This is a genomic window from Lentzea sp. NBRC 105346, assembly GCF_030269605.1.
Classification (GTDB): Bacteria; Actinomycetota; Actinomycetes; order Mycobacteriales; family Pseudonocardiaceae; genus Lentzea.
In genome coordinates this window covers 112,382-337,857 of sequence record NZ_BSTQ01000007.1, presented here as the reverse complement: position 1 = coordinate 337,857, position 225,476 = coordinate 112,382, and the positions used below count along the sequence as shown (strand labels likewise).

Sequence of the window (225,476 nt, the reverse complement as noted above, 5' to 3'; positions counted from 1 at the left end):
TCCGCCTCACCTGACGATGCTGGCGTTGTTGGCGCGCATCACCGGTGGCAACCTGGACGTGTACTGGGACATCCAGGCCGCCAACCCCGACGCGGCCGAGGCGCGGGCCGCGTTGAGCGAGGCGGTGACCGAGCTGGACGAGCTGGCGATGGTCGGCGACCGCGGGCGCTTCCAGGACTGGGTGCGGCGGATCGGCGACCACCTCGGCGCCGACGGGCCCCGGCTGCGGGACCGCTGCGCCGAGCTGTTCGCCCTGAGCCGATAGAGGGAAACCCATGCAGACCGTCCGGGACGTCACCCGCCAGCTGATGCGCGAACTCGGGCTCACGACCGTGTTCGGCAATCCGGGCACCACCGAGATCGCGTTCCTGACCGACTGGCCGGACGACTTCCGGTACGTCCTCGGTCTGCAGGAGTCGGTCGTCGTGGCGATGGCCGACGGATACGCGCACGCCACCCGGAGTCCCGTTCTGGTCAACCTGCATTCGGCGGGCGGTCTGGGCCACGGTCTCGGGCACGTTTTCACGGCGTTCCGCAACCGCACGCCGCTGATCGTGCTGGCCGGGCAGCAAATGCGCACGCTGTTGCCGGACGACCCGTTCCTGGGCGCCACGGACGCGGTCGACTTCCCTAAGCCGTATGTGAAGTGGAGCTGTGAACCGGCCCGCGCGCAGGACGTGCCGGCCGCGCTCGCGCGGGCGTTCCACATCGCGTCCCAGGCACCTCAGGGCCCGGTGTTCCTGTCCGTTCCGGTCGACGACTGGGACGAGCCATATGAAGGCACAGTCCCGCAACGGCCACGCATTCCCGGATTCGCACCGGATCCCCGAACACTGCAGGACCTGGCCGCCGCGCTGAACGGAAGCACGCGGCCCGGCATCGTCGCCGGTCCCGCGATCGACGAGGATGCCGCCGTCGAGGACCTGATCGCGTTGGCGGAGCAGCTGAACGCCGGCGTGTGGGCGGCCGGCGTGTCGCCGCGCTGCTCGTTCCCCGAGGACCACCGCCTGTTCCGCGGCTTCCTCCACCCGGAACGCCGGGCCACCGCCGAAGCGCTGCGGGAACACGACGTCGTGCTCGTGCTCGGCGCGCCGGCGTTCACCTATCACGTCTACCGCGGTGAGTCCGACGTCGCGCTGCCGCCGCTGTTCCTGGTCAGCGACAACGACCAGGAGCTCGCGCGGGCCCGTGCGGGCGCCGGCATCCGCGCCACGATGAAGCTCGCGATCACCGCGCTCAACGACCTCGTGCACCACGTGGACCGGACGCCACCGCCGAGGTTGACCAGGCCACCGCGGCCGGCGGAGACGTCGCCGATCTCGGCCGGACTCGTGTACTCGACGGTCGCGGAACTGTTGCCGGACAACGCGGTCGTGGTCGAGGAGACGCCGAGCCATCGGACCCTGCTGCACGATCACTTACCGATCTCAGCGACCGACACGGGTTTCCTCACGACGGCCAGCGGCGCCCTAGGCTACGGCCTGCCCGCGGCGATCGGTGTGGCGATGGGCAAACCGGATCGGAAGGTCGTGGCCGTGCTGGGCGACGGCTCGTCGATGTACAGCATCCAGGGACTGTGGACCGCGGCAAGGGAACGCGTGCCGGTGACGTTCGTGATCCTGGACAACACCCAGTACTCGGCGGTGCGCACGCTGGGCGCGGCGGCGGGTGGCCGCAACATCCCCGGAGTGGACCTCGGCGACCTGGATTTCGTCGCACTGGCAACGGGAATGGGCTGCGAAGCGACGACCGTGAGTCGGCCCGACGAACTGAAGGCCGCGCTTTCCCTTGCACTGCAAGACGAACGGCCGCACCTCGTGCACGTGCTCGTCGACCCGAACCCTCCAGCAATGTACTAGTCGTGAGTGGTTTCCGTCGTCATAGCAACGGAAACCACTCACGACCCCGCTGATACCGCGACGAGAGCAGCGGAACTTAGTGTCGGTTTCGAATCCAACGTGCGGTTTGCCTGTTCTCGGCGAGAGGAACGGATATGAAGGCGGAGCTGGCGATGTTCGGCGGCAAGCCCGCGGTACGTCCGGAATACCGGCGGCTGGAATGGCCGGTCGTGACCGACCGCGAGCGCGAAGCGGTGCTGCGCGTGCTGGACCACCGGAAGTTCACCGTCGGCGCGAAGAACGAGCCGGAGATCCACGGGCTCGAGTCGGAATGGGCCGAGTTCTGCGACACGCGGCACGCCGTCGCCGTGAACAGCGGCACGGTCGCGCTGGAGCTGGCGCTCACCGCTCTCGGCCTGCAGCCCGGCGACGAGGTGATCGTCCCGGCACTGAGCTACGTCGCCACCGCGATGGCGCCGCTGTACCAGCTGGCGATCCCGGTGTTCGTCGACATCGACCCCGTGACGTTCAACATCGACGTCACGAAGATCGAGGAGAAGATCACCAACCGGACCCGCGCGATCATTCCCGTGCACCTCGGCGGCCTGCCCGCCGACATGGACGAGATCTGGGCGCTGGCCAGGAAGTACGACCTGCTGGTCGTCGAGGACGCCGTGCAGGCCCAGGGCGGCAAGTACCGCGGTCAGACGATCGGCTCGATCGGCCACGTCGGCTGCTGGAGCCTCAACGTCGAGAAGTCCATCCCCACGTGCGGTGAGGGCGGTCTCGTCACCACCGACGACGAGGACGTCGCCGAGCGCATCCGCAGCCTGCGCATCCTCGGTGAGGACCTCAGCACCGAGGAACGCCTCTACGTGTCGGCGACCCGCGGTTCCAACCTCAAGCTGAGCTCGGTGCTCGCCGCGTTCACCCGCGCGCAGCTCGCCAGTTTCTGGGACTACCAGGACAAGCGCGACGAGAACATCCCGGTGTTCCTCGACCGCCTCGCCCAGCTGCCCGGCATCGTGATTCCCACGGTTCCCAACGACCGCACGCACATGTGGCACATGCTGCGCTTCCGTTTCGACGCCGAAGCGGCCGGCCTCGACGGCCTGTCCGACGGCCGGTTCCGTCAGGCGCTGCGCCGCGCGTTGCTCGCCGAGGGCGTGCCGCTGACGCACTACCAGATCATCCCGCTGCCCGGTCAGCCCGTGTTCACCAAGCAGGACGCGTACGGCCAGGGTCTGCCGTGGTCGCTGCCCGGCGCGAACCCGCAGACCTACGACCTCGCCGACTACCCGGTCACGTGCCAGGTCATCGAGGACTCGCTGTGCCTGCGCCGTATGCACCTCAACCCGGACGCCGCGCCCGCGCTGGACGAGTACGCGTCCGCGTTCGAGCGGGTGTGGAACAACCTCGACGTCGTCGGCCGCTTCGCGCGGCAGCTCGACTACGCGCCGCCGTGGGCCGCGGTGCCGGGGTACCAGGCCAAGGTCGGTGCGGCGTGACGGTCCACGCCGAGGCACCGACCGGTCTGTTCGAGCTGGAACGGCGGGCGCTGGCCGTGCGCGAGTCGATCCTCGCCATCGGCGCCGGCCCGATCGGCACCCACGTCGGCGGGTCGCTGTCGGCGGCGGACATCCTGGTGGCGCTGTACTTCGACGTGCTGCGGATCCGTCCCGAGGAACCCCGCTGGGACGGCCGCGACCACTTCATCCTCAGCAAGGGCCACGCCAGCGCCGCGCTGTACTCCACGCTCGCCGAACGCGGGTTCTTCCCGCGCGAGGAGCTCGACACGTACGGCACGGCGAGCGGCAGGCTGATGGCGCACCCCACGCTGTCGGTGCCGGGCATCGAGTTCGCCACCGGGTCGCTGGGCCACGGCCTGTCGCTCGGTGTCGGCCTCGCGCTGGCGGCGAAGCGGGGGTTGCGGGACAACCGCGTGTTCGTCGTGCTCGGTGACGGCGAGCTGCAGGAGGGCTCCAACTGGGAGGCCGCCATGTCCGCCGCGCATCTCGGGGTGGACAACCTGGTGGCGATCGTCGACCGCAACCGCCTGCAGATCAGCGGCTCGACCGAGGACCGCATGGGCCTGGAACCGTTGACCGACAAGTGGCGCGCGTTCGGCTGGAACGCGTCCGTTGTGGACGGTCACGACTTCGCCGAGCTGGTGCCGGCGTTGCGCGACGCTCCCGGTGGTGGCCGTCCGGCCGTGCTGATCGCCGACACCGTGAAGGGGCGCGGCGTGCGGCACCTGGAGCACCGCAAGCAGGGCCACTACGCCAAGCTCAGCCCGGCCGCGTACGAACGGGCACTGGCGGCGTTGCGAGCGGCGGCATGACCAGTCCCACCGCCGCCTCCGACCGGGAGGCCTACCGGGCCACCCTGCTGGAGCTGGCCCGCTCGGACAGCCGCATCTGGTGCCTCGACTCGGACACGGGCGGTCTGGAGAAGACCTTCCAGGACGAGCTGCCGCATCAGTACGTGGACGTCGGCATCGCCGAGGCCAACCTGATGTCGGTCGGCGCGGCGCTGGCGAGCACGGGGATCCTGCCGTTCGTCAACACCATGGCGGCGTTCGCGTCGGCCAGGGCGCTGGAACAGGTGAAGGTCGACATCGCCTACCACGCCCTGCCGGTGCGGATCGTCGGCACGCACTCCGGGTTCTCCGCCGCGCACCTCGGTCCGACGCACCACGCGCAGCAGGACATCGCGGCCATGCGCACCCTGCCGAACATGACCGTGCTGACGCCGGCGGACGCGGCGGAGACCGTGCGGATGGTCAAGGCCGCCGCCTACCTGCCCGGCCCGGTCTACCTGCGGATCGGCCGCAACGCCACCGATCCCGTCTACGAAAACGAAACCGACTTCGTCATCGGCCGGGCGAACGAGCTGCGGGCCGGCCGGGACGTCACGATCATCGCCGCCGGCTCGTACCCCTGCCTGTTCGCACTGGAAGCAGCGAATCGCCTGGCTGAACAGGGCATCGACGCCGCCGTGCTGAACATGCACACGATCAAGCCCCTCGACATGCCCGCACTGATCAAGGCCGCGGGCACGACGAAAGGCATCGTCACCGTCGAGGACCACTCGGTGCTGGGCGGGCTCGGTGGCGCGGTCGCCGAGGCCGTCTCCGTGCACCGGCCGACCCGCGTGCTGCGGGTCGGGCTGGCGGACGCGTTCTGCGCCAAGCCGGGCACCCATCGCGAACAGCTCGTGGCGGGCGGCGTCTCACCCGAGCACGTCGTCAGCGCGGCACGAGCGATCGTCCACAGTGGATGATTTTTTGGGGATGAAAGGAACAAAGTCATGACAACCGCCACCGTGAGCACCTGCCCCGACTGCACGGAGACCGTACCGGTACCGGACGGGCTGCGGGTGACGTCCATCGTCGTGTGCCCCGGCTGCAAGGTCGAGCTCGAGGTGATCAGCCTCGACCCGGCCGAGTTCGCGCTGGCGCCGGAGATCGAGGAAGACTTCGGGGAGTAACCGTGCTGGCCGTCCTGACGACCCGCGCGCGCCTGGAAGAGCGGATGATCTTCACCGCGCTCGAACGGCGTGCGATCCCTTACGAGGCGGTCGACGACCGCACGCTGGTGCAGGACCTCGCCGGTTCGGCACGCCGGTACACCGGGGTGTTCAACCGGATCATGTCGCACACGCGCAGCGTGTACGCCGCCCGGCTGTTCGAGGCGACGGGTCATCAGGTGCTCAACTCCAGTGCGGTGATCGACACCTGCGGCGACAAGATCCTCACGTCGCTGGCGCTCGTGCGCGCCGGTCTGCCGACGCCGCGGACCGTCGTGTCGATCACCCCGGATTCCGCGCTCCAGGCGATCGAGATGATCGGGTACCCGGCGGTGGTCAAGCCCGCCGTCGGGTCCTGGGGCCGCCTGCTGTCCAAGGTGAACGACCGCGACGCCGCGGAGACGTTGATCGAACACAAGCAGGCTTTGAAGTCACCGCAGCACAACATCTGGTACGTCCAGGAGCTCATCGACAAGCCCGGTCGCGACATCCGCGTGATCGTGCTGGGGGACCGGGTGGCGGCCGCGGTGTACCGGCGGTCCGAGCACTGGATCACCAACACCGCGCGCGGCGCCACGACGGAACGATGTGAGCTCACACCGGACCTCGTGAAGCTGTCGCTGCGGGCTGCCGAGGCGGTCGGTGGCGGCATGCTCGCGGTGGACCTCATCGAGCGCTCGACCGGCGAGCTGCTCGTCACGGAGGTCAACCACACCATGGAGTTCCACGGGCTCGCGGCCGTCGCGGACGTCGACATCGCGGAGCTGATCGTGGACCACGTTCAGGAGGTGCTGCTGCGATGAGAGCGGCAGTGATCGGTGGTGGCGGATACATCGGCGGTGAGCTCGTCCGATTGTTGTTGCAGCATCCCGAGATCGAGCTCACGCACGTCACGTCGTCGAAGCACAGCGGCCGGCCGCTGCGCTCGGTGCACCCCAACCTGCGGGACCAGACGGATCTCGTGTTCGTGCCGGACGAGGAGGTCACGTCCGCCGACGTCGTGTTCCTCGCGGTGCCGCACGGCGCGGCGATCGCGTCGATGGACCGGTGGGCGTCGGTGGCGCCGCGGATCGTCGACCTGAGCGCGGACCACCGGATCGTGGACGACTCGTTGCGGGAACAGTATTACCGCGGGCAGGCGCCGGATCCGGGATGGCTGGCCAAGTTCGTGCGCGGGATTCCCGAGCTGCACCGCGACGAGTTGCGCGGTGCGTCGCACATCTCGGTGGCCGGCTGCATGGCCAACGCCGGGATCCTGGCGCTGCACCCGCTGGCCGCGGCGGGGTTGATCGACGGACCGGTGCAGGTCGACGCGCGCACCGGGTCCAGCGGCGGCGGCCGCACGCCCGACGAGGGCAGTCACCACCCGGAGCGCAGCGGCGCGTTGCGCATGGCCAAACCGCACGGGCACCGGCACATCGCGGAGATCCGGCAGTCGACCGGGGCGCACGTGCACATGTCGGTGACCGCGATCGAGGCCGTCCGCGGGGTGCAGGTCGTCTGCCGTGTCACGCCGTCGCGCCGCGTCTCCGAACGCGAGCTGTGGTCCGTTTTCCGGGCCGCCTATGGGAACGAGCCGTTCGTCCGGCTGGTACGCGAACGGTCGGCGCTGCACCGGCTGCCCGAGCCGAAGATCCTCAGCGGCACCAACTACTGCGACATCGGCTTCGCGCTGAACGCCGACGGCGACCATCTCGTCGTCGTGGCGGCACTGGACAACCTGGTGAAGGGGGGTGCGGGCAATGCCGTCCACTGCTTCAACATCGCGTCCGGCTGGGACGAGGCCGCGGGACTCCGGTTCGCCGGTCTCCACCCGGTCTGAGACGTACGTGATCAAGGTCGGTGGTTCGCTCGGCGACGACATGTCCCGTGCGTGTGCCGACATCCGGGACCTGGTGCTCTCCGGCGCGTCCGTCGTCGTCGTGCACGGCGGTGGTGCGGAGTCCGACAAGCTCGCGCTCGAGCTGGGTCGTCCGCCTCGCTATCTCACCTCAACGAAGGGGCGTCGCAGCCGTTATACGGATTCGCTCGCGTTGGACGTTCTCACTTTGGGAATGCTCGGTCGCGTCAAGCCGCCGCTGACGGTGTCGCTGCTGGGCATGGGGGTGCGCGCGGTCGGACTGTCCGGAATAGACGGTGGCCTGGTCACGGCACGGCGCAACCCGCCCGCGCGGGTCGTGGTCGACGGCGAGGAACGTGTCGTCCGCGATGACCTCGCCGGCCGGATCGTCTCCGTGGATCCCACGTTGGTTCGGACGTTGCTGGACGCCGGGTTCGTGCCCGTGGTGTCTCCGCCGGCGTTGGATCCCGCTGTGGGGCCGTTGAACGTGGACGCGGACCGGTTCGCCGCCGAGCTCGCGATGTCGCTGGGCGCGGACTGGTTGATCATCCTGTCCAACGTGCCGGGCCTGCTGCTGGACGCCGCGGATCCGTCGAGCCTGGTCACCCGGCTGCCGTCCGGCCGGTTCGAGGAGTACCTGGACGTGGCGGGCGGCCGCATGAAGGTGAAGCTGCGCAGCGCGGGTGACGCGCATCGGGCGGGAGTGCCGCACGTCGTCCTCGCGGACGGCCGCTCGGACTCGCCCGTGCACGCCGCGCGGGCCGGTGCCGGAACGACGTTCGTCGAGGGGGACGTTCAATGAACGCCGAAGAGCTGCTGCGGCGGATGGTCGACATCCCGTCGCCGTCGGGGGAGGAGTCGGCGCTGGCCGCCTACCTCGCCGAGGTGCTGCCAGACCTGGGGTTCGACGAGAGTTATGTCGACGAGGTCGGCAACGTGATCGCGCGCCGCGGTCCTGCCGACGCCCCGATGATCATGCTGGTCGGGCACATGGACACCGTGCCGAGCCAGGTGCCGATCCGCCAGGAGGGCACGCTGCTGTACGGGCGCGGCACGGTCGACGCCAAGGGGCCGCTGGCCACGTTCATCTGTGCCGCGGCGTCGGCGCGGCTGGAAGGCGTGCAGGTCGTCGTCGCCGGGGTGGTCGAGGAGGAGACGTTCGGCAAGGGCGCCACGCACCTCGCCGAGACGTTCCGCCCGGCTGCGGGCTACGTCGGCGAGCCCAATGGGTGGGCCGGCGTCGGCATCGGCTACAAGGGCCGCGTCATGATGCGGCTCGACGTCAGCCGGCCGTCCGTGCACACCGCGAGCCCCGAGGAGAAGGCCTCCGAGGCGGCCGTGGCGTTCTGGAACAAGGTGGTCTCCTACTGTGCCTCGGACTCCGAGAAGGCGTTCGACCGTCCTATCCCGACACTCGTCGAGATGACCGGCGACATCGAGGCCGCCTCGATCACCCTGTCGGTGCGCACGCCGCCGGGGTTCGACCTGCCGGCGTTCGAATCGTTCGTGGTCTCTGCGGCTGGTGATGACCTGCTGGACATCACGGACCGCACGCCCGCGGTCCGTGTGGACACGGCAGGGGCCGCGGTCCAGGCGTTGAACGCGGCCATTCGCGCCCGCGGGGAACGCCCGCGGCTCAAGCTGAAGACCGGTACCGCGGACCTCAACATCGTCGAGCCCGCGTGGCAGGTGCCGATGGCGGTGTACGGGCCGGGTGACTCGTCGCTCGACCACACCGACCGCGAGCACATCGACCTCACCGAGTACGGGCGAGCCATCGACGTGTTGACCGACGCCCTGGAGCGGCTCGCCGTTACGCTCGCTTCATAGACCACCAGCGCCAGGCCCCAGCGTTCCTCGCGATCTCCGTCGCGATGGTCCTCTGGGGCCTGGCGCCGGTCGCCACCCGGTACCTCGTGCTGTCCGCGGACCCACTGGGCGTGATCGCGATCCGCCTGGCGTTCGCGTCGGTGTGCTTCGCGCCGCTGCTGCCGTGGATCCGGCCGATTCCCTTGTCCCGCAGAATGATCGCGTGCGGGCTGGTCGGGATCGTCGGCTACAACATCCCGATGACGTACGGCATTCAGCACGTCCAGGCCGGTCTGGCCGGCGTGCTGCTCGCCACCGAGCCACTGTGGATCGCGCTGCTCGGCGTCGTGTTCCTGCGGGAACGGTTGACCCGGCCGTTGCTGCTGGGGTTCGTGGTGGCTTTCCTGGGTGTCGTGACGTTGAGCGTGGGCGGCGGTGTCGCGTTCGACTCGTCGATGCTGCTCGGCGCGTCCCTGGTGTTGCTGGGCGCCTTCATGTGGGGCGTGTACTCGGTCGCCGTCGGGCCGCTCGTGCACCGGTACGGGGCGCTTCGGGTGAGCGCGGTGACGTTGTGGATCGGGACGTTCCCGCTGCTGCTGTTCTCGGTTCGCGCGGTGTTCACGCAGCACCTGTCCACAACGGCGTGGATCGTGCTGTTCCTCTACGGCCTGGGCCCGCACCTGATCGGCATGCTGCTGTGGAACCACGGGGTCGCGGTCGTCGGCAGTACGCGGGCCGGGCTCCTGCTGAACCTGTACCCGGTGGTCAGCGTCGTCGGCGGTGTCGCGCTGCTCGGTGAGCACGTGACCGCGTGGACGCTGACCGGCAGCGCGATCGTCCTGCTGGGGTTGGTGATCTCCCAGCTAGGCGACGTGATGGCCAGGACGCGGGACGGGTAGCGGCGTCGCGAACGCGGCCAGCGGCGGCCGGTGCGGCCGGGCGATGGCGAGCTTGTGCAGCCACGGCAGGTTCGACCGTTCCTGCGCCAGCCACAGCTCGGCGCGCTGCGTGACGTCGCGCAGCAGGCCGGGACCGATCTGCACGATCGCGTCCGGCGCGCTCATCGCCTGCGCGGGATGCCGGGCCTGGTTCTCCAGCCACGAGAACACGTCCACGAGCCGGTCCAGCGCGCTCGCCAGCTCCTCGTGGTCGAGCTCCACATCAGCGAGCTGCCGGGCCCGCAGCCGGGTGAGCGGGTGGAACTCGTAGTGCGTGCCGCCCAGCTGGTTCTCCGTGACGACGTCGAGCAGCTGGTGGTCGACGAGCTTGTCCAGCAACCGCTGCGCCTCGTCCTCCGAACCGCCCGCGACCACGGCCGCCACCCACGCCGAGATCTGCGGCAGGTCCGGGATGCTGAGCTTCAGCCACAGCTCGCGTTCCTGCAGGGTGAGCCGGTCCGCGGCGGCGGACAGGCGAGCGCCGGTGTCGAGCGAGCCGTAGGTGAGCTCGGCGATGCGCCGCGTCTCGTCGCTCAGCTGCTCGGCGAACCGGTCGAGCCGCGCGGTCGGCCTGGTGTGCAGCCGCGCGCCGGCGGCCCGGATCGCGAGCGGCAGGTGCCCGCACAGCTCGACGATCACGCGCGCGTTCTCCGGCTCCCGCGCAACCCGCTCGTTGCCGATGAGCCGCGCCAGCAACTGCACGCCGTCCGACGACTCCAGCCCACCGATCTGCCGCACGGCCAGCCCCGGCGTCTCGACGAGCCCGGACTGCGACGTCACGATCACCGCGCTGTCGCTGCCTCCGGGCAGCAACGGTTCGATCTGCGCGCCGCTGGCCGCGTCGTCCAGCACGACCAGCAACCGCTTGCCCGCGGTGATGCTGCGGAACAACGTGGCCTGGTTGGCCAGGTCCGCGGGAATGCTGCGCTCAGGCGTCCCGAGCGCGGACAGGAACCCGTGCAGCACGTCCTGCGGCCGCCGGTCCTTCAGGTCCGCGTGCAACTGCCCGTCCGGGAACCGCTCCCGCGCCCGGTGCGCGGCGTGCACGGCGAGCGCCGACTTGCCCACCCCGCCGCGCCCGATGAGCGCGATGGTCGGGGATCCCTTGCGCAGCTCGTGATCGAGCCACTCGAGGTGCTCGGCGCGCCCGGTGAAGTCGCCGACGTCGGATGGAAGTTGAGCCGGGATCTTCGTGGCGTACCGCGCGCGCTGTGGCTGCGGCGAAGAGATCGGTTGCCCGGCGATGATCCGCCGGTGCAGGTCCTGCAACCGTGCACACGGGTCGAGCCCGAGGTTGCTGACGAGCGTCGCCCGTCCCGCCCGGTACACGGCGAGCGCGTCGGCCCGGCGGTCGGACAGGTAGAGCGCGGTCATCAGCCGGCCGCGGAGCTGTTCCCTGAGCGGGTGCTCGTCCACCAGCAGCCGCAGCTCGCTGACGAGCTCGCGGTGACGTCCCATGGCAAGCTCGATGTCGAGGCACTCCTCGAGCACTGAGAGTCTGCGCTCTGCCCAGTACGCCGCAACGGCCTCGATCGCTGGACTCTCGAGTTCGGCAAGCGGCCTGCCTTGGAAAAGGTTCAGCGCCGCCCGATACTCCTCAACAGCCCCGCCAAGGTCACCGTCCTCAGCCCGCTCCCGCCCGCGCAGCATCGACTTCTCGAACACCTGCGCGTCCAGGCACCCTTCGGGCAGCCGCAACAGGTACCCGCCGCGCGCGGTCTCGATCAGCCCGGTCCCACCGGCCCGCTCGAACGCGCTGCGCAGCCGCCACACACACGTCTGGATCTGCTTGTCCGCGGTGACCGGCGGCGCGTCCCCCCAGACGGCGTCGATGATCCGGCCCACCGACACGACCTTGTTCGCCTCGGTCAGCAACAACGCGAGAACCGTCAGCTGCCGATTCTTGGCGAGCTGTACCACTTTCCCGCCTATGGTCACCTGAAGTGGCCCAAGAATGCGGAAGAAAACCTCGGTATCCATACCCGCCCCCCGGCTGTCGGAGTGTCGACCGAACTCTCGCAGCGGGAGGTGGAACGAAACTTGAGCGCACCTCGAAGGTCTAGCCGATGATCTCGTCCTCGAGCCGGCAGGCCTCGTCGATCAGCAGTCTGGCCAGCTCGGACATGAAGTCAGGCGACACGCCCAGGGCGCGGCCGCGCTCGGCGTAGGCGGCTCGCACGGCGGCTACGCGGTCCGGCTGCATCATTGGGATTCCTTCGGCTTTCTTTACTCTCGCGACCTCGGAACACACCTTCAGCCGGTCGGCGATGAGTTCGGCGAGCCGGCCGTCCAGAACCTCGATACGTTCCCGGAACGGGCGCAGAATCTCCATGGAATCAAGCTAGGAGGTGACAGTCTCACGGTGCTCTTCCGGCGAGACTCCACCGCGCCTCCACGTGGTTGGTCTTTGCTCGGGTGCCGGTTCCGTGGTTGCTCGTTTGGCTGCCGCTTGCGTGGTTGCTCGTTTGGCTGCCGGTTGCGTGGTTGCTCGTTTGGCTGCCGGTTGCGTGCGTGGTCGCTTGGCTGCCGGTTTCGTGCGTGGTTGTTCTTTTGTTGGCTGTCGGTGTCGTGGGGCGCTGCGTCTTCCGGGACGCGCTTCGCGCGTGCGATTGGGGCTTGACTTGGGGCCCCTCGCGGCGTGGTGGGCCGGCTCCGCCGGCAGATGCAAGATCTGCCGGCCCGACAAGGGCTACCACGCCGCACCCCAAGTCAAGCCCCAATCGCGTTTCGTACGTGCCCACCAGACGCGCCCCACTCTGGGTGCGTGGTCGCCTCTTTGGCTGCCGGTCTCGTGCGTGGTTGCTCGTTTGGCTGCCGGTGCCGTGCGTGGTTGCTTGGTTGGCTGCCGGTGCCGTGCGTGGTTGCTTGGTTGGCTGCCGGTCTCGTGCGTGGTGGTGGCCTTCGGCTCGGTCGCCGGACCCGCAGGTGCCCAAATCGGCTCGCGCTCCGCGCATCGCCCGGACGGCCCATCAACCGCGCGAGTCGTACGTTCCCGACCCCCGAGTCGTACGCTCCCGTCCCCAGAACCGCTGGCCCGGAACTGTCGGCCCCCCTCGCTAGCCTGGATACGGGGGCAGCTCACAACCGCCGCGTGCCGACACACCCCCAGCCGACCGTAGCGCCAGCCTCCGACAATTCCGGCCCACACCAACCGTCCCGTGCGTGGTTGCGTTGTTCGTTGGTCGCTGTTCCCCCGATGCCCAAAGGGTGCCCGCCGAGTGCGGTTTGTCGCACTCGGCGGGCACCCTCGTGAATCGGCTAGCTCGCGGACCGCTTCGACACGTTGTGCCCGGAGACCTCGACGACTGGCTGCGCGCCACCAAGGTCGGACTGGCGGTACTCAGCTCGGATGATCTGAGTCTCGCCGGGGAACAGCGTGATGTAGTTGTCCGACCAGTCGACCGGCAGCACCTCGGCGCCACCGGAGCCCTTGCGCACCGAGGCACGCAGGAAGAAGGCGACGCTCGTGCCGGTGTTCTTGACCGTCACGTGCGTGGCCAGCCTGCCCTCGCCGGTGCCGGGGGTGGTCGCGCTGGACACCGAGACCTGACCGGCCTTCAGGCTGCTCAGGCCCTTCAGGTCGGCGTAGGCGGACTGCGGCGTGTACCACCAGTCGCCGCCGCCGTAGTTCAGCGTGTCGGCCTTGGTGGACAGCCAGTAGACGTTGCGGTCGATCACCTTGCCGCTGGAGTCCTTCAGCAGCAGACGCGCGAAGTACGCGCCGGACAGACCCGCCGGCTGCGGCAGGTTGCCCACCCGCACGGAACCGTTGGCCTTGGCCGTGACGTTGCGCGTCTCGTCGGCCTTCTGCGTGCCGTCGGAGTTGAAGACGGTCACCTGGACGCTGAGACCATCGACGTCCTGCAGGCCCATGTTGACGACGGCCAGCGACTTGTCGTCGTAGGAGTACTGCACGTGCAGCGCCTTGTTCGCCGTCTTGGCACCGAAGTACGACCCCGCGGTCGCGAGGTTGTAGTTGTAGAGGTGCCAGTAGAGCTTGGGCCACGGGTCGTTCTGCATCCAGTAGATGACGCCCTGCGCCTGGTTGCCGCCCGTGTCGGAGAAGTCCCGGCCGAACGCCTCGAACTGCGCGCGGTTCGTTTCGTACTGCTGCAGCTGCGCCTTCTTGACGAAGTCGTTGACGTTCGCCGGCTTGCCGTAGCGGTTGTCGAGAGCCGTGCCCCAGATGCCGAACTTGCTGAACGTGCTCGACGGGGACAGGTGGTACTGCTTGGCGTTGTAGTCCGTCAGCTTGTCGATCTCGCCCTGGCTGAGGAACTTCTTCAGCTCGTCCATCTCCGGGATGGCCGGGCCGGGGCCGATCTCCGACGCGAAGCCCGCCGAGCCGCCCTTCTGGTTGTTGTACCAGTAAACCGGCGGCTCCCACCAATACGGGCCGTCCATCTTCATGCCCGACGCACCGAGTTGCGGCGAGCTGCGTCGCGCGGCCGCCGTGACGACCGGCGTCTGCCAGTCGGCGCGCTTCAACGCGTCGAGATAGATCGTCTCGACCGCGGCGACCGGAGCCTCGTCGCTGCCGATGAGGAACGTGAAGACGCTGGGGTGGTTGCGGATCCGCTTGGCCTCGCCCTCGGCGGACGCGCCCGCGACCTTCTTGTCCTCGGCCGAGAACCCGCCGGTGTTCTGCCACTTCGAGCAGCACTCCCAGCCGGTCATGATCATGATGCCCATGCGGTCGGCCATGTCGTAGATCTCGTCGTTCTCGGGCTTGCCCTCGAGACGGATCGTGTTGAGCCCCATGGACTTCGTGAGCATCAACTCGTCGGCGATCTTCTGCACGTTGGTGCGCAGGAAGAGATCCGACGCCCAGCCGCCACCGCGCACCAGGAACGGCTTGCCGTTGATCTGGTACTGCCGGTTGCCGCTGATCATCTTCGAGGTGACCTCGCGGATGCCGAAGGTCTCCTTCTGCTCGTCGGACTTCGCGCCGTTCACCGTCGCCGTGGCGGTCGCCTCGTAAAGCGGCGATGCGCCCATCTGGAACGGCCACCAGATCTGCGGGTTGCTCACGTTCAGCGTGAACGTGAGCGTCTTGGTCTCGTTGGCGTTCAGCGTGACGTTCTGGCTGTAGTTCTGGCCCGCCGCGCTGCCGGCGACGGTCGTGGTGACCGTGCCGCCGGTGTTGTTGCGCGCGTCGACCTTCACCGTGACCGTGGCGCTGTTCAGGCTCGGCAGCGGCAGGTCGGTGAGAACGTGCAGGCCGCGCAGGGACACCGCGCCGCTGGTGACCAGGTCGACGTCGCGGAACAGGCCCTGGTTGCGGTCGGGCGGCAGCTGTGACCAGTCGATGAAGTGGATCACCAGGTCCTTGGTCGGGTCGGACGGCGACGCCTTGATGGCGATCGCGTTGTCACCCTTCTTCAGCAGACCCGTGACGTTGAACTCGTACGTCGGGTAGGCGCCGATCACCGTGTCGGTGCCGGCGACCTTCTTGCCGTTGATCCAGATCTCACCGCGGGAGATCACGCCGCCGTTGAGCTTGAGGAACGTGCTCACGCCCGGCTGCGGATCGGCCTGGAAGACCTTGCGGTACCACCAGGGGACGCTGAAGTCGCCCTTGTTGACCTTGCTCAGGTTGTTCGAGTAGTTGACGTCGCCGTACTTGTTGTTGGCGATCAGGCCGGCCAGCACGGTGCTCCGCGCGGGCACGGTCAGCCAGCCGGCGTCCGAGTAGGACGGACCGGAGATCACGTCACCGCCCTGCGTGGCCTTCGCGCTGCTCTGCAGCCGCCAGTCGGGAACGGTGGAGGTCTTGCCAGGGTTCGCCGCGACGTTCAGCGGCTTGCCGGTGCCTGGGACAGGTCCCGCGTTGGCGGCGGCGTCCGGCACGAGCACTGCCAGACCCATCGCCGCCACGACCAGCAGGGGAATCGGTCGTCGGAGTGTTCTCCCTTTGGGCAGCATGTCGCTCCTCGACGCATCGGGGCGGCGGCGCTTCCGGGGATCGTAAAGAAGGTTTCCTGTTTAATGAAGGTGCGGCAATGCGCCTTCTGGGTGACGCGGGCCACACCGTTCGCCACACTCCGTACCCGCTGATCCGCTACGTTGGCCTGCATGCGTCGTGTTGCGCTCTTGTTCGCGCTGGCTGTGACCGTGACCGGATGCTCGGAACCGACGACTGGAACGCCGAGCGCGGGTGATCAGACCTCCGCTACCTCGGGCTCGCAGACCAAGGCGCCGACCAGCTCGAAGGCAGCGGTGTCGCGGCCGAAGAAGATCGACCTCAAGCCGGTGCAGTCCGATATCTGCTCGCTGCTCACTGACGCCCAGCGCCAGCAGTTCGGTCTCAAGAAGGTGGAAGAGTCGCGGCCGTCCAGCTTCCTCAAGGACGCGAAGCGGTGTGCTGCGAACACCGACGACAACCTCATTCCCGACTACACCGCGGTGACCGGGGAGGGTGTCGAGAAGTACAGCTCCGGCAACGGCGTCTCACCTGCGCAGGTCGGTGGCTTCCCCGCGTACAAGCGGGCTGACGACCACAACTGTGCGCTGGCGATCGACGTCGCGGATGGGCAGATGCTGATGGTCAGCTACTCGACGATCTCGTCCGGGAAGGGCGATGTGCTGTGTCAGAAGGTCACGCCTTTCGCGGAAGCCGTGATGGCGACCTTGCTCAGCCGGTAGCTGAACCGAGTAGAACTGCTCATATTCCGGGGGAACCATCCACTCGCGTCATACATCAGAGATAGAGTCGTCCCAAATGCACACGCAGGCGTTCGCGCTGCACTGAGGAGGGTGTGCCGTGTTTCTCGCGGATGGTGGGGGCTCCGGCCAGACGCTGCCGGACTACAGCGGTCAGCAGAAGCTGAAGGTCGATCCATCAGCGATCCCGCAGGCCAGGGCGGCGTTCGAGCACGCGCTGGACCAGCTGAACACCGAGCTCAAGAACAATCCGGACCTTTTCGTCCGGCAGCCGTGGGCCGAGGACCCGGTGAGCAGTGAGACTGCCCAGCGGTTCAACCAGGACACCACGGACAACGCCCTGAAGGCGCTGGACGGCTACCGGCTGCAGCTCGAAGGGGTCATCGAGCAGCTCAAGGGGATCGAGAACCAGTACCGGATGACCGAGGGTGACAACGCCGCCCTCTGGGGCAAGCACCACAGCTGAGGGGGGATTGAGGAATGTCTGACCACCGCTGGCGCGGCTACTCACACGAAGAGCTGCACACGATGATCAACGGCGGTCCCGGCGTCGCGACCTCGCATCCGCTCGAGGACCAGTGGAAGCGGATGTCCGAGTCGCTGGCTCGGATCGACTCCGACCTGCACGCCGCACTGGGCAAGATCGGCGCGGGCTGGGAGGGCAGCACGGCCGACGCGACCCAGAACGCGCTGTCGCCGCTGGCCCAGTGGGCCGGTGACGCGCAGCAGGGCTCGGACGTCATGAAGCTGTCCGCGCAGCTGCAGGCCGACTACATCGCGGACGCCCGCAAGAAGATGCCGGCGCCCGTCCCGGTAACGACCGAGGCCCCGGACGGCTGGGACATCGCCAAGGGCGTGATGACCGGCCCGTTCGGTGCGGCCGACGTCATCAAGCAGCAGCGCGACCACGAGGCGCAGGAAGCCGCACAGGACAACGCGCAGGCGCAGGCGGTCAAGGTCATGGAGGACTACGACTCCTCCAGCACGTCGAACCGCGAGACCCTCGGTGAGTTCAAGGAGCCGCCGCAGGTCGTCATCGACACGCCTCCGCCGGCCGGCACGACGAACCCGAACGCGAACGTCGGCTACACGGGTCAGCAGCCGCCGAGCACCACCGGCCACAACACCACCACGACCCCGTCGTGGACGCCGCCGCCGTCCGGTCCGACGACGAGCCAGCCGCCGGTCGTGTCGCAGGACACGTCGACGCACACGTCGTGGGCCGACCCGACGCAGAACAAGCCGACGACGAGCATTCCGCCGACGCTGCCCACGCACGACACCCACACCACCACCCAGAAGCCGACCCCCGGCATTCCGCCGGTGTTCACGCGGCCCGGTCAGCCCACGGGCGGGCCCGGCGGCGGCAAGCTCGGTGGTCCCGGCGGCGGTGCCGGCAAGGGCCTGGCCGGTGGCAAGGCGTTCGGTTCGATGTCCGGTGCGCTCGGCAGCGGTAACTCCGCGGCCGGCAAGGGCATGCCGATGGCCGGCATGGCCGACGACATGCACGCCAACCGCGGTGCGGCTGGAGCCGGTGCGGCCGGCAAGGGCGGTACCGCGGGCGCCGCTGGTGCCGGTGGCGCCGGTCGGGGTCAGGGCCAGGGCGAGGACGACATCGAGCACAAGACCGCCGACTACCTGGTCGAGACCGACGACGTGTTCGGCGACGAGCGGCTCGTGGCACCGCCCGTGATCGGTGGAGCTCCGGAGGCGTGAGTTACTTCGGCGGCCCAGCGGAGAGGGAGCCGATCACCCTCTCCGCTGAGGAGTTCGACGTCGTCTGGGAACGGCTCGGCGAGCCGATGCCCGTGATCATCAAGGTCCCTTCGCCGGGAAAGACGCGGGACGAGCGCATCGCGTTCGAGAACCGCGTCTGGCAGGGACTGGACAGTCGCGGGCTCGGCAACCCCCGCGCGCTGGCTCCTGAGCTCGACGGCCTGCTGCGGATGTTCATCCGCCCCGAACGCGAGGTCGACGCCCGCTTCTGGATCGGCAAGAGCGTCCGCGTGCTGGCCGTCGGCAACGGCGACTACGGCGCGATGGTCACCAAGACCGGCGACCAGCTGGCGTTCAAGCCGTGCGCGGGTAGTGGGCTGGCTTCGGCCGTGCTCTCGAGCCTGCCCGCGCACCCGGCCGGCACCGGCCTCTCGGTGACGATGCCCAGCATCGACCTCGAGAAGGCCATCGCGAACTCCGACGGCTCGCCCAAGAGCATGGAAGCGTCGTTCCGCGGCATCGGGCTGCGGGACGACGACGCCAAGGCCATGGTCAAGATGTTCACCGGCCTCGTGCACACCGGGAACTTCGGCGCCGCCGCCCGTGATCGCTACGGCAAGCGGTGGCGGCCGGACCGCGTGGTCGCGTTCTTCGACACCGAGGAAGGGCGCTACCTGCAGCAGCGGCGGGCGTCCAACGGCACCGACGCGTGGAGCACGTTCTCCCCGACCGACTCCCGTCGGCTGATGCACCAGGTCGACGAGCTCCTGGCCGAGGCTGTGCGCTCCGCCGGGATCTGAAACCTTCGAGCTGTACCGAAGTGGGCGCACGTCTGGTTTGATCTGTGCACCGCCGCCGTGGCCAAGCCCCTTGGAGACGGCGAAATGAGCATCCAGAGACGGCGGTTCCTGCTGGGAACGGGAGCCGCGCTGCTTGGTTCGTCGGCGTTCGCCAGCGCCGCCGAGGCAGCACCCGCGACGTTGTGGGACGAGTTCGTCAAGAACCCGTACAACCACCCGCAGATCCCGAACGTGGCGTTCGCCGGATACCGCGCCGGCGAGCGCTTCCCGCGTCGGCCCGTGCGCGCGAACGTGCTGCTGTACGGCGCGAAACGCGACGGCTCCGAGGACGCCTCGAAGGCGATCAACAAAGCGATCGAGCACGTCGGGCGGTGCGGTGGCGGCACGGTCTACGTGCCGGCAGGTAAGTACCGGATCGACGACATCGTGCGCATCGGGTACGACAACGTCACCCTCAGGGGCGCGGGCAGCGGCAAGACGACCCTCTTCGCCACCAGGTCGCTCGAGGAGATCGTCGGCATCAACCGCAGCCGCTACGGCTCGGACAACTCGGCGTGGAGCTGGTCGGGCGGCCTGGTCTGGGTCTGTCACCGCGACCGCTGGCAGCCGCTCGTCGACGCGATCAAGGCGCACAAGTGGCCGTTCGAGGGCTGGACGGGCAACGAGCTGGAGCTCGGCGAGACCATCACCGAAACGAGCGCGGCACCGCGAGGCTCGTTCCTGCTGACGGTGAAGGACGGCCGCAAGCTCAAGGCCGGTCAGCGGGTGCTGCTGCGCGTGGACGACGACAAGCTCAGCCTGCCGATCCACATCGCCGGCGACATCCCCGGCGCCGCCACCTACAAGTGGGACGACAAGGACAAGCTGCTCAGCTACTTCCCGTTCCTGTGGCCGGTGCGGATCCAGTGGGTGCGCGGCGACAAGGTCAAGCTCACCCAGCCGTTGCCGATCGAGCTGCGGGACAACTGGAAGCCGCGCCTCACCACGATGGGGCCGGTGATCACCGGCGCCGGCGTCGAAGGCATCACCATCCAGCCGACCAAGGTGCCGCAGGGCAAACACCTGCTGGACAAGGGATACAACGGCCTCGCGTTCCAGTGCGCCTGGGACTGCTGGGCCGACGACGTGACGGTCCGCGACGTCGACAACGGCTTCCTTCTGGTGTCGTCAAAGGGAATCACGCTGCACAACACCAGGGTGGCCGGCCGCGGCAGCCACCACCCGTACGCGACCCGCGAGCAGTCGCACGACAACCTGTTCGACACGTTCACGATCGAGGCGCTGTCCGAACCGTCGCAGCCGGGCGTGGGCAACCACGGGCTGAACGTGGAAGGCCTGTCGTGCGGCAACGTCTGGACGCGCGGCACCATGCAGAACTACGTGTTCGACACGCACCGCGGCATGCCGTTCGGCAACGTCCGCACCGAGATCACGATCAACAACGTCGGCGCGCACGGCGGCAGTGCCAACGCGGGACCGTTGTACGGGGCCAGGTTCACGCACTGGAACATCAACGTCACCAACCAGCGCGCGGGCAACGTCCGGATCGACCAGGTGGCGCCGTGCAGCGCCACGGTCGCGATCTCGGAGGTCAGGGACTTCGGTCAGATCGACAAGCCGGACTTCACCGGGCCGCTCAACTCGCGGCTGGAGTCCTACGGCGTCACGGACGTGACGCCGCGCAACCTCTACGACGCACAGAAGAGGCTGCGTCGCTGGTCATGACAACAGGCGCCGCACGAACGGTGGGATCTCCGCCAGAGTGCGCGCGGTGACGACGACCTGGACACCCCGGCGCGGCCCGAGTGCGGCGACCCACTGCACCGCGCGGTCGATGCCGGGATCCAGGTCGTGGCACAACGCCCAGTCGTCGACCACCAGCACGGCCGAACGGGGCTCAGGGTCGAGGACGAGCCGCTCGAACCAGTCCAGCAGGCTGCGCGACCCCGGCTGGTCGGACGGGTCGAACGAGGCGGCCACGGGCAGCGGGTCGGCGCCCCGGCCGATCCGGTAGACCGACGCCGAGGGCGCCGCGGCGAGCAGCGCTCCCAGCCGCTGTCTCGTCTCGGCGCCCGGTCCGACCAAGGCGGAATTGTTGATCACTGAACTGGTATACCTGGTCACGTGCCCCCCAAACCGGTCGACCCGAACGAGCTGCGCGCCGCCCTCGAGGCCGTGCTGCCGTGGCTCGACGGCGAGGCCGAACAGCCCGAGCGCAAGACACTGGCGACTGCGGTGCGGCTGAGCCTGCGCACCCTCGAACAGATCGCGCCCGGCCGCAGCGTCGAGGTGCGCGTGCCGCCGTTCGCGGCCGTGCAGTGCGTCGAGGGACCGCGGCACACGCGAGGCACGCCGCCGAACGTCGTCGAGACGGACGCCCGCACGTGGCTCGAACTTGCCACCGGCCGTCTGAAGTGGACGGACGCGCAGGACAAGATCAGTGCGTCCGGCACCAGGGCGGACATCTCCGCCCTGCTGCCGGTGGTGCGTTTCTAGAACCAGGACCCGATCGTGTTGTCGTAGACGGACTTCGCGCCGTCCGCGATCGCACCGCCGGCGTCCTTGACGACCTCGACGCCGCCCTCGACGACGGCCTTGCCGCCCTCGTAGACGTCGCGGCCCAGCTCGCCGACGTTGCCGACGGTGTCGACGGCCCAGTCACCGACGTCGCTCGCGACCTCCTTGGTCGTGTCCCACGCGTGGCCCGCCGCGGCACCGAAGTCGCCGTGCGACACGTCGTCGACGACCTGGCCGCCACCGTGCCACACGTCCTCGCCGATGTCGGCGACCTCCTTGACGGTGTTGGTGCCCCAGTCGATCACCGGACCGGCGATCGGCAGGTCCGAACCCGGCACCACGTCCCGTGGCGTCGGGCTGTCCTGCCAACGCTGCGACGTGACCTGGTCGCCGTGACCGGTCGCGATCTTCGCCAGGTTGTCCAGCGACTCCGAGCCGTGGGCGTAGTACTGCGAGTGCGCACCGCCGATGCCCGTGCCGTCGGGGGTGCCGAACGTCTTGGCGCCGAACTTCGAGTCGTACGGACCGGTCGAGGAGCCGTCCTCGGTGAACCAGTCGCCGCTCGTGCCCTGCACGACCGGGTCGTGTTCGGTCGCACCCACGTACACGTGGCCGCGGCCCGCCGACAGCTGGTCCACACTGGACGCTCCGACGCCCGGCGAGCCGACGAACGCGATGTCGTCGGCGGCCAGCCCGTGGTCCTTGGCGGCGTAGCCGACGACCGTGCTGCCGTAGCTGTGGCCGATGACCGTGACGTGCGCGTCCTTCGTGTTCGCCGCCTTGTAGCCGTTCACGTCCTGCGCCAGGATCGCCGCGCCTTCCTTGGCCTGTGCCGGGTCGTTGACCTGGCCCAGGGAGAACTCCGGCGCGTCGTAGCCCAGCCACTGGATCGCGACGCCCTCGGCGCCCATCGCACCACTCAGCTCGGCCGCCTGGTTCTGCGCGAAACCGCTCTCGCCCAGTCGCGATGTCGTGCCCGGCACGCACACGGCCAGGTTCTTCGCGTCGTCCGGGTTGCCGTACGCGACGGCCATCGCGCCTTCCTTGGCACCTGGACCGTCCGGGCTGTAGTACAGGATGAACGCCTGCTTGCCCGCGGGATTCTTCGCCAGCTTGTCGGCGTTCTCGACCTCGTGCGCGGCGTTCGCGGCGTTCGTGGCGCGACGCTGGGCCTCGGCCTGCTGCGCGATGAGCTCCGACCCCTTCGGGTCGTTCATCAGCTTGTTGCGGCCGTCCTCGGTGTTCGGGTCGACGCCGAGTTCCTTCGCGCGCTCCGCGATCTGGTTCTTGAGGTCGGCGCTCTGCTTTGCGAAGCGGTCCTTGTCCTCGGTGATGCGCGCCCGGTTCGCCTCGTCGAGCACCTTGGCGGGCAGCCCGCGGAGCTGACCCAGCTCCTGGTATTTGGTGCGCTGCAGCTCCGCCTGCTGCTCGGGCGTGAGGGACTTCCACCAGTCCGCGACGGCCTTCGGATCCGTACCCGGCGGCGGCACGGGCGGCAGCGAACCACCGCGCTCGGCCGCACGGCCCCAGCCGCAGTCGGACATCGCGGTGTCGCCGAAGCCCGGCGTGATCTTGCCCAGGGCGCCCGCGTACGACCGCAGCACGCCCTCGTAGCTGGTCTTGACCTTGGTCAGCGAGTCGTTGACCTGCGTCGCGAGCTGGCGGGTCTGGTCCTCGTCGAGGCCCGGCGGACGGCTGCGCCACACGTCGATCGCGTTGTCGGCGGCCGAGCGCATCTGGCCGTACGCACGGGAAGCGGCCTGCAGGATGTCGACGCCCGCGCCCAGCCGTTCGCCCGCGGCACGGGCGGCGGTCGCGGACAGCTCGCCGCGCGCGCCGAACTTCGTGGCGGCGTCGCCGGTCCAGCTGCTGACGGCGGTCTGGGCGCCCTTGACCACCGACTCGCCGGCACGGCCGACCGCGCTGATCGCTCCGGTGATCGGGTCGGCGGCGGAGGCGATGCGGCCCGCGTCACCAGCGGCGAGGCGGGCGTAGAGAACCTCGGGGTCCGCGATGCTCATTTGCCACCGCCGAGCGCGTTGAAGATGTTCTGGAAGCTGATGCCGCCGTCCTCGTCGGTGCGCAGGTACGTGTCGGCGTTGGAGATCAGGCCGTCGGCCGCGTCGGTGAACCAGTCCGAGCCCTTGCGCAGGTCGTCGGAGTGGGTCGCGACGAACTTCGACAACGCGTCCGCGAACTCCGCCGCCGCGTCGACCTCGCCGAACGCGCTCGCGTCGAGCTGCAGCATCGAGATCATCTCGGCCGCCTCACGCACCGCGTCCGAGCCACTGGAGAACTCCTTCGACGCGTTGCGCAGCAGCTCGGGTTCCACACCGAACATCGCCACCCCCATCTGGTCCGCTGGACATGCGACGCAAGAGCATCATGACCGGTTCCACCCGCACGCGTTGGTCGTTTCCGGCACGATGACGCCCATGGTGCAGACAGGATGGACGGCACAACGGTGGACGGCCGCGTTCGCCGAGCAGGCCGAGATGTTCCGCAAGGCCGTCGGTGACGCCGACCTCGCCGCCGACGTCCCGACCCGTCCGGGGTGGACGGTGCGTGAGCTCGTGCTGCACGTCGCGCGCTTCCTGGAGACCTCGACCGCCTACCTGCGCACCGGCAGCCGCAACCCGATCGGGCCGCCGCCCGCGCCGGGCGACCTGACTCCGTTGGAATATCTGGACGTCCAGCTGACCGAGGCCAACGAGCTGCTGCCGTCCGTGCCGGGCAACCGCCCGGTGTGGACCTTCTCGCCCGCCGCGCCGGACCTGGCGTGGGTGTGGCACCGGCGGATCGCGCACGAGATGACGCTGCGCCGGTTCGACGCGCAGGCGACCGTGCGCCAGCTCGTGTCCACCGGCCCGGACCTGGCCGCCGACGGCATCGACGAGGTGCTGACCACGGTCGTGGCGGCGAAGATCGACGGCGACGTGCCGAACACGGTCTCCGGCACCGCGATCGTGCGCCCCACCGACGTTCCCGAGGCGTGGCACTTCTCGCTGACCGCGGGTGAGATGCCCGAGGTGCGCGCCGCCGCCCCCGGTGAGGAGGGCGACGCGCTGATCACCGGTGAGGCCGCGCTGATCTACTACTGGCTGTGGAACCGGATGACGCTGGACTCCGTGTCCGGCGACCCCGCGCTGCTCGGTCTGCTGCAGGTCGGGAGGGGCCACTGATGCGCAAGACCGCGGTGGTCCTGTTGTCGTGCCTCGCGCTCACGGGCTGCGCCTCGGACTGGCAGGGGGAGGTGCGGCTCAAGGTGGATCAGGTCGAGGACTACCGGCCGAACCCGAACTTCCCGGTCGAGAAGCGGGTGTGGCTGGACCTCGTCGGCGACATGCCGAAGGACGCCCTGGACCGCAAGGAGTTCACCGGGAAGATCGTGTCGCCGGCGGACATCTCCGGGGGCGAGGTGAAGGCGGGCGACGAGGTCGTCTGCACGGCGAAGCAGCACACGATCGGCGCGCTGCAGACCAACACGATCCAAACGGATCTCAGCGGCTGCCGGAAGGCCTGAGTCAGGCACGGTCGTGCCGCGTGATCCACGCGGCCAGCTCCGCCCGGTTGCGGACGCCCAGCTTCGCGCGGATCTCCTCCAGGTAGGCGTTGGTCGTGCGGACCGACACCCCGAGCTCACGGGCGATCTGCCGGTCTGTCCGTCCTTTCGCGACGGACCGGCAGATCTCCAGCTGCCGCGGTGACAACGGGGACCGGTCGGTGCGCACGCCGTCGAGGGCGTAGCCGACGGCCTCGGTGAGCGACATCGCCCGGCCTTCCGCGCGTGCCGCCTTGGCCCGGTCGGCGGGCAGGTTCGCCATCGCGACCATGACGGCCTGGTCGATCCGGCACTGCCAGTAGCGCAGCACGGGCAGGTCGCCCTGCAGGGTGCTGGCGCTCTCGGCGAGGCGCAGGCCGTGTTCGAACTCCCCGACGGCGATCGCGACCAGCGCCAGGCCGCCGAGTCCGTAGACGACCTGGCGGGGCAGATCGGGCTGGGTGCGCAGCGACTTCGCGAAGTACTCGGCTGCCACGTCGAACGTGCCGCGCGCGGCCGCGAGCTCACCGTGTGCCTGCCACAGCGCCGCGAGGAAGGTCGGGGTGTTGCCGTGGCTCGTCATCAGCGCGCGGGCCTCGGCGAGCGCCTCCTCGGCGGCGTCGAGATCTCCCGTGCGCAGTGCGAGGCACGCCAGGTTGAACTGCACGATGCCGACGCCGGTCGGATCGTCGCACTCGCGCAGCAGTTCCAACGCCCGCAGCTGGTGCCGCCGGGCGCCGTCGAGGGCATCGGCCGCCTCCAGTGCCGTGCCGATACCGCCGTGCGCGCGGGCCAGCCGGCCGAGCCGGCCGAGTGACTCCTCGATCTCGACGGCCCGCAGCCCGAGCGCCACGGCCTCACCGGTGTTGTGCCGCCACTCCTCGATGGAGGCCAGCGTCGTCAGCAGCGGGCTCTCGTACTCGGGCGGCGGGTGCTCGGCCAGCGCGTCGCGCAGCAGGGTCGCGCCCTCCGTGAGGTGACCATGCCGAGCCCACGTGAGGGTCAGGCCCCACAGCAACAACGGTCTGCGCCGATCCGTCACGGCCCACGACGCGACGGCGGCGAGCGAGTCGCGTTGGTCGTGCAGCGCGCGGATGACGGCGGGGTCGAGCTGGTAGCGGGTGAGTTGCGACTCCAGCAGTTCGGCGAACCACGTGACGACGCGTTCGTAGGTCTCCTCGGCCTCACCCAGGTCCCACATGCGCTCCTGGCCGAACAGCCGGATCGCCTCCAGCAGGCGGAACCGGTCGTTCTCCACGATCACGAGGGACTTGGCGGCCAGGCCGGCGAGGATGTGCCGCAGCTCGCCGATGCCGCACGTCGCGGTGGCCAGCGACCCGTCGAACGGGCCCGCGAGCGCCGACAGCCTGCGCAAGGCCAGCTGCTCGCGCGGGGACAGCAGGTCGTAGCTCCACGCGATGGCCGCGTCGAGGCTGCGATGCCGGTCCGAGACGCGGTCTCCGGTGCGCAACAGCGTCGCCAGGTCCGCGGTGGGCAGGTACCGCACCCGGCGCGCCGCCAGCTCGATCGCGAGCGGCAGGCCGTCCAGGTCCCGGCACAGCTCGACCACGGCGTCGGTGACGGTGAACTCGTGGTCGACCGCGGTCGCGCGATCCTCGAACAGCTTCACCGCGTCGGACCGCACCGGCAGCGGCGCCAGTGCGAGGCACCGTTCTTCCGGCAGCGCCAGTACCTCGCGGCTCGTCGCGAGCACCCGCACCCCAGGGCAGTGGTCCAGCAGCCACGTCACGAGACCCGCGCAGCTGCCGATGACGTGTTCGCAGTTGTCCAGCAGCAGCAGGACTTCACGGTCCCGCAGGTGCTCCGCGAGCGCGGCCCGCGCCCCGTCCTCGTGCGCCTTCGTTCCCACGGCCGACGCCACGGCCTGGTCCACCTGTGCCGGGTCGCGCACCGCGACGAGGTCGACGAACCAGACGCCGTCGGGAACCTTGAGCCTGGCGGCGACCTCGACCGCGAGGCGGGTCTTGCCGACGCCCACCGGACCGACCACGGTCACCAGCCGATGTGTGCTCACCGAGGCGGCGAGCTGGGTACGTTCGGTGTCGCGCCCGACGAAGCTGTCCAGCCGCGGTACGAGATTTCCGGTCACCGGGCGTCCTGCTGCGCGATCCACGCCGCGATCTCGGCCCGTGAGTGCACGCCGAGCTGTTCGCGGATCTGTTCCAGGTACGTGCTGACCGTGCGGGTGGACACGCCGAAGTCGTTCGCGATCTGCCGATCCGTCTGTCCATTTGCGACAGAACGGCAGATCTCCAGCTGGCGCAGGGACAAGGGTGAGGTCGCCTCCTGAACACCGTCGAGCGCGTAGTCGATGATCTGCGCCACCGACATCCGCCGCGCCGCCGTGCGGATGGTCTGGATCCGGCCGCTGCTGACCTTCGCGCTCGCATGGGCGATCGTCGCGTCGATGCTGCGCTGCCACTGCCGTTCCGGCGTGCCGAGATCCCGCTGGACGACCAGTGCCGCCTCGGCGAGCTTCAGCGCGCGCTCCGGCTGACCGCTCATGACGGCCGCGGCCGCGAGGCCCTGCAGCCCGTGCACCAGCTGGACCGGCACGTTGGGGGCCGCGCGGATGGTCTCGGCGAAATACCGCTGCGCGGTGTCGATGTCGCCGCGGGCCAGCTCGACCTCACCGAGCCCGTGCCACAGCGCGGCCACCTGCAACGGCGTCATCTCGTGCGTGTCGAGGATCCGGCACGCCTCCTCCAGTTCGGCCGCCGCCGTGTCGAGATCACCCTGGAGGTACGCGATGTGGCCGAGTTGGTAGAGCGTGTGGGCCACGGCGGGCTGTTCGTCGATCTGCCGGACCAACGCCAGCGCCGCCAGATGGTGTTGCCGGGCGCGGTCGAGATCGTCCATCCGTTCGTACGCCACGCCGAGCCCGCAGTGGGCGCGAGCCAGCCTGCCCGGCCGGCCGAGGGCCTCCTCGATCCGCGCCACCTGCCACAGGGTTTCCCGCGCTCGGTCGCGCTGCCCGGCCCAGTCGTCGAGGATCGCCAGGACGGAGAGCAGCGGTGCCCGGTACTGCGGTGACGCGTCCCGCTTCAGTCCGGAGAGCACGAGTGCCCGCGTCTCCACGACGTGCCCCATCAGCACCCAGGTCACGGCGAGACTCCAGGTCAGCATGGCCGCACGCGGGTCGTTGTTGCGGGTGGCCCAGTCCGTGACGGCGGCGAGCGTGCTCGCTCGCTCGCACCACGACCGCAGCGTCGCCATGTCCGGGTAGGCACGGACCGACTGCGGCTCCACCTCGCGCGCGAAGTGGTCGACGAGCCGGGCGAACGTCGTGTCGGTCTCGCCGTGTTCTCGCAGCCGCGCCTGCCCGAACATCCGGATCGCCTCGAGCAGCCGGAACTTCCCGTCGTCGACGGCCACGAGCGACTTGTTCGTCAGGCTCACCAGCGGTTCGACCACGTCGGCCACATCGCATGCGGCGGCCGCCTCCTCGACGCCGAACCGGCCCGCGAGCACCGAGAGCCTGCGCAACGCGACCTGCTCGTCCGGAGCGAGCAGCTGGTAGCTCCACCTGATCGCGGCCTCCAGGCTCGGATGGGATCCGGACGGATCGCCCTCGCGCAACAGGTCGGCGAGCCCGGTCAGGTGCAGCACCTGCACGCGCCGCGCGGCCAGCTCGATCGCCAGCGGCAGCCCGTCCAGCCTGCGGCACAGGTCACTGACCGCCGGGGTGAGCACGAACTCGCTGTCCGCGGCCGCCGCCCGGTCCGCGAAGAGCCGCAGGGCGTCGTCGAGATCGTCGAGTGGGCCGAGCGTGTAGACGTGCTCGCCGGCGATCCGCAGCGCCTCCCGGCTGGTCGTGACCACACGGATCGACGGGCAGCGCGGCAGCAGCCACGCCAGGAGGTCCGCGCAGCTGTCGATCACGTGCTCGCAGTTGTCCAGCACCAGCAGCGCCTGCAGCGACGCCAGGTGCCCGGCCAGCGCCTCGCGCGCGGAACTGTCCCGCGACTCCACACCCATCGCACCCGCCACGGCCTGATCCACCTGGGTGGGGTCGAGCACGGCGGTGAGGTCGATGAACCACACGCCGCCGACGCGGTTCAGCGCCCCGGCGACCTCGATCGCGAGCCTCGTCTTGCCGACACCGGGCGGCCCGGTGACGGTCACCAGCCGGTGGCTGCGGACCAGTCTCGTGAGCGCGTTCCGCTCACGGGTGCGGCCGATGAAGCTGTCGGTGCGGCGAACGAGGTTGCCCACCGCCGAGGTCGTGTCCCGGCGCGATCGGTAGGCGCGCTGCTTACACGCGGCGGAGCAGTAACGCGCGCGCCTACCGGGGCGAGGTGCCGTCCAGGGCAGAGGTGCACCGCAGACAGGACATGCCACGTGGTGAGGCTAGCGGAAACCCGTCTTTCAAAACGTAACGTTGCGCTCATTTCCCGTTGACCCCCGATTCCGAATCCTCACAGCATTCGCCGCATGGGTACCGCGATTGTTGTGGGTGGCGGAATCGCCGGTTTGTTCGCGGTTCGCGTGTTGCGAGACCACTTCGACGAGGTCGTACTCGTTGAACGTGACGACTTTTCGCAAAGCCCGGTTCCTCGAACGGGTGTACCACAGGCCGCGCATGTGCACGGCCTGTTGACCCGCGGGCTGCAGATCGCCGAACGGTTGCTGCCCGGCGTCGCCGAAGAGTTGCGCGGCCTCGGCGCGGTCGACGTGGACATGGGCGCTGACGTCGCGATCCGCAACGCTTTCGGCTGGAGCACACGGTTTCCGTCACAGGTGCGGACGTTGAGCATGACCCGTGGGCTGTTCGAGTGGGTGGTGCGGCAGCGGGTGATCGACAACGTCCCCGTGGTGCGGGGCCGGGTCGACGGGCTCCTCGGTGCGTCCGATCGCGTCACCGGAGTGCGCATCGGGGACCGGGAATTGCGGGCGGATCTCGTTGTGGATGCGAGTGGTCGCGCTTCCACGGCGCCGCGCCGGCTGTCCGGACTGGGGATCGTTCCGCCCGAGGAAAAGGTGGTGGATGCCCACCTCGGATATGCCACTCGGGTTTACCGGATTCCCGATTCGCATTCCGCCGACTGGCGGGTGCTGTACGTCCAACTCGGTGCCGGGCAAACGCGAGGTGGCCTCTTGTGCCCGATCGAGGGCGGGCGCTGGCAGCTCACGCTGTGCGGTCTCGGCGACGACCGGCCGCCCACCGACGAGGAGGGCTTCACGCGGTTCGCGAAGGGACTCGTCGCGCCGGACATCGCCGAGGCGGTGGCGGCCGCGCAGCCGTTGACCGGCGTGGTCGGTACGCGAGCGACCAGCAACCGCAGGCGGTACTTCGAACGTCGTCCGGTCCGCGGGTTCGTGGTCCTCGGCGACGCGCTGTGCAGCTTCAACCCGGTCTACGGCCAGGGCATGACGATGGGCCTGCTCGGTTCCGACCTGCTCGGCGAGTGCCTGCGCGCGGGTGAACTGGGTGACTTCCAGGCCCGGCTGGGAGCGCTGACGAACGTCCCCTGGGACATGGCGACGCACGCGGACGCGCGGTTCCCAGGGACCGAGGGGCTTTCGTTGCGCAGGCGCCACCGGCTGATGGCGGCCTACGTCGACCGGCTCGTGCTGGCCGGGAACAGCGACCCGGTCGTGCAGGAGGAGTTCCTCCACGTGGTCGGTCTCTTGCGGCCCGCGACCCGGTTGTTGCTACCCGGAGTCGTCGCGAGGGTCATCCGGACGTGCGTTTCGTCACGTCGGAGGGGTGCCGATGGGGGTGATTGACCCCCATCGGCACTTACACTCGGAAGGCAGCCTGCCCCCCATCCTGAGGGAGCCTTTCGGTGGTCGCCGACCATTCCCAGCCCGACCCGGAACCTCGTGAGGAGTGCGGCGTCTTCGGCGTCTGGGCTCCCGGTGAAGAAGTCGCCAAGCTCACCTACTACGGCCTCTACGCGTTGCAGCACCGCGGCCAGGAGGCGGCCGGCATCTCCGTCGGCGACGGCTCGCAGGTCGTGGTCTTCAAGGACCTGGGCCTGGTCAGCCAGGTGTTCGACGAGCAGGTGCTGCAGTCGTTGCGCGGCCACGTCGCCGTCGGCCACTGCCGCTACTCGACGACCGGGTCGACGACCTGGGAGAACGCCCAGCCGACGTTCCGCACGACCGCGGCGGGCAGTGGCCTGTCGCTCGGACACAACGGCAACCTGGTGAACACCGCCGAACTGCTCGCGCGCGCCCAGGAGCTGGGCATCGTCGAGCGCAACGGCGCCACCACCGACTCCGACATCGTCTGCGGCCTGCTCGCGCACACCGCCGCCGACAAGGGCATCGAGCAGGCGGCCCTCGAGCTGCTGCCGACGCTGCGCGGCGCGTTCTGCCTGACGTTCTCCGACGAGTCGACGCTGTACGCGGCGCGCGACCCGCACGGCGTGCGCCCGCTGGTGCTCGGCCGCCTGGAGCGCGGCTGGGTCGTCGCGTCCGAGACCGCTGCGCTGGACATCGTCGGCGCGTCGTTCGTCCGCGAGGTCGAGCCGGGCGAGCTCATCGCGATCGACGCCGACGGCCTGCGCTCGTCGCGGTTCGCGAACCCCGAGCCCAAGGGCTGCATCTTCGAGTACGTCTACCTGGCGCGTCCGGACACCACGATCTCCGGCCGTTCCGTGCACGCGACCCGCGTCGAGATCGGTCGCCGGCTCGCCAAGGAGCACCCGGCCGAGGCCGACCTGGTCATCCCGGTGCCGGAGTCCGGCACGCCGGCCGCGATCGGCTACGCCCAGGCCTCGGGCATCCCGTACGGGACAGGCCTGGTCAAGAACGCCTACGTCGGCCGGACGTTCATCCAGCCGTCCCAGACGATCCGCCAGCTCGGCATCCGGCTGAAGCTCAACCCGTTGCGCGACATCATCCGCGGCAAGCGGCTCGTCGTGGTCGACGACTCGATCGTGCGCGGAAACACCCAGCGCGCGCTGGTCCGCATGCTGCGCGAGGCGGGCGCGGTCGAGGTGCACGTCCGCATCGCGTCGCCGCCGGTCAAGTGGCCGTGCTTCTACGGGATCGACTTCGCCTCGCGCGCCGAGCTCATCGCGAACGGCCTCGACGACGACGGCATCCGTCGCTCGGTGGGCGCCGACTCGTTGGGTTATGTGTCGCTGGAGAACCTCGTCGCGGCCACCGAGCAGCCCCGGACGCGGCTCTGCTCGGCGTGCTTCGACGGCGAGTACCCGATCCCGCTGCCGGACGACGCGCGCATCGGCAAGCACCTGCTGGAAGGGCTCAAGGGCGTGGCGGGCTCGGCCGCTCCCGTCCTCGCCAACGGGTACGGTGCCGAAGACGCTCTCCGTAGGCCATGACCCGTTTTCTTTGAGTGGAAGAAGTTGACGTGACCGACAGCGCCAAGGCCACCTACGCCGCAGCTGGTGTCAGTATCGCCGCAGGTGACGAGGCGGTCGAGAAGCTGAAGCCGTGGGCCGCCAAGGCCGGCCGCCCCGAGGTGCTCGGCGGCATCGGCGGCTTCGCGGGCCTGTTCCAGCTCAAGCTCGACCGCTGGAAGGAGCCGGTGCTCGCGTCGTCCACCGACGGCGTCGGCACGAAGATCGCGGTGGCCCAGGCGCTCGACAAGCACGACACGGTCGGCATCGACCTCGTCGCGATGATCGTCGACGACCTCGTGGTGTGCGGCGCCGAACCCCTGTTCGTGCAGGACTACATCGCCGTCGGCCGCGTCGTCCCGGACAAGATCGCTTCGCTGGTCAAGGGCATCGCCGAGGGCTGCGTCCAGGCCGGTTGTGCCCTGCTGGGTGGCGAGACCGCCGAGCACCCCGGCCTGATGGCCGACCACGACTACGACATCTCCGGCACGGGCGTCGGTGTGGTCGAGCACTCTCGTTTGCTGGGCCCGGACCGCGTCCGCGACGGTGACGTCGTGATCGCGATGGGCTCGTCCGGCCTGCACTCCAACGGCTACTCGCTGGCCAGGCACGTGCTGCTGGAGATCGCCCGGATGCCGTTGAACGGTCACGTCGAGGAGTTCGGGCGTTCCCTGGGTGAGGAACTGCTGGAGCCCACCCGCATCTACGCCAAGGACTGCCTGGCGTTGATCGCCGAGACCGAGGTCCGCGGGTTCGCGCACGTCACCGGCGGCGGCCTCGCGGCCAACCTGGCCCGCGTGCTGCCCGAGGGCCTCTCGGCGCGGCTCGACCGCGGCACCTGGACGCCTCAGCCCGTGTTCGCCCTGATCGCGCAGCGGGGCCGGGTCGAGCGCGAGGAGATGGAGAAGGCGTTCAACATGGGCGTCGGCATGGTCGCCATCGTCGCGCCCGAGGACGTCGACCGGGCGCTGGCCGTGCTGACGGCCCGGCACGTGCCCGCGTGGGTGCTGGGCGAGGTGACGCCGGGTACCGGCGCTTCGCTCGTGGGAGATCACCCGCGGTTCTGAGGCAACCTTTCCCGGTCGTCGCCGCGTATTAAGCGGCGACCGAGGGGGTTGGGTGGATCGAGACCGCGAGTTCGGGGAGTACGTCGACGCGCGTGCGCTCGTGATGCGCCGCACGGCGTTCCTGCTGTGCGGCGACTGGCACCGGGCCGAGGACATCGTCCAGAACGCGTTGGCCAAGCTTTATGTGGCGTGGCCGCGGGTCCAGCGGTCGGGCACCGTCGACGCCTACGCCCGCAAGGTGCTGGTGCGTGCCGCCGTCGACGAGTCGCGCCGCGGATTCTTCCGCCGCGAGCGCGCGGTGCGCGACCTGCCGGACACAGCGGTGTCGCCGGCTTCGCCCGATCTCGACGTGCGGCGGGCGTTGGCCGCATTGCCTTCCGGCCAGCGCACGGTCGTGGTGCTGCGCTACTGGGAGGACCTCAGCGTCGGCGAGGTCGCCCGTCTCCTCGGTCGCACCGAAGGCACCGTGAAGAGCCAGGCGGCGAAGGGCCTCGCCGCGTTGCGCTCGCTGCTCGGTGACCCCGCACTCGAGGAGCGGCCATGACCGACATCCGCACGTTGCTGACCAGCGCGCTCGACGACGAGCCGCCGTTGGGGATCGACAAGGCCCGCGTGATCGGCAGAGGCAGGAAACGGCTGCACCTGCGCGCGTGGATGGGGGCCGCCGCGGTCGCCCTGGTGCTGGCGGGCGGCCCGGTCGCGTACCACGCCGTGGACCGGCCGGCGTCATGGCTGCCTACCGCGCTCCCGCCCGCGCCACCCACGTCGGACCAGCACGCCGCCGAGCTGACGAAGGTGCTCGACGCGGCCAACCGCCCGTTCACGGTCGTCAACAAGGGCGACCACTATGCCGGCGAACGCACGATGGTCATGGAAAGCAACCCGCCCATCACGATCACGCTGATCGTTGAGGTGCGCTGGGAGGTCTACCGTCCGTGCGACGACTGCGAGGTCATCGATCTCCCGGACCGGCGCTTGGTGGTGCACCCGTCGGACGGCCTGCGCCGCGAGGTGAGCGCGTTCCTGCCCGACGGGACGCATATCCGGGTGATCTCCACCTCCGACACACCGCGCGTCCCGCCGGAACGCGTCGAGACGCTGAAAACCTATGCGTCGCTGCCGGGCCTCACGTTCTAACCTGATCGACGTGGCTGACGACGTGACCGTGACGCGGACCCTGGTGATACCGGGGTCCGAGTTGCGCGAACGCTTCTCCCGGTCGTCCGGCCCCGGCGGGCAGGGCGTGAACACCGCGGACAGCCGCGTCGAGCTGTCGTTCGACGTGGCGCGCTCGCCGTCGATCCCCGAGCACTTCCGCGAGCGCATGCTGCAACGGCTGGAGGGCCGGCTCGTCGACGGCGTGCTCACGATCGCCGCGTCGGAGTTCCGGGCCCAGCTGCAGAACCGTGCCGCCGCCAGGGAACGGCTGGCGAACGTGCTGCGCGCGGCCGCCGCGCCGCCGCCGAAGGTGCGCCGGCCGACGAAGCCCAGCCGTGGTGCGAAGGAACGGCGGATCGCCCAGAAGAAGCGGCGCGGTGAGACGAAGCGCGGTCGTTCCGGCGGCGGCTGGGACTGACGTCAGTCGGTGCGAAGGCTCCACGCCAGGGCGGGAATCATCACCGTCGCGGCGACGAGGTGCAGCCCGACGAGGGCGGTGGCGGTGGAAGTGTTCGCCCCGGCGATGAGGGGCGGCACCAACGAGATCGCGGTCAGCGACACGGCCGTCAACACGAACCGCTCGGCCGGGCGAGCGCTCCACCGAAGCAGAGCGACGGCGATGACGATGCCCACGACCGAGAAGAACCCGGTCACGACGGCGAACCCTGGCAACGGGATCGTCTCGCCACCGTCGGGCACCTCGAAGTCGACGCCAACGGCCTGGGCAAGCGCAGCGGCGAGGGTGGTGGTCACCATCGCCGCGAGCGTGGCAACGAGGCCGGTGACCGCGAGTCGGCGGAACCGGTGGGGTCGTGTCCACATCGGACTACTCCGTCCCGTCCGCCGGGAGGCGCTCCGGCAGCCCGAGCCGCGGGAACCGGTCGTCGTGGAACGTGATGATCTCGGTGATCGCCCCGCCGGTGATGCGCAGGACGTCGATCGTCAGCGGTAGGTATGCGTTCTCCTGCTCCCGCCAGTGGTAGTAGGCGACGGCGGGTTGCCGGTTCACGGAGGTGGGGACGGCGCGCAGACCCGTCATGCCCTCGAAGCCGCTCTCGACCCAGTAGTTCACCACCGTGTCGCGGCCGACGTACAAGCCCGGCGTGGGCGGCATCGAGCAGCGGACGTCGTCCCGCACCATCGCGGCGAGCCGGTCGATGTCCGTGGCGACGCTGGCCTCGGTGTAGCGGCGCACCAGCTCGCGCGTTCCGGCGTCCTCCTCACCGCCGGTCCAGTCCTGCCGCTCGGCCGGCAGGTGCTCCCGCATGCCGGCGCGGGCCCGTTGCAGCGCGCTGTTCACGGAGTTGACGGAGTCCCCGAGGAGCTCCGCGACGTCCTTCGCCGGCCAGCCGAGCACGTCCCGCAGGATCAGCACGGCCCGCGGGCGCGGCGCGAGGTGCTGGACCGCGACCAGGTACGCCAGCTCGATCGTCTCCCGCGCGAGGGCGACCGTCTCCGGTTCGTCCACCTCGCCCGCGGGCAACTCGTCGAGCAGCCGGTCCGGGTAGGGCTGCAGCCACCGCACCTCGCCGCCGGTCGCGGGCTCCGGGCGGATCTTGGCGAGCAGGTCCAGGCAGGCGTTGGTCGCGATCCGGTACAGCCAGGCCCGGAACGACCGCCCCTCGAAGGTCTCCCGCCGCCGCCAGGCGCGCAGGAACGTCTCCTGCACGGTGTCCTCGGCGTCCTCGAACGACCCCAGCATCCGGTAACAGTGCACGTGCAGCTCCCGCCGGTGCCGCTCCGCCAACCCCGTGAACGCCGGTTCGTCGACCTCGCCCAGACCGCTCACGCCCAGCTCCTCCAGCAGTGTTCCCGCACTCATCACGTCGTCCTCCCGCCTCGTCGTACTCGTCATAGGTATGACTGGTACGGGCGCGAGAACTCATCACTGGACCCAGGCGTAGCGCCTTTCAGGCCGGCCGGTCCCGCCATAACGCAGGCTCACCTCGGCCTTCCCGACCGCGACGAAGTGTTCGAGATACCGCCGGGCGCTGACGCGCGCAACGCCGGTCTCCGAAGCGCACTCGGATGCGGACAACCCGTCCGGGTGAGCCCGCAAGGCGCCCTCGACCAGCCGGGCCGTCTCCAGTGTCAACCCCTTGGGCAGCACGGGCCGGGCGGACGGCCGCGCGCCGAACACCTGGTCCACATCGGCCTGTCCCGCGGACGCCAGCCGGTGCAACCGTTCGTGCAGCGAAGCGAAATGCGCGAGCTGGTCCCGCAAGGCCGCGTACTCGAAGGGCTTGATCAGGTAGTGCAGCACCCCGCCCCGCATGGCGCCGCGCACGGTGTCCACGTCGGTGGCCGCGGTGATCACGATGACGTCCACGTCCAGTGAGGCGCGCAGCTGCCGCAGCACGGAAAGCCCGTCCATGTCGGGCAGATACACGTCGAGCAGCACGAGGTCGGGTTTCAATTCCTCAGCGAGCCGCAGGGCGTCGGCGCCGTTGTGCGCGACACCGACCACGGCGAAACCGGGGGTGCGCGCGACATATCCGCTGTGCACCTTGGCGACCATGAAGTCGTCGTCGACGACGAGCACCCGGATCACAGCGGCAGCACCGCCGTGAACACCGCACCCGAGACCTGCACGGAACCGCCCCGCCGCAGGCAGGTCTGGCGGATCAGCGCCAGGCCGAGCCCGCGCTGGCCGTGGGACGCGGCCTTCGTCGTGAAGCCGTGCCGGAACACCTCTTCGGCGATCTCCGGTGCCACGCCCGGACCCGAGTCGCGGACCACGACCCGCACCTCGCCGTCCACCACCCGCACGTCCACCTCGATCCAGCCGGAGCCATTGAGCGCGTCCAGCGCGTTGTCGACGAGATTTCCCAATACTGTCACCAGATCCGTGGACAGCAGTTCGTCCGTGCGCGGCAACGAGCTGTCCGGCGCCATGCGCAACCCGACGCCGCGTTCGGCGGCCAGGGACGCCTTCGCGATCAACAGCGCGGCCACGGCCGGGTCGCCGATGCGTGTGCTGACCTCGGTCCGCCACTCGTCCTGTGCCGAGCTGATCCGGTGCACGTAGCCGCGAACCTCCTCGTACTCCTCGAGTTCCAGCAGCCCGGAGATGGTGTGCAGCCGGTTGCTGAACTCGTGCGCCTGCGCCCGCAGGGTGTCCGTGGCGTGCTTGGAGGCGTTCAGCTCGTCCTGCAACGTCATCAGCTCGGTGCGGTCCCGCAGCGTCACGACCGCGCCCGCGCCCTCGATCGGCATCCGGTTGAGCGTCAGCACTTTTCCTTCCGCCAGCACGATCTGGTCCGCGCCTTCCGAGCGGCCGGTGAGCACGTCGACCAACCGTGAATCCAGACCGAGATCGACGACCGGCCGGCCCACGGCGTCGGTGGGCAACGCCAGCAACGAGCGCGCGGGGTCGTTCACCAGGATGATCCGGTTGCCGGGGTCGAGGCCGACGACGCCCTCCTTGATGCCGTGCAGCAACGCCTCACGGTTCTCCACCAGCGCGGTGATCTCGTGCGGCTCCAGCCCGAGCGTCTGGTTCTTCACCCGGCGCGCCAGCAGCAACGACCCCGTCACGCCGATCACGAGCGCGATGCCGAGCAGGCGCAGCGCGTTGTCCGACGAGTCGAACACGCCCTCGAAGAAGCCGGGCTCCTGTTGCGCGGCGGCGACCATGCCGATCACCCGTTGCGAGTTGTCGATCACCGGGACGTGCGCGACGAGCGACCCGCCGATCGAGCCCACCCACGACCGTCCACTGAGGGCATTGCTGGTGCCGATGTCCAACTGCGTGTCGAGCTGATCGGGGTCGGTGGACGCGCGGACCGTGCGGTCGCGGTCTGCGACCGTCACGGAGGAGGCGCCGGAGAGGCTGCGCGCGGTCTCGACCTCGGCGTTCAGCGCGTCCCGCTGCTGCCGGCTGTTCAGCTCGGTGCGGACCAGCAGCTTCGCCGCCACGCTCTCCGCGACGGACAGCATGCGGCGGCCCTCCGTGATGCGAAAGTTGCTGCCCGCCTGGACGATGGACAGCACTCCGACAGCGCACAGTAGGCAGATGACCACGACGAGTTGCCACACGAGCAGCTGGCGGGCCAATGATCGGCGACCACCCATAGCGCCTCCTGTGACCAGAAAGACCAAAACAACCCTTAGGTGCGCAAGCGGGACATCCCGTTTTACACGAGTGCAACATGTCCAACCACGCGGCAGAGAGGCGGGGATCACATGCAGGTGAAAACGTGGTTGGCGGTGGCAGGCGCGTTGGCCGCCGTGCTGCTGGTGCCTCCGCTTCTCACGCCCGGAGCCGACAGCGCGGAGACAACGCAGGTGCGCCAGCTGCGCGTCCTCGTGCCCAACGCGCCCGGCGGCGGCTACGACATCACCGCCCGCACGGCCGCGAAGGCGATGGAGGACGCCGAGCTGATCCGCAACGCCGAGGTGTTCAACCTCCCCGGCGCGGGCGGCACGGTCGGCCTCGGCCGCACGGTCAGCGAGCGCGGCAACGGCAAGCTGGTCATGTCGATGGGCCTCGGCGTGGTGGGCAGCGTCTACACGAACAAGTCGCCGTCGTCCCTGCTGGACACCACGCCGATCGCGAAGCTCATCGAGGAGCCGGACATCGTCGTGGTCGGCAAGGACTCCAAGTACACGTCGCTGCGGCAGCTGGTCGACGACTGGAAGGCCAACCCCGGCGCGGTGCCGGTCGGCGGCGGTTCGTCGCCCGGCGGCCCGGACCACCTCGCGCCGATGCTGATGGCGAAGGCCATCGGGCTGGAACCCAAGTCCGTCAACTACGTCCAGTTCGACGGCGGCGGCGAACTGCTCGCGTCAGTGCTCGGCGGCAAGGTCGCGTTCGGCGTCTCCGGCGTCGGCGAGTACCGCGACCAGATCCAGGCCGGCACGGTCCGCGTGCTGGCGGTCACCAGCGCCGCCAGGATCTCGGGCATCGACGCGCCGACGCTGTCGGAGTCCGGTGTGGACGTCAAGTTCTCCAACTGGCGAGGCGTGGTCGCCCCGCCCGGCATCAGCTCCGCCGACCGCGACCGGCTGGTGCAGCTCTTCTCCGCACTGCACAAGACCTCGCAGTGGGGAGACGCCTTGAAGCGCAACGGCTGGACCGACGCCTTCGCGCCAGGAGACCAGTTCAAGTCGTTCCTCGAAGAGGAGAACAAGCGGGTGGCAACGGTGCTGAAGGATCTGGGACTCGCATGAACGCGTGGTTGAAGGAGCGCTCCGAACTCGGAGTCTGTGCCGTGTTGCTGGTGCTGGGCGTCCTGGTGCTGACCGACGCGCTGCGCATCCCGACGGACTTCGCCCAGCGCGGTCCGGTCGGCCCGAAGGCGGTACCGATCGTCGTCGGCACGCTGTTGCTGATCGTCGCCGTACTGCTGGCACGCGACGTACTGCGCGGCGGACGCGGTGAAGCCGAAGGCGGCGAGGACATCGACCTCACCGCTCCGGCGGACCTGCGCACGGTCTTGTTGCTGTGCGGCGCTTTCCTGGCGAACGCCGCGCTGATCGGCGTCGTCGGGTTCCCGATCTCCGGCGCTGTTCTGTTCTGGGGTGCGGCCTACGCACTCGGCAGCCGCTCTTTGGTACGTGACGCATGGATCGCGGCCGGCCTGTCGATCGCGACGTTCCTGGTGTTCAACAACCTGCTCGGTGTGCCGCTGCCCGGCGGACCCCTGATGGAGGTGTTCTGATGCAACAGCTTCTAGACGGGTTCGCCACCGCCCTGACACCGACGCACCTGCTGTTCGCCGCGATCGGCGTACTGCTGGGCACCGCGATCGGCGTGCTACCCGGCATCGGCCCGGCCATGGCCGTGGCACTGCTGCTGCCCATCACGTACGGAATGGAGCCGACCGGCGCGTTCATCATGTTCGCCGGCATCTACTACGGCGGCATGTTCGGCGGTTCGACGACGTCCATCCTGCTGAACACACCGGGCGAGAGCGCCGCAGTCGTCACCGCCATAGAAGGCAATCCCATGGCCCGCCGCGGCAGGGGTGCGCAAGCGCTTGCCGCAGCCGCGATCGGGCACTTCACCGGCGGCATCATCGGCACGCTGCTGATCGTGCTGCTGGCCCCGTTCGTGGCGAAGCACGCGGTGGACATCGGCGCGCCGGACTTCTTCGCGATCATGGTGCTGGCGTTCATCGCGGTGACGTCGGTCCTGGGTTCCTCGCGAGTGCGCGGCGTGGCGTCGTTGCTGATCGGCCTCACGATCGGACTGGTCGGCCTGGACGAGATGACGGGCCAGCAACGCCTGACGTTCGGCTCGCTGCACCTGGCCGACGGCATCGACGTGGTGGTCGTGGCGGTAGCCCTGTTCGCGGTCGGCGAGGCCCTGTGGGTCGCCGCGCACCTGCGCCGCAAGGCTTTCTCGCCGATCCCGGTCGGCCGGCCCTGGCTGTCCCGCGCGGATCTGCGCCGCACGTGGAAGCCGTGGCTGCGTGGCCCGGTGATCGGGTTCCCGTTCGGCGCGATCCCGGCCGGTGGTGCGGAGATCCCAACGTTCCTGTCCTACGTGACGGAGAAGCGGCTCTCTTCTAATAAGGACGAGTGGGGCAAGGGCGCCATCGAGGGCGTGGCCGGTCCCGAGTCGACCGCCTCGGCGTCCGCGGCGGGCACGTTGGTCACGATGCTCACCTTGGGGCTCCCGACCACGGCGACGGCGGCCGTGATGCTGGCGGCGTTCCAGCAGTACGGCATCCAGCCCGGTCCGCTGCTGTTCCAGCGGGAATCGGGCCTGGTGTGGGCTTTGATCGCGTCGCTGTTCATCGGCCTTACTTTGCTGCTGGTGCTGAACCTGCCGCTGGCGCCGTTGTGGGCGAAGCTGCTGAGGATCCCGCGGCCGTACCTCTACGCGGGCATCCTGTTCTTCGCGTCCGTCGGCGCGTATGCGGTGAACGCGGACGTCTTCGATCTGCTGGTGATGTTCGTGATCGGTCTGCTCGGCCTGGCTATGCGCCGCTACGGTCTGCCGATCCTGCCGGCGATCATCGGCGTGATCCTCGGGCCTGCGGCGGAACAGCAGATGCGGCGGGCGCTGCAGCTGTCCGACGGGTCGCTCACCGGCCTGGTGAACACGCCTTTGTCGATCGCCGTGTACGTCGTGATTCTGGTGATCCTGTTCTTCCCGCTGGTCAAGCGGGTGGCCGGGCGTCGGACTCCTCCAACCCCTCTCCCCGAGCGTGAGAAGGTCGACGCCTGAGTGACACAACAGAAGGCCCCCGCTGCGCATCCAGCGGGGGCCTTCTTGTGTGTGCGTCAGCCGTGGGTCGGGAAACCCAGGTCGATGCCATGCTGACGCGGCCAGCGGGCGGTGATCGCCTTGGCCCGCGTGTAGAACTTCACGCCCTCGGCGCCGTGCACGTGTGTGTCGCCGAACAGCGAGTCCTTCCAGCCTCCGAACGAGAAGTACGCCATCGGCACCGGAATCGGGATGTTGATGCCGACCATGCCGACGTGCACCCGGTGCTGGTACTCGCGCGCCGCGAGCCCGTCACCGGTGAAGATCGCGGTGCCGTTGCCGTACTGGTTGGCGTTCACCAGGTCGACGGCGTCCTCGAACGTGGGCACGCGCACGACGCTGAGCACCGGCCCGAAGATCTCGTCGGAGTAGATGGACATGTCCGACGTGACGTGGTCGAACAGGGTCGGCGCCAGCCAGAACCCGTTCTCGTGCCCGGAAGGCGCGTACCCACGGCCGTCGACGACGAGCGTGGCGCCCTCCTGCTCACCAGAGTCCACATAGGACTTCACTTTGTCTCGGTGGACACCGGTGACCAACGGGCCCATCTGCGCGGCCGGGTCGGTGCCGGGCAACGTGGTCAGCTCGCGCGTGCGTGAGGCGATCTTGTCGACCAGCTCGTCACCGGAGTCGCCGACGGCCACGACGACCGAGATCGCCATGCACCGCTCGCCCGCCGAGCCGTAGCCGGCCGAAACGGCCGCGTCCGCCGCCATGTCGAGGTCGGCGTCCGGCAGTACGACCATGTGGTTCTTCGCGCCACCCAACGCCTGCACACGCTTGCCGTTCGCTGTGCCGCGTGAGTACACGTGCTTCGCGATCGGCGTGGAGCCGACGAACGACACCGCGGACACGTCCGGGTGATCGAGCAGGGCGTTCACCGCGAAGGCGTCGCCGTGCAGCACGTTCAGCACACCGTCGGGCAGCCCGGCCTCGCTGAACAGCTCCGCCAGCCGGACCGCGGTCGACGGGTCGCGCTCGGATGGCTTGAGCACGAACGTGTTGCCCGCCGCGATGGCGATCGGGAACATCCACATCGGCACCATGGCCGGGAAGTTGAACGGCGTGATGCCCGCGACCACGCCCAGCGGCTGGCGGATCGAGTACGCGTCGACGCCGCGCGAGACCTGCTCGGAGTGCTCGCCCTTGAGCAGCTGCGGGATGCCGCACGCGAACTCGACGACCTCCAGGCCGCGCTGTACCTCGCCCGCGGCGTCGGACAGGACCTTTCCATGTTCCGCAGTGATGATCGCGGCCAGCTCGTCGCGGTGCTCGTGCACCAGCTGCCGGTAGGCGAACAGGATGCGGGTGCGGGTGGACAGCGACGACTCACCCCATGAGGCCGCCGCCTTCAGTGCCGACGACACCGCGAGGTCCACATCGGACTGCTCGGCGAGCACGACCTGCTTCTCGGCAATACCGAGCGCCGGGTTGAAGACGTCGGACCGGCGAGACGACACACCGGTGGTCCGGGCGCCGTCGATCCAGTGGGGAATGGTGGTGCTCAACGGTCTCCTCCTGGGGGAGCGGTCGTGTTCCGCACGACCAGGGACGGGTGCAGCAGGTGCCGCACGGGTTCGGTGCGCTCACCACGCACCCTTTGCAGCAGCGCTTCGGCGGCCAGCCGGCCGAACTCGTTGCGCGGCTGGTCGATCGTCGTCAGGGAGACGTGCCGCAGAGCGGCCAGCGACGTGTTGTCGTACCCGACGACGGACACGTCCGAAGGGACCCGCAGGCCGGCGTCCTCCAGGGCGGAGATCGCACCGACCGCGTTGAAGTCGTTGCACGCCAGGATGGCCGTGGGCAACGAGTCGGACGAGATCAAACCACGGATCGCCCGCGCGCCCGCGACGTCGGTGTACTCCGACGAAACCACCTGAGGGGTCAGGCCGTGGCGGGTCATGGCGGCGATGTAGCCGCGGCGTCGCGGACCCGCCTGGGTGCCCTCGCCGCCGTCCAGGTGCGCGATCCGCGTGTGCCCCAACGACACCAGGTGGTCGATCGCCAGCCCGCAGCCTTGCTCGCCATCGTCGTTGACAGTGTCCACATTGGATACGCGCGACGAACGGGCGACGAGCACGATCGGCACCTGCTCGGCGGCCTTGCTGATGGCGTTGGCGGGCACGACCGGTGACAACAAGGCCACACCCGCCGGGCGGAACGACAGCAGGCTGTCCAGGGCGCGTCGTTCGCGGGTCGGCGAACGGCCGCCGGTGTTGATGATGATGTCGAACCCCTGCTCGCGCGCGACCGCGTCGATGCCGTCCACGACCTCGGCGAAGAACGCGTTGTGCAGGTCCGACACCATCACGCCGAGCACGGTCGACGTTCGCGACGCCAGTGACCGCGCCATCGCGTGCGGCGAATACCCCAGTTCTTCCGCGGCCTTCAGCACCGCGGTGCGGCGCAGGTCGCTCACTTTCGGTGACCCCCGCATGACAAGCGAAACCAGGGCGCGTGAGACGCCCGCGCGAAGCGCGACGTCCTCCATCGTCGGTCTGGTCACCCGTCACCTCCCCGAACCCAGAAGAAACACACCCTTGACACCCGTGTGACTGAAGCTACAGCATTAGAGCGCTCCAACCAATAGAGCGCTCTAACACATCAGACCCAGGAACAGGGGAAACCTGCGATGCGGATCGGAGTAGCGGGTGTCGGCCGGATCGGCACCATGCACGCCACGAACCTCGCGGCGCTGGCCCAGGTGGACGAGGTCCTCCTCTTCGACCCGGTGTCCGGTCGCGCAGCGCAGGCGTCAGCCGGGCTGCCGGGTACGACGGCCATCGACGACTTCGATGACCTGCTGAAGAGCAGTGACGGCGTGCTGCTGGCGACGCCGACGAACACCCACCCGGCATTGCTCCGGGAGGCCGTCGCAGCGGGCGTGCCCACGCTGTGCGAGAAGCCCATCGCGAGCGACCTCGCCGAGATGACGAAGCTGGTCGAGGAGGTCGAGGCGTCCGGAGTCGAGGTGCTGGTCGGCTTCCAGCGCCGCTTCGACCCGGCCGTCTTCGAGCTGCACCGGCGCATCCGCGCGGGCGAGGTCGGCGACATCTACCTGGTGCGCGCGATCGGCCACGACGCGAACCCGCCGGACTTCGGCTACCTGCCCGCGTCCGGTGGCATCTTCCGCGACCTGTTCATCCACGACCTCGACGCGGTGCCGTGGCTGGTCGGCGAGCCGGTCGTCGAGGTCTACGCCTCCGGCAGCGTGCTCGTGCACCAGGCGTTCGCCGACGCCGACGACGTGGACAACGCCGTCGTCCTGCTGAAGTTCGCGGGCGGCGCGCACGCCACGCTGTCCGGCGGGCGGCACGACCCGCTCGGCTACGACCACCGCATCGAGGTGCTCGGCAGCAAGGATTCGCTCACGGCCGGCCTCGACGCGCGCACGCCGCTGACATCGCTCGAACCCGGTGGTCACGTGGCCGGCCCCGACGCCTACCCCGGCTTCCCGGAGCGGTTCCACCGCGCCTACATGAACGAGATGTCGGTGTTCGTCGACGTCGTGGCGGGCAAAGTGGCGAACCCGTCACCCGCGCGGGAGAGTTTGATCAGTCTCCAGCTCGCCGAGGCGTGTGAGGCGTCCCGGCGGTCCGGAGCCCCGGTTCGCCTGGACACGAAGGTGGCATCCAAGTGACGAAGATCGCCGGTGCGCCGATCTCCTGGGGCGTGTGCGAGGTTCCCGGCTGGGGCCGCGTGCTCGACGCCGACACCGTCCTCTCCGAAATGCGTGAACTCGGCCTGACCGCCACCGAGCTCGGCCCGCCCGACTACCTGCCCGCCGATCCGGACCAGCTGCGCACGTTGCTCGGCAAGTACGAGCTGGGACTGGTGGGCGGCTTCCTGGCCGTTCCGCTCCACACGAACGAACAGTCCACATTGGATGAAGCGGATCGGGTGGCGGCGATTCTGGCCGCGGGCGGCGCCGAGGTGCTCGTGCTCGCCGCCGCGACCGGCCTGGATGGTTACGACGAACGTCCGCAGCTCAGCGACGACGAGTGGAAGACCCTCGTCGCCACCTGCGCGAAGATCGGCGAGATCGCCGCCCGGCACGGCCTCAGGACCGTGCTGCACCCGCACGTGGGCACCCACGTGGAGCGGGAGCCGGAGGTCGAACGGTTCCTCGCGGACTCCGATCTCCAGCTCTGCCTGGACACCGGCCACCTGCTCATCGGTGGCACGGACCCGGTCGAGCTGGCCCGCCGCTACCCGGACCGGATCGGCCACGTCCACCTCAAGGACGTGCGCGCCGATGTCGCCGAGACGGTGCGCAGCGGAGAAGTCGCCTACGCCACCGCCGTCGGGCAGGGCATGTACGTGCCGCTCGGCGATGGTGACGTGGACGTCGAATCCCTGGTGAAGCTCGTTCAGGAGGCGGGTTACACCGGTTGGTTCGTACTCGAGCAGGACACCGCGCTCGGGGACGACAGTCCTGCCGCCAAGCCCCTGCAGGACACCGCGCGCAGCCTCGCGCACCTCAGCAAGATCCTCGGAAGGGACTAGAGACGATGAAGTCCGGTCGCTTGACCAAGGCGGGCATCCTGCTCGCCGGTGCCGCACTGCTGGTCGCCTGCAGCGGGCCCCAAGGCTCGAACAACAACAGCTCGCAGAGCACGGGCGGCAACAGCCAGCAGTCCAGTGGCGGCGACCTGCGGGTCGCGGTCGTCACGCACGGCTCCGCTGGTGACGCTTTCTGGAACGTCGTGAAGAACGGCGCCTCGGACGCGGGCAAGCAGCTCGGCGTCACCGTCGACTACACGTCCGACGGCGACCCCGGCGCGCAGGCGAAGCTGATCGACAACGCGGTGTCGCAGAAGGTCGGCGGCATCGTCGTGTCGATGGCGAACCCCGACGCCCTCAAGACGTCGATCCAGAACGCCGTCAAGGCGGGCATCCCCGTCATCACGATCAACTCCGGCGGCGCGAAGAGCGCCGAGTTCGGCGCGCTGGCCCACGTCGGCCAGGAGGAGTCGATCGCCGGTGAGGAAGCGGGCAAGAAGCTCAAGGCAGCGGGCAAGACCAAGCTGCTGTGCGTGATCCACGAGGCGGGCAACGTGGGCCTGAGCCAGCGGTGCGACGGCGCGAAGAGCACGTTCGGCTCGGTCGAGAACCTCCAGGTGGACATCAACAACCCGACCGACATCGAGGCCCGCATCAAGGCCAAGCTGCAGTCCGACAGCGCGATCGACGCCGTGCTGGGCCTCAACCCGCAGGTCGCGGTGCTCGCCGCGAACGCGGTCAAGGGTGCGTCGTCCAAGGCACAGGTCGCCACGTTCGACCTGAACAACGACGTGGTGGCCGCGATCAAGGCGGGCGACGTGCTGTTCGCCGTCGACCAGCAGCAGTACGAACAGGGCTACCTGCCGATCGTGATGCTGAAGCTCTACCGCGACAACGCCAACACCCTCGGTGGCGGCAAGCCCGTGCTCACCGGCCCCGGCTTCGTCGACAAGTCCAATGTGGACAAGGTCGCGGAGTACGCCAAGGCCGGCAAGCGATAGGAGGAGCAGGAGATGACCGTGACGGCGAAAGCACCTCCCGTCCTCGACGAGAGGCTCGGCAAGGCGAGGGTGCTCGACCGGCTGGTCGTTCGACCGGAGATCGGCGCCGCGCTGGGAGCACTCCTGGTGTTCCTGTTCTTCTCGGTGGTGACGGACCAGTTCCTCAGCCTCGGTGGTGTCGCCACCTGGCTGGACGACGCGTCCACGCTGGGGATCATGGCGGTCGCGGTCGCGCTGCTGATGATCGGCGGCGAGTTCGACCTGTCCGCCGGCGTCATGACCGCGTCGACCGCGCTCGTCACGGCCATCCTCTCCACGCAGCTCGGGCTGAACGTCTGGCTCGCGCTGCTCGTCTCCCTGGCGTTCGCGCTCGCCGTCGGTGCGCTGAACGGGTGGCTGGTGATGCGGACCGGGCTGCCGAGCTTCATCGTGACGCTGGGCTCGTTCCTGGCGTTGCAGGGCCTGAACCTCGGTGTCACCCGCCTCATCACCGGCACCGTCCAGGTGTCCGGCATGCGCGAGACGGTCGGCTACGAGTCCGCCGGCTACCTGTTCGCCTCGACATTCAACATCGCGGGCCAGCCCTTCTACGTGTCGATCATCTGGTGGGTGCTGTTCACCGCGGTGGCCGCGACCCTCCTGGTGCGCACCAAGTTCGGCAACTGGATCTTCGCGGTCGGCGGCGCGGCACTGAGCTCCCGCGCGGTCGGCGTGCCGGTGCTGCGGACCAAGGTGATCCTGTTCATGACGACCGCGTTCGCCGCGTGGCTCGTCGGGTCCATCAACATCCTGCGGTTCACCAGCGTGCAGGCGAACCAGGGCATCGGCCTGGAGTTCCAGTTCATCATCGCCGCGGTGATCGGCGGCTGCCTGCTCACCGGTGGCTTCGGCTCCGCGGTGGGTGCGGCGATCGGCGCGCTGATCTTCGGCATGGCGCGGCAGGGCATCGTCTACGCCAACTGGAACTCCGACTGGTTCCAGCTGTTCCTCGGCGTGATGCTGCTGTCCGCGGTGCTCGTGAACAACGTCCTGCGGCGTCGTGCGGAGAGGGTAAGGCGATGACGACCCCACTGATCGAAGTCGAGGACATCGGCAAGACCTACGGCAGCGTCATCGCGCTGAGCGATGTGTCCACTGTGGTCAACGCGGGCGAGGTCACGTGCGTGCTCGGCGACAACGGCGCCGGCAAGTCCACGCTGATCAAGATCCTGGCCGGCGTGCACCAGCACGACGCGGGCACGTTCAAGGTCGAGGGCGAGGAGATTCGCTTCTCGTCACCGCGTGAGGCGCTGGACCACGGCATCGCGACCGTGTACCAGGACCTCGCGGTCGTGCCGCTGATGAGCGTATGGCGCAACTTCTTCCTCGGGTCCGAACCCACCACGACGTTCGGGTTCATCGACCGGAAGAAAGGTCGCGAGGTCACCCGCAAGGCGTTGTCCGACATGGGCATCGACCTGCGCGACGTCGAGCAGCCGGTCGGCACGCTGTCCGGTGGCGAACGGCAGTGCGTCGCCATCGCGCGGGCCGTGCACTTCGGCGCCAAGGTGCTGATCCTCGACGAGCCGACCGCCGCGCTGGGCGTCAAGCAGGCCGGTGTCGTGCTCAAGTACGTGGCGCAGGCCCGTGACCGCGGGCTCGGCGTCGTGTTGATCACGCACAACCCGCACCACGCCTACCCGGTGGGCAACCGGTTCCTGTTGCTCAAGCGCGGCCGCGCACTCGGCTGCTACGAGAAGGACGAGATCAACCTCGAGGAGCTGACCCGCCAGATGGCCGGTGGCGCCGAACTCGAGGCGCTGGCACACGAGCTCCGGGCGGTCGAGGCGTGACGCTCGACGTCCTGACGGTCGGCCGCGTCGGCGTCGACCTCTACCCGGAGCAGAGCGGCGTCCCGCTGGCGGGCGTCAGCACGTTCGCCAAGTCGCTCGGCGGCACCGCGACCAACGTCGCGGTCGCCGCCGCGCGGCTCGGCCGCCGGGCCGCCGTGCTCACCAAGGTCGGCCCGGACGGCTTCGGCGACTACGTGCGCCAGGCGTTGTCCGACTTCGGCGTGGCGCCGGACTTCGTGGGCACGTCGGAAGGCCTGCTCACGCCGGTGGTGTTCTGCGAGCTCAACCCGCCCGCGGACCCGCCGCTGCTGTTCTACCGCGCGCCGATCGCGCCGGACCTCACGATCGAAGAGACCGACGTGCCGTGGGACGTCGTCGCGAACGTCCCGCTGTTGTGGGTGACCGGCACCGGCGTCTCGACCGAACCCGCGCGCGGCACCCAGCGCAAGATGCTGGAACACCGCGGCCGCAAGGCGCACACCGTGCTGGACCTGGACTACCGGCCGATGTTCTGGCCGGACGTGGAGACCGCGCGCGCCGAGATCGGTTGGATGCTCGACCACGTGACGGTCGCCGTCGGCAACCGCACCGAGGTCGAGGTCGCGGTCGGCACGTCCGACCCGGACGAGGCCGCGCGCAGGCTGCTGGACCGCGGCGTCGAGCTGGCGCTGGTGAAGAAGGGCGGCGAGGGCGTTCTCGTCGCCACGCAAGAAGGTTCCTGGACCGTGCCGCCCAACCTCGTCGAGGTGGTCTGCGGGCTCGGTGCGGGCGACGCGTTCGGTGGCGCGCTCGTGGACGGGTTGCTCGCGGGCTGGGAACCGGTCCGCATCGCGGAGTACGCCAACGCGGCGGGCGCGATCGTCGCGTCGCGGCTCGCCTGCGCCGACGCCATGCCGACCCGGCAAGAGATCGAGGAACTGCTGTGATCACAGACGAGCAGTGGGCGAACCTGCTGGAGACGCGGGCGGCCGAGCCGTCGGCCATCACGCACGCCTACAAAGCGCGCCGCAGGCGGCTCCAGGTGTTGTCGGAGAAGGGAACCCTGTTCCTCGTGGCGGCCGACCACCCGGCCCGCGGCGCGCTCGGCGTGGGCGCCGACCCGCTCGCCATGGCCGACCGGCGCTCGCTGCTGGACCGGCTGCTCACCGCGCTGGCGAACCCCGAGGTCGACGGCGTGCTCGGCACGCCGGACGTCATCGAGGAGCTCCTGCTGCTGGACGGCCTGCACGACAAGGTCGTCATCGGCTCGATGAACCGCGGCGGCCTGGCCGGTGCGGACTGGGAGATCGACGACCGGTTCACCGCGTACGACGCGGCGTCCATCGCGCGGCTCGGGCTCGACGGCGGCAAGATGCTGCTGCGCCTGGTCGACTCGGACGCGGGCACGATCCCGACGCTGGAGAGCTGCGCGCAGGCCGTGTCCGATCTCGCCGAGCACAGCCTGATGGCCATGGTCGAACCGCTGCCGTACGAGCGCGACACGTCCGGGAAGCTGGTGCTGCAGAAGGATCCCGCCGCGCTGGCCCGCGCGGCGAGCGTCGCCGCCGGCCTCGGCACCACCTCGGCGTACACGTGGCTCAAGCTGCCCGCACCCGAGGAGACCGCCGTCCTGGACACGACGACGCTGCCCACGCTGGTGCTGGGCGGTGTGCCGTCGGACGACCCGGCCGACGACCTGGAGTCGTGGGGCCGGTCGCTGCGCCATCCGACCGTGCGCGGTCTGGTGATCGGGCGGGCCCTGCTCTACCCGCCGCACGGGGACGTCGCCGCCGCCGTCGAAGCCGCCGCCGCGGTTCTGCGATCCGCGAGGGGAATCACGGTATGACCCAGAGGAATTCAACGCTGCACCGGCCCCTGGGGTCGCTGTCGATCGCGGAGGACGCGGTCAAGCTCGCGCCCGGCGACGCGGGCTGGACCTACACGGGGCTGCGCGTCCTGATGGTGCACCCCGGTCGAACGCGCACCATCGAAACGGGCGACTTCGAGGCGTTCGTGCTGCCGTTGTCCGGCAGCTGCGTGGTCGAGGTCGACGGCGCGCGCTTCGAGCTGCAGGGCCGTGACTCGGTGTTCACCCGCGTCACCGACTTCGCCTACGTGCCACGCGACGCCACCGTCCAGATATCCACAAAGGACGGTGTCGAGATCGCGTTGCCGATGGCCAGGTGCGAGAACCGCCTGCGGCCCAAGTACGGCCCGGCGAACCAGGTTCCGGTCGAGGTGCGCGGCGCGGGCAGCGCGACCCGGCAGGTCACGAACTTCGGCGTGCCCGGCGTGTGGGACCACGCGGACAAGCTGATCGCGTGCGAGCTGATCACGCCGGACGGCAACTGGTCCTCGTATCCGCCGCACAAGCACGACCACACGTGTGACGTGGTCAACGAGGAGATCTACTACTTCCGGATCGCCGGCCGCGACCACGAGACGCCGTCGCGCGAGGGCTTCGGGTTGCACCGCACGTACACCGACGACGGCGAGATCGACGAGGACGTCGTGGTCCGCGACGGCGATGTCTTCCTCATCCCGCGCGGATATCACGGTCCGTGCGTCGCCGCGCCGGGCTACCCGATGTACTACCTGAACGTGCTCGCGGGACCGGGGAACGAGCGCTCGATGGCGTTCTGCGACGACCCGGCGCACACGTGGATCCGGGACAGCTGGGAGAAGCAGGAGCTCGACCCGCGTTGCCCCGTCACATCTGCAGAGGGGCGAGTGGGATGAGGCTCACCACGGCTCAGGCGCTGGTCCGGTGGATGCTGGCCCAGCGCACCGAACTGTTCGACGGCACACACGCGCCGCTGTTCCCCGGCGTGTTCGCGATCTTCGGGCACGGCAACGTGCTCGGGCTCGGCAACGCGCTGGAGGAGGTGCGCGACCAGCTTCCGGTGTGGCGCGGCCACAACGAGCAGGGCATGGCACTCGCCGCGGTCGCCATCGGCAAGGCCACGCACCGCCGTCAGGTCGGTGTCGCCACGTCGTCGATCGGCCCCGGCGCGCTCAACATGGTGACCGCGGCCGGTGTCGCGCACGCGAACCGGCTGCCGTTGCTGCTGTTGCCGGGCGACACCTTCGCCGGCCGGGCGCCGGATCCCGTGCTGCAGCAGGTCGAGCACTACGGCGACCCGACCGTCACGGTGAACGACGCGTTCCGCGCGGTCAGCCGCTACTTCGACCGCATCACCAAGCCCGAACAGCTGCTGGCCACGCTGCCGCAGGTCGCGCGTGTGCTGACCGACCCGGCCGACTGCGGCCCGGTGACGCTGGCGCTGCCGCAGGACGTGCAGGCCGAGTCGTTCGACTTCCCTGACGCGCTGTTCCACCCGGTCGTGCACCGCCCGTTGCGCCAGCGCCCGGACCTGCGCGCGCTCGGCGAGGTGGCGCAGGCCCTCCGCGCCGCGAAACGCCCGCTGGTCGTGCTCGGTGGCGGTGTCCGCTACTCCGGTGCGGCCGGCCGCGCGATCCGGTTCATCGAGCAGCACGGGATTCCCGTCGTCGAGACCACCGCCGGACGAACGCTCGTCCCGCACGACCACCCGCTGCACGCGGGCCCGTTGGGCATCACCGGCTCGACTTCCGGGAACGTGCTGGCCGGCGAGGCGGACCTCGTGCTCGCGATCGGCACGCGGCTGCAGGACTTCACCACGGCGTCCTGGACGGTTTTCTCGCCGTCGGTGCGGCTGGCGACCTTGAACGCGGCCCGGTTCGACGCGGTGAAGCACGGCGCACTGGCCCTGGTCGCCGACGCCGACGAGGGCCTGCGTGAGCTCACCGACGTGCTCGGCGACTGGCAGGCCGACCAGGCGTGGGCCGCCCGTGCGCGCAAGGAACGGGTGAAGTGGGACGAGCACATCTCGGGGCTGCGCACACCGTCTGAGGGACTGCCGACCTACGCCCAGGTCGTCGGCGTCGTGAACGACGTCAGCACCCCGTCCGACTACGTGATGACCGCGTCCGGCGGCATGCCGGGCGAGCTGATCGGTGGTTGGCGCGCGTCCGGTGAGTCCACAATGGACGTCGAGTACGGCTTCTCCTGCATGGGTTACGAGCTCGCCGGTGCCTGGGGTGCCGCGATCGCCCGGCCGACCGGCGTGGTCACCACCCTGCTCGGCGACGGTTCGTACCTGATGCTGAACTCGGAGCTGTTCTCGGCCTCCTTCGCGGGCCACGGTTTCGTGGCGGTCGTCTGCGACAACGACGGCTACGCGGTGATCCACCGCCTGCAGATGGGCCAGGGCGGTGCGGGGTTCAACAACCTCTACGCCGACTGCCTGACCCCGCACGCGGAGGCGCCCCGCACGGACTTCGCGGCCCATGCCGCGGCTCTGGGCTGCGCGGTCTTCTCGGTCGACTCGCTCGCCGACCTCGAAGGCGCGTACCGCAAGGCCCGCGACGTGGCGCAGGGCGAACACCGGCCGGCCGTCGTCGTGATCAGGACGCATCCGTCGTCGTGGACCGAGGCCGGTGCCTGGTGGGAGGTCGGCGTTCCCGAGACCTCGCACCGCGAGGAGATCGCCGCCGCGCGGGAGTCGGTCCAGGAGGGCAAGGCGCGTCAGATCCGCTACCTCAACTGAGGGAGTCCAGCCACGTCCTGGTGTTGTCCGCGGCGGTGGTCTCGCCCGCCGCGGTGAGCACCTCGATCGACCGCGCGCCGAGCCGGCGCGCCTCCGTCAGGTCTCCGGCCGCCTGGCTGAGCTTGCCGAGCTCACACAACGACAATCCCTCACTCCGCGGCATGCCGTCGCGGCGGTCCAGGTCGAGCGCGGTGGTCAGGTGTTCCCGCGCCCGATCGAGGTCGCCGCGTTCGCGGTGGGCGACGCCGAGGTGGTAATGGATGTCGCTGACGTCCTCGGTCCCGTGTGCCAGCGCGCGACCGAGGGATTCGATCGCACCGGCGTGGTCACCCTTCTTGACCAGGGCACGTCCGAGGCGCAGGCACGCCAACGCCTCCTCATCGGCAAGCCCCAGTTCCCGTGCCAGCGCGACGGCCTCCCGTGCGGTCGCTTCGGCACCGGCGTGGTCTTCGTCGTTGGCATGCGCGTTGCTCAACGCGTTCAGCGCGTTCGCCAGCCGAGCCGGTTCGCCGAGATCCCGCAGGATCTCCACGGCCGCCGACAACGTGCGGATCCTGGCCGGCCGGTCGGACAGGACGCGGGCGATGTCGCGCAACGTGTCGGCTTCCTCCAGCCGCAAACCCTTGGTGCGGAAGTGATCCAGCGCGATCTCGAGCTCTGCCACGTCCTGGCGCAGGTTGCCCAGACCTCTGGTGACATGCGCGGCGTCGTCGTCCCTACCGGCCTGCCGGTAGAGCTCCAGCGCACGTCGGGCGGCGACCTCGGCCGAGGCGAGATCCTCCACGTCCCGGCAGGCGTAGCTCAGCCAGTCCTGGCTGTGCGCCTCACCGATGACGACGCGCAGGTGGGCGTGCAGTTCGGCGGAGAGCCGGAGCACCTCGACGGCCTCGTCGTAGATCCTGTTGCGATACAGGCACTTGCCCAGCTCGAGCACGGCCTCGGCGCGTTGTGCCGACCGGTCGCCGTCGGTGAACGAGCCGGCCCGCGCGCGGAGGTACCTCAGCTGCAGGTCGTACTGCTTGAGCGTCGCGTGGTACCCGGCCAGCCGCCACAGCACATCGCGCTGTCCGGGCAGGAAACCGATGTTCCGCATCACGGCCAGCGCGTCACCGAGCACCTCCACGGCCTTCTGCACGTCACCCGTCCCGGCGTGCGCGTCGGCGAGGTCGGCGAGGTGGGAGGCGAAGTCGATCGACTCCTTCGGACCGTCGTACACGTCGGTCGCCTGTTGCCGGAAGTGCAGTGCTGCCACGGGATCTCCCCGGTGCCGGTGCACGATGCTGAGCGATGCGTAGATCGCGGGCAGCATGCCGATGTAGTGGTCGTCGGTGGTCAGCGCCCGGTTCAGCAGTTCGATCGCCTCGTCGCACCGGTCCTGCCGGTCGCGGACCAGGGCGAGATGCGTGTCGATCGACGACCGCTCCGCTCCATAGGGCAATGCGGCGACCAGGTAGCTCGCTTCGGTGAGCGCGGCGTCCGCTCCCGCGACGTCACCCATGGCCAGCAGGGACCGGCCGATGTTCCGGAGCGTGACGGGCACGCGTTGCGAGTCACCGAGGGCTCGGGTCGCGGCCAGCGCCATCCGCTGGACCTCCACGAAGTCCTCGGTGTGGCCGTGGTTGGCCCAGATGGTGGTGAACCCGAAGGCGATCTCGCGGGTCAGGTCGTGGTAGCCGGCGTCATGGGTCAAAGTAACCACCGCGCGCAGTGACGGCAGCTCCGCCTCGAACCAGTCGAGCGCTTCCCGGAGGCTGTCGAAGCCGTCGTACCTCCGGTCGTTGTAGAGCACCCAGGAGTTGGCGGCCAGTCCCGTACGGGCGTAGTGCCGCAGCATCCGCCGGATCGCCGCGTCGCGATCGGGCAACGCGCCCGACTCGTCCACGGCGTGCAGCCGCACCAGGTCGTGGAACCGGAACCAGCCGCGAGGTTCGCCGACGAGGATCATGTGTGCGCGCCGCAGTTCGTCGAGTGTCCGGCGGGCCTCGCGTTCGGACACCTCGGCGAGTGCGGCCGCGCACCGGAAGCCGATCTGGGCGCCCGGATGCAGGCCGAGCAACGCGAACATCCGTTGCTGCGTCGCGGTGAGCCGCCGGAACGACAGGTCGAACGCGTTGCGCACGGCCAGATCCTCGCCGTACACCAGCTCTTTCAGCCGGGTGGCCTCACCGCGTAGGGCGTCGACGAGTTCGCTGATCGGCATCGCGACGTCGTCCGCGAGGATCGAGGCGGCGATGCGCACCGCGAGCGGCAGGTACCCGCACAGCCGGCCCAGCGTCGCCGCGGCCTCCGGCTCGGCCCGCACCCTGCCGTCCGCGCCCAGCACGGTGTCGATGAGCACGGTCGCGTCGTCGTCGCCGAGGACGTTCAGGTCGATGTGCACGGCACCCAGGTCGCCGAGCGTGTGCCTGCTCGTCACGAGCACGCGGTGCCGCGCCACTCCCGGCAGCAGTGGCCGCACCTGCTCCGACGACGAGGCGTTGTCCAGCACGATCAGGATCGGCTCGGTGCGTTTCGCGAGGACGGACCGGTAGAGCGTCTCGCGGCCGGCCGGCGTCGGCGGGATCTGCGGCGTGCCGAGGTCGCGCAGCAACGTCGCCAGCGCGTCGGCCGGTTCGACCCGGCCCTCGGGCGAATAGCCGTGCAGGTTCAGGAACAACACGCCACCGGGGAACTGTTCCAGCGCGTCGTGCGCAGCGCGGATCACCAGCGTCGACTTGCCGACGCCGCCGAGCCCGGACACGACGACCGCCTGGTCGCCGCCGCGCAACGCCGCCGCGAGCCGCGCCAGCTCGGTGGCCCGGCCCGTGAACGCCGGCTCGGGTCGCGGCAGCCCCATCAGCGCGGGGACGGCGTGCTCACCGAAGACGTTGATCGTCCGTGCCTGGTAGAGCACTCCGTGAACGTCGCCGTGCAGCTCGTTGTGCGTGTCACCCACGCCGTTCGTTCTACCCGATGAGATGCCGATCACCCTCGGGATTGATCCGGCGGGCCGCACTCCTTTAACAGTTCGTAGACATACGAACTCACGAGGAGCTGGACGTGAGCCTGCTGTTCACCCCACTGACCCTGCGGTCGGTCACCCTGCCCAACCGGATCGCGGTCAGCCCCATGTGCCAGTACACGGCAGGTGAGGACGGCGTTCCGACCAACTGGCACCTGGTGCACCTCGGTTCGCGCGCCGTCGGCGGAGCCGGCCTGGTGATCGCCGAGGCGACCGCGGTCGAGCCGCGCGGCCGGATCTCGCCGAACGACGTCGGCATCTGGAACGACACACAGGTCGAGGCCTGGCGGCCGATCACGAAGTTCATCAAGGACAACGGCGCCGTTCCGGGAATCCAGCTGGCGCACGCGGGCCGCAAGGCCTACGGCGACTGGACGCCCGTCGCGCCGACCGCCGAGCCGTTTCCCGGCATGCACACGCCGTCGAAGCTCGACGCCGCCGGCATCGACGAGATCACCTCGTTCTTCGTCTCGGCCGCCCGCCGGGCCGTCGAGGCCGGGTTCGAGGTCGTCGAGGTGCACGCCGCGCACGGCTATCTGCTGCACGAGTTCTACTCGCCGCTGACGAACGAGGGCACGCTCGAAGAGCGCATCGCCGTGCCGGTCGCGGTGACCGCGGCCGTCCGCGAAGCGGTCGACGTGCCGGTGTTCGTCCGGATCTCCGGCACCGACTGGACCGACGACGGCTGGACCGCCGAGGACAGCGTCGTGCTGGCCCAGCGACTCGCCGAGGCGGGTGCGGACCTGGTCGACGTGTCCAGCGGCGGCAACTCCGCGGACGCGAAGATCCCGGTCGGGCCCGGCTACCAGGTGCCGCTCGCGGAAACGGTGCGGCGCAAGGCAGACGTGCCGACCGGCGCGGTCGGTCTGATCACCGACGCGCGCCAGGCCGAACAGGTCCTCGTTGACGGCTCCGCCGATCTGGTGCTGCTCGGGCGCGAGCTGCTCCGCCACCCGTACTGGCCGCTGCACGCGGCGCAGGAGCTGGGTGTGGAGATCAAGGCACCGAGGCAGTACGCCAGGGCGTTCTGAAAAGGCCCTCAGACTTCAAGGGTTGGGCGGCCATCCAGTGGCCGCCCAACCCTTGAAACCCTCAGGCCGTGATCAGCGACGGTAGTCGTCGTAGTCGTCATACGGGTCGTCGTCGTGATGGTCTTCGCCACCACGACCGTTGGCGGAAGCACCGCTACCGCCCGACAGTTCGCGCTGCAAGGCCTCGAAGTCGGTCTCATGAGAGCTGTACTTGAGCTCCCTGGCGACCTTCGTCTGCTTGGCCTTAGCTCGGCCGCGCCCCATGGCTCGACCCCCTCGCACAGGGACGGGGGCGGCCGGGGGAACGGCGGCCCCACTCGTCTCGACAACTAGTTCCTGGTAACTACCGTACCGTGCCGATGGGGTTCCTCGCGACGCGGTAGGCGTGACACGTGCCGCCAAATCTCGATCGGCCCCCGCGTGGAAGGATGCTCCGGTGCCTCGACCGTTCGTCGCCTACCTCAGGGTGTACGAACCGTTGTCGGCCCTTGACTCACCGTTGGCCGAAAGGGTGCGCCACGCCCTGGACAAGGGCGCTCTGAGCCGTGCCGAAGCCGGCGATCGCGAGCGGGAACTGTGGCTACGATCACAGTTGGCGCGGCCCGTCAGGTTGCTGCCCGGCGAGAGATCCGACGGCTCCGCGGCCCCCGACGCCCCGTTCGACGTGATGACCATCAGCCCCGCCGAGGTGCCCACGAACGAGGGTGCCAAGGTCGGCCCCGGCCCCCTGGTCTGTCCGATCGACCTGCGCCCGCGTGCCGCCGCGGCTCTGGTGGGATTCCTGGCCACGTCGACGCCCGTGCTGCGGGAGTCCGTCCTGGAGCTGGGCCCGGAAACCGTGCGAGCGCGCGCGTCGGCCGTGATGGCCGAGCTCTCGGGCGGCGCGGTGCACGTGATCTCCACGACCTGGACCGTCCCGCTGCCCTGGTTCGCCCTGGTCGAGCCCGAGGCCCGCCGCATCGTGCTCGCGCCCCAGGACGACCCTGAGCGGCAGGTGTCGTGGCGGGTCGCCATGGCGGACGCCCGGCGCCGCGTCGCGCGTGCGTTGACCGTGGTGAAGAAGACCATCGGCGACGACGGGCCCGCCAAGGTGCTCGCCGACACCGGGCGCTGGCTGGAGCACTTCCACCCGCACTCCGCCGTCGAGCTGGACTACGGCGGGCTGGTGCAGCTCGTGGACGACAAGGACCTGCTGGAGGACACCTCCGCCGCCGACGTCAACGCCATCCTGGACGCGCTGGAGACCGGGGACGCCGAGGAGGTCGCGCTCAGGTACGAGACGCTGCGCGAGTTCTGGGGCGAGCTGGCCCGACGAGAGCGCCACGGCTGAGCACGGCAGACGCCTGCCGCGCACGCTGACGTGGGCGTCCCCCGCCGCAGGGGGACCCCCGGTTCCAATTCTCCCAGGCAGGTCCGACAATTCCGGCCGCCCGCGCTACCCGGCAGCGACCCGCGCCGGCTGCGCTACCCGGCCGCGCTACCCGGCAGCGACCGGCGCCGGCTGCTCCGCCCGGCCGAGCAGGATCCGAGCGGTCACCGCCGCCGCGGCGGCCAGCAACATCGCCGCGGGCCACGCCACGTGCACCGCGACCCATCCGGCCACGGCGGGCGTGATCGTCGCACTCAGGTAGTTGGCCGAGTTCTGCATCCCCAGCGCGGTCCCGCTCCGCCCGGCGGGCGCCAGCTCCCCGGCAGCGGTCACCGCGAGCCCGTTCCAGCACAACGCCAGCACCGCTGTCGGCACCAGCACGGCGACCAGCACCGGCACCGGCGCCCGGTCCAGCGCCGCACACAGGACGAACCCGCAGGCCATCGCCACGGCGAGGATCCGCATCGGCCCGATCCGGCTGCCGACGGCATCCGACCAGACGCCCACGCCGAGCCGCCCGGCCCCGCCCAGCGCCTGGGCGACGGCGAACACCGCCGAAGCCGCGCCGATGGCCAGGCCGCGGTGCTCGTGCAGCAGTTCGACCAGCAGCGCGGCGGCGGTGAACTGCGGCACGACCAGCAACCCGCTGGCGACGCTGAGCCGGATCAACCGCGGGTCGCCGAGCACGACCCCGTGCGAGCCACCGGTACGAACGGCACCCGGCGGCTCCCGCACCCACACGGCCACCGCCAGCGCCACGGTCGCGGTGACCAGCGCCAGCCAGCCGAACGCGGCGGGCACCCCTTGCCGGACCGCCACGATCGGCAGCAGCGCCCCGGTGAGCGCGGCGCCCAGGGGCGTGGCCGTCTGCCGGATGCCCATGGCCAGCCCACGGCGGCCGGAGCGGAACCACGACATGACCGCGCGCCCGCTGGCGGCGTTGACGCTCGCCCCGAACAGCCCGGTGCCCAGCAGCGCCAGCCCGGCCACCCACGCGTTGCCGAACGCGGCGCCGGCCAGGCACGAAGCGGCGCCGAAGCCTCCGAGAGCCATGATCAACCGCTCGCCCCGCCGGTCGGCCGCGACACCCCACGCGACCAGGGTGAGCATCGTGCCCAGGTTGACCGCGCCCAGCAGGAGTCCCACCTGGGGCAGCGTCAGGCCGAAGTGATCACGCAGCTGCGGGGTGATCGCGGGCAGGCCGAGGAAGACGGCGGCGTTCGTACCTTGCGCGAGGGCGCCGATCCCGAGCACGACCCAGCGATAGCGCATACCCGCACGCTAGGCCGCGCACTCAGAAAGTGGGAACGGCCGTTCAGTCCTTGGGACGGCGGTGCCCGCGCTCCGCGGCCAGCAGCTCGTCCACCGAAGCGGATCCGCGCTGGTAGCGCGACGCGATCTCGGCGTTCAGCGCGTCGACGACGACCTGCACCTCGCGCCGCCGGATGGAGACCGAGGCCTCCTCGGAGATGAACGTCTCCAGCGCCTCGGCGAGCTTGTCGTCCGACAGCGACGACACGTCGGAGAGGTCGACGTCCGACACCAGGGCCTCGACGTGCCGCTGGTGCGCGTCGGCACGGGACGGCTCGTGGGTCTGGTATCGGCCCAGGCCGGTCGCCGGGCCCACGGCGTTGGTCGACAGGATCGTCGCGAGCTGGTCGACGACCGCCGATCCGCCCTCGCTGCGCCGTTTGACCTCGGCGCGGACGATGTCGATCCGCGCGTGCAGGAGCCGCCGCAGGTAGGACAGGTCGGTCTCCTCCTGCGCGGCCTCGTCGCGCAGCTCGCGCACCTCGACCAGCGGGCGCTGCTCGACGCCCTCCGTGTAGTCGGGGGCGAGCACCCGGTCAATTCGGCGGCGCCCGCCAGGACGCACCTCGATCACGTGTCCATCCTGAGGTAGATCCCGGTCACCCGCCAACACATAGCTGCTTCCAAACTTGTCTCAAATGTGCACACCGAGGAGCTTCCGGGCGTCGTCGGGCGAGATGGCGGGCCGCTGGGCGATCTTCGCCAAGCCCGCGGCACGTGCCACCAGCTGCGCGTTGTCCCGAACCGGAACACCCTTCGAGTAGCTCGTCGTGTCCTCCATGCCGACTCGCAGGTGCCCGCCGGCGCCGAGTGCGGTGAACATCACGGGCAGCGTCGATCGGCCGATCCCCGTTGCGGAGAACGTCGCACCCTCCGGTAGTGCCTGCACGGCGGCGGTCAGCGTGAACGCGTCGCCGGGCATGCCGCCGGGCACGCCCATGACGAAGTCGACGTGCACGTGCCCGCCCGCGGGCAGGCCGTGCTGGTCGAGCAACCGGCGCAACGACGTCAGCTGGCCCAGGTCGAAGATCTCGTACTCGGGGACGATGCCCCGCTCCTGCATGCCCTTGTGCAACGCGACGATGAACTCCCAGCGGTTCATGAACACGTCGTCACCGAAGTTCACGGTGCCCATCGTGCAGGACGCCGAGTCCGGCATGGCCTCCAGAACGCGCAAACGGTCCGATTCCGGATCACGGACCGAGCCACCCGTCGACAGCTGGACGACCAGCGAGGTCTCCGACCGCAGCGCCGCGACGGTCTCCTTCAAGCGCCCGAGATCCAGGGTCGGCTTGAAATCGTCACCCCGGATGTGGACGTGGATCATCGCCGCGCCGACCTGCTCGCAGCTGACGGCCGTCGAGACCAGCTCTTCCAGGGTGACCGGAAGCTGCGGGACGTCGGCCTTGGAGACTTCGGCGCCGGTGGGCGCGACCGTGATCAGCGTGCCTGGTGAGGACATGCCGCGATCCTAGGTACTACCGCCCCAGGTTACGAACGGCTTCGCGACCCAGTCCGGGCGTGTCCGGCGGCACCGAGTCCGGGTCGATCCGGGCCTGCACCTCTCGATCGGGAGCACCCGCGACCAGGTCGCTCTCCACCGGGACAGACCGCTTGACCAGCGCCAACGCGATCGGACCCAGCTCGTGGTGCAACGCCACGCTGCCCACCCGGCCGACCGTGCGGCCATCCAGTGAGACGGGGTCACCGGTCTCTGGGAGGGCGTCCGCAGAACCATCCAGGTGGAGTAGAAGCATCCGGCGCGGCGGGCGGCCCACGTTGTGGACCTTCGCGACCGTCTCCTGGCCGCGGTAGCACCCCTTGTTCAGGTGCACGGCGCGTTCGATCAGGTTGATCTCGTGCGGGATCGTGCGCTCGTCGGTGTCCACGCCCTGGCGCGGGTGCAGCGACTCCACGCGCAACGCCTCGAACGCCCAGCTGCCCGCCGGCCGCGCGCCCGCGTCGGTCAGCCGCTCCAGCCACTCCTCGCGCGCGGTGCGGGGCACGAGCAGGTCGACCGCGTCGTGACCGGGCCACGTCATGCGCCGCACCCAGCCGTTCTCGAGCGCCACCACCTGGGCCGGCTTGCCCGGCACCGGCAGGCCGAGCTTCTCCAGCACGGCCACCGAATCGGGTCCGACCAGGCTCAGCAACGCGAACTCGCCCGTCGCGTCACGCGGCTCGACCTTGGACCAGAAGACCATCTTCTTCAGGTACGCCAGCAGGTCGTCGACCTTCTCGACGTCCAGATAGACGGTGCCGCCCACGTTCGCGACGATCATGTGGTGCTCGAGCCGGCCCTGTGCGTCGAGGATCAGCGCCTCGGTGCCCATGCCCTCGCCGAGTTCGAGGAAGTGCTGGCTGGTGAGGTTGTGCAGCCACGTGAGCCGGTCGTCGCCCGGGATCGCGATGACGCCCCGGTGCGAGCGGTCGACGACCACGGCCGACCGCGCCGCCGAGCGTTGCTCCGCGAACGGGTCGCCGTGGTGCCACGGCACACCGGCGTCGAAGGAATCGTCGGGCGGCGGTACTGCGCTCACTCGGTCTCCTGGTTCAGGCAGTCGCGGCAGGTGCCGGACAGGGCGAGATGGCTGGCATCCAGTTCGAACCCGTCGCGGGCGCGCAGTGTTCCGACGAGACCGTCGAGCAGCTCACACGGAATCTCGTCGATGCGGCCACAGACGTGGCAGACGAGGTGCACGTGCTGGTGCTCGTCGACGGAGTAGCTGGGTGCGCCGTGCCCGAGGTGCGTGTGCCGGACCAGGCCGAGCCGGTCGAGCAGGTCGAGCGTGCGGTAGATGGTGGTGATGTTGACCGTCGGCGCGGTCTGCTGCACGCGCCCGCAGATCTGCTCCGGTGTGGCGTGGCCGAGCTCGCGCACCGCGTCCAGCACGAGCTGACGCTGCGGAGTCATCCTCATGCCGCGTTCGTGCAACGTCTTGCGCAGGCCTCTTGCGGTCTCCACCGGCTCAATGTTACGGGCCCGGTTGTTAGTAGGCTCACGGCATGCGCGTGCTCGCACTGCTCGACGGAACTCTGGCCGACCCCGACTCACCGCAGATCCGCGTGGACGATCTCGGACTCCTGCGCGGCGACGGTGTCTTCGAAACGATCCTCGTGGTCGACGGGAAGCCCCGCGAACTCACCCCGCACCTCGACCGGCTCGACCGGTCGGCCGCCATGCTCGACATGCCCACACCCGACCGTGCCGCGTTCGAGCGCGCGATCGAGCTCGTCATCGGCAACTGGACCGGCGCACGCGAGATCGCGCTGAAGCTGGTGCAGACCCGCGGCATCGAGGGCGGTGACGGCACGCCGACCGGCTTCGCGCTGGGCATGGAGATCAGCCCCAAGGTGCTGCAGCAGCGCGCCGAGGGCCTCGCGGCCGTGACGCTGGACCGCGGCGTCGAGCCCGGCCTCGCCGACCGGGCGCCGTGGCTGCTGCTGGGCGCCAAGACGCTGGGTTACACGATCAACATGGCCGCGCTGCGCGAGGCCGAGCGCCGGGGTGCCGCCGAGGTCATCTTCACGACGTCGAACGGCTCCGTGCTGGAGGGCCCGACCTCCACGGCCGTGCTGGTCCGCGGCCGGACGCTGGTCACGCCGCCCTCGCAGCTCGGCATCCTGCCCGGCACGACGCAGGCCGCGCTGTTCCGCGCCGCCGAGCGCGCCGGCTGGACGACGGTCGTCGAGCCGATCCCGGTCGAGGACCTCTACACCGCGGACGGACTGTTCCTGGTGTCCAGCGTGCGCACCGTGACGCGCGTGCACACGCTGGACGGCAAGCAACTCCCCGACTCGACGGCCCTGCTCCCCGAGCTCCGAGGCCTCTACGAGTCCGAGTACTGATCGCCGCGTGAACCGTTATGGCCACCTTCACTGCGTTCAGCGCAGTGAAGGTGGCCATAACGGCACTTACTGCAGGCCTGAACTCACGGCGTTCATGAGGACGCCGGTGTCACCGGACATCTCCCAGATCATCGCCCCGAGCATCCCCTTGCTCTTCAGCCACGCGGTCTTCCTGGCGATCGACCACGCGTCGTCGAACGTCCACCATTCGCCGCCGTTGCCCTGGAAGCAGTACGTGGCTCCGGCCTGTTCGTCGTGGTAGACGGTGCAGTTCGGCACCATCGCGACCAGGTTCGAGTACCCGCGGGTGCCGGCTTCGACGTCGAACTGACCGGGCGCCGCACCCGTCGCCGCCTGCCACTCACCGTTCTTGCCGCCCGCGGTGACGCCCTTCCAGCCACGGCCGTAGAACGCCAGCCCGATGGTCAGCTTGCGCGGGTTCACGCCGGCGTCGAGGTACTTCTGGATCGCGGCCTCGTCGCTGAAGTGGAACGAGTACGGGTCGTCCACGTCGGCGTAGATGTTGCCCTGGTGGCCGGTCCGGTTCGGCTCCCACGAGTTGTCGCTGCCGGCGCCGTGGAAGTCGTAGCCCTGGACGTTGAAGATGTCCAGCGACTGCCCGACGCGTGCCAGCTCCCAGCCCGCGTCCATCTTCACCGGGTCGGCCGGCGTGAACGCGGTGAGCTGGTAGCGCTTGCCGTTCGCGGTGCCCAGCGCGTCGAGCTGACGGCGGAACTCCTCGATCAGCAACGAGTTGTTGACCTTGTCGTTCGGACTGACGTGGTTGCCCGCGTGTCCTTCCGCGCCGGGCCACTCCCAGTCGAGGTCGATGCCGTCGAAGATGCCGGCCGCGGTGCCTGGGCCACCGGCACCCTGGTACACGGGCAGGTTGCCCTTGATGTAGATGTCCAAACAGGACGTCACGAACTTCTTGCGGGCCGCGTCGGTCGCCGCCACGTCCGAGAAGTACTTCGAGTACGTCCAGCCGCCCAACGAGATCATGATCTTCAGGTTGGGGTACTTGGCCTTGAGCTTCTTGAGCTGGTTGAAGTTGCCGCGCAACGACTCCCAGCCGGTGTCGCCGACACCGTCGACGGACTGCGCGGCGCTCATGGCCCGGCCGTAGTCGGCTTCCGCGTCACCCGCGCCGTCGCCCTGGTTCGGGTCCTGTGGATTTGTCGACACGCCCTTCGTCACGCCTTGCAGGCAGGTGAGGTTGACCGGGTCGATGTTGCCGAACGCGTAGTTGATGTGCGTGAGCTTCGCGGCCGCGCCGGTGGTGTCGAGGTTGCGCACGAAGTACTGGCGGCCGTAGATGCCCCACTGCACGAAGTACCCGACCTTGGCGTACCCGCCGACGATGTCGGAGGTCGTCACGGTGATCGCGTTGCTCGGCGTGGACACGTTGTCGTACAGGTCGCGCGCCCGCACGGTGAACGTGTACGCCGTCGACGGCGCGAGCCCGGTGACCGTCGCCGTGGTGCCGGTGACCGTGGTCTTCACCGCGGAACCGACGTAGACGTCGTAGTTCGCGACACCCTTGTTGTCGGTGGAGGCGTTCCACGCCAGGGAGACGCTGCCCGCGTCCTTGCCGGTGCTGCGCAGGTTCCCAGGTGCCGTCGGGGCCTGCGTGTCGTCCGCCGGGTTGTTGGTCGTGACGTTCAGCGCGTTGCTCGCCGCGGACAGGGTTCCCTTGGTGTCCTTGGCCTTCACCGTGAACGTGTAGGCGGTGTTCGGGTTCAGGCCGGTGACCGTCGCGCTCGTCGTGGTGACCTCCGCCGCCTGCGCCGAGCCGTTGTAGACGACATAGCCCGCGACGGGCAGTGAGCCGGGGCTGGAAGCGTTCCAGGACAACGAGACCGTGCGCGTGGTCTTCACCGGCGAGGTGAGGTTGCCCGGCGCGGTCGGCGGCGTGTCGGCGGACCCGTCGCAGTTGGAGTTGTTGATGCGACAGGTGATCGGCTCGACCGCGGAGCTCAGTGAGAAAGTCGGGCTGTACGGCTCGGTCGAGCCGCCCGCGGGCACGGACTTGTTGTAGAAGGCCGGAACCAGCGTCACCGTGGTGCCGTTCTGGGTGACCGTGCCGTGCTGGCCGTTGCTCGCGGTCACGCCCGCGGGCAGGGTGAAGACGATCGACCAGTCGGCGATCGCGGCCGTGGTGTTGTTGTGCACCACGAACTTCGCGGTGGTGCCCGCGAGCGAGAAGTCCGCGGTGACCCCGGTCGCCGGTGGCGCGGGATCGCCGGACCCGTCGCAGGCGGCGTTGTTGATCGTGCAGCTGGTCGGGTCGGCCGCCGCGCTGAGCGTGAACGCCGGGCTGTACGGCTCGGTGTTGCGCCCCGGCTGGATGGTGTTGATGTAGTAGGCCGGGGTGAGCGTGACTCTTGTGCCGCTCTGGGTGGTGGTCGCGTTCTGGACGTTGCTCACCGTGACACCGGCGGGCAGATCGAACTTGATCGACCAGCCGGTGACCGCGGTCGTGCCCGAGTTGGCGACGACGAACTTCCCGCTCGTGCCCGTGCGGGAGAAGGTCGCGGTGAGCCCGGTCGCGGCCTGTGCGGGCACGGCCAGGGCGAACACCGCTATGAGAACCGTGAGGAGTGCAGGGAATCGGCGCATGCGGAACTCCAGGTGTGTAGAGGTCCGCGGCGGCCTTCGGTCAACGCTAAGTGGTCTGGACCACTGCGTCAATGCGCCGGTCGATGGACGGCTTGCGGGTCTGCCGGGCCAGGTGGACCAGCAGGGCCAGGCCGAGCCACACGTAGCTGTTGCCGACAATGTGCTGCCACCACGACCACTGCAGCTCCTGGTCGCCGGTGTTCGGCAGCAGCCAGTGCGGTCCGATCGCGAAGACGAGCGCGACGGGGATCAGCGCCTTGCGCGCGTTGACATACAAGTAGATCAGCGCCGGGCCGATCCACACCCAGTGGTGCGACCAGGAAACGGGCGAAACGAGCAGTCCGGCCGTCGCGACCGCGAGCATCGCCGCCAGGTCGTCGCGGCTGCGCGCGACCACGAACCACGCGAGCGCGACCACGGCGACGCACAGCAACGCCCACAGCGGGGTGCCGATGCCGAGCCGGAAGAGCAGCCCCTTGATCGACTGGTTGCTCGTGTACGCGAGGCCGCCGACGCGGCCGGGGTCGAGCATCGCGTGCAGCCAGAAGGCCGCGGAGTCCTTGGGCGCCAACGCCCAGCCGATGACGGCGGTGCCGATGAAGGTCAGCACCGCGGTGACGGCGGGCTGCCACTGCTTGCGGGGCAGGAAGAACAGGATGAAGATCGCCGGCGTCAGCTTGATCGCGGCCGCGATGCCGATCAGCATGCCCCTCGGCCACGGCGTGCGCGGCAGCAGGCAGTCCAGGGCGACCAGGCCCATCAGCAGCATGTTGATCTGCCCCAGCTCCAGCGTGCCGCGGATCGGGTCGAGAACGAGGCACGCCGCGGCGACCAGAAGGCCGATCACCATCGTGCGTTGCGGAATGTGCCATGCGGCGGCCAGGCAGGCGCCGGTGAACAGGGCGAGCCCGCCGATCGTCCACAGCGCCACCACCAGGCCCCACGGCAGCAACGCGACCGCGCTGAACAGGACGGCCGCGAAGGGCGGGTACGTGAACGGCAGGTTGAACGGGCCGGGGAAGTTCTCGTACAGCGGCGCGTTGTTCAGCCACTGCTCGCCGCCGACTTGGTAGACCCGCATGTCGATCAAGCCGCTACCGTGTCTGACCAGCACGTATATGACCGCGGCCGTCATCGCGACGAGCCAGATTCGCACGGCGGTTCGGGCGCGTATGCCGTTTTTCGGCATGGCTGCGCCCCAGAAGCGGGTCAACATCGGCAACTCCCCCAGGCGATGGATCTACAACCAAATGTAGCCAGCACCGGTGAAGGAGTTTCATCCTTTTGGCCAGTGTTGTGTCATTCGACGGGCTGGAACCGCACTTTCACGCCTGGTCGCGCCTGGCCGATGTGAGGCAGATAACCAGCGGGAACGACTCCGATCACCGGATAGCCGCCGGTCGTTGGATGATCGTTCAGGAAGATCACGGGCAGTCCGTTGGGCGGAATCTGCACAGCTCCGGTGACGAGGCCCTCACTCGGCAGCTCGCCGTTCTGCTTTCTTTGCAGCGCCGTACCGTCGAGGCGCGCGCCGACCCGGTTGCTGCGGTCGGACATCGTCCAACGGCCTCTTCTCAGCTGCTCGGCCGGTTGCTCGAACCAGTCGTCGCGGGGGCCGAGGACGATCGGGATGGCGAGCTCTTGTGGTGCGTTGACCGGGGGAACGACGTCTTCTCCCGTTGGTACGCCAGGGGTTCCGAGCGGCAGCACGTCGTCGACCTTGAGTGGGGCCGGTCCGATGCCGGAGAGGACGTCGGTGCTGCGGCTGCCCAGCTGCTTGTCCACGTCGATCCCGCCCGATGCCGCGAGGTAGCAGCGCAGACCGGTCCGTGGTGTGCCGACCTGCACGACGTCGTCCTCGGCGAGGTGGATCGGCGCGTGCGAGTCGACCAGCCTGCCGTTCTTCCTGATCTCGGCCGACGGTCCGGTGACCGCGATCGTGCAGGACCCGTGGGCTCTTGCGGTGAAGCCGCCGAGCAGCAGTTCGAGCCCGGCCGCGTCCTCGGGGTTGCCGACGAGCCGGTTGGCGAGCGTCAGGCTGGGGGCGTCGAGCGCGCCGGACGGCGGTACGCCGAGGTGGGCGTGGCCGGGCCGGCCGAGGTCCTGGACGAGCGCCTGCGGGCCGGTGGCGAGCACCGTCAACCGCCTCATCCGGCCACCTCGAAGCGCACCTCGTCGCCGGGCGCGAGCAGCGTGGGCCGGTCTGCTCGCGGGTCGAACAGCGTGATCTCCGTCCGTCCGATCAGTCGCCAGCCGCCGGGCGTCGCGCGGGGGTACGCGGCGGTGTACTCGCCCGCGATGCCCACGGATCCTGCTGGGACTTTGGTGCGGGGTTCGTCGAGCCTGGGCTGCTGAAGGGGTTCCGGCAGACCGGTCAGGTAGCCGAAGCCGGGGGCGAAGCCGCAGAACGCGACCTCGTACGTGGCCCCGGTGTGGAGCTCGACGACCTGCTCTTTGGTGAGGTTCGCAGTGTCGGCGACGAGCTCCAGGTCCGGCCCGTCGTAGTGGACCGGGATGACGATCTTTTGCTTGTCGGTCTGCGGAGGTGCGCTCAGATCGATGTTCTCGAGCTTTTGACGCACCTGGGCGAGCCCGCCGACGACCAGCACGGTCCGTGCGGCGGGCACGAGCTCCACGACCTCGGGGATGCCTTGGAGCGCGGCGCGGACGGCCGCCACCTGGCCGAGTGAGTCGACCTCGACCAGGACCGCGTCGGTCCCGCAGCGCCGCAGCAGCATAGGCCCATCGTATTGGAGGATTGTTGAACAATCCAACCGGTCTGAGCCGGTCTTAGCCGGCGATGCGAACGAGGTGGGCCGAGGTGTGCGGCTGCATGGGCTGCCCGACCATCGCGCGTTCCTCGACGTACGCCAGGTCGCCGTTGTTCACGATGCCGTACAGGCGCTGCGCGGCCGTGACGTCCTTGGCGGTCGCCGTGCGGATCACCGCGTCGGTGGAGAACTCCCACGACGTCTGCGTGCGCGGCTTGCCGTAGTACAGCTCGGCGATACCGGTGTTGTGGGTCAGCAACACCTCGATGGTGTCGTCCGGCTGCGGCCGCCAGAACCCGGTCTCCCGAGCCGCCGGCCGAATGACCTCGCCCGCGTCGTTGAGCAGCCAGCTACGCGCCTCGTAGACGAGGAACGGCCGCCCATCGTGCGCGAACGTGATCTGCTGCCCGAACGTGAACGGCCCGTCGATCGTCGGGTACACGACCTCACCCGTGCCGCGCCACACGCCGACGAGCGGCAGAACGCTGAGCAGCGCGTCGTGCAGGTTCGGGCCCTCGCGCAGGTTCGCCGTGTCGCCAGGGACCGGCATGTCGTCGAACTGGGGCAGGTTGCGGGCGCGGGTCGCCGCCGCCCGCTCGGCTGCGATGCGGACGGCTTCGTCGCCGCTGCCGGGGACCGCGCTCATCGCTGGTCGGAGTAGAGGCGGTAGACCACGTATCCGGCGAACCACGTGATCAGCAGCGTCACGAAGACCAGGAGTCCGGTGAAGAAGTGTTCCACCGGAAGAGGATATCTCCCCAGGTCTGCGCGGGTGGCGCCCCGGTGTCCAAGCCCACGCGCCGCGTGGCTTTGTGCGTGCTCTTTGGCTGCCGGCTGTGTACGTGGTTGCTCGCTTGGCTGCCGGTTGCGTGCGTGGTTGTTCTTTTGTTGGCTGCCGGTGTCGTGGGGCGCTGCGTCTTCCGGGACGCGCTTCGCGCGTGCGATTGGGGCTTGACTTGGAACCGCAGGGGCGCTGTGTTCGATCCCTTCGGGCGGCGTGGTGGGCCGGCTCCGCCGGCAGATGCAAGATCTGCCGGCCCGACAAGGGCTACCACGCCGCACCCCAAGTCAAGCCCCAATCGCGTTCCGTACGTGCCCACCAGACGCGCCCCACTCTGGGTGCGTCGTCGCTTGGTTGGCTGCCTGTTCCGTGCGTGGTCGCCAGCTTTCGTGCCGGTTCCGCGCGTGGTCGCCTTCGTGTCGGTCGCTCGTGCGGTAGATGCCCAAACCGGCTCGCGCTCCGCGCCTCGCGCGACACGGGGCCCGTCAACTGCGCGAGTCGTACGTTCCCGCCCCCTGAGCTGTACGTTCCCGACCGCGAGTCTTACCGTCCGGACCCCCGAGTCTGACGCTCCCGCACCCCGAGTTTGACGCTCCCGCACCCGATGCGCGCGAGTCCCCAGTTCAGCCCCGGCGAGCCCTCAACCCAGCACCCGCGAGTCCGCACTTCGCGCCGCGCGTCGCCCACTCCGCCCCCGCGTGTCGCCCACCCAGCCCCGCGCGAGTCGTACGTTCCCGACCCACGTCGTACGTTCCCGCACCCCGAGCCGGGCGTTCCCGCACCCCCGAACCCGCACCCCACAACCGCTGGCCCCCGAACTGTCGGTCCCCCTCACTAGCCTGAGATACGGGGGCAGCTCACAACGCCAGCGCGCCGACACACCCCCAGCCGACCGTAGCGCCAGCCCCCGACAATCCCAGGGCCGTCACCACCCGCCCCACGACTCAACCGGCCCGCGAAGCCCGGCACAGCAGAACGCCCCGGTGGCGAAGACCACCGGGGCGTCCCTCATCTCCAACTAGGCCACTGCGATCTCGACCTCGTGCACACCGGGCCCGGTCGCCTCGACCGACGCCTGGCCGTTGCCCGTCCGGTGCAGCGCACGGACGGTCCACGTCCCGGCCGCCGCGTAGAAGCGGAAGTCACCGGAAGGCGACGACACGACCTCGGCGGTGAACTCACCGGACGAGTCGAGCAGACGGACATAAGCACCACCGACGGGCGCGCCGCCGGCTACCACGCGGCCCGAGACGACGGTCTCGGTCTCCGAAACAGCGACCGCGCCACCCTGGGCGGGGGCTCCACAACCAGCAGCAGACATGTCAGGCGTCCTTTCCGGAACCCAGCTCGATCGGCACGCCGACCAGCGAGCCGTACTCGGTCCATGAACCGTCGTAGTTCTTCACGTCGTCGTAGCCCAGCAGCTCGTGCAGGGCGAACCAGGTGTGCGAGGAACGCTCACCGATGCGGCAGTACGCGATGGTCTTGCGGGAACCGTCGAAACCGGCCTCCGCGTAGATCTCGCGAAGTTCGTCGTCCGAGCGGAACGTGCCGTCCTCGTTCGCGGCCTTGCTCCACGGCACGTTCACCGCGCCGGGGATGTGGCCCGCGCGCTGCGCCTGCTCCTGCGGGAGGTGCGCCGGGGCGAGCAGCTTGCCGGAGAACTCGTCGGGCGAGCGGACGTCGACGAGGTTCTTGTTGCCGATCGCGGCCACGACCTCGTCGCGGAACGCGCGGATCGAGGCGTCCTGCTCGGAGGCCTTGTACGAGGTGGTCGGGCGGACGACCTCTTCCTTGTCCAGCGGGCGGCCGTCGAGCTCCCACTTCTTGCGGCCGCCGTCGAGCAGCTTCACGTTGGTGTGGCCGTAGAGCTTGAAGTACCAGTAGGCGTACGCGGCGAACCAGTTGTTGTTGCCGCCGTAGAGGATCACGTTGTCCTCGTTGGAGATTCCCTTGGCGGAGAGCAACTTCTCGAAGCCCGCGCGGTCGACGAAGTCACGGCGGACCTGGTCCTGCAGTTCGGTCTTCCAGTCGATCCTCACGGCACCGGGGATGTGGCCGCCGTCGTACGCGGACGTGTCCTCGTCTACCTCGACGAACACCACGCCGGGCGTCTCGAGGTTCTCCTCGGACCATGCAGCCGAGACCAGGACGTCTTCACGGCTCATCGAAGTGGCTCCCAATTCCTTCGTTTTACTACTGCGGACGTGCGAGTGCGGGTGCGTATCGCCTGATGAGCAGGTACATCTCGCACCCGAGGCACAGGCCGAACGCGGCGTTGAGCAGCGCTGCGACGAGTGCGGCGGCGGTGGCGACCACACCGAGGGTGGTGAGGCCCGAGGCGTATCCGATCGTGCCGACCAGTGCGAACACGAAGCCGACGCCCTGCGCGAACCGCAGCGGGGCGGCCTCTTCGCGTTCGGTGGTCGGCGTCAGCCGCGGCTGGACCGCGTGCCGGTACACGTGGCCCCACGGGTTGAGCTTCAGCGAGACGAACGCGCACAACGCGAACAGGACCGTCTGCGCCGCCAGCAGCCGCCACCAACCGGTGAGCAGTACGACGGCGAGCACGACCGTGGTCATCCACGCTGAGAACCGGGGACCCCGTGGGTCGACGGGGGCGTCTTTGGGCACGACAGACCTCCTGACATCTGGACGTGGATTTAGTCCGTCAGAGGCGGCGCGAGCGCGTCAAGGCGCTCGTAGGCCACCGGTCAGGCAGTCGTGCGACACAGGCTGCTGCGCACGCGGCACAGGTCAACCGCGCGTCGCTTCGTGAGCAGCATGGTCATGGTGCCGAGGGTAGACCCAGATCCCTCGGACCGGGAGATGTGTCCATCAGGTGGAACAACCGCAGTTCACTCAGGTGGGGGACACCAGATGCGGCCGCAACGCGTCCAGCAACGCGTCCCTGCGCGGCACGCCGCCGACGCGGAGCAACTCCGTGCCGGCCGCGCTGTACGCGACGGTCGTCGGCGTCCGCAGCACGCCGAGCGTCGACGCGACGGCCGGCAGGTTCGTGATGTCCAGCTCGACGTGGTGCAGGCCTTCGGTCCGCGACGCGAGGTCGCCGAGCAGGACCTTCGCGTGGCGGCACGGCGCGCAGAACGTCGTGGAGAGCTGCACGAGTGTCACGGCGTCCGGGGCGAGCAGCTCGCGCACCTCGTCGGGCACGTCCCTGGCAGCCACCTTGGTGACCCGGCCCTCGCGGAACCTGAGCACGGCACCGACGGCGCCGGTGACCACCAGCGCCCCGAGCAGTGCCCAGATTCCGATCATCCCTGGTCCAGCGGAACGTTCTCGACCGTGCCGTGCAGCGTGAACGCCCCACTCTCCACCTGAACCGCGGTCGGTGTCACGCCGAACGGGAGCGCTCCGGGGGCGACCTTGATGTTCATCGCATCGCGCAGCGCGGGGATCAGCTGCGCCAGCGACATGTCGTCGAGCTGCACGTCTTCCACGCTTACCTGCAGCTGGCCGTCCACCACGGCGACCACGCCGAACGCGGTCACGACGACCTGCTTGCCCGCGAGCGCGGCGGTGCCGCTGAGCTTCACCGGCGCGGTGCTCGACGGCTTCTCGCCGGCCGTCGTCGTCACGGCCGGGCGGGTGTCCGGCTCGATCGAGAGCTTGTCGAACGGCGTGCGGCCGTTGATGAAGCGGTTGAGGTCGAGCGCCTTGACCTTGACGCTGCCGTCGACCTGGTCGATGACGGCGTTGCCGGTGCGGCCCGCGAGCAGGTCGGACAGCGGGATCCGCGTGTGCAGGAGGTTCGCCTCGATGTCCAGGTCGCGGATGTCGATGTCGTTCTTCTCGTCCTTCACCGGGACGCCGGTCGCCTGGATCCGGATGTGCCGGTAGTCGCCGCGCACCGCCTGCAGGATGAACGGGAAGCCGTTGATCCGGACCGACGGGTCCTCCTTGAGCTGCAGCTTCTCCCGCATCTTCTGCGCGATCTGGTACTCGCCGGCCGCCGCGAGCGCGAAGTCGGCGCCCACCAGCAGCACGCCGAGCACGATCAGCGTGATGATCAGGATCTTGCCGCGGCGCGACTTCCGCTTCTTCCTGCGTGGCCTTGCGGGTGCGGTCACGTGACTTCCTTCTTGCTTGCCAGGGAGTTGGCGACGAGCCATGCCGCCATCCGGTCTACCAGCTCCGGCGTCACGGCGGTCTCGGCGTGCCGCATACCGGGCTCGAGCCACAGTTCGGCGTGGCCGTTCGTGGCGCGGTGCAACGACGTGGCGTGCGCCGGTGCGAAGTAATGGTCCTCCTCACCGTGCACGATGAGCAGTGGGGTCGGCGTGATGCGGTGGACCACCTCGAGTGGACTCTCCGGTGGCTTTACCCACGGCGCGCCCAGCCGAACCCCCAGTGCCCGCGCGGCGAGCCGGCCATGTGGCTGCTCCAACAGCCAGTGCACCCGGCGCATCGACTTCGTCTCGCGTGACCACCACCGGGCCGGCCCGCTCACCGCGGCGACCGCGTCCGGCGGTTCCATGAGCGCGGCGTGCCTGATCACGATCGAGGCGCCCATCGAGAACCCCACCGTGACGATCCGGGTGTAACCGAGGTCTCTCGCGATCTGGACGGCCGCGGCCACGTCGTGAACCTCGTCACCCCCGACCGTCGACCGGCCGCCGGACGCCCCATGACCGCGGAAATCGAGCGCCACAACCCCGCCGTGCTCGGCCAGCATGGCGAGCACGCGGGCCACGTGCGGACGCCGCACGTTGTTCGTGAATCCATGTCCCACAACGAAAGCGAGGTCGCCTTCGTGCGCGTAGTGCACGCCGTGAAGGCGTACTCCGTCATGTGACATGGATGTAACAGGCGTGACGCTTGTGGAAACAACTGTGACCACGACGTCTTGACCTGGGACTTTCCTGGACCTCACCGGTATTGTCTCCGTCATCCGCAGGCAACGGGGCCCGGTCACCGTAACGCCGTGCGCTGGTCACGCTGTTCCCGGTGGCCACCGCGCAGGCCGATTAGGAGGGCGCCGCGATGAGCATCGACGTTCTGCTGCTGACCACCGACCCCGACCCGGAGGCAGTGCTGCCCGCACTGTCGCTGCTGCCCCACGAGGTGCGGCCGCTCCGGCCCGAGGTCTCCGCCCTGCTCGAGGCAGGCCCGCACGACGTGGTCCTGGTCGACGCACGGACGGACCTGGTCGGCGCCCGGTCGCTGTGCCGCCTGCTCGACTCGAGCGGCGTGGACGTCCCGGTCGTCGCGGTCGTCACCGAGGGCGGTCTGGTCGCGGTCAACTCCGACTGGAGCGTCGACGAGATCCTGCTCCCGACCTCCGGCCCAGCCGAGGTCGACGCCCGCCTGCGCCTGGTGCGCTCGCGCCGCGGCACGACCCAGCCCGGCGGCGACGGTGCCCTGCAGCTCGGCGACCTGGTCATCGACGAGGCGACCTACACCGCCCGCCTGCGCGGCCGTCCTCTTGACCTCACCTACAAGGAGTTCGAGCTCCTCAAGTACCTCGCGCAGCACGCGGGCCGGGTGTTCACCCGCGCGCAGCTGCTGCAGGAGGTCTGGGGCTACGACTTCTTCGGTGGCACCCGCACGGTCGACGTGCACGTGCGACGCCTGCGCGCGAAGCTCGGCCCCGAGCACGAGGCCCTCATCGGCACCGTCCGCAACGTCGGCTACAAGTTCGTCCGGCCGCCGCGGCCCGGCAGCAACGTCCGTCGTGGCGCCGACGCGACCGAGACCGTCGAAGACACGGAGCTGTACGCGCCCGCGCGCTGACGCGGGCGCCCGCCCAGGTCATCGGTCGTGAGTGGTTTCCGTCGCTATGACGACGGAAACCACTCACGATGTAGTTTCTCAGCCGTGGCGGAATTGAGCTGGCACGACGAGCTGAGTCCGGAGCAGGCGGCCGAGGTCGTCGAGCTGCTCACCGAGGCGGAGCGCAGCGACGGGGTCGCGCCGGTCGGTGAGGCCGTCCGCCTGCGCATGCGGCCGGGAGCCCACGGCAGCGCGCACCTGCTCGCCACCGCCGACGGCAAGATCGTCGGCTACGCCCACCTGGACAAACTCGGTGACTCGGGTGGCAACCAGGTCGCCGAGCTCGCCGTGCACCCGGCGTTCCGCAACCAGGGCATCGGCACGCAGCTCGTCGCGGCGTTACCCGAACACCTGCGCATCTGGGCGCACGGCGGCCACCCCGACACCGGCCGGCTCGCGGCCAAGCTCGGGTTCGAGAAGGCGCGTGAGCTGCTGCGCATGCGTTTGCGCCTGGACGACGACCTGCCGGAGCCGCAGCTCCCCGAGGGTGTGCGCATCCGGAGCTTCGAGCCGGGCAAGGACGAGGCGGCCGTCGTCTACGTCAACCACCGCGCGTTCGACTGGCACCCCGAGCAGAGCGCGATGAGCATCGAGGACGTGCGGCAGAAGGAAGAGGAGTCCTGGTTCGACCCGAAGGGGTTCCTGCTCGCGTTCGACGCCGACGACCGGCTCGTCGGTTTTCACTGGACCAAGGTGCACAGCCCGGCACTCGGCGAGGTGTACGTCGTGGGCGTCGACCCGGAGGCGCAGGGCGGCGGTCTGGGCAAGGCGCTGACGCTCGCGGGGCTCGCTCACCTGAAGAGCACGGGGGTCCGCCAGGTGATGCTCTACGTGGAATCCGACAACGCTCCGGCTATCCGCGTTTACACACGGTTGGGCTTCACTCTCTGGGACGCTGACATCCAATACGCCCGGTAGTGAACGAACCGTCACGGATCGCAAACGCGCAGGTCACGGCATCACTCTTTCGGGGGTGCCACTCGTCACTTCCCGTCCCTTGTTCACCCGTCGTTCACCTCGACTAGGGGCCGCGTCCACTATCGCTACCTACCTTCCGTAGCGAGCGGCGAGTCCGTCGCGAACCGCTTTGCTTCCGTACGTGGAGGATTCAGGTGAAGATCCAGCGGCACGGTGCCGTGCTCGGCCTCGTCGCGGCCAGCTCGCTCCTGCTCGGCGCCTGTGGCAGTGACAACAACACCGGCGCGGGCGGCTCCACCAGCAGCGCCACCGCCGCTTCGGTGCCGGTCGACTGTGGTGGGAAGGCGAAGCTGAACGCGGAGGGTTCCTCGGCGCAGAAGAACGCCGTCGACGCCTTCATCCAGGCCTACAAGGCGAAGTGCTCGAACGGTGACCTCGCCTACAACCCGACCGGCTCGGGCGCCGGCGTGAAGCAGTTCAACGCGGGCCAGGTCGACTTCGGTGGCTCGGACTCCGCCCTCAAGGCCCCGGCCGAGGTCGAGGCGGCCGCCAAGCGCTGCCAGAGCAACCCGGCGTGGCACCTCCCGCTGGTCTTCGGCCCGGTCGCCATCGGCTACAAGCTGTCCGGTGTGGACGGCCTGGTACTCAACGGCGAGGTCGCCGCGAAGATCTTCAACGGTGGCATCAAGAAGTGGAACGACCCGGCCATCAAGGCGCTCAACAGCAGCGCGAACCTGCCGGACAAGGACATCGCGGTCGTCTACCGCTCCGACGAGTCCGGCACGACGGACAACTTCCAGAAGTACCTGAAGACCGCTTCGAAGGGCGCCTGGACGCAGGGCGACGGCAAGCAGTTCAAGGGTGGCGTCGGTGAGGGCAAGGAGAAGTCGGCGGGTGTCGCGCAGGCCGCTTCCACCGTCGACGGCGCCGTGACCTACGTCGAGCTCTCCTTCGCGCAGGACAACAAGCTGTCCATCGCCAAGATCGACACCGGCTCCGGCCCGGTCGAGCTGACCAACGAGACGGTCGGCAAGTCCATCGATGGCGCGAAGATCAAGGGCCAGGGCAACGACCTCGTCCTCGACCTGGACTCGATCTACGGCACCACCACCGCCGGTGCGTACCCGCTGCTGCTGGCGACCTACGAGATCGTCTGCTCCAAGGGCTATGACGCCGACACCGCGAAGGCCGTCAAGGCGTTCCTGACCGTGGCCGCCACCGACGGCCAGGCCCAGCTCGCCGACGCCGGTTACGCGCCGCTGCCCAAGGCGTTCCAGGACAAGCTGCTGACCGCCATCAAGGCGATCGCCTGAGGTAAGTGACACACTTCTCGCAGAAGAAGACGCGATGACTGACCCCGTCGTGGCCAAGCGCCCCGCCGGTTCCGGTAACCCCGGAGCCGCGCGGGGCGTTCGGGCTGCTCAGCACCCCTCGGAGGCTCCGATTCCCCCGACTCCGGAAGCCGTAGAAAAGACACCGCACGTTCGGCCGGGTGACCGGATCTTCCGCGGCCTGGCCACGGGTTCGGGTGTCTTCATCGTCGTCCTCATCGGGGCGATCGGTCTCTTCCTCCTTCTCCAGGCCATTCCCTCGCTCGGGCTCGACCAGGTCAACTTCCTGCTCAGCCACGAGTGGAACACCACCGACCCGAACAACCTCCGGTTCGGCATCCTGGACCTGCTCCAGGTGACGGTGTTCTCGTCGGCGTTCGCACTGCTCATCGCGATGCCGATCTCGCTGGGCATCGCCCTGTTCCTCACCCAGTACGCGCCGCGCAGGCTGGCCCGGCCGTTCGCCTACATCGTCGACCTGCTGGCCGCGGTGCCGTCGATCGTCTACGGCCTGTGGGGCATCTTCGTGCTCGCCCCGCTGCTGGTCCCGTTCCAGAGCTGGCTGAACAGCGCCCTCGGCTTCATCCCGATCTTCGGCACGGGCAACGTCAAAATCGAGTTCGGCGGCACGATCTTCACGGCGGGCATCGTGCTCGCGGTGATGATCCTGCCGATCATCACGGCCGTCAGCCGCGAGGTCTTCGAGCGCACCCCCACCATGCACGTCGAGGGCGCGATCGCGCTCGGTGCGACCAAGTGGGAGGTCATCCGCACCACCGTGCTGCCGTTCGGCAAGGCCGGCTACGTGAGCGCCTCGATGCTCGGCCTCGGCCGCGCGCTCGGCGAGACCATCGCGTTGACGATCATCCTGAACTACACGAACACCGCGTTCGGCTGGAGTCTCTTCGACGGCGGCTCGACGTTCGCGTCCCGCATCGCACTGGCCGCCGCGGAGTTCAACGACCCGCGCTCGGCGGGCGCCTACATCGCCGCCGGCCTCGTGCTGTTCGTGCTGACGTTCGTGGTCAACGCGGCCGCCCGTTCGATCGTCGCCGGCCACAAGGAGTACGAATGAGCACCGGCCTCGCGGATCCCTCGCGCCTGGCGACCCCGCCGACGTTCCAGAGCGTCAGCACCGGTCGCAAGATCAAGAACGGCCTCGCGACCGTGCTGGTGTGGCTCGCGTTCGCCGTGGCGGTCGTTCCCCTGGTCTGGGTCCTTTACACGGTGGTCGCCCGCGGCTTCCCGTCCATTGTGGACGCCGACTGGTGGCAGAAGTCCTTGTCCGGCCTGCTCGGCAGGCAGCAGGGCGGCGGCGCGTACCACGCGATCGTCGGAACCCTGTTGCAGGGCCTGGTCTGCGGCGTCATCTCGGTGCCGATCGGCATCTTCGTCGGCATCTACCTCGTCGAGTACGGCGGCCGTTCGAAGCTGGCGCGCACCACGACGTTCATGGTCGACATCCTGACCGGTGTGCCGTCGATCGTCGCGGCGCTGTTCATCTACGCGCTGTGGGTCACCACCCTCGGCTTCAGCCGCAGTGGTTTCGCGGTGGCGTTGGCCCTCGTGTTGCTGATGATCCCGGTGATCATCCGCACCACCGAGGAGATGCTCAAGATCGTCCCGGACGAGCTGCGCGAGGCCTCGTACGCGCTGGGCATCCCCAAGTGGAAGACGATCATGAAGATCGTCATCCCGACGGCGCTCTCCGGCATCCTGACCGGCATCATGCTGGCGCTGGCCAGGGTCATGGGCGAGACCGCCCCGGTGCTCGTTCTCGTCGGCTACGCCGCGTACATCAACTTCAACCTCTTCGACGGCCCGATGGCGTCGTTGCCGCTGTTGATGAACGTGGAGCGCAACAACCCGACGCAGGCGGGCTACGACCGGCTCTGGGGTGCCGCGATCACCCTGGTCCTGATCATCACGCTGTTCAACCTGCTGGCGACCGTGGTGTCACGGTGGCTGGCGCCGAAGACGAAGTGAGCGGGCGGTAATGGCCAAGCGACTCGACATCAAGGACCTGAACCTCTACTACGGCAAGTTCCACGCCGTGGAGAACGTCTCGCTGGCGGTGCCGCCGCGCAACGTCACCGCGTTCATCGGCCCCTCCGGCTGCGGCAAGTCCACCGTGCTGCGCTCCCTGAACCGCATGCACGAGGTGGCCCCCGGCGCCCGAGTCGAGGGCAAGGTGCTGCTGGACGGCGAGGACATCTACACGTCCACTGTGGACCCCGTGCAGGTGCGTCGCACCATCGGCATGGTGTTCCAGCGCCCCAACCCGTTCCCCACCATGTCCATCCGTGACAACGTGGTGGCCGGTCTGCGCCTGTCCGGCGTGAAGGACAAGAAGAAGCTCGACGAGGTGGCCGAGCGTTCCCTGCGCGGCGCCAACCTGTGGAACGAGGTCAAGGACCGCCTGGACCGCCCCGGCGGCGGCCTGTCGGGTGGTCAGCAGCAGCGCCTGTGCATCGCGCGGGCCATCGCCGTGCAGCCCGACGTCCTGCTGATGGACGAGCCCTGCTCCGCCCTGGACCCGATCTCCACGCTGGCGATCGAGGACCTGATCACGGAGCTGAAGAAGGACTACACGATCGTCATCGTGACCCACAACATGCAGCAGGCGGCGCGGGTGTCGGACCAGACCGCGTTCTTCAACCTGCTGGGTGTGGGGCAGCCCGGTCAGTTGATCGAGGTGGACGACACGGAGAAGATCTTCTCCAACCCGTCGCAGAAGGCCACGGAGGACTACATCTCGGGCCGCTTCGGCTAAGTTCGGCGCGGTGAGCCCGAAGAGCAAGACCCGCAAGAAGAAGCCTTCCCGCCGCCCACGCGAGGAGCGTTCGCAGTACGCGGAACTCCTCGCGTCGGCGGCCGGTGTGGCCGACGCGCCGTCGCCGGTGGTCGCCGAGATGTGGGCGAGCGAGATCCTCGGTTCGATCTGGATCGCGGCGTGGGAGCACGCAGGAGCCCTGGATCCGCAGGTCGCGTTCAGCATCGAGACCGACCGCCTGCTCGACCACCTTGCCGAGCAACGGGTTTCGTCCGCACTCGTCGCGCTGCGGGCGCTAGCGGGTGTCGGCGACGAGCAGATCCGGGAACGCGCCGCGCGCCTCGCGGACAAGCTCGCTGCGGACGGCGTGCCCGAACCTGCCTGGTACACCCCGGATGCCAGCCTCGAGTTCGTCGAGGCGAATACGGTGTCGGACCTCTTCGGTGACCAGGAGTCGATCGCGATCGACTTCCGCCGCGGCGACGAGCGCTACACGATCATGTTCCTGGTCGAGTCGGTGTTCGGCATCAGCGGTATCCGCTTGTTCAACACCCCGGCCGAAGGCATCGACGCACTGGTGCGTGACATGATCGAGTCGACGGAGGACACTTTCCGCGACGAGATCCGCCACCTCACCGCCGACGAGGCGTGGGAGAAGGTGGCGCCGTCCCTGGAGGAGCTCCTCGACGAGGAGCCCGACGACGAGGCGCGCGCCGCCCTGTTCACCGACGAGGGCGAGCACCCGATCACGGAACTAGCCCTGGCGCAGGCCTGGATCTCGGTGATCGAACCCGACGACCTCGACGACGTCGACGACCCGCTCGAACTCGTTGCCCCGGTCGTCCAGGCCTTCCTCGCGTCACCGCACGCTCAGGACCTGCCGGACCGCGAAGCGGCGCGCCTCTTCGCCGAGATCGCAGCCGAGTCCGCCGTGGACGAGGGGCGCAACCCCGACCAGTACGGCCCGATGTCCCTCAGTGCGTTGCTCGTCGCGGAGTTCGCCATGGCGCGACACGTTTCCGATGACGACCTGGCCCTGTTCCCCGGCATTGTTCGCGCTTGGGCGCACTTCAGCAGTGACCACCGGAGTCTGCCGGCCGACGAGACGGGGGCGGCGTGGGACGAGATGCTGCCCTCGGTGCTGGCCGACTTCGAACGCGCGTACCGGGAGCCGGAGATGGCGGCGGAACGAACGATGTCGTTCAGGAGCAGTTGAGCCATCTCAGCTGCGCCATGGCGGGCCGTACATCGTCTTCGACCTTCGATCGGGTAGATCATGCCGAACCCGCCGACAGCGCGCGTGTCCGTGTGGCACTGTGCCCCCGAGAGACAGGGGGATCTGTGCGAACTCGGATCGTCGCGGTGTCGGTGCTGGCACTTGGTGTTGTCGTGTCAGGTTGCTCAGACATGCAGGAGGGCACCGCGAAGCCGGGTACTAACGCCCAGACGAAGACGGCCTCCACCAAGGCCGGTACCCCAGCGAGTGAGCCGGGTGGTGATCTCGCCAGCGTGAAGAAACCTTGCGACTTGCTCAAGGCGGCCGATGCCACGAACCTGTTCCCCACCTCGCCGGAGAACCTTGACGCGAACAGCTGCCAGGCGCGTGACGCCAAGGATGTGCTTGTTCGGTTCAACCTCTACCGAGACAAGGGGCTGAAGGACATCACCCCGGTCAACCCCCAGGCTGAGCTGTCGGACACCACGGTTGGCGCTCACAAGGCGAAGCTGATCAAGAAGGCGGTCACGAGTACCGCCTGCGCCGTGACCATCGAGGTCTCGGCCATCTCGCGTGTCGACGTTGTTGGCACCGGCGGCAGGACCCTCGACGTTTCGTGTGATTCCGCTATGGCAGTAGCGAAGGCCATAGAGCCGAACCTGCCATAGAGAGGGACAAGAGGAAGTTGGAAAGAAACCTGACCAATTGACAGGTCTGCGGCAATGCTTGGAGACGGCCGAGGGTTCTCGCAGTCGTGGGTGCCGGGAAGCGCTGTTCAGGAAAAGCTGAGCGGATCGATGGAACCCGCTCGGGTGCTCCGTGCGTCAGAACGAGGACAGCCCCTGCTCGGGCGGGGTACGGTGCTGTCTGGGAACGTGCGAGCGCAGGGGGTAGTGGTGATCCCGCAAGAGGGCGTGTGGAGTCAAGCGTCCATGCAGGCGATGACGGACAGCGCGAAGCAGCTCAGCGCAGCCGCGTCGTCCGGTGGGTTCAAGGTCAGCAAAGAAGGCGCCCAGGCCTACATCAGCGCCCTCCAGAAGGCCATCGACGACGTTCGAGGGATGGACCTGGATCTCTTGGAGATCCAGCAGGAGACCAAACTCGGCACGAGCCCTGATGGACAGACGCTGAGCAGGTACAACAACGAAACCGCACTTGGCGGAGCTGGGACCGCTGGTCTGGTCCCGGCAATCGACCAGTTGAAAACTGCTCTCGATGACGCCAAGGCGGCCATGGAAGCGGTCCTGCGGAACTATGAGAACGTCGACAGCAGTAACGCGAGCTCGTTTAAAGCTCACTGACCGAGGACTTACGGGTGATTATGGGTTTGAAGTTGCGTCTCGTCGTTCCGATGGTGCTGCTCGGTCTTGCCGCTGCCGGTTGCACAGGCAAGGAACCAGGCAATGCGACCGCCGGAGAGACCACGGCAACGACCAAGCAAGGTTCACCGGCCTCGACGTCGGGTAGCAGCGGCAACGGGACGGGGCTCGCGAGCGTCAAGCCGTGCTCCCTCCTCAAGTCGGAGGACGCCACGGCGCTCAAGCTATCGGCTCCTGAGGACCTGGACGCCAACAGCTGTCAATGGCGAACTACTCCTGACCGAACTCTCGTTCGGCTGAACATCTATCCCGATAAGGCACTGAAGGACTTCGTTCCCGGACCCAACTCGGAAATCTCCGATACCAAGGTGGGCGGACACCCTGCGAAGTTCATCAAGAAGCCGGTGTCAAGCAGTTCTTGCGCCTACTCGATCGGGGTGACCGAGGGTTCACGGATCGATGTCGGTGCAAGCGGCAGCACGCTTGAAGCGGCCTGCGAGGCCGCGAAGAGTGTCGCCGAAAAAGTTGAACCGAACCTGCCGTAGGAAAGGACCAGGGGGAAGAAGCCATGACCACACCGAGCGGCGCCCCTGGCGCCCCACGCCCCAACAGCCAGGCTCACACGACCACCTACGCGGGTGACCACGAAGCCCAGCTGATGCAGGAGTGGCAGCAGGGGCTGGCCAACAACCCTGGCTGGTTCGGGCAGTTCACGAGCTTCGCCGAGTTCGCCCGCTACAAGGCGCAAGCGGACCAGTACCGCAAGGACCAGAATCAAGAGCTGCGGCAGCAGGTCGAGACCTACCGTCCCCCGATGAACAGCGCGTGCTCCCACTACATGGGCTACGACCACGCGACGCTCAAGGCGATGGTCACGGACAACATGGAACCGGGCACCGCGAACACGCAGGGCGCGGCGTACAACCGCATCGGTAACACGCTCGCGAACCTGCAGTCGGACCTGCAGAAGGCGACCCAGGTCGCCGGCAACTCGTGGGAAGGCCAGGCCGCCCAGGCGGCGCAGGGCTACTTCACCAACGTAGCCACCTGGTCGGGCAACGCGTCGCAGGCCGCCCAGCTCACCGGTAACCAGCTGTCGCAGCAGGAACAGGCGGCGAGCCTGGCCAAGAACAGCATGCCGGAGCCCGTCCAGTACGACATGAAGGACGCGCTGAAGGACTTCTTCTCCGCGCCACCGTGGGACGTCGCGGACACGGTCGACCAGATCCAGGCGAAGTTCGACGAGAAGCAGAAGGCGCACGAGGAAGCGGCGCAGGTCATGTCGACCATGTCGGCCAGCTTCCAGACGTCGAGCTCGACCATGCCGGCGTTCGCGCCGCCGCCCACCATGGCGGACGGCGGCGACCCGCCACCGCCTCCGCCCATCGGCCCGCCGATCGGGCCGGGACCGGGCCAGCCGTACACGCCGCCGGGCGGCAGCACCCCGCCCGGCGGTTACACCCCGCCCAGCGGAGTGGGTCCCGGCGGCGGCCCCGGCGGCACGACGACCCCGTCGCAGGTCGGTCCGGGCGGGCCCGGAGGCCCAGGTGGTCCCGGCGGACCCGGAAACCCTGGCAACCCAGGGAACCCAGGAATCCCAGGCATCCCGCCGGGTGGTCCCGGCGTGCCCGGCCGCAACGGTCCCGGCGTGCCTGGCCGATCCGGACCCGGTGTGCCCGGACGTCCCGGCGGTCCTGGCGGCGGCCCCGGCGGTGGTCGCGGCGGCGGTCCTGGCGGTGGCGGCGCGGGCCGTCCCGGTGGCTTGGGTGGCCTCGGCGGCCCCGGTGCGGCCGCGGCGGCCAAGGGCAGCTTCGGGCCTGGCGGCTCGGCGGGCACGATGGGCAACCAGCAAGGCGGCTTCGGGCCGTCGGGTTCGGGTGCCGCAGGCGCTGCGGGCCGGGCCGGTGCCGCCGGTATGGGCGGCATGGGCGCCGGGGCCGGCAAGGGACAGGGCGACGAGGACAAGGAACACAAGTCCGCGTCGTACCTGGTTGAAACGGAAGACGTCTTCGGCGACGGCACCATGGTGGCGCCGCCGGTCATCGGTGGGTGAGGGTGTACCAGTTCTCGTTGTCCCACGCGGCTGCCGATATCCTCTGGGAGGATCTCCGGCTCGGCAGCCGCCCCTATCCCTTTGATTTTCCGTACTTCGGGCAGACCGACGACGAACGCCGCAGCATTCGCAACGCGGTCTACAACGACCTGGCCAACCGTGGCCTCGCGAACCGCGGCCGGGTCGTGCCCGAGATCGAGGAAGCGCTGAACCTATTGGTGCGCTTCGAGTTCGGCGTCAATGCCATCGCGATGTTCGACCCGCGTCGCGACGAGCAGTTGCTCGCGCGAGGTGGGGCGGCCGGCGAACAGGCCGCGCTCGCGGTGCTCGACGAGCGCATGATGAAGGTCGACCTCATGCGCGCGCCGCAGCTCATTCGGTCCATTGTGGACCTTGTGCCGAACGAACGGCCGGGGCCGGGACAGTCGGTCAGCGTGCCCAGGCCGGCACCGGAAAAGCCGCGGCAGCAAGAAGAAGAGCCGCAGAGCTTCACGACCACCGTGCGGTCGCACTCCAACACCGCGAGCCAGACCCGTGCGCTGGAGGCCGTGTTCGAACGACCGCGCCTCAAGGTCGGGCAGTTCGGGATCGCCGTCCGCGACCGGACGGGCAAGGAGCATCGCGCACCGCAGATCGCCTGGTTCGACAACGACCAGGGCCGCTACATGACGCAGAAACGAAAAGGCGCTGACGGCCAGGACTGGTTGGTGCACGCCCCGGCCGACAACGCCCGCATCGCCGCCCAGCTCGCCAGCGAGCTGAACGCGTTGATCGCTTAGACGTTCTCGTCGCCACCGTAGCCGGGCATCCGGCCGGTGACGACGAAGACGGTGCGCTTGGCCACGGACACCGCGTGGTCGGCGTACCGCTCGTAGAAGCGGCCGAGCAGCGTGGTGTCCACTGCGGACGCCACGCCGTGCGCCCACTCCTTGTCCATGATGACCGAGAACAAGTGACGGTGGAGGTCGTCCATCGCGTCGTCCTCGTCCTCGAGTGCGCGCGCCCGGTCGACGTCCTGCGTCCGGATGATCTCGGTGGCGTCGCCCGCGAGCTTGACCGCGATCCGGCCCATCTCGGCGAAGTACGGCTTCACGTCGTCGGCCAGCACCTGCTGCGGGTGCCTGCGACGCGCGGCCTTCGCGACGTGCAACGCCAGGTCGCCCATGCGCTCGACGCTCTCCGCGGCGTGGATCACCGCGAGCACGGTGCGCAGATCGGTCGCGACCGGGGCCTGCAGTGCGAGCAGGGCGTAGGCCTGCTCCTCGATACTCGCCCGGACGTCGTCGATCTTGGCGTCGTTGCTGATGACCTGCTCGGCCAAACCGAGGTCGGCCTCGAGCAGGGCGGTCGTCGCGCTCTCCATCGCGCCGGCGGCCATCGCGCACATGTCGGCGAGCCGGTCGGCGAGCTGTCCGAGCTGGTCATGGTAGGCCTCACGCATGGGAGCAGCCTACGTCCCACGCATCGCGACAGCGACATCCGAGGATGAACCCCAGGTGAACCACAGGCGACCAAATCACTTGGCGCAGGGGTCCTGACCACCGTTCACAATGGACAGATCCTGGGGCACGTTCGGCTTTCCCGGCTCCCCGGCCGTCGAACCCGCTTGGGGCGCAACGACCTTGTCGTCGTAGTTGGTCCCGAGGATCAGCACGACGGCGCCGCCCATGCTGGGGTCCTCGACCTTCTCGGCGGTCGGCACCGCCGCGGCGAGCGTGGCGGCCCAGTCCTCCCGGCCCTTGGCGTACTTGATGATCGTCTTCTGGGCGGGCGCGGTGTCGCCGACGTTGACGACCTTGAAACCCTGCTTCTCCAGCGCGGTCCGCGTCCGGCCGGCCGCGCCGCCGTTCTCCGCGTCACCGTTGAGCACCTGGACCGACACCTGGTTGGGTGCGACCACCTGGCCCTGCTTGGGGGGCGCGTTGCCGTCGCTCGGCTTCCCGGCGTTCGGGTCCTGCTTCTCCAGCGGCAGCGGCGTCCCGTCGATGATCGACTGGAACAGCGCCTTGACCTCGCCGTCCTTGAGCCGCTCGATGTTGTCGCTCGGGTCGTCCTTGAGCCGGTTGTCGTCGGTCACGTGCGGCATCGTCACGAACGAGACGCGCCCCGCCTCCAGACCCTGCAGCGACTGACCGAGCGTCAGCAGCTGGTCGACACCGACGTTGTCGCCGACCGTCGACTGCGCGAACGCGTTGATGAAGTTGTTCAGCTTGGTGGGGTTGAGCAGCACCTGCGACGACAACGCCTGCCGCAGCATCGCCGACAGGAACTGCTGCTGCCGCGTGATGCGGTCGTAGTCGCCGAACAGGTCGCCCTGCACCTTGCGCGCCCGGACGAACTGCAGCGCCACGTCACCGCTGATCTCGTGCTTGCCCGCCTTGGGCAGCACGGTGCCCAGCTCGTCGTCGATGATCGGCTTGCTGACGCACACCGTCACGCCGCCGACGGCGGTCGACATCTGCCGGAAGCCGTTGAAGTCGATGCTGACGAAGTGGTTGATCTTCAACCCGGTCAGCTGCGTCATCATGTCCGTGACGCACCGCGGGCCGCCGGTCGCGTAGGCCTCGTTGGCCTTGACGCCCTTCTGCTCGGGCACCTTCTCGCCGGTCGTCTTGCCGGTGTTGGCGTCCCACCGCTCGCACGGCGGGATGTCGACCACCACGTCACGCGGCAGCGACACGACGACGACGCGCTTCCGGTCCTTCGGGATGTGCGCCAGCATCACGACGTCCGACCGCGCACCCGGCTCGCTGGCCTGCGTGCCGACGTTGTCTCCCGCCTTCGCACCGGCGCGCGTGTCCGAGCCGACGATCAGGAAGTTCTCGTCGCCGAGCTGCTTCTCCGCCTGCTGCACCGCGGCGCTGTTGCCGCCGAGCGCGTCGATCTTCTGGAACTTGCGGTCGATCCACAGCTTGGCGGCCCAGCCGATGCCGGTCGACAGGAACACCACCGCGGCCGCGGCGATCGCCGTGACCTTGGCCAGCCGCATCATCTTCTTCTGCTGCGGCGTGCGCCCGGCGCGCCGGGACTCGGGCTCCGGGTCGCTCTCGACGAACATCGTCGCGGGCTCGGCGAACTGCGTCGCGTCCTCAGCGTTGTCGTTGCGCCACGGCATGAGCTTGGACCGGCGCTCCTTGCGTTGCCGTTCCTGCTCGAGGAGCTCGTCGTGCACGGCGGAGAAGCGCGCCAGCGTGTGGTCGACCTCGCGCCGCTTCTTGACCTCGTCGCCGATCGCCTCCATCTCGGTGGTGAGGCTCAGCGGGTCGATCTCGTCGCGCGTTTCGGGCCTCGGCGTGGCAGGTGCCACGGGAGCCGCGGATGCCACCGGGGCCGCCGGAGCTTCGGGGGCCGGTGCTTCGGCGGCGGGCGCGTCGCCGCCGCCCAGCCGATTGGTGATGTTCGGGGCGGGCCGGGGGCCGCTGGACTCCGCACGCGCGGGCATCGGCCGCGGGCCGCTCGACTCGGCGCGCGATGGCATCGGGTGCAGGCCGGTGGCCTCGCCGCCCTGCGGGGGCATGCCGGGGCGGCCGGGCGGCGTGGGACGCGGCTGCATGCCGGTCCCTTCGGGGCCTGGCCGGGTGCCGGTCTGGTCTTGGGGCGGCTGCTGCCCAGGCGGGACGGGCCGTGGCCGGGTGCCCGTGCGTTCCGCGGTCGGCGGCATGTGCACGCCGTTCGCGTCGACGCCGGGGCGAGGCCTGGTGCCCGTCTGCTCGGCCTTGGGCGGCATGTGCACGCCGTTGGGGTCGGCGCCGGGGCGTGGCCGGGTGCCGGTCTGGTCGGTGGTCGGCAGGTGGACGCCGTTCGCGTCCATGCCGGGGCGGGGTCGCGTGCCGGTCTGTTCGGCCTTCGGCGGCATGTGCACGCCGTTCGCGTCCATGCCGGGGCGAGGCCGGGTCCCCGTCTGTTCAGCCTTCGGTGGCTGGTGCACGCCGTTCGGCTCGATCCCGGGACGTGGCCGGGTGCCGGTCTGCTCGGCCTTGGGCGGCATGTGCACGCCGTTGGGGTCGGCGCCGGGGCGCGGCCGGGTGCCGGTCTGGTCGGCGGTCGGCAGGTGGACGCCGTTCGTGTCCATGCCGGGACGTGGCCGGGTGCCGGTCTGCTCGGCCTTCGGCGGCATCTGGATGCCGCCGGGCGGCGTCGGCCGCGGCCTGGTGCCGGTCTGCTCCGCGGTGGGCGGCAGGTGCACGCCGTTGGGGTCGACGGCCGGCCGAGGCCGGGTTCCCGTCACCTCCGCGCGCGGCGGGACGGGCCGCGGCCGCGTGCCGGTGCGCTCCGCCGTCGGCGGCTGATGCACACCGTTCGGCTCAGCGGGCCGCTGCCGGGCCTGCTCCGGTGGCAGCTGCGGGCGCGGCCGGGTGCCGGTGCGCTCCGCGGTAGGAGGCTGGTGCTCGGGGCGCGGCGGTGCCGGCGGCCGCATGCCGTTGGGCGGCATCGCGCGACGCCCGGTGGCCTCGGCGGCGCGAGCGGGAGGCTCAGCGGGCCGCTGGGCGCGCGGGGGCGCGGGTGGTGGTGCCTGGTGGTGCTGCGGGGCCGGGGCTGGCGGGACGGGCCGGGGGATGTTCGTCCTGCTGTGCCGCTCGACCAGGTCCGAGACGCTCAGGCCCCCGGAGCCTTCCATCGAGCGACGTCTACGGCCGGTCGGCTGGTCGTGCTGGGGGTCCTGATCACCGCGGGAAGAGGGGCCGCCACGTCGGGGGTCGTCGGGCACCCAATCTCCCTTCTGGGTCAGTTCACTTACTTGTCTGTCATTACGAGTTGACGACGACCGGGACACAGTGGTTGCACCACCGGCGTGTCAGTTGCGCTCGCGATACTACGGATGCCGTCGAGTCCTGACGACCACTCCTGGTGATACGGATCCGTTCTGTACGGAATTACGCGCAGCACCCGTGCTCTGAACGGGTGAGCCAGCTCACTCAGTAGTAACCGAGGACGCGCGTCTCGGTGATGGCACGGCGCCCAGCCGCCGCACCGGCCAGACGCACCCGGCCATCCTCCCGGTACGCGACGGCGTTGCGTCCGGACTGCTTGGCCGTGTACAGCAGGCTGTCCGCCCGCAGCAGCTGTTGCTCCGCGCCGACCGCCGGACGCGACGGCGCCTCCTCGGCGGGCGGCTCGTACGCGAGCCCGATGCTCACCGTGACCCGCAGCCCGGAGGCGATGGTGGACCACGGGTGACGCTCGACACGTTCCCGGGCCGCCTCGGCCACGTCGACCGCCGTCTCCGCGTCCACGCGCGGCAGCACGAGGACGAACTCCTCGCCGCCGTAGCGCGCGCAGAACGAGCCCTCGGGCAGGTCCTGCTGCAGCAGTTCGACGACCCGTTGCAGCACGCGGTCGCCGAGCAGGTGGCCGTACGTGTCGTTGACCTGCTTGAACCAGTCGAGGTCGAGCAACGCGATGGCCAGCCCGTGCCGCGACGAGCCGTGCTCGGTGAGCATGTCGACGAGCCGCTGGTCGAGGTAACGGCGGTTGTAGCTGTCGGTCAGGCTGTCGCGCAGGCTCTGCTCACGTGCCTCGGCGTGCTCCCGGCGCAACCGGTCGACCTCGCGACGCAGCTGCTCGGGGACGTGTGGTTGCTCGTCCTGGTCGGCGTAGACCAGGTCGAGCGCCGAGCGCAGGTGCTGGTAGGCCTGCCGCCACTGGCCGCGGGAGGCGAGCAGAGTCGCGATGGACTCGTGCAGCTGGACCAGTCCGGCCCCCTGCTGGTCGACGCTCAAGCCGTCGTCCTGCTGGGATTCGGCGACCTCGGGTCGCAGTGCGGTCATCGCGGCTCACCTCCCTTACTTGCCAGGTGTCGTCTTGTAGGAGGCGACGCTTGAGCGGGAAGGACGCGCCGAGCCGGGATTTCCCCCGTCTGGTTGACCGTTGCCTGCTCCGAACTAGTGACCGTTCAGCCACCGGCACACGGCGCGAAACCGTAGGCCTTGCCGTCGAGCAGGACGACGTGCTGTGAGCCGATCTGACTGCCGATCACGGTCTTCTCCTGCCGCAGTGACACGGTCACGGCGACCACGTAGACGACCCCGCGCGGGTGTTCCTTCTGGCCAGGGGGTGCCCAGTCCGCGTCCATCCGAAGCGTCGACCAGGTCGGCTCGATCTTCAGCGTGGCGCCCTTGAGATCGCACGTCTTGGCGCGGAAGTCCGGGTGCTGCGTGTCCTTGATCAGGTCCTGCTGCGACGACGAACCCTCGTCGCCCGCCTTGTTGAGGTCGTCGTAGAACGCCTTGATCATCGAACGGTCGCCGTCGGTCAGCTCGACCGGCCGCGCCGTGCCCTGAACGGGAGCCCCGCAGCCCGCGACCAGCGCGAGTGCGGCGAGTACGCCGAGCCGCCGGTCAGCCACCGGAGTGCATCACGTCGGCGCCGACCGGGACCGTCGCGTCCTCGGGGTCGTCGAGCCACCCCTCGGGCAGCACCACCTTGCCCGGCGAACCCTGGCGCCCACGCGGCCCTTCGGCGTCCAGCGGGAACGGCGCGTCGTGGTCGAGCTTGCCGATCAGGTCGTCCAGCTCGGTGAGCGAGCTGACCATGGCGAACCCGCGCCGCACGTCGCCGCCGACCGGGAAGCCGCGCAGGTACCAGGCCATGTGCTTGCGCAGGTCGCGCATGCCCTTGTCCTCGCCGTAGTGCGCGGTGAGGAGCTGGCCGTGCCTGCGCAGGATCGCGGCGACCTCACCGAGGCTCGGCCCCTCGGGGATCGGCTCGCCGCGGAACGCCGCCTGCAGATCGCGGAAGAGCCACGGCCGGCCGAGGCATCCGCGGCCGACGACGACACCGTCGCAACCCGTGCGCGCGACCATGTCGAGCGCGTCCTGGGCGCTGAAGATGTCACCGTTGCCGAGCACCGGGATCGTCGTGACGGCTTCCTTCAGCCGCGCGATCGCCGTCCAGTCAGCCTGGCCGGAGTACCGCTGCGAGGCCGTGCGGGCGTGCAGCGCGACGGCCTGGGCGCCCTCCTGCTCGGCGATGCGGCCGGCGTCGAGGTAGGTGAGGTGCTCGTCGTCGATGCCGATGCGGAACTTCACCGTCACCGGGACGCCCGCCGGTTCGGCGTTGCGCACCGCGGCCCGCACGATCTGGCGGAACAGCTGCCTCTTGTACGGCAACGCCGCGCCGCCGCCCTTGCGGGTGACCTTGGGCACGGGGCAGCCGAAGTTCATGTCGATGTGGTCGGCGAGGTTCTCGGCCACGATCATCTTGGTGGCTTCGCCGACGTTGTGCGGGTCGACGCCGTAGAGCTGCATCGAGCGCGGGTGCTCGTCCGGGTCGAACGTGATCATGTGCATGGTCATCGCGTCGCGTTCGACGAGCGCGCGAGCGGTGATCATCTCGCAGACGTAGAGGCCCGCGCCGTACTGACGGCACAGCTGCCGGAACGCCACGTTCGTGATGCCCGCCATCGGGGCGAGCACAACGGGCGGGTCGACGGCGTACTGGCCGATCTTGAGGGCGGGGACTGCGGACACGCCCTTCAGGTTACGGCACCGTGAGGGCCACCCTCCCGGTTGTGAGGGTGGCCCTCACGACAGCGTCAGAAATCAACGTTGGCGCAGGCCAGGCGCGCTCCGGCGGTGCCGGCGTGGCCCTCGTGGCTGCTGGTCTTCTCGGCGTGCAGCACGACCGACTGGGCGTGCCGCTCGGTGAACTGCCACGCGACGGTCGCGGTCGTGTAGGCGTTGCCGCGCTCGTCGGTGGTCAGGTCGAGCCAGATCTCGTTCTGCGGGTTGGCGTACTTGGGGTCGACCGACGGCTGCACCGGGTCGGCCACGTTCTGGTAGTGGGGACCGGCGTCGGCGGGCAGCGCGCCGCACTTCTTGACGTGCACGTGCGTGCCGTAGACGCGGTTGGCGACGAGTCCCTTGACGCGGATGCCGACCGTGGTCTTGCCGTCGATCGTCGGGATGGACAGGACCGTGACGTGTGCGCCGGCCTTGACCAGCTCGGCGTTGTACGTCACCGCCTTGGCCTTGGCGCTGTACTTCTCGAACTTCGCCGACGTGTACGCGAGGTGCGCGGGCTCGGCCGCCGACGCGGTGCCGGGCAGCAGCACCGCGGTCAGAAGGGCTGCGGCCGCCGCCGCAGAAAAGGTTTTCATAACGCCCTCCCTAGCGGTTGTCCCGCCAGTGAGCCAGCCAAGTCATCCGGCAGGCGGATTTTGAGACGGCACAGCGTCTCAACTCGTCGCACATCGGCCGGACGGCTGACCGAAACATCAGCCCGGAGGTCTATCGGTACCCGGAAAATGTCGGCGCATTTACCGATCGTGTCGCGCTGAATCCGTGAATACCGTTCGACCGGGAGGTTACCTTGTCGAACAACGCAAGAGCCGGGCAGCTTCTGCTGGATCTCGGTATGTACCTCGGATTCGCGGTGTTCGCCAGGGCGACGTCGTTGTGGTCCGAGTTCTACGGATATCGGGTGTGGGGTGATTTCGCCTTTGTGGCGTACGTTCTCGCCGCCGTGCACGCGCTGGTCCTGTTGCTCTGGAGCCAATGGCTGCCGGCTCGGCTGAGATCGAGAACGCTGCCGATCTGGCTGGTGGTCGTCGTGGGTTTCGCGGCACCGCTCGCGAAGCTGGTGGTGACCCGGCTCGGTGCCCCCGACTGGACGAACACGCCGTGGACGTGGAGCGCGCAGCCGAACGTCTGGGTGATCGAACGGTCCGCGCAGCTGCTGCTCGCCAACGGCACGCCGTACATCGACGTCACCGCTCTGGGCCGTACGCCGGACGTCAACGACTACACGCCCTACGGCCCGCTGATGCCCGTGTTCGGCCTGCCCAGGGCGTTGTTCGGCACGTCGCCGCTCACCGACGCGCGGATCATGTTCGCGATCACCGCGGTCGTCGCCGTGGCGGTGAGCCTGCGGGTGCTGGGCCGGCCTCGCGTTCCCGTGCGGGCCGCGCAGCTGGCCGTCGCCGGTCCGTTGACGCTGCTCACCGCGACGGTCTCGGGTGAGGACCTGGCGGTCATCGCCCTGCTCGGCCTGGCGGCGGCGTTGGTGCTGCGGGAGAAGCCGGGGTGGGCGGGCGCGGTCGTCGCGATGGCGGTCAGCATCAAGCTGATCGCGCTTCCCGGGGCGGTCGTACTCACCGTGCTGGTGCTCGGCAGGCGCCGGTACTTCGGCGCATTCGCAGGTGTGTTCGCGCTGGTCAACGTTCCGGTGCTGCTGGTCGACCCCGGTGCCTTCGTCGAGCACGCGATCCGGTTCCCCGCGGGAGCGGCGCACGTTCGGTCGCCGGCCGCGAGCCCGTTTCCCGGACATCTGCTGACCGAGCTCGGCCCGTCGGGGCACGCCGCGGCGTTGGCACTGCTCGTCGCCGGTGGCGTGGCGAATCTGCTGTGGTTGTTGTTGCGTCGTCCGGAAACCGTCGCGGATGTCATGAAGAGAATCGTCGTCGGAATGAGCACGGCCATTCTGTTGATGCCTGCAAGCCGGTTCGGATATCTCGTGTATCCGGTCGTGTTTCTCGGCGCCATGCTGTTCTTCGCGGCGGTCGAACGCAAACGTGTCCCGACGTTTCAACCGGTGCTTTCCGGGTAGCCTCGTGGCGTGAGCGATGCGGAGGAGTCCGACCAGAAACGCCTGGCCCGCAATGTCAACGAGCTCCTGCAGGAGCTCCGGGTCGCGCAGGCCGGTGTACAGATCCTGTTCGGCTTCCTCCTGTCGATCGCCTTCACGGACAAATACGCGAGCGTCGGCGGCCTCGTCCGCGGCGTGCACCTGACGACGGTCCTGTGCGCCGCGATGGCCGTCGCCCTGCTGACCGCGCCCGCCGCGTGGCACCGGGTCCTGTTCCGCCAGGGCAGGCGCGAGGACATCGTGTCCGCGGGCAACACGTTCGCCTTGGTGGGCCTGGGTTTCCTGGCCGTGGCGATGACCGGCACGGTGTTCGTGCTGGCCGAGGTGATCGTCGGCGGGTGGTCGGCCTTCGTGATCGGCCTGGGCGCGCTGATGGTGTTCGGCACCCTCTGGTTCGTGCTACCCGTTGCGACGCGTGACAGTGACGGCAACGGGCAGGTGGTCGGACGCGTTCGTCCGCTCGGTGACGACATCACCGACGTCTAGGTCCTCGCTGACGAACACGTGGTCCAGCTGCTGCGTCGGACTCCCGGCGGGCCACGTGTTCAACGGCCGCTTGGCCGCGAGCCCGTCCTTCAACTCCTGCTTGATCGGCCCGAGCTTCGGGTTGTCCGGCTCGGCGTTGAAGTCCCCCGCGAGCAGCAGCGACCCCTTGGCCCGCATCTCGCGGATCTCGGCGGTGAGATCGCCGACCTGCCGCGCGGAGATCCCGTTGTCGTTCTCGTGCAGATGGCTGACGGCGAGCCCGAGGTCCCCGCCGGGCATGCGCAGCACCGCGCACAACACCCCAGCTCCCGTCGCAATGTCGTAGCGCGGGAACGAGTGAAAGCTCACCTCGTCCAACGGCTGCCGCGACAGAATCGCGTCCCCGAACAAGGGATCGCTCGAGGGCGCGTAGTACGCGTGCATCCCGAGCCGCTTCTGCAGTTGTGCCAACACGTCGTGCTGCCCGTTGACCAACATGCCGCGGTCAACCTCCTGCAGCATCACCACATCGGGCTCCAACGCAGTGATCGCCGACACGAGCATGCCGGGCGCGAACCGCCCGTCCTCGGAGATCCCGTACCGCACGTTGTAGGTCACGACCTTCACCGGCCAGGCGGCCTGGTGGTTCGCCGGCGTTTCCGCCGGGTTGACCGTCGTGGCCAGCACCATCGCCACCGCCGCCGGCACCAACGGCAACCAGGGCACCGGCTGCGTCAACTTCGTCCTGTTGGTGACCGCCGCGGCCCCGACGAGGACGGCGGCCAGCAGCACGAGGCCGGGCCGCCACACCGGCAGGCTGGTATCGAACGCCACGAAGTAGGTGCTGCACAAGAAAAAGAACACGAGCAACCCGCCGTACGCGGACGCTCCTCGATGCCGCTGTGTGCCGGAGTTCGCCGCGTGTCCCAGTGCGGCCGGCAACAGCGCCGCGAGCGTCGCTTGTGGAATCGCGGTCCACCATGGGAAATTCCCGTTGTCCCTGGGCAGGTCGGCCAGGGCCGTAGCGCCGATGATCAGCGCGGCAACGAGCCAGGCGGGCCCACTCCGTGTCGTGAGCGCGATCCCCACCGTCGCCCCAACGCCGACGATGAACCCGTGCTCAACCCGCGAAGTGGTCGTGGTGATGATCCCGGCGAGCAAAAGCGTTGGCCCCACAGCAAACCAGAGCGCCGTCGCACTTTCCTCGAAGTACCGCTCGCGCGCCGCGGCGACCATGACCGCACCACACCCGATGATGAGCAACCACGGCACCGGCCCACTCCACCAGGTCAGATCCACACTCCCGCTGAGCAACTGCAAGAGCGTCGCCGTAGCAAGCGAGACGGCCAACCCAACCGCCACCTTTTTGGTCGGCCACCCTTTGGTCGCAACCGCCACCAGCCACCCGAACAGAGCCGTTGTCGCCACGCACGACGTGTAGAGCTGCCACACCCCGGCCTGCCCGACCAGCCGTGCCGCTGTTGCCGTACCCGCGAGGACAGCGGGTGTAGCCGTCGGCCAACGCCGGGTGAGCGGGATCGCGAATGCCGCCGGCAGCACCCAGACCAGCGCGAACGCCGCGAGTGTGAGGGGGTCGGTGGTCCCCGCGCTACCGAAGATCGTTGTCAGCGAAGGAAGCCAGATCCGGACCGTGTCCAGGAGCAGCAACCCGCCAGCCGCCGAGGCGATCAACGCCATCACGGTCCGAATCTAGTTCACATTTACCCCGGCCAACAGGCCTGGTCGGGCGTCATAGGTGGCGCGCGCCACACGGCTGATGGTGCCCGGCGTCCGCCTCGACAGGCGAGGTCCACTAACCTTGGCTCCGGGCCGCTAGCTCAACTGGCAGAGCAGCGGACTTTTAATCCGCGGGTTCAGGGTTCGAGCCCCTGGCGGCCCACTAAAACGCCTGGTAGGAGCGGTGTGGGGCGATCACTCCAAGATCAGCCCCCACACCTTACCCACACTTAACTGTCTGACTCGCCAACTTCGAACACCGCTTCGAGCGCGTTCGCAGTGCGCGGGTTGACCGCCTTCCGCCCCATGTAGACGTCCTGCGTCATGGACGGCCGGGAGTGCCCCAACTGGTCCGCGACCATCCGAGGCGTGAGGCCCGCGTCGTCGAGGATCGTTGCCGCCGTCTTGCGGAAGACGTGCGAGGTCACCCACGCGAACTCATCACCGCCGCGTGCCTTCCGCAGGTCCCGCATCGTGTTCGACGGGTCGCGCAGGCCGCCGAGGCTGTCCGGGAAGACCGGCCCCTTCGGGTAGAGGGTTGCCTCGCGCCGTCGCTTCAACATAGCCACGGCCCACGAGGGCAGCGGGAGCGTGCGCTCGCCCGCTTCCGTCTTGGTTGACTTCCTGATCAGTCCCACCTCCTTGACTCGCACGACCGTGAAGTCCACGGCCACCGTGCAGGCGTCGAGGTCGACGTCATCCCAGTAGAGCGCCAGGGCCTCACCGATGCGGACGCCGGTGGCCATCATGAACCGCGACAGGTCAGGCAGGTCTCGGCGGACTGCTTTCTCGTCGGACTCCAACAGCGCGAGCCACCTCGTGCGCTCCTCCAATGTGAGTGCCCGAGGTCCCTTCTTTCGGCCGGCTTCCAACCGCGCCGTCTCCCTGGTCGGATTCGCGTCCAGCGCTCCATGGCGAACGGCGACGCCCAAGATCCCCGACACGACCGAGCGCGCCGTCTTGGCCGTAGCGACGCCGACCGACCGCCGCAACGAGTCGAGAAACGCATCCACCCGAGGGACGTTCGCCTCGCGAATCCGCAGCTCACCAAGGCTCTTGAGAACGTAGCGGTCGAGGATGCTCCGGTACGTGTCGACGCTTCCCGGCGACCGGGTGCCCGCGTCAGCAGCGGCCTTGAACGAGCCGAACCACAGTTCCGCGGCTTCCTTGAAGCGGCTTTCAGCCTTCAGCGTGCCGCCGGACGGACCCAGTCGTTCGGCGAGCGCCTTCTTCAAGCTCCGTTCGGCCGCCGACTTCGTCTTCCCCCAGCGCTCCACCGGCCTGGTGACGCCGTCGAAGTCACGGAACTTCGTGGTAGCCCGCCAGCCGGATTCCGTTTCGTAGCAACGAATTGCGCCGTACGTGCCGATGTCGAGCGGAGGCCGACCCATCAGGCCACCTCCTCGTGAAGGTGCTCGAACCAGGTTCGCACCTCGGACGGCAGGTACCGCAGGTGCTTGCCCACTCGTCGACCAGGCGGGCCGTAGCCCTTGGTCCGCCAGCCGTAGAGCGTGTGGACCGGCACGTTGAGGAAGGTCGCTACGTCGTTGACCGTCCACAAAGGCTCGAATGCATGTGCTGTCATGGCGTTGTCCCCCCTCGTTGATCAGGCCGCTTGCTGAGTTGCCGAACTCTCGGGCGGTCCGGCCGAGGCCAACAGCGCGGCCGTGTATTCGGCCTTCCATCTGCGCCGTTCAGCGACCGCTTGAAGCAGCAGGTGTGGCCGTGGAGGCACGTTCGGGTCACCAGGCTGGATGTTGTTCCAGACGAGCCGCTTCGGCTGGTCCTCGGGCTTGATGCCGACGTCCGCGAGCAATTGCCGAACGAATGCCTTGCGGTCGTGCTTGTGGTCCGCGAGCGACTTGCCCGACCACTTCCGCGACACGAGCACCCGCCGACCTGCGACGCCGAGCGTGGTCCGCTTGTGCGCCTTGCCCTTGCACTTGCCGGGCACGGTCGACAGGCGAGCGCCACGAGGCTGGACGCCGTAGAGGAGCCAGATCGGGCACTGCGGCGAGCACGGAGTCACGGCGAGCTCAGCGCAGAGCCGTTCGGCATGGTCGTCCTGCCGAGCTGTCTGGGCCTGGAAGCACTCGTCGATGCTCTTGGTCAGGTACTTCGTCAGGTAGCCGATGTGTCGGCCGGCTTCTTCGGTGCCGCCGAGGATGCCCTTGGCGTGGACCTGGACGCCGAACCGCGCGACATGCGCCGGACTCTCGACCTGGTCGAGTGCTTCTTCCCAGGTAGGCAAGGCCTTCCGCGTGTGCAGGTCGACGAAGCCCTTGGCCCGCGCATCCCACACCGGCAGCTGATCACCGCTGTACTTGATCTCGTCGTGCGCAGGCCACCAGACCTGGTGGTACGTGGCTTCCGCGACCGCCCGAAGCTCGGAGCGGGAGATGCTTCCTCGGATCGCCGCGTGCCAGTGCGGAGCCAACCGCCGCTGTGGCTCGACGGTGGAGAAGTACTGGACGTCCCAGCCGACGCACCGCCGGAGGTTCTGCACGAACCGGTCGAGCAGCGCCGCGAAGTGCACCGCGTCCCGAGCAGCCCGCCGGTAGTCGTACTTCGAGGGATCAACGGGCGTGCCGTCCGATCGCACCTTGCCGTAGCTGTCGAGCGTCAGCGTGAGGAACGTGGACGGCTGGTACTTCCCGCCGAACACCCTGCCGACCGTGCGCTTGCTGACCGGCCGCCGAGGCAGGTTCGCCGCATCCTGCCGACGCTTGGTCGACCGCTTCCGAGCCACCTTCGCGCGCAACTCGAGCGGCGGCAGCGAACCGCGGACACCGAGTTGCCGAAGTTCGGCGTCGACCTCGGCGACCTCATCCCGGATCTCCTCCGCTCCGGTCTCGTCCCCTTCCTCGACCGCCACGCGGAAGGCCTTCACCAGGTCTGCCCGATACTCCGTCAGCCCGCGCTGATCAGCGTTCGGAGCGTCCGGCGTGAAGTCGGGTTCCTCGGTCAGGTGCCATCCCTCACGGCACTGGGCCATCCGAAGCCGCCGGTTCTTCTCCGCGCAGGTCGGGCACACGCTCGCGACCGTCGAGCCGCACGGCACAGGCACGATGTCCACACGGCCGGTGTCGAGATCGATCCGTTCCTTGGCCAGCGGCCGGACACAGACGCCGTGTTCCTCGGCGACCGCCCGAGCGACATCAAGGGCCGCAGGCTGTTTCATCCGGTCAGCGCGTGTCAGGTACTCGGTCATGCCGCCGCGCTCCCTTCTGTGCCATCCGGCCGGCGGGGGAAGCCTCGGACTTCGGCCTTGGCCAGGAACAACCCCAGCTCCACGAGGTCCGCATCCGTGACGTGGAAGGCCCGCGCCCGCTCCGGTTCCCGCTGCCCGTCCTCCTTGCGCCAGGCGACACCGGGCGTGTTCTCACTGATCTCGTGTGCCGCCGCGCCCCGCTGCCTCACTCCGTCGCCGAGCACCATGTCGACCTGCTGAGGCTCATCGAGCCGCAGGGCAACGCGAGTGGTGAACAGATGGCGGAAGCTCACGATCTCCTTGCGTGGGTCCTGGACCAGACCGACGACGGCGTAGCCGGGTGCACGTCCCTGCGAGGTGATCGTCTGAACCGCACGAGTGGCGCGCTCCCGCAGCTGGCGGTCCTGCTGGTAGGCGATCAGGTCCGCGAGCTCATCAACGACCAGGACTGTGAACGGCTCGCCCGTCGACCGCGCCCAGAGTCGCCGGATGCCCCGGTACCGCGCCGCACGCTCCTTGACTTCGGCGGCGATTTCTTCAAGCAGGGCAACGGCTTCCGGCCCGTTGTCGTAGATCACTTTGTCGAAGGCATCCGGGCACTGGCCCAGCTCCATGCCGCCCTTGGGATCGATGCCCACGAGCCTCACCAAGCCCGCTCGAATGGCCGGGGCGAGCTGCCACACGATGGACCAGAGCACCGAGCCCTTGCCCGCACCAGGTACGCCGACCACGAGCACCTGGGAGCCGAGCAGCCGCAGCCGCCAGGGCTTGCCGGTCTCGGTCCGGCCGACGACCACCCGCTTGAGATCGACCTCGGTCGAGTCCGACAGCGCCGGAGCGGGCACCGGCCGAGCCAGCGGATCGGAGTGGATGAAGTCGAGTTCGAGCAGCCGCGGACGCAACACCCGCACCCTGCAAGAACGCGCGCTGAACGAGTGCGCCAGGTTGTCGCGCCGTGCTTCCCACTGCTCCGGTGACTGAGCCGGGATCATGCGCACCCGCACCTTGTCCCGCCAGCCCTCCGAACGAACCCGACGCAAGCGCGGCCGGTACTCCTTCCCGCGGACTTCCTTGGCCAGGTCCGCCAGTCGCATCACGGTCCGCCACTGCGGCACGTAGACGGTGGCCCGCCGCCACTCGGTCAGCCAGCGATACCAGCCGTGCCGTAGGAACGAGGCTGGCGCGACGCCGTACCAGATGACCAGCGCCGCAACGAGCGACAGCAACGCGAGTACCAACGGCGAGAGCCCGAACTCTCGATAGGCCGCGTACCCGCAGACAAGCAGCGTGATCGAGACCGGGTACCGCACGACGAGCAGCACCAGGCGGACCGTGAGCCGCAGCGTCAGCCACAGCAGGACGAACGGCGCGGCGATCACCTTGGCCCAGCCGGGAAGCCAGACCCACCAAGGGAACCGCGGGCGTTCACCCTCGAACGGGGCGGGGTCGATCCATCGGTTGCCGTTCATCGCGCACCGCCCACGAGCGCGATGGATCCGAGTTGTTTCGAGGCCCTGTCTGGCGCAGGAATGCGCCCAGGCTCTACGCTCATCGTTGTTCACTCCCAGGTTGGGTGGACAACGCAGGAGCGGCATGGTTGGTAGCCGGTTTCCGCTCCTGCGTCTCACGTTTCCCTTGCACCGCAACAAGACGTGCGGCATCGCCACATGACCCAGCAGAGTCACGCGTTCTGTCTAAAAAGGACTCTTAGCGGCTTTGCGTGGCCTTGCCCTTCATGCGCTGACCGATCTCCTCGGCCTTCTCACGCTCCCGGTTGGCCCAGTACGTCGCTTCGTGGTGGTGATCGCGATCGATCTCCGCCACGCGCGCATACGCCCTCGCGCTAGCCGTGTAGTAGTCGTGCTGCTCCTTCAGGTCCGCGTCCGGTGCGGGCAGCAAGCTGGTCAACTCGCCGTGCACCTCGCGCAGCGTCCGAGCCTGCATCGCGACCGCCCACCGGTCAGCCCTGTTCGCGGCCATCGCGCGCTCCTTCCGTGAGCGAGTGACGGCCTTCCTTGCTCTCCAGGTGATCGGCCAGCTTGGCCGCCTCGCGGGACAGCTCCCGGCAGAACCGCATCAGCACATCGGTCCCGCCGGGGAAGGGCGGCAACTGGATGGCCACGTTGACGGGGTCGAGGTAGATCACCAGCGCGGGGATCTCCTCGGTCACGTGGACCATTCCCGCCGCCGCTTCCTTGCCCGGCGTGCACGTCACGTTGAACCCCATCACCGGCCGCCCTTCTCGCCGAGCGCCGCGTCGAGAGCCGCTTGGGCTTCCGCGACCGCCTTGGCGAGCTGCGGAAGCGCCTCCCGGTCGATCACGAGCACCGCGGGGAACGCGTTGCCGAGCCGGAACTCAACCCGCCCGGCGAACGCGAGCGGTTCCACCCGAATCGGCAGGTTCGCCGTCAGGTGCAGGCGCACCATGTCAGCCACGGATCACGCTGCCTTGGGTGCAGGCTTGGCCGCGACGACGGCCTTCATGCCGGTTGCGCGCAGGCTGTACCCGAGCTTCGCCCGGCAGCGGTGACGCTCGCCCGCGTGGCTCCCACGGCACGCCTTGTCGTCGATCCACGGCGTGACCGTCAGCCCCTCGAACACGGCCGGCCGGATGTCCGTGCCAGGAATGGCCTCCGGCGGAACCGGCTGGTGCGGAGCCGCAATCTTCACCGTGACCGCCGCGTCCGTCTTCCGCTCCGCAGCCTGGTCGATCACGAGCACCGACCACACGAGCTGGTTGGTCTCCTTGTCCCTCTCCTGCTCGACCGGCAGCCCCTTGGCCCGGTCCTCCGCGGACTGGAACTTCAGCACCGGCTCAACGCTCATCACGAGCGCGCCCTTCGGGAACACGAAGTCATGACCCGCCGGGAACCTGCTCCCACCTGTGATCGCCATCGTCCTGCTCCTGTCGTTTGCGCCGGTCGGGGCCGCTCCCCGACATCTCGACACCTACGACTTTCGGCGAAATCGCAGGACAGGAGCACCGCATAGCGAGACAACTACAGACGTCTTCGCTATGTTGAAGACGTCCCCAGTTGTACGGAGGAGTGATCATGCCGAACCAGCGGCTACGAGACTCGTTGCTACGCAACGGTTTGGACTTCGACCAGGTAGCCAAGGCCCTCGGCGTCGACCCGAAGACGGTTGAACGCTGGATCACCCAAGATCGGACGCCGTACCCGCGCCACCGCCACGCCATCGCGGCACTCGTACGCGAGACCGAGACCTACCTCTGGCCCGACGCCATCGCGCCCGAGAAGAAGAAGGAGATCAACGACTCCGAGGTCGTCCAGGTCTACGCGCACCGGCACACCTTGCCGCAGGACATCTGGATGCAGCTGATCAACCAGTCGAAGATCAGCATCTCGATCCTCGTCTACGCCGCCATGTTCATGGTGGACAACCCGGCCCTGATCAGGACGCTCCGACAGAAGGCCGAGGAAGGCGTCAAAATCCGGCTACTCCTGGGCGACCCGAACAGCCGCGAGGTCGCCCGCCGGAGTGAGGAAGAGGGCATCGGCAAGGCCGCCATCGGAGCCAAGATCCGGAACGCTCTGGCCGTCTACAAGCCGTTGGCTGACGTGCCTGGAGTCGAGATCAGGTGCCACGGCACCACGCTCTACAACTCGATCTACCGGTTCGACGACGAGATGCTCGTGAACACCCACGTCCACGGGTTCATGGCAGCGCACGCCCCGGTCCTTCACCTGCGCCGGCTGTCCGGCGGCGACCTCTTCGAGACGTACGCCGAGAGCTTCCAGGGCGTGTGGGACGGCGCGAAGCCGCCGAAGTGGTAGGGAGGTAGGTATGGCGCGCACCGATCACTACAACGACCCGAACGCCCCGAAGGCGACCAACATCGTCGTGGCGGTGACCGCATTCGTGCAGGACGAGCAAGGCCGGCTGCTGATGATCCGACGCACCGACAACGACATGTACTCAATCCCCGGTGGCGCGCAGGACGTAGGCGAGACCATCGGCCAGACGGTCGTCCGCGAAGTCAAGGAAGAGACTGGCATCGACGTCGAACCCGTCGACATCATCGGCGTCTACTCCGACCCTGCCCACGTAATCGCATACACCGACGGCGAGGTGCGGCAGGAGTTCTCGATCTGCTTCCGCGCCAGGCCGGTCGGCGGTGAGCTGCGCACGAGCGACGAGTCGAGCGAAGTCCACTGGATCAGCCGCGGAGACTTGGGGACACTGAACATCCACCCCACGATCCGGCTCCGCATCAAGCACGGTTTCGACGAACGCCCCACCACATACTTCACCGCCTGACCTAACCCAGCCGCCGAAGTCGGTCTTCGGTTCGCTCAACCGCTGCCACAAGCTCTGACTTGGCTTGCCGGATGAAGAAAGTCACCAGGTCCTCTGGGCCGTAGCGTTTCTCAATCTCCTCGATCCGGTCATGCACATTCGTTGGTTCACCGTCAGGCGTGGTCGACATATCCGCCCACCACAGCGCATCACGCAATGAGGACTCTTCGTCAACCCATACTGCCAACTCGCTGTTCAGGCCACGCAACTCAGCCTCGCGGTATGCGCACGAGTGATGAGCTACGAGCGCGCAAAGTCGTTCGGGAGCAGCCAGAGTGGCAAGATGTCGCGCACCGTCCAAGGGGTGAAACCCTGTAACCGCAAGGCGTGGGGAATAACCCACATCGTGCAATATCGCGGCTGAGATCAGAATCTGCCGGTCATCCCCATTGAATAGGTCCGACGCCTGTCGCGCCCGACTCTCCACTCCCTGGACATGCGCCCAACGGTGAGGCAGCGTGTGTGCCAGCTCCTCTTGCGCCACCGCAAACGCCCACGAAATCAGGTCCACGACAACAGCGTATGGGCCGGGCTTGTCAATGTCATCCAGAACGGCTTGATCGACATGTATACGTAGCGCTAGTCGCCTGTCCGGTCGCAGTCAGGATCGCGAAGGACTGGCTAACCCATGACGAAAGCGCTCAGCCCTGCTGACCAAGGAACTAGCTAGCGCACCGAAACCACTCGTTGGTAACTGCAGAGGTGATTACCCGGGCGAGGTCATTCATAAAAGCTTCACATTTCGCCCGATGTGCCTCAAACAAACCCGGCTCAATGCGGTTCTTACGGGTTCCATGCGCAATGTCGTTTCGCATGGTTCTAACAAATTCCAATGAGTTATAGTACTCCTTGGAAACTGCATCTTCAGGTATGCCGAGCCTGAAGAGTGTCCGCCTCAACACATCCCTGCCAAAGTTCATTTCCATTGAAACGGCGGATGATGCGTCGATGACGAGGGGACCTTCGTTCAGTCGACGAAGCTTTTCGACAAACTCCACTTGAGTCTTTGCGCGTCTAGTGAGACGGCCCTCGTCACTTTCCTGGTCGCCGCCGCTCCCCAGGCGAAGCGCGTCAAACTCGGCAACGAGAGCGGATGCAAAAACGCTCGCCTGAACGTCATTGGCAACGAGCTGGCGTTCGTTGATAGCTGAAACGTACACGGAGAACGCTTGGCGGGTGAAGCCTTCAAGATGTGCGTACTGCATAACCAGGATAGCGCGCACTGCCGCTACTGGCCAGTTATCGCGGTCAATCGAGCCGAGAAGCGAATTGCGAAGGTGTCTGAGCTCGTCCAGCCGCCATGCCAGGTCCTCTTCAAGCTGTGACCGCAGTTCAGAGATATTCAAGCGATCACCTCCTGAAACCGGCTCTTGAAGTACTCGATGCGAGCCAGGAGAGGATTTCGGTAGTTCTTACCGGCGCCGCAATGCCGGAGAAACTCCTTGTCCGCCTTGCCTCGCCTGACAACGGCGGCCAGGCGACCAATTTGCTCGCCGTTCTCAGGATCGATGTCAGCAAGCACACCCTGAAGTCCGAGAGTCAGCCCTTCATAGTGATAAACCGAGAACTGACTGCGCGCTTCGCCAGCTCCAGTCATGCTGCCAAAAATCTTCGAGTCGATACCTAGATTTTCGGCGATAAGTCGCAGAATGCGGAACGTCTTCTCAAAGACAGTCTTTTCGCTATTGAAGTCAAACGACATCGGCGTGCTCGGATCCGAAACATCTTCCATGTAGTCTGTTAGGAAGTCTGCAACGTCGTGTCGATACCGATCGATGTCATTCTTGTATGCAAAGAATCGCAGCACAAGCTCTTGATCAAACTTGCGGAGGGCTTGCGTTTCCGAAATGATATCAATACAGAACTCAAAGTCTGCGAATGTGCTCATGCTCGCAATAAAGCTGTTGAAGTCATTCGACAGCAAGCGGATCGTGGCGTTGCGAACCTCTTGCTCCGAGAGTATCTCACCGCCGGTGTTGAGCCGCTTGAACATATAGTAGCGAAGCCGCGGGTCACTTTCCTTTCGCAGGATCTCTGCGCGGATATAGCTTCGCTTTAGCTTGATCTCAAGTGCCTTGGGGAGGTCGGCGTATGTGAGGTCATTGAGCTCTGGCACGATATCGCAGTCAACCAGTCTAAGTGGCTCCTGCGGTTCGCCATTAATTTTGAGCTCACCGCGGAAGTGAAGGAAAGACGATATGCGCTGAAGCCCATCGATCAGCTCGTAAACACGGTCTTCCTGCTCGATCAAGAAAATCGGTGGTACGGGCAATTCGAGTATCAAAGACTCGATAAAGCGAGCTTGAGCACCATCGGTCCATCGAAACATGCGCTGGAAGTCAGGATCAATGATCAACTCGTTTTCGCGATACATGTCGGCGAGCTCGTTGAACGAGAAGTCGAGGCTCTGAGTTCGTACTGCCGTGATCTTCTTGTCAACGGCCTCGATGAGGCTACTCGCAGACTTTTGCACCTGATCCATCGTGCCTCCGCTCGAGGGTGACCACCGTCTCCGAGACCTTACCCTTTTTGTAGGCCTGAGCAGCCGTATTCATCATTGTCAGAAGGCGTGTAACCTCGAATGGAGCGCGATCCTTAACGGTCCACCCTCGAGTGCTCGCTTCTTCTGCACAAATTTCTGCCAACTTAACGTGAATGTCCTTGTAGTACGAGTCTTGTACAACAAGTGCCATACTTGCAGTCGGTGTGGCGACACGTGATATCTCATCAAGACTGGATGTCAGGTCATCAAGGTACTGCAATAGTTGCTTCAAATAGTAGCCTGCAGAGGCTTTGCTTTGATGGCTTCTAACCTGCTCGATCAGGCTTGTTGCCTCAACGCCATACGAACCGATGGGCCGCCCCGAGAGCGGACGCGTCAACGTCGTGCCCATCAGTTCACGACGCAATGTCCGATCGTTAGCAATGTCAATGCTCAATACGGCCAGCTCGCGCGCATGTGCCACGGCGTAGTCTAGCCGCGTAAGATATGGTGGGGACGTCAGGATAATATCGACCGACGAATCCGCCAAAGGAATGTTTGTGGATGATGCTGTGGCCAGCAGCACGTCTGAGTGCCGATTACCTTCAGCGCCCAGGCGCTGAAGAATAGTTTCTTGCTCACCAACGATCATCTGGTCCAGGGCGTGAACGGGTACATCGATGAGTTGCGTCATTGTTGAAGCTCGACGAACCCACGTGGGATTGCTACCTTCAAATGATCTCGTGATTCTGCGAACCACTCTGAAGAGGGCTACCAAGCCTAGCGTAGATGCCGGGCCTGAGATCTCGCTAAGCGCCTGGGTCCAAGATCGTATACGTGAAGTCGTTGGAGGTGTAAGCCATGCCAAAAGAGGATCATCCAGCGCAACTTCCACATCAGCTGTGTCAGGTGGACGGGAACATATCTCTCCGATCTCACCTATGTGCACGCGTAGCTGGGCAATAATGTTAACAACTGGGTTTAGATCGATTCCGACCGAGCGTAGACCGTGATATTGCGCGGCTGCGGTCGTTGTCCCGCTTCCGTTCCAAGGATCAAAGACAATATCGGAGTCTGAGGTCCTGATCGACGCCAGTTCCTCGCATGCCCATTCGAAAGAGAAGCCAGCATAGTATGGGAACAGGTCAGCCATGCCTGCGGTTTCAAGCTTTGGTCGCTTAGGGGAGAGCGTTCGGTGACGAACATGCGCTGGTGGCGCGGTAGAAGCATCCGTCTGGCGGCCAGTCTGGCTCATCGGACTGCCGGCCACCTTAGCCTCCGCTCGTGTCGTGACCATCAATAGACCATGCTGGGGCGCGTTAGTCTAGTACGAGACTTACGGACCAGCTCAGGCAGCCCACGTAGCTTGGCGCCGGTGCCCGCGGAACCGCTGGTCAACATAGGTTCTCAAAACGAAGACGCTTAAGCCTGTTTAGGCTGGTGTCGATTCTCTTAGGTGAAGGGTGCCTTTGGTGCTGTTGTTGCCTTTACGTAGCCATTCACTCTTGCTGCTAGGGCTGCATCTCCCGTTACGCGTATCGATTGCGGGTGTCATGTAGTACTCGCGGTGTCCACGGGTGTCCAGGGGTTCGGCTGCCGAATTCCGCTCTACAGGATCAAGAGCGCCGCCGCCGGCGGCGGCGCGCGCTGTGCCCGTCACGTTGGCACCGTCTCCCATCCATCGCGGCACGCCGGGCTCCCGCTCCGCTCCGCCCGTCGGCCGCGCGGCGCGGCCCCGAACCAACACAGCAGCGCGCCGCCGACGGCGGACGGATCCTGAGCGCATGCGGCATTCGCTGGCTATCCCCCGGAGCCCGAGATCGTTTAACACCGAGCCGCCGCCATCAAGGGCGCCTACGGCGTCGCTCCGCGATGGGCTACGCCCACCCTTGACACCAACGTCTCGGCGCTAACTGCGGCAAGGGCCGGGGGAACGGGGGCGACCAGCCACCGACCTTCATCGGAACTGTTGTCGGCAGCCGGACGGGAGACAGCAGATGGGGACCAGGCGCACGGCCAACCCGAACCAGCTCGCCCTGTGGGGCCGCTACGAACTCGGCGACCTGGCGATGGCGAAGCACGGCCGGAAGGCATCGACGCTGCCCGAGGTCGAACTCAATGTGACTGAGCCTGTCCGATTGACGCCCGTGTTCCGGCCGGCCGTCGACCTGACTCCGATCTTCATGGCGCCCAGCGCCTCAGCCGATGGCCAGTCGTATCGTGAAGGTGCTGCGATTGACCCACAGGCGCGTGTTGGTAGCCGTGATCTCGTGTGGTCGGAACAAGATCGTCCCCACACCTTACCCGTACAAAACGACGACAAGCGTCCATCAACGACTGTCCACAGTGCATAGATCAAACCGGCGAAGCCGCAGGTGGTGACCACTGTCGGTCATCAATGTCAAAGGACGACAAGGGACGTCTGGAAATCCGCGGGTTCAGGGTTCGAGCCCCTGGCGGCCCACCCGTAGCGGGCCCTGGCGCTCGTCGGCGTTCGGCCGACTGCGTCAGGGCCCGCAGTGGTTGTTGGGGGCATCCCGGTCAGCCCTACAGACTTGTCGCCTCTCACAGGCAGAAAACCGTTCCTTCGATGTCCACGCCATAAGCGGAGCAGCCGAATTTGCCTACGGTTTGCGTGGCGGCAAGAGTTGTTCGTTCGTCGCTGATGCTGGTGAATACCGGCCGGTACAACAGCGCCGGTGGATGGCTTGTGATAGACGTCTTGGCGAGGCATCGGCGCACGTCGACGCCTCGGTGTCACCGTTGATTCGTTGAACAAGACAATCTGGGGACGGTTATGGAACGTCGAGTGTGGAATGCGGCAGCGGGTGTCGCCCTGGCAGTCACTCTGGCAATGAGCGGAGTGGCGAATGCCGCGGCCGGTGACTACTACGGCCCGTACGAAACCGAAGAAGAGTGCAACGAAGCCAGGGTGCTCTTCGACTATGCCGACCCCTGCGGCTACTACATCAGCGCACCGCGCGGATGGTGGTTCTACGGCGGCTTCAACTAGTCACGAGGGGCCCGACGGATACCGTCGGGCCCCTTGTGGCAACGCCTCAGGACTTCGCGGACGTCCGGCTCGGCAGCAGGGCCGCTACGACGATCGTTGCCGCAGCGAGAAGAGTCGCGACCAGGAAGGCCAGCTTCATTCCGCTCAACTGGGCCGACACGGCAGTGACACCGTCAGCGACCAGCCCGCTGGTACGCGCGGACATCACGGTCACCACGAGTGCGGTGCCGAACGCGGCGGCGACCTGCTGGAACGTCCCGAGGATCGAGCTGCCGTACGGGTACATGTTCGGCGGGAGCGCCCCCATGCCGAGCGTGAAGATGGGGGTGAACGTCGCCGCCAGGCTCAGCATCAGCAGGGTGTGCAGGCCCAGGATCTGCCAGTACGGCATCGACATCGACACCTGGGTGAACCCGGCCAGCGCTAGCACCATGCCGATCGACCCCGGCAGGACGAGCGGGCGGCTGCCGAAACGGTCGTACAGCCTGCCGACGGTCGGTCCCAGCAAGCCCATGGCCAGACCGCCCGGCATGAGCAGCAGACCGGTCTGCAACGGGGTGAGGCCGCGCAGGTTCTGCAGGTAGAGCGGCAGCAGGATCATCGAGCCCATCATCGCCAGGAAAGCGACGCACATGAGGATCAACGCCAGCGCGTAGGTGCGGTACCCGAGGGTGCGCAGGTCCATCAGGGGTGCGCCGGTGCGCTGCAGCTTGAGCTGGCGGAACACGAAGACCGCGATGGTCGCGACACCGGCGATGACGATGCCGATGGTCGGGCCCAGCTGGGCGTCGCCCTCGCCGAACAGGCTCAGGCCGTACACCAGGCCGCCGAAGCCGAGGGTCGCCACGGCCGCGCTGAACCAGTCGATGGAGCTCACCTGCGGCTCGCCGATGTTGGTCATCTGGCGCAGCCCGAAGTAGGTCACGACACCCGCGATCGGCAGGACTGCCACGAACAGCAGTCGCCACGAGCCGAGCTGCAGGATCAGGCCGGACACGGCGGGGCCGAGGGCCGGCGCCACCGAGATCGCCAGGGTGACGTTGCCCATCACCCGGCCCCGGTCCTGCTCGGGCACCACGGTCATCAACGTGGTCATCAGCAGCGGCATCATCACGGCCGTGCCGCCGGCCTGCACGATCCGGCCCAGCAGCAGCACCGCGAACGACGGTGCGGCGGCTGACAGGGCGGTTCCCGCCAGGAACACGCCCATGGCGATCGCGTAACCCTGGCGGGTGGTGACCCGCTGCAGGAACCAGCCGGTGATCGGGATCACGGCGGCCATGGTGAGCATGAACGCGGTGGACACCCACTGCGCCGCCTGCTCGGTGACGTGCATCGACTCCATCAACCGCGGGATCGCGTTGATCATGAGCGTTTCGTTGAGGATCACCACGAACGTGGCCAGCACCAGGAGGCGTACCACCAGTGGTGTTCGGCCCGCTTGTGCGGTCGGGCGGTCTTGGATCGCAGCAGGCATGACAGGACCTCACTAGGTTGCTGGCACAGTCGCGTCGCGGCCAAGGCCGCCGGTGTCAACTCGTGACACCGGTAGAGACCGGCAGATCAGGCGGAATTCATCGGTCTGGCCGAGTGTTCCTCATCGCTGCGCTCGTCTCACCCGAATTTCCGGGCCCTCGTCCGTCTGACAACCCGTCGAACGGCAGGAGCGCGATTCGACAAGCCGCGTGGTCCTACTCACGACAGAGGTCCTGCTGACCGGCGCGGCTCGGGCGGGATGGAGTGCCTTCCGCTCCTCCTCCGCCAGACGACAGCTGAAGGGGCGGGAACTGCTCCCGCCCCTTCAAGGAACTATCCGACGGTGAGGTGCTCCACCTCACTGGACAGCACCCGCAGCGACCCGGTGTAGCAGGCGGTAACCGCGTCACCGAGCTCGGAGTCCTGTCCACCCCGGATCTCCACCTGCTGACCGGCGAACCGGCCGGAGGTGATCTCCCCCGCGATGTCGGACCCGGTGAGCATGATCGACACGGTGGCGTCGAACTGGCTCGACGAGCCGTCGGACCACTTGATGACGCCGGACCCGGAACCCTCGGGAACGCCCATGGGCGCGCACTGGCCGGTACCCGACGTGTTCAGCGTGACCGTCGCCCGCGAGATGCGGGAGCCGGTGCAGTACGAGTAGGCGTCGGTCCGCACCGACTGGGTCCGCGGCTGGTAGGTGAGGCCTGGGGTGAACTGCGACTTGATCGCGCCGCCGGTGCAGCTGACGGTGGGGTCAGCGGAAGCGGCGGGCACGGTGACGAAGCTGAGCGCGACTGCGGATAGGGCCGCGATCAGACGGGGGGTACGCATGTTTTGCGGTTCTCCGTGAGTTGTCTCTGATCTCGGCGGCGGTGAAACCAAGTCAACCCAACGTGAACAGGGCGCTGCAATCGTTTGTGGTCAAAGCTACTGACAGGTATCGGCCAGCTCGGCCAGCACCTGTGCGTGGCACGGCAAGGGGACGCACCAGCAGCCGAGTCGCTTGCCCCGCAACGAAGGCAGCTGCGCCATCAGGGCAGGCTGGTCGAGCAGCCACGAGCGGTACTTCTCCAGAACCTCCTCCCGCGTCCCGTCCGGCCCTGGGCGGAACGGGCTGGCGAAGGGAGACGCGGGAAGGTGCCAGCCGCCGCGGTGCATGGCGCGGCCGACGTAGACGACGTCGGCGTACGCCGGGTCGTCGCGGTGGCCCTTCAGGTTGACGGCTGTTGTAGGTACCTGAGCACCCACAGCATCTCCTGCTCGTCGAACGGCTCGGTCACCACACACGATTCCACGGCTTCCCGGAGCCCGCTGACGTCCGTCCCGATCAGCACCAGTTGGGTCCGGCGCCGGGGAGCTTGGGTGAACTCCACAAAAGCACCCACGGTGTGCAGCGCCAGCGACGAGAAGCCGAAGTTCACGAAACCCTTGATGCGGAACAGGCCCGGCGGTCGCGACCGCAGAAACTCCATGAACAACCGAGGATGCACGACGCCATCCAGCTCAACGGACACGCTGGCGTAAGAGGCATGCGCGTGCGTCGAGTGGTCGTCCAGATCGTCGAACGACAGCTGGCGCGGACCGGACGAAGGTGGCCGGACCTCGAACAGCACGGCCGGGTCGATGCGCCCGAAGGACACCGGCATCACCGGGACGTCGACGTCCAGGGACACCGACCCGCGGTCGATCTTGTTCACGACCACGAGGTCGGCGATCCGGAGGTGCTTGTCCAGGTCCGGAACAGCGGCGTGCTCCACCGCGTCGACGACGTAGATCAGGCCGCCGTACGTGACGCCCGGCGCGTCGAGCACCATGCGGACCAGCGTCTGCGGCTCGGCGAGGCCCGAGGCCTCGATGACGATCACGTCCAGGTCGGCGGAGGCCAGCCGGGACAGCATCTCGCCGAGCTCAGAACCATCGACGGCACAGCACAGGCAGCCGTTGGACAGCGACACCATCGAGTCGACCTGTGCCGAGACCGCGAACGCGTCGATGTTGACCTGGCCGAAGTCGTTCACGACTACGCCGATGCGGGTGCCTCGGGCGCTGCGGAGCAGGTGGTTCAGCAGGGTGGTCTTGCCGCTACCCAGGAAACCGCAGAGAACGACGACCGGGATCACGCGTCCAAGTTAACCGATGAACCCGGCGTTGGATTCGAGCACCTCCTCGACCGAACCGGGGATCATCGGCGGGTTGATCACCAACTGCGAAACGCCCAGGTCCTCGTACTGACGCACCAGTGAAGCGTCCAACGACGTCAGCGGGATCGCATTGATCTCCAACGGGCCCAGCGAAGCCGGCCGTTCCACAGTGGACGACAGCGCACGAAGACGGTCCAGATGTCCGGCGATGTCCGCGGGCGACCCGATGCCCAGCCAGCCGTGGCCACGAGAAACAGCCCGCTTCAGCGCACCGGCACTGTGCCCACCCACCACGACGCGGATACCGGACGGCCGCGGGTGTGCGTCGACGCCACTGAAAGAGACGTACTTGCCCGAGAACGAAGGTGCGGGCGAGTGCCACAACGCGTTCATGGCGTCCAGGTACTCGTCGGTCCGCCCGCCGCGATCGGCAAGCGGCACACCGACGGCCGAGAGCTCGGGCTCCAAGTAGCCGGCGCCGACCCCCAGGACGAACCGGCCGCCGGACAGCACGTCCAGCGACGCCGCCTGCTTGGCCAGTACCAACGGGTTGCGCTGCGGCAGGATCAGGATGCCGGTGCCGAGTTCCAGCCTGGAAGTCACCGCGGCGACGTATGACAGATGTACCAGCGGATCCAGCAGCGGCTCGGTCGGATCCGCCGGCGACGGATCCACCCGCGGTGACGGCAGCACGACGTGTTCGGAAGCCCACCACGACCGGTAGCCGAGTGACTCCACCAAAGTGGCCAGCGAACGGGTCGAAGCCGGATCGATCGTGGTCTTGGTGTTGAAGCCTTGCACCCCCATGTCCATGACCACGTCAACCGGACCGTGACGTCGATCATTCCGCCCGATGCAACAAACCGGCGCCGAGACGCATTCAAGCGGCAACGAAGGGGGGAGGCCGATGAAACAGTTCGTGGACGCAGCGCTGTCCTTCCCCACGCTGTGGTTCAGCGTCGCCGTCGTCGTCATGGTCGCGTTCTGGCTCGTCGCCGCGTTCGGAGCGGTGGAGATCGACGACGTGGCGATCTACGCGGTGCCGGTGTCGCTGTGGGTGCTGCTGAGCTGGTTCGCGTCGCTCGTCGGATCGAGCTACCTGAACCAGAAGTACCTCGTGATCGCCATCGCGATCACCGCGGGCGCGGCGGCGACGGCGCTGGTCATGAAACCGGTCCGGAAGTTGCTCGGCCAGGAGATCCTCCCCAGCCGCAACGACTTCGTAGGCCGCCTGTGCGTGATCAGGACCAAGGAAGTCACCGAGAAGTACGGCCAGGCCGAGGTGACCGCGGACGACGGTTCGTCGGCCGTCATCCAGGTGCGCCACAACGGGAACAAACTGAGCAGCGGAAGCACCGCGCTGATTTTCGACTACGACGACGCCGGCGAGTTCTTCTGGGTCGTCGAGGTCAACTAACAGGGGGGCAAGGAAATGGGTGTTATCTCCGTGGGCCTCGGCGTGCTCATCGCCGTGGTCTTCGTCGTGGCGATCGCGGTGTTCTTGCTGGTAGGACGGCTGTTCAAGAAGGTCGAACAGGGCAAGGCGCTGATCGTGTCCAAGGTCAGAAAAGTGGACGTGACGTTCACGGGAACGGTCGTGCTGCCGATTCTGCACCGCAGCGAGGTCATGGACATCTCGGTGAAGACCATCGAGATCCGGCGCGCGGGTAACGAAGGCCTTATCTGCAAGGACAACATCCGGGCGGACATCCGGATCACGTTCTTCGTCCGCGTCAACAAGACCGTCGAGGACGTCATCAAGGTCGCCCAGGCCATCGGCACTGACCGCGCCAGCCACGACACGACGTTGCAGGAACTGTTCAACGCCAAGTTCTCCGAGGCGCTGAAGACGGTCGGCAAGCAGCTGGACTTCGTCGACCTCTACACCCACCGCGACGAGTTCCGGGACCGGATCATCCAGGTCATCGGCACCGACCTCAACGGCTACAGCCTCGAGGACGCGGCCATCGACTACCTCGAGCAGACGCCGCTCAGCCAGCTCGACCCGGCGAACATCCTGGACGCGCAGGGCATTCGCAAGATCACCGAGCTGACCGCGATCGAGCACGTGCGCACGAACGAGCTGCAGCGGCACGAGGAGAAGGAGATCACCCGCCAGAACGTCGACGCGCGCGAGGCCGTCCTCGAGCTCGAACGGCGGCAGGCCGACGCCGAGATCAAGCAGCGGCGCGAGATCGAGACCCAGCGCGCCCGCGAGGAGGCCGAGACGGCCAAGGTGCAGGCCGAGGAACGCCTCAAGGCGACCACCGCGGCGATCCGCACCGACGAGCAGCTCGGCATCCAGCACGAGAACAAGCAACGCGAGGTCGCCGTCGCTGAGAAGAACCGCGAGCGCGTCATCGCGATCGAGAACGAGCGGATCGAGAAGGACCGCCTGCTCGAGGTCATCGCACGGGAGCGGGAGACCTCGCTCCGGATGATCGAGAAGGACAAGGAGCTCGAAGCCGAGCGCCGCACCATTGCCGACCTCGTGCGCGAGCGCGTCGCGGTGGAGAAGACCGTGGCCGAGCAGGAAGAGAACATCAAGCGGCTGCGCGCGGTCGAGGAGGCCGAGCGGCAGCGGCAGACCGTCGTCATCGCCGCCGAGGCACAGGCGCAGGAGGCGCTGGTCAAGGACATCAAGGCCGCCGAGGCCGCGGAACAGGCCGCGCAGCACCGGGCACGCCAGGAGGTCCTGCTCGCCGAGGCCCGGCAGCAGGCCGCCGAGCTCGACGCCCGCGCCAAGATCCGGCTCGCCGAGGGCGTGCAGGCCGAGGCCGCGGCCGTCGGTCTCGCGGAGGCCGTGGTGGGCAAGGAGAAGGCGCTCGTCGAGGCCACCGCGATCCGCGAGAAGCTCAAGGGTGAGGCGGAAGGTCTGGAGCACAAGGCGAACGCGATGTCCGCGCTCGACGCCGTCACGCGCGAGCACGAGGAGTACCGCCTGCGCCTGGAGGCCGAGAAGGAGATCCGCCTCGCCGGCATCGACACGCAGCGCCAGATCGCGGAGTCTCAGGCGATCGTGCTGGCCGCCGGCCTGGAGAAGGCCGACATCGACATCGTCGGCGGCGAGAGCACGTTCTTCCACAACGTCCTCGGCGCGATCACGATGGGCAAGTCCGTCGACGGCTTCGTCGAGCACTCGGACGTCGCGCAGGCGCTGGCCAAGGAATGGCTGAACGGCAGCAAGAGCTTCCCCGAGGACCTCACCAAGGTGCTCAGCTCGTTCGGCACGGGTGACGCGCAGAACCTCGCCGCCACCGCGATGCTGTCCCAGCTCGCCAAGGACCAGGCCAAGTGACGCTCGACCACGGCGCCTACGAGGTGCTGCGGGCCCGGCTCGCCGACCAGGCGGCCGGGCTCGCCCGGAGCGCCGAAGACCTCAACCAGCAGCGTGTCGAGGTCTTCGGCAGCACCGAACTGACCCTCACCGGCACCGAGCGCATCCGCACCGAGCACAACTGCGTGCCGCGCGACATCGTCGCGATCGGCGACGTGATGTTGTTCGGCTACAACGTCTTCATCGGCCTCAAGCCCGAGACGACCGTGGACGACGTGTTCGCCGTCCACACCCGCGACGGCCTCAGGAAGACCAAGGCGGACTTCCTCGACGACGAACGGTTCCGCAAGGACTTCGCCGAGCTGTACCGGTACTACCGCGACACACGGCTGCTGCAGCTGCGCAAGGTCGACGGCCGGCTGCTCGCGGTGTTCCAGACCGGCGCGCGCATCGAGGACATCCGCGTGCTGCGCTGGACCATCGCCGCCGACGGCACGGTCACCTACGTCGACAACCGCGGCGAACGCGACCACGTCTTCCCGCCACCGCACGACTTCGAGTGGATTCCGACCACCCGTGAGCAGCACGTCCTCGGCAGGCACCCGCACATCTCGATCGAGGACGAGGTGTTCGTCGAGACGGTCGGCGGCGACCTCACCATCAAGATCGAGAACAACACCGAGACCGGCGAGGGTGTCTTCCGCGAACCGGTCGACGAACCGCTGCAGAGCCTCGCCGATGCGGAGGTCTGCTACACCCGGCTCGGCGCGCTGATTATGCTGAAGATCCTGCCCTACAACGAGAAGACCACGCGCTACCTCGTCTTCAACACGCGGACCAAGGGCGTCGTGCGGCTCGACGGCATCGGGCAGGCCTGTCAGCGGCTGCCCGAGGACCAGGGCGTCATCTTCCCCGGCGGCTACTACCTGGCCACCGGCGCCGCCAAGACGTTCGACACCGACACCGACGACCTGGAGTTCGAACGCGTCATCCGGTCCGGCAACGGCGAGGACGTCCTGTACGTCTTCCACGCGCGCCGCGAGGGCCGCACGCTTCTCTTGCCGTACAACGTGATCCGCAAGGAGGTCGCGACCCCGATCGTCTGCCACGGCTACTCGCTGTTCGACGACGGCACGCTCGTGATCTTCAAGGCCACGTCCGAGGAACCCGCGCGCGTGCACCCGATGCAGGTGTGGCGAACCCCGTACAGCGTCGAGGAAACGCAGGGTGAGGGTCCGCTCGCCCGCATCGGCAACGCCGACCTCGTGCGCGGCATCTCCGACGTCCTCTCCGTCGCCCGCATGGTCGGCGAGATGGCACCGTCCGCGCCGGTGTTCGAGGGCCTGATCTCGTTGTGCACCAGGGTGTTCGACTCCTATCACTGGCTGGACGAGTTCGGTGTCGCGCAACCGCTGAGCGAGGTCAAGGCCACCGCCGAGCAGGTACTCGACGAGTTCGAGACGGTCCGCGAGCTGACGGACCAGGCCGCCAAGGCGGTCGAGGACGCCGGGGAACAGAGCCGGAAGCTGGTCCGGCTGGCCCGCGGCGCGGCGCCGAAGGACGCCGACACCTGGGTGCGCCTGCTTGCCGACCTGCGCCGGGCGCAGGGACACCTGATCACGCTCAGGGACGTCAAGTACGTCGACCTCGCCGAGATCGACCTGCTGGACAAGGCGATCGCCGAGGAGCTGAACGCCACCGCCCGGCGCGCGGTCGAGTTCCTGCGCGGCGACGCCGCGTTCGCCGAGCACCACAACGAGGTCGAGGCGATCGCGACCAAGGCGTTCGCGACGGTCGCCGAGGCCCGGCCGCTCCAGACCAGGCTCGACGAGCTGACCGACGGACTCGAGGTGCTCACCGAGGTCGTCAGCACGCTCGACATCGCGGACGCCGTGGTGCGCACCGGAATCCTCGCTCACATCGGCGAGGTGATCGCCGGCGTGAACCGCGCACGGGCCACTGTGGACGGACGACGCCGCGAGCTCGCGCGAGATGAGGGACGCGCCGAGTTCGCCGCCGAGTTCGCCCTGCTCGGCCAGGCCGTGACGGGTGCGCTGGCCGTCGCGGACACGCCGCAACGCTGCGACGACCAGCTCGGCCGGCTGTTGCTGCAGCTGGAGAACCTCGAGTCGCGGTTCGGCGAGTTCGACGACTTCCTCGCCGACATCGGCGCCAAGCGGACCGATGTCTACGAGGCGTTCTCGGCGCGCAAGCAGACGTTGCTCGACGAACGCGCCCGGCACGCCGACCGGCTCGCCGGCTCCGCGGACCGGATCCTCGGCAGCATCCGCCGCCGCACCGAGACGCTCGCCAGTGTCGACGACATCAACACCTACTTCGCGTCCGACCCGATGGTCGCCAAAGTCCGCAAGACAGCCGATGAGCTGCGCGAACTCGGCGATGTGCGGGCCGAGGAGCTCGACGGGAAGCTGCACGCCGCCCGGCAGGAGGCCGGCCGGGCGTTGCGCGACCGCCTGGACCTGTTCGAAGGCGAGTCGATCCGGCTCGGCCGGCACCGGTTCGCGGTCACCAGGGAGGCCATGGACCTCACGATGGTGCCGCGCGACGGCGAGATGTTCTTCGCCCTCACCGGCACCGACTACCGCTGCCCGGTCCGCGACGAGGCGTTCGCACAGACCAGGCCGTTCTGGGACCAGTTGATCGTCTCGGAGACGAACGACGTCTACCGCGCCGAGTACCTGGCGGCGTCGTTGCTCCACTCGGGTGACGTGGTGGAGGCCGTCCACCAGCGGTACGACGAAGGCTACGAACGCGGTGTGCACGACCACGACGCGGCCAAGATCCTCGAAGTGCTGCGCCGCCTGCACAACGGCGCCGGCCTGCTCAGGTACCCGCCGCAGGCGCGGGCGAAGGCGCAGATCTTCTGGGCACAGCACGCGGACGAGAGCTGGACGCACCGGGCGACCTCGCTCGGCCGGCTGCGGGACGTCTTCGGCCACAGCCCGCAGATCGACCTGCTGTGCGCGGAGTTCGGTGAGGCGATCGGCGACGCGCTGGCGGGCGAGTACCTGTTCGAGGAACTGGCCGCGGGCAAGGGTTTCGTGACCAGCGCGAACGCCCGCAAGCTCGTGGACCGGTTCCAGGCGAGGGTCGATGAGGACTTCACCGAGGTGTCGGACCTGAACGCGCGCAAGCAGCTGATCGAGGCATGGCTAGGTGCCTTCGATGAAGCAGACCCCGAGGCGGTGGCGATCATCCTCTGCCCGGACCTGCCGCGGCACGACTCGTCCGCGACGATCACCGAGACCGTCACCGGCCTGCTCGGCACACACCCGCGCATCAAGGACCGGAAACTGGAGATCCGCCTCGACGAACTGCTGGCGCGCACGCGAGTGTTCACCGCGGAACGCGTCCCCGGTTTCCGCGCGTACCAACGGCAACGCGACGAGCTCCTGACGCGGCAACGGGAAGCGCTGCGGCTCGAGGAGTACCGGCCGAAGGTGCTGAGCTCGTTCGTCCGCAACCGCCTGGTTGACCAGGTCTACCTGCCGTTGATCGGCGAGAACCTGGACAAGCAGCTGCGCGCCGGATCCGGTCTGCTGCTGCTCATCTCCCCGCCCGGCTACGGCAAGACGACGCTCATGGAGTACGTCGCGAACCGGCTCGGCATGGTGTTCGTCAAGGTCAACGGCCCGGCGCTGGGCCGCGGAGTCACCTCGCTCGACCCGGCCGAGGCGCCGAACGCCACCGCGCGCCAGGAGGTCGAGAAGATCAACTTCGCGCTGGAGATGGGCAACAACGTCCTGCTGTACCTGGACGACATCCAGCACACCTCGCCCGAGCTGCTGCAGAAGTTCATCTCGCTCTGTGACGCACAGCGGAAGATGGAAGGAGTGTGGGATGGCCGCACGCGGACGTACGACCTGCGCGGCAAGCGGTTCGCGGTGTGCATGTCCGGTAACCCGTACACCGAGTCCGGCAAGCTGTTCCGCATCCCGGACATGCTCGCCAACCGCGCGGACGTGTGGAACCTCGGGGACGTGCTGTCCGGCCGCGAGGAGCTTTTCGCGCTGAGCTACCTCGAGAACGCGTTGACGTCCAACGAAACCCTCTCGCAGATCACCGACGTCGAACCGCTGGTGCGAGCCGTGAACGAGCCTGTGCCGTCCGACCAGGAGCGGGTCATGTCCGTGCTGCGCAAGCTGATCCACGTCCGCGACGTCGTGCTGCGGGTCAACCGGGCGTACATCGCGTCCGCCGCGCAGTCCGACGAGTCCCGCACCGAGCCGCCGTTCCTGTTGCAGGGCAGCTACCGCAACATGAACAAGCTCGCGGCGCGGATCGTCCCGGTGATGAACGACGCCGAGGTCGAGGCCGTCATCGACGACCACTACCTGGGCGAGGCGCAGACGTTGACGTCGAACGCCGAGGCCAACCTGCTCAAGCTGGCCGAGTTGCGCGGCCGGCTGACCGACGAGCAGCGAGAGCGCTGGGAGCAGGTGAAGGCTTCCGGCTAGGCGCAGGCGATTCCGTCGAGATCGAGGTCGAGGCCGAAGTCGTCCTCGCCTCGCACCTCGATCTTGTCGATGCCCTGTTCGTGCAGCCACGTGCAGGCGTCCCGCATGTCGAGCACCCACGGCACGCAGTGTTCGACCCCGCCGCTGTCGCGGTAGATGTAGTCGCACAGGCCGTTGATCAGGTCGGGCAGCAACGCGCCCTTCGACGTGGTGGTCGGGGCCGGAGGACGTGCGGCGGGCGGCTCGGTGGTGGCCGGGATCACCTGCTGGCCGGCCGGAACGGGGTCCGGCGCGGGCGGGGGCGGAGCGATCGCGGGCATCGTCGTGGTCGCCGACGCGCTCACGGTCTCCGGTGGCGCCGCCTTGGGCTGCACCATGCGGATGTCGACCGGACGCGCGCCCGCACCAGCGAGCACCGCCGTGACCGCCGCCGCGACCAGCAGCAGCACGGCCGCGACACCGAGACCGCGACGTCTCACCACACTCATTCAGACTCCCCAGGCCAGCACTGTCCCCGTGGAATCGTTCCCCTCACGAATCGTGTTACCGGGTTGCGCTGAACAGCCTCATCCGGTGTGGTCTTGGCAGGCACATCACTCGTTCGTGAGGGGGCCACCAAGTGAGCAACCCAGAACTCGAAGCACGCAACGCGGCGCTGCGCAGCCAGGTCGACACGATGCTGGCGAACCTCGAACGGCAGACCGCGGAACTGAAACAGGCTCAGGCCGACGCGCTGGCCAAGACCGGAAAGGCCACGTCGAAGGACGGACTGGTCGAGGCCACGGTCAACGCGGGCGGCATCGTCACCGACGTGAAGCTCGCCCCGGCGGCGTTCGAACGCAGCACGCCGGAGAAGCTCGGCCGGTCGATCGTCGAGACGATCCAACGAGCCGCCCTGCAGGCGCGAGAACAGGCGGACGCCGCGCTCGCGCCCTATCAGGAAGGACTGCCCGACCTGCCGGACCTCTTCCCCGGCGCGCCGTCGTTGAAGGACCTCATCCCGAAGGCGCCACCGGTCGCTCAACAGCCCCAGCGGCCCGATGACGAGGAGCCGCCGGACTCCTACCTGCGCGGGAGCAACTGGTGAGCGACCTCGAGGTAGACCCCGTCGCGCTGCGGTCGGCGTCGCCGAAGTTCTCGGCGGCCGGCGACAAGCTGCAGCAGGCATGGGAGACGCTGCGGTCGGCCCTCGACGCTCAGGGCGAGTGCTGGGGGAACGACGAGGCGGGCCAGGAGTTCGCCAAGACCTACAAGCCGCTCGCCGAGTCCGGACGCCAGGCGTTCCCGCTGCTCGTCGAGGGCATCCACTCGGTCCGCGAAGGCCTCGACGCCTCCGCGGACACCTGGGAGGCGGTCGACCAGGGCGGCGCGAAGTCGTTCGGAGGGAAGTGAGTCATGGGCATCGAGATTCCGGACGCCGTCAAGTGGCTCACGCCCATCGTCGTCGGCGCGTCGTGGCCCGAAGGCGACGAGACGAAGCTCCGCGCGCTGCGCGACGCGTGGGAGGCGGCGGCCAAGTCCGTCGGAGAGGTGCTCGGGGACGGCAACACCGCGTCCACCGCCGCGCTCGGCTGCATGAGCGGGCAGACCGCGGAGAAGTTCGAGGAGTACTGGAAGAAGTACACCGAGGGCGACGCGTACCTGGTCAACCTGCAGCAACTGTGTACGGACCTCGCGTCGGGCTGTGACAACGCGGCCCTGGGCATCGAGTACACCAAGCTCAGCATCATCGCGTCGCTGATCATCCTGGCGGCGCAGATCGCCGCGATGATCGCCTCGGCGGTCGCGACGTTCGGCACGTCCACCGCGGGCATCCCGATCGCGCAGGCCGCGACGCGCGTGACCGTTCAGATGATCTTCCAGCAACTGATCAAGCAGATCATCATCAACGTCGCGATCAACGTCGGTGTGGACGCCGCGATCCAGGGCATCCAGTTCGCCACCGGCGAGCGGAAGTCGTGGGACGTCGGCAAGACCGTCGACGCGGGCATCGCCGGTGTCGCCGCGGGTGTCGCGTCCGGTGCGGTAGGCGCGGCAAGTAAGGGACTCGGCAACACGACGAGCAACTTCGTGCAGGCCGCCGGTCGCGGCGCGGTCGAGGGCGCCATCGCCGGCGCGGGCGGCAACGTGCTGAACAACCTGGCGCACGGCAAGGTCGGGCTGGAGGACTTCGGTTCCGCGATCCTGTCCGGAGGTGTGTCCGGCAGTGTCGGCGGCGCGGTCGGCGGGATGCAGGGCAGGCACGAAGGGCTCAGCCAGACGTGGGAAACCGGCACGTCGCCCGACGGTTCGGTCACCGCCGGGCACAACACCCAGGGCCACACCTTCCAGACGCCCGACGGGTCGACCGTCCGGGTCGCCGAGGGCGGCAACCCCTATGAAGGTGGCTGGCGTTCGGACCGGGCGGGCCGGTGGATCCCCGCTGACGGTGGGCCGAACAACGTGAACGACCCGACCGAGAGCGACTACAACGTCAAGTCCTCGGCGAACCCGCCGCGGATGGTCGGGCGGCTCGACCTGCCCGACCCGCCGCCTCAGCAGAAGTAGGGCTGCCAGCCCGGAATCGGGGCGTGATCCGGACGGGTCTCGCCCCAGTCCGGGCTGTCCGGCGGCAGCACGTTGTGCTCCGCCACGCGCATCCGCTCGCGCACTCGCCACCAGTTGGCCGGCAACACCACGGCGAGGCCCAGGGCGAACGCCGCGCCCGGCCAGAGCTTGGTGGACAGGAACATCCAGCCGAAGTTCCCCGCGACCGCGGCGACGAACAGCCGCCAGCCGATGCCGACGGTCTTGTAATTGCCCCGATCCGTTCCGGTCGTCCGCAACGCCGCCCACGAGCGCAACTCACGCCATTCCTGGATGGACAGCGGTGTCGGATGCGACGGCACGCCTTGCCGTGACTTGATCAGCTCGGCCAGCTCGCTTGCCTCGTTCACGGGCAGGATCCATTGCTGTGGCGGTGCGACCAGACGCAGCATCGGACTCGCGCCGACCGGCATCTTCACTCCGCCGGGGATCGGCCAGGCCTGCAGATCTTGCGCTGAGCCGGGCTGTACCAGCGTGAGGTCGCCCAGCCACAGCGCCTGCGGATGCACGCCGCCATGCTTCGACTTGTTCAGCTTGTACAACAGGCGATCCCGCTGCACGTACAAGGACGCGCCATCGCGGAGCGGCACGCGTACCTCGACGTTCTTGCCGAGGCCGGCGCCGAGCCGGAACATCCGGCCGCCGAGATAGCCCAGCACCGGGCAGAGCGCCAGCACCGGGATCCAGATGTAGGCGTGCTTCCCCAGCAGCCAGAACACGCTGAGCGGCACCGAGAGCAGCGCCACCCGGCCCCAGACGCGCGGCACGTTCCGGTTCAGCACCCACACGACGCCCGCGATGCCCACCCACCCGAGGACGATCCACGGCACGTGCGCGACGACGAGCGCAATCGCAGGCAGCACAACGGTTCCGGTCAACGCGAGCGTCGCCCCTACCAGCCACCGGACGGCGAGGCTCGGTCCGGCGTTCGAGGTGGCCGGACCCTGCACCGGGGTGGTGCGCTCGCCGGTAGACGGTGGGGGCGTGCCGACCTCGGCCACATGACCGTTTCCGGCGACGGCCGCGGAGTGCACGTCCGGCAGTCCGGAAACCCGGGACCGCACAAGGGAAACGAACTTGTGCGGCTCCTCGACGGGCAGCACCTGTTCGCCGGCGGTCGTCCGCAACACGACGACGTCGCCATCCGGAACCGGCAGGCCACGGCCGTCCGACAGCGTGATCCACGGCGCCTCACCGGGCACCGCCGCCCGCGTGCCGATGCCGAGCAACTCGTTGAAACCGAACGACAACTTGGTCGGCCCCTGCGCCATCCGCCCGGCGCCGGACACGGCGGTGATCTCCAGTCCGCGATCGGTCACCTCGACGGCGTCGGTGTACCAGCTCGGTCTGCGGTCCACGCGGAACTCGAACAGCACCTTGTTCGGCGCCCGCCGCGACACCAGGTGCGTGACGTACGTGGCCACGAACGGCACGCCGAGCATGATCGGCATGTTCACCGCGGGCGACTTGCTGCCGATCACGACGACCGCGGCGATCGCGGCGGCGGCCGAGATCCCGAGTGCTACCCACGGCCAGTGGTGCGGCTTCATCCGGAGCGGTCCGGACCGGCGCGGTGCAACGAGATCCGCAGCAGGACGCGCTGCTCGCGTTCCATCGCGGCCCGGTACTCGGCCCAGTTCTCGTGTTCACCGGAGATGCTGCGGTAGTAGCCGACGAGACCGTCCATCGCCTCGGGCAGCGGGACGATGGTCGCCTCGCCCTCGATCTGTATCCAGCGGCCGAAGAAGCTGTCCGGCAGCACGCACAGTGTCACGCGCGGGTCGCGGCGGATCTGCTTGACCTTGTACGCGGTCTCCCTGGTGCTGACCACGACGTACCCCTCGTCGTCCACGGTCGCGAGAACCGGCGACATCTGGGGTGTGCCGTCCGACCGCAACGCGGCGAACACCGCGCGGTGCTGAGTGCGGACGATCTCCCTTGCCTCATCGAGATCCATGGCGTTCATCTAAGCGACCCCGCACGATGAATGCATGCTCGATCCGGACTCGGTGAGCTGGCAGATGCATTCGGACCCGGCGATGTGGATCGCCGGGATCTCGAGCCTGTACCTGCAGTCGCTGCATCCCGTTGCGGCCGAGGCGATCGTGAAGCACTCCAACTTCCACACCGATCCGCTGGGCCGGCTCCGGCGCACGGCCGAGTTCGTCGCGCTCTCCGTCTACGGCGCACCCGACGATCTCGCCGTCGCGGCGCGGCGCGTGCGGTCGGTCCACCGGCGTCTCCGGGTGGACGAACCGGAACTGCTGTTGTGGGTGCACTGCGCGGAGGTCTACTCGTTCCTCACGGTCATGCAGCGCGCCGGTTACGGGCTCACGCCTCGTCAGGAGAACCTCTACCTCGACGAGCAGCGGCGGACCGCGACGCTCGTCGGGCTGCACGCCGACGAGGTGCCGGGCAGCCGCGCGGAGATGCAGGACTACTTCGTCCGCGTCCAGCCGGAACTCGCGCGGTCGCCGTGGTCCGACGAGATCTACCACTTCCTGCACGGTCCGCGGGTCACCGGATGGCTGCGGCACGGGCTGCCGCTCTACGAGGCGTTGGTCGGCCACCTCGCGTACTCGGTGCTGCCGCCGTGGGCCGTCGAACTGCACGGGTACACCCCGTACCGCCATCCTGACCTGGGTTTGCGGGTGCTGCGACGGGCCGCGCTGCTGATTCCCGGCCGGGTCAGGCGGCTCGTGCCGCCCGGCGAGATCCGGAAAGCAATTCACCGGCTGGGACCGGGTGTGACACCGAGTAAGCGCAAGCTCCCCTAGTTGTCACACATCACAGTAGATCATGGTTTGAACTCCGTAGCATTGCTCACGACATTTGCGTAATCGTTCCAGGAAGGCTTGTCGTGATGCGTCGCGCTGCAATGGTCGCCGCCGCCGCAGTGCTGGTAACCGCGTGTGGGAGCGGGGACACCAGCACGGTCGTGGGCAGAGCGGAGGCCGGTGCGCTCACCGTCGGCGTCCGGTACGACCAGCCCGGTCTGAGCCAGAAGCGGCTCGACGGCCGGTTCGTCGGTTTCGACGTCGACGTGGCGAAGTACGTGGCGAAGGAGCTCGGGGTCGCCGAGGACAAGATCACCTTCAAGGAGGCCCGCTCGGCCGCCCGTGAGTCGATGATCGTGAGCGGCGAGGTCGACTTCGTCGTCGCGACCTACTCCATCACGGACAAGCGCAAGGAACAGGTCGCGTTCGCCGGCCCGTACTTCCAGACCGGCCAGGGCATGCTGGTCCGCTACTCGGACGACTCGATCAAGGGTCCCGAGTCGCTCAACGGCAAGAAGCTCTGTTCCGTCAAGGGTTCCACCTCCGCGCAGAAGGTGAAGAGCGACTTCTCCAAGGACGCGCAGCTCGTCGAGTACGGCCAGTACTCCGACTGCATCATCGGCCTGATGGCGGGCAACGTCGACGCCGTCACCACCGACGAGGTCATTCTCGCCGGCTTCGCCGCGGAGAACCCGGAGCTGGTCAAGCTGGTCGGCAAGCCGTTCACCACCGAGCGGTACGGCATCGGCGTCGCCAAGTCGGACTCGGTCAGCCGGGAAGCGATCAACAAGGCCATCGAGAAGATGATCGGCTCGGGGGAATGGCGCGCGGCGTTGGAACGCAACGTCGGTCCGTCCGGCTACCAGATCCCCGAGCCGCCCCAGGTGACCGAGAAGAGCTAGTTGCTATGGGGGGAGCTTTCCAAGCGCTGGGCGCTTGGAAAGCTCCCCCCATAGCACTTCAGAGAGCGCTCTTCCCGGTCCAGGTCTCCCACGGGATCGACCAGTCGTAGTAGTCGCGGTCCTCCGCGCCCAACTGCACGCTCGATCCCGTGACGACCACCGGGTCGCCGACGATGACCTCGTCGAAGTAGGCCTTCGCGTTGGCGGTGGACAGGTTCGCGCACCCGTGCGACACGTTCTCCTTGCCCTGCGCGTACTCCGAGTCGGGATAGGCGTGCACGAACTCCCCGTTGTTGGAGATCCGCACGGCCCACTGCACCGGCACGTTCTCGTAGTTGTACCTGCGGTTGGTCATCTTGAACGAGTCGTGCCGCTCGGACACCACGTGGATGCCGCTGCGCGTGACGCGCCCCGGATCGGACTCGAGCCCGTACGACGCCGGGAAGTCGAAGATCTGCTGACCGTCCCTGGTGACGACGAAGCGGTGCGTCTGCGTGTCCGCGGTGGCGATGAGAGCGCGACCGATGTTGAACCGCAGGGAGACGTCCTCCAGCCCGAACGCGCCGTCGCCGAACGGGACGCCGTAGAGCTTCGCGGAGACGTTCACCTTCGTGCCGGGCTTCCAGTACTCCTTGGGCCGCCAGTGCACCGCGGCGTCGTCCAGCCACGCCCACGCGCCCTCGGTCGGTACGGACGTCTCGACCTTCAACGCCTTCTCGACCGACGCCTTGTCCTTGACGGGCGCGGAGAACTTGACCGCGATCGGCATCGCGACGCCGTACGTCTGGTCGTCCCCGGCGTCGAACCGCGCCGCGATCGTGGTGCCCGGCTTGACCGTGTGGAACGTGCCCGCGACCGGCACATTCCCGCCGTCCGCGCCCACGGCGGAGCCGGACCACGTGTACGCCTTGTCGTAGCCGAGCGGCTCGGTGGCGAGCCAGCTCGTCTTGTCGGCGGACAGCTCCCCCTGTACGACCCGGTTGTCCGCACCGGTCAACGCGACGGACGTGAGCGTCCCGTCCTTCACCGACACCTTGAACGGCCCCGCAGGCGCGACGCCCTCGGCGCCACCCGCCGGTGACACCTCCAGTACAGCCTTCGGTTTCGGTTGTTGTTGTGGTGCATTGGTTTGCGCGGCCGGAGTCCCCTCAGAACACCCGGTCACGATCAACGCCACGCCGGCCAGTACGGCCGCCACCCCTGCCCTTGACACTTGCTCCCCCTGCGTCCCCTCGTTCGACGAACTAGGTGACGCGTCAGGGGTCTAGGCGTTGTTTGTGACCCCGATCACTACGTTCTGAGCAGCGCGATCACCGGTCCGGACCAGGCCTTTTCGCCCTTTTGGGGTACCCGAGTGGTCTTGATTCACCCATAGTGCTATGACCGTGAACACGTTAGGCTCTTGCGCGCAGGCCGTGGTTTCTGTGTTCGTGCTTCACACGCTCGCGGAACAACACGCGGGCGTGCTGTCCGCCGAAGTTGGCGAGTGGAACGCCCCCGGGACGGCCGGGGTTGCACGGTGCAGCCCCAAGCTTTCCTGCGATGGAGGCAGGTACATGGCACAGGGCACTGTCAAGTGGTTCAACTCCGAGAAGGGCTTCGGCTTCATCGCCCAGGACAACGGCGGCGCTGACGTCTTCGTCCACTACTCGGAAATCCAGGGCCAGGGCTTCCGCACCCTGGAAGAGAACCAGCGGGTCGAGTTCGAGGTCGGACAGGGCACCAAGGGGCCGCAGGCCCAGAACGTCCGCGCCATCTGAACCCAGAGTTGGCACGAGCCCCTCACACCTGACGGGTGAGGGGCTCGTGCTTTTACTTGAGAACTAGTAGCCGCGCTGGCGGGCTTCCCACTCCAGTCGCTGCATGACCCACTCGGTGGCGAGCGCCTGCGGAGACGTCTGCCGCTCGGCGGCGAGCTCCTTCAGCTGTTCGTTCGCCATCAGCTGCAACCGAAGCTGGTAGACCTGCGCGTTGCCGAAGCTGCTGCCCGCGGTGGTCTCGGCGTCGTCCGGTGCGAGTGCGGCCAGATACGAAGTCAGCTCTTCGTCGGGCAGGGTCTCGTCCACGGGCTCGGGGGCCGGGGGACGGTGACGGCCGGACTTAGAGCGTCCAAGGGATCCGATAGGCACCGCGCAACGATAACGGTTGGATGACGAAAGCACACGCCCTGTGTGCTTGGTCACGTGTGCGGGCACGAATACGCGCTGCTCAGGCAGTCGGCAGGACCGGGATGAGAGGGGGATTCCCGCGACGGGCCGCGACGCCGAAGGCGAGCCGGCCGGGGGTCCGGGGGCGCAGCCCCCGGCTGGGGTTTGGGGGCTAGGCCCCCAAAAAACACCCTCGACGCAGAGCCGGCGAGTGCGAGGCGCCAGCCGAGCCGAGCAGGCTCCGCCCAAGGAGAGGCCCCCGCGCCAGGGGGAGGAACGCGGGGGCCGGAGGGGATCTCCACAGGCGCTGACCGGGGGTGTGTCAGCAATCGGATTGTTGCACGGTCACGCGTGGTCCGGGAGTGGGAAACGCGGAAATCTTCAGCTGGCCGTTGCTTTGAAACCGCGCAGCCGCAAGCTGTTGCTCACGACGAACACGCTGCTGAAGGCCATCGCGGCGCCCGCGATCATGGGGTTGAGCAACCCGAGCGCCGCGAGCGGAACTCCAGCGATGTTGTAGGCGAACGCCCAGAACAGGTTGCCCTTGATCGTGCGCAACGTGCGGCGCGACAACCGGATGGCGTCGGCCGCCACGCGCAGGTCGCCGCGCACCAAAGTCAGGTCTCCGGCCTCGATGGCGACATCGGTTCCGGTGCCCATGGCGAGCCCGAGGTCCGCGGCGGCCAGAGCGGGTGCGTCGTTCACGCCGTCGCCGACCATCGCGACAACCCGTCCGGATTCCTGGAGCCGGCGCACGGTCGCCACCTTGTCGGCGGGCATGACCTCGGCGATCACCTCGTCGATGCCGACCTCCGAAGCCACAGCGCGGGCCACCGCCCAGTTGTCGCCGGTCAGCAGCACCGGCCGCAGACCGAGTGCGCGCAACGACCGCACGGCTTCGGCGCTCGTGGGCTTCACCGTGTCCGTCAACGCCAGCGAGCCGAACACCACCCCGTCCACGGTCACCTCGACGACCGTCCGCGCATCATCAACGGAAACAGCCGGGCGTCCGACGACGACCTCGCGCCCTTCGACTATTCCCGAAACCCCGAAGCCGGCGGAGTTCGCGAACGACGACACGGGCGGAACGTCCGGAGCCGCACGGACGATCGCGGCACCGATGGGGTGCTCGGACGCGCTCTCCACACCAGCGGCGAGCCGCAGCAACGAATCAGCGGAGACGCCATCGGCCGGGATCACCTCGACCAGCGACAGCCGGCCGCTCGTCACGGTGCCGGTCTTGTCCAGCACGACGGTGCCGACCCGGCGGGTGGACTCCAGTACCTCGGGACCTTTGACCAGAATCCCGAGCTGCGCGCCACGACCGGTGCCGACCAGCAACGCGGTGGGCGTCGCCAGGCCCAAAGCACATGGGCAAGCGATCACGAGCACGGAGACGGCGACCGTCACGGCGAACTCGAGGGGCCGACCGGCCAGCAGCCAGCCGCCGAGAGCCAAGAGGGCGATTCCCACGACCACGGGCACGAACACCGCGGACACGCGGTCGGCGAGCCGCTGGATCTCGGCCTTGCCCGCCTGCGCCTGCTCGACGAGCTTCGCCATGCGGGCGAGCTGGGTGTCGGCGCCGACGCGCGTCGCGGAGACGACCAGCCGGCCGCCCACGTTGACGGTGCCGCCGACGACCTCGTCGCCCGCGCCGACCTCGATCGGCACGGACTCACCCGTGACGGTGGAACGGTCGACGGCCGAGCTGCCGTCCGCCACTACTCCGTCCGTGGCGACCCGCTCACCCGGACGGACCAGGAAGCGTTCGCCAACGTGCAGCTGGGAGATCGCAACGCGCAGCTCAACGCCGTCGCGCAGCACCGACACGTCCCTGGCGCCGAGCTGGAGGAGCGCCTTCACGGCGGCGCCCGCGCGGCGTTTCGAGCGGGACTCCAGCCAGCGGCCCAGCAGCAGGAAAACGGTGACGCCGACCGCGACTTCCAGGTAGATGTCGCCGGACGTCGAGGGGCGCGGCACGAGGCTGAACCGGTGCGTCATGCCGATCATGCCCGCCGAGCCGAACACCAGCGCGTAGACCGACCACAGGTAGGCGACGGTCACGCCCATCGACACCAGCGTGTCCATGGTGCTGCTGCCGTGCCGCAGGTTGACCGCGGCGGCGCGGTGGAACGGCCACCCGCACACCCACACGACCACGCTGGCCAGCGCGAGCGAGACCCACTGCCAGGCAGGGAACTGCAGTGGCGGCACCATCGCGAGCGCGATCACCGGCAACCCGAGGAACGCCGCGATGCCGAACCTGGGTCCGAGGTCGTCCGGTTCCTCCGGTGCGATCTCGGGTTCGGCGGCGTCGTAGCCGGCCGCGCGGACCGTGGAGACCAGGTCCGACACGTGCATGCCGACGGGGAACTCGACGCTGGCCTTCTCGGTCGCGTAGTTCACCGTGGCGACAACGCCGTCGAGTTTGTTCAGCTTGCGTTCGATCCGTCGCGCGCACGACGCGCAGGTCATGCCGGTGATCGACAGCTCGACGGTGCTCATGCCAGCGCGTATCCGGCTTCCTTGACGGCCGCCTCGACCTCGTCCTGCGCGAGCTCACGGGAGCTGGTGACGGTCACCGCGCCGGTCTCCAGGACGACGTCCACGCCGGTCACGCCGGCGACCTCGGACAGCTCCTCCTTGACGGAGCTGACGCAGTGGCCACAGGTCATGCCGGTGACTGTGTAGGTGGCGGTGACGGACATGGTGCCTCTTCCTCTCGTCGGGGCCACGAAGCATACCCCTGGGGGGTAGGCACTCTACTGTGGAGGCTCGAACTTCTCGATGTCCGTCTCGAGTCGTTCGACGAGCTGCTCGAGGTTCGCGAGCATGTCGTCCAGCTGGCTCATCCGGTCGCCCAGGACGCCCTCGATGTCGGCTTCGAGCCCGGCGAGGTTCAGCGCGGCGAGCACAGCCTGTGGATCGAGCTCCGGCTGAGGGGTCTCAACTGGTTCAGGTTTCGGGTCGGACTCAGTCATGACTCCATCTTCTCCTGGGTAACTAAGTGGTCGTGCACCCTCGTCCTGTACGGAACGTGACGCAGGGTGGCAGTCGAATCACTCTGCGGGGGGCTGCGGCTGTTGTCCGAGGTCGCTTAGCCTCGCGCCAACCTCAAGTCGGGGAGGGCGTCATGAGCGGGTCTCTTGAAGTACGCAAGTTCCTGTGGACGCAGGACGAGTCGATGTCCAGGCAGGGCCCGAACGTGCCGGCCCAACGCACCGGAGAGCCGTCACGGATCTCCGACGAACAGGTCCACCGAGCCCGCCTGGCGGTCGCGCGCGGCGCGATGAGCGCCGAGGACTGCCGGATGCTCCTGGACATGCTGGGTCTCTCACCCGGCGAGGACGGCGGGGCTCCGCCCGTCCAGCGCTGACACGCGAGAGCGGCTCCCGGCCCGAGGCGCGCACCCCCCGGAAGCGCGTCTCGGGCTAGGGCCGCATCTCGAAACATACCCACCGGTCTCTTTCCGGGCAACGGACTTAACCTGGTGTCATGCCCCAGCAGGATCGGGCGCACGCGACCCGTGAGGCGATCCTCCGCGCCGCTGCGGAGGAGTTCGACCGGCTTGGCTACGAGCGCACCTCGTTGAAGGGCGTGCTCGGGCACAGCGGCCTCACCAAGGGCGCCTTCTACTTTCACTTCGCGTCCAAAGAAGCGCTGGCAGCGGCCCTCGTCAGCGGCCAGGACGACCTCTGGGCGCGGATGCGCGAGGACTGGGACGGGCGCGCGCTCGACCCGTTGCGCCGGCTCGTCGGGATGTTCCACGAGGCCGCCGAGCGCATGGCCGCGGACGTCACCCTCCGTGCCGGCGTCCGCCTCGCTGCCGATCGCGAGGTTGGTTATCCCGGCCTGCCCAGCGCCCACCTGGAGTGGGAGAAGATCATCGAGGCCTACCTGGTCGACGCGCGCGACGCGGGCAACCTCCGCGACGGCGCCGACCCGGCGGCGCTTGCCCGGACGCTGTGCGCGGCCACGCTCGGCGCCCGGTTCATCTCCTCGGCCACGACGCGCTGCGCCGACTTCCCCGCGCGCACCCGCGAAATCCTGCGGTACGTGCTGTCCTCCGTGATCTCCGACGACTGGCTTCTTGCCGGGCCAGAGGTTTTGTGACAGTGTTATAAAACATGGAGACGATCGCACGCGAGACCAGGGAAGCCCTCGTCGGCCTCGGCGGCCGGTTCATGACCTCGCCCCAGCTGGCGGCCGAACAGGAACGTCTCGGCCTGCCCAAGGGCGCGCTCTACTTCCGTGGCCGCGCGTCCGTCCTCGGCGACGTCACGCCGGACACCGTCGCCACCCTGTTCGGGCTCTTCCCGAAGTGGCTGCCGCGAATGGTCCACGTGACCCTGCCGCCCGCGCAGGCCGTCTCCGCGTACCTGGCCGCGTGCTGGGGCTGGGCCCGCGAGCACCTGCCCGCCGACGAACGCCTCGCGTCGCTGCTCCTGAAGGTCGTGGACTCTGTTGATGGGACAGCCCTGCCGCTCTTCGCCGGCTGGCAGGCCGCCCCGCGCCCGGACGACGCCAAGGCGTTGCTCGGCCACGCCCTCATGGTCGCCCGCGAGCTCCGCGGCGGACTCCACTTCGCGGCGCTGCGCGTCTCCGGCATCTCCGTTCCCGAAGCCGTCACCGCCGACCCCGGCGGCGGACGCCCGCGCCTGCTGCGCACCGGCTGGCGCCCGGAGGAGGTCGACGCGCTCTACGCGGGCATCGCCGGCCGTGAGGAGGAGATCGTGAAGCGGTGGCAGGAAGCCGAACAGCTGACCGACGTGAGTTTCGGCCACGCGTTGGGCGTCCTCTCACCCGAAGAGTTGATCGACCTGCGGGATCGGATGCTCGCGATCGAGGTGGTTTGAGCAGGTCAGCCCACAACCGGTACCCCCGTTTTGGAGATGCGGGCGGGCATGCCATATGCTTACCGTGCTTCCAGCGGAGACCGAGTCCCCATCGTCTAGCGGCCTAGGACCCCGCCCTTTCAAGGCGGTAGCGCGGGTTCGAATCCCGTTGGGGGCACGTAGTACAGTGTTCAAAGCAGTGCAGTGTGAAAAGCAAGGCCCAGTGGCGCAGTTGGTTAGCGCGTCGCCCTGTCACGGCGAAGGTCGCGGGTTCGAGTCCCGTCTGGGTCGCTTCAGTTCTCATGGCCAGGTAGCTCAGTTGGTACGAGCGACCGCCTGAAAAGCGGTAGGTCGGCGGTTCGACCCCGCCCCTGGCCATCCTTCTTCCGAAAGACCCCCGGTTTTCGTGCCGGGGGTCTTTCGTTATTCGTGCTCGTTTTGCAGCATGGGCGACGTCACATCGATTTCGTTGTCCGCCGTGATGCGCTGCAACAGTTCCCAAGTCCGATGTGTACCCACACCAAAGACGCCACTTCCCGGCGTGATTCGCGCCACTACGTCGGCAAGAGTCGGCTTGAAACAAATGGAAGCTCGATAGAGAAACGACGCGTCGAAGTGCCGAGGCCCGCGTAGCCCGTTCGTCGGCTCGCCACACAACCCGAGGTCGCAGCCGCAGGCGTTGACGTACATCGACCGGCCGCCGCGGAACGTGCGCATGCACCGGGGCAGTTCGCGGCCGTTGAGCACCTCGACCCGGATTTCCTGACCACGCCGGTCGATGATCCGCTGCCCGGAGCTGTCGGTCCGCGCGCCGAGATTCCCCGCGCGCTTCTCGCACATGTTCACCAGCAAGGTCGACGCGGCCAGCAGCCGATAGGCCTCCTGCGAAAGCACCCCCGAGCCGGACGTCACGGCCTCCGCGTCGTCGAGCCACACGGCGCTGACGAGCTTCTCGCTGGAGGAGCCGGCGGCGAGTACGAGCCGGGCCGCCGCGCGGACGAACGGGTGCTCGTCGCGATCGGCCGCGATCCGAGAGGTGATCGACGCCAGCCGCGCCGGTTCCGTGCGGCCGATCGACAGGCCGAGCGCCTGCACGGCCAGCATCCGGCTGAGCCACGACCGGGCGTGGCCGAGAATGCGCAGCAGCAGCTCGACGCGGTACTCGGGGACGTGGCCGTGCCGGTGCCACGAGCTCACCGCGGCGATCTTCACGCCCTCGGCGAGCGAGATCTCCAGCCCGACGTCCGGGACGTCCTCGTCGCCGCGGCGGTAGCCCTCGTACGGCGGCATCACGCCTTTCGCGACGGTGAGCAGAAGTTCTTGTACCGCAGCGGAATCCGTGCAGCGTTCGGCCAGCATCGGCAGGATCCACGCCATGTGCGCGAGCCCGACGGCGAGGCTGCGCCACGCGGCCTCCTTGCGGAACACCGGTGACAGGTCGACGGTGAACGCGTCGTGGCAGATGCGCTGCCAGTGGTCGTGCAGCGTCTCCCACACGGCGTCGCCGCCGTCGGCGAGCTGGAAGCAGAGCTCACGACGCAGCCGGAAGCTGTTGCGCGCCATCCGCGGCGGCAGCAGCTCGTGCCACAGAAACCGTTGCAGCTCAGGGGAGTTGCGGATGTCGACCGCGCGGACGAACGCCAGGTGGTCGTCGCGGTTGCCCGTCGGCCACACCTCGCGCAGCAGCTCGTTCACGTCGGCCGCGAGCGTGTCCGTGGCGCCCGCGGCGGCGAAACCGTCGTACAGCGCGGTGAGGATCTCCAAGTGGTGCGCGGACTTCGCGGGCCGTACCGCGTGGAAGACGTCCGCCACCGAAGAACCGGCCAGGACCATCGCGGACACGGCGAGCGCGCCGAGCACGAACTCCGACGGGTCGCGGCTCAGCGCGGACGACCAGGTGGCGGTCTCGGTCAGCGGCACGCCGATACCCGCCGCGAACGCCTGCACGGCCGGGCTGCGGAACACCACGACCTCGGAGCCGTGGTCCTGCCGGATGACGATGACCTCGCGCTGCTCCAGCGCGGCCCGGCCGAGCAGCAGCCGCTCGTGCCGTTCGTCGGACAGCCCGCGCACGACCTGCGACCAGCGCACGCTCTCCGACGCCTGGATGAGCGCGAGCCGGCCGACCTGGGCCAGGCAGTCGTGCTCGGCCGACGACTCCAAGGGCGGCTTTCCCAGCGCGACACCGCACACACCGGCCAGCCAGCCGGTCTCCCTGCGCAGCCGCCGGGGTTCGGTGAAGGCGGCGAGGATCTCCTCGCCGCGTCCCTGAGCGCTCGCGGCGAACGCGAGGGACATGCGCAGCTGTGCGGGCTCGCGCGACGCCTGGCTGCCGGTGAACATCGGCGTCAGCACGCGGAAATGGCCCTCGCTGGGCAGCACGCCGAGCGCGGTGAGCCGTTCGGCCAGATACTTCGCCATCCCGTCCGGGCCGAGCGTGGAGAGCAGCACCTTGTTCGTGGTGCTGCCCGGCGGGAACAGCCGGCGCGGCAACGCGGCGAAGAACGGGATGCCCGCGTCCTGCAGCTCCTGCAGCCTGCTCGCGATGTCGACCCGCCGGTGCGGGCCGGACGCCGTGACGTTGAGCTTCTCGAGATCGTCGATGACGAGCGCGAGCCGGCCGTTGCCGATCAGCGAGCTCCACATCCGGTCGGCCTCGCGGTCGTCCACCCCGGCCGCGGACATCCGCAGGTGGAAGCGGTTGCGCGCGATCTGCGCGATGGTCGAGCCGCCCGTCAACTCGATGGCGCGCACCGGGATCGCCAGCACGCGACTACGCGCCAGCTCGTCGGCGAGCAACACGAGGAACGCGCTGCGGCCGCTGCCGGGCTCGCCGCCGATCAGCGTGGACCGCGAGTAGCCGCCACGCACGAAGTCCGCGACCAGCGCCTTGGCCAGCGACTCGCGTTCGTGCGGGACCGGCAGCTCCGCGAGGTCCTTGGTGAACAACGACGACGCGTCGCGTTGCGCGGTCACCAGCGACTGGCGCGGCACCGCGTTGCGCACGCGGAAGAAGAAGATCAGGTAACCGAGGACGGCGACGGCGAACGTGGCGGCGACGTTGATGCTCAGGTCTTCCAGCGCGTCGCGCCAGCCGCGGTGCACCACGCGGCTGGCGATGCCCGCCAGCACCAGAAGACCGACCGCCGACACGGTGATCGTGACGGCGAGCGAGGTTCTGGAGCGTGCGGGCATGGTGTCCTAGTGCTTGGTGAAGATCGGGCGGCGCAGGATGGTCTGGCCCGCGTCGAGCACGTGCTCCGCGCCGGTCGTCGACGTGAGGTCGATCGCGAACGCCGCGATCGCGGTGGCCACGTCCTCCGGCGACTGCGGCCGGCCGAGCGCGGTGGCGTCGGCGATCGCGCTGTCGTCGAGCGGAACGCCGCTCGCGTCGCTGAGCTGCCGGGCGTTGGACGTGTCGACCGTGCCGAGCGTCAGGACGTTGATCCGGATGCCGTCCTTGCCGAGCTTCGGCGCGAGCGATCGCGTCAGGCCGGACAGGCCCGCCTTCGCCGCCGAGTAGCCGGGCGCGCCGTAGCCGCCGTAGGCGTTGATCGACGAGATCAGCGTGATCGACCGGTCGCCGGAAGCGTTGCGCAGCAACGGAACCGTGTGCCGGATGACGTTGAACGCGCTGTGCAGGTTCGTCTCGACGACGCGCCGGAACACCTCCAGCGACTCGTCGGTGACGTCGGCCGCGTTGAGCTCGTCGAGGTCACCGCCACCCGCGACCACGACGACGTAACGCAGTTCCTGCAGCGCGGCGACCCGCGTGGCCATGGCGTCGTCGTCGAGCACGTCGCAGACCTGCAGGCCGGGGGCCGGTTTCTTGTCCCAGCCGACCGCGGCGAGCCCGCGTTTCGCGAACACGTCGAGGGTGGCCCGGCCGATGTCGCCCGCCGCCCCGGCGACGACAACCTCGGGAACGCTCATGTGGAACACCTCGCTCCAAGTGTGGTCATTGTTAGCGCTTACCCACCAGCACCGTCGCGTGCCGCTGCCATCCCAGTGCGTTGTACAGGCCCTCGCCCGCCGGGCTGGCGATGAGGATCCCGGTGGTCGCGCCGTGCGCGGCGGCCTCGTCGACCAGCGCGCTCATCACCGCGCTCGCCAGGCCGCGCCTGCGGTGGCGGGGACTGGTCACGATGTTGTGCGCCACGGCGTCCGTGCCGACGAGCGGCATCATTCCGCCGGCGGCCTCTTCACCGTCGCACTCGATCCGGGTCGTGATCACGCCGTCCGTCGCCGACGTGCTGACCGTGTATCCGACCGGCGGCTTGTGCGCGGGACGGTCGCGCAGGTCGCGACTCATCAGGCTTTCCGTGCGCAGCACGGTGAGGCCCGCGTCGTCGAAGATCCGCAGCACGCCGTCGCAGTCCGTCGTGGGCACCGTCAGCCAGTGGTCGTCGGCCAGGTCGGCCGCGAGTGCGGCGACCGCGCCCGCCTCCAGCACGACCACCTCGACCTGCCTGCCCTTCTCACCCACCGGGACGTGCAATGCGCCCCGCTCCTCGACCGCCGCGGCGAAGCCGCGGGCGAGCGCCCAGCCCGGCTGCCAGCGTCGGATGAGGTCCCCCAAGTTGCTCATGGACAACAACCTAGTTGTCAACCTGGGTTGACACGAGTCGAGGTGTCAACGTAGGTTGACGCCATGACGGAAGCAACTGATCTGGCCACCGCGGCCGGCGACCGTGATCCCCGCGTGGGACTGCGTGCGGTCAGCGCGTTGCGGCGGTTGCTGGAGACCTTGGAGGCGGCCCAGGTCCGCAGCGCTCGGGCGCAGGGCTGGTCGTGGCAGGACATCGCGGCCGAGCTGGGGGTCACCCGGCAGGCCGTCCACAAGAAGCACGGGGGTCGATGATGATCGGGGAGCGGTTCACCAAGGAGGCGCGGCAGGCGGTCCGCGACGCGATCAAGGTCGCGGAACAGGATCAGGTGCAGGTGTCACCGCAGCATCTGCTGCTGGCGTTGCTGGACAAGACGCCGGTGCTGTCCGGCGTGCCGCGGGAGGACGTCGAGGCGGCGTTCCGCGACGCCCGGCGCAAGGGCGGGCTGAGCAAGACCGACGTGGAGGCGTTGCGGTCACTGGGGATCGACGTCGACGAGATCGTCGACAGCGTGGAGCGCTCCCTCGGGGAGGGCGCGCTGTCGAAGGAGAAGCCGCGCAAGCGGTGGTTCGGCGTCGCGATCGACGGTGACGTGAAGAAGACGCTCGAGCGCAGCCTCCGCGAGGCACGCGACCTCGGCCACAACCACCTCGGCAACGAGCACCTCGTGCTGGCGCTGTTGCAGGGCAAGGGAGTCGTAACCGAGGTGCTCGAGTGGCACGGGGTGCACTACGCCGATGTCAGGAAGCAGGTTGCGGACAGGGCTTAGGTTCCGACCAGGTGACGTGGGGCAGGAAGAACTGGATGAGCGGGCCGATGCCGACGGCGTAGAGGATGGTGCCGACGCCGACCGTGCCGCCGAGCAGCCACCCCGAGGCGAGGACGGTCAGCTCCACGACCGTCCGGACGAGCCGCAATGAGATCCCGGTCCGCGCGCAGAACCCGGTCGTCAGGCCGTCGCGCGGGCCGGGGCCGAGGCGGGAACCGATGTAGACCGCGGCGGCGAGGCCGTTCAGCACGATGCCGAGGACCAGCAGAACCGCGCGCAGTACTAGGTCCTCCGGTGCCGGCAACAGCCAGAGCGTCACGTCCACGGAGACGCCGATGACGACGACGTTGCTGACCGTGCCGACGCCTGGCCGCTGCCGCAATGGGATCCAGCACAACAGCACCAGCACGCCGACGATCGCGGTGATCAGGCCGAAGCTCAGCCCGGTGCGCTTGGTGAGCCCCTCGTGCAGCACGTCCCACGGGTCCAGGCCCAGGCCGGAGCGGATCTGCATCGCCATGCTCGCGCCGTAGAGCCACAGGCCCGCGAAGAGCTGCGGGACGCGGCGGGCGGGAGCGACGGACACGTTGACGGGGTACAGGGCGGCGAGCTGCATGTGGCTCATCCTGAGCGGCCATTGGCCTTGCACTCCATAGCCAATTCGCAATAATTGGCCACATGCAGCTTGGTAGTCGTGTGTCCGGCGCTCGATTGGCCCGCTTGCTCGGGGAGTGGCGCAAGCACGGCGCCCGGCAGGGATCGGCCGACCTGGCCGCCGCGATCAAGCTGCTGGTGCACGAGGGCCAGCTGCCCGCCGGGACGCGGCTGCCGTCCGAGCGGGAGCTGACCGACGCCCTGCCGGTCAGCCGCACGACCATCACCGCCGCTCTGGACCAGCTCCGGGGGGAGGGGCTGGTGGAGAGCAGACGCGGCGCGGGCTCGTGGATCAACGCGCCCGTGCGGTCCTCGGGTGGCATCTCGGGGACGTGGGACGGGTTCGTCGACCTGGCCCGCGCCGCGCCGCCCGCCGTGCCCGGCACGCTCGCGGCGATGGACGCGGCGCGGGCCCGGATGCCGGAGCACCTGCTGACCCACGGCTATCACGAACTCGGCCTGCCGTCGTTGCGGCAACGCATCGCCGACCGCTTCGCCGTGCGCGGCCTGCCGACGTCACCGGACCAGATCGTCGTGACGAACGGCGCGCAGCACGCGCTGGCGTTGATCCTGCGCATGCTGACCGGTCCCGGCGACCGCGTGCTCGTCGAACAACCGAGCTACCCCAACGCTTTGGAGGCCATCCGGTCGGCGTTCGCGATCCCGGTCCCGGTCGCGATGACGCCGGAGGGCTGGGACGTCGCCGCCTGGGAGGCGGCGGTGCGCCAGGCCGGTCCGCGGGTCGCCTACCTGATCGCGGACTTCCAGAACCCCACCGGGCAAAGGCTTTCCGCCGAGGGGCGGGAACGGCTCGCCGGCGTGCTGCGCCGGCATCGGACGCCGATTGTCGTGGACGAGACGGTGGTGGAACTCGATCTCGAAGGCGATCCGGTCGACGGGCCGCCGCCGGTGGCGTCCTTCGCCGACGACCTCGTGCTGACGATCGGATCGGCGAGCAAGTCGCACTGGGGCGGACTGCGGGTCGGCTGGATCCGCGCGTCCGCGGAAATGGTGCACCGCCTGCTGTCCACGCGCACCGCGATCGACCTGGGCACACCGGTGTTCGAGCAGCTGGTGCTCGACGAGCTGCTCACCTCGCCGGAACCCGTTCTGGCGCAACGACGTGCGGAGCTCGCCGCGCAACGCGACGTGGCGGTCGCGGCACTGCGCGAGAACTGTCCACAGTGGAGTTTCACGGTGCCGTCGGGTGGAATGGGCATCTGGTGCGATCTCGGCGCGCCGGTGAGCACCAGAATCGCTGTGGTGGCCCAGAATCACGGGCTGCGACTCGTGCCGGGTCCGCGGTTCGCGGTCCACGGCGGCTGTGAACGAATGCTCCGAGTGCCGTACACGCAGTCGGCCGAAGTGCTGAACGAAGCGCTGCGCCGTTTGGGGGTGGCAGCTGCATCCGTTGGGACGCAAGGGATTCCGCTGGATGAGGTGGTCGTCCCGGTGGCCTGAAAAGCATTGGGCCGGTCCCCCGCAGCGGTGGGGACCGGCCCGACACCTGCCTGTTCACTCGGCGCAGCCCCTCGATGTGCCGGCTGGACAGGCAGTTTGGTGGACCTGCGGCGGGGACGCTCCAGGGATGTGCGTCCCCTGCCGCAGGTTTCCCGTGTGATCCGGCCGCCTCGGGGGCAGACGTGACGACCGGATCAGACCCGACCTGCCAGGGCGCGGTTGGCAGGTCAGGAAGACTGGTTTCGTTTCGGTACAACGGGAGTTGCGAGTTCAAGTAACGGTGCGCTACGGAACGAGACGGTCACGTTCGCGCATCAGGGCAGACTGGTCCCCTGGAACTCAGTCGGGTGAACTGCCCGGACGCTCTGACAAGCTGCCCGGTGACCGTCCGTCGGTGCGTTCCTCAACCGTCCATCTGGTGGGAGGGAAGAGCGCGCTGTGGGACGGGAGGACGGCGAGCACACCGTGCTTGCCGCCGGTGTTGTCCTGGTGCCCGGACGAGGCCGACGGCGCCGTGGAGGCGGGGGCGGGCTGCGGGCTGGGCATTGGGCCCGACGGGTGCGGGATGGTCCAGTCGACGCCGGTGTCCGCGGGCTGCTCCTGCTTCGGCGGTGCGGGCGGGGCCGGTTGAGCCTTCTTGATCTGGATCACGGGCGGTGCGGGTGCCGGCGCCGGTGCGGGCGGAGGGGCCGCGGCGGCCAGCTTCGCGGCCTTACGCGCGGCGTTCGCCTGCAGCTTGGCGGCGATGACCGGGGCGGGCGCCTGGTTCGAGACCGAACCCGTGCGCGTGCTCCCACTGCTGCCGCTGGTGTAGTCGAGTGCCGGGCCGTCGTCGGCGGGCTGCTCCGGTGCCGGGGGCAGCACCGCGATCTTGCGGTTCTGCTTGTGCTCGACGACGCGGTCGGTGAGCTTGAGCGCCCAGCCTGCCGGGTCCTGGAGCAGCTGCGGCTCGGCGGTGATCTCGACAGCGGGTGGCTGGTCCGTGCTGGCCTCGGCGATCGCGCCGCTGAGGAGCCAGGCGGCGGCGGTCAGGCCGCCGAGCGTGACGGCACGCAACAGCAGCACACATGCGCGGCTACTTGCCATGCCCATCACCACCGTCCACCGTTCAGGTCACCGCCAACGCACAGCGCCGTCGGAGGTCGACGTTGAGCTATGTCTAGCACTGGTGAGTGACTTTGCGAACGTTCTTGACGCAAAACACTCGGAAGGGCGGTCCGGTGCGGCTGTCCGGGTTGCCCTGTCCAGGCGCGAACACAGTCCGTCGCGTTCACGCGATCGCGTGAAGGGCTTCCGGTGCCACTGTGGACGTTCCCCGGCGGGTGCATCGTGTCCTTCGTGGACACCTCACCCATGGCGACTGACCAGGTCATCGGCCTTGCTTCGCTCCTGCCGCGAGCGCGGGCGGCGCTGGGTGACGTGCTGCTGCACGACGACGGTGGTCCGCATGAGTGTTTGGTCCGTTCGGGCGAACTCCTCGTACGCCGTGCTGCGGCAACGGATGCCCGCAATCGTTTGCGTCGCTGGATTGATCGCATCGCGGACGAGGCGGGAATGGTCCACATCGTCCTGCGGCCGGCCGAGCGTGGCCGGTGCGTCGAGATCGCCCGCGAGATCGGCGCCGCGCCGAACCACGTCCACTTCGCGTGCCCGATCATGATCGGCACGTCGCGACCGGTGATCGGCAAACGCTTGCCCTCGCCCGAGGGAACGGTTTCCGGCGTCGTGGGCGTGCTCGACACGCCGCCGTCAGCCGAGCACGGCGCGCTCGTCGAGGGCGTCCTGCGGCACCACGCTCCGGGCGTGACCGTGCGGCACGCGGACGTGCTGACGCCCGACGGTTTCGGCGACGACCTGTCGCTCGCCCGCGGCCTGCGCGAGATGGTCGCCGACGTCGTCCTGGTCGCCTCGGGCACGTACACGTTCGACGACCGCTGCCCGCCGGTGCTCGCCCGTGCCTTCCCGGCGTTGTCGGTGGTCGCGGCCGCGGGCAACGGCGGCTCGTCGCGCCCCTGGTGGCCCGCCGCGGACTCGGCGGTCACCGGCGTGGGAGCGCTCGACGCCCGGTTCTCCGGGACCGGCCCGTGGGTGGACGTGTGGGAGGCGGGCGTCGACGTGCCCACCGATGGCCCTACGCAGTCGCTCTGCACCGGCACGTCGTTCGCCGCCGCCGTGCACGCCGCCCGGATGGTCAGCCGGCCCCGTAGCACGTGAACCCCAGGTTGGTTGTCTCTTGGGCCCTGCGCACGGCCTCCGGTGCGCCTCGGTGGAGCTCGCGGTGCAGTGTGGCCATGACCTCGGGGGTGCGGTCATCCGGGACCGGGAGGACGCTCGCGATCACCACTCGCGTGCCGTGGTCGAGGAAGGCGCGGACCAGGCCCGAGTCGCAGGCCGACAGGACCACGATTTCGGGTGCCCGCTTCAGTTTGCTCAGATCGTGGCCGTAGAGCGGGCCGTCTTTGAGTTCGATGCTGGAGAACAGCGGGTGGTCAGTGCGCGCGTGCCCGTGTGCCGCGATGTGCGCGACCTCGACACCGTCCATCGCGTCGAGCGCCTCGTCCACTGTGGAGCTTCCAAGCAGTCTCCCACCGTGTTCCTCTTGGAGCGCCCGGACTTCCCGACGCGCGGTGCGGAGCCCAGGGCCCGCGATCCACGCCTTGCCGGTACCACGCGGCGCAAGCCGCGCGCGGTGCCAATGGCGGACAGACGGAGCGACTGTGACGCGTTTGCCGAGGGCGGACCACGGCATCCGGTTCAGCGAGCCGTCCGGGACGACCACGAAGTCGTGGCCCGGCAACAGATCGAGTGATACCGGCGCACCCGCGCTGAGTGCGATTCTGGCCGCAGCGACCTCGTGGGCGGGGTCGTCGATGGTCGTGAGCCGTGCGCGGCCGTCGGCGACGGTGACCATCTTCAGTCGTCCCCGGTGGAGGGTGAAGCTGACGAGGCGGTCCGGCAGCTCGAACCCCTCGGCGGCGCTTTCCCTTGCGGTGGCAAGGGTTCGCCTGCGCACTTCGCGCTCCAGTGCTTCCACCGGCTCACCCGACGCCCGTGCGCTGCGCAACGCGGTCAGCGTCCTGGCCAGCTCCGGATCGTCCGGCGGATGCAAGGGCGGGTGCTCCGCCCGTAGTCGCTCCGACCACCGCAGCACCTCCCTCGGCGCGTTGGCGAGATCCAGGGCGCGCTCGGCCAGCGCTGCCCTCGGCCAGGCCGACGTGAGCACGGCCTTGTGAGTCTCGATCACCTCGAGTCCCGCCCGGCATGCGCGCAATGCCTCGCGGCGATCAGCGCTTTGCGCGCGGGCGAGCCAGCCGAGTGCTCGGATCAGCGCCGGTCCTCGGTTGCGTTGCGCGGCCACCGGCTCGAGGTCGCCCGCCGCCAGGCGCAGTTCGGCGGCCTCCACCGGATGGCACAGCTCCGCCGTTCCCACCGCTTCCGCATGAACCTGCTCACCAAGGCCGAGCCTGGCCTTCAACGCCAAGGCGCGGGCGTTGGGCACCCACGAGGCGCGCCCCTGTCGCCGGAACAGTCGCTCCGCCTGTTCGGCTCGGCGAATCGCCTCGTCGAGGTCGTGCCGGCGGAACGCGCACTGGCCCGCCAGCAGGATCGCCTCGGGCAACCGCGAACCGCGACCACACCTGCGCAGCATGGTGAGCGCGGGCCGGAGCACTCGGCGTGCGTCCTCGACGAGTCCGGCGGCGAGCAACGCCTCGGCTCGGTCGATCAGCGCCTCCGGGCGGCTGGTCGAGTCGAGGCCCGCACGTGCCGCGTCCTCGTACAGCTGAAGCGCGCGCGGTAGCTGACCGGCGAGAGTCGCGACGAAACCCTTGTTGTGCAAACACATTGCGGCCCGTCCATGCTCGCCGAGCGAGGTCAGGATGGTGTGGGCGGCGGTGAAGTCCTGGTCGGCCTCGGCGAGGCGCAATGCGTAGGAGCGGGCGATGCCGCGCCCGACCAGGGCGTTGGCGAGCCAGCGGTCGTCCCGGTGCCGCCGCAGCTCGCGGATGACCGCCGACAGCTCGGCGATCGCCAGCCTCGGATCCGAGCTCTGGCAGAGGTGCAGCCCGCGCAGCACGCGGGCGCGGGCGAGGTCGCGTCCCGTGAGCCCCGGCATAGCCAGGTCGAGGTGCCGCAGGCTGCTCGCGGCGGCTCCGCGGTCGAGGTCCAGCCACGCCAGGATCAGGTGGAACCGCGCCGGTTCGAGCCTGAGTCCCTGCCGGGCCAGCTTCGCGGCGGTGGCGAGCTCGCCGAGCTCGGCGTGGGCGACACTCAGCCGATACAGGGCTTCGGCGCGTTGTGCCGGGGTGCCGGTGATCTCGGTGCTGGCGATGGTGCCCAGTGGATCCGAGCTCGCGCTCATGCCACGAACCAATCCGTCGTGACACCTTCGTCCGGCAGCGACACGCACAGCGGACCCGCCGCGACCTCGGCGTGGAACCAACCCTCGGCGTCGGCCCGGTGATCCGTCGTCCCACTGAGCCGGTGCACGCGGACCAGCGCATCCGGCGGCACCAGCCCGGTCAGCCGTCCGCCTTCGACCTGCAGGTGGACCCTGACCGAACCGTGGTGGAAGGCGAGGTGCTGAGTCCCGCGCACGGCCTCCAGCAGCGGTTCCATCGGCTCGAAGCCGATCGGCGCGACGTCCGGCAGGTCGGGCACGGGATCGACCTCGTCGAACAGAGCCCTCAGCTCGGCGAGCAGCGGGTCGGTCATGACACCGCCCCCAACCTGCGCCGCAAGGCCGTGAGGCACCGCCCGCGCGTGGATCCGATGTTGCTGAGCCGCATCCCGATGGCCCGCGCGATCTGCAGATAGCTCAGCTCGGGGGCGTAGGCGGCGATGCGGAGCAGGCGGCGGCAGCGTTCGTCCAGCGTCGCGAAGGCACGCCACAGCAGCAGGTGGCGTTCCGTGGTGACCACGATCTCCTCGGGGCCGGGGTCCGTCGAGACGGGCTCCCAGCGGTCGACGAGGATCTCGCGCCCGCGCAGCTCCAGGACGCGCAGGCTGTGCCGCGACGCGGTGGTGACGAGCCAGCCCGCGATCCGCTCGGGTTCCCGGATGCGGCTGAGGTGCTCGGCGAGGCTGAGCCACGTGCACTGGTAGACGTCGGCCGCGTCGGCGTGACCGAGCCGGAACGCGCGCGGCACGGACCAGACCAGGCGGCGGTACTGGGTGACCAAGGTGTCCAACGAGGTGTGCATGCCGTTTGGAGTCGAACACCCGGCGAAACGCTCCACAGCTCGCACCATCGTGCGACCTGCGGAACCGCGGAAACATCCACAACGTCCCGCGAGTTGTCCACAAACCTGTGGACAACTCTGTGGACTACAGGTTGTGCAGCCGCCGAACGGCCTCGTCGATTACTGCGTCCTGCTTGCAGAAGGCGAACCTGATCAGGTGCTGCCACTGTTCGGGCCGGTCGGCGAACACCTGGACGGGCACGGCCGCGACGCCGATCTTCTCGGGCAGCTGACGGCACAGCTCGAGGCCGTCGGTGTAGCCGAGCGGCCGGACGTCCGCGCAGATGAAGTACGTGCCCTCACTGTCACGAACCTCGAAGCCGGCCTCGGTCAGCCCCTGCGCGAGGCGCTGGCGTTTGTCCGCGAGGCTGTCCCGCAGCCCGGTCACCCAGTCCAGCTCGTTGGCCAGCGCGTGCGCAACGGCGGGCTGGAACGGCGCACCCCCGACGAACGTCATGAACTGCTTCGCCGCGCGCGTGGCGGCCACCAACTCGGCCGGTCCACAGGCCCAGCCGATCTTCCACCCGGTGCAGTTGAACGTCTTACCCGCACCCGAGATCGTCAGTGTGCGCTCGCGCATACCGGGCAACGTCGCCAGCGGCACGTGCGGCCGCCCGTCGAACACGAGGTGCTCGTACACCTCGTCGGTGATCGCGATGAGGTCCCGTTCCACACACAGCGCGGCGATCTCACCCAGCTCGGCGGGCGTGAACACCGTGCCGGTCGGGTTGTGCGGCGAGTTGACGAGGATCGCCCGCGTCTTCGGCGTCACTGCCTTGCGAAGCGCATCGACGTCCAGCCCAAGCCGCCCTGACCCGTCGTCGACGAGGTCGACCGTCACCCGCGTGGCCCCGGCGAGCGCGACGGACGCCGCGTACGAGTCGTAGTAGGGCTCGATCAGCACAACCTCGTCACCGGACTGCACGAGCGCCAGCAACGCCGCCGCGATCGCCTCGGTCGCGCCGACCGTCACCAGGACCTCGGTGTCCGGGTCGTAGTTGGTGCCGTACCTGGTGCGATGCTCAGCGATGGCGTTGCGCAACACCGGCATGCCAGGCCCAGGCGGGTACTGGTTGACGCCACTGGAGATCGCTTCCTTGGCGGCTTCGAGCATCGACGCGGGCCCGTCGGTGTCAGGGAAACCCTGCCCGAGGTTGACGGCCCCGTGCCGCACCGCCAACGCGGTCATCTCCGCGAAGATCGTCGAGGTGAACGGCTGCAACCTGGGGACTAGCGCTGGTACCCGCACAAGCCAGGATCTTCACGGACAATGGTGTGGTGGAGCAACTGACGGCGGCTGACCAGCGCAAGCGCAGAGATCTGCGGCGAATGAAGCTGGTCGCGTCCGGCTTCCTGGTGGCGGCCACCCTGGTGTTCTTCGGCACGCACTTCCTCGAAGGGGCGTGGGTCGGCTACGTCCGAGCCGCCGCCGAAGCGGGCATGGTCGGCGCCCTGGCCGACTGGTTCGCGGTAACCGCCCTGTTCCGCCGCCCGCTGGGCCTCCCGATCCCGCACACCGCGATCATCCCGACGCGCAAGAACATGTTCGGCCAAACCCTCGGCGACTTCGTAGGCGTCAACTTCCTCTCCGAGGAGGTCGTGAAGGACAAGCTCCGCCGAGCGGGCATCGCCCAACGCGTCGGCGCGTGGGTACTAGTGCCCGAGAACGCCGACCGCATCACGTCCGAGCTGGCCAACGTGGTGCGCGGCGCGGTGACCGTGCTGCGCGACGAGGACGTCCAGGCCGTAATCGAACACGCCATCGTGAAGCGCGTAGTGGACCAACCGTGGGGTCCGCCCCTGGGCAAGCTGCTGGAGCAGGTTCTCACCGACGGCGCCCACCACAAACTGGTCGACCTGATGTGCGACCGCGCGTACGACTGGGTCCGCGACAACTACCAGAAGGTCATGCTGGTCGTAACCGACCGCGCCCCTTCGTGGTCCCCGAAGTTCGTCGACGCCATGCTCGCCGACAAGGTCTACGCCGAACTCGTCGACTTCGCGTGGGCCGTGAAGACCGACGTCAACCACCCGATGCGCCAGGCGATCGACCAGTTCCTGATCGAGTTCTCCGGCGACATGCAGAACGACCCGGCCACCATGGAGCGGGCCGAGCTGGTCAAGTCGCAGATGATCAACCACCCCGATGTCCGTCGCCTGATCGACTCGGCGTGGGGGACCGCGAAGAAGATGCTTCTCGACGCCGCTTCGGATCCGTCTTCCGAACTGCGCGTGCGGGTGCGGGACGGGCTGATCACCTTCGGGACGCGGTTGACCGAGGACGATGAGCTGCGCGCCAAGGTCGACGGGTGGCTCGAAGGGGCGGCCGCTTATGTGGTCAACAACTACCGGGCCGAGATCACCACGCTGATCACCGACACCGTCGAGCGGTGGGACGCGGAGGAGACGTCACGGAAGATCGAGCTGCAGGTGGGGCGGGACCTGCAGTTCATCCGGATCAACGGCACGGTGGTGGGCGCGCTGGCGGGCGTGCTGATCTACACGGTGGCGCAACTGGTGTTCTGACCGGCACGAAAGCTGGCGACCACGCACGGCACCGGCAGCCGAGCTGGCGACCACGCACGGCACCGGCAGCCGAGCTGGCGACCACGCACGGGACCGGCACGAAGGCTGGCGACCACGCACGCAGAGTGGGGCGCGTTTGGTGGGCACGTACGGAACGCGATTGGGGCTTGACTTGGGGTGCGGTGTGGTAGCCCTTGTTGGGCCGGCAGATCTTGCATCTGCCGGCGGAGCCGGCCCACCACGCCGCGAGGGGCCCCAAGTCAAGCCCCAATCGCGGCGCCGAAGGCGCCCCCGGAAGACGCAGCGCCCCACGACACCGGCAGCCGACAAAAAGGCGACCACCCGCGCAACCGGCAGCCAAACGCCAACCCCGGTCAGCCGCCGAAGAACGTCCTGGCGCCAGCCAGAGCAGCGGAGTCGCGCAGCACGTCATCCGGCTTGCTGCCGTTACCCAGTAGCGCGCCACCCCAGTTCATGCTCAGGTACCTGGCCGACCGCTGCAGCGTGTCAACCAAGGCCGCAGCCTGCTCGGGCTCCTCGCCGAGCACACTGACCGTCCAAAGCGTCTTCCCCGCCATGCGCTTCTTGAAGTCGACACCGGGCACCCGCATCCACCCAGACCAATAGTCCAGGTAGAGCTTCGTAGACGCCGACACCGTGTACCAGTAAGTCGGCGTGGCGAGCACGATGTCGGTCGCCTCCAGCGTCGCGTCCAGCAGCCGCTGCTCAGGCTCGGACGGCGTGGGCCACGAGTCGAGCCCCGCGTGCCGGTAGTCCTCGAACGGAGGCAGCCCGGCCTCGCTCAACCGAATCCAGTTCTGCTTGACCGAACCGGGCAGGTAGGAGGCCGCGGTGCAGGCCAGCGTCTCGGTATTGCCGCCTAGGCGGGAGCTGCCCAGAAGGAACAGGAACGAGCGGTCTTCCCCAGAAGGATGCATGTACCTACAATAACTCTGTGGCTGAAAAAGACAAGGCTCTGTGGAACCGGGTGGTCGCCCTGCACGCCAAGGTCGAGGCCGAGCTCACCAAGGCGCTCAGGCGAGAGCACGGCCTGGGCCTGTCCGACTACCGCGCGCTCAGCCTCCTGGCCCAGGCCGAGGACGGGGAGCTGCGCATGCAGGGACTGTCCGACCTCATCGGGCTCGAGCAGAGCTCGGTCACGCGGCTCGTCGCCCGGCTCGAGGACGCGGGGCTGACCGAGCGCTGCCTGTGCCCGAACGACCGGCGCGGCATCTACTCCGTGATCACGGCCAAGGGGCGCGAGCGGCAGCAACAGGCCGAGCCGACCTACGAGGCCACGCTCGAGAAAGCGCTCGGCAACGGCGATCAGGACCTCGTGAACGCGCTACGAACGGCGGCTCCAGAACGGTGAGTCCCGCCAGCGTGTCTCCAGGGCGTAGTGCGCGGTGCGCGAACGGCAGTACTCCGCGAACCTGACGTCCAGCCACTGTTCGTAGGCCTCGGAGGGACCGGAGTCGCCCAGCAGCCAATGCGCCATCGCGGTGCCCGCCGCTTCGCCGCTGAGCAACGCGTGCAGGACTCCGCGGCCCGTCAGCGGGTCCACGCTCATCGCCTCGTCGCCCGCGGCCAGCCACCGGCCCGCGCCCGTGCGCTCCAGCCGCTGGCTGGCCGCCGACGTCACACGCGGAGTACCGCTGCCAGAGACACGGATGTGTCGCAAGGAAGCCACGGCCGATGCGAACACGTCCGGCGAGTGGTAGCCGCGGGTGCGGCAGATGTCCGCGTCGGTCATCAGCACTACGACCCGGCCGGACGGCACGGGCGCCGAGTACCACCAGCCGTCCGGGACGGCCTCGACCACGGTTGGGCCGCCTGCGTCCGCCGGGTACGTGACGCTCACCGCGACCAGTTGGTCGACCGCACGCCGTTGTGCGCCAAGGGAACGGGCCAGCGTGGCGCCGCGGCCCGTCGCGCAGATGATCGCGGCCGCGGAGACGTCGCCGAGCTCCCACGACGAGTCCCGCAGGGCGCACACGGAGATCCGGGAATCGGTGACGACCGTTGCGCCGACGGACGAAGCGGCATCGGACAGGGCCCGGTCGAACGCGGCCCGGTCCACGCTCAGGCCGTCGCCGTGCGGGTCGAAGACGAACGGGCGTGCCGAGAGTGTCGGACTGCCCCAGGCGCTTTCGACCGCGTAGGACGGCAGTGTCAGCGGAGGCAACGACACGCCCAGCCGGGCCAGTACCGGACGTACCGCCGGGGCCAGCGCCTCGCCGAACCGGGGCGCGGAGTACGAGCTGGCCTCGAACAGGACTACCGAGAGTCCGTGGCGCCGCAACGCGATCGCGGCGGCGGCACCCGCTGGGCCGCCGCCGACGATCGCCACGTCACAGTCAGGCATGCCAGACCGGGACCGTGAGCGTGTGCTCGCGCTGGAACGGATAGCCCTTCGCGGACCGCCCGCTCGCCCGCACCCGGACCCGGTACACGCCGGCCGACGCGGTCTGGATCGACCCCTCGTAACCGCCGGTGCCCGGATCCGACATCGGCACGGTGAACGATGCGCCCGGACCGCGCACCTCGGCCCAGACCGAAGCGGTCCAAGGCATTCCGGACTCACTCAGCCGGGCGCTCACGACGGCGGCCGACCCCGGCGTGAAGCCGGTCTGCCGGGCCGACACGCGCAGCGACAGGTTCGAGTACCCGTGCACCAGCAGCGAGTACGGCACGCGCCCGGACGCCGACGGTTCCGCCGAAGACACCAGATCCCGACGGCCCGGTGCGCTCTCGCGCACGAAACCCGATGGCGGTTCGGTCCGCGGCGAGCCGATCTTCGCGAGCACGTACCAGGTGCCCGCGGTGTCGAACCGCTCCGTGAACATCTCGGTGGGCAAGGCGATCCGGTAGTACTGCACGCCCGGCGCGATCGCCCAGCGCATCGCGGGTTCGGCGCCGGCCCGCCACGGTTCGATGACGAAACCGGACGGCGTCTGCAGGCGGAAATCCACGTCGTCCGGAGTGTCCGTGAGCAGGATGACGTCCACCGCGGTGTCGGACTCGGTGAGCAGGAACGGAATCCGCTGCTCCACGCCGGAGACCAGCACGCCGGACGGCGACAGCACCACCGACGCGTCGGAGACGTCCGCCAGGACCTGCAGGAGGTCGCGCGGCAGCGACGAGCTCGACGTGAAGTACCCGCCGGTGTTCCCTGCGACGGAGTACAGCGCCTCGGTCGAGGTGTTCTGCGGTGGGCCGAAACCGATGGCGTACAACGGTTCCGTCACCTCCGGGGCGACATCGTCGATGGACCGCAGGCTGCTCTCGTTGTTGTCCGTCACCACGACCAGGGCGGCACGGTCGAACTCGCACAGCATCTCGTGTCCCGCCTGGATGCCGTCCCCGATCGACGAACCACCACGGGCCGTGAGACCCGCGATGGCGTCCTTGACCCGCCGCCGGTCCCTGGTGACGCCCACGACCTGCTGCGCGTCCTCGTTGAACTTCACGACGCCGATGCCGTCGTCCTCCAGCGCCACCTCGGCGAAGATCGACGCGGCCGCCTTGATCTCGGCGAGCCTGGTGTGCGCGGACCGGTCGAGCACCAGTGCGGTCGCAGTGGGCTGACGCGTCTGCGTGACCGCGCGCAGCGACACCGTCCACGTGCGGCCGCTGCCGACCTGGCCGATGGTCAGCGTGCCGTCGACGACCTCACCGGCCGGCCCCGACTCGTAGAGCACCCACAGCCGCGCGGTCGCGATGTCCGTACCGCCCACGGGCGGCACGGTGACCGTCCGGGTGGGCAACGAGAACCGCTCGGGAGCTGACCGCACCACGAGCGTCACGTCGAACGCGTTGGAGCGCACCTCGAAGTCGATCGGCACCGCGACCCGCCGTGGCGTCCCCAGAGGTCCTTGTGCGACAACGAAGTCCAGGTGCGGCGTGAGCAGGTCGACGAACGAGCTGTCGTACCGGTCGACCTCGACGTACTCGTCGCCACGCCGCACCACGAACCCGAGCGTGTGCCACTCGTTGACCATCTCCAGGTAGCTGTTCACGTCACGGTCCCACCGCAGGCGCGAGGTGCCGCCCTCCGGCAACACCTCGTTCGGTCGCGGCACCGGCCACCAGTTGTAGCCACACGCGTAGAAGTCGGACTGCCACGGCAACGCCAGGAACTCGCCGAGCTGACCGGGTCGCAACCGCGCGTGGTCGAGCCGCATCGGGTCGGTCGGACCGACGTACAGTGACGCGTCGGTGATCGGCCTCGCCGCGATGCCGCCCGCCTCGATGCCGGGGTAGAACGCGGCACCGACACACGAGGCCAGCGCCGCCTTGTCCAGCTCGGCCGGGGCGAGCTGGACCGCCGGCGCGGGCGCCCCGTTCCAGTCGCGGACGAACTTGTCGTTGCGCCACGACTCCATGACCGCGTACTGCGTCTTGGTCAGCACGACGCCGTTGAGCACGGGCATGTCCCCGCCGCCACCGAGCGGCGCCCTGAGCCGGTCGAAGATCCGCTGCCGCAGCGCGTCGTCGTAGACCGGCGCCGGCCACGCGTGCGCGCCCCAGACCTCCTTGACGGCACGGATGGTCCGGGCCGCCTCCAGGATCGGGTGGACGTCCTTGGTGTACGACGGGATGTCCGGCGTGGTCAGCCAGCCCTGGTCGACGGCCACCTGGAACACGGTGTCGTGCAACGTCACGACGTTCTCGATCTGCGGTGCGTACTTCGGCGGCCCGACGACCACCCAGGCGCCAGTCGCGTCGAACTCCTGACCGCCGACCTTCACGTGTGCCGTGACCGGGCCGTCCGACACGTCGTCGTACCAGCCGGCGTTGTCCAGGAAGTTCGTGATCGGCAGGTTTCCCGGCGACGCGGAACGGCCGAAACCTCCCAGCACCAGGAGGTTGCCGTCGTCGTCGGTGCGCGCCTCACCGAGCGGCACCGTCACCGTGCCCGCCGGGAAGGTGATCTTGCCGGTGTCGAACAGCTCCTGCTGACCGGGACCACTGACGGTCCGCGGACCCGGATCGATGGTCAGGTCCGAGGCTGGGCCAGGGTTCCGGGTGACCGCCTTGCGGTTGGCCAGGTGCACGGTCCAGCTGACGTCCGCGTCGGCGGCCGACAGCTCCGAGGTCGTGCCGTCGTCGTGATACGCGAACACGCGGAATCGTGCCGCCTGCCGCTTGATCCGGCCCTGCGCGTCCTTGAAACCCCCGGACGGGCTGGGCGGATCCCAGAGTCTCTCCGGTCCCACGAAGAACTCTTCAGGACTGTTCCCGACCCTGGCTATTCCAATGGCCGGATGAATTTTGACATGCGTGATCGCCATCGATCTCCCCCTGAAATGCGGCCTCCCCCGAAGCCACTCACATCCAGGGTACCGATGTCACGCGCCTGCTTTGGCCTGGTCAGCCAACCTTTTGGCGATCGCCAAAACCTCGGGGAGAATGCGCGCGACCGCGTCCTTGGTCAATCTTCCCTCGGGTCCGGACACCGAAACGGCGGCCAATGTCGGGGCACCGATTAGCGGCACGGCGATGCACCGCACGCCCAGTTCCTGCTCCGATTCGTCCATCGCATAACCGCGTTCGGAGATCTCGTTTAGCGATTCGAGCAACTCGTCCGCGTCCGTGATGGTGTTCGGCGTGTACGCCGGCAGACCCGTGCGGCCGAGCAACGCGCGCACCTCGTCGCGCGGCAACTGCGACAGCATGGCCTTGCCCACGCCCGTGCCGTGGGGGAGCAGCCGGCGGCCGACCTCTGTGAACATCCGCATCGAGTGCTTCGACGGCACCTGTGCCACGTAGACGACCTCGTCGCCGTCGAGCACGGCCAGGTTGGCCGTCTCCTCGACGGAGTCGACGAGCTGCGTCAGGAACGGCCGCGCCCACGTGCCGAACTGCCTCGACGCGCTCTCGCCGAGCCGGATCAGCCGCGAGCCCAGGGTGTAGCGGCGGTTGCTGTTCTGCCGCACATACCCCAGCGTGACTAGCGTGCGGATGAGCCGGTGGATGGTCGGCAGCGGCAGGCCCGAGGTGGTCGCGAGCTCGGACAGCGAGGCCTCGCCACCCGCGTCCGCGAGCCGTTCCAGCAGGTCGAAGGCACGTTGCAACGACTGCACGCCACCTGTGGACACGTGCTGCTCCTCTCGTTGCAGTTCCGCAATGCAAAAACTATAGTCCACACAGCAGAACCGAGAGAGGTGGATCCAGGTGCAGGTCCTCACTGACGAGGCTCTTGAGTTCGTGGCCAAGCTGCACGAGGCGCACGCCGCCCGGCGCGACGAGCTGCTGGCGCTGCGCAGGGAACGCCGTCCTCTCGGCTTCCTCCCCGAGACCGAGGACATCCGCAACGGCGACTGGAAGGTCGCCGAGGCGCCCGAGCCGCTGCGGGACCGCCGCGTCGAGATCACCGGCCCCACCGAGCGCAAGATGACGATCAACGCGCTCAACTCCGGCGCCAAGGTGTGGCTCGCGGACCTGGAGGACGCGAACACCCCGCACTGGGACAACGTCGTCCAGGGCCAGGTCAACCTCTACGAGGCCGCGCGCGAGACGATCGAGTTCACCTCGCCCGAGGGCAAGCACTACGCGCTCAAGGGCGGGCCGTATCCGACGATCGTCGTCCGCCCGCGCGGCTGGCACCTCGACGAGCGCAACCTCGAGTTCGGTGGCCGCAAGGCGGTCGGCGCGCTGGTCGACTTCGGGTTGCACTTCTTCCACAACCACTCGCTCGGCCGGCCGTACTACTACCTGCCGAAGATGGAGAGCCACCTCGAGGCGCGGCTGTGGAACGACGTCTTCACGCAGGCGCAGCGGCTGCTCGGCGTCCCGCACGGCACGATCCGCGCCACCGTCCTGATCGAGACGATCCCCGCCGCGTTCCAGATGGACGAGATCCTCTATGAGCTGCGCGACCACGCGTCCGGCCTCAACGCGGGCCGCTGGGACTACCTGTTCAGCATCATCAAGTACTTCCGTGACGCGGGCGCCGACTACGTGCTGCCGGACCGCAACAGCGTCACGATGACCGCGCCGTTCATGCGCGCCTACACCGAGCTGCTCGTGCAGACGTGTCACAAGCGCGGCGCGTTCGCGATGGGCGGCATGGCCGCGTTCATCCCGAACCGGCGCGACCCCGAGGTCACCGAGACCGCGCTGAAGAAGGTGCGCGAGGACAAGACCCGGGAGGCGAACGACGGGTTCGACGGCTCGTGGGTCGCGCACCCCGACCTCGTGCCGGTGTGCCGGGAGATCTTCGACGCCGTGCTCGGTGACAAGCCGAACCAGCTGGACAAGCAGCGCCCCGAGGTTCACGTGACCGCGGCCGACCTGCTGAACTTCAAGTCCGCCGGCGGTTCCGCCACCAGAGCGGGCGTCGAGTCGGCGGTCGACGTCGGCATCCGCTACATCGTGTCGTGGCTGTCGGGCAACGGCGCCGCGGCGATCCACAACCTGATGGAGGACGCGGCCACCGCCGAGATCTCGCGTTCGCAACTGTGGCAGTGGGTCAACAACAAGGTCGTGCTCGACGACGGCACGCAGGTCACCGCCGAGCTCGTCCGCGATCTGGTGGCGCGCAAGAAGGCCGAGCTCTCCGGCGAACACGTGGATGCCGCCGCCGAGCTGTTCGAGCAGGTGGCGCTGTCCGACGAGTTCGTCGACTTCCTGACGCTGCCCGCCTACGAACGGATCTGACGTGCCGCGGACCTCGTTGCCGCCCGAGGCCGTGCGGGCGGCCACCGCCCGACTGTCCCCAATGGACGACACTGCGGAGTACCTCTCGCCGGTCGGACGTCAGCCCGTGCACACCTGTTACGTGCCCGCCGACCGGGTGGACTCGGGCGTCGTGGGGCTCTGGGGTGGGCAGGCGCTGGAGGCTCTTTCCGACTACCGGGACCTGCTGCCTCCCGTGCCGGAGGGCGTGCTCGAGCGGGTCCGGGAGAAGCTGGACTGGGAGCCGATCGAGGACCTGCGGATCGACTTCGAGGACGGCTACGGCACGCGCGGTGACGACGTCGAGGACCGCGACGCCGAACGCACGGCGCGGGTCGTCGCGGAGTGGGTGCGCGAGGGCGTGGCGCCGTTCTCGTTCGGGCTGCGGATGAAGTCGTTCGACACCAAGGCGTTGCGGGAACGCGGAATCCGGACGCTGGACATCTTCCTGACCACGCTGGGCGAGGTGCCGCCGGGGTTCGTGATCACGTTCCCGAAGGTCACCTCGGTCGAGCAGGTGGAGGTGTTCGGCGAGATCCTGGACCTGTTCGGGCGGGAGCTGCGCTTCGAGATCCAGGTCGAGACGACTCGGTCCATTGTGGACGTAACGGGCCGGCTGGCGATCCCGTCGTTCATCGCGGCGGGCCGCGGCCGGGTGACCGGGCTGCACTTCGGCACCTACGACTACACCGCGGGGTGCGGACTCGTTGCGGCACAACAACATCTGGCCCACGGCGCGTGCGACTTCGCACGGCACGTGATGCAGGTGTGCGCGGCCGGCACCGGCGTGCGGCTGTCCGACGGTTCCACGAACGTGCTGCCCGTCGGGGAGAACCGCGCGCACGGCTGGGACACGCACTACCGGCTGGTGCGCAGGTCGTTGGAACACGGCTTCTTCCAGGGCTGGGACCTGCATCCCGCGCAGCTCATCACGCGGTACGCGGCGGTGTACGCGTTCTACCGCGAGGGGCTGGTGGCCGACGCGCGTCGGTTGCGCGCCTACGTGGAGAAGGCGGACAGCGGTGTGCTCGACGAGCCCGCCACGGCGCAGGCCCTGTCGTCGTCGATGCTGCGCGCCTTGGACTGCGGTGCCGTCGAAGTCGAAGAGGTGCGTGGGCTGACGGGCATCTCCCTGTCTCGAATCGAACAGCTGGCCCGCCGTTCCGACTAGCGTTCTCTCATCCGTTCGTGTGGTTCTTCGGGGTGCCCGTGAATTGTCCGCCGGGCAGGGGGCAGGGTGGCCGCATGAGCATGCGAGCCGGTTTGTGGACCGGGCTGCCGGACCTCGACGCGGCGGAGCACAAGTACCAGGTCGTCGCGAGCGAGGCCGACGTGGACGTGTTGATCGCTCTGCTGGCCCGCCCGGAGTGCAACGACGGCAGCCTCGACCACTTCGGGCGTGAGCTCACCGAGGACGGCGAGCCCGACCACAACGTCGTGCTCGCCGTGCGCGGCGAGTGGGGCTACATGTACTTCGTCGACAACACGTTCCTCGGCTGGCCCAAGGGGTCGCCGGAAGCGCCGTACGTGAACGAGAAGTACACGGACTTCCCGCCCGGTGTCGGCGTCCCGCTCGACCTGTACCGGACGCTCCTGATCGAGTTCATGACGACCGGGGAGCGTCCGGTGAGCGTCGACTGGTACGCCGAGTCGGACCTGTTCCACTCGTGGCGCAACCAGCAGATGGCGTTACGCGCCGCGGCTCAGAAGGCCGGCAGCGAGTACCAGGCCTGACCGGCGTCCTCGGCGTCGTCGCGCAGCACGGTTCCCTCGATGAGCCCGTACGGCCGGTCCGCCGCGTAGAAGACCTCGTTGTCGTTCTCCAGCCCGAACGCCGACAGGTCCACCAGGAAGTGGTGCTTGTTCGGCATCGACAGCCGGACCTCGGCGACCTCCTCGTGCTGCTGGAGCACGGCCTCGCCCATCGCGTACAGCGTCTGCTGCAGTGACAGGGAATGCTTGTCCGCGAACGTCTTCAGCAACACCGACCGGATCGACGTGAACGACTTGCCCCAGTCGACGTCCGTCCCGATGTAGCGCCACCGGGCCGTCACGGACGTCGCGAGGATGCGGTCGTTCGTCTCCTTCAACGTCGTGTACGGGTCCTTCGGGTAGCCGTGGAACTCCGAGCCGGTCGACTTCAGCACCACGACGTCCTTGACGCCGGACACGACCCACGCCTGGTCGCCGGAGATCGTCACCGCGGTGGTGCGCTTCTCGTCGCCCGCCTTGACGAACGAGTGGTCGTGGCCGTCGATGCGGTCCCACGAGTGCTCGTCGATCAGGATCCGGGCGCCGGAGATCGCCTCCTGGGTGCCGACGAAGTGGCGGCCGAGGCGCAGCGCGAAGTCCTCGATCTCGCCGACCGGTGCCTCCTTGGCGAAGGCGTACACGGTGTTCTTCTGCGTGTCGGTCGCGAGGACCTTGGCGTTGTCGCCGGTGAGGTGCGTGTCGGCGAGGTCGCCGCGCAACGAGGTGCTGACCGTCAGGTCCTTGATCGTGTGCACGGATCCGTTGCGGGACACGGTGACGAGCCGGTTCTCCGCCTTTCCGTACTGGTTCGGTCCGAGGACGATGGCCATGTTCAGCTCCCGATCAGCTTCTGCAGCCGCAAGGCGGCGATCTTCGTCAGCTCCCTGTTCACGACGCGGAGCTCGTCGGACGGCGAGTTGTCCATGCGACTCGCCAGGTTCTCGAGCATCTCCGCACCGCTGAGGCCGGTCGCGCACACGAGGTAGATGTGCCCGAACCGATCCTCGTACGCGGCGTTCGCGGCCGCCAGGCGATCAGCCTGCGAGCCGTCCACACCGGACTGTTCCTGCCGCGACCAGGCGGCGGACTTGCCCCGTCCGCGTTCGCCGATCCGCGGGTGTCCCGCGATCGCGCCGTGGATCTCCGCGTCGGTGAGGTCCGCCGACGCCTCCTCCGACACCTTCAGCAGCTCGTCCATCGACGCGTAGGGACGGCCGGCCAGCACGGCGTCGACCCAGCGGGGCACGGCGAGGCACTCGGTGAGCATCGGGCGTAGTTCGGCCTCCGCGGCGGAGTTGAAGCTGTCCACGGCTCTCCAAATTCTGTATCGCGGAATCTGTATTCCACATTCTTGACCCAGCGGTCGCGGGATGTCTAGTGTCTTCACTGCACGGAAGAAAACTTCCGCAATGTGGAAGGAATGGCAGATGCGCTTCGACGCCAACCTCTCGATGCTGTTCACCGACCTGCCGCTCCTGGAGCGTCCGGCGGCGGCGAAGGCGGCCGGGTTCGACGCGGTCGAGATCTGGTGGCCGTTCGCCGAGGCGGTACCGGACGTGCGGGACGTCGACCGGTTCATCGCCGCGATCCGGGACGCGGGCGTCCAGCTCGTCGGGCTCAACTTCTTCGCGGGCGACATGCCCGCCGGCGACCGCGGGCTCGTGTCGTGGGCCGGGCGGCAGCCCGAGTTCCGGGCGAACGTCGAAGTGACCGCGAGCATCGCCCGTGAGCTCGGCACCACCGTGCTCAACGCGTTGTTCGGCAACTTCGCGCCGTCGGACCTGGCCCTGGAGAACCTCGCGTTCGCCGCGGACGTGGCCGCCGAGATCGGGGCGACCGTCGTGCTCGAACCGCTGAGCGGTGCGCCGCGCTACCCGTTGCTCACCGCGCGCGACGCGTTGAACGTCATCGACTCGGTCGGCCGGAGCAACGTCGCGCTGCTCGCCGACCTCTACCACCTCGCCGTCAACGGCGATGACCTCGACGTGCTGGTCACCGAGCACGTCGACCGCATCGGCCACGTGCAGATCGCCGACGCGCCCGGTCGGGGTGAGCCCGGAACCGGGTCACTCGATCTCTTCGGTTACCTCGCCAAGATCCACGCCGGCGGTTACCAGGGCTACGTCGGCGCCGAGTACAAGCCCGTCACGGGTGGCTTCGAGTGGAAGGACCAGGCATGACCAAGATCGGATTCGTCGGCCTCGGCATCATGGGCTCGCCGATGGCGGGACACCTGGTAGCGGCCGGGCACGACGTCACCGGGTTCGACCTCAACTCCGCGGCGCTGGAACGGCTGGAGGTCCAGGGCGGCCGGGCCGCGGAGAGCGTGGCGGAGGCGTTCCGCGGTGCCGAGGTCGTCATCACGATGCTGCCGAACCACCCGCAGGTCGAAGAGGTGGTGTTCGGCAACTCTTTGGAACCCGGCGCGCTGCTGATCGACATGAGCACGATCCGCCCGGCCACCTCGCTCGCGATCGCGGCGAAGCACCCGCGTTCGCTGGACGCCCCGGTGTCCGGTGGCGAGACGGGGGCCAAGCAGGCGTCGCTGTCCATCATGGTCGGCGGCGACGAGGCCGATTTCGCTGACGCCAAGCCGATTCTCGACGTGCTGGGCAAGACGATCGTGCACGTCGGGCCGCACGGCGCCGGCCAGGTCGTGAAGGCCGCGAACCAGCTGATGGTCGGCGGCATCTACGCGCTCGTCGCCGAGGCGATCGTGCTGCTGGAGGCGTCCGGTGTGGACCCGAAGGCGGGTCTCGACGTGCTGGCGGGTGGGCTCGCCGCGAACCGGATCCTCGACCTGAAGCGCGAGTCGATGATCGCGCGGGAGTTCCAGCCGGGCTTCCGGATCGACCTGCACCACAAGGACATGGGCATCGCACTGGACGCCGCGCGTCAGGTCGATGTCGCGCTGCCGGTGACCGGGCTGATCGCCTCGCTGGTCGCCGCCGGGCGCGCGCAGGGTTACGGGTCGCTCGACCACTCGGCCCTCTTGAAGGTCATCGAGAACTTCTCCGGGAGGGCGTCGTAATGCCGAAGATCCCAGTTATGCAGGCGGTCGTCGAAGTCCTGAAGTCCGAGGGCATCGATACCGTGTTCGGCTGCCCCGGCGCCGCGATCCTCCCGCTGTACAAGGCGATGGAGCTCGACGGCACGATCGAGCACCTGATCGTGCGGCACGAGGAGGGCGCCACGCACATGGCCGACGGCTGGTCGCGCACGACCGGCAACGTCGGTGTCGCGATCGGCACGTCCGGGCCCGCCGGAACGAACATGATCACCGGCCTCTACACCGCGCAGGCGGACTCCGTGCCGATCCTGTGCATCACCGGCCAGGCGGCGTCGGCGAAGCTGCATCAGGAGGCGTTCCAGGCCGTCGACATCGTGGAGATCGCGAAGCCGGTCACCAAGTGGGCGGTGCAGGTCAAGGAAGCCGCGCAGATGCCGTGGATCTTCCGCGAGGCGTTCCGCGTCGCGCGGTCCGGCCGGCCCGGCCCGGTGCTGATCGACCTGCCGATCGACGTGCAAAAGCAGGAGATCGAGTGGGACTCCTCGATCGACGCGCCGCTGCCCGTGTACAAGGCGGCGCCACATCAGCCACGCGTCGAACGCGCTTTGGACATGTTGCTGGCGGCAGAACGGCCGCTGCTGCTGGCCGGTGGTGGCGTGATCCTCGGTGAGGCTTCCGCCGAGCTGCTGGAACTCGCCGAATACCTGCAGATCCCGATCCAGGCCACGCTGATGGGCAAGGGCGCGATCGACGAGGACCACCCGTTGTACGCGGGCATGACCGGCATCCAGACCTCGCAGCGCTACGGCAACGCGTCGTTCCTGGAGTCGGACCTGGTTCTTGCTCTGGGCGCGCGGTTCGGCGACCGGCACACCGGTGACCTCGACACCTACCGCGGCACGCGGAAGTTCATCCACGTCGACGCCGAGCCGACCCAGATCGGCAAGGTGTTCGGGCCGGACCTCGGGATCGTGGCGGACACCAAGCTGTTCCTGCGCGCCCTGCTGGACCTGGCCCGTGTTCGTGGTGTCGGCAGGCCCGCGGGCTCGTGGGTCGCGCGCTGTCAGGAGCTCAAGCGGACCCTGTTGCGGCGCGAGGACTTCGACACCGTGCCGGTGAAGGCGCCGCGGGTGTTCAAGGAGATCAACGACTTCTACGGGCCGGACACGTACTTCGTCACGGCCATCGGGCTCTACCAGATCTGGTCCGGGCAGCACCAGAAGGCGCACCTGCCGCGGCACTACCAGGTGTGCGGCCAGGCCGGTCCGCTCGGCTGGGAGATCCCGGCCGCGATCGGCGTGAGGAAGGCGCGACCCGACGCCGAAGTCGTCGGTGTCGTCGGCGACTACTCGTTCCAGTTCCTTGTCGAGGAGCTCGCGGTCGGGGCCCAGTACGACGTGCCGTTCGTGCTGATCATGTTGAACAACGAGTACCTCGGGCTGATCCGGATGGCCGAGGACCACGGTGGCTACGACATGAAGTACGAGGTGGACATCCACTACGACGACTTCGGCTCGGACAACGTCAAGATCATGGAGGCCTACGGCTGCTCCGGGGTCCGCGTGGTCGAGCCCGGCGAGATCCGGTCGTCGCTGGAGTGGGCGCGCAAGGAGGCGGAGCGCACGTCCCGGCCGGTGCTCGTCGAGATCATGATCGAACGGGAGGGCAACACCGCGAACGGCACGTCCATCGCCGCAATGCGCGAGTTCGAGCCGCTCCCATGAGTCCCAAAATGATTGGGCACTGCGTCGTCGCGCCGGACAAGTTCAAGGGGTCGCTGACCGCGCCGGAGGTCGCCGACGCGGTCGCGCACGGCCTGCTCGCGGTGGCCCCGGACCTGGACGTGCGCTGCCTCCCGGTGGCCGACGGCGGCGACGGCACGGTCGACGCCGCCGTCGCCGCCGGGTTCGTGAAGGTCGGCCGGTGGGTCACCGGACCGGTCGGCCGGCCGGTTCCCGCGCACTTCGCGGTGCGCGGGACCACGGCCGTCGTCGAGGTCGCGGCGGCGTCCGGGCTGGCCCTCCTGGACCAGCCCGCGCCGCTCGACGCGACCAGCTACGGCACCGGAGAACTGCTGGTCAGCGCCCTGGACCTGGGGTGCACGACGATCGTGCTCGGCGTCGGTGGCAGCGCGTGCACCGACGGTGGCCTCGGCATGCTCGACGCGCTCGGCGGCCGTTCGTTCGACGGGATCGAGTTCGTCCTCGCGTCGGATGTGGACAACCCACTGCTCGGTCCATCCGGTGCCGCGGCGGTCTACGGCCCGCAGAAGGGGGCTTCCCCCGAGCAGGTCGGGATCCTGGAAGAACGGCTGACGCGCGTCGCACAACGGGCGCCCGAGCTGGCCGGCGTGCCCGGCGCGGGTGCGGCGGGCGGCATCGGGTTCGCCGCGCTGACCCTGGGAGCCGTGCGCAGGCCGGGCATCGAGGTGGTGCTCGACCTGATCGGGTTCGCGTCGCAGCTGGAGGGCGCTCGACTGGTGATCACCGGTGAGGGATCGCTGGACCAGCAGACCCGTTACGGCAAGGCCCCTGCGGGCGTCGTCGCGGCGAGCGGGGACGTGCCGGTCGTCGCGGTCGCCGGGCGGTGCTCGATCCACCCCGGTGAGCTGGGTCTGAAGGCCGCGTACGCGTTGCTCGACATCGAGCCGGACGTCACGCGGTGCATGGCCCAGGCGGCCACCTTGCTGCAGTTCGCGGGCGGTCGCATCGCGCGGGACTGGCTGGAAGAGTGAGCGACATGGACCTGGTGTTCCGCGCCCGCCGAGCGATCTTCCCGCGCGGCGAGACCGCCTGTGACGTCGGCGTCGCCGACGGTCGCATCGTCGCGATCTCGTCCCGCCTCGAGGCCGACACGGTCGTCGAGCTCGGGGACGACGAGGTGCTGCTACCCGGACTCGTCGACACGCACGTGCACGTCAACGATCCCGGCCGGACCGAGTGGGAGGGCTTCGAGACCGCGACGCGGGCCGCTGCGGCCGGCGGGGTCACGACGATCCTCGACATGCCGCTGAACAGCAAGCCGCCGACGGTCGACGTGGCCGCCCTGGAGGTCAAGCGCAGGACGGCGCAGGGCCGGGTGCATGTGGACGTGGGGTTCTGGGGCGGCATCGTCCCCGGCAACCTCGGCGAGCTGCGGCCGTTGCACGAGGCGGGCGTGTTCGGGTTCAAGTGCTTCCTGCTGCACTCCGGGGTGGACGAGTTCCCGCACGTGTCGATCGACGAGCTGGAGGCCGCCGCGAGCGAGCTGCGGCCGGCTGACGCGTTGACGATCGTGCACGCCGAGGACGAACGGGACATGACCCAGCCCGGTCCCGGCTACCAGGAGTTCCTGCGCTCCCGGCCGGGCGTGTCGGAGCTGTCGGCCGTGACGGACGTGCTGAAGGTGTCCGAACGGACCGGCGCGCGGATGCACATCGTGCACCTGTCCAGCCGCGAGGCGCTGGCGGCGATGGCCGACGCGCCGCTGCGGCGCGTGCGGCTGACCGCGGAGACGTGCCCGCACTACCTGACGTTCTGCGCCGAGGAGATCCGCGACGGCGCGACCGAGTTCAAGTGCTGCCCGCCGATCCGCGACGCGGCCAACCGCGAGGAGCTGTGGCGCGGGCTGGCCGACGGCCGGATCGGGATGGTGGTGAGCGACCACTCGCCGTGCATCCCGGAGCTGAAGCTGGGCGACTTCGCCTCGGCGTGGGGCGGGATCGCCTCGTTGCAGCTCGGGCTGCCCGCGGTGTGGACGCAGGCCCGGCAGCGCGGTTTCTCGTTGGTGGACGTCGTTCGCTGGATGGCCGAACGCCCGGCCGCGCTGGTCGGGCTCACCCGGAAGGGCCGGATCGCCGTCGGGTACGACGCGGACTTCAGCGTGTTCGCGCCCGACGACGCGTTCGTGGTGGACCGGTCCCGCCTGCATCACCGCAACCCCGTGACGCCGTACCACGGGCGTCCGCTCGCGGGGGTCGTGCGGCGGACGTTCCTGCGCGGCAAGGAGATCACCGGTGGCGAGCCCTTCGGGCAGCTGTTGAGCAGAGGAGAGACATGACCGAGTGGACCCGGTTGCCGGACCTCGCCTCGCGCGCCGTCGGCGGCGGCGTGGTGTGGGCGAACGACGAGCTCTTCGCCGAGCGGGAGAACCTGATCAAGCCGGCCGAGCCGGTCTACCAGACCTACACCTTCGGCCACAAAGGACAGATCTACGACGGCTGGGAGACGCGCCGCCGGCGGTCCGAGGGCGTCGACCAGGCGATCGTGCGGCTCGGCCTGCCCGGTGTGGTGCGCGGGGTCGTGATCGACACGGCGTTCTTCAAGGGCAACTACCCGCCGTTCGCCTCGGTGGAGGCGTGTTCGGCCGAGGGCTATCCGTCGGCCGACGAGTTGACGTCGTGGGAGACGATCGTTCCCCGATCTCCCTTGCAGGGCGACCGGAAACACTATTTCGACGTCGCCTCGGAACGACGTTTCACGCACGTGCGGCTGACGATTTATCCCGACGGTGGCGTGGCCCGGTTGCGCGTGCACGGTTCACCGATCGCCGACCCGCGGTTGCTGGTGTCCGGGGTGGATTTGGCGGCGCTGGAGAACGGCGCCGTCGTGGAGGACTGCAGCAACAAGTTCTACAGCTCGCCGAGCAACCTGATCGCCCCCGGCCAGGCGACCGTGATGGGTGAGGGCTGGGAGACCGCGCGCCGCCGTGACGACGGCAACGACTGGGTGTCGCTGCGCCTGGCCGCGCCCGGCGTCGTGACGCTCGCGGAGCTGGACACCAGTCATTTCAAGGGAAACGCGCCCGGCTGGGCGTCGGTCTCGGGCTGTGACGCGCGCAAGGACCCGGACGCCTGGTTCGACCTGCTGCCGCGTACGCGCCTGCAACCGGACACGCGCCACCGCTTCCCGTTGTCCGGAGATGTGGAGGTCACGCACGCGCGGCTCGACATCTTCCCGGACGGCGGAATGGCGCGGCTGCGGTTGTTCGGTTCGCTGACCGCCGAAGGGGAACGCGAGTTGCACGACCGCTGGGCCGAACGCACGAGTTGACAGTTGTTTCGATATCCGACCAGAGGATGATGCCCGGCAATACCTCGGTCGGTTGTGAGCGCTTCCGCGGCACTGGGAATGTCCTTCCTGCAACACAGGGGATCTAGGGAGGAAACCCGTGCAACCGATAGTTCGCGCACTAGGGGCAGTGCTCGCGAGTTCGGCTTTGGTGGTGACGGCCGGGGGAGTCGCGTTCGCTCAGGAGGAGCAGGAAGCAGCGGTCGCGCCGATCGACTGGAAGCCGTGTCCGGAGAAGCCGGAGGTCGAGTGCGGCACGCTGACGCTGCCGATCGACTGGAAGAATCCCGGCGGCGAGAAGTTCGGTCTCGCCGTCGCGCGCCGCAAGGCGACCGACCAGGCCCATCGCGTCGGCTCGCTGGTGATCAACCCCGGCGGTCCGGGCGGCTCGGGCGTCGACTTCGCCATGTTCGCCGACACCTACTTCAGCCCGGAGATCGCGCAGAAGTTCGACTTCATCGGCTTCGACCCGCGTGGCGTCGGGCGCAGCCAGCCGATCAAGTGCTCGCTCGACCTGCTGCAGAAGACGCCGTCGGAGTACCCGAAGAACATCGCGGAGTACGACCAGTACGTGGCGTTCAACAAGGAGCTGCGGGCCGACTGCGCCAAGCAGTCCGGTCCGATCTTCGACCACGCCTCGACCGCCGACGTCGTTCAGGACATCGACGCCATCCGCCGCTCGCTCGGCGAGAAGAAGATCAGCTACTACGGCGTCTCCTACGGCACGATCATGGGCCAGCAGTACGCCGAGCGGTACGGCAAGAACATCCGGGCCATGGTCATCGACTCCAACATGGACCACAGCCTCGACACGAGGTCGTTCGTGCTGAGCGAGGCGCGGACCGCCGAGGATTCCTTCAACGAGTGGGTCAAGTGGAACAACCGCACCCCGTCGTCGCCGTTGCACGGCAAGGACGTCAAGAAGATCTGGAACGACCTGCTGGCCAAGGCTGACCGCGGCGAGCTGACCGATCCCGGCTCGGGCCAGAAGATCACCGGGCAGATGCTGACCGGGGCAGTGGTCAGCATGGCCTACGGGCCGGCCTGGAAGCAGTTCTCCCAGCTGGTCGACTCCCTGGCCAAGGGAGCGCCGGTGCCGTCCGTCGCCAGCGCCTTCGGCGACACGGTCCCGAACCCGTTCCCTGGGATCTTCTGCAACGACTTCAACCTGCGGATCTCCTCCTACGGGGAGTACCAGCGGCTGACCACCGCCGAGAACCTGGTCGCGCCGCACACGCGTGGGTCGTCGCTGGGTCACGGGGCGACCATGGGCTGCATCGGGTTCCCGCCCGCGACGAACCCGCCGCACCCGCTCCGGATCCGCAACGCGCCCAAGATCCTGCTGACCAACGCGAAGCACGACCCTGCCACCGCCTACGAGTGGGCCGTGAACGCACATCGGCAGTCGCGCGACACGACCGTGTTCGTCACGTACGACGGGTGGGGTCACGGGGTGTACGACCGGTCCGAGTGCACCAAGTCGATCAACGACCGGTACCTGGTCGACCTGAAGCTGCCGAAGGACGGCACGCACTGTGCGGCGGTGGAGCCGGTCGACACGGCCTCGCTGTCCGTCCAGGAGGGCACGGTCCGGCCAGGCCGGCCGTTCTCGGTTCGCTAGAACCGGCGAAATCAACGTAGCCCGGACGGGTGACCGTCCGGGCTACGGCTCGTCACGGAAATTCCTGCTCCACTGGCGTCGTGAGGTGCAGGAAGTTTGGTCGTGAACCCAACGAAACGCGGACGTAACACGGCCAGGTCGACAGTTCACCTCCACGAAACCTGACGCGCGGGTACGTGAAACAGGACGTATCGATGCTCCCTGCAACCGACGTGCAGTGGAGGTCGACGTGAACACAGGAGACACGGCGTGGGTCTTGGCCAGCGCCGCGCTGGTCATGCTCATGACGCCGGGCCTGGCCTTCTTCTATGGCGGCATGGTCCGATCCAAGAGCGTGCTGAACATGCTCATGATGAGCTTCATCTCGCTGGCCGTGGTCGGCGTCCTCTGGGTGCTGTACGGCTACAGCCTCTCGTTCGGTAACGACGTGGGCGCGGGTCTGCTCGGCAACTTCGACAACGTCGGGCTGAAGGGCACGCTCGCCGCGCTCACCGGGCCGGCGGACCACCAGATCCCGGTGCTCGCGTTCGTGATGTTCCAGCTGATGTTCGCGATCATCACGCCCGCGCTGATCTCCGGCGCGATCGCGGACCGGGCGAAGTTCTGGGGCTGGGCGCTGTTCCTGGGCCTCTGGGTGACGATCGTGTACTTCCCGGTCGCGCACTGGGTGTTCGCCTTCAGCAGCGCTGACGGCAGCGTGGTCGGCGGCTGGATCGCCAACAACCTCAAGGCGCTCGACTTCGCGGGTGGTACCGCGGTCCACATCAACGCCGGTGCCGCGGGCCTCGCGGTGGCGCTGGTGCTCGGCAAGCGCAAGGGCTGGCCGAAGGAGCCCATGCGGCCGCACAACCTGCCGTTCGTGCTGCTCGGTGCCGCTCTGCTGTGGTTCGGCTGGTACGGCTTCAACGCCGGTTCGGCGCTGGGTGCGAGCGAGACCGCCGCGGTCGCGTTCACCACGACGACCGCTGCCACGGCCGCCGCGGTGCTCGGCTGGATCCTCGTGGAGCAGTTCCGTGACGGTAAGCCCACGACCCTCGGTGCCGCGTCCGGTGCCATCGCCGGTCTGGTCGCGATCACCCCGGCCTGTGCGTTCGTCAGCCCGCTGGGCGCCCTCGCGATCGGTGTCATCGCCGGTGCGCTGTGCAGCCTGGCCGTGGGCCTGAAGTACCGCTTCGGTTACGACGACTCGCTGGACGTCGTCGGCGTGCACCTCGTCGGTGGTCTCGTCGGCACGCTGCTCATCGGCTTCTTCGGCACGACCAGCGTCAACTCCGCCGGTGCGGACGGTCTGTTCTACGGCGGCGGGTTCTCCCAGCTCGGCAAGCAGGCCATCGCGGCGTTCGCCGTCATGGGCTACTCGTTCGTGATCGCGTTCATCCTCGCCTGGGTCGTCAACAAGACGGTTGGTTTCCGGGTGTCCGAGGAAGCGGAAGTCAGCGGCGTGGACGAAGCTGAGCACGCCGAGACCGCGTACGAGTTCGGAGCGTTCAGCAGTGCGCGCGGTGCCAACAAGGGCAGTGTGACCGCGGGCGCGACCGCGGTTCTCGAGGGGAGCAAGAAATGAAGCTGGTCACCGCGATCATCAAGCCGTTCACGCTGGATGACGTCAAGAGCTCCCTCGAGCAGCTCGGCGTGCTGGGCATGACGGTCTCCGAGGTCCAGGGCTACGGCCGCCAGAAGGGCCACACCGAGGTCTACCGCGGCGCCGAGTACTCCGTGGACTTCGTGCCGAAGATCAAGGTCGAGGTCGTCGTGGACGACGCGGCCGTCGACAAGGTGCTCGACGCCGTGGTCGAGGCCGCCCGCACCGGCAAGATCGGTGACGGGAAGGTCTGGGTCACCCCGGTCGAGGCGGTCGTCCGGGTCCGCACGGGAGAGCGCGGTTCGGACGCACTGTAAGTACATAGGGGGACGGCCGCATGGAGAACAACGAAACGGCCGTCGTCACGGCTGACGACCTGGTTCGGGCACGCGAAAGGCTGCTCGACCCAGGTCGTCGTCGCTTGACGGCAGAACCGTTGCGCGAGGCGCTCGTGGACCTTCACGAGTTCTGGCTCACCGCGCACGCGAGCGGAGCGGGGATCTCCGGTCAGGGCATCGCGCTGGTCGCTGTGGGCGGGTTGGGACGAAGGGAGCTCGTCCCGTACTCGGACCTCGATCTCGTCTTGGTGCACAACGGGTTCAAGGGCATCGACGACATCGCCGAGAAGCTCTGGTACCCGCTGTGGAACTCGGGCATCGGCCTCGACCACTCGGTCCGCACGGTCGGCGAGGCGCTGCGCGTCGCCGCCGGCGATCTGCGGACCGCGTTGGGGCTGCTGGACATCCGGCACGTCGCCGGCGACCAGGAGGTGACGCAACGGCTCGCCGACAGCGCCCGCCAGGCGTGGCGCACCGGCGTGCGAACCCGGCTCGACGAGATCGCCGAGTCCGCCACCAAGCGGTGGGCGCGCAGCGGCGAGATCGCGCACCGCGTCGAGCCCGACCTCAAACACGGTCGCGGCGGGCTGCGCGACATCACCATGCTGGACGCCTTGGCGGTCGCCCAGCTCGTCGACCGGCCATCGGCCGAAGTGGACGAAGCGCGGCGGTTGCTGCTGGACGTCCGGACCGAACTTCGCCGTGTGGCAAGGAAACCGCGTGACGTCCTGCGCGCGCAGGACGGTGACGAGGTCGCCTCCGCCCTCGGTCTGGCGGACCGCTTCGCGCTGGCGCGGGCGTTGTCCTCGGCCGCGCGCACGGTCGTGTACGCGTTCGACGTCGGGTTGCGCACGGCGCGCGCGGCGGTGCCCAAGCGCGGGCTCGGCGCGTTCCTCAGCCGCACGCCGCCGCGTCGCCCGTTGGACGAAGGCGTTGTGCTGCACGGATCCGAGGTGTCGCTGGCCCGAGACGCGATGCCGAGCCGTGATCCCGCGTTGTTGTTGCGCGTCGCGACGGCGGCGGCGCGCACCAAGAACCCGATCGCGGCGGGCACGCTCACGCGGCTCGCGGACTCGGCGCCGGAGCTGCGGCAGCCGTGGCCGCGGGAGGCACGCGAGGAGCTGCTCGCGTTGCTGGGCAGCGGATCCGGGCTCGTGGACGTCGTGGAGGCGTTGGACCGCACGGGGTTGTGGGGGCGCCTGTTCCCCGAGTGGGGCGCGGTGCGCGACCTGCCGCCACGCGACGCCGCGCACATGTGGACGGTCGACCGGCACCTCGTGCAGGCCACCGCGCACGCCGCGCGGCTGGCGACAACGGTGTCGCGACCGGACCTGTTGCTGCTCGGCGCGTTGATCCACGACATCGGCAAGGGACGGCAGGCCGACCACTCCGAGGTCGGCGCGGCGCTGGCGACCCAGATCGGCGAGCGGCTGGGCCTGTGGCCGCACGACGTCGAGACGTTGTCGCTGATGGTGCGCCACCACCTGCTGCTGCCGCACACGGCGACGCGCCGTGACGTCGAGGACGAGGCCACCGTGCACCGCGTGGTCGAGACCCTCGGCGGCGACGGGGTGCTGCTGGAGCTGCTGTTCGCGCTGTCCGAAGCGGACGCGCTCGCCACCGGCCCAGGTGTGTGGACGGACTGGAAGGCCTCGCTGATGGCCGACCTGGTCGCCCGCTGCCGGGCCGCGATGGCGGGGGAGGAGCTGCCCAAGCCGGAGCCGCTCGACCAGGCCCAGCAGGACATGGCGACCAGGGTGGCGGCGTCGGGCAAGCCGGACGTGCTGGTCGACGGCATGACGATCACCGTCGTCGCCCCCGACCGGCCCGGCCTGCTCTCGCGGGCCGCGGGAGTGCTGGCGCTGAACTCGCTGGAGGTGCACGCGGCGACGCTCGGTGCGTGGGGTGGTGCTGCGGTGGACACGTTCACCGTGTCGCCGCGCTTCGGCTCGATGCCCGACGCGTCGTTGCTGCGCGAACAGCTCTCCCGCGCGGTGGACGGCTCGCTGTCGCTGGCGGAGAAGCTCGCCGCGAAAGAGCGCGACTACGGCGGCCCGCCGCTGGACCCGCCGCCGTCGAAGGTCCTCTGGTTCGACGACGAGTCGACCGGTGCCGTCGTGCTGGAACTGCGCGCCGGCGACCGCATCGGCCTGCTGCACCGGGTCGCCGACGCACTGGAGCAGTGCGGGGTCGACGTCCAGTGGGCCCGTGTGTCCACCCTGGGCGCGACCGTCGTGGACTCGTTCGCCGTGGTCGCCGACGGTCCGCTGGACCGCAAGAAGATCGAACGGGCGGTGCTCGACGCGGCCCGCTGAGGTGGAATGAGTAGCTCTACGCACAACCACTCGGGGGTGCTCACGCTGCTTTTGCCTCGTCCCGAAAGGCAGGCTTCTCCCCAGTGACACCGAGGGGGACCACCGAAGGGGGAGGCGGCGTCACTGCAGAGAAGTCCGGGAGCGCCCACTGAGGGGTTGGACGCTCCCGGACCCTCGACCCTGAGATGACCCTGATATTCGGACATTCCGGTGAACGGGGACGTGGGGACGTGCGTCTATTGGGTATGACCGCCTTGCTTCGCCGCCCTGCGACGACCACCGCTGCCGTCTCGGTCCGCCCGAGAGCGCTGGTGGTGCTCGCTGGCCTGCCGGGGGCGGGCAAGACGACCCTGCTGGGCAAGCTGGACGCCCCGGTGCCCGTGACCGTGCTGGACTCCGACCAGGTGCGGGAGTGGATCCAGGCGCGGGTGTCGCTGCCCTATCGGACCTACCGCGTGTTCGTGCACCTGATCCACCGGTTCCGGGTGTTCTGGCACGCCCTGTTCTCGCCCGGTCTGCTGGTGGTGCACGAGCCGTCCACCCGGCCGGGTACCCGCGCGATGCTGCTGGTCATCGGCCTGGTGTCGCTCCGGCCCCGGCACTTCCTGTGGCTGGACGCCTCGGCCGCCGAGGCGCTGGACGGGCAGATCGCCCGGCATCGCCTGATCCGCGCGCACTCGTTCGAACGGCACGTTCGGCGGGCCGATGTGATGCGGGACCGTTTCGTGGCTGGCTGGAAGCCCTTCGGGTGGGGTTCGGTGTCGCTGTTGACCAGGTCCGGCACCTCTGGCGGTCTGCGCCTCGACCTCGCCAGCTAGGCTGGTGGGCGTGTTCTCCACGCTTTCCGACCGGCTGACCACGGTTCTCCAGGGCCTTCGCGGCAAGGGCAAGCTCACCGACGCCGATATCGACGCCACCGCGCGCGAGATCAGGGTCGCCCTGCTCGAGGCCGACGTCGCGCTGCCCGTGGTGCGCGCGTTCATCGCCAGCATCAAGGAGCGCGCCAAGGGCGCCGAGGTGCATCAGGCGCTGAACCCGGCGCAGCAGGTCGTGAAGATCGTCAATGAGGAGCTCATCAACATCCTCGGCGGCGAGACTCGCCGGCTGAACCTGGCGAAGAACCCGCCGAGCGTGATCATGCTCGCGGGTCTGCAGGGTGCCGGTAAGACGACGCTCGCGGGCAAGCTGGCCAAGTGGCTGAAGGGTCAGGGCCACACCCCGATCCTCGTCGCGGCCGACCTCCAGCGCCCGAACGCCGTGACGCAGCTGCAGGTCGTCGGTGAGCGCGCCGGGGTGCCGGTGTTCGCGCCCGAGCCGGGCAACGGCGTCGGCGACCCGGTCGAGGTGTCCCGCAAGGGCATCGAGGAGGCCAAGGCCAAGCAGTACGACATCGTGCTCGTCGACACCGCCGGACGGCTGGGCGTCGACGAGGAGATGATGCAGCAGGCCATCGACATCCGCGCTGCCGTGCAGCCGGACGAGGTCCTGTTCGTCGTCGACGCGATGGTCGGTCAGGACGCGGTCAACACGGCCACGGCGTTCCGCGACGGCGTCGGCTTCACCGGTGTCGTGCTCACCAAGCTCGACGGTGACGCCCGCGGTGGTGCCGCACTGAGCGTCCGCGAGGTCACCGGGCAGCCGATTCTCTTCGCGTCCAACGGCGAGAAGCTCGAGGACTTCGACGTCTTCCACCCGGACCGGATGGCGTCGCGCATCCTCGGTATGGGTGACGTGCTCACGCTCATCGAACAGGCCGAGCAGCACTTCGACCAGGAGCAGGCCGAGAAGGCCGCGGTGAAGCTGCAGTCCGGCCAGCTCACGCTGGAGGACTTCCTCGAGCAGATGCTCGCGATCCGCAAAATGGGCCCGATCGCGAACCTGCTCGGCATGCTGCCCGGCGCCGGGCAGATGAAGGACCAGCTGGCGATGCTGGACGAGAAGCACCTCGACCGCATCCAGGCGATCATCCGCGGCATGACCCCCGCCGAGCGGGAAGACCCGAAGATCATCAACGCCAGCCGCAGGCTGCGCATCGCGAACGGGTCGGGCGTCAAGGTCAGCGACATCAACGACCTCGTGAACCGGTTCTTCGAGGCCCGCAAGATGATGTCGCAGATGGCCGGCCGCATGGGCTTCGGCGGCGGTGGCGGTTCGAAGTCGCGCAAGGGCAAGAAGGGGAAGAAGGGCAAGAACAAGGGCCCGACGCAGCCGAAGATCCGCGGCGGCTTCCCCGGCATGTTCCCCGGTGGCATGCCCGGCGGGATGCCCCAGGGCCTGCCGCCCGGCCTCGGCGGCGGCAGCCTCAACGACCTGCCGCCCGGTTTCGACCCGTCGAAGCTGAAGTTCGACAAGTGACCTTCCACCTGCGCGGTGTCGTCCTGCCCGGCGAGGAACCGCGGGACCTGTGGGTCGTCAACGGCCGCGTGCGCACCCGGCCGGTACCGGGTGCGGAGACCATCGTGGACGGGGGCTTCCTCGTTCCGGGACTGGTCGACGCGCACTGCCACGTCGGCATCGGCCCCAAGGGGCCGGTCGACATCAGTGAGGCGATCACCCAGGCGCAGACGGACCGCGACGCGGGCACGTTGCTGATCCGCGACTGCGGCTCGCCGATCGACACGCGGCCGCTGCAGGAACGGCTCGACCTGCCGCGCATCGTCCGCGCGGGCAGGCACCTCGCCCGGCCCAAGCGGTACATCCCGTACCTGGGCGTGGAGCTGCAGGAGCAGCAGGACCTGCCGGCCGCGGTGGCCGAGCAGGTCGCGTACGGCGACGGCTGGGTCAAGCTCGTCGGCGACTGGATCGACCGGTCCGAGGGCGACCTCGCCCCGTTGTGGGACGACGACGTGCTCGCCGAGGCGATCAAGGTCGCGCACGACGGCGGCGCTCGCGTCACCGCGCACGTGTTCGGCGAGCAGGCGCTGGAAGGCCTGCTGAAGGCCGGCATCGACTGCATCGAGCACGGCACCGGCCTGTCCGACAGCACCATCGAGCTGATGGCCGCCAACGACACGGCGCTGGTCCCGACGCTGATCAACATCGAGAACTTCCCCGGCATCGCGGACTCCGCCTCGAAGTACCCGGCGTACGCCACGCACATGCGGGACCTGCACGCGCGCAACGCCGCCACGGTCGGCGCCGCGATCGAGGCCGGTGTGCGGGTCTACGCGGGCACGGACGCGGGTGGCGGCATCCAGCACGGCCGGATCGTCGACGAGATCATCGCCCTGAACCGGGTGGGACTGTCACCGGAACAGGCGATCGGCGCGGCCTCGTGGCACGCCCGCGAGTGGCTCGGCTACCCGTCGCTCGAAGAGGGCACGGCGGCGGACATCGTGGTGTACGACGAGGATCCGCGGGTGAACCTCGAAACCCTGCGCTCACCGAAGCTGATCATGCTCCGGGGCCGGATCCACTGACACCGGTAGCGTCTCCAGGCTGCGCATCAGCAGGCTGAACCGGTAGGTCAGCTCCGACGGGTCGACGGCGAGCCGCAGGCCGGGGAACCGGCTGATCAGCTGACCGATCGCCTCCTCGCCCTCGATGCGCGCCAGCGCCGCACCGAGGCAGTGGTGAGCGCCGTGACCGAACGCCAGGTGGCCGGTTCCTGGACGCCGGAGATCCAGTGTGCCGGGAGCGGGGAACCGGGTGGCGTCGCGGTTCGCCGAGCTGAGTCCGATCAGCACGATCTCGTCAGCGGGGATCTCCACTCCGGCATAGGAAACCGGCTCGGCGGTGTACCTCATCGACGCCAGGTTCACCGGGCAGTCGTAGCGCAGGAACTCGGTGACCGCGCGCGGCAGCAGTGACGGGTCCGCCCGCAGTTCCGCCAAGGCGTCCGGATGGGTCAGCAACGCCAGCACGCCGTTGGCGATGAGGTTCGCCGTGGTCTCGTAGCCGCCGGTGATCAGCAGGAACGCCGTCCCGATGAGCTCGTCGCCGGTGAGCTCACCGGTGAGGTCGGCGAGCAGGCCGTCACCGGGAGCCGCCAGCAACGACCGCAGGTACTCCGTCATCGCCTTCGCGGCGTCCGCCGAGTCCGCCGAGCTGCTCAGCGCGTTGGTCCACGTGCGGAAGTCCACCCGGTCGGCGTCGGGGATGCCGAGCAGCTCGCAGATCATCGTGATCGGCAGCGGGTACGCGAGCGCGTCCACGATGTCAACGACACCGCTCAGCCCGTCGAGCAATGCCGCCGTCACCTCATGAACCCGCTGACGCAAGGCGGCAACGCGGCGCGCGGTGAAAACACCCGAGACCAGCGAGCGCAACCGCGTGTGATCGGGCGGGTCGCTGAACAGCATGTGCGGCGACACCAGAGGAGAATCCAGGCCCAGCAACGAGTTCAGCCGGTCCGCCGACTTCCGCAGCCGCTCGTCGTGCAACGCCGCCAGCGCGTCCTCGTAGCGGGAGATCACCCACACCCGCACGCCGAGCGGGGTGTTCAGCGCCTGCACCGGTGCCGAGTTCCGCCAGCGCGCGGACACGCCGTGCGGGTCGCGCATGAAGTCGATCACCACGCCACCGGCAGGGAGTCGAAGGTGCGCATCGGGATCATGTGGTCGTTGGGCAGCCAGCTCGGTTCACCGGCGAGCCGCAATCCGGGGAACCGGGTGACCAGCACGGTCAACGCGTCGATCACGGTGTAGCGCCCCATGGCCGCGCCGGGGCAGAAGTGCGGTCCGTGGCCGAACGAGAAGTGCTGGTTGCTGTTGGGGCGCAACGGATCGAACTGCGCGGGATCGGTGAAGTGGTCAGGGTCGTAGCTTGCCGGCATCGAACCGGGGATCACCACGTCGCCCGTGCGGATCGTGACGTCACCGACCACGACGTCCTCCAGCGCCCGGCGCATGCCGTTGCGTTCCGCGGGCGGCTGGAGCCGCAACGCCTCCTCGGCGGCCTGGGGTATCAACGAGTGGTCCAGGACGAGCTTCTCCCACCAGGCCGGGTTCCTCAGCAGGAGCCACACGCAGTGCGACAGCACGGTCGGCGTGGTGTTGTAGCCGCCACGGATGATGCCGAGCAGCAGCCACGCGAGCTCCTGGTTCGTCGCGGCCCGGAAGACGGGGTCGGTCAGCGCGATGCTGAGCGGGTCGTCGCCGGGTGCCTCGCGCCTCGCCTGGATCAGGCTCTGGAAGTACTCGTCGCACCGCTGCGCGATGGCCTGGATCTCCTCCTGCGAAGTGTTCAGATCGAACTTGAACAGGTGCTGCATCCATCGGTAGGCCTCGTTGCGCCCCGACGGGGGAACGCCGCACATCTCCCACAGCAGCCGGAACTGGAGCTGGTCGACGAACGGCCGGGCCACGTCGTTCAGGAAGTCGGCTGGGCTGTCCCGGTCCAGCTGCGCGGCGAACAGCCGCGCGATCTCCGGCCGCAGCCGCTCGACGTACTCGTTGGTGAACCACAGTGTGAGCGCCTTGCGCAGCCGGCGGTGATCGGGCTGGTCGGCGTCGCCGAGGAGCCCGACCGAGTCGTACTTCAGCATCTCGGCGAACGCGGGCGTCTCACCGGGCCGCTCGGGGCGCAGCCGCGCGCGGCTGAACCGCGGATCGGTCAGGACCTTCCTGGTCTCCTGCTGGCCGAGGGTGAGCCAGACCGGCGTGCCCAGGTGGCTGACCCGCACCACGGATCCCTGCGCGCGGAGCTCCTCGTAGTCGCCCGGCAGGTCGACGACGGGGAACCGGCTGAACGGGTAGGACCTCATGGTCCGGAGTCTCGCGACGGCACGGGTACGGCACATCACCTGGTCTGGTAGTGCGGCCGGACTGTCAGGTCTGGTGATGTGCGTTCTTCCCCGCTGCGGCAACACTTCCGGCCATGGCGAAGGCACTGGGTGAGGCACCCGAACCGGGTGTGGACCGGCAGTGGACGCGCAACCTGGGCCGCGGCCGGGTCGCCGGGCCCCGGCTGCCGCAGCAGCACGTGCTCGAAGAGGCCGGACCGAGCACGGCGAGCGTGCACGCGGGCACCTACACCGACCCCGTCACGAGAGCCGTCGGCACGCCGATCTTCCAGACCACGACGTTCGGGTTCACTCCGGAGAGCTACGCGGCGTTCGAGCAGGGCCACATCCGTGACGTGCCGATCTACGGCAGGTACGGCAGCCCGAACCAGTGGGCCGTGCAGGAGAAGATCGCCGCGCTGGAGCAGGCCGAGAGCGCGCTTGTCACGTCCTCCGGCATGGCCGCGATCACCACCGCGATCCTCGCGCTGACCAACCGCGGCGGGCACGTCGTGAGCTCGCGTGACGTCTACGGCGGCACGTTCAACTTCCTGCGCGAGGACCTGTACCAGCTCGGTCGTGAGGTCACGTTCACCAGTCCCACCGACATCGCCGAGATCCGCGCCGCGATCCGTCACAACACACAGATCCTGTTCTTCGAGACGCTGACGAACCCGCTGCTCAAGGCGATCCCGCTGGTCGAGCTGGCCGCACTGGCGCGTGAGCACAACCTGTTGCTGGTCATCGACAACACCTTCCTGTCGCCGATCTGCCTGCGGCCGTTGGACTTCGGCGCGCACCTCGTGGTGCACAGCTGCACGAAGTACCTCAACGGGCACAGCGACGTGACCGCGGGCGCCGTCGCCGGGCCGCGCAAGTACGTCGACCGCGTGTGGAACCAGATGCTCAAGTTCGGCGGCTCGCTCGACGCGCTGCCGTGCTTCCTGCTGGAACGCGGGCTCAAGACGCTCGGCCTGCGGATGCGGGCGCACACGGAGAACGCCGGCCGGATCGCCGAGTTCCTTGCCGCACACGACCGGATCCGCCGCGTGCACCACCCGTCGCTGCCGGACTACCCGTACCCGTGGCTGCGTGAGTACTGCCCGGACGGCTGGGGCGGCATGGTGAGCTTCGAGCTCGACGGCGACGACGAGGACGCGCTGAAGTTCCTGTCCCGCCTCACGATCCCGCTCGTCGCGACCAGCCTGGGCGGCGTCGAGTCGCTGGTCAGCCTGCCGTTCAACACCTCGCACAGCTTCCTGACCGTGCAGCAGCGTCGCGAGGTCGGCATCGAGCCCGGCCTCGTGCGGTTCTCCGTGGGCGTCGAGGACGCCGACGACCTGATCGCCGACCTGGACAGGGCTTTGACGTCATGAGGAACGGACTGAACATCAGCGGTCTGTCGGAGTTCGTCCACGAGATCGAACGCGACCCGGAGGAGGGCGTGCTCGCGTTCCGCGTGGAGACCGAGCCCGACGGCGACCGAGCCACCGCGCACGTGCGCACCTGCCGGTTCGGCACCACCCGGATGGCCCGCGACTTCACCGTCCCGCAGGGGCCGCGGCACCTCTCGCCATACGAGACGGCGTTCGCCGCGTTCGGCGCGTGCCTGCTGATGACGCACGTCAACGGCTTCACCGCGCGGGCCGTGAGCCTGAGCAGCCTGCGGGTGCGGGTCACCGCGACGCCCGACCACGACACCTGGACCGTGGCGTACGACATCGACGTGGACGCCGACTGCGACGACGACACGTTGCGCTCGGTGACCCTCTTCGCGTCCGCGCTGAGCCCCAACCACCGGCTGCTGGTCGACGACGCCGAGGTCGACGGGCTCTCCGCGACGCTCAGCGTCCGCGAGGAGCCGCTGCCCGCCGTACGCGCCGACCTGCGCTGGGAGTACGGCATGGAGACGTGGGCGACCACCAGCCTCGACGGGGGCGTCGCGCACACCCTCGTGTTGGACCAGGGCAAGCAGATGCTGGGCATCGACCGGGCACCGAACCCGCAGGAGACGCTGCTGGCCGCGATCGGCGCCGAGCTCGCGTTGCGGCACGGCGTGCGGGTGTGCGGCACCGGCCGGCTGGACGCGCGCGGCGCCAACAACGTGCCCGGCATCCCCGTGCGGTTCCACGGCCTGCGGCTGGACGTGGACGGACCGGTCGCCGCGAGCCCGTTGCTGCGGCTGGTGTGCGCAGCCAACACCGCGCGGATCTTCTTGCGCCGCAACGACACCGAGGTGGACGAGCTCGTCAGCTCGCGCGCCCAGGCGGAGGAGTTCCTCCGCTCGATGACCGCCGCAAAGTGAACCCGAGAGAAAGGCAAACCATGGCAATCGCGGAGATCTTCGCCCACCAGGTCGGCGCCCTCACGGTGGAAGAGGTCGCGTTCGACGTGACCACTCCGGTGCAGGAGTCGTCGGCGGTCACCGCCTTCGCGACGTTCGCCTGCTGAGTCGGTCCCTGAGGCCGGCGCGGGCGCGTCCGCCCGCGCCGGTCACCCCTGGAGCTCGCCTTGTCCGATCTGGAACTGTTCCCCGCCGAACGCGACCTGCGCTGCGACCACGGTTTCGCGCACGTCGTGTCGTCGGCGCTGCGTGACGGCCTGATCCCCACCACCGACTTCGAGTTCCTGCCACACTCCTACGTCCCGCTCGCCGCATCGGTCGCGTGCCTCGAACCCGAGGCGGAGAAGGTGCTGCGTGACCATCTGACCCGTGTGCACACCTGCCTGCGCACGATCATCCACGCGTACCGCGGCAACGCGGAGCTGCGCGCGTTCCTCGCCGTGCCCGCCGAGGACCTGGTGCTCGCCGATCCCAAGCCCAGCCTGGACTTCTGCCGGTTCGACCTGCAGGGCAACCGGCTCGGCGAGGTGCGGATCATCGAGTTCAACGGCGGCGAGACGATCCTCGGTCCCCTCACGACCGGCCTCCTGGCCCGGTACTGGCGCGAGACCCCGACGGTCGGCGCGCTGCTGGACCGCTGGCAGGCGCCGGAGTCGGTCTCGGAAGGCGACACATGGCTGGTCGACGAGCTGCTGTCGGTCGCCGACGCCGAACGCATCGCAGTGGTGACCCCGGCGATGGCGCACGACTTCGTCGAGTTCGAGGTGCTGAAACGCCAGGCCCGCCTGCATGACCGGGTCGTGTTCACGACGGAGCCGCCGGATGTCGACGCCGACCTCGGTGTGCTCGTCTATCCGACGTCTTCCGTGATCCGTAACCGCGACGCGTGGACGCCGATGTTCGACCGGGTGCTTGCCGGTGACCTCGCGCTGCCGAACGAGCTCGCCGGCCGCCTGATCGGCAGCAACAAGCTGTGCCTCGCGGTCATGTCCGACCCGCGGTTCCGCGGGCTCTTCACGCCGGAGGACGCCGAGTCGATCGCCGCGCTGGTCCCGTGGAGCCGCAAGCTCGGTGACGGGGCCGAAGTAAGCGAGGTCATCGCCGGACAGGCGGACCTCGTGCTCAAGGACCCGTACGGCGCGATCGGCCAGTCCGTCCACATCGGACGCGAGTGCGAGCCGGAGCGGTGGCGCGAGCTCGTGCAGCGTTGTGACGGTTGGCTTGTCCAGGAACACGTTGCCGCGCAACGGGTCGGCCCGTTCCTGCGCACCATGGGTGTCGGGTTCTGCGGCACCCGGATCGTCGGCTACACCGGCCTGCTCAGCCGGCACACCGTGACGAACTCGCGGTTCGGGCCGGGCGGCGGCATTCACGCGATCATCGGAGGCACCTGATGAAACCCCGGCTGCGCGGCGACGTGCGGTTCCGCCCCGCCGACGACGGCGTGTTCCTGCGCAGTGAGGCGGGCGTCTTCACGTTGCCCGGCAAGCAGACCTGCCTCTGGCTGGAGCGCATCGCGCCCTTCCTGACCGGTGCGCACGAGCTCGCCGACCTCACCGCGGCGTTGCCCGACGAACACCGCGACGTCGTGACGCGGCTGGTCGGCGTGCTGTACGACCAGGGACTCGTCGTCGACGCCGACGCGGACAAACCGCACACGCTGACGCCCGACGAGCTCGCGACCTACGCCGAGCACATCGCGTTCATCGCCTACGCACTGGACTCGCCCGAGCACCGGTTCCAGCGGTTCCGCGAGACGCCGGTCGCGCTGCTCGGCGACGGGCCGATCGCTGAGGAGATCCGGCGCGCCGGGCTGGAGGCGGGCTGGCGGGAGATCGGCACCGAGGTCACCGACAACGCGCTGCTCATCCAGGTGAGCGCCGATCCCGACGCGTTCGTACCGCACAACCTCGCCGTGCGCGTGTTCGTGGAACCGAATGCCGTCTGGCTGAGCCCGGTCGGGAGGCCTGGCGCGGGCCATGAGGGGAGCCTTCATGGACCACAGGTCCATGAAGGCTCCCCTCATGGCTTATTGACGGGGCCGGTGCCCGCGGTGGTCGCCGCACAGGTCGTGCTCGCGTGTTTCCTGCACCTCACCGGCCTCGACGAGCTGGGGGAGCCTGCGCTCACCCGGATCGACCTGCGCACCCTCGACACCACGACGCACCCATGACGATCGTGTGGGCGGACGGCGACGCCGTCCTCATCCGGCCCCAGGGGTGCCCGACGTGCGCCCGGCGGCGGCGCGGCGACACCGAGCCCGCGCGCGGCGTCACGTTGCCGTTCGTGCGCAGGGCGATCGACGCAATCGCTTGCGGCACCACGGAGTCCGTCGTACGTGTCGACCTGCGTACGGCCCGCACCACGACGCATCACGTGCTGCCCGACCCGTTGTGCCCGGACTGCGCGCCGCCGTTGTCCGCACACCCGAAAAGGATCGTGCTACAGCCCCGGAAGTGCACCGGCCTCCGGGTGCATGAGCTCGACCGGGAGCGTTTGCGCGCCACCTATGTGGACGCCTGCACGGGATTGGTGCGGTCGGTGCGTACCACGACCGCGGGCGGAGTTCCGTTGGCGGAGGCGGAGCTCGCCTCCGGCCGCCGCGCGCACGGTCGCACCGGCGACGCCGAGTCATCCTGGACCACCGCCATCGCCGAGGCACTGGAGCGGCACGGCTCGAGCTGGCCGCCGCGGGGGCAGGGGCTCGTGCGGGCGGCGGCCGCCGACATCGAGGCGTTCGTGCCGGAGCCGTATCCCGATGACCGCTACGACCTGCCGGGCTTTCCGCGCCGGCGGTTCGATCCGCGTCGGGAGATCGACTGGGTGTGGGGCTACTCGTTCGGCCGGGGCAAGCCGGTGCTGGTGCCCGCGAGCGTCGCGTACCCCGACGGCGCGGTCGAGGCGTTCGTGCAGGAGACGTCCAGCGGGTGCGCGGTCGGCGGGTGCCTGGAGGAGGCGATCCTGCACGCGCTGCTGGAGATCGCCGAACGCGACGCCGCTCTGCGGACCTGGTACGGGCGTCAGACCGTGCCCAGAGTCGATTTCAACGTCGACGTACCCGGCTATCGGGTGGTGGTCTTCGACATCACGCAACGGCAAGGCGTGCCGTCGTTCTGGACGATGGCGGTCGACCGCACTCCGTCGCCGGTCCGCTGGCACACGTTGTGCACGACGAACGCTCATCTCGATCCCCGGCAGGCGATCGAGGGCGCGCTGGTCGAGCTGGTCACGTTGCTCGACGTATTGCCGCGTACCTACGACCCCGTCGCGGCGAAGCGGCTGCTGGACGACCCGCGGCTGGTGCGTGAGCTACCGGACCACTCGCTGAGATACGCGCACGTCGACGCGTTCGACCGGTTCTCGTTCCTCGACCTCGACGCCGACCCCGTGCCGTTGCCGGACGGCTGGCCGCCGCGCGCCGACCTGACCGAGCACCTGACCGACCTCATCGACCGGTTCGGCGAGGTGGTCGTCGTCGACCAGACCTCGTCCGAACACCGGGCCGCGGACCTGTGCTGCGTCAAGGTGTTCGTTCCCGAAGCGCTGCCGATGACGTTCGGCCACGACTTCCGCCGCCACGACGGCGAGCCCCATCCCTTTCCCTGACAGGAGAAACCATGCGCATCGGTGAGGCGGCGCTCGCCTACCTGCCGCACAGCAGGGGAGAGGCGGACTTCGAGGTCGACTGGTCGGCCGCGCCCGCGCCGTTCAAGACCTACCTCGACGCCGAACGCGTGCCGCCCGGTGATTTCGGTGCGTTGTTGCGCGACCTCTACGGCATTTCCCGCGTGCGATGGTCCTACCCGTTCGGCGCGTCGAGCTGGCTCGCCACCGCGACCAGCAAGGAGTCGCATGGGTTTCCCGCGCACGCCACGCCGGTCGTCGCGACCGGCCGGATCGTGCCGTCCGGTGGCGCGCGGTATCCGTCGGAGGTCTACGTCGCCGACGAGTTCGCGCTCTACCACTACGATCCCGCGCACCACGTGCTCGACGTCGTGCGCCGCGGTGATCACCGCCGGGCGTTGACCGGGGAGACGCCGGAGCTGGTGCTGGTCCTCGCCAGCACGTTCTGGCGCACCGGGTTCAAGTACCGTGAGTTCGCCTACCGGCCGATCGCGCAGGACATCGGCGTCCTGGTGGCGCAGGCGTTGTGCCTGAAGGACTTCCGCGTGCGGCTGGGGTTCGACGACCGCCGGGTCAACGCACTGCTCGGGCTCGACGCGTTCCGTGAGACCGCGATGGCCGTGCTGGCCATCGGCGAGGGCTCACGCGGTCCGGACGCCGAGGACCTGCTGGCGATCCCGTACGCGCAGGTCGCGGACCCGGCGCCGTCGATCGCCACGGAGCTGCCCGCGACCGCCCGCCTGCACGCCGCGGTGCTCGCCCAGCCGGCGGACTTCGTCGAGGACTTCGGTTTCACGCCGGAGCTGCGTGTCGCGCAGAGATCCTCGCCGCGCAACGGGTTCAGCCGGGCCGCGATCACCATCGACCAGCTGCGCGCGATCCTCGCCGCGGCCGGGCCGGACGCGCGCTGCGTCGTCAACCGGGTGACCGGCCTGCGGCCCGGTGCCTACGACCGCGACCTCACCCCGCTGGAGACCGACGTGTCCCGGATCGCGCACCGGTGGGCGTTGTGGACCCGGCTGTCCTTTCACGAGGCCGCGGCCGCCGTGTTCATCGCCGGTGACATCGAACGCGAGATCGCCGAGTCCGGGGACCGTGCGGTGCGGGTCCGGCACATCCGCACGGGCGTCGCCGTGCACCGGGCGGCGCTGGCCGCGGCGGGACAGGGCCTCGACGCGCGCATCAACTCCGACGGCACGACCGAGGAATCAGACCGGGCGCTCGGGCTCACGTCGGCACGCACGCTGACGATGCTGCTCGTCGGCGTGCGCAGGCCCGGCGTCTCACTGGAAAGGAGTGTGCCGTGATCACGGCAGAAGGACTGGTCAAGTCCTATCGCGACGTCAAAGCGCTGGACGGGCTCGACCTCGACGTGCCGCAGGGCACGGTGTTCGGCCTGCTCGGCCCCAACGGCGCGGGCAAGACGACCGCCGTGCGGGTGCTGAGCACGCTGACCCGTCCCGACGCGGGCAGGGCCGTTGTGGGTGGCCACGACGTCACCGCGCGTCCGCACGAGGTGCGGCGGCTCATCGGGCTGTCCGGCCAGCACGCCGCCGTCGACGAGCTGCTCACCGGGCGCGAGAACCTGGAGCTGATCGGCAGGCTGCTGCGCGTTGGCAACGTGCCCGTGCGCGTGGCCGAGCTGCTGGAGCAGTTCGAGCTGACCGAGGTCGCGGACCGGCCCGCGGGCACCTACTCCGGCGGCACCGCTCGCCGGCTCGATCTCGCCGCGGCGCTCGTGGGCCGGCCGGAGGTGCTGTTCCTGGACGAGCCGACGACCGGGCTGGACCCGCGCAGCAGGCTCGCGTTGTGGGGCCTGATCACGGGTCTGGTGGCGGACGGCACGACCGTGTTGCTCACCACGCAGTACCTGGAGGAGGCCGACCGGCTCGCGAACCGGATCGCCGTCGTCGACGCGGGCAAGGTGATCGCGAACGGCACGCCCGACGAGCTCAAGGCGAAGATCGGCGGCGAACAGGTCGAGGTCGTGCTGCCCGACTCGTCCGGCGCACCCGCCGCCGTCGAGGCGTTGTCCACGGTGGCGTCGGGCTCGGTGCGCGCTGACGGCGAACACGTGACCGCGCCCGTCACGGGCGGCGCCGCCGCACTCGCGGAGGCGCTGCGCGAGCTGGACGCCCGCGGGGTCGCCGTGGCCGACATCGCGTTGCGCAAACCCACTCTCGACGACGTTTTCCTGTCCCTGACCGGTAAGAAGGGGAGCTGATGGACGGTCTGGTCCTGACCGGGCGCAATCTGCTGCGCATTCGCCGGATGCCGCAGATGATCATTTTGACGGCGTTCCAGCCGGTCGTGTTCCTGCTGCTTTTCGGATATGTCTTCGCTGACGGAATCGTGGTGCCCGGCGGTGGTGACTACCGCGAATTCGTGCTGCCCGGAATCGCGACGATGACCATGGTGATCGCTGCCGTGCCGACCGCGACCGGGCTCGCGGCCGACCGGCAGCGCGGGGTCGTCGACCGGTTCCAGGCGCTGCCCATCTCGCGCTCGGCCGTGCTCGTCGGCCGGACTCTCGCGGACCTCGCGCAGAGCGCGCTGGTGATCGTGATCATGCTGCTGTTCGGGCTGCTGATCGGCTGGCGGGTGCACACCGATCTGCTGCCTTTCGTTACGGGTATTGGCGTTCTGTTGCTTTTCGGGTTCGCGTTCAGCTGGGTCGGGGTGCTCGTCGGCGCGTCCGCGCCCAGCGTCGAGGCCGCCACCAACTTCGGGATGATCTGGGGGATGCCGCTCACCTTCCTGTCGAACGCGATCATGCCGGTGGCGCACATGCCCGGCTGGCTGCAGCCGGTCGCCGCCTGGAACCCGTTCAGCGCGACGGTCGCCGCCTGCCGTGAGCTGTGGGGAAACCCGATCGGGTACTCCGGTGAGGCACTTCCCATGCAGCACCCCGTTGTCGCGGCGGTGGTCTGGCCGTTGTTGATCTGCCTAGTAGTGATTCCACTGTCAATTCGGCGGTATCAAATGGCGGTCGCCCAATGAATCTATAGATACCTATTGATTCGTCACATATCTCGATAACGTCACCTGCATGAAATCGGCGGCGGTTTCGTTACGAGGTCGTGAGGCCGAGCTTCGGGAACTGGTGAGCGCGGTGCGCCGTCGTGGCGCGGTGGTGCTGGTCGACGGCGCGGCCGGCATCGGCAAGACGAGGCTGTTGCACGAGGTCGCGGCCTGTGCCGCGCGCGACGGCGTCGAGGTGCTCGCCGGTCGTGGTGACCAGCTGTACCAGCAGATTGCGCTGGCGCCGCTGCTCGACGCGCTCGGCGCCCCCGTCTGGGGTGGCGCCGGTCTCGACGGGCTGTCGGCCGAGCTCGAACGACGGGAGTCCGCGGGTCCGGTGCTGATCGTGCTGGACGACCTGCACTGGGCCGACCCGACGACGTTCACCGCGCTGCACACCATCACGGAACGCCTGGCCCACCGGCGCGTGGCGTGGGTGCTCGCGCGGCGGGACACCGGGAACCCGCTGCTCGGCAAGCTGTGGTCGGCCCTGCGCGACGGCGGCGCGACCCGGGTCGAGCTGCGCCCGCTCTCCGCGGCGGCAGCCGCCGAGGTCGCGGCGGACGTGCTCGGTGCGCCGCCCGGTCGTGGCCTCGCCCGGCTGGTCGCCGGTGCGGGCGGCAACCCGTCGTTGCTGATCGGCCTGCTCGAGCTGTTGCGCGACGAGGAGGGCGTGGAGGTCGACGGCGCGCACGCGGTGCGGTCCGCCTCGTCGCTGCCGGCCGGCATCGCGTCGCTCGCGCGCCACCACCTGCACGGGGTGTCCGCCGAATGCCGTCACCTGCTGGAGGTCGCGGCGGTGGTGGGCGACGCGTTCGCCGTCGGTGATGTGGCGAAGCTGATGAGCCGCACCACCGCGTCCGTGCTCCCGTTGCTGCGCGAGGCGTTCGACGCCGACGTCGTGCGCGAGTGCGACGAACGGATCGAGTTCCGCCACCCCGTGGTGCGGCGCGCGCTCGTCGAGTGCATTCCCGGCCCGGTGCGCACCGAGCTGCGCCGAGAGGTTCACGAGCTGCTGACCGGGCCGGTCGACCTGCGCTGCCACCGGGCATCGTCCGCGCTGGCCGCCGGCCTGGTCGACGAGGCCATGGCCGAGGCTCGTCAGGTGCTGGCCACCCCCGGCACGGCCCGGCACGGCCGGCTCACGGCGCAGCGCGTGCTGCTGCTGGCGCTGGTGCTGCGCGGAGAATTCGCGGAGGCGCGCACGCTCGCCGAACGGCTGCGCGACGAGCTGCCGTCCGATGCCGTCACGCTGACCGGTCTGGCGATGATCGAGTTGGCCGGCGGCAACCCGTCGGTGGCCGCACAACTGGCCGAGCGGGTCGTGGAGATCGGGCCGGACGCGCACCTGCGCTGGATGCTGGCGCAGTGCCTGCCCGGCATCGACATCCCCGGCGTCCCGTCCGGTCACCCGTTCTGCGACGCGGCGCTCGCCGCCCATCGCGCGCGGCGGTTGCTGCGCACCGGCCAGCACCGCGAGGCGGTTCGGGAAGCGCAGGCGGCCGTCGCGGCCACCGACGCGCGGCCCTGGGTCGGTCCGGCACTGGCCGTGCTGGCGACCGCGGCCATCCGCGAAGGTGAGGTCCACTCCGTGAAGTTCGGCGACTGGGCGTTCGTCGCGGAGACGTGGCTGGGCGCCGTGCAGTGCCAGTGGGCGACGACGCTGCTCACCGAGGCCCGCGGCGGCCCGATCGAGTTGTCGGCGTCCTCGCTGCTGCTGGCCGACGAACCCGGTGCGGCCGCGTGGCAGGTCCGGGTCGCGCTCGCGACCGATCGGGTGGCCGAGGCCGAGGAGATCGTCCGCGTCGCCGAGTCGCTGACCCCCGGTTCGGCGGCCGCGACCCACGCACGGGGTCTGCTCGACCGCGACGCGGGGGCACTCGCGACCGCCGCCGACCGGCACGAGGACCCGTGGGAGTCGGCGTCCGCGGCCGAGGACCTGGGTGCGCTGACCGGTGAGGTCGACGCGTTGGAAACAGCCAACAAGACCTACTCGCGCATCGGCGCCGTCCGTGATGCCGCACGGGTGCGGAGGCGGCTGCGCGCGTTCGGTGTGCGGCACCGGCACTGGACCTACCGCGACCGCGCCACGTCCGGCTGGGACTGCCTGACCGAGACGCAGCGGACCGCCGCCGAGCTGGTCGCGCGCGGTCTGTCCAACCGTGAGGTGGCGGATCAGATGTTCCTGTCGCCGCACACCGTGGCGTTCCACTTGCGCAAGGTCTTCCAGGTGCTCGGGGTCCGGTCGCGGGTCGAGCTGGCGAGGCTGGTGGCCCAGCGCGCGGGGTGATGTTTCGGCGATCGGGTGATCGGGTACGCCACGTAGGTTGTGCTACCGGTCGTATACCTGAACTTCGCATCAGCGTGACTAGGGTGGCTTTCCGTGACCCCGTCCGAGTCCCCGGAGCCGCGCCCCGCCAGCCTCTTCGAGAGCGTGCGCGCCGTCGGATCCACCCCTGCCCCGGAACGGGCGGGACAGCGTTGGGGCTTCGGCGCGTTCCTGCTCGTCGAGGCCGTCTTCATCATGTCCGCGGTGTTCATCACGGCGCTCGCCGCCAGCTACGGCGCGAACTACCACAACTCGGTCACCTACGTCCTGATCGGCTCGATCGCGCCGACCGTGCTGGCCGCGCTCGCCGCGATCGTGATCACCAAGGTGCGCGGCAACGGTCCGGTCGTCGACCTGCGGTTCGGGTTCTCCAAGGAGGACGTCGCCATCGGGCTCAAGCTCGGCGTCGTCGGCCTCGTGCTCACCTACGTCGCCGCCAACGTGTGGGCCAAGATCGTCGGTGAGCAGAACGCCACGTCCGCCGTCGGCGACCTGGTCACCCAGGCGTCGCTGCCGGTCGCCGCGGCCGTCACGATGTTCGTGTTCGTGTGCTTCATCGGGCCGGTCTGCGAGGAGATCATCTTCCGTGGCCTGCTGTGGGGCGCGGTCGAACGGCAGCAGTGGAGTGGCTGGGCCGCGCTCGCGCTGACGACCGTGATCTTCGCGATCAGCCACCTCGAACCGTTGCGCACGGCGTTGCTGCTGGTCATCGCGATCCCGATCGGTATCGCGCGGCTGGTCACGCGCAAGCTCGGAGCCAGCATCGTCGCGCACATCATGAACAACTTCCTGCCCGGCCTGACCCTCCTGCTGGTCTCGATCGGAGTGATCCCGGCCTGATGGACCTCAACAGCGACCTCGGCGAGGGCTTCGGCATCTGGCGGCTCGGCGACGACGAGGCGTTGCTGGACGCCATCACCAGCGCGAACGTCGCGTGCGGGTTCCACGCGGGCGATCCGTCGACCATGCGCCGCGTCTGTGTGTGGGCAGCGGAACGCGGTGTCGTCGTGGGGGCGCAGGTGTCCTATCGCGACCTCGCCGGGTTCGGGCGGCGGTTCATCGACGCCGATCCGCGCGAGCTGGCGGACGACGTGCTGTACCAGATCGGGGCGCTGGAGGCGTGCGCCCGCGCGGCCGGCACGCGCGTCGCGTACGTGAAGCCGCACGGCGCTCTCTACAACGCCACCGTGCACCATTCGGTGCAGGCGCAGGCCGTGGTCGACGCGGTCAAGGCGTTCGGCGAACTGCCCGTGCTCGGGTTGCCCGGTTCGAAGCTGTTGGAAAGTGCTGCTCGCGCCGGTCTGCGTGCCGTCGAGGAGGCGTTCGCGGACCGCGGCTACACGCCGGAGGGCACGCTCGTGCCGCGCTCGCAGCCGAACGCCTTGCTCACGGACACCGCAGCGGTCGTGGAACGGGCGCGCAGGCTCGCCGATCACGGTGAGATCGTGGCCGTCGACGGCACCGTGCTGAAGACCTCCGCCGAGTCGTTGTGCGTGCACGGCGACACTCCGGGCGCGGTCGAACATGCGAAAGCCGTTCGCGCGGCGTTGGGGACCGTCGCATCATTTGTGGAGTGACCACACTCAGGACACCCGATGGCGTTCTCTACTACGAGGTCCGCGGCAAAGGTCCGCTCCTGATTCTCACCGGCTCGCCGATGGCGGCCCGGTTCTTCGCGCCGCTGGCGGACGCGCTGGCGAGCGAGTACACGGTCGTCACGCACGACCCGCGCGGCATCTCCGCCAGCGTGCTGGACGACCCGTCCCAGGACTCCACGCCCGACCTGCGGGCCGACGACCTCGCGGCGTTGATCGCCGCACTGGGGTTCGCGAACGCCGACGTGTTCGGCAGCAGCGGCGGTGGCGTGACCGGTCTCGCGCTGGTGGCCCGATACCCGGACCTGGTGCGCACGCTCGTCGCGCACGAGCCGCCCGTCTTCGAGTTCCTGCCCGACGCCGCCGAGTTTCGGGTCAAGAACGACGCCCTGATCGAGCTGTTCCACCGTGAGGGGGTGAAGGCGGCCATGCAGAGGTTCCTGGGCAACATCGGCCTCGACGGCGGTGACAGGCCGGAGCCCTCGGAACGGGATCTCGCGGACTCCAGCCGGTTCTTCGCGCACGAGTTCCTCGGAACCACCCGTTATGTGCCTGATGTCGAGAGTCTGAAGGCGGCGCGCGTCGTCGTTGGCGTCGGCGCGACGTCCGGCGACCAGCTGGCGGCCCGGACCGCTCACGCGCTCGCCGAACGACTTGACAGTGCTCCGGTGGTGTTCCCCGGCGGCCACGGCGGGTTCCTAGAAGATCCCGCCGGATTCGCGGAGGTCCTTCGCAGGACCCTGTGAGGCCCGATTCGGAACCGGCGGACCCCGTCTGGCAGAATGGCCGTCTGTCCGCCGCGGTCGGCCCCTCTGCCCGGGCCGCGGCTGTGCGAACCACCAACACAGAGTTCAAGGAGTACCAGGCCAGTGGCCGTCAAGATCAAGCTTCAGCGCCTCGGCAAGATCCGCCAGCCGTACTACCGCATCGTCGTCGCCGACGCGCGCACCCGCCGCGACGGCAAGGCCATCGAGACGATCGGCAAGTACCACCCGAAGGAGGAGCCCTCCTTCATCTCGGTGGACTCCGAGCGCGCGCAGTACTGGCTGGGCGTCGGCGCGCAGCCGACCGAGTCCGTCCAGCGGATCCTCGAGATCACCGGTGACTGGCAGAAGTTCAAGGGCCTGCCGGGCGCCGAGGGCACGCTGAAGGTCAAGGAGCCGAAGACCTCCAAGGCCGACCTGTTCGCCGCCGCGCTCGCCGCTGCGAACGAGGAGCCGATGACCGAGGCCACCACGCCGAAGGCGAAGAAGCCGAAGAAGGCCGAAGAGGCCCCCAAGGCTGACGCCGAGGCCACCAAGGACGAGGCGTGAGTTTGTTGGCTGACGCCCTCGAACACCTCGTTCGCGGCATCGTCGACCACCCGGACGACGTCCGGGTGAACCTGGTCACGACCCGCCGCGGCCGCACCCTCGAGGTCCACGTCCACCCGGACGACCTCGGCAAGGTGATCGGCCGTGGCGGTCGCACCGCGACGGCCCTGCGCACCGTGATGGCCGGTATCGGCGGTCGTGGTGTCCGGGTCGACGTGGTCGACACCGACCGCTGACGTTCGCTGAACGAAGTTTGAAGAGGGCACGCGATGCCGCGCCGGTGTCTGGACTGAGTCATTTCGTGTGGCCGGCGCCCCCTAGGGCGCTGGCCACACGAAATCACGAGGGAAGACACCGGCTTTCGGCGGCATCGCCGCCCGAGCGGAGCGAGGGCAAATGGGCACTGTCGTCGTCGGGCGGGTTGCCAAGGCGCACGGGATCACTGGCGAACTCGCCGTTGACGTGCGTACTGATTCACCTGAGATGCGTTTCGCGCTTGGGGCGAAGATGCAGGCCAAGCTGCGCGACGGCACGTCCCGAAGCCTCACCGTGGCAGCCGCCCGGCCTCATGCCGGGCGGCTGCTCGTGCGTTTCGAGGAAGTCGTCACGAGGGACGTCGCGGAGGCGTTGCGCGGCACGTTGCTGCTGGGCAGCACCGCCGACCTCCCGCCGACCGACGACCCGGACGAGTTCTACGACCACGAGCTCGAGGGCCTCGACGCGCAGCTGCTCGACGGCACGTCGATCGGCACCGTCAAGGAGATCGTGCACGGTCCCGGTGGCGAGCTGCTGGTCGTGAACCGCCCGAACGGCGAGGCGCTGATCCCGTTCGTGCGCGAGATCGTGCCGACCGTGGACGTGGCCGGCGGCCGCGTCGTGATCGACCCGCCAGAGGGCCTGCTCGATGCGGATTGACGTCGTCACGATCTTCCCCGAGTACCTGGCGCCGCTGCGGGCGGCGCTGCTGGGGAAGGCGATCGACAAGGGCCTGATCAGCGTCGACGTCCACGACCTGCGGGACTGGACGCACGACGTGCACAAGGCCGTCGACGACAGCCCGTACGGCGGCGGTCCGGGCATGGTCATGAAGGCCGACATCTGGGGCCCCGCGCTCGATGACGTGTGCACCGAGCAGACGCGGCTGATCGTGCCGACGCCGGCCGGGCGCCCGTTCACGCAGGCGGTCGCGCACGAGTTCGCGGCCGAGTCGCACCTGGTGTTCGCGTGCGGCCGTTACGAGGGCATCGACCAGCGCGTCGTCGAGGACGCGTCGCGGCGGATGCGGGTCGACGAGGTGTCCATCGGCGACTACGTGCTGGTCGGCGGCGAGGTCGCCGTGCTGGCGATCGTGGAGGCCGTCGCCCGCCTGCTGCCGGGCGTGCTGGGCAACCCGAAGTCGCACGCCGAGGACTCGTTCCAGGACGGTCTGCTGGAAGGCCCCAGTTACACGCGCCCCGAGGTGTGGCGTGAGCTGGCCGTTCCGGACGTGCTGCGGTCGGGCAACCACAAGGCGATCGAGCGCTGGCGGCGTGACCAATCACTCACGCGGACGTTCGAGCGGCGACCAGATCTGCTGGAAGCGTTGCCGGACGAGGCGTTCGACAAGCACGACCGGGCCCTGCTGGCCCGGCTGCGCGAGCCGTCCGACTAGGGCCGATTTCAGTCCGGGGCACCCCATCTGGCACACTGGACGGGTTGCTGCAGCCGGTTGCGTACCGGCGCGCGCTCAGCCGACCCCACCATGTCGTGCACTGCCATGGAACATGCTCTGGGGAGTAACAGACTCACGTGAGGACGACCGATGAACATCCTGGACGCACTTGACGCCCAGTCGCTGCGCTCCGACATCCCCAGCTTCCGGCCGGGCGACACGCTGAAGGTCCACGTCCGCGTCATCGAGGGCTCGCGCGAGCGCGTCCAGGTGTTCCAGGGCGTCGTGATCCGCCGCCAGGGCGGTGGCATCCGCGAGACCTTCACCGTTCGCAAGGTCTCCTTCGGTGTCGGCGTCGAGCGCACCTTCCCGGTGCACTCCCCGAACATCTCGGAGATCGAGGTCGTCACCCGCGGTGACGTCCGTCGCGCGAAGCTCTACTACCTGCGCGACCTGCGCGGCAAGGCCGCCAAGATCAAGGAGAAGCGTGAGGCCAAGCCGGTCAGCTGACCGCGTTGCCTGAGCTTTCCGAAGACGACGAGGACGCCTCCGACGACGAGTCCCCAGAGGGCTCGGGTCGGAGGCGTCCTCTGTGGCGTGAGCTCGTCGTTCTGACCGTCACGGCGCTGGTCCTGACGGTCCTCATCCAGCAGTTCGTCGCGCGGGTCTACGTGATCCCGTCGGCGTCGATGGAACAGACCCTGCACGGCTGCAACGGCTGCCAGAACGACCGCGTGCTGGTCGACAAGATCACCTACCGGTTCTTGGACGTCGAGCCCGGTGAGGTCGTCGTGTTCCGCGGTCCGGACGCGTGGAACAACGACTTCGTGTCCCCGCGGTCGTCGAACGCGTTCGTCGCGGCGTTGCAGGGCGCCGCCTCGCTGCTCGGCCTCGCGCCGCCGAACGAGCGGGACTTCGTCAAGCGCGTCATCGCGGTGTCCGGCCAGACCGTCGAGTGCTGCGACGCCGAGCATCGGCTGCTCGTGGACGGCAAGCCGCTGGACGAGCCGTACGTCTACTGGCAGCCCGGCACGTCCCCGGCGAACCACGAGCCGTTCGCTCCGGTGCGCGTTCCGGAGGGCCGTTTGTGGGTCATGGGGGACAACCGCACCAACTCGATCGATTCGCGCAAACAGGGCGGCGGGGGCGAAGCGGGCACGGTGCCGGTGGCGAACGTGATCGGCAAGGCGCGTGTGATCGTTTTTCCGGCTGCTCGCTGGAGTGCGGTCTCGGACCACAATCCGCAGGTCGTGGCACTCGGAGCCCCGGCGGCGGCCGGGTTGCTCGCCGCGTTTCCGGTGCTGTGGGTGGGACGCCGCATTCGCAAGCGAATAGGCTGATCTCGTGGTTGACGTGGATCCCGATCAGACCCCGGCTGACGACGAGCAGCCGAAGCCCTCTTCCAAGAAGAAGAAGCGCAAGGGGAACTTCTGGAAAGAGCTGCCGATCCTGATCGTCGTCGCGGTGGGTCTGGCGGCGTTGATCCAGGTCTTCCTCGGTCGCGTGTACATGATCCCGTCGGAGTCGATGGAACAGACGCTCCACGGCTGCTACGGGTGCTACGGCGACCGCGTGCTCGTCGACAAGATCACCTACGACTTCACCGATCCCTCGCCGGGCGACGTGGTCGTCTTCCGCGGCCCGCAGTCGTGGCAGAACGACTTCGTGGCCGCCGAGCCGGGCAACGTGGTGTCGAAGTCGTTGCAGTGGCTGGGTTCCCTGGTCGGTCTGCCGTCGGCGAACGAAGAGGACTTCGTCAAGCGCGTCATCGCCGTGCCGGGCCAGACCGTGAAGTGCTGCGACGACCAGAACCGCGTGATGGTCGACGGCAAGGCGCTGGACGAGCCGTACGTGTACTACGCGGCGGGCGGCAGCACCTCGCAGGAGTCGTTCGCGGAGCTGAAGATCCCGGACGGCTACCTGTTCGTGCTCGGCGACAACCGCAACGACTCGTGCGACTCGCGCTGCCAGGGCGGCGGCGGCCAGGCGGGCCTGGTGCCGATCGACAACGTGATCGGCAAGGCGCGCATCATCGTGCTGCCTCCGACGCGATGGGGCGGCGTCACCGACCACAACCCGCAAGTGGTCTCGATGGGTGCACCGGGATGGCAGCAGAGCGTCCCGATGGGCGTCGGTATCGTCGCCGCGTGGCCCGTACTCCTGCTCGGCCGGCGACTGCGCCGCCGACTTCAGCGATGACGTTGCTGCGACCGCCTCGAGCCGTGGTGCGCGGCTCGTCGGGCAACTGGGCCCTGCAGTCCGCGCTCGACCGCCGCGGACTGGGCCCGGTCGCCGGTGTGGACGAGGCCGGCCGCGGCGCGTGTGCGGGTCCGTTGGTTATCGCCGCCTGCGTGCTGCGTCCAGGTGACGCCGCCCGGTTCGAAGGGCTCACCGACTCGAAGCTGATGACCGCGCTCGCGCGCGACCGCATGTACGACAAGGTCCTGGCGCGGGCGCTGGACCACGCGGTGATCGTGGTGTCCTCGGCCGAGGTCGACCGGCTGGGCATCCATGTGACCAACATCGAGGGCATGCGGCGAGCGGTAGCCCAGCTGACGACGCATCCTGGTTATGTGCTGACCGACGGCTTCCGCGTGCCGGGTTTGACGGCGCCCTCGATGTCCGTGCTGAAGGGCGACCAGGCGGCGGCGTGCGTGGCGGCCGCGTCGATCCTGGCGAAGGTGACGCGGGACCGCATCATGGCCGACCTGCACGCCTCGTACCCCGAGTACGGGTTCGACGTGCACAAGGGCTACTGCACGGCCGAGCACACGGCCGCGCTGACGGCGCACGGACCCTGTCCGGAGCATCGTTGGTCGTGGGTGAACGTGACGTCCGCGGCCTTAGCGCACGGCATGACCGCGCCACACCGGGTGGTGCGCACGATGGCCGCTCAGGCCGTAGTCCAGAATGGGGCACTCCCGATTTCCATCGGAGAGCTCGCGACGAGGGAGGGCGCGGAGCAGATGACCCGCGCGGAGGCGTAATGAGTGCAGAGGATCTCGAGAAGTACGAGACCGAGATGGAGTTGTCGCTGTACAAGGAGTACCGCGACATCGTCAGCCAGTTCTCGTTCGTCGTGGAGACCGAACGGCGTTTCTACCTGGCCAACTCGGTGGACGTGCAGGTCCGCAACGCCGACGGCGAGGTGTACTTCGAGGTGCGGATGTCCGACGCGTGGGTGTGGGACATGTACCGTCCCGCCCGTTTCGTGAAGAACGTCCGAGTCATCACGTTCAAGGACGTCAACGTCGAGGAGCTGGACAAACCAGACCTGCGCCTGCCGGACAGCGGCCCGTTCCCGACATAGCACACCCCACCGACAATCCCGCCCCGCCAAGATCGACTTGGCGGGACTTGTCCACACCCCCCGACTTATCCACAGCCAGCGCCTGACGCCCCCCACCGCCCCCTCCCACCCGGCAAAGTGACCTTGCCGACACCCCCGGGAGGAACCGATGGCAACGATCACGCGCACCCACAACGACGAGCTCGGCCTCAAGGGCGAGGACCTCGCCTGCGAGTACCTGACGAAGCAGGGCCTCGTAGTCCTGTCACGCCGCTGGAAGTGCCCGGACGGCGAGCTCGACATCGTCGCCACCGACGGCGACCGCCTGGTGGTCTGTGAGGTCAAGACCAGGTCCGGCGTCGCGTTCGGCACGCCGGACGAGGCCGTTTCGCCGGTGAAGCTGGAACGAATCCGCCGCCTGGGCCTGCACTGGCTGTCCGAGTACAACGTCGGCTGGTGCCAGATCCGGGTGGACCTGGTCTTCGTCCTATGGCCGCCGGGCGGCCAGGTCCGCCTACGGCATCTGCGAGGTGCCTGATGGCCATCGTCCGTGCGGCATCGCTGCTTGCCCTGGTCTCGCCGCCTGCTCTCTCACATCCCCATCCGGCAATTCCCCATTCCGCGCAGCGGCATCTCTCAGAGCCACCATCAGCGACACCTCACCCGGCCGGAGGTGCCTGATGGCCCTCGCCTGTGCCTGGTCCGTGGCGCTGTTCGGCGTCGACGGCCTGGCCGTCGAGATCGAAGCCGACGTAGGCGTCGGCCAACCCAAGACCCAACTCCTCGGCCTGCCCGACAAGGCACTCCACGAGTCCAAGGAGCGCGTCAAAGCCGCCGTCCGCAACACCGACGAGGAGTGGCCCAAGCAGCGCGTCGTGCTCGGCCTGTCGCCCGCCGCCATGCCCAAGGGCGGCTCGGGCTACGACCTGGCCATCGCCTGCGCCACGCTGGCAGCGTCCAAAGCCGTCCCCCCGGACAAGCTCGGCGGCACAGTGCTGATCGGCGAGCTGTCCCTCGACGGCCGGGTGCGCCACGTGCGCGGAGTGCTGCCCGCCCTGCTGGCCGCGCGGCGGGCGGGGCTGCGGCGGGCGATCGTGCCGCACGACGCGTTGCCGGAGGCGGCCTTGGTCGACGGCGTCGACGTCCTTGGAGCCGGTCGCCTCGGCGACGTGCTGGCGTGGCTGCGCGGGGAGGCGCACTCGCTGAAACCACCACCGCCGCACGAGAATCCGCCTCTGCCCGCTCCTCCCGACCTGGCTGATGTCGTCGGCCAGCCCGAGGCGCGCTGGGCGCTCGAGGTCGCGGCCGCGGGTGGCCACCACCTGTTGCTCACGGGGCCGCCCGGCACCGGGAAGACGATGCTGGCCGAACGACTGGTGGGCCTGCTGCCGCCGCTGTCGCGCGACGAGGCGCTGGCGGTGACGGCGGTGCATTCGGTCGCGGGCATGCTGGCGGCCGAGGCGCCGCTGGTGGCCGCGCCGCCGTTCATGTCGTTGCACCACACGTCGTCCATCACGGCGCTTGTGGGCGGTGGCAGCGGCCTCGCGAAGCCCGGTGCGGTGAGCCGGGCGCATCGCGGGGTGTTGTTCCTCGACGAGGCCTGCGAGTTCGGGCCGCGGACGTTGGAGGCCTTGCGCACCGCGCTGGAGGACGGGGAGATCCGGTTGGCGCGGCGCGACGGCATCGTGCGGTATCCGGCGCGGTTTCAGCTCGTGCTCGCCACGAATCCCTGTCCGTGTGCGCCAGCCAAGGAGATCGACTGCTGCTGCACGTCGATCGTTCGCAGGCGGTACGCGGCGCGGCTGTCCGGGCCGCTGCTGGATCGGGTCGACATCCGGGTTCGGATGCGGCCGCTGACGGCGATGAGCGGCGTCGAGGTCGGCGAACCCGAGCCGACCGCCGTGGTGCGCGAACGCGTGCTCAAGGCTCGCGCACGCGCCGCCGCCCGGTGGTCCGCGCACGGCTACGACTGGCGCACGAACGCTGAGGTGCCAGGGCCGGTGCTGCGCCGCGAGTTCGGCCTGCCCCGGTCCACGACGGCGTTGCTCGATCGCGGCCTCGCCGGCGGCGTGCTGACGGGGCGCGGCGCCGATCGCTGCCTGCGCGTCGCGTGGACGTTGAGCGATCTCGCCGAGGCGGATCAACCGACCGCGGACCACGTGGCCGCGGCACTCGAGTTCAGGGAGAGGAGGTCAGCATGATTCCCGAACAGCGAAGCACCACTGTGGAGCCGTCCCCGGAGATCCCGGACGTGGTGTTCCCGGTCGACTGGGGCCACCCCTGCCGCTTCGTGTGGCGGGCACCGGTGCCGATGCGTTCAGCGTTCTGGTTGCTGGATCGTGACGGTGCGCCCTGGCGGTGGTGGTGATGAACCTCGACGACGTCCGGTTGGCGCGGGCGTATCTGTCGCGGGTGGCGGAACCGTTCGCGGGTGCGTTGAGCGGGTTGGTGTCCGAGGTCGGTTGGGGCCACCCGTGCCGTTTCGTGTGGCGGGCACTGGTGCCGATGCGTTCAGCGTTCTGGTTGCTGGATCGCGACGGTGCGCCGTGGCGGTGGTGGTGATGAACCTCGACGACGTCCGGTTGGCGCGGGCGTATCTGTCGCGGGTGGCGGAACCGTTCGCGGGTGCGTTGAGCGGGTTGGTGTCCGAGGTCGGTCCGGTCGAGGCCGCCGCGCTCGTGCGGGCCGGCGAGGTGTCGCCCAGCGTGCTGAGTCAGACCTCGGCGCGGCGGGCGGTTGAGCTCGCCGAAGAGGACCTGCAGCGGATTCGGGCCCGCGGTGGGCGATTGATCATTCCGGAGGACGACGAGTGGCCGCGCTGGCCGTTCGTGTCCCTCGGGGTGGCGAACGGGCACCGGCGGTGCGGCGGCGAGCCGCTCGCGCTGTGGGTTCGCGGGGAGCACGACCTGAGCGAGGTGGCCGACCGGGCGGTCGCGGTCGTCGGATCTCGGGACGCGAGCGGGTACGGGCAGCACGTCGCCACCGAACTCGCCCACGGGCTGGCGTTGGCCGGTGTCGCGGTGGTGTCCGGTGCCGCCTATGGCATCGACGGCGCCGCGCACCGCGGCGCGCTCGGCGGAGGCGGGGTGACCGTCGCGGTGCTCGCATGTGGACCCGACATCGCCTATCCCGCCGGCCATCAGGGGTTGCTCGCCACGATCGCGCGCGACGGGCTCGTGGTGAGCGAGTACCCGCCCGGCGTAACACCCGCGCGGCATCGGTTCCTGACGCGCAACCGGCTCATCGCGGCGTTGGGGACCGGGACGGTCGTCGTCGAGGCCGGGCGGCGCAGCGGCGCGAAGAACACGGCGGCGACGACGGTCGCGCTCGGGCGCGTGCTGATGGTGGTGCCGGGTCCGGTCACCTCGGCCAGTTCGACCGGCTGCAACGAGCTGCTGCGGTCGGGTGACGCGGTGCCGGTGTCGAGCGTCGCCGAGATCGTCGAGTCGATCGGGCGGTTCGGGGACGACCTCGTGGAAACCGTGGGGGACAAGCGAAGCGATCTCGGTGCGCCGCAGGGTGACGCGATGCGCGTGTACGAGGCGCTGGGCCTGCGGTCCGGGCACAGTCCGGAGGTGATCTCCGTGGAGTCCGGTGTGGAGCTCGGGCGGGTGCGGGCGCTGCTGCCGGAGCTGGAGCTCGCCGGACTGGCGAGCCGGGGAGAGGAGGGATGGCGACGGCTGGAGCCGTCATTCGGGTGAGCCTGCTCATTCCGGTTGGGTGAGAATTGTTGCTCTGCGCGGAGATGTTGCTGACTCAACGAAGTTGGGAGCGCTCTCAGCCCATTGCCGGTGTGGCGGAACTTGACCACGGGGCTCAGGAGGCGCAGCGTTTCTGCCTATGTCCTCCCCGCCGCCAGGTCGGACACGTCGTGTCGATCTTGTTCGCTTGCGCGAGAAGCTGCCCGCGAACGTGGCCGACGCACTTCGGCGGTACGAGCGGCATCTGGCGCTGGAACGGGATCTCTCGCCGCACACGGTCCGGGCCTACCTGGGCGACGTGGTGGCGTTGCTGGGACACATTGCCGGTGACTCGCCCGAGCGGGCGGACATCGGTGCTGTGGACCTGGCGAGTCTGCGGGCATGGCTGGCGGCACAACGGAATGCGGGTGCGAGCCGCACGACGATGGCACGCCGGGCCGCCGCCGCGCGGACGTTCACGGCGTGGGCTGTGCGTGAGGGGCTGCTGGCGCAGGATCCGGGACCGCGGCTGGCCGCGCCGCGACCACACCGGACGCTGCCCTCGGTCCTGCGTGCTGACCAGGCAAGTGAGGCGATGGCGGCCGTATCCTCCGGCGCTACCGAAGGTGATCCGGTTGCGCTGCGTGATCAGGCCGTGGTGGAGTTGCTCTACGCCACGGGCGTTCGCGTAGCCGAGCTCTGTGGTCTTGATCTCGATGACGTGGACTACTCCCTAAGGGTGATTCGGGTTCTCGGCAAAGGCGGGCGCGAGCGCACCATCCCGTTCGGCATTCCAGCCGAACGAGCGCTGCGGCGTTGGCTCGACGAGGGAAGAAAAGACCTGGTCACGCCCTACTCTCCGGCGGCTTTGTTCCTCGGGGCCCGCGGCGGGCGTATTGATCAAAGGGCCGTTCGGCGACTGGTACACGAGGTAGTCGCCGTGGTACCGGACGCGCCGGACATTGGGCCACACGGGTTGCGCCACTCCGCTGCGACCCATTTGTTGGAAGGAGGAGCGGACCTGCGCACCGTCCAAGAACTGCTTGGTCACGCTACGCTCGCAACGACTCAGCTTTACACACACGTCACTGTCGAACGGCTGAAGGCGATCCATGACCGAACCCACCCCCGTTCCTGACGCCTCAGGGGGAGGTTCGCGTACGGCGACCGTGCCCCCTGAACCTCTGGTGCCCAAGCCTGCGTCGAAGCAGACCAACGGGCACCGTCAGAACGGCGCTCCCCGCACCGAGCAGGCCGAGCTCGGTGAAGACGAGCCCAGTGGAGAAGAGACGAGCGTCGAAGGCCTTCGTGCCGCCACCACATCCGCCGCGCAGCGACCGGATGTCCGTACCGCCGACGATGTCGAGGCCGGCATCGTCGCGTTGTGGCGCAGCTACGGCGAGTCCCGCGACCAGAACCAGCGCGACCGCCTGGTGCTGCACTACGCACCACTGGTCAAGTACGTCGCCGGCCGCGTGGGCACGGGCCTCCCGGCGCACGTCGACGTGTCCGACCTGATCCAGTCCGGCATCTTCGGCCTGGTCGACGCGATCGAGAAGTTCGAGCCGGAGCGTGGTCTCAAGTTCGAGACCTACGCCATGCAGCGCATCCGCGGCGCCATCCTCGACGACCTGCGCGCCCAGGACTGGGTCCCGCGCTCGGTGCGCAGCCGCGCCCGCGACGTCGAGCGCGCCCTCGAACGCCTCGGCGCCAAGCTGCAGCGCACCCCGACCGACCGCGAGCTCGCCGCAGAGCTCAAGATCGGCCTCGCCGAGCTGCGCGAACTGTACGGCCAGCTCCAGCTCACCAGCGTCGTCGCGCTCGACGAGCTCATCGCGCCCAACAAGGGCGGCTCCTCCCTCGCCGAGTCGCTCCCGGACGAGGACGCCGAGGACCCGGTCGCGAGCCTCGTCGACCTGGACAGCCGCCGCCAGCTCGCGGACGCCATCGCCCAGCTCGCCGAACGCGACCGCGTGGTCGTGACCCTCTACTACTTCGAGAACCTGACTCTCGCCGAGATCGGCAAGGTCCTCGGTGTCACCGAGTCCAGGGTCTGCCAGCTGCACACCCGCGCCGTGCTGAGGCTGCGGACCAAGCTCAACGAGCAGACCGAGGACTGACCCGCCACAGCCCTGTGCCCTCGCCGGCCGGGAGTCGCACCCGCGACTCCCGGCCGGTTCGCGTTTGCGGACGGGTGTGCAGGAGGTGGGTCAGACGGGATGCGGGGTGGTCAGGAAGATCGCGGTTGGTGCGCGATGGGGTAGCTGCGGTGAGGGGCGGCTGGCGGGAAGCGGGGGTTTGTGGTCATTGGTCTCCTCTGGACAAAGGCGGCGGATGGGGGTGCGTGACGTCGCTAGTCGGTGGGGCGGAGTGCGGGAAACGGAGTGGGATTGGTATCGCGGGCCGTGGCGGGGGCTCGGTGGTGAGGGCAGGGTCGGGCTTGTGGGGGCGGTTGGGCGGTCGTGAGGCCGGTGGCTGTGGGGTCGCTTGGGCGAGGAGGAGGCGGGGTTTGTGCTTGGTGGGGTTGTTTGGCGGTTGTGGACTGAGGCGGAACCGGTTGGGCGGATGTGATCAGGGCGTGTGGCCGGGTGCGGCAGGTCGGCGGCTGCGGAGTTCGGGCGGGACCGGTCGGCGAGCCGGGAGACCCGGTGCCCTCAGCCTGGGGCGAATTCCGTAGGGGCTGGCCTCCTTTCGCGGATAGGGGTGGGCACGGCCGGCTTCGTATCGAGGGGACGGCCGGCCGTGCCCACCGGTCTGCGGCGACGCCCAGGGAGGGAGTGCCCTGCCGCGCTCGGGGCGCGCGGCAGCGCGGGCGTCGGGCGCAGACCGCGACCTCGTCACCGGAACCGTTGGTGACCGCAACGGTGTGACGGGTCGCGTCAGGGGGCGACGGGAAGCAGGCGGACCCGGCCGGGCGAGACCAGGCGTAAGGGGTTCAGGTACTCGGGACCGCGCCTGGCGCCCCAATGCAGGCAGGAGTCGCAGCCGGGGTGGCCGCCCGCCAGCGTCCCGATCACCTCACCGCGCCGCACGCGCTGGTGTACGGCGACAGAGGGCGTCACGGGCTCGTATGTGGTGCGCAGGCTGCCGTGGTCGAGCGACACGAGCGATCTGTCCACTAACAAGCCCGCGAACACCACAACGCCGTCACCGGACGCGAACACTGGGGCGCCGACGACACCGAGCAGGTCGACGCCGCGGTGGCCCGGCCCATAGGGAGACGGGGGCGCGGCGAACGAGCGCACGACCCCATGTGGAGGGGCCAGGGGCCAGCCGAAGCGGCCGTGGGGGATGGGGAGCACGAGCAGTAGGGCGAGGAGAGCGGGCATGTCCAAACGGTCTCGAAGGCGAGGGTGCGGGACCAGCGGGGATCTCCAAACTGTGGATAACTCGCGGGTTGTGGATAACTTGCCCCCGTGACCTCGGGCCGATTCGAAGTTTGTCGGGGGGAGGGCGTAGACTGCTCGGCGCGCCCCGTGTACTCGCGGGACGACTTCGCGTGCCAACGCAGATCCGGCCCAACACAGCTGTGTGGCCGAGTCACGACGTCCGAACGGTCCTGAAGCTGCAAAGCCGAGGGTTGCGGACGGCGGTGTGGGCACCAGGGCGGTCAGCCAAAGGGGTGGCCGCGACAACCGGCATACGCGTGCGAACGCGTCCGACAGACGAGGTGCGAACCGGCCATGGCCGTCGTAACCATGAAGCAGCTGCTCGACAGCGGCGTGCACTTCGGGCACCAGACCCGGCGCTGGAACCCGAAGATGAAGCGCTACATCCTGACCGAGCGCAACGGCATCTACATCATCGACCTGCAGCAGACGCTGACCTACATCGACCGCGCCTTCGAGTTCGTCAAGGAGACGGTCGCCCACGGTGGGTCGATCCTGTTCATCGGCACCAAGAAGCAGGCGCAGGAGGCCATCGCCAACGAGGCGCTCCGCGTCGGCATGCCCTACGTGAACCAGCGCTGGCTGGGCGGCATGCTCACCAACTTCTCCACGGTCCACAAGAGGCTTCAGCGGCTCAAGGAGCTGGAGTCGATGGAGCAGACCGGCGGCTTCCAGGGTTTCACCAAGAAGGAAATCCTGATGATGAACCGCGAGAAGGACAAGCTGGAGCGCACGCTCGGCGGTATCCGCGACATGTCCAAGGTGCCCAGCGCGGTGTGGATCGTCGACACCAAGAAGGAGCACATCGCGGTCGGTGAGGCTCGCAAGCTGAACATCCCGATCGTCGCGGTCCTCGACACCAACTGCGACCCGGACGAGGTCGACTACCCGATTCCGGGCAACGACGACGCGATCCGCTCGGCCGCCCTGCTGACCAAGGTCGTGGCCGAGGCCGCCGCCGCCGGTCTCATGGCGCGTTCCGGTGCCCGCCGCGACGCCGCCGAGGGCCAGGACAAGCCCGAGGTCGCGAGCGACGAGCCGCTGGCGGAGTGGGAGCAGGAGCTCCTGACCAACTCGGCCGAGGCCCCGGCCGAGCAGCCCGTCCAGTCCTGATTCGAACCACGCGGCGCCCCGCCATGGGCGCCGCGTGGACTCAAGCGCGTACATCGCAGAAGGAAAACGATGGCGAACTACACCACCGCGGACGTCAAGAAGCTCCGCGAGCTCACCGCCGCCGGCATGATGGACTGCAAGAAGGCGCTGGACGAGGCTGACGGCGACTTCGAGAAGGCCGTCGAGATCCTGCGCATCAAGGGCGCCAAGGACGTCGGCAAGCGCGCCGAGCGCACCACGTCCAACGGCCTGGTCGCCGTCAAGGACGGCGCGATGGTCGAGCTGCGCTGCGAGACCGACTTCGTCGCCAAGAACGCCGACTTCATCGCCCTCGCGGACGAGATCGTCGCGATCGCCAAGGCCAACAAGGTCGCCGACGTCGAGGCCCTCAAGGCCATCGAAGTCGACGGCAAGTCGGTCGACGCGCTGGTCCAGGAGTTCTCCGCCAAGATCGGCGAGAAGCTCGAGCTGGCCAAGGCCGTCGACTTCGACGGCACCGTCTCGACCTACCTGCACAAGCGTGCCGCCGACCTGCCGCCCGCCGTCGGCGTGCTGGTCGAGTACACCGGTGACAACGCCGAGGCCGCCAAGGGTGCCGCGATGCAGATCGCCGCGATGCGTCCGAAGTACGTCACCCGCGAGGACGTCCCGGAGGAGCTCGTCGCGAACGAGCGCCGCATCGCCGAGGAGACCGCTCGCGAGGAGGGCAAGCCGGAAGGCGCGCTGCCCAAGATCGTCGAGGGTCGCGTCAACGGCTTCTTCAAGGACGTCGTGCTCCTCGAGCAGGCTTCCGTGACGGACAGCAAGAAGACGGTCAAGGCCCTGCTGGACGAGGCCGGCGTGACGGTTACCCGTTTCGCTCGGTTCGAGGTCGGCCAGAGCTGAGACGTGCGAGGGCGGGGTTGCGCTTGACGGCGACCCCGCCCTTGCCGTGTCCGAGTCCAAACCCCTTCCAATGCCGCGAGGAGAGGACCAGTGAGCGAAGAGGGTAGCCACGGCTACAACCGGGTGATGCTGAAGCTCGGCGGCGAGATGTTCGGTGGCGGCGGAGTCGGTGTCGACCCCGACGTGGTCCAGACGGTCGCCCGCCAGATCGCCGCCGTGGTCCGCTCCGGCGTCCAGGTCGCCGTCGTCATCGGCGGTGGCAACTTCTTCCGCGGCGCCGAACTGCAGCAGCGCGGCATGGACCGCTCCCGCGCGGACTACATGGGCATGCTCGGCACGGTCATGAACTGCCTGGCGCTGCAGGACTTCCTCGAGCGCGAGCACGGCATCGACACGCGCGTACAGACCTCCATCCAGATGACGCAGGTGGCCGAGTCCTACATCCCGCGCCGCGCGATGCGTCACCTCGACAAGGGCCGCGTCGTGATCTTCGGCGGCGGCGCCGGTCTGCCCTACTTCTCGACCGACACGACGGCCGCGCAGCGCGCGCTGGAGATCGGTTGCGAGATCGTGCTGATGGCCAAGGCCGTCGACGGCGTCTACACCGCCGACCCCAAGATCGATCCGGATGCGCTGATGTTCGACAACATCACGCACCGCGAGGTCCTCGAACGAGGCCTCAACGTCGCAGACGCGACCGCGTTCAGCCTCTGCATGGACAACAACATGCCGATCCTCGTTTTCAACCTCCTCACCGAGGGGAACATTGCGCGCGCGGTGCGTGGTGAGAAGATCGGAACCCTGGTGAGTACCCCCGGTGGGCGTCCAGCTTTCTAGACCTGCTGGGATCAGGGCAGACACGCACGCAGAGCAAGGAGCAGTCGTGATCGACGAGACCCTCCTCGATGCCGAGGAGAAGATGGAAAAGGCGGTCTCGGTGGCGAAGGAAAACCTCGCCTCCGTCCGGACCGGTCGCGCCAACCCTTCGATGTTCTCGCGCATCGTCGTCGAGTACTACGGATCGCCGACCCCGCTGAACCAGCTGGCGAGCGTTGCGATCCCCGAGGCTCGGATGGCGGTCATCAAGCCGTACGACACCAGCCAGCTGCACTCCATCGAGAAGGCCATCCGCGACTCGGACCTCGGAGTGAACCCGAGCAACGACGGCACGGTCATTCGCGTGGTCATCCCGCAGCTCTCCGAGGAGCGCCGCAAGGAGATGGTCAAGGTCGCGAAGACCAAGGGCGAAGAGGCCCGCGTCTCGGTGCGTGGCGTTCGCCGCAAGGCCAAGGAAGAGATCGACCGTCTCGTCAAGGACGGCGAGGTCGGCGAGGACGACGGCGTGCGCGGTGAGAAGGAGCTCGACTCCCTCACGCACAAGTACACCGCTCAGGTCGACGAGCTGGTGAAGCACAAGGAAACCGAGCTCCTCGAGGTCTGATGTGGGAGCACAGGTGATTGGCGGTCAGCAGGACGCGTCCAAGCCGTCCAGAGCCGGACGCGACCTGCGGGCGGCGATCCTGGTAGGGGTGAGCCTCGGCGCGGTGATCATCGCCGCGCTGCTCACCTACCGGCAGATCTTCATCGGCATCGTCGCGGCCGCCGTCGCCGTCGCGACGGTCGAGCTGTCGACCGCCTTGAAGAAGAGCGGTATCCAGGTCGCGCTGATCCCCGTGCTCATCGGCGGCCAGGCGATGATCTGGCTGTCCTGGCCGTTGGAACGGACCGGTCTGATGACCGCGTTCGTGATCACGGTCATCGCGTGCATGATCTGGCGGTTCCGCGGCGGCGCCGACGGTTACCTGCGCGACCTGTCGGCCTCGGTGCTGACGGCCGCGTACATCCCGCTGTTCGGCACGTTCGCGGCGATGCTCGTCGTCCCCGAGGACGGCGCGGGCCGCGCCTTCTGCTTCCTCATCGGCGTCGTGCTGTCCGACACCGGCGGCTACGCGGCGGGCGTCTTCTTCGGCAAGCACCCGATGGCGCCGGCGATCAGCCCGAAGAAGTCCTGGGAGGGCTTCGCGGGATCGATGATCGCGGGCATGGCCGGTGGCGCACTGACGGTCAGCCTGCTGATCGACGGCGAGTGGTGGCAGGGCGTGCTGTTCGGCGCGGCACTCGTCATCACGGCGACCGCGGGTGACCTCGTCGAGTCGCTGATCAAGCGCGACCTCGGGATCAAGGACATGGGCACGCTGCTGCCCGGTCACGGCGGCCTGATGGACCGGATGGACTCGCTGCTGCCGTCGGCCGTCGTGTCCTGGCTGCTACTTCACCTGTTCGTGTAAACCGGGACGTCAGTCGTCGTACGGGTCGTCGACCTCGGCACGCGGCTCGGCCTCGATGGCGCGGGACTGGTCGACGACCGAGAACGCCATATGGTTGTGGTCCTCGACGGTCGTTATGCGCCCGAACGGCGTGTCGTAGGGCTCGACGGTGACCCGGCCGCCCAGCTCGAGCACGCGCGTCGCCACCGCGTCGATGTCGATCTCCGGCGCGGAGTTGAAGTAGATCATCCAGTGCGGCTTCTCCCGGTATTGGAACTCTCGTCCCATCCGCTGTCTGCCCACGACGTCCTGGCCCTCGACCGAGTAGACGACGTAGTCCAGCCGGTGCCCGTCACCGATCTGGGTCATGTCGTAGTGGCACAGGTCCCGGAAGAACGTGTCGGCCGCGGCGCCGTCGCGCGTGTTCAGCTCCGCCCACGCGAACGCGCCGTGCCCGTCGGTGCCGAACCGCCAGTCGGGTGGCACGTGCCGGAACCCGACGACCGCGCCGGTCGGGTCGGTGATCAGCGTCGACTGCGTGTGGTCCGCACTCTCCTCGGGATTGCGCAGCACCGATCCGCCCAGGTGGAACGCCTTCTCCGCGGTCGCCCGCGCGTGCGGTGTGAGCAGGTACAGCCGCCACGGTCCGGGCGCCTCCGACTGCGGGAGGCCGGCGACGGGAATGCCGTCGACCATGGCGACGGTGTAGCCGTCGTCGTCGGTGTAGTGCCATCCGAACAGGCCCGTGTAGAAGTCCACGGCGGATCGGATGTCAGGGACGGGAAGCTCGACCCAGCAGGGGCTACCCGCGAGTAGCGGCCTGATCCGGGGCGAGTTGGGCGCGATCGACACAGCCGCCTCCTGCAGGGGGTGAAGATGTGATCACGCTACGCCGTCGAACGCCGATTCCGAACAGTCAACTGACAACTACAGTGCACTCGTGAGGGGATTCGCGTGAAGGGCTTCGTCCGGGCGGCACTGGCCGCGGTCAGACCGGTCGACGTGGTGCCGAGCCCGAACATCTGGCACTGGCCGGAGGTCTACGAGATCGAGAACCGCGCGCAGGACGCGGGCGGCGCGATCTGGGCCGCCCTGCGCGCGGAGTGCGACTGGACCGGGCTCGACGTGGTCGACGTCGGCTGCGGCACGGGTTTCCACCTGCCGATGTTCTCCGAGACGGCCCGCAGCGTCGTCGGCGTCGAGCCGCACCAGCCGCTGGTCGTGCGGGCACGGCAGCGGATCGCCGATCTGCCCGGTGTGCGAGCGCTCTCCGGTCCCGCGCAACGCCTGCCGCTGCCGGACGCGTCCGCCGACCTCGTGCACGCGCGGACCGCCTACTTCTTCGGGCCCGGCTGTGAACCGGGTCTGCAGGAGGCCGATCGGGTGCTGCGGCCCGGCGGCGCGCTCGCGATCGTCGACCTGGACGGCACGGCCGAGCCGTACGGGCCGTGGCTGTGCGCCGACGAACCGCGCTACAACCCGGCCGCGGTGGAGAAGTTCTTCGCGGACAACGGGTTCAGCCTGCGGCGGATCGTCGCCGAGTGGCGGTTCGAGCGGCGCGAGGATCTGGAGGCCGTGCTGCGCATCGAGTTCTCCGAGAAGGTGGCGGACCGCGCGATCGCGGCGACGCCGGGGCTGAGCTTCCCCGTCGGCTACCGCCTGCACGTCCGCCGCAAGCCCGCCGGGTTGATCGTCTAGCGACTTGCAGGCGGTTTGCAGAGGACTTGCAGACCGGTCGTCGACCCTGGTCACATGAGGCGATGGCTCGTTCTGGGGATAACGGCGTCGATCATGATGGTGGCCGGGCCCATTGCGGTTTCCGAGCCGGGACACGTCCACGGGCACGTGTTCGCGCGCTCGGACCGGAACACGTTGTCCCACTGGTGGCGAGGATCTGACGGCGTCGTCTACTTCGCCGACTGGGGCGGCTCGATCGTCGGCGCTCCGGAGGTGCTGGTGCGCGGCGACGAACAGCTTGTGTTCGCCCGTGGAGCCGACGGCACGCTGTCGGGGTGGTCGTGGAGTGCGGCGAAGGGCCTGCGCTTCACCTCGTGGGGCGGAAAGATCGAGAGCGACCCGCGGGCGCACGTCGAGCGGGACCGGCTGCACGTTCGCGCCTGGTCGGCCCGCAGCACCGTGGCGCACTGGTGGTGGGTACCGGGTGAGGGCGCGTTCTACGAGGACTAGGTTCACGTTCGTGGAGAAGCGAAACGCAGGCAGGCTGGGGCGCGACTTCGGCGTGATGGGGCTGGGCTGCTGGCAGCTCGGCGCCGACTGGGGCGAGGTGGACGAACGCGACGCGCTCGCGTTGCTGCACGCCGCCGCCGACACGGGTGTCGACTTCTTCGACACCGCGGACGTGTACGGCGACGGCCGCAGCGAGACCCTGGTGGGCCGGTTCCTCAAGGAACGCAACGATCCCGGCATCTTCGTGGCGACGAAGATGGGGCGGCGGCTGCCCGAGCAGACGCCGGAGGGGTACAGCCGCGAGAACTTCCTCGCGTGGAACGACCGCAGCCGGCGCAACCTCGGCGTGGACACCCTCGACCTGGTGCAGTTGCACTGCCCGCCCACGCCCGTCTACCGCACCGACGCGGTGTTCGACGTGCTCGACGAGATGGTCGACGCCAAGCGGATCGCCGCGTACGGCGTGAGCGTGGAGCGGGTCGAGGAAGCGCTGACCGCGATCGCGCGGCCGAACGTGGCGAGCGTGCAGATCATCCTGAACGCGTTCCGGCACAAGCCGTTGGAGGAAGTGCTGCCCGCGGCGGCGTCAGCGGGTGTCGCGATCATCGCGCGGGTGCCGCTCGCGTCCGGCCTGCTGTCCGGGAAGTACACAAAGGACACTTCGTTCGGTGCGGACGACCACCGCAACTACAACCGCAACGGCGAGGCGTTCGACGTCGGGGAGACGTTCTCCGGTGTGCCTTACGACGTCGGCCTGGAGGCGGTCGAACGGTTGCGTCCCCTGGTGCCCGCGGGGGCGACGATGGCGCAGTTCGCGCTGCGCTGGATCGTCGACCAGCCGGGTGTGACGGTCGTGATTCCGGGTGCGCGCAACGTGGAGCAGGCTCGGGCCAACGCCACGGCCGCCGACCTCGCGCCGGTCGACTCGGCGGAGATCACGCGCGTGTACGACGAGCTGATCCGGCCGCACGTGCACGACCGCTGGTGACTACGACTCCTCGCCGAGGATGGCGTAGAGCTTGCGGCGCAGCTCGTTGTAGAGCTTGATCGCGCGTTCCTTCTGCTCGGTGGTGCCGGCGTGGGAGATCTGCTCCATGGCACTGCCGAGCAGGCGGACCGCCGTGCGCAGCTCGCCGTCCACCGGGTCGAGCTGGATGCCCTCCCACGGTGCCGGGGACCCTTCGGCCGCCGTGGCGTCGGTGAGGGTGAAGAGCTTCTTGCCGTCCTCCTCGACCGCCGTGACGATGCCCTCGTCGGCCAGCATCTGCAACGTCGGGTAGATCGAACCGGGGCTGGGCGTCCACTGGCCGTCCGTGCGCCGGGCGATCTCCTGGATCATCTCGTAGCCGTGCATCGGTCGTTCGGCGAGCAGGTGCATGACAGCCGCGCGCATCTGCCCGCGCCGCTGCCTGCCCCGGCCGCGACCTTCTCCAAAACCGTGCCCGTGGCCGTGACCAGGGCCGAATCCTCGGCGGAACCCGCCGCCACCGCCGAACCCTTCGCGACCGCCGAAGCCGCGTTCGTGGTGACCGTGCCTGTGCATGTGTTCGTGTAGGTGTCGTCTCATGGCGTTAACGATATATCGGAGACTATCGAGATGCAACGGTAAATAGCGCGCCGATCTCGTGGGACACTAGATGTGCTATGACCTCCCTCCCCCTTGTCTTCGACGCGCCCAAGCGCGGCCTGCCGCCGCGCCACCTGGTCGACCTCACGCCCGCGCAACGCGCCGAGGCGGTGGCCGCTCTGGGTGAGCAGCCGTTCCGCGCCAAGCAGCTGTCGAACCACTACTTCAGCCGCCTGACCGTCGACCCGACCGATATGACGGACATTCCGGCCGCGTCGCGGGAGAAGCTGGTCGCGGACCTGATGCCGGGGCTGTTCTCGGTCGTGCGGAAGGTGACCTGCGACGAGGGCACGACCCAGAAGACGCTGCTGCGCGCCCACGACGGCACGCTGATCGAAAGCGTCCTGATGCGCTACCCGGACCGCGCGACGCTGTGCATCTCGTCGCAGGCGGGCTGCGGCATGGCGTGCCCGTTCTGCGCGACCGGTCAGGGCGGCCTGCAGCGCAACCTGTCGACCGCCGAGATCGTCGACCAGGTCCGCATGGGCGCCCGCGCGATGCGCGACGGCGAGCTGCCCGGTGGCCCCGGTCGGCTGTCCAACATCGTCTTCATGGGCATGGGCGAGCCGCTGGCGAACTACAAGCGCGTGATCGAGGCGGTGCACCGCATCACGGCTCCCGCGCCGGACGGGCTGGGGATCTCGCAGCGGACCGTGACGGTGTCGACCGTGGGGCTGGTGCCGGCGATCCGGAAGCTGACCGAGGAGAAGCTGCAGGTGCGGCTGGCGGTGTCGTTGCACACGCCGGACGACGAGCTGCGCAACACGTTGGTGCCGGTGAACACGCGGTGGGACGTGTCCGAGGTGCTGGAGGCGGCGCGTGGGTACGCGGATCAGACCGGGCGGCGGGTGTCGATCGAGTACGCGCTGATCCGGGACATCAACGACCAGCCTTGGCGGGCGGATCTGCTCGGGAAGAAGCTGCGCAAGCACCTTGGGCAGTTGGTGCACGTGAACCTGATTCCGCTGAACCCGACTCCGGGGTCGAAGTGGGATGCGTCGCCGAAGCCGGTGGAGCGGGAGTTCGTGCGGCGGGTACGGGAGCAGGGTGTCGAGTGCACCGTGCGGGACACCCGTGGGCAGGAGATCGCGGCGGCCTGCGGGCAGCTGGCCGCCGAGGGCTGACGTTCCCGGCGTGATCGCCGCTGGTGCTAGCATTGACTGCAATGACAGCATCGGAGGTGGATCATGGCGGTCCTGACGATCCGCGACTTCGACGAGAGTCTGAAGGCAAAGCTCAGGATTCGGGCGGCTGAGCACGGCCGGTCGATGGAAGCCGAGGTACGGGCGATCCTCGCCGCGGTGTTGACCAAGTCCGAGTCCGGGCCCGGTATGGGCACGAGGGTTCGGCAACGCTTCGCCGACGCCGATGACGTCTCGTTCGCTCTGCCCCAGCGCACCGAACCGGTGCGAGCCGCGGAGTTTCCCGAGTGATCGTTCTTGACACCAACGTCGTTTCCGAGCTCATGAGGCAGGCTCCGAGCGACGAGGTGGTTCGCTGGGTCGACCGGTACCCGGCCGACGAAGTCTTCATCACCGCCGTGACGGCGGCTGAGCTCGCCTACGGGGTTGAGCGAATGCCGGACGGCCAGCGCAAGACCGCACTCGCGGTCAAGATCTCGGAGCTCCTGACCGAGGACTTCCAGGGGCAGATCCTGCCGTTCGATGGTGTGGCAGCTGCCTACTACGGCGAAATCGCTGCAGCGCGCGACGAACAGGGCTGCCCGATCAGCATGGCCGATGCGCAGATCGCTGCTGTCTGCCGCCGTTTCGCGGCCTGCCTGGCCACCCGCAACGTCAAGGACTTCGTCGATACGGGCATCACCTTGCTGAACCCGTGGGGCGATGCCGACGAGTTGTAAGCGCACTCAGTGATCAGGCGAACGTCACCACTACGGCGGTGGCGTTGTCGTGGCCGCCCGCCGCGTCCGCGGCCGCCAGCAGCTCGGACACCATCGTGTCCGGCGCGGAGCCGCCGAGGATCTCGGCCATCCGCTGATAAGGCACCTGCTCGGCCACGCCGTCGGTGCACAGCAGGTAGACGTCACCGGGCAGCGGCGAGATCTTCATCAGGTCCGGCGCCGGGTGCGCGGGGTGGCCGATGTACCGCGTCAGGTGGTAGCGAGCGCGAGCCGCCGATGGCGAGTCGAGCGTGAACCAGCCGTGCACGACGCCGAGCCACGCCATGGTGTGATCGACGGTCAGCAACTCGAGCAGGCCGGCCCGCAGGCGGTACAGGCGGGAGTCGCCGATCTGCACCACCCCAGTAGCCGTCCGGGCGGGCGGCGAGCGCGGTCAGCGTGCAGCCGGCCAGGACACCGTGTTCCGTGCCGAACGCAGCTGCGCGCGCGTGTGCCGTGGAAACGGCCGAGGCCAGGTCGGGTGAGGAGATCATCAGGTCGACGGCGGTGCGGCCGGCCATGGTGCTGCCGGGTCCGTCGCCCATGCCGTCGGCGACGACGGCTAGCAGCGGGTCGGTCGACAGGTGGAAGACGTCGAAGTTGGCCCGGTAGCGGTTGCCGATCGAACTGCCCGCGGCGGCGTTGGTGAGCACGGACGGATCCTGCCACCGGCGCGTGGCGGAACCACGCGCCGGTGACACGGCTACGACGAGATCAGGAACAGCGAGCGCGCGACGTTCCAATGCGTCGCCAAATACGAGCCGGGCCTTGGATTGGTGTGGAAGTAGTCGTCGCCCTTGCAGTCGATCTGGTTCTCCGGCGCGCCGGGACACACCTTCACGAGGTGGCCCGGAGGGTTGGGGAGGCCACCGTCGTCGTAACACATGATGTCCTCGTCATCCCAGCAGTGACCGTACTTCGACGCGTTCGGTGCACTGCTTCGCACCGCGCCCAGCGTGTGCAGCAGCTCGTGCGCGCTCGCCTGCCACGTCCAGCAGCCGGTGCCGACCGCCGCGTAGTGCGGGCCGAAGTTGTACCGGTTGTCCGCGCCGGGCCGGTCGTCGCCGCCGCTGCCCCAGGCCACGCCGCAGCCGCCGGAGTCGTGCCAGAACAGGTACTTCCGGTCGTTGCGGTTGTAGCCGCGCGCAGCCAGCTGGTTGGCCACCGCCTGCGGATTGTTCATCGCCGACTGGGGGATGACAACGTTGTCCACCTTCGCGCGGCAGCCGGGCGTGGTGACGAACCGGACGTGCCGCACACCGCCGCCCAGCCGTCCCGCGGCCTCAACGAACGTGTTGTCGATCTGGTCGGCGAAGCCCTGGAACTTGGCCACCAGCTGCGCGTAGCGGTCAGGCGACTGGTCGCCGCGCACATAGATGGCCTGGACCCGTTTGCCGCTCACGCCGTCGCCGTCGCACACCACCGAACGGACCGACACGTCGGACGGGGACGGGACGCGGAACTGGTCCGGCAGATTGTCGATGATCGGCGATGGCGCGACCAGGGATGGAGCTACCAGGGACAAGGCCGCGAGAAATGCAGTTATGGACATGACGAGACCGCCTTGAATCACGTTTCGTGCAGGGAGCGGTCTAGACCAATGCCTACCGTAGCGATCTCGTCGCAGTGTGTCACTGACACAACGGGACAGGAAAAATTCGCGGTCCCGCCGCCAGATAGCATGCCGCGCCGTGGGGGAACTGGTGGCTGGCAGGTACGCGAAGATCCGTGAGCTCGGCCGCGGCGGCATGGGGGTCGTCTGGCTCGCCGAGGACCGCGTGATCGGCCGGCAGGTCGCGTTGAAAGAGCTGCGCACCTCGTCGCGCACCGACATCGAACGCGTGCTGCGCGAGGCGCGCACCGCGGGCCGGCTCAACAGCCCGAACGTCGTCGGCATCCACGACGTGCTGGTCGAGGACGGCGTCACGTACCTCGTGATGGAACTGGTCGAGGCGCCGACGCTGGCCGACGTGATGGCCCGCGAGGGCGCGTTGTCCGAGGACCGCGTGCGCGACATCGGGCTGCAGGTGCTCAACGCGCTGGAGGCCGCGCACGCGGCGGGGATCGTGCACCGCGACGTCAAGCCGAGCAACATCATGGTGCTGCCGGACGGTCGGGTGAAGCTCGCCGACTTCGGCATCGCCCGCGCCATGGACGACCCGTCGCTCACCGCCACGGGCGGCATCATGGGCTCGCCCGGCTACATGGCCCCGGAGCTCTTCTCCGGCGACGCACCCGCGCCCGCGAGCGACCTCTGGGCGCTCGGCGCGACGATGTTCCACGCCGTGGAGGGGCGTTCGCCGTTCACGCGCGAGACGACCGCGGCCACCATGCACGCGATCATGTACGAACGTCCGGCGCTGTCGCGGACCGGCGGGTCCTTCGCCTCGGTGATCATGGGTCTGCTCGCGCAGAGCCCGGACCAGCGGCTGACCGCTCAGCAGCTGCGCGAGCACCTGACGGATGGCACGCGCCGGGTCGAGCCCGCGACCGTGTACATCGAGCCCGTCACGTCGGTGGTGGCGACCTCGGAGCCGCCGAAGTCCCGGAAGAAGATCGGTGTCATCGCCGGCGCGGTCGCCGCGGTGGTCGTGATCGGGCTCGCCGGGGTCTTCCTGATCAAGCCTGCCAGTGAGCCCGGTTCGGCGGCGGCGCAGGCAGGTGCGGCCACCTCATCGTCCGCGGGTGAGTCGAGCGCTCCGGCGAGCACTTCGGTGTCGTCGGCCGCTTCGTCGTCGTCGAGCAGTGCGGCGCCCTCGTCCAGCGCCTCGACCGGGCCGAAGCCGACGCAACAGCAGTCGAACGCCCCGGCGCCGACGACCACCAAGCCCAAGCCGGCGTTGCAGACGCTGCCGTTCTCGCGGTACCGCAACGGCAACGGGTGGCACTACAGCGGCACGTCACGGATCGCGGTGCCGGACGGGTTCACGGTGGAGAACACCGGTGGGCTCGGGATGCTCCTGGCCAACCCCGAGCCCGGCACCAAGCCGCTGTACTCGTGCCGCATCAACAACTCCGAGGACCGGATGACCTCGGCGGCGGCCGACTGCGAGGGGCAGACGCCGTACGGCGGCGGCCCGCTCGGCTACGTGTTCACATCGGAGCCGGCCGGCGTGCCGTCAATGGTGCTGTACCGGTGCAACATGGGCGCGCACCACTTCGACTCGGTGGCCGGCTGCGAGGGGTACCAGACCGAGTTCCCGTTCGGCTGGGTGGTGCGCTAGCGGCTAGCGGCGCCAAGAGGTGCGGCCGCGGACCTGGTCCCAGATCAGGAACGCGACGAGCCCGATGCCGGTGCCGATCAGCCACAGGTCCTCGGTGAACCCGTGGTGGTTGCCGATCAGCATGGCGAACATGGCGATGGCGGTGAACCAGCCGGCGATGCGGGTGGCCTTGGGGAACGTCCCGTGCCAGCCCCACTCGTGCGACGGCTCCTCGTGGGGGTCGACGGCCGGACGCTTGTCCAGCTCCGAAGACGAAGACACAGTTCCCTCCACTGCTCATCGGGTTACCGGCGTCATCGTCGCACACGATCGTGAACCCGACGGTGTGAGGTCGCGCGCGTGCGACTTACCAGTGAGGTCGTTGCTCGTCTACATTCATCCGCGGCCACACACATCCGATCTCTAAGGCGCCTGGATTGACCGGCTTCCTGCCAGCTGAGGCAAGCACTCCCGACACCTACGCCCCCGTCGAGATCGGACTCCACGGGGTGACCAAGCGCTTCTCCGACCAGGTCGCCGTCGACGGCATCGACCTGCGCGTGCACGAAGGTGAGTTCTTCTCGGTACTCGGCCCGTCCGGGTGCGGCAAGACGACCGTGCTGCGGATGATCGCCGGGTTCATCGACCCCGACGAAGGGCGCATCGAGCTCGACGGCAACGACATGGTGGGCGTGCCGCCGTACCGGCGCGACGTCAACACCGTCTTCCAGTCCTACGCGTTGTTCCCGCACATGTCCGTGTGGGACAACGTCGCGTACGGCTTGCGGCGCAAGCGCGTCAAGGGCGATGACCTGAAGAAACGGGTCGGCGAGCACCTCGAGCTGGTGCGGCTGTCGCAGTTCGCGAAGCGCCGGCCGGCGCAGCTCTCCGGCGGTCAGCAGCAGCGCGTCGCGATCGCGCGGGCGCTGGCGGCGGGACCGCGGCTGTTGCTGCTCGACGAGCCGCTCGGCGCGCTGGACGCCAAGCTGCGCAAGGAACTGCAGATCGAGCTGATGCGCATCCAGCGCGAGGTCGGCACGACGTTCCTCTACGTCACGCACGACCAGGAGGAGGCGCTCGTCCTCTCGCACCGCGTCGCCGTGATGAACGCGGGCAAGGTCGAGCAGGTCGGGTACCCCGAGGACGTCTACGAACGACCGGCCACGCGGTTCGTCGCGGGGTTCATCGGCACGTCCAACATCCTCGACGCCACGGTGTCCGGTGTGGACGGTGAGTGGGTCGAGCTGCGGGCGCCCGGCGTGAAACGTTTGCGCGCCAGGGCGACGCGCACGAACCATCACACCGCGGCCACCGTCCGGCCGGAGAAGGTTCACCTTTACGACAGCGAGACCGAGCCGCCGACCGGCTGGTGCGTCGTCGAGGGTGTCGTGAAGGACGTCGTCTACACGGGAGTGTCCACGCAGTACGTCGTGGAGCTGCCGGACGAACAGGAACTGGTGGCGTTCGTGCAGAACGCGCGCAGGATCGACGACGCGGGCGCGCCGGGGCAGCCCGTGCGGATGGCGTGGGACCCGGAGTTCACCGTGCTGCTGGGGGAGAAATGACCGAGAAGATCCGTATCGCCCGCATGTGGGACACCGAGAGCCCGCGGGTCACCCGCCGCGCGATGCTCGGCAGCATGACGTTCTTCGCGCTCGCCGCGTGCGGCGTCGGCAACGCCCCGAGCGGAACCGGCGGCACGTCGGGTTCCGTCAAAGCGAGCAACGTGAAGAACGAGCCCAAGCTCAACTTCTACAACTGGACCGACTACATCGCCAAGGACACGTTGCCGGGCTTCAAGAACGTGTCCGGCATCGAGGTCACCTACGACAACTTCAGCTCGAACGACGAGATGGAGGCGAAGATCACGTCGGGTGCGGCCGGGTACGACCTGGTGGTGCCGAGCGACAACTTCCTCCGCCGGTTCCTGAAGGCCGGGCTCGTGCAGCCGCTGGACCACGACCTCATCCCGAACCTGAAGAACCTCGAGCAGCGGTTCGTCGACGCCGACTACGACCAGGGCAACAAGTACTCGGTGCCGTGGGCTTGGGGCACGACCGGGCTCGCGTACGTGAAGTCGGGGATCGGCGGGGACGTGACCGGGTTCTCCGCCTACGACCTGCCGAACGCCGAGAAGCGGTCGACGATCCTGGACGAGGCGCGCGACGCGCTCGGGCTGGGCCTGCTGAAGCTCGGCCACGACCCGAACACCACGGACGCCAAGCAGATCGGTGACGCCGCGGACTACCTGCTGTCGTTGAAGAAGAAGATCGGGCAGATCACGTCCGACGTGATCGAGCCGCTCACCTCCGGCCAGGTGCTGCTCGCGCAGTCGTACTCCGGTGACGCGTTCCAGGCGCGCGCGGCCAACCCCGACGTGGGCTACGCGATCCCGGCGGAGGGTGGTATGTCCTATGTGGACGTGCTGTGCATCCCGAAGGACGCCCCGCACGCCGAGAACGCGCACAAGTTCATCGACTACATCCTCGGGGCCGAGGTCGGCGCGGCGCTGTCCAACGCGGTCCGATACGGCAGCCCGAACGCGGCCGCGAAGCCGTTGATCGACAAGGATCTGCTGAACGATCCGCTGGTCTACCCCTCCGAGGACCGGCTGAAGAAGCTGCCGTTCACTAAGGATCTCGGCGGTGACGTCGAGGCGAAGTACGCCGACGCGTGGACACGCGTCAAGACCGGCTGATGCGCTCGCGGTTCCTGCGGGCCAACGCGCTGCTGCTGCCGACCGGCGTCTGGCTCGGGATCTTCCTGATCGCGCCGCTGGCGCTGGTCGTGCAGTTCAGCTTCGCGACGCGCGACACCGGGGTCGCGCGGGCCGTGCTGCCGTGGACGACGCAGGCGTACCTGACGGCGCTGGACCCGGCGTTCCTGCCGATCTTCGGGCGGACGCTGGCCTACGCGTTCGCGACGACCCTGCTGTGCCTGGTGCTCGGGTTTCCGCTGGCGTGGTTCATCGCGCGGCACGGCGGGCGGTACCGGAACGTGCTGCTGGTGGCGGTGCTGATCCCGTTCTGGTCGTCGTACCTGGCGCGGATCTACGCGTGGAAGGCGCTGCTCGACGGTGACGGCCTGATCAACCAGGCGCTGTCGAGCATCGGGCTGGGGCGGTCCGGCGGGTTCCTGCTGACGCACGGCGCCGTGGTGCTCGGGCTGACCTACGGGTTCCTGCCGTTCATGGTGCTGCCGCTGTACGTGGCGTGCGAGCGGTTCGACCACCGGCTGGTCGAGGCCTCGTTCGACCTCGGACACGGGCGGACCTCGACGTTCTTCCGCGTGGTGCTGCCCGGCGTGTTCTCCGGTGTGCTGGCAGGGTCGCTGCTGGTCCTGGTGCCGTCGGCCGGTGACTTCGTGACGCCCCGGCTGCTCGGTGGCGTGAACCAGTCGACGTTCGGGTCGGTGATCGACGACCAGTTCCGCGGCGGCAACAACTGGCCGCTGGGGTCTGCGATGGCGGTGCTCCTGCTGCTCCTCGTGGTGCTCGTGCTGGTGTTGCGCGGCCGGCGTGGGGAGGACGTGCTGTGAACCGCAGGCCGTGGGTGCTCGGCGGTGTCGCCGCGCTGGTCTTCCTCTTCCTGTACGCGCCGATCGCGTGGCTGGCTGTCGTATCGTTCAACAATTCCCGGTCGCTGAGCCGGATCGAAGGATTGTCGAATCGTTGGTACGTAGAATTGTTCAACGATTCCCGTGTTCTACAGTCCCTCGATCTGACGCTGCGGCTCGCGGTGGCGTCGGCGGCGATCGCGACCGTGATCGGGACGCTGGCGGCGTTCGGGCTGCGCAAGGCGTTCCCCGGTCGTTCGCTGTGGACGATCCTGCTGAGCCTCCCGCTGGTGGTGCCCGAGGTGGTGATGGGCGTGGCGCTGCTCGGGTTCTGCGTGAAGCTGGCGGGCATCCCGCTCGGGTTCGGCGCGCTGCTGTTCGCACACGTGGCGTTCTCGCTGAGCTTCGTGGTGGTGGTCGTGCGCTCCCGAGTCGCGGGCATGGACACGCGGATGGAGGAGGCGGCGGCCGACCTGGGCGCGTCGCCGCTGACTGCGTTCCGGACCGTGACGCTCCCGCTGGTGGCGCCCGCGGTGCTGACGGGAGCGGCGTTCGCGTTCCTGCTGTCGTTCGACGACGTGGTGATCTCCAGCTACCTGACGGGCGTCGGGTCGACCACGCTGCCGGTGTTCGTCTACGCCCAGGCCAGCAAGCGCGGGATCTCGCCGGAGATCGTGGCGCTGTCGACGCTGATGGTGACGGCGACGACGGCTTTGCTGCTCGCCGGCGTGGTGACCGCGGCGTGGCGGGCCCGCAAGGCTGGGCGCGCGGTCGTACTCGCCGGTCAACTTTCGTAGGGCGAACGAGCGACCAACGAGCGCGGACGGAACGTGGGATGTCTCGTAGCGTGATGGCGTGACTGAAGCTCTGCCGCGCCGATTCGCGCTCCCGGACGTCCGGGCGTCGTTCGCGGCGCTGCTGGACCGGACACTGGTTCAGCTGCGGTGCCTGACCCCGTTGCGGATCGCGGGCGAGATCGCGATCCTGCTCGCGGCGATCGTCCTCGACGTGTGGCCCGGCTACTGGGCGGAGAAGACGGCTTCGGGGTGGGTGCTCGCCGGCCTGCTGGCCGGGTACGTCGTGATCCTGCCGCTGCGGCTGGTGCTGCCGACGACCGCGTTCCTGCTCGGCATCCTGCTGACGATGAGCGGGCCGTACGGCGGCGCGGCGCTGGCGATGTTCGTCAGCTACACCGCGGGCCGGCGCGTCGAGTCGTGGCGGCGGGCCGCGGTGGCGGCGGTCCTGGCGTTCGGGCTGCTCGTGGTGTTCTGGGATGGGACACCGCTCGGCTCGAGCGCGTCCTACAGCGTGTTCCTCATGATCGTCGTGTACTGCGTGGGGGTGGCGCTGCCGTTCCTGGTCGGGCGGTACCTGGCGGCGCGCGAGGCGCTGGTCGCGGCGATGCAGGAACGCGAACAGCGGATGCGCACCGAGCACCGGATGTTGTCGCGGCAGGTCCGGCTCCGGGAACGCAGCCGCATCGCGCAGGACATGCACGATGGCCTGGGCCACCGGCTCAGCCTGATCAGCGTGCACGCGGGGGCGTTGGCGCTGGACACGAACCTCGACGCGCGGCAGCGCGAGGCCATCGGTGTGCTGCGCAAGGCCGCCCTGACCGGCATGGACGAGCTGCGCACGATCATCGGCGTGCTGCGCAGCGAGGACGAGCCGGACGACGACCCGGCGCGCCGCACGGTCGAGGCGATCGACGAGCTGGTCGAGGGTGCACGGCGGGCGGGGATGCTGGTCAGCCTGGTGCGCGGCGGGCAGGCGACCGAGCTGCCCGCGAAGGTGTCGCACGCCGCCTACCGCGTCGCGCAGGAGGGCCTGACGAACGCGTCGAAGCACGCGCCGGGCGCGACCGTGCAGGTGACCGTGAAGTACGAGCCGGACGCGCTAGTCGTCGAGGTGCGCAACAACCCGCCGCGCGCCGGAGTCTCGTCGAAGGGCGCCGGTGTCGGCCTGATCGGGCTGGGGGAGCGGGTCCGGGTCGCGGGCGGCATGTTGCACGTCGGCGCGCTGCCGGCCGGTGGTTACCGGATCGCCGCGGTGTTGCCGTACGAGGAGCAGCACGTCGCGTCGCCCGCTGAGGACCCCGAGGACGAGGAGCCACCGGCCAGGATCCGCAAGTGGGCCGGCACGGGTTCGATCGTCGCCGCCTGCGTGGTGGTCGCCGTCGTGATCGGCGGATTCACCTGGATCGGCACGCGGCCGATCACCGAGGTCGTGCAGCAGTCCGTGATCGACTCGATCCAGCTCGGGCAGGCCGAGGCCGACGTGCTGGCTCGGTTACCTCGTGGCACCGAACCGCTGATCGCGGACGGCGACCGCAACTCCCAGGCCGCGCCCGAACCGCCCGGCGCGCACTGCGTGTACCACGTCACGGACGAACAGTCGTACCTGTCGGGCGGCACCAGGATCGTGCGTTTCTGCTTCGCTGACGGCAAGCTGGTCGAAAAGAAGATCCACGTGCAGAGGAAGAAATGATCCGGGTTCTGATCGCCGACGACGAACCGCTGATGCGCGCGGGCATCAAGGCCATCCTCGGCACGGCGGACGACATCGAGCTCGTCGCCGAGGTCGGCGACGGCCGCGAGGCCGTTCAGGCGGTGCGGGAACGCCGCGTCGACGTCGCCGTGCTCGACATCCGGATGCCCAAGCTCGACGGGCTCGCCGCCGCGCGGGAGCTGCACGCCGTCGCGCCTGGGGTGAAGGTCGTGATGCTGACTACGTT

227 protein-coding genes, 4 tRNA genes and 1 pseudogene (2 of these 232 running past the window's edge) are annotated in these 225,476 nt (G+C 68.9%); 144 read left to right on the top strand and 88 right to left on the bottom strand.

Annotation, left to right across the window (positions count from 1 at the left end):
* From QSK35_RS18250 to QSK35_RS18200, 11 genes are all read left to right on the top strand, one after another.
* Positions 1 to 265 carry the end of a prephenate dehydrogenase/arogenate dehydrogenase family protein gene (locus QSK35_RS18250; protein WP_285747599.1) on the top strand. 599 nt of this gene lie to the left of the window's left edge, so the window shows 265 of its 864 coding nt (coding positions 600–864); its start codon lies beyond the left edge, outside the window; it ends in the stop codon at positions 263 to 265.
* Positions 266 to 275: 10 nt separating this feature from the next.
* Positions 276 to 1,859 (top strand): benzoylformate decarboxylase, encoded by a 1,584-nt coding sequence (gene mdlC, locus QSK35_RS18245; RefSeq protein WP_285747597.1) that lies wholly within the window; start codon positions 276 to 278, stop codon positions 1,857 to 1,859.
* A gap of 134 nt (positions 1,860 to 1,993) precedes the next feature.
* Complete coding sequence (locus tag QSK35_RS18240) at positions 1,994 to 3,346, top strand: DegT/DnrJ/EryC1/StrS family aminotransferase (RefSeq protein WP_285747595.1); 1,353 nt, start codon at positions 1,994 to 1,996, stop codon at positions 3,344 to 3,346.
* Complete coding sequence (locus tag QSK35_RS18235) at positions 3,343 to 4,179, top strand: transketolase (RefSeq protein WP_285747593.1); 837 nt, start codon at positions 3,343 to 3,345, stop codon at positions 4,177 to 4,179. The genes QSK35_RS18240 and QSK35_RS18235 overlap by 4 nt, the downstream gene beginning before the upstream one ends.
* Positions 4,176 to 5,120, top strand: a complete 945-nt coding sequence (locus tag QSK35_RS18230) for a transketolase family protein (protein ID WP_285747591.1) — start codon at positions 4,176 to 4,178, stop codon at positions 5,118 to 5,120. Before QSK35_RS18235 ends, QSK35_RS18230 begins: the two co-directional genes overlap by 4 nt.
* Before the next feature lie 27 nt (positions 5,121 to 5,147).
* Entirely contained in the window at positions 5,148 to 5,327 is a 180-nt protein-coding gene (locus tag QSK35_RS18225) for a lysine biosynthesis protein LysW (RefSeq protein ID WP_285747589.1), read from the top strand.
* A gap of 2 nt (positions 5,328 to 5,329) precedes the next feature.
* Positions 5,330 to 6,169: a lysine biosynthesis protein LysX gene (gene lysX / locus QSK35_RS18220; protein ID WP_285747588.1), complete on the top strand. Its 840-nt coding sequence runs from the start codon at positions 5,330 to 5,332 to the stop codon at positions 6,167 to 6,169.
* Complete coding sequence (gene argC / locus QSK35_RS18215; RefSeq protein ID WP_285747586.1) at positions 6,166 to 7,188, top strand: N-acetyl-gamma-glutamyl-phosphate reductase; 1,023 nt, start codon at positions 6,166 to 6,168, stop codon at positions 7,186 to 7,188. The genes lysX and argC overlap by 4 nt, the downstream gene beginning before the upstream one ends.
* Before the next feature lie 7 nt (positions 7,189 to 7,195).
* On the top strand, positions 7,196 to 8,008 hold the full coding sequence (locus QSK35_RS18210) for a [LysW]-aminoadipate kinase (protein WP_285747584.1): 813 nt from the start codon (positions 7,196 to 7,198) through the stop codon (positions 8,006 to 8,008).
* Entirely contained in the window at positions 8,005 to 9,036 is a 1,032-nt protein-coding gene (locus tag QSK35_RS18205; protein WP_285747582.1) for a M20/M25/M40 family metallo-hydrolase, read from the top strand. The genes QSK35_RS18210 and QSK35_RS18205 overlap by 4 nt, the downstream gene beginning before the upstream one ends.
* The gene (locus QSK35_RS18200) at positions 9,033 to 9,914 is read left to right on the top strand and encodes a DMT family transporter (RefSeq protein WP_352244101.1); all 882 of its coding nucleotides are present in this window, start codon (positions 9,033 to 9,035) and stop codon (positions 9,912 to 9,914) included. Before QSK35_RS18205 ends, QSK35_RS18200 begins: the two co-directional genes overlap by 4 nt.
* Here QSK35_RS18200 and QSK35_RS18195 read toward each other — a convergent pair.
* From QSK35_RS18195 to QSK35_RS18185, 3 genes are all read right to left on the bottom strand, one after another.
* Positions 9,879 to 11,933, bottom strand: a complete 2,055-nt coding sequence (locus QSK35_RS18195; RefSeq protein WP_285747581.1) for an AfsR/SARP family transcriptional regulator — start codon at positions 11,931 to 11,933, stop codon at positions 9,879 to 9,881. The two genes, QSK35_RS18200 and QSK35_RS18195, sit on opposite strands and share 36 nt — an antisense overlap.
* 79 nt (positions 11,934 to 12,012) lie before the next feature.
* A complete protein-coding gene (locus tag QSK35_RS18190; RefSeq protein WP_285747579.1) occupies positions 12,013 to 12,285 on the bottom strand; it encodes a chorismate mutase in 273 nt (90 codons plus the stop codon).
* 926 nt (positions 12,286 to 13,211) lie between these two features.
* A complete protein-coding gene (locus tag QSK35_RS18185) occupies positions 13,212 to 15,878 on the bottom strand; it encodes a glycosyl hydrolase 2 galactose-binding domain-containing protein (RefSeq protein ID WP_285747578.1) in 2,667 nt (888 codons plus the stop codon).
* Positions 15,879 to 16,028: 150 nt separating this feature from the next.
* On the opposite strand from QSK35_RS18185, the gene QSK35_RS18180 reads away from it, so the two are divergent.
* The 5 genes from QSK35_RS18180 (at position 16,029) to QSK35_RS18160 (ending at position 20,857) form a co-directional block, all read left to right on the top strand.
* Complete coding sequence (locus QSK35_RS18180; protein WP_285747577.1) at positions 16,029 to 16,598, top strand: DUF3558 domain-containing protein; 570 nt, start codon at positions 16,029 to 16,031, stop codon at positions 16,596 to 16,598.
* Between the two features lie 118 nt (positions 16,599 to 16,716).
* On the top strand, positions 16,717 to 17,082 hold the full coding sequence (locus QSK35_RS18175; protein WP_285747575.1) for a transcriptional regulator: 366 nt from the start codon (positions 16,717 to 16,719) through the stop codon (positions 17,080 to 17,082).
* Between the two features lie 14 nt (positions 17,083 to 17,096).
* Entirely contained in the window at positions 17,097 to 18,332 is a 1,236-nt protein-coding gene (locus QSK35_RS18170; protein ID WP_285747573.1) for a PPE domain-containing protein, read from the top strand.
* Positions 18,329 to 19,132, top strand: coding sequence for an ESX secretion-associated protein EspG (locus tag QSK35_RS18165; protein WP_285747571.1), 804 nt, complete (start codon positions 18,329 to 18,331; stop codon positions 19,130 to 19,132). Before QSK35_RS18170 ends, QSK35_RS18165 begins: the two co-directional genes overlap by 4 nt.
* An 84-nt stretch (positions 19,133 to 19,216) precedes the next feature.
* On the top strand, positions 19,217 to 20,857 hold the full coding sequence (locus QSK35_RS18160) for a glycosyl hydrolase family 28-related protein (protein WP_285747569.1): 1,641 nt from the start codon (positions 19,217 to 19,219) through the stop codon (positions 20,855 to 20,857).
* Here the strand turns inward: QSK35_RS18160 and QSK35_RS18155 are convergent.
* Positions 20,852 to 21,235: a hypothetical protein gene (locus QSK35_RS18155; protein ID WP_285747567.1), complete on the bottom strand. Its 384-nt coding sequence runs from the start codon at positions 21,233 to 21,235 to the stop codon at positions 20,852 to 20,854. The two genes, QSK35_RS18160 and QSK35_RS18155, sit on opposite strands and share 6 nt — an antisense overlap.
* A 21-nt stretch (positions 21,236 to 21,256) precedes the next feature.
* On the opposite strand from QSK35_RS18155, the gene QSK35_RS18150 reads away from it, so the two are divergent.
* The gene (locus QSK35_RS18150; RefSeq protein WP_285747565.1) at positions 21,257 to 21,628 is read left to right on the top strand and encodes a sterol carrier family protein; all 372 of its coding nucleotides are present in this window, start codon (positions 21,257 to 21,259) and stop codon (positions 21,626 to 21,628) included.
* On the opposite strand, the gene QSK35_RS18145 is transcribed toward QSK35_RS18150, so the two are convergent.
* Both QSK35_RS18145 and QSK35_RS18140 read right to left on the bottom strand, forming a co-directional pair.
* Positions 21,625 to 23,670, bottom strand: coding sequence for an alpha/beta hydrolase (locus QSK35_RS18145; RefSeq protein WP_285747563.1), 2,046 nt, complete (start codon positions 23,668 to 23,670; stop codon positions 21,625 to 21,627). The two genes, QSK35_RS18150 and QSK35_RS18145, sit on opposite strands and share 4 nt — an antisense overlap.
* Positions 23,667 to 23,990 carry a DUF2563 family protein gene (locus QSK35_RS18140; RefSeq protein WP_285747560.1) on the bottom strand — a complete coding sequence of 108 codons (324 nt, stop codon included), beginning with the start codon at positions 23,988 to 23,990 and terminating at the stop codon, positions 23,667 to 23,669. Before QSK35_RS18140 ends, QSK35_RS18145 begins: the two co-directional genes overlap by 4 nt.
* A 94-nt stretch (positions 23,991 to 24,084) precedes the next feature.
* On the opposite strand from QSK35_RS18140, the gene QSK35_RS18135 reads away from it, so the two are divergent.
* Together QSK35_RS18135 and QSK35_RS18130 are read left to right on the top strand one after the other, a co-directional pair.
* Positions 24,085 to 24,831: a maleylpyruvate isomerase N-terminal domain-containing protein gene (locus QSK35_RS18135; protein WP_285747558.1), complete on the top strand. Its 747-nt coding sequence runs from the start codon at positions 24,085 to 24,087 to the stop codon at positions 24,829 to 24,831.
* Positions 24,831 to 25,172, top strand: coding sequence for a putative periplasmic lipoprotein (locus QSK35_RS18130; protein ID WP_285747556.1), 342 nt, complete (start codon positions 24,831 to 24,833; stop codon positions 25,170 to 25,172). Before QSK35_RS18135 ends, QSK35_RS18130 begins: the two co-directional genes overlap by 1 nt.
* 1 nt (position 25,173) lies before the next feature.
* On the opposite strand, the gene QSK35_RS18125 is transcribed toward QSK35_RS18130, so the two are convergent.
* Positions 25,174 to 27,300 (bottom strand): ATP-binding protein, encoded by a 2,127-nt coding sequence (locus QSK35_RS18125; protein WP_285747554.1) that lies wholly within the window; start codon positions 27,298 to 27,300, stop codon positions 25,174 to 25,176.
* A complete protein-coding gene (locus QSK35_RS18120) occupies positions 27,297 to 29,426 on the bottom strand; it encodes an ATP-binding protein (protein ID WP_285747552.1) in 2,130 nt (709 codons plus the stop codon). Before QSK35_RS18120 ends, QSK35_RS18125 begins: the two co-directional genes overlap by 4 nt.
* Before the next feature lie 219 nt (positions 29,427 to 29,645).
* On the opposite strand from QSK35_RS18120, the gene QSK35_RS18115 reads away from it, so the two are divergent.
* The 6 genes from QSK35_RS18115 to arfB are packed head-to-tail and all read left to right on the top strand — an operon-like array spanning position 29,646 to position 35,167.
* Complete coding sequence (locus QSK35_RS18115) at positions 29,646 to 30,941, top strand: FAD-dependent oxidoreductase (protein ID WP_285747551.1); 1,296 nt, start codon at positions 29,646 to 29,648, stop codon at positions 30,939 to 30,941.
* A 59-nt stretch (positions 30,942 to 31,000) separates the two neighbouring features.
* Positions 31,001 to 32,506, top strand: a complete 1,506-nt coding sequence (gene purF / locus QSK35_RS18110; RefSeq protein ID WP_285747549.1) for an amidophosphoribosyltransferase — start codon at positions 31,001 to 31,003, stop codon at positions 32,504 to 32,506.
* Positions 32,507 to 32,535: 29 nt separating this feature from the next.
* A complete protein-coding gene (purM, locus tag QSK35_RS18105) occupies positions 32,536 to 33,591 on the top strand; it encodes a phosphoribosylformylglycinamidine cyclo-ligase (protein WP_285747547.1) in 1,056 nt (351 codons plus the stop codon).
* Between the two features lie 52 nt (positions 33,592 to 33,643).
* Entirely contained in the window at positions 33,644 to 34,135 is a 492-nt protein-coding gene (locus QSK35_RS18100; protein WP_285747545.1) for a SigE family RNA polymerase sigma factor, read from the top strand.
* Positions 34,132 to 34,728 (top strand): hypothetical protein, encoded by a 597-nt coding sequence (locus tag QSK35_RS18095; protein ID WP_285747543.1) that lies wholly within the window; start codon positions 34,132 to 34,134, stop codon positions 34,726 to 34,728. The genes QSK35_RS18100 and QSK35_RS18095 overlap by 4 nt, the downstream gene beginning before the upstream one ends.
* Before the next feature lie 10 nt (positions 34,729 to 34,738).
* The gene (gene arfB / locus QSK35_RS18090) at positions 34,739 to 35,167 is read left to right on the top strand and encodes an alternative ribosome rescue aminoacyl-tRNA hydrolase ArfB (protein ID WP_502881672.1); all 429 of its coding nucleotides are present in this window, start codon (positions 34,739 to 34,741) and stop codon (positions 35,165 to 35,167) included.
* A gap of 2 nt (positions 35,168 to 35,169) precedes the next feature.
* Here arfB and QSK35_RS18085 read toward each other — a convergent pair whose 3' ends face one another.
* The 4 genes from QSK35_RS18085 to QSK35_RS18070 form a co-directional block, all read right to left on the bottom strand.
* Entirely contained in the window at positions 35,170 to 35,571 is a 402-nt protein-coding gene (locus QSK35_RS18085; protein ID WP_285747539.1) for a DUF6069 family protein, read from the bottom strand.
* A 4-nt stretch (positions 35,572 to 35,575) separates the two neighbouring features.
* A complete protein-coding gene (locus tag QSK35_RS18080; RefSeq protein ID WP_285747537.1) occupies positions 35,576 to 36,571 on the bottom strand; it encodes an RNA polymerase subunit sigma-70 in 996 nt (331 codons plus the stop codon).
* A gap of 63 nt (positions 36,572 to 36,634) precedes the next feature.
* Positions 36,635 to 37,300, bottom strand: a complete 666-nt coding sequence (locus QSK35_RS18075; RefSeq protein WP_285747535.1) for a response regulator — start codon at positions 37,298 to 37,300, stop codon at positions 36,635 to 36,637.
* Complete coding sequence (locus tag QSK35_RS18070) at positions 37,297 to 38,823, bottom strand: sensor histidine kinase (RefSeq protein ID WP_285747534.1); 1,527 nt, start codon at positions 38,821 to 38,823, stop codon at positions 37,297 to 37,299. Before QSK35_RS18070 ends, QSK35_RS18075 begins: the two co-directional genes overlap by 4 nt.
* Before the next feature lie 111 nt (positions 38,824 to 38,934).
* On the opposite strand from QSK35_RS18070, the gene QSK35_RS18065 reads away from it, so the two are divergent.
* From QSK35_RS18065 to QSK35_RS18055, 3 genes are read left to right on the top strand one after another with little or no spacing between them, the layout of a single operon-like run.
* On the top strand, positions 38,935 to 39,921 hold the full coding sequence (locus tag QSK35_RS18065; protein WP_285747532.1) for a Bug family tripartite tricarboxylate transporter substrate binding protein: 987 nt from the start codon (positions 38,935 to 38,937) through the stop codon (positions 39,919 to 39,921).
* On the top strand, positions 39,918 to 40,412 hold the full coding sequence (locus QSK35_RS18060) for a tripartite tricarboxylate transporter TctB family protein (RefSeq protein ID WP_285747530.1): 495 nt from the start codon (positions 39,918 to 39,920) through the stop codon (positions 40,410 to 40,412). The genes QSK35_RS18065 and QSK35_RS18060 overlap by 4 nt, the downstream gene beginning before the upstream one ends.
* On the top strand, positions 40,412 to 41,926 hold the full coding sequence (locus QSK35_RS18055; RefSeq protein WP_285747529.1) for a tripartite tricarboxylate transporter permease: 1,515 nt from the start codon (positions 40,412 to 40,414) through the stop codon (positions 41,924 to 41,926). The genes QSK35_RS18060 and QSK35_RS18055 overlap by 1 nt, the downstream gene beginning before the upstream one ends.
* A 56-nt stretch (positions 41,927 to 41,982) precedes the next feature.
* On the opposite strand, the gene QSK35_RS18050 is transcribed toward QSK35_RS18055, so the two are convergent.
* Positions 41,983 to 43,473: a CoA-acylating methylmalonate-semialdehyde dehydrogenase gene (locus tag QSK35_RS18050; protein ID WP_285747528.1), complete on the bottom strand. Its 1,491-nt coding sequence runs from the start codon at positions 43,471 to 43,473 to the stop codon at positions 41,983 to 41,985.
* Positions 43,470 to 44,471 (bottom strand): LacI family DNA-binding transcriptional regulator, encoded by a 1,002-nt coding sequence (locus QSK35_RS18045; protein ID WP_285747526.1) that lies wholly within the window; start codon positions 44,469 to 44,471, stop codon positions 43,470 to 43,472. Before QSK35_RS18045 ends, QSK35_RS18050 begins: the two co-directional genes overlap by 4 nt.
* 126 nt (positions 44,472 to 44,597) lie before the next feature.
* Here QSK35_RS18045 and QSK35_RS18040 point away from each other — a divergent pair, with 126 nt between their 5' ends.
* From QSK35_RS18040 to iolD, 9 genes are read left to right on the top strand one after another with little or no spacing between them, the layout of a single operon-like run.
* Entirely contained in the window at positions 44,598 to 45,605 is a 1,008-nt protein-coding gene (locus tag QSK35_RS18040) for a Gfo/Idh/MocA family protein (protein WP_285747524.1), read from the top strand.
* Positions 45,606 to 45,610: 5 nt separating this feature from the next.
* Entirely contained in the window at positions 45,611 to 46,471 is an 861-nt protein-coding gene (locus QSK35_RS18035) for a TIM barrel protein (protein ID WP_502881678.1), read from the top strand.
* Positions 46,472 to 46,476: 5 nt separating this feature from the next.
* Positions 46,477 to 47,469: a sugar ABC transporter substrate-binding protein gene (locus tag QSK35_RS18030; protein WP_285747521.1), complete on the top strand. Its 993-nt coding sequence runs from the start codon at positions 46,477 to 46,479 to the stop codon at positions 47,467 to 47,469.
* 12 nt (positions 47,470 to 47,481) lie between these two features.
* Positions 47,482 to 48,531, top strand: a complete 1,050-nt coding sequence (locus QSK35_RS18025) for an ABC transporter permease (RefSeq protein WP_285747519.1) — start codon at positions 47,482 to 47,484, stop codon at positions 48,529 to 48,531.
* Positions 48,528 to 49,301: an ATP-binding cassette domain-containing protein gene (locus tag QSK35_RS18020; protein ID WP_285747517.1), complete on the top strand. Its 774-nt coding sequence runs from the start codon at positions 48,528 to 48,530 to the stop codon at positions 49,299 to 49,301. Before QSK35_RS18025 ends, QSK35_RS18020 begins: the two co-directional genes overlap by 4 nt.
* The gene (iolC, locus tag QSK35_RS18015) at positions 49,298 to 50,227 is read left to right on the top strand and encodes a 5-dehydro-2-deoxygluconokinase (protein WP_285747515.1); all 930 of its coding nucleotides are present in this window, start codon (positions 49,298 to 49,300) and stop codon (positions 50,225 to 50,227) included. The genes QSK35_RS18020 and iolC overlap by 4 nt, the downstream gene beginning before the upstream one ends.
* A complete protein-coding gene (locus tag QSK35_RS18010; protein ID WP_285747513.1) occupies positions 50,224 to 51,126 on the top strand; it encodes a Cgl0159 family (beta/alpha)8-fold protein in 903 nt (300 codons plus the stop codon). The genes iolC and QSK35_RS18010 overlap by 4 nt, the downstream gene beginning before the upstream one ends.
* Positions 51,123 to 52,019 carry a 5-deoxy-glucuronate isomerase gene (gene iolB, locus QSK35_RS18005; RefSeq protein ID WP_285747511.1) on the top strand — a complete coding sequence of 299 codons (897 nt, stop codon included), beginning with the start codon at positions 51,123 to 51,125 and terminating at the stop codon, positions 52,017 to 52,019. The genes QSK35_RS18010 and iolB overlap by 4 nt, the downstream gene beginning before the upstream one ends.
* Positions 52,016 to 53,869, top strand: a complete 1,854-nt coding sequence (iolD, locus tag QSK35_RS18000) for a 3D-(3,5/4)-trihydroxycyclohexane-1,2-dione acylhydrolase (decyclizing) (RefSeq protein ID WP_285747509.1) — start codon at positions 52,016 to 52,018, stop codon at positions 53,867 to 53,869. Before iolB ends, iolD begins: the two co-directional genes overlap by 4 nt.
* Here iolD and QSK35_RS17995 read toward each other — a convergent pair.
* On the bottom strand, positions 53,862 to 56,804 hold the full coding sequence (locus tag QSK35_RS17995; protein ID WP_285747508.1) for a tetratricopeptide repeat protein: 2,943 nt from the start codon (positions 56,802 to 56,804) through the stop codon (positions 53,862 to 53,864). The two genes, iolD and QSK35_RS17995, sit on opposite strands and share 8 nt — an antisense overlap.
* 104 nt (positions 56,805 to 56,908) lie before the next feature.
* Between QSK35_RS17995 and QSK35_RS17990 the strand changes: the two genes are divergently transcribed.
* Positions 56,909 to 57,901: an NADH:flavin oxidoreductase/NADH oxidase gene (locus QSK35_RS17990; protein ID WP_285747506.1), complete on the top strand. Its 993-nt coding sequence runs from the start codon at positions 56,909 to 56,911 to the stop codon at positions 57,899 to 57,901.
* 72 nt (positions 57,902 to 57,973) lie between these two features.
* Here QSK35_RS17990 and QSK35_RS17985 read toward each other — a convergent pair whose 3' ends face one another.
* Positions 57,974 to 58,165, bottom strand: coding sequence for a DUF3073 domain-containing protein (locus QSK35_RS17985; RefSeq protein ID WP_285747504.1), 192 nt, complete (start codon positions 58,163 to 58,165; stop codon positions 57,974 to 57,976).
* Between the two features lie 172 nt (positions 58,166 to 58,337).
* Between QSK35_RS17985 and QSK35_RS17980 the strand changes: the two genes are divergently transcribed.
* Complete coding sequence (locus QSK35_RS17980; protein WP_285747502.1) at positions 58,338 to 59,231, top strand: DUF8083 family protein; 894 nt, start codon at positions 58,338 to 58,340, stop codon at positions 59,229 to 59,231.
* A gap of 147 nt (positions 59,232 to 59,378) precedes the next feature.
* Here the strand turns inward: QSK35_RS17980 and QSK35_RS17975 are convergent, their stop codons facing one another.
* From QSK35_RS17975 to QSK35_RS17955, 5 genes are read right to left on the bottom strand one after another with little or no spacing between them, the layout of a single operon-like run.
* Positions 59,379 to 60,542 carry an MFS transporter gene (locus QSK35_RS17975; protein ID WP_285747500.1) on the bottom strand — a complete coding sequence of 388 codons (1,164 nt, stop codon included), beginning with the start codon at positions 60,540 to 60,542 and terminating at the stop codon, positions 59,379 to 59,381.
* A gap of 43 nt (positions 60,543 to 60,585) precedes the next feature.
* On the bottom strand, positions 60,586 to 61,155 hold the full coding sequence (locus QSK35_RS17970; RefSeq protein ID WP_285747499.1) for an RsiG family protein: 570 nt from the start codon (positions 61,153 to 61,155) through the stop codon (positions 60,586 to 60,588).
* A 60-nt stretch (positions 61,156 to 61,215) separates the two neighbouring features.
* Complete coding sequence (locus QSK35_RS17965; protein WP_285747497.1) at positions 61,216 to 62,043, bottom strand: beta-keto acid cleavage family enzyme; 828 nt, start codon at positions 62,041 to 62,043, stop codon at positions 61,216 to 61,218.
* A 16-nt stretch (positions 62,044 to 62,059) separates the two neighbouring features.
* A complete protein-coding gene (ygfZ, locus tag QSK35_RS17960; RefSeq protein ID WP_285747496.1) occupies positions 62,060 to 63,121 on the bottom strand; it encodes a CAF17-like 4Fe-4S cluster assembly/insertion protein YgfZ in 1,062 nt (353 codons plus the stop codon).
* Positions 63,118 to 63,501: a Fur family transcriptional regulator gene (locus tag QSK35_RS17955; RefSeq protein WP_502881677.1), complete on the bottom strand. Its 384-nt coding sequence runs from the start codon at positions 63,499 to 63,501 to the stop codon at positions 63,118 to 63,120. The genes ygfZ and QSK35_RS17955 overlap by 4 nt, the downstream gene beginning before the upstream one ends.
* A gap of 86 nt (positions 63,502 to 63,587) precedes the next feature.
* On the opposite strand from QSK35_RS17955, the gene QSK35_RS17950 reads away from it, so the two are divergent.
* Entirely contained in the window at positions 63,588 to 64,430 is an 843-nt protein-coding gene (locus tag QSK35_RS17950; RefSeq protein WP_285747492.1) for an aminodeoxychorismate lyase, read from the top strand.
* A gap of 66 nt (positions 64,431 to 64,496) precedes the next feature.
* On the opposite strand, the gene QSK35_RS17945 is transcribed toward QSK35_RS17950, so the two are convergent.
* The 12 genes from QSK35_RS17945 to QSK35_RS17895 form a co-directional block, all read right to left on the bottom strand.
* Positions 64,497 to 67,049, bottom strand: a complete 2,553-nt coding sequence (locus tag QSK35_RS17945; RefSeq protein WP_285747490.1) for a glycosyl hydrolase family 18 protein — start codon at positions 67,047 to 67,049, stop codon at positions 64,497 to 64,499.
* A 46-nt stretch (positions 67,050 to 67,095) separates the two neighbouring features.
* Positions 67,096 to 68,130 carry a glycosyltransferase 87 family protein gene (locus tag QSK35_RS17940; RefSeq protein WP_285747657.1) on the bottom strand — a complete coding sequence of 345 codons (1,035 nt, stop codon included), beginning with the start codon at positions 68,128 to 68,130 and terminating at the stop codon, positions 67,096 to 67,098.
* 218 nt (positions 68,131 to 68,348) lie between these two features.
* Positions 68,349 to 69,200 (bottom strand): 5-oxoprolinase subunit C family protein, encoded by an 852-nt coding sequence (locus QSK35_RS17935; RefSeq protein WP_285747488.1) that lies wholly within the window; start codon positions 69,198 to 69,200, stop codon positions 68,349 to 68,351.
* On the bottom strand, positions 69,197 to 69,787 hold the full coding sequence (gene pxpB, locus QSK35_RS17930; protein WP_285747486.1) for a 5-oxoprolinase subunit PxpB: 591 nt from the start codon (positions 69,785 to 69,787) through the stop codon (positions 69,197 to 69,199). Before pxpB ends, QSK35_RS17935 begins: the two co-directional genes overlap by 4 nt.
* Before the next feature lie 52 nt (positions 69,788 to 69,839).
* Complete coding sequence (locus QSK35_RS17925; protein WP_285747485.1) at positions 69,840 to 70,466, bottom strand: heme-binding beta-barrel domain-containing protein; 627 nt, start codon at positions 70,464 to 70,466, stop codon at positions 69,840 to 69,842.
* 1,153 nt (positions 70,467 to 71,619) lie between these two features.
* On the bottom strand, positions 71,620 to 71,922 hold the full coding sequence (locus QSK35_RS17920; protein ID WP_285747484.1) for a DUF1416 domain-containing protein: 303 nt from the start codon (positions 71,920 to 71,922) through the stop codon (positions 71,620 to 71,622).
* A 1-nt stretch (position 71,923) separates the two neighbouring features.
* Positions 71,924 to 72,769, bottom strand: coding sequence for a sulfurtransferase (locus QSK35_RS17915; protein ID WP_285747482.1), 846 nt, complete (start codon positions 72,767 to 72,769; stop codon positions 71,924 to 71,926).
* Between the two features lie 28 nt (positions 72,770 to 72,797).
* Positions 72,798 to 73,235, bottom strand: a complete 438-nt coding sequence (locus QSK35_RS17910) for a DUF4395 domain-containing protein (protein ID WP_285747480.1) — start codon at positions 73,233 to 73,235, stop codon at positions 72,798 to 72,800.
* Positions 73,236 to 73,315: 80 nt separating this feature from the next.
* Positions 73,316 to 73,387, bottom strand: a complete 72-nt coding sequence (locus QSK35_RS42740; protein ID WP_352244099.1) for a putative leader peptide — start codon at positions 73,385 to 73,387, stop codon at positions 73,316 to 73,318.
* Between the two features lie 76 nt (positions 73,388 to 73,463).
* Entirely contained in the window at positions 73,464 to 73,880 is a 417-nt protein-coding gene (locus tag QSK35_RS17905) for a thioredoxin family protein (RefSeq protein WP_285747479.1), read from the bottom strand.
* On the bottom strand, positions 73,877 to 74,692 hold the full coding sequence (locus QSK35_RS17900) for an LmeA family phospholipid-binding protein (protein ID WP_285747478.1): 816 nt from the start codon (positions 74,690 to 74,692) through the stop codon (positions 73,877 to 73,879). The genes QSK35_RS17905 and QSK35_RS17900 overlap by 4 nt, the downstream gene beginning before the upstream one ends.
* Positions 74,689 to 75,390, bottom strand: coding sequence for an alpha/beta hydrolase (locus tag QSK35_RS17895; protein WP_285747476.1), 702 nt, complete (start codon positions 75,388 to 75,390; stop codon positions 74,689 to 74,691). Before QSK35_RS17895 ends, QSK35_RS17900 begins: the two co-directional genes overlap by 4 nt.
* 215 nt (positions 75,391 to 75,605) lie before the next feature.
* On the opposite strand from QSK35_RS17895, the gene QSK35_RS17890 reads away from it, so the two are divergent.
* The 12 genes from QSK35_RS17890 to QSK35_RS17835 all read left to right on the top strand — a co-directional run bounded on the left by QSK35_RS17890 (position 75,606) and on the right by QSK35_RS17835 (position 86,783).
* Positions 75,606 to 76,355, top strand: coding sequence for a response regulator transcription factor (locus tag QSK35_RS17890; protein WP_285747475.1), 750 nt, complete (start codon positions 75,606 to 75,608; stop codon positions 76,353 to 76,355).
* An 84-nt stretch (positions 76,356 to 76,439) separates the two neighbouring features.
* Complete coding sequence (mshD, locus tag QSK35_RS17885; RefSeq protein ID WP_285747473.1) at positions 76,440 to 77,312, top strand: mycothiol synthase; 873 nt, start codon at positions 76,440 to 76,442, stop codon at positions 77,310 to 77,312.
* Positions 77,313 to 77,506: 194 nt separating this feature from the next.
* A complete protein-coding gene (gene pstS / locus QSK35_RS17880) occupies positions 77,507 to 78,625 on the top strand; it encodes a phosphate ABC transporter substrate-binding protein PstS (RefSeq protein WP_285747472.1) in 1,119 nt (372 codons plus the stop codon).
* A gap of 34 nt (positions 78,626 to 78,659) precedes the next feature.
* Positions 78,660 to 79,718 (top strand): phosphate ABC transporter permease subunit PstC, encoded by a 1,059-nt coding sequence (pstC, locus tag QSK35_RS17875; protein ID WP_285747471.1) that lies wholly within the window; start codon positions 78,660 to 78,662, stop codon positions 79,716 to 79,718.
* Positions 79,715 to 80,629: a phosphate ABC transporter permease PstA gene (pstA, locus tag QSK35_RS17870; protein WP_285747469.1), complete on the top strand. Its 915-nt coding sequence runs from the start codon at positions 79,715 to 79,717 to the stop codon at positions 80,627 to 80,629. The genes pstC and pstA overlap by 4 nt, the downstream gene beginning before the upstream one ends.
* A 10-nt stretch (positions 80,630 to 80,639) precedes the next feature.
* On the top strand, positions 80,640 to 81,416 hold the full coding sequence (gene pstB, locus QSK35_RS17865) for a phosphate ABC transporter ATP-binding protein PstB (protein ID WP_285747467.1): 777 nt from the start codon (positions 80,640 to 80,642) through the stop codon (positions 81,414 to 81,416).
* Between the two features lie 10 nt (positions 81,417 to 81,426).
* The gene (locus QSK35_RS17860) at positions 81,427 to 82,632 is read left to right on the top strand and encodes a hypothetical protein (protein WP_285747465.1); all 1,206 of its coding nucleotides are present in this window, start codon (positions 81,427 to 81,429) and stop codon (positions 82,630 to 82,632) included.
* Positions 82,633 to 82,778: 146 nt separating this feature from the next.
* The gene (locus QSK35_RS17855; protein WP_285747463.1) at positions 82,779 to 83,300 is read left to right on the top strand and encodes a DUF3558 family protein; all 522 of its coding nucleotides are present in this window, start codon (positions 82,779 to 82,781) and stop codon (positions 83,298 to 83,300) included.
* A gap of 264 nt (positions 83,301 to 83,564) precedes the next feature.
* Positions 83,565 to 83,933 carry a hypothetical protein gene (locus QSK35_RS17850; protein ID WP_285747461.1) on the top strand — a complete coding sequence of 123 codons (369 nt, stop codon included), beginning with the start codon at positions 83,565 to 83,567 and terminating at the stop codon, positions 83,931 to 83,933.
* Positions 83,934 to 83,983: 50 nt separating this feature from the next.
* Positions 83,984 to 84,496, top strand: coding sequence for a DUF3558 family protein (locus tag QSK35_RS17845; protein WP_285747460.1), 513 nt, complete (start codon positions 83,984 to 83,986; stop codon positions 84,494 to 84,496).
* 23 nt (positions 84,497 to 84,519) lie between these two features.
* Positions 84,520 to 86,004, top strand: coding sequence for a hypothetical protein (locus QSK35_RS17840; protein WP_285747459.1), 1,485 nt, complete (start codon positions 84,520 to 84,522; stop codon positions 86,002 to 86,004).
* Positions 86,001 to 86,783, top strand: coding sequence for an ESX secretion-associated protein EspG (locus QSK35_RS17835; protein WP_285747457.1), 783 nt, complete (start codon positions 86,001 to 86,003; stop codon positions 86,781 to 86,783). The genes QSK35_RS17840 and QSK35_RS17835 overlap by 4 nt, the downstream gene beginning before the upstream one ends.
* On the opposite strand, the gene phoU is transcribed toward QSK35_RS17835, so the two are convergent.
* The 6 genes from phoU to QSK35_RS17805 form a co-directional block, all read right to left on the bottom strand.
* Complete coding sequence (gene phoU, locus QSK35_RS17830; RefSeq protein WP_285747455.1) at positions 86,780 to 87,445, bottom strand: phosphate signaling complex protein PhoU; 666 nt, start codon at positions 87,443 to 87,445, stop codon at positions 86,780 to 86,782. The genes QSK35_RS17835 and phoU overlap by 4 nt on opposite strands.
* Before the next feature lie 75 nt (positions 87,446 to 87,520).
* Positions 87,521 to 90,622, bottom strand: coding sequence for an LCP family protein (locus QSK35_RS17825; RefSeq protein WP_285747454.1), 3,102 nt, complete (start codon positions 90,620 to 90,622; stop codon positions 87,521 to 87,523).
* A gap of 298 nt (positions 90,623 to 90,920) precedes the next feature.
* Entirely contained in the window at positions 90,921 to 91,772 is an 852-nt protein-coding gene (locus tag QSK35_RS17820) for a GGDEF domain-containing protein (RefSeq protein WP_285747452.1), read from the bottom strand.
* A gap of 125 nt (positions 91,773 to 91,897) precedes the next feature.
* Entirely contained in the window at positions 91,898 to 92,350 is a 453-nt protein-coding gene (locus QSK35_RS17815; RefSeq protein ID WP_285747450.1) for a hypothetical protein, read from the bottom strand.
* Positions 92,343 to 93,473 (bottom strand): tRNA dihydrouridine synthase DusB, encoded by a 1,131-nt coding sequence (dusB, locus tag QSK35_RS17810; RefSeq protein ID WP_502881671.1) that lies wholly within the window; start codon positions 93,471 to 93,473, stop codon positions 92,343 to 92,345. The genes QSK35_RS17815 and dusB overlap by 8 nt, the downstream gene beginning before the upstream one ends.
* A 65-nt stretch (positions 93,474 to 93,538) precedes the next feature.
* On the bottom strand, positions 93,539 to 94,102 hold the full coding sequence (locus QSK35_RS17805; protein ID WP_285747448.1) for a superoxide dismutase family protein: 564 nt from the start codon (positions 94,100 to 94,102) through the stop codon (positions 93,539 to 93,541).
* A gap of 212 nt (positions 94,103 to 94,314) precedes the next feature.
* On the opposite strand from QSK35_RS17805, the gene QSK35_RS17800 reads away from it, so the two are divergent.
* On the top strand, positions 94,315 to 95,550 hold the full coding sequence (locus QSK35_RS17800; protein ID WP_285747446.1) for a glycosyltransferase 87 family protein: 1,236 nt from the start codon (positions 94,315 to 94,317) through the stop codon (positions 95,548 to 95,550).
* A 9-nt stretch (positions 95,551 to 95,559) separates the two neighbouring features.
* Complete coding sequence (locus tag QSK35_RS17795; protein ID WP_285747444.1) at positions 95,560 to 96,075, top strand: DUF6328 family protein; 516 nt, start codon at positions 95,560 to 95,562, stop codon at positions 96,073 to 96,075.
* Here QSK35_RS17795 and QSK35_RS17790 read toward each other — a convergent pair.
* On the bottom strand, positions 95,989 to 97,752 hold the full coding sequence (locus QSK35_RS17790) for an endonuclease/exonuclease/phosphatase family protein (RefSeq protein WP_285747654.1): 1,764 nt from the start codon (positions 97,750 to 97,752) through the stop codon (positions 95,989 to 95,991). The genes QSK35_RS17795 and QSK35_RS17790 overlap by 87 nt on opposite strands.
* Before the next feature lie 129 nt (positions 97,753 to 97,881).
* Here QSK35_RS17790 and QSK35_RS17785 point away from each other — a divergent pair.
* Positions 97,882 to 97,954: transfer RNA gene (locus QSK35_RS17785), tRNA-Lys, on the top strand.
* Positions 97,955 to 98,021: 67 nt separating this feature from the next.
* Here the strand turns inward: QSK35_RS17785 and QSK35_RS17780 are convergent.
* The 8 genes from QSK35_RS17780 to QSK35_RS17745 form a co-directional block, all read right to left on the bottom strand.
* Complete coding sequence (locus tag QSK35_RS17780; RefSeq protein ID WP_285747442.1) at positions 98,022 to 99,182, bottom strand: tyrosine-type recombinase/integrase; 1,161 nt, start codon at positions 99,180 to 99,182, stop codon at positions 98,022 to 98,024.
* Positions 99,182 to 99,376 (bottom strand): helix-turn-helix domain-containing protein, encoded by a 195-nt coding sequence (locus tag QSK35_RS17775; protein WP_285747440.1) that lies wholly within the window; start codon positions 99,374 to 99,376, stop codon positions 99,182 to 99,184. The genes QSK35_RS17780 and QSK35_RS17775 overlap by 1 nt, the downstream gene beginning before the upstream one ends.
* Before the next feature lie 21 nt (positions 99,377 to 99,397).
* Positions 99,398 to 101,002: a replication initiator gene (locus QSK35_RS17770; RefSeq protein WP_285747438.1), complete on the bottom strand. Its 1,605-nt coding sequence runs from the start codon at positions 101,000 to 101,002 to the stop codon at positions 99,398 to 99,400.
* The gene (locus QSK35_RS17765) at positions 100,999 to 102,471 is read right to left on the bottom strand and encodes an FtsK/SpoIIIE domain-containing protein (protein WP_285747436.1); all 1,473 of its coding nucleotides are present in this window, start codon (positions 102,469 to 102,471) and stop codon (positions 100,999 to 101,001) included. The genes QSK35_RS17770 and QSK35_RS17765 overlap by 4 nt, the downstream gene beginning before the upstream one ends.
* 238 nt (positions 102,472 to 102,709) lie before the next feature.
* Positions 102,710 to 102,982, bottom strand: coding sequence for an AMED_5909 family protein (locus QSK35_RS17760; RefSeq protein ID WP_285747434.1), 273 nt, complete (start codon positions 102,980 to 102,982; stop codon positions 102,710 to 102,712).
* Complete coding sequence (locus tag QSK35_RS17755; protein ID WP_285747432.1) at positions 102,963 to 103,229, bottom strand: hypothetical protein; 267 nt, start codon at positions 103,227 to 103,229, stop codon at positions 102,963 to 102,965. The genes QSK35_RS17760 and QSK35_RS17755 overlap by 20 nt, the downstream gene beginning before the upstream one ends.
* Positions 103,229 to 103,438 carry a hypothetical protein gene (locus QSK35_RS17750; RefSeq protein WP_502881670.1) on the bottom strand — a complete coding sequence of 70 codons (210 nt, stop codon included), beginning with the start codon at positions 103,436 to 103,438 and terminating at the stop codon, positions 103,229 to 103,231. The genes QSK35_RS17755 and QSK35_RS17750 overlap by 1 nt, the downstream gene beginning before the upstream one ends.
* 3 nt (positions 103,439 to 103,441) lie before the next feature.
* A complete protein-coding gene (locus tag QSK35_RS17745; RefSeq protein ID WP_285747430.1) occupies positions 103,442 to 103,897 on the bottom strand; it encodes a hypothetical protein in 456 nt (151 codons plus the stop codon).
* 158 nt (positions 103,898 to 104,055) lie between these two features.
* Between QSK35_RS17745 and QSK35_RS17740 the strand changes: the two genes are divergently transcribed.
* Together QSK35_RS17740 and QSK35_RS17735 are read left to right on the top strand one after the other, a co-directional pair.
* A complete protein-coding gene (locus QSK35_RS17740) occupies positions 104,056 to 104,799 on the top strand; it encodes a DUF5919 domain-containing protein (protein WP_285747429.1) in 744 nt (247 codons plus the stop codon).
* Positions 104,800 to 104,809: 10 nt separating this feature from the next.
* Positions 104,810 to 105,283 (top strand): NUDIX hydrolase, encoded by a 474-nt coding sequence (locus QSK35_RS17735; protein WP_285747428.1) that lies wholly within the window; start codon positions 104,810 to 104,812, stop codon positions 105,281 to 105,283.
* A 1-nt stretch (position 105,284) separates the two neighbouring features.
* Here the strand turns inward: QSK35_RS17735 and QSK35_RS17730 are convergent, their stop codons facing one another.
* From QSK35_RS17730 to QSK35_RS42845, 4 genes are all read right to left on the bottom strand, one after another.
* Positions 105,285 to 105,833, bottom strand: a complete 549-nt coding sequence (locus QSK35_RS17730; protein WP_285747426.1) for an HD domain-containing protein — start codon at positions 105,831 to 105,833, stop codon at positions 105,285 to 105,287.
* Positions 105,834 to 105,984: 151 nt separating this feature from the next.
* Complete coding sequence (locus QSK35_RS17725; protein WP_285747424.1) at positions 105,985 to 106,668, bottom strand: MAE_28990/MAE_18760 family HEPN-like nuclease; 684 nt, start codon at positions 106,666 to 106,668, stop codon at positions 105,985 to 105,987.
* Positions 106,665 to 107,804, bottom strand: a complete 1,140-nt coding sequence (locus QSK35_RS17720; protein WP_285747422.1) for a DUF262 domain-containing protein — start codon at positions 107,802 to 107,804, stop codon at positions 106,665 to 106,667. The genes QSK35_RS17725 and QSK35_RS17720 overlap by 4 nt, the downstream gene beginning before the upstream one ends.
* Positions 107,776 to 108,957, bottom strand: coding sequence for a DNA methyltransferase (locus QSK35_RS42845; RefSeq protein WP_502881669.1), 1,182 nt, complete (start codon positions 108,955 to 108,957; stop codon positions 107,776 to 107,778). Before QSK35_RS42845 ends, QSK35_RS17720 begins: the two co-directional genes overlap by 29 nt.
* 844 nt (positions 108,958 to 109,801) lie before the next feature.
* On the opposite strand from QSK35_RS42845, the gene QSK35_RS17710 reads away from it, so the two are divergent.
* Together QSK35_RS17710 and QSK35_RS17705 are read left to right on the top strand one after the other, a co-directional pair.
* Positions 109,802 to 110,158, top strand: a complete 357-nt coding sequence (locus tag QSK35_RS17710; protein ID WP_285747420.1) for a hypothetical protein — start codon at positions 109,802 to 109,804, stop codon at positions 110,156 to 110,158.
* 455 nt (positions 110,159 to 110,613) lie between these two features.
* Positions 110,614 to 110,817, top strand: coding sequence for a hypothetical protein (locus tag QSK35_RS17705; protein WP_285747418.1), 204 nt, complete (start codon positions 110,614 to 110,616; stop codon positions 110,815 to 110,817).
* A 46-nt stretch (positions 110,818 to 110,863) separates the two neighbouring features.
* On the opposite strand, the gene QSK35_RS17700 is transcribed toward QSK35_RS17705, so the two are convergent.
* The 5 genes from QSK35_RS17700 to QSK35_RS17680 form a co-directional block, all read right to left on the bottom strand.
* The gene (locus QSK35_RS17700) at positions 110,864 to 112,294 is read right to left on the bottom strand and encodes an MDR family MFS transporter (protein ID WP_285747416.1); all 1,431 of its coding nucleotides are present in this window, start codon (positions 112,292 to 112,294) and stop codon (positions 110,864 to 110,866) included.
* A gap of 332 nt (positions 112,295 to 112,626) precedes the next feature.
* Positions 112,627 to 113,130: a hypothetical protein gene (locus QSK35_RS17695; RefSeq protein WP_285747414.1), complete on the bottom strand. Its 504-nt coding sequence runs from the start codon at positions 113,128 to 113,130 to the stop codon at positions 112,627 to 112,629.
* 96 nt (positions 113,131 to 113,226) lie between these two features.
* A complete protein-coding gene (locus tag QSK35_RS17690) occupies positions 113,227 to 113,547 on the bottom strand; it encodes a DUF4326 domain-containing protein (RefSeq protein ID WP_285747413.1) in 321 nt (106 codons plus the stop codon).
* Positions 113,511 to 114,419: a CobW family GTP-binding protein gene (locus QSK35_RS17685; protein WP_285747411.1), complete on the bottom strand. Its 909-nt coding sequence runs from the start codon at positions 114,417 to 114,419 to the stop codon at positions 113,511 to 113,513. The genes QSK35_RS17690 and QSK35_RS17685 overlap by 37 nt, the downstream gene beginning before the upstream one ends.
* Positions 114,420 to 114,428: 9 nt before the next feature.
* On the bottom strand, positions 114,429 to 115,247 hold the full coding sequence (locus QSK35_RS17680) for an LLM class F420-dependent oxidoreductase (RefSeq protein ID WP_285747409.1): 819 nt from the start codon (positions 115,245 to 115,247) through the stop codon (positions 114,429 to 114,431).
* 100 nt (positions 115,248 to 115,347) lie between these two features.
* On the opposite strand from QSK35_RS17680, the gene QSK35_RS17675 reads away from it, so the two are divergent.
* Genes QSK35_RS17675 through QSK35_RS17665 form a run of 3 tightly spaced genes read left to right on the top strand, consistent with a single transcriptional unit; the run spans position 115,348 to position 122,195 of the window.
* Positions 115,348 to 115,857 (top strand): hypothetical protein, encoded by a 510-nt coding sequence (locus QSK35_RS17675; protein WP_285747408.1) that lies wholly within the window; start codon positions 115,348 to 115,350, stop codon positions 115,855 to 115,857.
* 15 nt (positions 115,858 to 115,872) lie between these two features.
* Positions 115,873 to 117,738 (top strand): flotillin family protein, encoded by a 1,866-nt coding sequence (locus QSK35_RS17670; RefSeq protein ID WP_285747405.1) that lies wholly within the window; start codon positions 115,873 to 115,875, stop codon positions 117,736 to 117,738.
* On the top strand, positions 117,735 to 122,195 hold the full coding sequence (locus QSK35_RS17665) for a DNA repair ATPase (RefSeq protein ID WP_285747403.1): 4,461 nt from the start codon (positions 117,735 to 117,737) through the stop codon (positions 122,193 to 122,195). Before QSK35_RS17670 ends, QSK35_RS17665 begins: the two co-directional genes overlap by 4 nt.
* Here QSK35_RS17665 and QSK35_RS17660 read toward each other — a convergent pair.
* On the bottom strand, positions 122,192 to 122,683 hold the full coding sequence (locus QSK35_RS17660) for a hypothetical protein (RefSeq protein WP_285747402.1): 492 nt from the start codon (positions 122,681 to 122,683) through the stop codon (positions 122,192 to 122,194). The two genes, QSK35_RS17665 and QSK35_RS17660, sit on opposite strands and share 4 nt — an antisense overlap.
* A gap of 131 nt (positions 122,684 to 122,814) precedes the next feature.
* Here QSK35_RS17660 and QSK35_RS17655 point away from each other — a divergent pair, with 131 nt between their 5' ends.
* Genes QSK35_RS17655 through QSK35_RS17645 form a run of 3 tightly spaced genes read left to right on the top strand, consistent with a single transcriptional unit; the run spans position 122,815 to position 124,742 of the window.
* Positions 122,815 to 123,282 (top strand): YbaB/EbfC family nucleoid-associated protein, encoded by a 468-nt coding sequence (locus QSK35_RS17655; RefSeq protein ID WP_285747400.1) that lies wholly within the window; start codon positions 122,815 to 122,817, stop codon positions 123,280 to 123,282.
* On the top strand, positions 123,279 to 123,587 hold the full coding sequence (locus tag QSK35_RS17650; RefSeq protein WP_285747399.1) for a WXG100 family type VII secretion target: 309 nt from the start codon (positions 123,279 to 123,281) through the stop codon (positions 123,585 to 123,587). The genes QSK35_RS17655 and QSK35_RS17650 overlap by 4 nt, the downstream gene beginning before the upstream one ends.
* A 3-nt stretch (positions 123,588 to 123,590) precedes the next feature.
* Positions 123,591 to 124,742 carry a WXG100-like domain-containing protein gene (locus QSK35_RS17645; protein ID WP_285747397.1) on the top strand — a complete coding sequence of 384 codons (1,152 nt, stop codon included), beginning with the start codon at positions 123,591 to 123,593 and terminating at the stop codon, positions 124,740 to 124,742.
* Here the strand turns inward: QSK35_RS17645 and QSK35_RS17640 are convergent.
* Both QSK35_RS17640 and QSK35_RS17635 read right to left on the bottom strand, forming a co-directional pair.
* A complete protein-coding gene (locus QSK35_RS17640) occupies positions 124,730 to 126,331 on the bottom strand; it encodes a hypothetical protein (protein WP_285747395.1) in 1,602 nt (533 codons plus the stop codon). The genes QSK35_RS17645 and QSK35_RS17640 overlap by 13 nt on opposite strands.
* Complete coding sequence (locus QSK35_RS17635; RefSeq protein WP_285747393.1) at positions 126,328 to 126,738, bottom strand: PPOX class F420-dependent oxidoreductase; 411 nt, start codon at positions 126,736 to 126,738, stop codon at positions 126,328 to 126,330. Before QSK35_RS17635 ends, QSK35_RS17640 begins: the two co-directional genes overlap by 4 nt.
* 34 nt (positions 126,739 to 126,772) lie before the next feature.
* Here QSK35_RS17635 and QSK35_RS17630 point away from each other — a divergent pair, with 34 nt between their 5' ends.
* On the top strand, positions 126,773 to 127,558 hold the full coding sequence (locus tag QSK35_RS17630) for an oxygenase MpaB family protein (RefSeq protein WP_285747391.1): 786 nt from the start codon (positions 126,773 to 126,775) through the stop codon (positions 127,556 to 127,558).
* An 86-nt stretch (positions 127,559 to 127,644) separates the two neighbouring features.
* Complete coding sequence (locus tag QSK35_RS17625; RefSeq protein WP_285747389.1) at positions 127,645 to 128,460, top strand: glutamate ABC transporter substrate-binding protein; 816 nt, start codon at positions 127,645 to 127,647, stop codon at positions 128,458 to 128,460.
* A gap of 58 nt (positions 128,461 to 128,518) precedes the next feature.
* Here the strand turns inward: QSK35_RS17625 and QSK35_RS17620 are convergent, their stop codons facing one another.
* Positions 128,519 to 129,673 carry a L,D-transpeptidase gene (locus QSK35_RS17620; protein ID WP_285747387.1) on the bottom strand — a complete coding sequence of 385 codons (1,155 nt, stop codon included), beginning with the start codon at positions 129,671 to 129,673 and terminating at the stop codon, positions 128,519 to 128,521.
* Positions 129,674 to 130,016: 343 nt separating this feature from the next.
* On the opposite strand from QSK35_RS17620, the gene QSK35_RS17615 reads away from it, so the two are divergent.
* Positions 130,017 to 130,220 (top strand): cold-shock protein, encoded by a 204-nt coding sequence (locus tag QSK35_RS17615; protein ID WP_030473173.1) that lies wholly within the window; start codon positions 130,017 to 130,019, stop codon positions 130,218 to 130,220.
* A gap of 63 nt (positions 130,221 to 130,283) precedes the next feature.
* Here QSK35_RS17615 and QSK35_RS17610 read toward each other — a convergent pair whose 3' ends face one another.
* The 4 genes from QSK35_RS17610 to QSK35_RS17595 all read right to left on the bottom strand — a co-directional run bounded on the left by QSK35_RS17610 (position 130,284) and on the right by QSK35_RS17595 (position 133,591).
* On the bottom strand, positions 130,284 to 130,526 hold the full coding sequence (locus QSK35_RS17610; protein WP_352244056.1) for a hypothetical protein: 243 nt from the start codon (positions 130,524 to 130,526) through the stop codon (positions 130,284 to 130,286).
* A gap of 462 nt (positions 130,527 to 130,988) precedes the next feature.
* Positions 130,989 to 133,115 (bottom strand): heavy metal translocating P-type ATPase, encoded by a 2,127-nt coding sequence (locus QSK35_RS17605; RefSeq protein ID WP_285747383.1) that lies wholly within the window; start codon positions 133,113 to 133,115, stop codon positions 130,989 to 130,991.
* On the bottom strand, positions 133,112 to 133,318 hold the full coding sequence (locus QSK35_RS17600) for a heavy-metal-associated domain-containing protein (protein WP_285747382.1): 207 nt from the start codon (positions 133,316 to 133,318) through the stop codon (positions 133,112 to 133,114). Before QSK35_RS17600 ends, QSK35_RS17605 begins: the two co-directional genes overlap by 4 nt.
* 54 nt (positions 133,319 to 133,372) lie before the next feature.
* Positions 133,373 to 133,591 carry a hypothetical protein gene (locus tag QSK35_RS17595; RefSeq protein WP_285747381.1) on the bottom strand — a complete coding sequence of 73 codons (219 nt, stop codon included), beginning with the start codon at positions 133,589 to 133,591 and terminating at the stop codon, positions 133,373 to 133,375.
* A 152-nt stretch (positions 133,592 to 133,743) separates the two neighbouring features.
* Here QSK35_RS17595 and QSK35_RS17590 point away from each other — a divergent pair, with 152 nt between their 5' ends.
* The 6 genes from QSK35_RS17590 (at position 133,744) to QSK35_RS17565 (ending at position 135,823) form a co-directional block, all read left to right on the top strand.
* Positions 133,744 to 133,986, top strand: a complete 243-nt coding sequence (locus QSK35_RS17590; RefSeq protein ID WP_285747379.1) for a hypothetical protein — start codon at positions 133,744 to 133,746, stop codon at positions 133,984 to 133,986.
* 119 nt (positions 133,987 to 134,105) lie between these two features.
* Positions 134,106 to 134,723 (top strand): ScbR family autoregulator-binding transcription factor, encoded by a 618-nt coding sequence (locus QSK35_RS17585; protein ID WP_285747377.1) that lies wholly within the window; start codon positions 134,106 to 134,108, stop codon positions 134,721 to 134,723.
* A gap of 14 nt (positions 134,724 to 134,737) precedes the next feature.
* Positions 134,738 to 135,466, top strand: a complete 729-nt coding sequence (locus QSK35_RS17580; RefSeq protein WP_285747375.1) for an SCO6745 family protein — start codon at positions 134,738 to 134,740, stop codon at positions 135,464 to 135,466.
* Between the two features lie 84 nt (positions 135,467 to 135,550).
* Positions 135,551 to 135,623: transfer RNA gene (locus QSK35_RS17575), tRNA-Glu, on the top strand.
* Between the two features lie 39 nt (positions 135,624 to 135,662).
* Positions 135,663 to 135,736, top strand: a tRNA-Asp gene (locus tag QSK35_RS17570).
* 13 nt (positions 135,737 to 135,749) lie between these two features.
* Positions 135,750 to 135,823: transfer RNA gene (locus tag QSK35_RS17565), tRNA-Phe, on the top strand.
* A 45-nt stretch (positions 135,824 to 135,868) separates the two neighbouring features.
* Here QSK35_RS17565 and QSK35_RS17560 read toward each other — a convergent pair.
* From QSK35_RS17560 to QSK35_RS17550, 3 genes are read right to left on the bottom strand one after another with little or no spacing between them, the layout of a single operon-like run.
* On the bottom strand, positions 135,869 to 138,640 hold the full coding sequence (locus QSK35_RS17560) for an ATP-binding protein (protein WP_285747373.1): 2,772 nt from the start codon (positions 138,638 to 138,640) through the stop codon (positions 135,869 to 135,871).
* Between the two features lie 6 nt (positions 138,641 to 138,646).
* Positions 138,647 to 139,378 (bottom strand): SDR family NAD(P)-dependent oxidoreductase, encoded by a 732-nt coding sequence (locus QSK35_RS17555; protein WP_285747371.1) that lies wholly within the window; start codon positions 139,376 to 139,378, stop codon positions 138,647 to 138,649.
* Positions 139,379 to 139,409: 31 nt separating this feature from the next.
* Positions 139,410 to 140,033, bottom strand: a complete 624-nt coding sequence (locus QSK35_RS17550; protein ID WP_285747369.1) for a GNAT family N-acetyltransferase — start codon at positions 140,031 to 140,033, stop codon at positions 139,410 to 139,412.
* Positions 140,034 to 140,096: 63 nt separating this feature from the next.
* Here QSK35_RS17550 and QSK35_RS17545 point away from each other — a divergent pair, with 63 nt between their 5' ends.
* Positions 140,097 to 140,306 (top strand): helix-turn-helix domain-containing protein, encoded by a 210-nt coding sequence (locus QSK35_RS17545; protein ID WP_285747367.1) that lies wholly within the window; start codon positions 140,097 to 140,099, stop codon positions 140,304 to 140,306.
* Positions 140,303 to 140,821, top strand: a complete 519-nt coding sequence (locus QSK35_RS17540) for a Clp protease N-terminal domain-containing protein (RefSeq protein ID WP_285747366.1) — start codon at positions 140,303 to 140,305, stop codon at positions 140,819 to 140,821. The genes QSK35_RS17545 and QSK35_RS17540 overlap by 4 nt, the downstream gene beginning before the upstream one ends.
* Here the strand turns inward: QSK35_RS17540 and yczE are convergent.
* Positions 140,793 to 141,446, bottom strand: coding sequence for a membrane protein YczE (gene yczE / locus QSK35_RS17535; protein ID WP_502881668.1), 654 nt, complete (start codon positions 141,444 to 141,446; stop codon positions 140,793 to 140,795). The genes QSK35_RS17540 and yczE overlap by 29 nt on opposite strands.
* 53 nt (positions 141,447 to 141,499) lie before the next feature.
* Here yczE and yczR point away from each other — a divergent pair, with 53 nt between their 5' ends.
* Entirely contained in the window at positions 141,500 to 142,936 is a 1,437-nt protein-coding gene (gene yczR, locus QSK35_RS17530) for a MocR-like transcription factor YczR (protein ID WP_285747364.1), read from the top strand.
* A 339-nt stretch (positions 142,937 to 143,275) separates the two neighbouring features.
* Here the strand turns inward: yczR and QSK35_RS17525 are convergent, their stop codons facing one another.
* The gene (locus QSK35_RS17525) at positions 143,276 to 144,022 is read right to left on the bottom strand and encodes a hypothetical protein (protein ID WP_285747362.1); all 747 of its coding nucleotides are present in this window, start codon (positions 144,020 to 144,022) and stop codon (positions 143,276 to 143,278) included.
* A gap of 252 nt (positions 144,023 to 144,274) precedes the next feature.
* Between QSK35_RS17525 and QSK35_RS17520 the strand changes: the two genes are divergently transcribed.
* Complete coding sequence (locus QSK35_RS17520; protein WP_285747361.1) at positions 144,275 to 145,150, top strand: S8/S53 family peptidase; 876 nt, start codon at positions 144,275 to 144,277, stop codon at positions 145,148 to 145,150.
* On the opposite strand, the gene QSK35_RS17515 is transcribed toward QSK35_RS17520, so the two are convergent.
* The 4 genes from QSK35_RS17515 to QSK35_RS17500 all read right to left on the bottom strand — a co-directional run bounded on the left by QSK35_RS17515 (position 145,128) and on the right by QSK35_RS17500 (position 149,425).
* Positions 145,128 to 147,296 (bottom strand): CHAT domain-containing protein, encoded by a 2,169-nt coding sequence (locus QSK35_RS17515; protein WP_285747359.1) that lies wholly within the window; start codon positions 147,294 to 147,296, stop codon positions 145,128 to 145,130. The two genes, QSK35_RS17520 and QSK35_RS17515, sit on opposite strands and share 23 nt — an antisense overlap.
* Positions 147,293 to 147,649, bottom strand: a complete 357-nt coding sequence (locus QSK35_RS17510) for a hypothetical protein (protein WP_285747357.1) — start codon at positions 147,647 to 147,649, stop codon at positions 147,293 to 147,295. Before QSK35_RS17510 ends, QSK35_RS17515 begins: the two co-directional genes overlap by 4 nt.
* Positions 147,646 to 148,137, bottom strand: a complete 492-nt coding sequence (locus QSK35_RS17505; protein WP_285747356.1) for a sigma-70 family RNA polymerase sigma factor — start codon at positions 148,135 to 148,137, stop codon at positions 147,646 to 147,648. The genes QSK35_RS17510 and QSK35_RS17505 overlap by 4 nt, the downstream gene beginning before the upstream one ends.
* A gap of 124 nt (positions 148,138 to 148,261) precedes the next feature.
* Complete coding sequence (locus QSK35_RS17500) at positions 148,262 to 149,425, bottom strand: pyridoxal phosphate-dependent aminotransferase (protein ID WP_285747355.1); 1,164 nt, start codon at positions 149,423 to 149,425, stop codon at positions 148,262 to 148,264.
* A gap of 29 nt (positions 149,426 to 149,454) precedes the next feature.
* On the opposite strand from QSK35_RS17500, the gene QSK35_RS17495 reads away from it, so the two are divergent.
* The gene (locus QSK35_RS17495; protein WP_502881667.1) at positions 149,455 to 150,702 is read left to right on the top strand and encodes a DUF445 domain-containing protein; all 1,248 of its coding nucleotides are present in this window, start codon (positions 149,455 to 149,457) and stop codon (positions 150,700 to 150,702) included.
* Positions 150,703 to 151,076: 374 nt separating this feature from the next.
* Here the strand turns inward: QSK35_RS17495 and QSK35_RS17490 are convergent, their stop codons facing one another.
* Entirely contained in the window at positions 151,077 to 151,640 is a 564-nt protein-coding gene (locus QSK35_RS17490; RefSeq protein ID WP_285747353.1) for a flavodoxin family protein, read from the bottom strand.
* A 17-nt stretch (positions 151,641 to 151,657) separates the two neighbouring features.
* On the opposite strand from QSK35_RS17490, the gene QSK35_RS17485 reads away from it, so the two are divergent.
* On the top strand, positions 151,658 to 152,074 hold the full coding sequence (locus QSK35_RS17485; protein ID WP_285747352.1) for a MarR family winged helix-turn-helix transcriptional regulator: 417 nt from the start codon (positions 151,658 to 151,660) through the stop codon (positions 152,072 to 152,074).
* On the opposite strand, the gene QSK35_RS17480 is transcribed toward QSK35_RS17485, so the two are convergent.
* The 3 genes and pseudogenes from QSK35_RS17480 to QSK35_RS17470 all read right to left on the bottom strand — a co-directional run bounded on the left by QSK35_RS17480 (position 152,048) and on the right by QSK35_RS17470 (position 156,803).
* Complete coding sequence (locus QSK35_RS17480) at positions 152,048 to 153,286, bottom strand: NAD(P)/FAD-dependent oxidoreductase (RefSeq protein WP_352244048.1); 1,239 nt, start codon at positions 153,284 to 153,286, stop codon at positions 152,048 to 152,050. The two genes, QSK35_RS17485 and QSK35_RS17480, sit on opposite strands and share 27 nt — an antisense overlap.
* A 718-nt stretch (positions 153,287 to 154,004) precedes the next feature.
* Positions 154,005 to 155,996 (bottom strand): annotated as a pseudogene (locus QSK35_RS17475) (LodA/GoxA family CTQ-dependent oxidase); the annotation flags it as partial.
* A gap of 57 nt (positions 155,997 to 156,053) precedes the next feature.
* Positions 156,054 to 156,803 carry an IclR family transcriptional regulator gene (locus QSK35_RS17470; RefSeq protein WP_285747348.1) on the bottom strand — a complete coding sequence of 250 codons (750 nt, stop codon included), beginning with the start codon at positions 156,801 to 156,803 and terminating at the stop codon, positions 156,054 to 156,056.
* Between the two features lie 76 nt (positions 156,804 to 156,879).
* On the opposite strand from QSK35_RS17470, the gene aceB reads away from it, so the two are divergent.
* The 3 genes from aceB to QSK35_RS17455 all read left to right on the top strand — a co-directional run bounded on the left by aceB (position 156,880) and on the right by QSK35_RS17455 (position 160,116).
* The gene (aceB, locus tag QSK35_RS17465; RefSeq protein ID WP_285747346.1) at positions 156,880 to 158,364 is read left to right on the top strand and encodes a malate synthase A; all 1,485 of its coding nucleotides are present in this window, start codon (positions 156,880 to 156,882) and stop codon (positions 158,362 to 158,364) included.
* A gap of 61 nt (positions 158,365 to 158,425) precedes the next feature.
* Positions 158,426 to 159,553 (top strand): DUF6986 family protein, encoded by a 1,128-nt coding sequence (locus QSK35_RS17460; RefSeq protein WP_285747344.1) that lies wholly within the window; start codon positions 158,426 to 158,428, stop codon positions 159,551 to 159,553.
* Positions 159,554 to 159,627: 74 nt separating this feature from the next.
* Complete coding sequence (locus tag QSK35_RS17455) at positions 159,628 to 160,116, top strand: Imm1 family immunity protein (RefSeq protein ID WP_285747342.1); 489 nt, start codon at positions 159,628 to 159,630, stop codon at positions 160,114 to 160,116.
* On the opposite strand, the gene pucL is transcribed toward QSK35_RS17455, so the two are convergent.
* Positions 160,086 to 160,964 carry a factor-independent urate hydroxylase gene (pucL, locus tag QSK35_RS17450; RefSeq protein ID WP_285747340.1) on the bottom strand — a complete coding sequence of 293 codons (879 nt, stop codon included), beginning with the start codon at positions 160,962 to 160,964 and terminating at the stop codon, positions 160,086 to 160,088. The genes QSK35_RS17455 and pucL overlap by 31 nt on opposite strands.
* Before the next feature lie 2 nt (positions 160,965 to 160,966).
* On the bottom strand, positions 160,967 to 161,443 hold the full coding sequence (uraD, locus tag QSK35_RS17445) for a 2-oxo-4-hydroxy-4-carboxy-5-ureidoimidazoline decarboxylase (RefSeq protein ID WP_285747338.1): 477 nt from the start codon (positions 161,441 to 161,443) through the stop codon (positions 160,967 to 160,969).
* A 118-nt stretch (positions 161,444 to 161,561) separates the two neighbouring features.
* Here uraD and QSK35_RS17440 point away from each other — a divergent pair, with 118 nt between their 5' ends.
* The 13 genes from QSK35_RS17440 (at position 161,562) to QSK35_RS17380 (ending at position 177,467) form a co-directional block, all read left to right on the top strand.
* On the top strand, positions 161,562 to 162,314 hold the full coding sequence (locus QSK35_RS17440) for a hydroxypyruvate isomerase family protein (protein WP_285747335.1): 753 nt from the start codon (positions 161,562 to 161,564) through the stop codon (positions 162,312 to 162,314).
* The gene (locus QSK35_RS17435; protein WP_285747333.1) at positions 162,311 to 163,165 is read left to right on the top strand and encodes an NAD(P)-dependent oxidoreductase; all 855 of its coding nucleotides are present in this window, start codon (positions 162,311 to 162,313) and stop codon (positions 163,163 to 163,165) included. The genes QSK35_RS17440 and QSK35_RS17435 overlap by 4 nt, the downstream gene beginning before the upstream one ends.
* On the top strand, positions 163,165 to 164,868 hold the full coding sequence (gcl, locus tag QSK35_RS17430) for a glyoxylate carboligase (RefSeq protein ID WP_285747331.1): 1,704 nt from the start codon (positions 163,165 to 163,167) through the stop codon (positions 164,866 to 164,868). Before QSK35_RS17435 ends, gcl begins: the two co-directional genes overlap by 1 nt.
* 8 nt (positions 164,869 to 164,876) lie before the next feature.
* A complete protein-coding gene (locus QSK35_RS17425; protein WP_285747329.1) occupies positions 164,877 to 165,878 on the top strand; it encodes a glycerate kinase family protein in 1,002 nt (333 codons plus the stop codon).
* 5 nt (positions 165,879 to 165,883) lie between these two features.
* Complete coding sequence (gene allB, locus QSK35_RS17420) at positions 165,884 to 167,182, top strand: allantoinase AllB (RefSeq protein WP_285747327.1); 1,299 nt, start codon at positions 165,884 to 165,886, stop codon at positions 167,180 to 167,182.
* A complete protein-coding gene (gene alc / locus QSK35_RS17415; protein WP_285747326.1) occupies positions 167,179 to 168,174 on the top strand; it encodes an allantoicase in 996 nt (331 codons plus the stop codon). Before allB ends, alc begins: the two co-directional genes overlap by 4 nt.
* Before the next feature lie 118 nt (positions 168,175 to 168,292).
* Complete coding sequence (locus tag QSK35_RS17410; protein WP_285747324.1) at positions 168,293 to 169,813, top strand: alpha/beta hydrolase; 1,521 nt, start codon at positions 168,293 to 168,295, stop codon at positions 169,811 to 169,813.
* A 277-nt stretch (positions 169,814 to 170,090) separates the two neighbouring features.
* Positions 170,091 to 171,377 carry an ammonium transporter gene (locus QSK35_RS17405; protein ID WP_502881676.1) on the top strand — a complete coding sequence of 429 codons (1,287 nt, stop codon included), beginning with the start codon at positions 170,091 to 170,093 and terminating at the stop codon, positions 171,375 to 171,377.
* Positions 171,374 to 171,712: a P-II family nitrogen regulator gene (locus QSK35_RS17400; protein WP_285747320.1), complete on the top strand. Its 339-nt coding sequence runs from the start codon at positions 171,374 to 171,376 to the stop codon at positions 171,710 to 171,712. Before QSK35_RS17405 ends, QSK35_RS17400 begins: the two co-directional genes overlap by 4 nt.
* 20 nt (positions 171,713 to 171,732) lie before the next feature.
* Positions 171,733 to 174,048, top strand: a complete 2,316-nt coding sequence (locus QSK35_RS17395; RefSeq protein ID WP_285747319.1) for a [protein-PII] uridylyltransferase — start codon at positions 171,733 to 171,735, stop codon at positions 174,046 to 174,048.
* 245 nt (positions 174,049 to 174,293) lie between these two features.
* Positions 174,294 to 174,866 carry an AAA family ATPase gene (locus QSK35_RS17390; RefSeq protein WP_285747317.1) on the top strand — a complete coding sequence of 191 codons (573 nt, stop codon included), beginning with the start codon at positions 174,294 to 174,296 and terminating at the stop codon, positions 174,864 to 174,866.
* Positions 174,867 to 174,876: 10 nt separating this feature from the next.
* Complete coding sequence (gene ffh, locus QSK35_RS17385) at positions 174,877 to 176,403, top strand: signal recognition particle protein (protein ID WP_285747315.1); 1,527 nt, start codon at positions 174,877 to 174,879, stop codon at positions 176,401 to 176,403.
* Positions 176,400 to 177,467, top strand: a complete 1,068-nt coding sequence (locus QSK35_RS17380; RefSeq protein ID WP_285747313.1) for an amidohydrolase family protein — start codon at positions 176,400 to 176,402, stop codon at positions 177,465 to 177,467. The genes ffh and QSK35_RS17380 overlap by 4 nt, the downstream gene beginning before the upstream one ends.
* Here the strand turns inward: QSK35_RS17380 and QSK35_RS17375 are convergent.
* Both QSK35_RS17375 and QSK35_RS17370 read right to left on the bottom strand, forming a co-directional pair.
* Positions 177,429 to 178,550 carry a cytochrome P450 family protein gene (locus QSK35_RS17375; RefSeq protein WP_502881675.1) on the bottom strand — a complete coding sequence of 374 codons (1,122 nt, stop codon included), beginning with the start codon at positions 178,548 to 178,550 and terminating at the stop codon, positions 177,429 to 177,431. The two genes, QSK35_RS17380 and QSK35_RS17375, sit on opposite strands and share 39 nt — an antisense overlap.
* 8 nt (positions 178,551 to 178,558) lie before the next feature.
* Positions 178,559 to 179,752, bottom strand: coding sequence for a cytochrome P450 (locus tag QSK35_RS17370; protein ID WP_285747309.1), 1,194 nt, complete (start codon positions 179,750 to 179,752; stop codon positions 178,559 to 178,561).
* 113 nt (positions 179,753 to 179,865) lie between these two features.
* On the opposite strand from QSK35_RS17370, the gene QSK35_RS17365 reads away from it, so the two are divergent.
* From QSK35_RS17365 to QSK35_RS17225, 29 genes are all read left to right on the top strand, one after another.
* Complete coding sequence (locus QSK35_RS17365) at positions 179,866 to 181,146, top strand: trans-sulfuration enzyme family protein (RefSeq protein ID WP_285747307.1); 1,281 nt, start codon at positions 179,866 to 179,868, stop codon at positions 181,144 to 181,146.
* Entirely contained in the window at positions 181,143 to 182,075 is a 933-nt protein-coding gene (locus QSK35_RS17360; protein ID WP_285747305.1) for an OsmC family protein, read from the top strand. Before QSK35_RS17365 ends, QSK35_RS17360 begins: the two co-directional genes overlap by 4 nt.
* A 20-nt stretch (positions 182,076 to 182,095) precedes the next feature.
* Entirely contained in the window at positions 182,096 to 182,221 is a 126-nt protein-coding gene (locus QSK35_RS17355) for a hypothetical protein (RefSeq protein ID WP_285747303.1), read from the top strand.
* Positions 182,222 to 182,281: 60 nt separating this feature from the next.
* Complete coding sequence (locus QSK35_RS17350) at positions 182,282 to 183,508, top strand: hypothetical protein (RefSeq protein WP_285747301.1); 1,227 nt, start codon at positions 182,282 to 182,284, stop codon at positions 183,506 to 183,508.
* Positions 183,508 to 184,287, top strand: coding sequence for a hypothetical protein (locus QSK35_RS17345; RefSeq protein ID WP_285747299.1), 780 nt, complete (start codon positions 183,508 to 183,510; stop codon positions 184,285 to 184,287). Before QSK35_RS17350 ends, QSK35_RS17345 begins: the two co-directional genes overlap by 1 nt.
* Entirely contained in the window at positions 184,284 to 185,720 is a 1,437-nt protein-coding gene (locus QSK35_RS17340) for a TOMM precursor leader peptide-binding protein (RefSeq protein WP_285747297.1), read from the top strand. Before QSK35_RS17345 ends, QSK35_RS17340 begins: the two co-directional genes overlap by 4 nt.
* A gap of 11 nt (positions 185,721 to 185,731) precedes the next feature.
* Positions 185,732 to 187,045: a nitroreductase family protein gene (locus QSK35_RS17335; RefSeq protein ID WP_285747295.1), complete on the top strand. Its 1,314-nt coding sequence runs from the start codon at positions 185,732 to 185,734 to the stop codon at positions 187,043 to 187,045.
* Positions 187,042 to 187,962, top strand: a complete 921-nt coding sequence (locus tag QSK35_RS17330) for an ATP-binding cassette domain-containing protein (protein ID WP_285747293.1) — start codon at positions 187,042 to 187,044, stop codon at positions 187,960 to 187,962. The genes QSK35_RS17335 and QSK35_RS17330 overlap by 4 nt, the downstream gene beginning before the upstream one ends.
* Entirely contained in the window at positions 187,962 to 188,738 is a 777-nt protein-coding gene (locus tag QSK35_RS17325; protein ID WP_285747291.1) for an ABC transporter permease, read from the top strand. Before QSK35_RS17330 ends, QSK35_RS17325 begins: the two co-directional genes overlap by 1 nt.
* 49 nt (positions 188,739 to 188,787) lie before the next feature.
* Positions 188,788 to 191,049 (top strand): AAA family ATPase, encoded by a 2,262-nt coding sequence (locus tag QSK35_RS17320; protein WP_285747289.1) that lies wholly within the window; start codon positions 188,788 to 188,790, stop codon positions 191,047 to 191,049.
* Positions 191,050 to 191,142: 93 nt separating this feature from the next.
* Positions 191,143 to 191,928 carry a CPBP family intramembrane glutamic endopeptidase gene (locus QSK35_RS17315; protein WP_285747288.1) on the top strand — a complete coding sequence of 262 codons (786 nt, stop codon included), beginning with the start codon at positions 191,143 to 191,145 and terminating at the stop codon, positions 191,926 to 191,928.
* Positions 191,928 to 192,665 (top strand): LamB/YcsF family protein, encoded by a 738-nt coding sequence (locus QSK35_RS17310; RefSeq protein WP_285747286.1) that lies wholly within the window; start codon positions 191,928 to 191,930, stop codon positions 192,663 to 192,665. The genes QSK35_RS17315 and QSK35_RS17310 overlap by 1 nt, the downstream gene beginning before the upstream one ends.
* On the top strand, positions 192,662 to 193,429 hold the full coding sequence (locus tag QSK35_RS17305; RefSeq protein WP_285747284.1) for an alpha/beta fold hydrolase: 768 nt from the start codon (positions 192,662 to 192,664) through the stop codon (positions 193,427 to 193,429). The genes QSK35_RS17310 and QSK35_RS17305 overlap by 4 nt, the downstream gene beginning before the upstream one ends.
* Before the next feature lie 123 nt (positions 193,430 to 193,552).
* Positions 193,553 to 193,996, top strand: coding sequence for a 30S ribosomal protein S16 (rpsP, locus tag QSK35_RS17300; protein ID WP_285747282.1), 444 nt, complete (start codon positions 193,553 to 193,555; stop codon positions 193,994 to 193,996).
* The gene (locus QSK35_RS17295; RefSeq protein ID WP_030468017.1) at positions 193,993 to 194,232 is read left to right on the top strand and encodes an RNA-binding protein; all 240 of its coding nucleotides are present in this window, start codon (positions 193,993 to 193,995) and stop codon (positions 194,230 to 194,232) included. Before rpsP ends, QSK35_RS17295 begins: the two co-directional genes overlap by 4 nt.
* Positions 194,233 to 194,392: 160 nt before the next feature.
* Entirely contained in the window at positions 194,393 to 194,911 is a 519-nt protein-coding gene (gene rimM, locus QSK35_RS17290; protein WP_285747280.1) for a ribosome maturation factor RimM, read from the top strand.
* A complete protein-coding gene (gene trmD / locus QSK35_RS17285; RefSeq protein ID WP_285747278.1) occupies positions 194,901 to 195,647 on the top strand; it encodes a tRNA (guanosine(37)-N1)-methyltransferase TrmD in 747 nt (248 codons plus the stop codon). Before rimM ends, trmD begins: the two co-directional genes overlap by 11 nt.
* Positions 195,648 to 195,797: 150 nt before the next feature.
* A complete protein-coding gene (gene rplS, locus QSK35_RS17280) occupies positions 195,798 to 196,157 on the top strand; it encodes a 50S ribosomal protein L19 (RefSeq protein WP_146360271.1) in 360 nt (119 codons plus the stop codon).
* A gap of 5 nt (positions 196,158 to 196,162) precedes the next feature.
* Positions 196,163 to 196,987: a signal peptidase I gene (gene lepB / locus QSK35_RS17275; protein WP_285747275.1), complete on the top strand. Its 825-nt coding sequence runs from the start codon at positions 196,163 to 196,165 to the stop codon at positions 196,985 to 196,987.
* Between the two features lie 4 nt (positions 196,988 to 196,991).
* Positions 196,992 to 197,846: a signal peptidase I gene (gene lepB, locus QSK35_RS17270; RefSeq protein WP_285747273.1), complete on the top strand. Its 855-nt coding sequence runs from the start codon at positions 196,992 to 196,994 to the stop codon at positions 197,844 to 197,846.
* Entirely contained in the window at positions 197,843 to 198,634 is a 792-nt protein-coding gene (locus QSK35_RS17265; RefSeq protein ID WP_285747270.1) for a ribonuclease HII, read from the top strand. Before lepB (QSK35_RS17270) ends, QSK35_RS17265 begins: the two co-directional genes overlap by 4 nt.
* On the top strand, positions 198,634 to 198,957 hold the full coding sequence (locus tag QSK35_RS17260; protein WP_146360279.1) for a DUF2469 domain-containing protein: 324 nt from the start codon (positions 198,634 to 198,636) through the stop codon (positions 198,955 to 198,957). The genes QSK35_RS17265 and QSK35_RS17260 overlap by 1 nt, the downstream gene beginning before the upstream one ends.
* A 148-nt stretch (positions 198,958 to 199,105) precedes the next feature.
* Complete coding sequence (locus QSK35_RS17255) at positions 199,106 to 199,474, top strand: YraN family protein (protein ID WP_285747267.1); 369 nt, start codon at positions 199,106 to 199,108, stop codon at positions 199,472 to 199,474.
* A 142-nt stretch (positions 199,475 to 199,616) separates the two neighbouring features.
* Positions 199,617 to 201,137, top strand: a complete 1,521-nt coding sequence (locus QSK35_RS17250; protein ID WP_285747265.1) for a YifB family Mg chelatase-like AAA ATPase — start codon at positions 199,617 to 199,619, stop codon at positions 201,135 to 201,137.
* On the top strand, positions 201,134 to 201,304 hold the full coding sequence (locus QSK35_RS17245; RefSeq protein WP_285747263.1) for a hypothetical protein: 171 nt from the start codon (positions 201,134 to 201,136) through the stop codon (positions 201,302 to 201,304). The genes QSK35_RS17250 and QSK35_RS17245 overlap by 4 nt, the downstream gene beginning before the upstream one ends.
* Entirely contained in the window at positions 201,304 to 201,498 is a 195-nt protein-coding gene (locus QSK35_RS17240; protein ID WP_285747261.1) for a hypothetical protein, read from the top strand. Before QSK35_RS17245 ends, QSK35_RS17240 begins: the two co-directional genes overlap by 1 nt.
* Entirely contained in the window at positions 201,498 to 202,637 is a 1,140-nt protein-coding gene (gene dprA / locus QSK35_RS17235) for a DNA-processing protein DprA (protein WP_285747648.1), read from the top strand. The genes QSK35_RS17240 and dprA overlap by 1 nt, the downstream gene beginning before the upstream one ends.
* A 139-nt stretch (positions 202,638 to 202,776) precedes the next feature.
* Positions 202,777 to 203,754: a tyrosine recombinase XerC gene (locus QSK35_RS17230; RefSeq protein ID WP_285747259.1), complete on the top strand. Its 978-nt coding sequence runs from the start codon at positions 202,777 to 202,779 to the stop codon at positions 203,752 to 203,754.
* The gene (locus tag QSK35_RS17225; protein WP_285747257.1) at positions 203,729 to 204,736 is read left to right on the top strand and encodes a FliA/WhiG family RNA polymerase sigma factor; all 1,008 of its coding nucleotides are present in this window, start codon (positions 203,729 to 203,731) and stop codon (positions 204,734 to 204,736) included. Before QSK35_RS17230 ends, QSK35_RS17225 begins: the two co-directional genes overlap by 26 nt.
* A gap of 759 nt (positions 204,737 to 205,495) precedes the next feature.
* Here the strand turns inward: QSK35_RS17225 and QSK35_RS17220 are convergent.
* On the bottom strand, positions 205,496 to 205,945 hold the full coding sequence (locus tag QSK35_RS17220; protein ID WP_285747255.1) for a murein hydrolase activator EnvC family protein: 450 nt from the start codon (positions 205,943 to 205,945) through the stop codon (positions 205,496 to 205,498).
* A 354-nt stretch (positions 205,946 to 206,299) separates the two neighbouring features.
* Here QSK35_RS17220 and rpsB point away from each other — a divergent pair, with 354 nt between their 5' ends.
* The 5 genes from rpsB to QSK35_RS17195 all read left to right on the top strand — a co-directional run bounded on the left by rpsB (position 206,300) and on the right by QSK35_RS17195 (position 210,291).
* On the top strand, positions 206,300 to 207,118 hold the full coding sequence (gene rpsB / locus QSK35_RS17215) for a 30S ribosomal protein S2 (RefSeq protein ID WP_285747253.1): 819 nt from the start codon (positions 206,300 to 206,302) through the stop codon (positions 207,116 to 207,118).
* Between the two features lie 69 nt (positions 207,119 to 207,187).
* Positions 207,188 to 208,003 carry a translation elongation factor Ts gene (tsf, locus tag QSK35_RS17210; protein WP_285747251.1) on the top strand — a complete coding sequence of 272 codons (816 nt, stop codon included), beginning with the start codon at positions 207,188 to 207,190 and terminating at the stop codon, positions 208,001 to 208,003.
* 126 nt (positions 208,004 to 208,129) lie between these two features.
* Positions 208,130 to 208,840, top strand: a complete 711-nt coding sequence (gene pyrH / locus QSK35_RS17205) for a UMP kinase (protein WP_502881674.1) — start codon at positions 208,130 to 208,132, stop codon at positions 208,838 to 208,840.
* A gap of 46 nt (positions 208,841 to 208,886) precedes the next feature.
* Positions 208,887 to 209,444, top strand: coding sequence for a ribosome recycling factor (gene frr, locus QSK35_RS17200; RefSeq protein WP_285747247.1), 558 nt, complete (start codon positions 208,887 to 208,889; stop codon positions 209,442 to 209,444).
* A 13-nt stretch (positions 209,445 to 209,457) separates the two neighbouring features.
* On the top strand, positions 209,458 to 210,291 hold the full coding sequence (locus QSK35_RS17195) for a phosphatidate cytidylyltransferase (protein ID WP_285747245.1): 834 nt from the start codon (positions 209,458 to 209,460) through the stop codon (positions 210,289 to 210,291).
* Between the two features lie 9 nt (positions 210,292 to 210,300).
* Here QSK35_RS17195 and QSK35_RS17190 read toward each other — a convergent pair whose 3' ends face one another.
* Positions 210,301 to 211,122 (bottom strand): VOC family protein, encoded by an 822-nt coding sequence (locus QSK35_RS17190; protein ID WP_285747243.1) that lies wholly within the window; start codon positions 211,120 to 211,122, stop codon positions 210,301 to 210,303.
* Between the two features lie 102 nt (positions 211,123 to 211,224).
* On the opposite strand from QSK35_RS17190, the gene QSK35_RS17185 reads away from it, so the two are divergent.
* The 3 genes from QSK35_RS17185 to QSK35_RS17175 are packed head-to-tail and all read left to right on the top strand — an operon-like array spanning position 211,225 to position 213,445.
* Positions 211,225 to 211,968, top strand: a complete 744-nt coding sequence (locus tag QSK35_RS17185; RefSeq protein ID WP_285747240.1) for a class I SAM-dependent methyltransferase — start codon at positions 211,225 to 211,227, stop codon at positions 211,966 to 211,968.
* A gap of 54 nt (positions 211,969 to 212,022) precedes the next feature.
* Positions 212,023 to 212,457, top strand: a complete 435-nt coding sequence (locus QSK35_RS17180) for a DUF8189 domain-containing protein (RefSeq protein WP_285747238.1) — start codon at positions 212,023 to 212,025, stop codon at positions 212,455 to 212,457.
* A gap of 55 nt (positions 212,458 to 212,512) precedes the next feature.
* Positions 212,513 to 213,445 (top strand): aldo/keto reductase, encoded by a 933-nt coding sequence (locus tag QSK35_RS17175; RefSeq protein WP_285747646.1) that lies wholly within the window; start codon positions 212,513 to 212,515, stop codon positions 213,443 to 213,445.
* On the opposite strand, the gene QSK35_RS17170 is transcribed toward QSK35_RS17175, so the two are convergent.
* Positions 213,446 to 214,024 carry a PadR family transcriptional regulator gene (locus QSK35_RS17170; protein WP_285747236.1) on the bottom strand — a complete coding sequence of 193 codons (579 nt, stop codon included), beginning with the start codon at positions 214,022 to 214,024 and terminating at the stop codon, positions 213,446 to 213,448.
* 77 nt (positions 214,025 to 214,101) lie between these two features.
* Here QSK35_RS17170 and rlmN point away from each other — a divergent pair, with 77 nt between their 5' ends.
* The 3 genes from rlmN (at position 214,102) to QSK35_RS17155 (ending at position 215,945) form a co-directional block, all read left to right on the top strand.
* Positions 214,102 to 215,208, top strand: a complete 1,107-nt coding sequence (gene rlmN / locus QSK35_RS17165) for a dual-specificity RNA methyltransferase RlmN (RefSeq protein WP_285747234.1) — start codon at positions 214,102 to 214,104, stop codon at positions 215,206 to 215,208.
* 63 nt (positions 215,209 to 215,271) lie between these two features.
* Positions 215,272 to 215,517: a FitA-like ribbon-helix-helix domain-containing protein gene (locus tag QSK35_RS17160; RefSeq protein ID WP_285747232.1), complete on the top strand. Its 246-nt coding sequence runs from the start codon at positions 215,272 to 215,274 to the stop codon at positions 215,515 to 215,517.
* Positions 215,514 to 215,945, top strand: a complete 432-nt coding sequence (locus tag QSK35_RS17155; protein ID WP_285747230.1) for a type II toxin-antitoxin system VapC family toxin — start codon at positions 215,514 to 215,516, stop codon at positions 215,943 to 215,945. Before QSK35_RS17160 ends, QSK35_RS17155 begins: the two co-directional genes overlap by 4 nt.
* Before the next feature lie 13 nt (positions 215,946 to 215,958).
* Here QSK35_RS17155 and QSK35_RS17150 read toward each other — a convergent pair whose 3' ends face one another.
* Entirely contained in the window at positions 215,959 to 216,345 is a 387-nt protein-coding gene (locus tag QSK35_RS17150; RefSeq protein WP_285747229.1) for a PP2C family protein-serine/threonine phosphatase, read from the bottom strand.
* Between the two features lie 65 nt (positions 216,346 to 216,410).
* Between QSK35_RS17150 and QSK35_RS17145 the strand changes: the two genes are divergently transcribed.
* Entirely contained in the window at positions 216,411 to 216,596 is a 186-nt protein-coding gene (locus tag QSK35_RS17145; protein ID WP_285747227.1) for a hypothetical protein, read from the top strand.
* Between the two features lie 91 nt (positions 216,597 to 216,687).
* Here the strand turns inward: QSK35_RS17145 and QSK35_RS17140 are convergent, their stop codons facing one another.
* Positions 216,688 to 217,536, bottom strand: coding sequence for a reprolysin-like metallopeptidase (locus QSK35_RS17140; RefSeq protein ID WP_285747225.1), 849 nt, complete (start codon positions 217,534 to 217,536; stop codon positions 216,688 to 216,690).
* 139 nt (positions 217,537 to 217,675) lie between these two features.
* On the opposite strand from QSK35_RS17140, the gene QSK35_RS17135 reads away from it, so the two are divergent.
* Complete coding sequence (locus QSK35_RS17135; RefSeq protein WP_285747223.1) at positions 217,676 to 219,208, top strand: serine/threonine-protein kinase; 1,533 nt, start codon at positions 217,676 to 217,678, stop codon at positions 219,206 to 219,208.
* A gap of 3 nt (positions 219,209 to 219,211) precedes the next feature.
* Here QSK35_RS17135 and QSK35_RS17130 read toward each other — a convergent pair whose 3' ends face one another.
* Positions 219,212 to 219,469 (bottom strand): DUF2631 domain-containing protein, encoded by a 258-nt coding sequence (locus QSK35_RS17130; RefSeq protein ID WP_285747221.1) that lies wholly within the window; start codon positions 219,467 to 219,469, stop codon positions 219,212 to 219,214.
* Between the two features lie 155 nt (positions 219,470 to 219,624).
* Here QSK35_RS17130 and QSK35_RS17125 point away from each other — a divergent pair, with 155 nt between their 5' ends.
* The 6 genes in view from QSK35_RS17125 to QSK35_RS17100 are tightly spaced (at most 58 nt apart) and all read left to right on the top strand, a layout consistent with a single transcriptional unit that may run on beyond the window.
* Positions 219,625 to 220,752 (top strand): ABC transporter ATP-binding protein, encoded by a 1,128-nt coding sequence (locus tag QSK35_RS17125; RefSeq protein WP_285747219.1) that lies wholly within the window; start codon positions 219,625 to 219,627, stop codon positions 220,750 to 220,752.
* On the top strand, positions 220,749 to 221,885 hold the full coding sequence (locus tag QSK35_RS17120; RefSeq protein ID WP_285747217.1) for a polyamine ABC transporter substrate-binding protein: 1,137 nt from the start codon (positions 220,749 to 220,751) through the stop codon (positions 221,883 to 221,885). Before QSK35_RS17125 ends, QSK35_RS17120 begins: the two co-directional genes overlap by 4 nt.
* Complete coding sequence (locus tag QSK35_RS17115; protein ID WP_285747215.1) at positions 221,861 to 222,724, top strand: ABC transporter permease; 864 nt, start codon at positions 221,861 to 221,863, stop codon at positions 222,722 to 222,724. Before QSK35_RS17120 ends, QSK35_RS17115 begins: the two co-directional genes overlap by 25 nt.
* Positions 222,721 to 223,539 carry an ABC transporter permease gene (locus QSK35_RS17110; RefSeq protein ID WP_285747213.1) on the top strand — a complete coding sequence of 273 codons (819 nt, stop codon included), beginning with the start codon at positions 222,721 to 222,723 and terminating at the stop codon, positions 223,537 to 223,539. Before QSK35_RS17115 ends, QSK35_RS17110 begins: the two co-directional genes overlap by 4 nt.
* 58 nt (positions 223,540 to 223,597) lie before the next feature.
* On the top strand, positions 223,598 to 225,229 hold the full coding sequence (locus tag QSK35_RS17105; RefSeq protein WP_285747211.1) for a sensor histidine kinase: 1,632 nt from the start codon (positions 223,598 to 223,600) through the stop codon (positions 225,227 to 225,229).
* On the top strand, positions 225,226 to 225,476 hold the start of the coding sequence (locus QSK35_RS17100; protein WP_285747209.1) for a response regulator. It continues 400 nt past the right edge of the window; 251 of the gene's 651 nt are visible here — the first part of the coding sequence; the start codon lies at positions 225,226 to 225,228; its stop codon lies off the right edge, out of view. The genes QSK35_RS17105 and QSK35_RS17100 overlap by 4 nt, the downstream gene beginning before the upstream one ends.

Bases quoted from the DNA above. Each gene is read 5' to 3' on its own strand.
- mdlC (WP_285747597.1), top strand. From the start codon at position 276: ATGCAGACCGTCCGGGACGTCACCCGCCAGCTGATGCGCGAACTCGGG.
- QSK35_RS18240 (WP_285747595.1), top strand. From the start codon at position 1,994: ATGAAGGCGGAGCTGGCGATGTTCGGCGGCAAGCCCGCGGTACGTCCG.
- QSK35_RS18230 (WP_285747591.1), top strand. From the start codon at position 4,176: ATGACCAGTCCCACCGCCGCCTCCGACCGGGAGGCCTACCGGGCCACC.
- QSK35_RS18225 (WP_285747589.1), top strand. From the start codon at position 5,148: ATGACAACCGCCACCGTGAGCACCTGCCCCGACTGCACGGAGACCGTA.
- argC (WP_285747586.1), top strand. From the start codon at position 6,166: ATGAGAGCGGCAGTGATCGGTGGTGGCGGATACATCGGCGGTGAGCTC.
- QSK35_RS18205 (WP_285747582.1), top strand. From the start codon at position 8,005: ATGAACGCCGAAGAGCTGCTGCGGCGGATGGTCGACATCCCGTCGCCG.
- QSK35_RS18195 (WP_285747581.1), bottom strand. From the start codon at position 11,933: ATGGATACCGAGGTTTTCTTCCGCATTCTTGGGCCACTTCAGGTGACC.
- QSK35_RS18190 (WP_285747579.1), bottom strand. From the start codon at position 12,285: ATGGAGATTCTGCGCCCGTTCCGGGAACGTATCGAGGTTCTGGACGGC.
- QSK35_RS18185 (WP_285747578.1), bottom strand. From the start codon at position 15,878: ATGCTGCCCAAAGGGAGAACACTCCGACGACCGATTCCCCTGCTGGTC.
- QSK35_RS18180 (WP_285747577.1), top strand. From the start codon at position 16,029: ATGCGTCGTGTTGCGCTCTTGTTCGCGCTGGCTGTGACCGTGACCGGA.
- QSK35_RS18170 (WP_285747573.1), top strand. From the start codon at position 17,097: ATGTCTGACCACCGCTGGCGCGGCTACTCACACGAAGAGCTGCACACG.
- QSK35_RS18160 (WP_285747569.1), top strand. From the start codon at position 19,217: ATGAGCATCCAGAGACGGCGGTTCCTGCTGGGAACGGGAGCCGCGCTG.
- QSK35_RS18145 (WP_285747563.1), bottom strand. From the start codon at position 23,670: ATGAGCATCGCGGACCCCGAGGTTCTCTACGCCCGCCTCGCCGCTGGT.
- QSK35_RS18140 (WP_285747560.1), bottom strand. From the start codon at position 23,990: ATGTTCGGTGTGGAACCCGAGCTGCTGCGCAACGCGTCGAAGGAGTTC.
- QSK35_RS18135 (WP_285747558.1), top strand. From the start codon at position 24,085: ATGGTGCAGACAGGATGGACGGCACAACGGTGGACGGCCGCGTTCGCC.
- QSK35_RS18130 (WP_285747556.1), top strand. From the start codon at position 24,831: ATGCGCAAGACCGCGGTGGTCCTGTTGTCGTGCCTCGCGCTCACGGGC.
- QSK35_RS18115 (WP_285747551.1), top strand. From the start codon at position 29,646: ATGGGTACCGCGATTGTTGTGGGTGGCGGAATCGCCGGTTTGTTCGCG.
- QSK35_RS18095 (WP_285747543.1), top strand. From the start codon at position 34,132: ATGACCGACATCCGCACGTTGCTGACCAGCGCGCTCGACGACGAGCCG.
- QSK35_RS18085 (WP_285747539.1), bottom strand. From the start codon at position 35,571: ATGTGGACACGACCCCACCGGTTCCGCCGACTCGCGGTCACCGGCCTC.
- QSK35_RS18080 (WP_285747537.1), bottom strand. From the start codon at position 36,571: ATGAGTGCGGGAACACTGCTGGAGGAGCTGGGCGTGAGCGGTCTGGGC.
- QSK35_RS18070 (WP_285747534.1), bottom strand. From the start codon at position 38,823: ATGGGTGGTCGCCGATCATTGGCCCGCCAGCTGCTCGTGTGGCAACTC.
- QSK35_RS18065 (WP_285747532.1), top strand. From the start codon at position 38,935: ATGCAGGTGAAAACGTGGTTGGCGGTGGCAGGCGCGTTGGCCGCCGTG.
- QSK35_RS18060 (WP_285747530.1), top strand. From the start codon at position 39,918: ATGAACGCGTGGTTGAAGGAGCGCTCCGAACTCGGAGTCTGTGCCGTG.
- QSK35_RS18055 (WP_285747529.1), top strand. From the start codon at position 40,412: ATGCAACAGCTTCTAGACGGGTTCGCCACCGCCCTGACACCGACGCAC.
- QSK35_RS18040 (WP_285747524.1), top strand. From the start codon at position 44,598: ATGCGGATCGGAGTAGCGGGTGTCGGCCGGATCGGCACCATGCACGCC.
- QSK35_RS18030 (WP_285747521.1), top strand. From the start codon at position 46,477: ATGAAGTCCGGTCGCTTGACCAAGGCGGGCATCCTGCTCGCCGGTGCC.
- QSK35_RS18025 (WP_285747519.1), top strand. From the start codon at position 47,482: ATGACCGTGACGGCGAAAGCACCTCCCGTCCTCGACGAGAGGCTCGGC.
- QSK35_RS18020 (WP_285747517.1), top strand. From the start codon at position 48,528: ATGACGACCCCACTGATCGAAGTCGAGGACATCGGCAAGACCTACGGC.
- iolB (WP_285747511.1), top strand. From the start codon at position 51,123: ATGACCCAGAGGAATTCAACGCTGCACCGGCCCCTGGGGTCGCTGTCG.
- iolD (WP_285747509.1), top strand. From the start codon at position 52,016: ATGAGGCTCACCACGGCTCAGGCGCTGGTCCGGTGGATGCTGGCCCAG.
- QSK35_RS17985 (WP_285747504.1), bottom strand. From the start codon at position 58,165: ATGGGGCGCGGCCGAGCTAAGGCCAAGCAGACGAAGGTCGCCAGGGAG.
- QSK35_RS17975 (WP_285747500.1), bottom strand. From the start codon at position 60,542: ATGCGCTATCGCTGGGTCGTGCTCGGGATCGGCGCCCTCGCGCAAGGT.
- QSK35_RS17965 (WP_285747497.1), bottom strand. From the start codon at position 62,043: ATGTCCTCACCAGGCACGCTGATCACGGTCGCGCCCACCGGCGCCGAA.
- QSK35_RS17955 (WP_502881677.1), bottom strand. From the start codon at position 63,501: ATGAGGATGACTCCGCAGCGTCAGCTCGTGCTGGACGCGGTGCGCGAG.
- QSK35_RS17950 (WP_285747492.1), top strand. From the start codon at position 63,588: ATGCGCGTGCTCGCACTGCTCGACGGAACTCTGGCCGACCCCGACTCA.
- QSK35_RS17945 (WP_285747490.1), bottom strand. From the start codon at position 67,049: ATGCGCCGATTCCCTGCACTCCTCACGGTTCTCATAGCGGTGTTCGCC.
- QSK35_RS17940 (WP_285747657.1), bottom strand. From the start codon at position 68,130: ATGCGGGTCTACCAAGTCGGCGGCGAGCAGTGGCTGAACAACGCGCCG.
- QSK35_RS17935 (WP_285747488.1), bottom strand. From the start codon at position 69,200: ATGAGGCGGTTGACGGTGCTCGCCACCGGCCCGCAGGCGCTCGTCCAG.
- pxpB (WP_285747486.1), bottom strand. From the start codon at position 69,787: ATGCTGCTGCGGCGCTGCGGGACCGACGCGGTCCTGGTCGAGGTCGAC.
- QSK35_RS17925 (WP_285747485.1), bottom strand. From the start codon at position 70,466: ATGAGCGCGGTCCCCGGCAGCGGCGACGAAGCCGTCCGCATCGCAGCC.
- QSK35_RS17920 (WP_285747484.1), bottom strand. From the start codon at position 71,922: ATGTCTGCTGCTGGTTGTGGAGCCCCCGCCCAGGGTGGCGCGGTCGCT.
- QSK35_RS17915 (WP_285747482.1), bottom strand. From the start codon at position 72,769: ATGAGCCGTGAAGACGTCCTGGTCTCGGCTGCATGGTCCGAGGAGAAC.
- QSK35_RS17905 (WP_285747479.1), bottom strand. From the start codon at position 73,880: ATGATCGGAATCTGGGCACTGCTCGGGGCGCTGGTGGTCACCGGCGCC.
- QSK35_RS17890 (WP_285747475.1), top strand. From the start codon at position 75,606: ATGAGCATCGACGTTCTGCTGCTGACCACCGACCCCGACCCGGAGGCA.
- pstC (WP_285747471.1), top strand. From the start codon at position 78,660: ATGACTGACCCCGTCGTGGCCAAGCGCCCCGCCGGTTCCGGTAACCCC.
- pstA (WP_285747469.1), top strand. From the start codon at position 79,715: ATGAGCACCGGCCTCGCGGATCCCTCGCGCCTGGCGACCCCGCCGACG.
- pstB (WP_285747467.1), top strand. From the start codon at position 80,640: ATGGCCAAGCGACTCGACATCAAGGACCTGAACCTCTACTACGGCAAG.
- QSK35_RS17850 (WP_285747461.1), top strand. From the start codon at position 83,565: ATGCAGGCGATGACGGACAGCGCGAAGCAGCTCAGCGCAGCCGCGTCG.
- QSK35_RS17845 (WP_285747460.1), top strand. From the start codon at position 83,984: ATGGTGCTGCTCGGTCTTGCCGCTGCCGGTTGCACAGGCAAGGAACCA.
- QSK35_RS17840 (WP_285747459.1), top strand. From the start codon at position 84,520: ATGACCACACCGAGCGGCGCCCCTGGCGCCCCACGCCCCAACAGCCAG.
- phoU (WP_285747455.1), bottom strand. From the start codon at position 87,445: ATGCGTGAGGCCTACCATGACCAGCTCGGACAGCTCGCCGACCGGCTC.
- QSK35_RS17825 (WP_285747454.1), bottom strand. From the start codon at position 90,622: ATGGAAGGCTCCGGGGGCCTGAGCGTCTCGGACCTGGTCGAGCGGCAC.
- QSK35_RS17820 (WP_285747452.1), bottom strand. From the start codon at position 91,772: ATGACCGCACTGCGACCCGAGGTCGCCGAATCCCAGCAGGACGACGGC.
- QSK35_RS17805 (WP_285747448.1), bottom strand. From the start codon at position 94,102: ATGAAAACCTTTTCTGCGGCGGCGGCCGCAGCCCTTCTGACCGCGGTG.
- QSK35_RS17790 (WP_285747654.1), bottom strand. From the start codon at position 97,752: ATGGCGTTGATCGCCTCGGCGGCTGGCGGGTTGCTGCTCCTGGACACG.
- QSK35_RS17780 (WP_285747442.1), bottom strand. From the start codon at position 99,182: ATGGGTCGGCCTCCGCTCGACATCGGCACGTACGGCGCAATTCGTTGC.
- QSK35_RS17775 (WP_285747440.1), bottom strand. From the start codon at position 99,376: ATGACAGCACATGCATTCGAGCCTTTGTGGACGGTCAACGACGTAGCG.
- QSK35_RS17770 (WP_285747438.1), bottom strand. From the start codon at position 101,002: ATGACCGAGTACCTGACACGCGCTGACCGGATGAAACAGCCTGCGGCC.
- QSK35_RS17765 (WP_285747436.1), bottom strand. From the start codon at position 102,471: ATGAACGGCAACCGATGGATCGACCCCGCCCCGTTCGAGGGTGAACGC.
- QSK35_RS17760 (WP_285747434.1), bottom strand. From the start codon at position 102,982: ATGGCCGCGAACAGGGCTGACCGGTGGGCGGTCGCGATGCAGGCTCGG.
- QSK35_RS17755 (WP_285747432.1), bottom strand. From the start codon at position 103,229: ATGGGGTTCAACGTGACGTGCACGCCGGGCAAGGAAGCGGCGGCGGGA.
- QSK35_RS17745 (WP_285747430.1), bottom strand. From the start codon at position 103,897: ATGGCGATCACAGGTGGGAGCAGGTTCCCGGCGGGTCATGACTTCGTG.
- QSK35_RS17740 (WP_285747429.1), top strand. From the start codon at position 104,056: ATGCCGAACCAGCGGCTACGAGACTCGTTGCTACGCAACGGTTTGGAC.
- QSK35_RS17735 (WP_285747428.1), top strand. From the start codon at position 104,810: ATGGCGCGCACCGATCACTACAACGACCCGAACGCCCCGAAGGCGACC.
- QSK35_RS17720 (WP_285747422.1), bottom strand. From the start codon at position 107,804: ATGGATCAGGTGCAAAAGTCTGCGAGTAGCCTCATCGAGGCCGTTGAC.
- QSK35_RS42845 (WP_502881669.1), bottom strand. From the start codon at position 108,957: ATGGCTGACCTGTTCCCATACTATGCTGGCTTCTCTTTCGAATGGGCA.
- QSK35_RS17710 (WP_285747420.1), top strand. From the start codon at position 109,802: ATGGGGACCAGGCGCACGGCCAACCCGAACCAGCTCGCCCTGTGGGGC.
- QSK35_RS17700 (WP_285747416.1), bottom strand. From the start codon at position 112,294: ATGCCTGCTGCGATCCAAGACCGCCCGACCGCACAAGCGGGCCGAACA.
- QSK35_RS17695 (WP_285747414.1), bottom strand. From the start codon at position 113,130: ATGCGTACCCCCCGTCTGATCGCGGCCCTATCCGCAGTCGCGCTCAGC.
- QSK35_RS17680 (WP_285747409.1), bottom strand. From the start codon at position 115,247: ATGGGGGTGCAAGGCTTCAACACCAAGACCACGATCGATCCGGCTTCG.
- QSK35_RS17675 (WP_285747408.1), top strand. From the start codon at position 115,348: ATGAAACAGTTCGTGGACGCAGCGCTGTCCTTCCCCACGCTGTGGTTC.
- QSK35_RS17670 (WP_285747405.1), top strand. From the start codon at position 115,873: ATGGGTGTTATCTCCGTGGGCCTCGGCGTGCTCATCGCCGTGGTCTTC.
- QSK35_RS17660 (WP_285747402.1), bottom strand. From the start codon at position 122,683: ATGAGTGTGGTGAGACGTCGCGGTCTCGGTGTCGCGGCCGTGCTGCTG.
- QSK35_RS17645 (WP_285747397.1), top strand. From the start codon at position 123,591: ATGGGCATCGAGATTCCGGACGCCGTCAAGTGGCTCACGCCCATCGTC.
- QSK35_RS17640 (WP_285747395.1), bottom strand. From the start codon at position 126,331: ATGAAGCCGCACCACTGGCCGTGGGTAGCACTCGGGATCTCGGCCGCC.
- QSK35_RS17635 (WP_285747393.1), bottom strand. From the start codon at position 126,738: ATGGATCTCGATGAGGCAAGGGAGATCGTCCGCACTCAGCACCGCGCG.
- QSK35_RS17630 (WP_285747391.1), top strand. From the start codon at position 126,773: ATGCTCGATCCGGACTCGGTGAGCTGGCAGATGCATTCGGACCCGGCG.
- QSK35_RS17625 (WP_285747389.1), top strand. From the start codon at position 127,645: ATGCGTCGCGCTGCAATGGTCGCCGCCGCCGCAGTGCTGGTAACCGCG.
- QSK35_RS17615 (WP_030473173.1), top strand. From the start codon at position 130,017: ATGGCACAGGGCACTGTCAAGTGGTTCAACTCCGAGAAGGGCTTCGGC.
- QSK35_RS17605 (WP_285747383.1), bottom strand. From the start codon at position 133,115: ATGAGCACCGTCGAGCTGTCGATCACCGGCATGACCTGCGCGTCGTGC.
- QSK35_RS17600 (WP_285747382.1), bottom strand. From the start codon at position 133,318: ATGTCCGTCACCGCCACCTACACAGTCACCGGCATGACCTGTGGCCAC.
- QSK35_RS17595 (WP_285747381.1), bottom strand. From the start codon at position 133,591: ATGACTGAGTCCGACCCGAAACCTGAACCAGTTGAGACCCCTCAGCCG.
- QSK35_RS17590 (WP_285747379.1), top strand. From the start codon at position 133,744: ATGAGCGGGTCTCTTGAAGTACGCAAGTTCCTGTGGACGCAGGACGAG.
- QSK35_RS17585 (WP_285747377.1), top strand. From the start codon at position 134,106: ATGCCCCAGCAGGATCGGGCGCACGCGACCCGTGAGGCGATCCTCCGC.
- QSK35_RS17580 (WP_285747375.1), top strand. From the start codon at position 134,738: ATGGAGACGATCGCACGCGAGACCAGGGAAGCCCTCGTCGGCCTCGGC.
- QSK35_RS17560 (WP_285747373.1), bottom strand. From the start codon at position 138,640: ATGCCCGCACGCTCCAGAACCTCGCTCGCCGTCACGATCACCGTGTCG.
- QSK35_RS17555 (WP_285747371.1), bottom strand. From the start codon at position 139,378: ATGAGCGTTCCCGAGGTTGTCGTCGCCGGGGCGGCGGGCGACATCGGC.
- QSK35_RS17550 (WP_285747369.1), bottom strand. From the start codon at position 140,033: ATGAGCAACTTGGGGGACCTCATCCGACGCTGGCAGCCGGGCTGGGCG.
- QSK35_RS17545 (WP_285747367.1), top strand. From the start codon at position 140,097: ATGACGGAAGCAACTGATCTGGCCACCGCGGCCGGCGACCGTGATCCC.
- QSK35_RS17540 (WP_285747366.1), top strand. From the start codon at position 140,303: ATGATGATCGGGGAGCGGTTCACCAAGGAGGCGCGGCAGGCGGTCCGC.
- yczE (WP_502881668.1), bottom strand. From the start codon at position 141,446: ATGAGCCACATGCAGCTCGCCGCCCTGTACCCCGTCAACGTGTCCGTC.
- yczR (WP_285747364.1), top strand. From the start codon at position 141,500: ATGCAGCTTGGTAGTCGTGTGTCCGGCGCTCGATTGGCCCGCTTGCTC.
- QSK35_RS17525 (WP_285747362.1), bottom strand. From the start codon at position 144,022: ATGGCAAGTAGCCGCGCATGTGTGCTGCTGTTGCGTGCCGTCACGCTC.
- QSK35_RS17515 (WP_285747359.1), bottom strand. From the start codon at position 147,296: ATGAGCGCGAGCTCGGATCCACTGGGCACCATCGCCAGCACCGAGATC.
- QSK35_RS17510 (WP_285747357.1), bottom strand. From the start codon at position 147,649: ATGACCGACCCGCTGCTCGCCGAGCTGAGGGCTCTGTTCGACGAGGTC.
- QSK35_RS17505 (WP_285747356.1), bottom strand. From the start codon at position 148,137: ATGCACACCTCGTTGGACACCTTGGTCACCCAGTACCGCCGCCTGGTC.
- QSK35_RS17490 (WP_285747353.1), bottom strand. From the start codon at position 151,640: ATGCATCCTTCTGGGGAAGACCGCTCGTTCCTGTTCCTTCTGGGCAGC.
- QSK35_RS17460 (WP_285747344.1), top strand. From the start codon at position 158,426: ATGGACGACACTGCGGAGTACCTCTCGCCGGTCGGACGTCAGCCCGTG.
- QSK35_RS17455 (WP_285747342.1), top strand. From the start codon at position 159,628: ATGAGCATGCGAGCCGGTTTGTGGACCGGGCTGCCGGACCTCGACGCG.
- pucL (WP_285747340.1), bottom strand. From the start codon at position 160,964: ATGGCCATCGTCCTCGGACCGAACCAGTACGGAAAGGCGGAGAACCGG.
- QSK35_RS17440 (WP_285747335.1), top strand. From the start codon at position 161,562: ATGCGCTTCGACGCCAACCTCTCGATGCTGTTCACCGACCTGCCGCTC.
- QSK35_RS17435 (WP_285747333.1), top strand. From the start codon at position 162,311: ATGACCAAGATCGGATTCGTCGGCCTCGGCATCATGGGCTCGCCGATG.
- gcl (WP_285747331.1), top strand. From the start codon at position 163,165: ATGCCGAAGATCCCAGTTATGCAGGCGGTCGTCGAAGTCCTGAAGTCC.
- QSK35_RS17425 (WP_285747329.1), top strand. From the start codon at position 164,877: ATGATTGGGCACTGCGTCGTCGCGCCGGACAAGTTCAAGGGGTCGCTG.
- allB (WP_285747327.1), top strand. From the start codon at position 165,884: ATGGACCTGGTGTTCCGCGCCCGCCGAGCGATCTTCCCGCGCGGCGAG.
- alc (WP_285747326.1), top strand. From the start codon at position 167,179: ATGACCGAGTGGACCCGGTTGCCGGACCTCGCCTCGCGCGCCGTCGGC.
- QSK35_RS17405 (WP_502881676.1), top strand. From the start codon at position 170,091: ATGCTCATGACGCCGGGCCTGGCCTTCTTCTATGGCGGCATGGTCCGA.
- QSK35_RS17400 (WP_285747320.1), top strand. From the start codon at position 171,374: ATGAAGCTGGTCACCGCGATCATCAAGCCGTTCACGCTGGATGACGTC.
- QSK35_RS17395 (WP_285747319.1), top strand. From the start codon at position 171,733: ATGGAGAACAACGAAACGGCCGTCGTCACGGCTGACGACCTGGTTCGG.
- QSK35_RS17390 (WP_285747317.1), top strand. From the start codon at position 174,294: ATGACCGCCTTGCTTCGCCGCCCTGCGACGACCACCGCTGCCGTCTCG.
- QSK35_RS17375 (WP_502881675.1), bottom strand. From the start codon at position 178,550: ATGCGCGACCCGCACGGCGTGTCCGCGCGCTGGCGGAACTCGGCACCG.
- QSK35_RS17370 (WP_285747309.1), bottom strand. From the start codon at position 179,752: ATGAGGTCCTACCCGTTCAGCCGGTTCCCCGTCGTCGACCTGCCGGGC.
- QSK35_RS17365 (WP_285747307.1), top strand. From the start codon at position 179,866: ATGGCGAAGGCACTGGGTGAGGCACCCGAACCGGGTGTGGACCGGCAG.
- QSK35_RS17360 (WP_285747305.1), top strand. From the start codon at position 181,143: ATGAGGAACGGACTGAACATCAGCGGTCTGTCGGAGTTCGTCCACGAG.
- QSK35_RS17355 (WP_285747303.1), top strand. From the start codon at position 182,096: ATGGCAATCGCGGAGATCTTCGCCCACCAGGTCGGCGCCCTCACGGTG.
- QSK35_RS17345 (WP_285747299.1), top strand. From the start codon at position 183,508: ATGAAACCCCGGCTGCGCGGCGACGTGCGGTTCCGCCCCGCCGACGAC.
- QSK35_RS17340 (WP_285747297.1), top strand. From the start codon at position 184,284: ATGACGATCGTGTGGGCGGACGGCGACGCCGTCCTCATCCGGCCCCAG.
- QSK35_RS17335 (WP_285747295.1), top strand. From the start codon at position 185,732: ATGCGCATCGGTGAGGCGGCGCTCGCCTACCTGCCGCACAGCAGGGGA.
- QSK35_RS17325 (WP_285747291.1), top strand. From the start codon at position 187,962: ATGGACGGTCTGGTCCTGACCGGGCGCAATCTGCTGCGCATTCGCCGG.
- QSK35_RS17320 (WP_285747289.1), top strand. From the start codon at position 188,788: ATGAAATCGGCGGCGGTTTCGTTACGAGGTCGTGAGGCCGAGCTTCGG.
- QSK35_RS17310 (WP_285747286.1), top strand. From the start codon at position 191,928: ATGGACCTCAACAGCGACCTCGGCGAGGGCTTCGGCATCTGGCGGCTC.
- rimM (WP_285747280.1), top strand. From the start codon at position 194,393: ATGGGCACTGTCGTCGTCGGGCGGGTTGCCAAGGCGCACGGGATCACT.
- trmD (WP_285747278.1), top strand. From the start codon at position 194,901: ATGCGGATTGACGTCGTCACGATCTTCCCCGAGTACCTGGCGCCGCTG.
- rplS (WP_146360271.1), top strand. From the start codon at position 195,798: ATGAACATCCTGGACGCACTTGACGCCCAGTCGCTGCGCTCCGACATC.
- QSK35_RS17265 (WP_285747270.1), top strand. From the start codon at position 197,843: ATGACGTTGCTGCGACCGCCTCGAGCCGTGGTGCGCGGCTCGTCGGGC.
- QSK35_RS17260 (WP_146360279.1), top strand. From the start codon at position 198,634: ATGAGTGCAGAGGATCTCGAGAAGTACGAGACCGAGATGGAGTTGTCG.
- QSK35_RS17255 (WP_285747267.1), top strand. From the start codon at position 199,106: ATGGCAACGATCACGCGCACCCACAACGACGAGCTCGGCCTCAAGGGC.
- QSK35_RS17250 (WP_285747265.1), top strand. From the start codon at position 199,617: ATGGCCCTCGCCTGTGCCTGGTCCGTGGCGCTGTTCGGCGTCGACGGC.
- QSK35_RS17245 (WP_285747263.1), top strand. From the start codon at position 201,134: ATGATTCCCGAACAGCGAAGCACCACTGTGGAGCCGTCCCCGGAGATC.
- QSK35_RS17240 (WP_285747261.1), top strand. From the start codon at position 201,304: ATGAACCTCGACGACGTCCGGTTGGCGCGGGCGTATCTGTCGCGGGTG.
- dprA (WP_285747648.1), top strand. From the start codon at position 201,498: ATGAACCTCGACGACGTCCGGTTGGCGCGGGCGTATCTGTCGCGGGTG.
- QSK35_RS17230 (WP_285747259.1), top strand. From the start codon at position 202,777: ATGTCCTCCCCGCCGCCAGGTCGGACACGTCGTGTCGATCTTGTTCGC.
- QSK35_RS17225 (WP_285747257.1), top strand. From the start codon at position 203,729: ATGACCGAACCCACCCCCGTTCCTGACGCCTCAGGGGGAGGTTCGCGT.
- QSK35_RS17220 (WP_285747255.1), bottom strand. From the start codon at position 205,945: ATGCCCGCTCTCCTCGCCCTACTGCTCGTGCTCCCCATCCCCCACGGC.
- rpsB (WP_285747253.1), top strand. From the start codon at position 206,300: ATGGCCGTCGTAACCATGAAGCAGCTGCTCGACAGCGGCGTGCACTTC.
- tsf (WP_285747251.1), top strand. From the start codon at position 207,188: ATGGCGAACTACACCACCGCGGACGTCAAGAAGCTCCGCGAGCTCACC.
- pyrH (WP_502881674.1), top strand. From the start codon at position 208,130: ATGCTGAAGCTCGGCGGCGAGATGTTCGGTGGCGGCGGAGTCGGTGTC.
- QSK35_RS17180 (WP_285747238.1), top strand. From the start codon at position 212,023: ATGAGGCGATGGCTCGTTCTGGGGATAACGGCGTCGATCATGATGGTG.
- QSK35_RS17175 (WP_285747646.1), top strand. From the start codon at position 212,513: ATGGGGCTGGGCTGCTGGCAGCTCGGCGCCGACTGGGGCGAGGTGGAC.
- QSK35_RS17170 (WP_285747236.1), bottom strand. From the start codon at position 214,024: ATGAGACGACACCTACACGAACACATGCACAGGCACGGTCACCACGAA.
- rlmN (WP_285747234.1), top strand. From the start codon at position 214,102: ATGACCTCCCTCCCCCTTGTCTTCGACGCGCCCAAGCGCGGCCTGCCG.
- QSK35_RS17160 (WP_285747232.1), top strand. From the start codon at position 215,272: ATGGCGGTCCTGACGATCCGCGACTTCGACGAGAGTCTGAAGGCAAAG.
- QSK35_RS17140 (WP_285747225.1), bottom strand. From the start codon at position 217,536: ATGTCCATAACTGCATTTCTCGCGGCCTTGTCCCTGGTAGCTCCATCC.
- QSK35_RS17120 (WP_285747217.1), top strand. From the start codon at position 220,749: ATGACCGAGAAGATCCGTATCGCCCGCATGTGGGACACCGAGAGCCCG.